155 protein-coding genes and 1 pseudogene (1 of these 156 cut by a window edge) are annotated in these 170,654 nt (G+C 71.2%); 69 read left to right on the top strand and 87 right to left on the bottom strand.

Annotation, left to right across the window (positions count from 1 at the left end; translation table 11 throughout):
* Positions 1-91: 91 nt before the first annotated feature.
* Positions 92-1,555 (bottom strand): alkaline phosphatase family protein, encoded by a 1,464-nt coding sequence (locus IE246_RS18085; protein ID WP_189992214.1) that lies wholly within the window; start codon positions 1,553-1,555, stop codon positions 92-94.
* A 193-nt stretch (positions 1,556-1,748) separates the two neighbouring features.
* On the opposite strand from IE246_RS18085, the gene IE246_RS18080 reads away from it, so the two are divergent.
* Positions 1,749-3,800, top strand: a complete 2,052-nt coding sequence (locus tag IE246_RS18080) for a hydantoinase/oxoprolinase family protein (RefSeq protein WP_189992212.1) — start codon at positions 1,749-1,751, stop codon at positions 3,798-3,800.
* Positions 3,801-3,802: 2 nt separating this feature from the next.
* Positions 3,803-5,464: a hydantoinase B/oxoprolinase family protein gene (locus IE246_RS18075; protein WP_189992210.1), complete on the top strand. Its 1,662-nt coding sequence runs from the start codon at positions 3,803-3,805 to the stop codon at positions 5,462-5,464.
* A gap of 7 nt (positions 5,465-5,471) precedes the next feature.
* Here IE246_RS18075 and IE246_RS18070 read toward each other — a convergent pair whose 3' ends face one another.
* Both IE246_RS18070 and IE246_RS18065 read right to left on the bottom strand, forming a co-directional pair.
* Positions 5,472-5,819 carry a hypothetical protein gene (locus IE246_RS18070; RefSeq protein WP_229837364.1) on the bottom strand — a complete coding sequence of 116 codons (348 nt, stop codon included), beginning with the start codon at positions 5,817-5,819 and terminating at the stop codon, positions 5,472-5,474.
* A 273-nt stretch (positions 5,820-6,092) separates the two neighbouring features.
* The gene (locus tag IE246_RS18065) at positions 6,093-7,328 is read right to left on the bottom strand and encodes an aminotransferase class V-fold PLP-dependent enzyme (protein WP_189992208.1); all 1,236 of its coding nucleotides are present in this window, start codon (positions 7,326-7,328) and stop codon (positions 6,093-6,095) included.
* 148 nt (positions 7,329-7,476) lie between these two features.
* Between IE246_RS18065 and IE246_RS18060 the strand changes: the two genes are divergently transcribed.
* Positions 7,477-8,256 (top strand): HpcH/HpaI aldolase family protein, encoded by a 780-nt coding sequence (locus tag IE246_RS18060; RefSeq protein ID WP_189992206.1) that lies wholly within the window; start codon positions 7,477-7,479, stop codon positions 8,254-8,256.
* 27 nt (positions 8,257-8,283) lie between these two features.
* On the opposite strand, the gene IE246_RS18055 is transcribed toward IE246_RS18060, so the two are convergent.
* The 5 genes from IE246_RS18055 to deoA form a co-directional block, all read right to left on the bottom strand.
* On the bottom strand, positions 8,284-9,624 hold the full coding sequence (locus IE246_RS18055; protein WP_189992204.1) for a sodium-dependent transporter: 1,341 nt from the start codon (positions 9,622-9,624) through the stop codon (positions 8,284-8,286).
* Positions 9,625-9,634: 10 nt separating this feature from the next.
* Positions 9,635-10,165 carry a DUF2937 family protein gene (locus IE246_RS18050; RefSeq protein ID WP_189992202.1) on the bottom strand — a complete coding sequence of 177 codons (531 nt, stop codon included), beginning with the start codon at positions 10,163-10,165 and terminating at the stop codon, positions 9,635-9,637.
* A 4-nt stretch (positions 10,166-10,169) separates the two neighbouring features.
* Positions 10,170-11,069, bottom strand: a complete 900-nt coding sequence (locus IE246_RS18045) for a phytanoyl-CoA dioxygenase family protein (RefSeq protein ID WP_189992200.1) — start codon at positions 11,067-11,069, stop codon at positions 10,170-10,172.
* Positions 11,070-11,235: 166 nt separating this feature from the next.
* The gene (locus tag IE246_RS18040; protein ID WP_189992198.1) at positions 11,236-12,459 is read right to left on the bottom strand and encodes a phosphopentomutase; all 1,224 of its coding nucleotides are present in this window, start codon (positions 12,457-12,459) and stop codon (positions 11,236-11,238) included.
* On the bottom strand, positions 12,456-13,793 hold the full coding sequence (deoA, locus tag IE246_RS18035; RefSeq protein WP_229837363.1) for a thymidine phosphorylase: 1,338 nt from the start codon (positions 13,791-13,793) through the stop codon (positions 12,456-12,458). The genes IE246_RS18040 and deoA overlap by 4 nt, the downstream gene beginning before the upstream one ends.
* Positions 13,794-13,980: 187 nt before the next feature.
* On the opposite strand from deoA, the gene IE246_RS18030 reads away from it, so the two are divergent.
* A complete protein-coding gene (locus IE246_RS18030) occupies positions 13,981-14,484 on the top strand; it encodes an Hsp20/alpha crystallin family protein (protein WP_189992196.1) in 504 nt (167 codons plus the stop codon).
* A 173-nt stretch (positions 14,485-14,657) separates the two neighbouring features.
* Here the strand turns inward: IE246_RS18030 and IE246_RS18025 are convergent, their stop codons facing one another.
* From IE246_RS18025 to IE246_RS17990, 9 genes are all read right to left on the bottom strand, one after another.
* A complete protein-coding gene (locus IE246_RS18025; protein ID WP_229837362.1) occupies positions 14,658-15,482 on the bottom strand; it encodes an acyl-ACP desaturase in 825 nt (274 codons plus the stop codon).
* A 113-nt stretch (positions 15,483-15,595) separates the two neighbouring features.
* Positions 15,596-16,006, bottom strand: a complete 411-nt coding sequence (locus IE246_RS28170; RefSeq protein WP_268245283.1) for a hypothetical protein — start codon at positions 16,004-16,006, stop codon at positions 15,596-15,598.
* Positions 15,964-16,356: a hypothetical protein gene (locus IE246_RS28165; protein ID WP_268245282.1), complete on the bottom strand. Its 393-nt coding sequence runs from the start codon at positions 16,354-16,356 to the stop codon at positions 15,964-15,966. The genes IE246_RS28170 and IE246_RS28165 overlap by 43 nt, the downstream gene beginning before the upstream one ends.
* Positions 16,346-17,182, bottom strand: coding sequence for a purine-nucleoside phosphorylase (locus tag IE246_RS18015; protein ID WP_189992192.1), 837 nt, complete (start codon positions 17,180-17,182; stop codon positions 16,346-16,348). The genes IE246_RS28165 and IE246_RS18015 overlap by 11 nt, the downstream gene beginning before the upstream one ends.
* Positions 17,182-18,156: an ABC transporter permease gene (locus tag IE246_RS18010; RefSeq protein WP_189992189.1), complete on the bottom strand. Its 975-nt coding sequence runs from the start codon at positions 18,154-18,156 to the stop codon at positions 17,182-17,184. The genes IE246_RS18015 and IE246_RS18010 overlap by 1 nt, the downstream gene beginning before the upstream one ends.
* Complete coding sequence (locus tag IE246_RS18005; protein ID WP_229837361.1) at positions 18,153-19,256, bottom strand: ABC transporter permease; 1,104 nt, start codon at positions 19,254-19,256, stop codon at positions 18,153-18,155. The genes IE246_RS18010 and IE246_RS18005 overlap by 4 nt, the downstream gene beginning before the upstream one ends.
* A gap of 162 nt (positions 19,257-19,418) precedes the next feature.
* The gene (locus IE246_RS18000) at positions 19,419-20,717 is read right to left on the bottom strand and encodes an anti-phage deoxyguanosine triphosphatase (RefSeq protein WP_189992185.1); all 1,299 of its coding nucleotides are present in this window, start codon (positions 20,715-20,717) and stop codon (positions 19,419-19,421) included.
* Positions 20,714-22,270: an ABC transporter ATP-binding protein gene (locus IE246_RS17995; protein ID WP_189992183.1), complete on the bottom strand. Its 1,557-nt coding sequence runs from the start codon at positions 22,268-22,270 to the stop codon at positions 20,714-20,716. The genes IE246_RS18000 and IE246_RS17995 overlap by 4 nt, the downstream gene beginning before the upstream one ends.
* A gap of 177 nt (positions 22,271-22,447) precedes the next feature.
* Positions 22,448-23,449, bottom strand: a complete 1,002-nt coding sequence (locus IE246_RS17990; protein ID WP_189992181.1) for a BMP family lipoprotein — start codon at positions 23,447-23,449, stop codon at positions 22,448-22,450.
* 133 nt (positions 23,450-23,582) lie between these two features.
* Here IE246_RS17990 and IE246_RS17985 point away from each other — a divergent pair, with 133 nt between their 5' ends.
* The 3 genes from IE246_RS17985 to IE246_RS17975 are packed head-to-tail and all read left to right on the top strand — an operon-like array spanning position 23,583 to position 25,596.
* Positions 23,583-23,927, top strand: coding sequence for a DUF1491 family protein (locus IE246_RS17985; protein WP_189992179.1), 345 nt, complete (start codon positions 23,583-23,585; stop codon positions 23,925-23,927).
* On the top strand, positions 23,924-25,183 hold the full coding sequence (locus IE246_RS17980; RefSeq protein ID WP_189992177.1) for an aconitase X: 1,260 nt from the start codon (positions 23,924-23,926) through the stop codon (positions 25,181-25,183). The genes IE246_RS17985 and IE246_RS17980 overlap by 4 nt, the downstream gene beginning before the upstream one ends.
* Positions 25,180-25,596 carry an aconitase X swivel domain-containing protein gene (locus IE246_RS17975; RefSeq protein ID WP_189992175.1) on the top strand — a complete coding sequence of 139 codons (417 nt, stop codon included), beginning with the start codon at positions 25,180-25,182 and terminating at the stop codon, positions 25,594-25,596. The genes IE246_RS17980 and IE246_RS17975 overlap by 4 nt, the downstream gene beginning before the upstream one ends.
* 13 nt (positions 25,597-25,609) lie before the next feature.
* Here the strand turns inward: IE246_RS17975 and IE246_RS17970 are convergent, their stop codons facing one another.
* The 4 genes from IE246_RS17970 to IE246_RS17955 form a co-directional block, all read right to left on the bottom strand.
* Entirely contained in the window at positions 25,610-25,960 is a 351-nt protein-coding gene (locus tag IE246_RS17970; protein WP_189992173.1) for a BrnA antitoxin family protein, read from the bottom strand.
* A complete protein-coding gene (locus tag IE246_RS17965) occupies positions 25,950-26,234 on the bottom strand; it encodes a BrnT family toxin (protein ID WP_189992171.1) in 285 nt (94 codons plus the stop codon). The genes IE246_RS17970 and IE246_RS17965 overlap by 11 nt, the downstream gene beginning before the upstream one ends.
* A 123-nt stretch (positions 26,235-26,357) precedes the next feature.
* A complete protein-coding gene (locus IE246_RS17960) occupies positions 26,358-27,266 on the bottom strand; it encodes an EamA family transporter (protein WP_189992169.1) in 909 nt (302 codons plus the stop codon).
* Complete coding sequence (locus IE246_RS17955; protein ID WP_189992167.1) at positions 27,241-28,251, bottom strand: NAD-dependent epimerase/dehydratase family protein; 1,011 nt, start codon at positions 28,249-28,251, stop codon at positions 27,241-27,243. The genes IE246_RS17960 and IE246_RS17955 overlap by 26 nt, the downstream gene beginning before the upstream one ends.
* A gap of 149 nt (positions 28,252-28,400) precedes the next feature.
* On the opposite strand from IE246_RS17955, the gene IE246_RS17950 reads away from it, so the two are divergent.
* Entirely contained in the window at positions 28,401-29,561 is a 1,161-nt protein-coding gene (locus tag IE246_RS17950; protein ID WP_189992166.1) for an alpha/beta fold hydrolase, read from the top strand.
* Between the two features lie 158 nt (positions 29,562-29,719).
* On the opposite strand, the gene IE246_RS17945 is transcribed toward IE246_RS17950, so the two are convergent.
* The 3 genes from IE246_RS17945 to IE246_RS17935 form a co-directional block, all read right to left on the bottom strand.
* A complete protein-coding gene (locus IE246_RS17945; RefSeq protein ID WP_189992164.1) occupies positions 29,720-30,742 on the bottom strand; it encodes an amidohydrolase family protein in 1,023 nt (340 codons plus the stop codon).
* A gap of 208 nt (positions 30,743-30,950) precedes the next feature.
* Entirely contained in the window at positions 30,951-31,445 is a 495-nt protein-coding gene (locus tag IE246_RS17940) for a peptidylprolyl isomerase (protein WP_229837360.1), read from the bottom strand.
* 147 nt (positions 31,446-31,592) lie between these two features.
* Positions 31,593-32,039: a metallopeptidase family protein gene (locus tag IE246_RS17935; RefSeq protein WP_189992159.1), complete on the bottom strand. Its 447-nt coding sequence runs from the start codon at positions 32,037-32,039 to the stop codon at positions 31,593-31,595.
* 207 nt (positions 32,040-32,246) lie between these two features.
* On the opposite strand from IE246_RS17935, the gene IE246_RS17930 reads away from it, so the two are divergent.
* The 3 genes from IE246_RS17930 to IE246_RS17920 all read left to right on the top strand — a co-directional run bounded on the left by IE246_RS17930 (position 32,247) and on the right by IE246_RS17920 (position 34,087).
* Positions 32,247-33,032 carry a 3-hydroxybutyrate dehydrogenase gene (locus IE246_RS17930; RefSeq protein ID WP_189992157.1) on the top strand — a complete coding sequence of 262 codons (786 nt, stop codon included), beginning with the start codon at positions 32,247-32,249 and terminating at the stop codon, positions 33,030-33,032.
* A gap of 77 nt (positions 33,033-33,109) precedes the next feature.
* Positions 33,110-33,676, top strand: coding sequence for a formyltransferase family protein (locus tag IE246_RS17925; protein ID WP_189992155.1), 567 nt, complete (start codon positions 33,110-33,112; stop codon positions 33,674-33,676).
* A gap of 96 nt (positions 33,677-33,772) precedes the next feature.
* Positions 33,773-34,087: a 4a-hydroxytetrahydrobiopterin dehydratase gene (locus tag IE246_RS17920; RefSeq protein WP_189992153.1), complete on the top strand. Its 315-nt coding sequence runs from the start codon at positions 33,773-33,775 to the stop codon at positions 34,085-34,087.
* 159 nt (positions 34,088-34,246) lie between these two features.
* On the opposite strand, the gene IE246_RS17915 is transcribed toward IE246_RS17920, so the two are convergent.
* Complete coding sequence (locus IE246_RS17915; protein WP_189992151.1) at positions 34,247-35,008, bottom strand: SDR family NAD(P)-dependent oxidoreductase; 762 nt, start codon at positions 35,006-35,008, stop codon at positions 34,247-34,249.
* Positions 35,009-35,159: 151 nt separating this feature from the next.
* Here IE246_RS17915 and IE246_RS17910 point away from each other — a divergent pair, with 151 nt between their 5' ends.
* Positions 35,160-35,600: a DUF3429 domain-containing protein gene (locus IE246_RS17910; RefSeq protein WP_229837366.1), complete on the top strand. Its 441-nt coding sequence runs from the start codon at positions 35,160-35,162 to the stop codon at positions 35,598-35,600.
* Positions 35,601-35,616: 16 nt separating this feature from the next.
* Here IE246_RS17910 and IE246_RS17905 read toward each other — a convergent pair whose 3' ends face one another.
* The 4 genes from IE246_RS17905 to IE246_RS17890 form a co-directional block, all read right to left on the bottom strand.
* Positions 35,617-36,132 carry a PAS domain-containing protein gene (locus IE246_RS17905; protein ID WP_189992147.1) on the bottom strand — a complete coding sequence of 172 codons (516 nt, stop codon included), beginning with the start codon at positions 36,130-36,132 and terminating at the stop codon, positions 35,617-35,619.
* A gap of 163 nt (positions 36,133-36,295) precedes the next feature.
* Positions 36,296-37,819, bottom strand: coding sequence for an adenylate/guanylate cyclase domain-containing protein (locus IE246_RS17900; protein ID WP_189992144.1), 1,524 nt, complete (start codon positions 37,817-37,819; stop codon positions 36,296-36,298).
* Between the two features lie 65 nt (positions 37,820-37,884).
* Entirely contained in the window at positions 37,885-38,901 is a 1,017-nt protein-coding gene (locus tag IE246_RS17895; protein ID WP_189992142.1) for a DMT family transporter, read from the bottom strand.
* 249 nt (positions 38,902-39,150) lie between these two features.
* On the bottom strand, positions 39,151-39,738 hold the full coding sequence (locus IE246_RS17890; protein WP_189992140.1) for a hypothetical protein: 588 nt from the start codon (positions 39,736-39,738) through the stop codon (positions 39,151-39,153).
* Positions 39,739-40,147: 409 nt separating this feature from the next.
* On the opposite strand from IE246_RS17890, the gene IE246_RS17885 reads away from it, so the two are divergent.
* The 6 genes from IE246_RS17885 to IE246_RS17860 all read left to right on the top strand — a co-directional run bounded on the left by IE246_RS17885 (position 40,148) and on the right by IE246_RS17860 (position 45,913).
* Entirely contained in the window at positions 40,148-42,121 is a 1,974-nt protein-coding gene (locus IE246_RS17885) for an acetoacetate--CoA ligase (protein WP_189992138.1), read from the top strand.
* A gap of 55 nt (positions 42,122-42,176) precedes the next feature.
* Positions 42,177-43,088, top strand: a complete 912-nt coding sequence (locus IE246_RS17880) for a diguanylate cyclase (RefSeq protein WP_189992136.1) — start codon at positions 42,177-42,179, stop codon at positions 43,086-43,088.
* A 45-nt stretch (positions 43,089-43,133) separates the two neighbouring features.
* Positions 43,134-43,955, top strand: a complete 822-nt coding sequence (locus IE246_RS17875; protein WP_189992134.1) for an amidohydrolase family protein — start codon at positions 43,134-43,136, stop codon at positions 43,953-43,955.
* Positions 43,956-44,046: 91 nt separating this feature from the next.
* On the top strand, positions 44,047-45,159 hold the full coding sequence (locus IE246_RS17870) for a tetratricopeptide repeat protein (protein ID WP_189992132.1): 1,113 nt from the start codon (positions 44,047-44,049) through the stop codon (positions 45,157-45,159).
* A gap of 34 nt (positions 45,160-45,193) precedes the next feature.
* Positions 45,194-45,424 carry a hypothetical protein gene (locus IE246_RS17865; protein ID WP_189992131.1) on the top strand — a complete coding sequence of 77 codons (231 nt, stop codon included), beginning with the start codon at positions 45,194-45,196 and terminating at the stop codon, positions 45,422-45,424.
* A 69-nt stretch (positions 45,425-45,493) separates the two neighbouring features.
* On the top strand, positions 45,494-45,913 hold the full coding sequence (locus tag IE246_RS17860; RefSeq protein WP_189992129.1) for a hypothetical protein: 420 nt from the start codon (positions 45,494-45,496) through the stop codon (positions 45,911-45,913).
* Positions 45,914-45,959: 46 nt separating this feature from the next.
* On the opposite strand, the gene IE246_RS17855 is transcribed toward IE246_RS17860, so the two are convergent.
* From IE246_RS17855 to IE246_RS17830, 6 genes are all read right to left on the bottom strand, one after another.
* Positions 45,960-47,399, bottom strand: a complete 1,440-nt coding sequence (locus IE246_RS17855) for an MmgE/PrpD family protein (protein WP_189992127.1) — start codon at positions 47,397-47,399, stop codon at positions 45,960-45,962.
* Positions 47,360-47,935: a cysteine dioxygenase family protein gene (locus IE246_RS17850; protein ID WP_189992125.1), complete on the bottom strand. Its 576-nt coding sequence runs from the start codon at positions 47,933-47,935 to the stop codon at positions 47,360-47,362. Before IE246_RS17850 ends, IE246_RS17855 begins: the two co-directional genes overlap by 40 nt.
* A 78-nt stretch (positions 47,936-48,013) precedes the next feature.
* Complete coding sequence (locus tag IE246_RS17845; protein ID WP_189992123.1) at positions 48,014-49,300, bottom strand: TRAP transporter large permease; 1,287 nt, start codon at positions 49,298-49,300, stop codon at positions 48,014-48,016.
* A 292-nt stretch (positions 49,301-49,592) separates the two neighbouring features.
* Complete coding sequence (locus IE246_RS17840) at positions 49,593-50,090, bottom strand: TRAP transporter small permease subunit (protein ID WP_229837359.1); 498 nt, start codon at positions 50,088-50,090, stop codon at positions 49,593-49,595.
* A 45-nt stretch (positions 50,091-50,135) separates the two neighbouring features.
* Complete coding sequence (dctP, locus tag IE246_RS17835) at positions 50,136-51,128, bottom strand: TRAP transporter substrate-binding protein DctP (protein WP_189992119.1); 993 nt, start codon at positions 51,126-51,128, stop codon at positions 50,136-50,138.
* Between the two features lie 65 nt (positions 51,129-51,193).
* A complete protein-coding gene (locus IE246_RS17830) occupies positions 51,194-52,363 on the bottom strand; it encodes a CaiB/BaiF CoA transferase family protein (protein ID WP_189992117.1) in 1,170 nt (389 codons plus the stop codon).
* A gap of 109 nt (positions 52,364-52,472) precedes the next feature.
* On the opposite strand from IE246_RS17830, the gene IE246_RS17825 reads away from it, so the two are divergent.
* Entirely contained in the window at positions 52,473-53,417 is a 945-nt protein-coding gene (locus IE246_RS17825; protein WP_189992115.1) for a LysR family transcriptional regulator, read from the top strand.
* Position 53,418: 1 nt separating this feature from the next.
* Here IE246_RS17825 and IE246_RS17820 read toward each other — a convergent pair whose 3' ends face one another.
* The 4 genes from IE246_RS17820 to IE246_RS17805 all read right to left on the bottom strand — a co-directional run bounded on the left by IE246_RS17820 (position 53,419) and on the right by IE246_RS17805 (position 59,475).
* Complete coding sequence (locus IE246_RS17820) at positions 53,419-53,757, bottom strand: P-II family nitrogen regulator (protein ID WP_189992113.1); 339 nt, start codon at positions 53,755-53,757, stop codon at positions 53,419-53,421.
* Between the two features lie 10 nt (positions 53,758-53,767).
* Positions 53,768-55,078, bottom strand: coding sequence for an ammonium transporter (locus IE246_RS17815; RefSeq protein WP_229837358.1), 1,311 nt, complete (start codon positions 55,076-55,078; stop codon positions 53,768-53,770).
* Between the two features lie 150 nt (positions 55,079-55,228).
* Complete coding sequence (locus tag IE246_RS17810; protein ID WP_189992108.1) at positions 55,229-58,363, bottom strand: efflux RND transporter permease subunit; 3,135 nt, start codon at positions 58,361-58,363, stop codon at positions 55,229-55,231.
* A complete protein-coding gene (locus tag IE246_RS17805) occupies positions 58,360-59,475 on the bottom strand; it encodes an efflux RND transporter periplasmic adaptor subunit (RefSeq protein ID WP_189992106.1) in 1,116 nt (371 codons plus the stop codon). The genes IE246_RS17810 and IE246_RS17805 overlap by 4 nt, the downstream gene beginning before the upstream one ends.
* A 176-nt stretch (positions 59,476-59,651) precedes the next feature.
* On the opposite strand from IE246_RS17805, the gene IE246_RS17800 reads away from it, so the two are divergent.
* Positions 59,652-59,942 carry a hypothetical protein gene (locus tag IE246_RS17800; protein ID WP_189992104.1) on the top strand — a complete coding sequence of 97 codons (291 nt, stop codon included), beginning with the start codon at positions 59,652-59,654 and terminating at the stop codon, positions 59,940-59,942.
* 7 nt (positions 59,943-59,949) lie between these two features.
* On the opposite strand, the gene IE246_RS17795 is transcribed toward IE246_RS17800, so the two are convergent.
* Complete coding sequence (locus tag IE246_RS17795) at positions 59,950-60,855, bottom strand: transcriptional regulator GcvA (RefSeq protein ID WP_189992102.1); 906 nt, start codon at positions 60,853-60,855, stop codon at positions 59,950-59,952.
* Positions 60,856-61,016: 161 nt separating this feature from the next.
* On the opposite strand from IE246_RS17795, the gene IE246_RS17790 reads away from it, so the two are divergent.
* A complete protein-coding gene (locus tag IE246_RS17790) occupies positions 61,017-61,256 on the top strand; it encodes a DUF1127 domain-containing protein (protein WP_229837357.1) in 240 nt (79 codons plus the stop codon).
* Positions 61,257-61,470: 214 nt separating this feature from the next.
* On the opposite strand, the gene IE246_RS17785 is transcribed toward IE246_RS17790, so the two are convergent.
* A complete protein-coding gene (locus IE246_RS17785) occupies positions 61,471-62,724 on the bottom strand; it encodes a methyltransferase (RefSeq protein WP_189992100.1) in 1,254 nt (417 codons plus the stop codon).
* 19 nt (positions 62,725-62,743) lie between these two features.
* On the bottom strand, positions 62,744-63,814 hold the full coding sequence (locus IE246_RS17780) for an asparaginase (RefSeq protein ID WP_189992098.1): 1,071 nt from the start codon (positions 63,812-63,814) through the stop codon (positions 62,744-62,746).
* Between the two features lie 68 nt (positions 63,815-63,882).
* On the opposite strand from IE246_RS17780, the gene IE246_RS17775 reads away from it, so the two are divergent.
* Together IE246_RS17775 and IE246_RS17770 are read left to right on the top strand one after the other, a co-directional pair.
* Complete coding sequence (locus IE246_RS17775; RefSeq protein ID WP_189992096.1) at positions 63,883-64,458, top strand: RNA methyltransferase; 576 nt, start codon at positions 63,883-63,885, stop codon at positions 64,456-64,458.
* 92 nt (positions 64,459-64,550) lie between these two features.
* Positions 64,551-65,585, top strand: coding sequence for a tetratricopeptide repeat protein (locus IE246_RS17770; protein WP_189992094.1), 1,035 nt, complete (start codon positions 64,551-64,553; stop codon positions 65,583-65,585).
* On the opposite strand, the gene IE246_RS17765 is transcribed toward IE246_RS17770, so the two are convergent.
* On the bottom strand, positions 65,563-66,234 hold the full coding sequence (locus tag IE246_RS17765; RefSeq protein WP_229837356.1) for a ChrR family anti-sigma-E factor: 672 nt from the start codon (positions 66,232-66,234) through the stop codon (positions 65,563-65,565). The genes IE246_RS17770 and IE246_RS17765 overlap by 23 nt on opposite strands.
* Positions 66,227-66,799, bottom strand: coding sequence for a sigma-70 family RNA polymerase sigma factor (locus tag IE246_RS17760; protein ID WP_189992091.1), 573 nt, complete (start codon positions 66,797-66,799; stop codon positions 66,227-66,229). The genes IE246_RS17765 and IE246_RS17760 overlap by 8 nt, the downstream gene beginning before the upstream one ends.
* A 160-nt stretch (positions 66,800-66,959) precedes the next feature.
* Between IE246_RS17760 and IE246_RS17755 the strand changes: the two genes are divergently transcribed.
* Both IE246_RS17755 and rlmN read left to right on the top strand, forming a co-directional pair.
* Entirely contained in the window at positions 66,960-67,499 is a 540-nt protein-coding gene (locus tag IE246_RS17755; protein ID WP_189992090.1) for an invasion associated locus B family protein, read from the top strand.
* Positions 67,500-67,572: 73 nt separating this feature from the next.
* The gene (gene rlmN, locus IE246_RS17750; protein ID WP_189992088.1) at positions 67,573-68,754 is read left to right on the top strand and encodes a dual-specificity RNA methyltransferase RlmN; all 1,182 of its coding nucleotides are present in this window, start codon (positions 67,573-67,575) and stop codon (positions 68,752-68,754) included.
* 21 nt (positions 68,755-68,775) lie between these two features.
* On the opposite strand, the gene IE246_RS17745 is transcribed toward rlmN, so the two are convergent.
* Positions 68,776-69,099, bottom strand: a complete 324-nt coding sequence (locus IE246_RS17745; protein WP_189992086.1) for a hypothetical protein — start codon at positions 69,097-69,099, stop codon at positions 68,776-68,778.
* Positions 69,100-69,303: 204 nt separating this feature from the next.
* Between IE246_RS17745 and IE246_RS17740 the strand changes: the two genes are divergently transcribed.
* Both IE246_RS17740 and IE246_RS17735 read left to right on the top strand, forming a co-directional pair.
* A complete protein-coding gene (locus IE246_RS17740) occupies positions 69,304-70,014 on the top strand; it encodes a Bax inhibitor-1/YccA family protein (RefSeq protein ID WP_229837355.1) in 711 nt (236 codons plus the stop codon).
* Between the two features lie 169 nt (positions 70,015-70,183).
* Positions 70,184-70,624, top strand: coding sequence for a hypothetical protein (locus tag IE246_RS17735; protein ID WP_189992081.1), 441 nt, complete (start codon positions 70,184-70,186; stop codon positions 70,622-70,624).
* 25 nt (positions 70,625-70,649) lie between these two features.
* Here IE246_RS17735 and IE246_RS17730 read toward each other — a convergent pair whose 3' ends face one another.
* Together IE246_RS17730 and IE246_RS17725 are read right to left on the bottom strand one after the other, a co-directional pair.
* Positions 70,650-71,144: a hypothetical protein gene (locus IE246_RS17730; protein WP_189992078.1), complete on the bottom strand. Its 495-nt coding sequence runs from the start codon at positions 71,142-71,144 to the stop codon at positions 70,650-70,652.
* Positions 71,145-71,159: 15 nt separating this feature from the next.
* A complete protein-coding gene (locus IE246_RS17725; protein ID WP_189992076.1) occupies positions 71,160-71,519 on the bottom strand; it encodes an XkdD/Y8K6 family phage-associated protein in 360 nt (119 codons plus the stop codon).
* A 167-nt stretch (positions 71,520-71,686) separates the two neighbouring features.
* Between IE246_RS17725 and IE246_RS17720 the strand changes: the two genes are divergently transcribed.
* Positions 71,687-72,517 (top strand): hypothetical protein, encoded by an 831-nt coding sequence (locus tag IE246_RS17720; RefSeq protein WP_189992075.1) that lies wholly within the window; start codon positions 71,687-71,689, stop codon positions 72,515-72,517.
* Between the two features lie 32 nt (positions 72,518-72,549).
* Here the strand turns inward: IE246_RS17720 and IE246_RS17715 are convergent, their stop codons facing one another.
* Positions 72,550-74,778: a PAS domain-containing sensor histidine kinase gene (locus IE246_RS17715; protein WP_189992072.1), complete on the bottom strand. Its 2,229-nt coding sequence runs from the start codon at positions 74,776-74,778 to the stop codon at positions 72,550-72,552.
* 125 nt (positions 74,779-74,903) lie between these two features.
* On the opposite strand from IE246_RS17715, the gene trhA reads away from it, so the two are divergent.
* Positions 74,904-75,584: a PAQR family membrane homeostasis protein TrhA gene (gene trhA, locus IE246_RS17710; RefSeq protein ID WP_229837354.1), complete on the top strand. Its 681-nt coding sequence runs from the start codon at positions 74,904-74,906 to the stop codon at positions 75,582-75,584.
* Between the two features lie 113 nt (positions 75,585-75,697).
* Complete coding sequence (locus IE246_RS17705; RefSeq protein WP_189992070.1) at positions 75,698-75,949, top strand: DUF6455 family protein; 252 nt, start codon at positions 75,698-75,700, stop codon at positions 75,947-75,949.
* 81 nt (positions 75,950-76,030) lie between these two features.
* Here IE246_RS17705 and IE246_RS17700 read toward each other — a convergent pair whose 3' ends face one another.
* Positions 76,031-77,617 (bottom strand): cadherin-like domain-containing protein, encoded by a 1,587-nt coding sequence (locus tag IE246_RS17700; protein WP_189992068.1) that lies wholly within the window; start codon positions 77,615-77,617, stop codon positions 76,031-76,033.
* A 169-nt stretch (positions 77,618-77,786) separates the two neighbouring features.
* Here IE246_RS17700 and IE246_RS17695 point away from each other — a divergent pair, with 169 nt between their 5' ends.
* On the top strand, positions 77,787-78,500 hold the full coding sequence (locus IE246_RS17695; protein WP_189992067.1) for a response regulator transcription factor: 714 nt from the start codon (positions 77,787-77,789) through the stop codon (positions 78,498-78,500).
* Here the strand turns inward: IE246_RS17695 and IE246_RS17690 are convergent.
* On the bottom strand, positions 78,482-79,705 hold the full coding sequence (locus IE246_RS17690) for a pyridoxal-phosphate-dependent aminotransferase family protein (protein ID WP_189992065.1): 1,224 nt from the start codon (positions 79,703-79,705) through the stop codon (positions 78,482-78,484). The genes IE246_RS17695 and IE246_RS17690 overlap by 19 nt on opposite strands.
* A gap of 81 nt (positions 79,706-79,786) precedes the next feature.
* Positions 79,787-80,557: a substrate-binding periplasmic protein gene (locus IE246_RS17685; protein ID WP_189992063.1), complete on the bottom strand. Its 771-nt coding sequence runs from the start codon at positions 80,555-80,557 to the stop codon at positions 79,787-79,789.
* Between the two features lie 131 nt (positions 80,558-80,688).
* Here IE246_RS17685 and IE246_RS17680 point away from each other — a divergent pair, with 131 nt between their 5' ends.
* Entirely contained in the window at positions 80,689-81,435 is a 747-nt protein-coding gene (locus tag IE246_RS17680; RefSeq protein WP_189992061.1) for an SDR family NAD(P)-dependent oxidoreductase, read from the top strand.
* A gap of 9 nt (positions 81,436-81,444) precedes the next feature.
* Here IE246_RS17680 and mtgA read toward each other — a convergent pair whose 3' ends face one another.
* Positions 81,445-82,113, bottom strand: a complete 669-nt coding sequence (gene mtgA / locus IE246_RS17675) for a monofunctional biosynthetic peptidoglycan transglycosylase (protein WP_189992059.1) — start codon at positions 82,111-82,113, stop codon at positions 81,445-81,447.
* A 209-nt stretch (positions 82,114-82,322) separates the two neighbouring features.
* On the opposite strand from mtgA, the gene IE246_RS17670 reads away from it, so the two are divergent.
* The 7 genes from IE246_RS17670 (at position 82,323) to IE246_RS17640 (ending at position 90,691) form a co-directional block, all read left to right on the top strand.
* A complete protein-coding gene (locus tag IE246_RS17670; protein ID WP_189992057.1) occupies positions 82,323-83,444 on the top strand; it encodes an SPFH domain-containing protein in 1,122 nt (373 codons plus the stop codon).
* Positions 83,441-83,914, top strand: coding sequence for an NfeD family protein (locus IE246_RS17665; protein ID WP_189992055.1), 474 nt, complete (start codon positions 83,441-83,443; stop codon positions 83,912-83,914). Before IE246_RS17670 ends, IE246_RS17665 begins: the two co-directional genes overlap by 4 nt.
* Before the next feature lie 109 nt (positions 83,915-84,023).
* On the top strand, positions 84,024-85,802 hold the full coding sequence (locus tag IE246_RS17660; RefSeq protein WP_189992053.1) for a sensor histidine kinase: 1,779 nt from the start codon (positions 84,024-84,026) through the stop codon (positions 85,800-85,802).
* On the top strand, positions 85,799-87,169 hold the full coding sequence (locus IE246_RS17655) for a sigma-54-dependent transcriptional regulator (RefSeq protein ID WP_189992051.1): 1,371 nt from the start codon (positions 85,799-85,801) through the stop codon (positions 87,167-87,169). The genes IE246_RS17660 and IE246_RS17655 overlap by 4 nt, the downstream gene beginning before the upstream one ends.
* A 407-nt stretch (positions 87,170-87,576) precedes the next feature.
* The gene (locus IE246_RS17650; RefSeq protein ID WP_189992049.1) at positions 87,577-88,581 is read left to right on the top strand and encodes a TRAP transporter substrate-binding protein; all 1,005 of its coding nucleotides are present in this window, start codon (positions 87,577-87,579) and stop codon (positions 88,579-88,581) included.
* Between the two features lie 115 nt (positions 88,582-88,696).
* Positions 88,697-89,272 carry a TRAP transporter small permease gene (locus IE246_RS17645; RefSeq protein WP_189992048.1) on the top strand — a complete coding sequence of 192 codons (576 nt, stop codon included), beginning with the start codon at positions 88,697-88,699 and terminating at the stop codon, positions 89,270-89,272.
* A gap of 15 nt (positions 89,273-89,287) precedes the next feature.
* Entirely contained in the window at positions 89,288-90,691 is a 1,404-nt protein-coding gene (locus tag IE246_RS17640) for a TRAP transporter large permease (RefSeq protein ID WP_189992046.1), read from the top strand.
* A 543-nt stretch (positions 90,692-91,234) separates the two neighbouring features.
* Here the strand turns inward: IE246_RS17640 and IE246_RS28255 are convergent.
* From IE246_RS28255 to IE246_RS17615, 5 genes are all read right to left on the bottom strand, one after another.
* Positions 91,235-91,408 (bottom strand): sulfotransferase, encoded by a 174-nt coding sequence (locus IE246_RS28255; protein ID WP_189992044.1) that lies wholly within the window; start codon positions 91,406-91,408, stop codon positions 91,235-91,237.
* Positions 91,409-91,449: 41 nt separating this feature from the next.
* Entirely contained in the window at positions 91,450-93,627 is a 2,178-nt protein-coding gene (locus IE246_RS17630) for a malate synthase G (RefSeq protein WP_189992043.1), read from the bottom strand.
* 190 nt (positions 93,628-93,817) lie between these two features.
* Complete coding sequence (locus IE246_RS17625) at positions 93,818-95,791, bottom strand: glycosyltransferase family 2 protein (protein WP_189992041.1); 1,974 nt, start codon at positions 95,789-95,791, stop codon at positions 93,818-93,820.
* On the bottom strand, positions 95,788-97,050 hold the full coding sequence (locus tag IE246_RS17620; protein WP_189992039.1) for an HlyD family secretion protein: 1,263 nt from the start codon (positions 97,048-97,050) through the stop codon (positions 95,788-95,790). The genes IE246_RS17625 and IE246_RS17620 overlap by 4 nt, the downstream gene beginning before the upstream one ends.
* Positions 97,051-97,123: 73 nt before the next feature.
* Complete coding sequence (locus IE246_RS17615; RefSeq protein ID WP_189992036.1) at positions 97,124-97,720, bottom strand: carboxymuconolactone decarboxylase family protein; 597 nt, start codon at positions 97,718-97,720, stop codon at positions 97,124-97,126.
* Positions 97,721-97,889: 169 nt separating this feature from the next.
* Between IE246_RS17615 and IE246_RS17610 the strand changes: the two genes are divergently transcribed.
* From IE246_RS17610 to IE246_RS17580, 7 genes are all read left to right on the top strand, one after another.
* Positions 97,890-99,167, top strand: a complete 1,278-nt coding sequence (locus IE246_RS17610) for a sensor histidine kinase (protein WP_189992035.1) — start codon at positions 97,890-97,892, stop codon at positions 99,165-99,167.
* Positions 99,168-99,218: 51 nt separating this feature from the next.
* Complete coding sequence (locus IE246_RS17605) at positions 99,219-100,112, top strand: beta-keto acid cleavage family enzyme (RefSeq protein WP_189992032.1); 894 nt, start codon at positions 99,219-99,221, stop codon at positions 100,110-100,112.
* A gap of 10 nt (positions 100,113-100,122) precedes the next feature.
* On the top strand, positions 100,123-101,118 hold the full coding sequence (locus IE246_RS17600) for a 3-hydroxyacyl-CoA dehydrogenase NAD-binding domain-containing protein (RefSeq protein ID WP_189992031.1): 996 nt from the start codon (positions 100,123-100,125) through the stop codon (positions 101,116-101,118).
* Between the two features lie 177 nt (positions 101,119-101,295).
* Positions 101,296-102,885, top strand: coding sequence for an ABC transporter substrate-binding protein (locus IE246_RS17595; RefSeq protein WP_189992028.1), 1,590 nt, complete (start codon positions 101,296-101,298; stop codon positions 102,883-102,885).
* 18 nt (positions 102,886-102,903) lie between these two features.
* On the top strand, positions 102,904-103,860 hold the full coding sequence (locus IE246_RS17590) for an ABC transporter permease (RefSeq protein ID WP_189992026.1): 957 nt from the start codon (positions 102,904-102,906) through the stop codon (positions 103,858-103,860).
* Positions 103,861-103,864: 4 nt separating this feature from the next.
* A complete protein-coding gene (locus IE246_RS17585) occupies positions 103,865-104,725 on the top strand; it encodes an ABC transporter permease (RefSeq protein ID WP_229837353.1) in 861 nt (286 codons plus the stop codon).
* The gene (locus tag IE246_RS17580; protein WP_189992024.1) at positions 104,722-106,386 is read left to right on the top strand and encodes an ABC transporter ATP-binding protein; all 1,665 of its coding nucleotides are present in this window, start codon (positions 104,722-104,724) and stop codon (positions 106,384-106,386) included. The genes IE246_RS17585 and IE246_RS17580 overlap by 4 nt, the downstream gene beginning before the upstream one ends.
* A 31-nt stretch (positions 106,387-106,417) precedes the next feature.
* On the opposite strand, the gene IE246_RS17575 is transcribed toward IE246_RS17580, so the two are convergent.
* Both IE246_RS17575 and IE246_RS17570 read right to left on the bottom strand, forming a co-directional pair.
* Positions 106,418-107,221 (bottom strand): IclR family transcriptional regulator domain-containing protein, encoded by an 804-nt coding sequence (locus tag IE246_RS17575; RefSeq protein WP_189992022.1) that lies wholly within the window; start codon positions 107,219-107,221, stop codon positions 106,418-106,420.
* 6 nt (positions 107,222-107,227) lie between these two features.
* Positions 107,228-108,091, bottom strand: coding sequence for a dioxygenase family protein (locus tag IE246_RS17570; RefSeq protein ID WP_189992020.1), 864 nt, complete (start codon positions 108,089-108,091; stop codon positions 107,228-107,230).
* 133 nt (positions 108,092-108,224) lie between these two features.
* Here IE246_RS17570 and IE246_RS17565 point away from each other — a divergent pair, with 133 nt between their 5' ends.
* The 6 genes and pseudogenes from IE246_RS17565 (at position 108,225) to IE246_RS17540 (ending at position 113,837) form a co-directional block, all read left to right on the top strand.
* Positions 108,225-109,034, top strand: a complete 810-nt coding sequence (locus IE246_RS17565) for a citryl-CoA lyase (protein WP_189992018.1) — start codon at positions 108,225-108,227, stop codon at positions 109,032-109,034.
* A pseudogene (locus IE246_RS17560) lies at positions 108,994-110,225 on the top strand (CaiB/BaiF CoA transferase family protein). Before IE246_RS17565 ends, IE246_RS17560 begins: the two are co-directional and overlap by 41 nt.
* A 77-nt stretch (positions 110,226-110,302) precedes the next feature.
* Entirely contained in the window at positions 110,303-111,388 is a 1,086-nt protein-coding gene (locus tag IE246_RS17555; protein WP_189992016.1) for a C4-dicarboxylate TRAP transporter substrate-binding protein, read from the top strand.
* An 11-nt stretch (positions 111,389-111,399) separates the two neighbouring features.
* Positions 111,400-111,966: a TRAP transporter small permease subunit gene (locus IE246_RS17550; RefSeq protein ID WP_189992014.1), complete on the top strand. Its 567-nt coding sequence runs from the start codon at positions 111,400-111,402 to the stop codon at positions 111,964-111,966.
* On the top strand, positions 111,963-113,276 hold the full coding sequence (locus IE246_RS17545; protein ID WP_189992012.1) for a TRAP transporter large permease: 1,314 nt from the start codon (positions 111,963-111,965) through the stop codon (positions 113,274-113,276). Before IE246_RS17550 ends, IE246_RS17545 begins: the two co-directional genes overlap by 4 nt.
* A gap of 36 nt (positions 113,277-113,312) precedes the next feature.
* Positions 113,313-113,837, top strand: coding sequence for an NADPH-dependent FMN reductase (locus tag IE246_RS17540; RefSeq protein WP_189992010.1), 525 nt, complete (start codon positions 113,313-113,315; stop codon positions 113,835-113,837).
* A gap of 24 nt (positions 113,838-113,861) precedes the next feature.
* Here the strand turns inward: IE246_RS17540 and IE246_RS17535 are convergent, their stop codons facing one another.
* The 4 genes from IE246_RS17535 to IE246_RS17520 are packed head-to-tail and all read right to left on the bottom strand — an operon-like array spanning position 113,862 to position 118,697.
* A complete protein-coding gene (locus IE246_RS17535) occupies positions 113,862-114,944 on the bottom strand; it encodes a TauD/TfdA family dioxygenase (protein ID WP_189992008.1) in 1,083 nt (360 codons plus the stop codon).
* Between the two features lie 13 nt (positions 114,945-114,957).
* Positions 114,958-115,776, bottom strand: coding sequence for a VOC family protein (locus IE246_RS17530; RefSeq protein ID WP_189992006.1), 819 nt, complete (start codon positions 115,774-115,776; stop codon positions 114,958-114,960).
* Positions 115,773-117,056, bottom strand: a complete 1,284-nt coding sequence (locus IE246_RS17525; protein ID WP_189992005.1) for an MFS transporter — start codon at positions 117,054-117,056, stop codon at positions 115,773-115,775. The genes IE246_RS17530 and IE246_RS17525 overlap by 4 nt, the downstream gene beginning before the upstream one ends.
* A gap of 30 nt (positions 117,057-117,086) precedes the next feature.
* Positions 117,087-118,697, bottom strand: a complete 1,611-nt coding sequence (locus tag IE246_RS17520; RefSeq protein WP_189992003.1) for a thiamine pyrophosphate-binding protein — start codon at positions 118,695-118,697, stop codon at positions 117,087-117,089.
* Positions 118,698-118,791: 94 nt separating this feature from the next.
* Between IE246_RS17520 and tcuA the strand changes: the two genes are divergently transcribed.
* Positions 118,792-120,294: an FAD-dependent tricarballylate dehydrogenase TcuA gene (tcuA, locus tag IE246_RS17515; RefSeq protein WP_189992002.1), complete on the top strand. Its 1,503-nt coding sequence runs from the start codon at positions 118,792-118,794 to the stop codon at positions 120,292-120,294.
* Between the two features lie 72 nt (positions 120,295-120,366).
* The gene (locus IE246_RS17510) at positions 120,367-121,104 is read left to right on the top strand and encodes a GntR family transcriptional regulator (protein ID WP_189992000.1); all 738 of its coding nucleotides are present in this window, start codon (positions 120,367-120,369) and stop codon (positions 121,102-121,104) included.
* A 21-nt stretch (positions 121,105-121,125) separates the two neighbouring features.
* On the opposite strand, the gene atpF is transcribed toward IE246_RS17510, so the two are convergent.
* The 8 genes from atpF to IE246_RS28160 form a co-directional block, all read right to left on the bottom strand.
* Positions 121,126-121,608, bottom strand: a complete 483-nt coding sequence (gene atpF / locus IE246_RS17505) for a F0F1 ATP synthase subunit B (protein WP_189991998.1) — start codon at positions 121,606-121,608, stop codon at positions 121,126-121,128.
* Positions 121,608-122,216: a F0F1 ATP synthase subunit B family protein gene (locus IE246_RS17500; RefSeq protein ID WP_229837352.1), complete on the bottom strand. Its 609-nt coding sequence runs from the start codon at positions 122,214-122,216 to the stop codon at positions 121,608-121,610. The genes atpF and IE246_RS17500 overlap by 1 nt, the downstream gene beginning before the upstream one ends.
* A gap of 53 nt (positions 122,217-122,269) precedes the next feature.
* On the bottom strand, positions 122,270-122,494 hold the full coding sequence (locus tag IE246_RS17495) for an ATP synthase subunit C family protein (protein WP_189991996.1): 225 nt from the start codon (positions 122,492-122,494) through the stop codon (positions 122,270-122,272).
* A gap of 52 nt (positions 122,495-122,546) precedes the next feature.
* Entirely contained in the window at positions 122,547-123,272 is a 726-nt protein-coding gene (locus IE246_RS17490) for a F0F1 ATP synthase subunit A (protein WP_189991994.1), read from the bottom strand.
* 3 nt (positions 123,273-123,275) lie between these two features.
* Positions 123,276-123,653 (bottom strand): AtpZ/AtpI family protein, encoded by a 378-nt coding sequence (locus IE246_RS17485; protein WP_189991993.1) that lies wholly within the window; start codon positions 123,651-123,653, stop codon positions 123,276-123,278.
* Between the two features lie 214 nt (positions 123,654-123,867).
* Positions 123,868-127,353, bottom strand: coding sequence for a chromosome segregation protein SMC (smc, locus tag IE246_RS17480; RefSeq protein ID WP_189991991.1), 3,486 nt, complete (start codon positions 127,351-127,353; stop codon positions 123,868-123,870).
* Between the two features lie 25 nt (positions 127,354-127,378).
* Positions 127,379-127,936 carry a DsbA family protein gene (locus IE246_RS17475; protein WP_229837351.1) on the bottom strand — a complete coding sequence of 186 codons (558 nt, stop codon included), beginning with the start codon at positions 127,934-127,936 and terminating at the stop codon, positions 127,379-127,381.
* 149 nt (positions 127,937-128,085) lie between these two features.
* A complete protein-coding gene (locus tag IE246_RS28160; protein WP_189991987.1) occupies positions 128,086-128,631 on the bottom strand; it encodes a DUF721 domain-containing protein in 546 nt (181 codons plus the stop codon).
* Between the two features lie 91 nt (positions 128,632-128,722).
* Between IE246_RS28160 and mutY the strand changes: the two genes are divergently transcribed.
* Positions 128,723-129,808: an A/G-specific adenine glycosylase gene (gene mutY, locus IE246_RS17465; protein WP_189991985.1), complete on the top strand. Its 1,086-nt coding sequence runs from the start codon at positions 128,723-128,725 to the stop codon at positions 129,806-129,808.
* A gap of 184 nt (positions 129,809-129,992) precedes the next feature.
* Here mutY and purH read toward each other — a convergent pair whose 3' ends face one another.
* The 3 genes from purH to IE246_RS17450 all read right to left on the bottom strand — a co-directional run bounded on the left by purH (position 129,993) and on the right by IE246_RS17450 (position 134,615).
* Complete coding sequence (purH, locus tag IE246_RS17460) at positions 129,993-131,582, bottom strand: bifunctional phosphoribosylaminoimidazolecarboxamide formyltransferase/IMP cyclohydrolase (RefSeq protein ID WP_189991983.1); 1,590 nt, start codon at positions 131,580-131,582, stop codon at positions 129,993-129,995.
* A 26-nt stretch (positions 131,583-131,608) separates the two neighbouring features.
* Positions 131,609-132,553, bottom strand: a complete 945-nt coding sequence (locus IE246_RS17455; protein WP_229837350.1) for a DMT family transporter — start codon at positions 132,551-132,553, stop codon at positions 131,609-131,611.
* Between the two features lie 343 nt (positions 132,554-132,896).
* Positions 132,897-134,615 carry an adenylate/guanylate cyclase domain-containing protein gene (locus IE246_RS17450; protein WP_189991981.1) on the bottom strand — a complete coding sequence of 573 codons (1,719 nt, stop codon included), beginning with the start codon at positions 134,613-134,615 and terminating at the stop codon, positions 132,897-132,899.
* Positions 134,616-134,744: 129 nt separating this feature from the next.
* On the opposite strand from IE246_RS17450, the gene IE246_RS17445 reads away from it, so the two are divergent.
* The 4 genes from IE246_RS17445 to IE246_RS17430 are packed head-to-tail and all read left to right on the top strand — an operon-like array spanning position 134,745 to position 139,275.
* Positions 134,745-135,485, top strand: a complete 741-nt coding sequence (locus tag IE246_RS17445) for an ABC transporter ATP-binding protein (RefSeq protein WP_189991979.1) — start codon at positions 134,745-134,747, stop codon at positions 135,483-135,485.
* Positions 135,478-136,212: an ABC transporter permease subunit gene (locus IE246_RS17440; protein WP_189991977.1), complete on the top strand. Its 735-nt coding sequence runs from the start codon at positions 135,478-135,480 to the stop codon at positions 136,210-136,212. Before IE246_RS17445 ends, IE246_RS17440 begins: the two co-directional genes overlap by 8 nt.
* Positions 136,213-136,214: 2 nt before the next feature.
* Positions 136,215-138,173 (top strand): GldG family protein, encoded by a 1,959-nt coding sequence (locus IE246_RS17435; RefSeq protein ID WP_189991975.1) that lies wholly within the window; start codon positions 136,215-136,217, stop codon positions 138,171-138,173.
* Positions 138,174-138,183: 10 nt separating this feature from the next.
* On the top strand, positions 138,184-139,275 hold the full coding sequence (locus tag IE246_RS17430) for a DUF4340 domain-containing protein (protein ID WP_189991974.1): 1,092 nt from the start codon (positions 138,184-138,186) through the stop codon (positions 139,273-139,275).
* Between the two features lie 19 nt (positions 139,276-139,294).
* Here IE246_RS17430 and IE246_RS17425 read toward each other — a convergent pair whose 3' ends face one another.
* Together IE246_RS17425 and clpB are read right to left on the bottom strand one after the other, a co-directional pair.
* On the bottom strand, positions 139,295-140,038 hold the full coding sequence (locus IE246_RS17425; RefSeq protein WP_189991972.1) for an aldolase: 744 nt from the start codon (positions 140,036-140,038) through the stop codon (positions 139,295-139,297).
* 215 nt (positions 140,039-140,253) lie between these two features.
* Positions 140,254-142,872: an ATP-dependent chaperone ClpB gene (gene clpB, locus IE246_RS17420; RefSeq protein ID WP_189991970.1), complete on the bottom strand. Its 2,619-nt coding sequence runs from the start codon at positions 142,870-142,872 to the stop codon at positions 140,254-140,256.
* A 187-nt stretch (positions 142,873-143,059) separates the two neighbouring features.
* Here clpB and IE246_RS17415 point away from each other — a divergent pair, with 187 nt between their 5' ends.
* Both IE246_RS17415 and IE246_RS17410 read left to right on the top strand, forming a co-directional pair.
* Positions 143,060-143,905, top strand: coding sequence for an MOSC domain-containing protein (locus IE246_RS17415; protein WP_229837349.1), 846 nt, complete (start codon positions 143,060-143,062; stop codon positions 143,903-143,905).
* Between the two features lie 251 nt (positions 143,906-144,156).
* Complete coding sequence (locus tag IE246_RS17410; protein WP_189991968.1) at positions 144,157-144,840, top strand: helix-turn-helix transcriptional regulator; 684 nt, start codon at positions 144,157-144,159, stop codon at positions 144,838-144,840.
* A gap of 19 nt (positions 144,841-144,859) precedes the next feature.
* On the opposite strand, the gene IE246_RS28250 is transcribed toward IE246_RS17410, so the two are convergent.
* From IE246_RS28250 to IE246_RS17365, 9 genes are all read right to left on the bottom strand, one after another.
* On the bottom strand, positions 144,860-145,798 hold the full coding sequence (locus IE246_RS28250; protein WP_189991966.1) for a DUF4167 domain-containing protein: 939 nt from the start codon (positions 145,796-145,798) through the stop codon (positions 144,860-144,862).
* 184 nt (positions 145,799-145,982) lie between these two features.
* Positions 145,983-146,912 carry a peptide chain release factor N(5)-glutamine methyltransferase gene (prmC, locus tag IE246_RS17400; protein WP_189991964.1) on the bottom strand — a complete coding sequence of 310 codons (930 nt, stop codon included), beginning with the start codon at positions 146,910-146,912 and terminating at the stop codon, positions 145,983-145,985.
* The gene (gene prfA / locus IE246_RS17395) at positions 146,909-147,979 is read right to left on the bottom strand and encodes a peptide chain release factor 1 (protein ID WP_189991962.1); all 1,071 of its coding nucleotides are present in this window, start codon (positions 147,977-147,979) and stop codon (positions 146,909-146,911) included. The genes prmC and prfA overlap by 4 nt, the downstream gene beginning before the upstream one ends.
* Positions 147,976-149,241 carry a glutamyl-tRNA reductase gene (hemA, locus tag IE246_RS17390; protein ID WP_189991960.1) on the bottom strand — a complete coding sequence of 422 codons (1,266 nt, stop codon included), beginning with the start codon at positions 149,239-149,241 and terminating at the stop codon, positions 147,976-147,978. Before hemA ends, prfA begins: the two co-directional genes overlap by 4 nt.
* A gap of 9 nt (positions 149,242-149,250) precedes the next feature.
* Positions 149,251-150,495, bottom strand: coding sequence for a histidine--tRNA ligase (gene hisS, locus IE246_RS17385; RefSeq protein WP_189991958.1), 1,245 nt, complete (start codon positions 150,493-150,495; stop codon positions 149,251-149,253).
* Positions 150,496-150,513: 18 nt separating this feature from the next.
* A complete protein-coding gene (gene ispG / locus IE246_RS17380; RefSeq protein ID WP_189991956.1) occupies positions 150,514-151,653 on the bottom strand; it encodes a flavodoxin-dependent (E)-4-hydroxy-3-methylbut-2-enyl-diphosphate synthase in 1,140 nt (379 codons plus the stop codon).
* 118 nt (positions 151,654-151,771) lie between these two features.
* Positions 151,772-153,262, bottom strand: coding sequence for a helix-turn-helix domain-containing protein (locus tag IE246_RS17375; RefSeq protein WP_189991954.1), 1,491 nt, complete (start codon positions 153,260-153,262; stop codon positions 151,772-151,774).
* A 139-nt stretch (positions 153,263-153,401) separates the two neighbouring features.
* Positions 153,402-155,657, bottom strand: a complete 2,256-nt coding sequence (ptsP, locus tag IE246_RS17370) for a phosphoenolpyruvate--protein phosphotransferase (RefSeq protein WP_189991951.1) — start codon at positions 155,655-155,657, stop codon at positions 153,402-153,404.
* 50 nt (positions 155,658-155,707) lie between these two features.
* On the bottom strand, positions 155,708-156,934 hold the full coding sequence (locus tag IE246_RS17365) for an aspartate kinase (protein WP_189991949.1): 1,227 nt from the start codon (positions 156,932-156,934) through the stop codon (positions 155,708-155,710).
* A 145-nt stretch (positions 156,935-157,079) separates the two neighbouring features.
* On the opposite strand from IE246_RS17365, the gene ubiG reads away from it, so the two are divergent.
* Complete coding sequence (ubiG, locus tag IE246_RS17360) at positions 157,080-157,946, top strand: bifunctional 2-polyprenyl-6-hydroxyphenol methylase/3-demethylubiquinol 3-O-methyltransferase UbiG (protein WP_229837348.1); 867 nt, start codon at positions 157,080-157,082, stop codon at positions 157,944-157,946.
* A complete protein-coding gene (locus IE246_RS17355; RefSeq protein WP_229837347.1) occupies positions 157,943-158,944 on the top strand; it encodes a Gfo/Idh/MocA family protein in 1,002 nt (333 codons plus the stop codon). Before ubiG ends, IE246_RS17355 begins: the two co-directional genes overlap by 4 nt.
* 4 nt (positions 158,945-158,948) lie before the next feature.
* On the opposite strand, the gene IE246_RS17350 is transcribed toward IE246_RS17355, so the two are convergent.
* The gene (locus tag IE246_RS17350) at positions 158,949-159,419 is read right to left on the bottom strand and encodes a DUF1178 family protein (RefSeq protein ID WP_189991947.1); all 471 of its coding nucleotides are present in this window, start codon (positions 159,417-159,419) and stop codon (positions 158,949-158,951) included.
* Between the two features lie 96 nt (positions 159,420-159,515).
* Here IE246_RS17350 and IE246_RS17345 point away from each other — a divergent pair, with 96 nt between their 5' ends.
* From IE246_RS17345 to IE246_RS17320, 6 genes are all read left to right on the top strand, one after another.
* Positions 159,516-161,618, top strand: a complete 2,103-nt coding sequence (locus tag IE246_RS17345) for an aminotransferase (protein ID WP_189991946.1) — start codon at positions 159,516-159,518, stop codon at positions 161,616-161,618.
* 16 nt (positions 161,619-161,634) lie between these two features.
* Entirely contained in the window at positions 161,635-162,174 is a 540-nt protein-coding gene (locus IE246_RS17340) for a class I SAM-dependent methyltransferase (protein ID WP_229837341.1), read from the top strand.
* 121 nt (positions 162,175-162,295) lie between these two features.
* On the top strand, positions 162,296-163,924 hold the full coding sequence (locus tag IE246_RS17335; protein ID WP_189991943.1) for an AMP-binding protein: 1,629 nt from the start codon (positions 162,296-162,298) through the stop codon (positions 163,922-163,924).
* 153 nt (positions 163,925-164,077) lie between these two features.
* Positions 164,078-168,031, top strand: coding sequence for a hybrid sensor histidine kinase/response regulator (locus IE246_RS28155; RefSeq protein ID WP_189991941.1), 3,954 nt, complete (start codon positions 164,078-164,080; stop codon positions 168,029-168,031).
* On the top strand, positions 168,024-168,932 hold the full coding sequence (locus tag IE246_RS17325) for a diguanylate cyclase (RefSeq protein ID WP_189991940.1): 909 nt from the start codon (positions 168,024-168,026) through the stop codon (positions 168,930-168,932). Before IE246_RS28155 ends, IE246_RS17325 begins: the two co-directional genes overlap by 8 nt.
* 177 nt (positions 168,933-169,109) lie before the next feature.
* The gene (locus IE246_RS17320) at positions 169,110-169,565 is read left to right on the top strand and encodes a universal stress protein (protein ID WP_189991937.1); all 456 of its coding nucleotides are present in this window, start codon (positions 169,110-169,112) and stop codon (positions 169,563-169,565) included.
* Between the two features lie 10 nt (positions 169,566-169,575).
* On the opposite strand, the gene gcvPB is transcribed toward IE246_RS17320, so the two are convergent.
* Positions 169,576-170,654, bottom strand: partial view of an aminomethyl-transferring glycine dehydrogenase subunit GcvPB gene (gcvPB, locus tag IE246_RS17315; RefSeq protein WP_189991935.1) — the 3' portion only. 364 nt of this gene lie beyond the right edge of the window; 1,079 of the gene's 1,443 nt are visible here — the last part of the coding sequence; its start codon lies off the right edge, out of view — the gene reads right to left on this strand; the stop codon is at positions 169,576-169,578.

Raw genomic sequence — 170,654 nt, 5'->3', positions numbered from 1 at the left:
GGGTGTCACGCACCGGGAACCCAACGGCCTCCCGCCCCGCTCCAACAAAAGCACACTTCAAACACACAGGAACCCACGGCGCGACGGGCCGTCAGCCCGTCCGCAGCCCCCAGCGCAGGTACGGCCGCTTCGCCCCGGCGACCCGTGCCGTCACCAGCGTCTGGGCGTAGCCGCCGCGGCCGGCCTCGTGCACGGTCTCTGCGACCGGCGGGGCGGCGTCGCCGACGGCGAACGCCTCGTCCAGTGCCCGGCCCGGCATCAGCGGGTGCGGCGGCAGGTCGAGGGCGCGCAGGATGGTCGGTGCCAGGTCGACATGGGCGGTCGGGGTCTCGACCGTGGCACCGCTGCGGAACAGGTCGCCGCCCCAGAACAGGCAGTGGTTCAGCTCGGCCCTGGCGAAGCCGCCGTGCATGCCGCCGCCGACCGGGATGTCCGGGTTGTCGGCCAGGGCCACGCCCGGCAGCCCGCCCGCGGACTCGTCGTCGCGGGCACGCAGGGTGAACAGCACGTCGCCGGCCCGGCGGTGGTCGACGTTGGCGACGGCCAGCGGCAGCACGCCGAGCGCCTCGGGGTCGGCCGTGCGGGCCAGGATCGGCCCCGACCACTCGGCCTCCTGCAGCACCCGCACCAGTCGGTCGATCCGCGCCGGGTCGCGGTCGCGCACCGCCACATGCGCCGAGTAGCCGGGCTTCAGCGCATAGTCGACGTCCGGGCCAAGCGCCTTGCCGACCGCCAGGCCGGCCTTCGCCAGTTCGCCCGCCACGTCGATCTGGCCCTCGACCGTGACGTGGCCGTGGTCGGACATGGCGGCGATGTTCCAGCCCTGGGCCCGGCCCTCGGCCCGCCACCAGTCGAGGATCCGGCCGAACGCGGCGTCGACCCCGCCGATCGCGCTCTCGGCCTCGCCGCTGGCGGTGCCGCGGTAGTGGTAGGACAGGTCCGGCTCGTTCAGCCACAGCACGGCGACGTCCGGCCGGTGCGCCGGCAGGGTGTGCTCGAGCAGCACCCGGACCGCCCAGTCGGCGACCGCGGTGTTCGGGAATTCCTGGACCGGCGGCGTACCGAACCGGCGGGCGACCGCGGTGAAGCCGGCGGCCGGGGTCGAGGCGGCCTCGCCCCAGATCGACAGCACCGGCTGGCCGAGCTCGGCGGCGCGGCCGGCCAGCAGCCGGGCGTTGCCGATCTTGCCGGTGGTCACCGCGGCGAACCGCTTGCCGGCGCCCCACAGCAGCTCGGTCAGGTGGTGGGCGCCGATCAGCCGGCCGTACACCTTCTCGGCGGCGGTCATGCGCGGCGTGTCGGAGGTGTCCATCGCCGAGTCGAAGCCGAGCCGGCGGTCGTAGAAGGCGTTCGCCATGATGCCGTGGCCGGCCGGCGGGTGTCCGGTCATCACCGTGGAGACCTGCACCCGGGTCTCGCTCGGGAATGCCGAGGCGGTGTTCGGCAGGGTCACTCCGGCGGCCGCGAATGCCGCGATGTTGGGGGCGCGGTTCGGGGTGACGTGATCGAGCCGCAGGCCGTCGAACACGACGACCAGGACCTTCGGCGACGGCATGGAATCCTCCGGCGGAACGGGCGGGTCGCGCGAGGATACGGGGCGGTCCGGCGAACCGGAAGCGAAGCTTGGGTGACAATCGGCGGGCAGACCGATGCTCGGCACTTGACGCATGGTGCGGTGCACCGTTCCCATGGGGCGGCCCGCCGTTCGGCGCCCGCCTCCCGCTCACCCGCCCGAGGATTTCAGCCCCGTGACCTCGCTCCGCGTCGCCGTCGACATCGGCGGCACCTTCACCGACCTGCAGATCCTCGACGAGGCGACCGGCGTCGCCCACGCCCACAAGGTGCCGACCACGCCGACCGATCCGTCGGAGGGGCTGATCACCGGCATCCGCGAGGCCTGCGAACGGCTGGGCGTCGGCCCGGAGACGGTGCGGGCGATCCTGCACGGCACCACGATCGCCACCAACGCGGTGCTGCAGCGCCGGCTGCCGGACGGGGCGCTGATCACCACGGCCGGCTTCACCGACGTGCTGGAGATCGGCCGCCATGTCCGCAAGCACGTGTATGCCAACCGGGCCGAGCCGCGCGCCTTGCTGGTGCCGCGCTCGCGCCGCTTCGGCGTGGTCGAGCGGGTCCGCGCCGACGGCTCGGTCGAGACCGCGCTGGACGAGGCGTCGGTGCGCGCGGCCGCCGAGCGGGTGAAGGCCAGCGGGGCGACCGCCGTCGCCATCGCCTTCCTGCACGCCTACGCCAACCCGGCGCACGAGCTGCGGGCAGCCGAGATCGTCCAGCAGGTCCTGCCCGACGCCTTCGTGTCGTGCAGCCACCAGGTCAGCCCGGAGATCCGCGAGTTCGAGCGGACCTCGACCACGGTGCTGAACGCGCTGCTGATGCCGGTGGTGAAGACCTATCTCTCGAAGCTGCGGGCCCGGCTGGCCGACGCCGGGCTGGCCGCTCCGGTGTACCTGGTGCAGTCGAACGGCGGCGTCACCACGCCGGAGATCGCCGGCGAGCAGCCGGCCCGGCTGCTGCTGTCGGGGCCGTCCGGTGGTGCGAGGGCGGCCGAGGTGCTGGCCGCCGAGCTGGCCGAGCCGAACCTGATCGCGGTCGACATGGGCGGCACCTCGTACGACGTGTCGATCGTCCACGACGGCGCCATCCGGCTGGTCACCCAGGGCGACGTCGACGGCCTGCCGGTGCGGCTGCCGATGATCGAGATTCGCACCATCGGCGCCGGCGGCGGCTCGATCGCCAAGGTCGACGGCACCGGCCGGCTGCTGGTCGGGCCGGACAGCGCCGGCGCGGTGCCGGGGCCGGTGTGCTATCGGCGCGGCGGCGAGGAGCCGACCGTGACCGACGCCAACGTGGCGCTCGGGCGGATCGACCCCGGCTATTTCCTGGGCGGCGCGATGGACCTGGACGTGGACGGGGCGAAGCGGGCGCTGGCCGAACGGGTGGCGGCCCCGCTGGGGCTGGAGCCCGGGCCGGCGGCCGAGGGCGTGGTGGCGGTGGCGACCGCTCACATGGCCGCGGCGATCCGCCTCAGCCTGTTCGAGAAGGGCCTGGACCCCAAGGATTTCGCGCTGATCTCGTTCGGCGGCGCCGGCGGCCTGCACGCCTGCGACACCGCGGCCGAGATCGGCACCGGCCGGGTGGTGTTCCCGCGCGACCCCGGCACGCTCAGCGCCTGGGGCATGCTGTTCGGCGACGTGGTCCACGACCTGGCGCGCTCGCGGCTGCTCAAGGCCGACGCCTCGGCGGTGCCGGTGTTGGAGACCGCGCTGGCCGAGCTGCGGGCCGAGGCCGAGGACCTGCTGGCGCGCGACGGCATCGACCCGGCCGACCGGGCGTTCCCGGTGACCCTGGACCTGCGCTATCCGGGACAGGCCTACGAGATCGGCGTGACGCTGGCGGGGGTCGACGGCCTTGCCCCGGATGCGCTGAATGCGGCGGTCGCGGCGTTCCACGACGCCCACGAGCGCCAGTACGCCCATGCCGAGCGCCATATCGTCCCGGAGATCGTCACCGTGCGGATGGCCGCGACCGGCCGCCTGACCCGGCCGGGGGAACGGCCGTTCGACGCCGCTGCCGGCGGTGCGGCGAAGGGCACACGGCGGATCCGGATCGCCGGCGGCGAGCGCGACGCGGCGGTGTGGGAGCGGGCCGCCATCGGCACCGACGTCACGGTCGACGGGCCGGCGATCGTCGAGGAACCGCATTCCACCCTGCTGGTGCCGCCCGGCTGGCGGCTCGTCGCCCACCCGACCGGCGCCCTGATCGCCACCTGCGAAGGACTCTGACCATGGACGCGCTGAACCCGATCCCCCTTGGGCCGATCCAGGTGGAGATCATCCGCAACGCCTTCGTGGCGGCCGCCGAGGAGATGAGCGTCACGGTCTGGCGCACCAGCCGCAGCGCCGTGGTCCGCGAGATCCTCGACTACTCCTGCTGCATCTTCGACGCCAAGGGCCGCAGCACCGCCCAGTCCGCGGCGATGCCGGTGCACCTGAACTCGATGCCGGCCTGCCTGGAGGAGATCCTGGCCAGCCACATCCCGCTCGAGGAGTGGCACGAGGGTGACATCGTCATCACCAACGATCCCTATGCCGGCGGCCAGCACCTGCCGGACATCCAGACCTTCAAGCCGGTGTTCCTGGATGGTCGGCTGATCGCCATCGCCGGCATCCTGGTGCACCACCTGGACGTCGGCGGCGGCGCGGCCGGGTCGTACGACGCGTCGGCCACCGAGATCTACCAGGAGGGCTTCCGGATCCCGCCGCTGAAGCTGGCCGAGGGCGGCCGGCGCAACGAGGCGGTGATCAAGCTGCTGCTGCGCAACAGCCGCGAGCCGGTCAACGTCGGCGGCGACTTCGCCTCGCAGCTCGCCGCACTCGACACCGGTGTGGCCAACCTGCAGCGGCTCGGCCGGCGCTACGGCGCCGACACCCTGGCGGCCGCGGCCGAGCGCATCCAGGCGCAGTCCGAGGCGGCGATGCGCGCCACCATCGCCCAAATCCCGGACGGCACCTACGCGTTCGAGGACTTCGTCGACGACGACGGCATCGAGCGCGACCGGCCGCTGCGCATCCACGTCGCGCTGACGGTCAAGGGCGAGGAGGTGCTGATCGACCTGTCGGGCTCCGCCGAACAGGCGGTCGGGCCGGTCAACTGCACCCTGAACATGACCCGCTCGGCCGTGGTCTGCGGGGTGATGATGGCGCTCGGCAGCGAGGTGCCGGCCAATGCCGGCTGCTACCGGCCGGTGACCGTTACCGCGCCCGAGGGGCTGGTGGTCAACGCCCGCTCGCCGGCCCCGGTCGCCAACCGCATGGCCACCGGGCACCGCATCGTCACCACCGTGCTGGGGGCGTTCGCCCAGGCGATGCCGGGCAAGGTGCCGGCCGCCTATTACGGGGTCAGCTACGCCTACGCCCTGAACTGCTTCCTGGAGGACGGCCGCCGGCAGGTCTATTTCGACCTGGAGTGCGGTGGCTGGGGCGCGCACCCGGAGGAGGACGGCGCCAGCGGGTTCTCCTGCGGCTTCCACAACATCGCCAACGCGCCGGTGGAGATGCTGGAGAACACCCTGCCGCTGACCTTCGTGGAATACGGCCTGGTGCCGGACAGCGGCGGGCGCGGGCGGACCCGCGGTGGCCTCGGACTGGCCCGGGCGTTCCGGCTCGACGCGCGGGAGGGCCGGTTCGCCGCCAACCTGGAGCGTTTCAAGTTCGCGCCCTACGGGCTGGCCGGCGGCGAGGCCGGGCGGCCGGGCCGGCTGACCGTCACCCGCGCCGGCACGGGCACGTCCGAGGAACTGCCGTCCAAGGTCGGCGGGCTGAAGGTGGCGCGCGGCGACGTACTGCGGCTGCAGACCGCCGGCGGCGGCGGCTACGGCGACCCGGCGGAGCGGGCCCCGGCGGCGGTCGAGCGCGACCGCGCCGAGGGCTACACCAGCGCCGGCTGACCGGGCGTCAGGAGTTCTGGCCGGGCTTCGGCAGCTCCGCCGTCTGCTCGCGCACCCAGCCCTCGCCGGCCGAGATGACGCAGGTCGGGCCGCCGGGGATCGTGATCGCGATGGTCCAGGTTCCCCGGTCGTCCGAACTGTAGACCTGGACGAGGTTGCCGTCGGCGTCGACCCCGGCGGCGGTGAGCACCTCGCCGTACTGCTTGCCGAGCCGATCCATCAGGAGATCGGCGCGCGGCGTGCAGAGCCTGGCGGCCTGGGCGTCGGCCGGGGTCGTTCCGGACGCCGTCAGAGCCAGGGCCAGCACACCCGCGACCGCCGCCGTTCTGGCAATGCTCGCGTTAACCCGTGTCATGACCCGCTTCCTTTCCGGGACCGTCGGCCGGTCCCTTGCCTCGACGTTCTGTCGTCGGTCCGGTGTGAGACGACGCCGGTCGATGCCAGTACACGTCGTCTTCCGGGCCGATTATCAGTCAGGAACCGCTAATAAACCGTCACCGTTTTCCAAATGATCCGTTAACGGGTGGAAAAAGGTCCGGGTGCATTCGCGCGGACGGAACACGGCATCGTGCCGTCCAATACTCCGGAGAACCGGTATGACTAGACCGTGGCTGGGTTCTCCGGCGCGTTAGCCGGCGGACAGGATGGCGCGCACCCGTTCGGCGATGGTCCGTTCGTCGTCCGGTCGCAGGGCGACCGGGGCGAGCAGCACGATGCCGTCCTGCACCCGCGACGGGTTGGCTGCGACCGACGGCCGGCCGTCCTGCAGCCGGCGCACCAGCTCGAGGGCGTCGAGGCCGAGGGCGGCCTCGTCGAGGGTGAGCTCGACGGTCGGGGTGCCGTTGCGGCGGTCGCGGACGATCCGCACGGCCGTGTGCGGGATGCCGCGCAGGCCGTCGGCGAGCCGCTCCATCTGCGCGGTCCAGCGGACGATCCGGGCGTCGTCTCCCTCGGCGACGAACAGGTCGAGGGCGGTCAGCAGGCCGACGATCGCCTCCTTGCCGACCTTGGCCGGGCGGCCGATGCCGTGCTGCGGCAGGCCCGGCAGGCGGGCCTTGTCGAACAGCGCCGGCGGCGGGTTCCACTGCTCCCACAGGATGTCCTGGTCGAGGTGCTGCAGGGCGGCCGCCATCACCAGGTCGCGCCGGCCGCACAGGATGCCGGAGGCCTGCGGGCCGCCGATCGCCTTGCCACCGGAGAAGCACACCAGGTCGGCGCCCTCGGCGACGAAGCGCCTCAGGTTGGCGGCCGGCGGCAGCTGGGCGGCGGCGTCGACCAGCACCGGCACCCCGGCGGCATGGGCGACCGTCACCACCTCGGCGAGCGGCGGCCGGGCGTCCGGCCCAGCGACGTACAGCACCGCGGCGGTGCGGTCGGTAATGGCGGCGGCGATCTCCCAGGCCTCGGTGTCGCGCACGCCGGCTCCGGCGAACCGGTCCGACAGGCCGACCTCGACCAGGGTCACGCCGGCGGCCCGGACCGCGTGGTCGTAGAAGTTGCGGTGGCTGCGCGGCACCACGACCTCGTTCTTCATCCCGGTGGTGTCGGGCAGCCGGTTCATGCGCGCCGGGTCGAGCCCGGTGACGCAGGCGGCGGTGCCGAGCAGCAGCGCCGCCGCCGCGCCCGAGGTGACATAGCCGGCCTCGGCCCCGGTGTGGCCGGCGATCAGCTCCGAGGCGCGCGCCTCCAGGGTCGCCATGTCGACCGTCCACTGGGTGGCCTCGCGCATGGCGTCGGCCACCTCGGGACGCATGATCCCGCCGGACAGCCGGGTGGCGGTGGTGTGGGCGTTGATGACGGTCGGCACCCCGAGCCGCTCGTAGACGGTGGTGTTGCGGTTCCCCGTCGGGTCGGCGTCCGTCATCGGGTTCCTCCGTTCTGCAGGCGGTCGTGGTGTCCCGCGATTGTGGCCGGAGCGGGCGCCGGTTTGGCAACGGGAACATTCCGTTCCGGCGCTTGCGGGCCGGCCGGCCGCGTGCTTGGCTTCGGCTGTACCCGCAGGAGACTTTCCCATGTTCCGCCCGAACCACCTGAAATCGGTGATCGCCGCCGGTGAGCCGGCGCTCGGCGTCTGGCTGCAGCTGGGCGAGCCGTCGATCGCCGAGATCGCCAGCCTGGCCGGCTACGATTTCCTGATCCTGGACAACGAGCACGGCCCGGCCTCGCTCCCGCAGACCGTCCACAGCATGCGGGCCGCCCAGGCCGGCAAGGCCACCGTGATGGTCCGGGCGCCGGGCCAGGACCCCGACTACCTGAAGCGGATCCTGGACGCCGGCGCCGAGGCGATCATGGTGCCGATGGTCGAGACCGCCGAGCAGGCGCGCGCCGTGGTCGCCGCCTGCCGCTATCCGCCGGCCGGTCGCCGCGGCTACTCGGCGCCGACGGTGCGGGCGTCGGGCTACGGCGCCGACCCGGACTATGCCGCCAAGGCCAACGACCAGCTGTTCATCTGCGTGCAGATCGAGTCCGACAAGGCGGCCGCTCAGGCCCAGGAGATCGCCGCGGTCGACGGGGTCGACCTGGTGTTCATCGGGGTCGCCGACCTGTCCGGCTCGATCGGCCTGATGGGCCAGCCCGGCCGGCCCGAGGTCGACGCCCAGATCCGCAAGGCCGAGGCCGGGGTACGGGCGGCCGGCAAGCCGCTCGGCACAATCCCGCGGCCGGGCCACAGCATGGTCGAGCTGGCGGCCGAGGGTTACCGGCTGCTGGCCGGAATCGCCGATTCCGGGGCGCTCAGGGCGGCCTTCACCGCCGACGTGGCGGCGTTCGCCCCGGCCAAGCGGAAGGGCTGACCGGGTGGAAGGGCTGACGGGGGCCGCTCAACCGGTCGCCGCGCGCACCAGGATCAGCCCGATCGCCAGCGGCACCGGGATCCGCAGCAGCCACAGCCAGACGGTGCCGGCCCAAGTGCCGTACAGGTCGGCCTCGCGCCGGGCCAGGCCCTGCTCGATCCGCCAGCCGACGAACAGCGCGATCGCCAGGCCGCCGAGCGGCAGCACCATGTCGGCGGCGACGGCGTCGATGGCGTCCAGGATGCCGCGGCCGGCGATCCGGATGCCCGACAGCAGCCCGAAGCCGAGCGCCGACGGCAGGCCGAGCAGGAACACCAGGGCGCCGGCCGCGAGCGCGGCGGTGCGCCGGCGCAGCCGCAGCCGACGCATGGCGACCGCCACCGGGACCTCCAGCATCGACAGCATCGAGGTCAGCGCCGCGGCCGCCAGCAGAAAGAAGAACAGCGTTCCGACGATCCGGCCGCCGGGCATCGCCAGGAAGATCTGCGGCAGGGTGATGAACGCCAGCTCCGGCCCGGCCTTCGGGTCGACCCCGAAGGCGAACACCGCCGGGAAGATCGCCAGCCCCGCGACCAGCGCGAACAGGGTGTCGCCGACCACGATGGCGATCGCCGAGGCCGGCAGGCCGACGGTGCGGGGCAGGTAGCTGCCGTAGGTCGCGAACACCGCCGCGCCGACCCCGAGCGAGAAGAACGCCTGGCCGAGCGCGGCGGCGTAGACGGCCGGGTCGGCGAACGCCGACCAGTCGGGGGCGAACAGGAAGCGCAGGCCGGCACCGGCCCCCGGCAGCGAGACCGCGTGAATCGCCAGGCCGGTGACGATGACCGCCAGGGTCGGCATCAGCCAGCGGTTCAGGCGCTCGATGCCGCCCTGCACGCCGCTCGCCACCACCGCGACGGTCGCGGCCAGCATCGTCGCCTGCCAGACCACCGGCTCGACGGTGCCGGCGACGAACTGCTGGAAATAGCCGCCGTAGCCGGCGGCGGCGACGGTCCAGAGCGTGCCGGTGACGGCGCCGACGGCGTAGTCGAGCGCCCAGCCGGCGATGACCGCGTAGTAGCTGAGGATGACCGTGCAGCCGACCACGGCCATCCAGCCGGCCAGCGGCCAGGCGTGCCGCGGCTCGGGGTCGGCGACCGTGAACGCCGCGATCGCGTCGCCCTGGGCGCGCCGGCCGAGCGACAGCTCGCCGATCACCAGCGGCAGGCCGATCAGCACCACGAAAGCCAGGTAGATCAGCAGGAAGGCGCCGCCGCCGTTCTCGCCGGCGACGTACGAGAACCGCCAGATATTGCCGATCCCGACCGCCGACCCGATGGTCGCCAGGATGAAGCCGGTGCGCGACCGCCACTGTTCCCGGTCGTTCATCGCGGGCACCTCATCGTGTTCGCGGGCGCGGACGTGGCCGCGGCCATTGCGGGTGGCGGGCGCGCTCGATCAGTCTTGCGGTACCGGCGCCGCCGGCGTGCAGCAGCCAGCCGAGCACCAAGCCGGCCGCGCCCCAGCGCACGTCGAGCGTCAGCCCCGGCCGCCACTGCGCGTAGGCCCGCTCCAGGATCGCCCGGTCGTGCGACCGCACGACCACCCAGGGCCGGGTCCAGGGACCGGCCTCGGCCATCGCCTGCTGCAGCGCGCTGAGTTCCGCGACCCGCTCGACCAGCCGCTCGACCGCCTCGCCGGTCTTGCGGAAGGCGACGTCCTCGCTGGCGGCCAGGCGCCGGCGGTAGTCGTCGAAGGCCAGCCCGGCGCCGGCGGCCGCCCGCTCGAAGCTGTCGAGGGTGGCGCGCGCCTCGTCCAGCGCGCCGCCGAGGCGCTGGCCGTAGGCGTCGACGAAGGTCGGGATTTGCGACCCGAGCAGCGCGCCGCCCAGCACGAAGGCGAGGAACACGAGGTCGCGCAGCAGGCCCATCCGGTCAGGTCCTCCGCTGCGGTGCGGACGGCCCGAAGCCGCGGAACGGCCGGTCCGGCGGACGGCGCAGCCAGTTGCCGGGATGCCAGCGCGCGGCCCCGTCGACCGCATGCAGGGTGTAAGCCATGCGCGAGCGGTCCGAGGTGTTGGGGGCGCTGCCGTGCGGCAGCCTGCCGTGCAGCACCACCAGCGTGCCCTTCGGCGCCGGCAGCGGCACCGCCGCCGCCTCGTCGAACGGCGTCGGGTCCAGGGTCTCGGTCACCAGCTCGCCGTCGACCTCGTGGAACAGCCGGCGCAGCGGCCCGCGGTGGCCGCCAGGAATGGCGTACAGGCAGCCGTTGGTGGCGTCGGCGTCCTCCAGCGCGAGCCAGAAACCGACGACGCTAGGCGGGTCGGTGACCAGGAACGTGGCGTCCTGGTGGCAGGTGACCTCGCCGCCGATCGACGGCGGCTTCCAGATCACCATCGACTGCACCAGCCGCGGGTCGGCGAGGCCGATGCCGCGGGCCAGGGCGGCGAGCTGCGGCCGGCGCGACACCCGGTCGAACACCGGGTCCAGGTCGTGCATGGCGTGGCCGAGCTTGTTCACCGCCTCGAGCTTCGGGCGGATCAGCCTGCCGGCCGCGTCGATGGCGCCGTCCTCCAGGAACACCCGGACCTTGTCGCCGGACTCCCGGAACCAGCTCTCGGCGGCGTGGCGCGGCGCCGTGGTCGAGAACACCGCCGCCCCTTCGGCCGGGTCCCAGGCCTCGACGATGGCGCGCGAGCGCTCGACCAGGGCATCGCAGTCGGCTGCCGGCACCGCGTCCTCGATCACCAGCACGCCGTCGCGCGCCCACGCCGCCAGCATGGCGGGGGAGGGCGCGCCGCCGGCGGTGGCGGCGAAGCGGGGGATTGCGGTCATGGAGCAGCGCCCGTCGCGCCGTGGGTTCCGGCTCGGCTGCGCGGAGGCGCATCCGTCCGGAATGACGTCAAGGAAAGGGCAGGGGCGGCCGGCTCCCCCTTTCCCGACGTCATCCCGGACTTGATCCGGGACCCACCCGCAACCGCGGTGCTGATCCAAGACACCTTCATCCGCCCCTCCCAAGCCGGCTCACGCCGTGCGGCCCCGGCGGCAGGCCGAGATGGTCGGCCAGGGTGGCGCCGACGTCGGCGAAGGCGAGCCGGCCGAGGTCGCCGTGCGGGGCCGCCGGGCCGGCCAGCAGCACCGGCACCTGCTCGCGGGTGTGGTCGGTGCCGGGCCAGGTCGGGTCGTTGCCGTGGTCGGCGGTCAGCACCGCCAGGTCGCCGGCCCGCAGCCGGTCGAGGAAGTCGGGCAGCCGGCGGTCGAACGTCTCGAGTTCGGCGGCATAGCCGGCGACGTCGCGGCGGTGGCCCCACAGGCTGTCGAAGTCGACGAAGTTCACGAGGACCAGTGCGCCGTCGGGCGCGGTGTCGGCTGCCTCCAGCAGGGCGTCGTACAGGGCCGGGTGGCCGCTGGCCTTGACCTCGCGGCCGGTGCCCTGGTGGGCGAAGATGTCGCCGATCTTGCCGATCGAGATCACCGTCCCGCCGGCATCGGCATGGCGCTGCAGCAGGGTCGGCGCCGGCGGCGGCACCGCCAGGTCCTTGCGGTTGCCGGTGCGGGTGAAATCGGCGGCGCCGGTGCCGACGAACGGCCGGGCGATCACCCGGCCGACGGTGTCCGGGATCAGCCGGCGGGCGATCCGGCACAGCTCGTACAGTCGCTCCAGCCCGAACGCCTGCTCGTGGGCGGCGATCTGCACCACGCTGTCGGCCGAGGTGTACAGGATCGGCTTGCCGGTGCGGACATGCTCCTCGCCGAGCCGCGCGATGATCTCGGTGCCGCTGGCGTGACAGTCGCCGAGCACGCCGGGCAGCCCGGCCTCGCGGACAAGCGCCGCGGTGAACTCCGCCGGGAACGCCGGCACGGTGGTCGGGTAGTAAGTCCAGTCGAAGGCGACCGGCACGCCGGTCAGCTCCCAGTGGCCGCTCGGAGTGTCCTTGCCCCTGGAGGTCTCGGCGGCGTGGCCCCAGGCGCCGCGGGTCGCAGCCCCGGCCTCCAGGCCCGGCGGTTCGGTGCCGGCGGCGGCCCGGTGGGCGGCGCCGAGGCCGAGCGACAGCAGGGTCGGGATCGCAAGCGGTCCGCCGCGGCCGTGGCGGTCGCCGCGCCCGTCGGCGCAGGCCTCGGCGATGTGGCCGAGGGTGTCGGCGCCGGTGTCGCCGAAGTCGGCCGCGTCCGGGGCGCCGCCGATGCCGACGGAGTCGAGGACGACCAGGAAGCCGCGGCTCATCGCGCCTCTCCGGTGCGGCGCTCGATCACCGCCGGGCCGGCGGCGACCGGGTCCGAACCGATGGTCACGGCGTGCCGCACCGCTTCGGCACCGCGCTCGGCGGCGGCTTCGGAGCTCGCGTGCACCACGGCGATCGGCCGGTCGGCGTCGACCGGTTCGCCGATGCCGGCGACCGCATCCAGCCCGACCGCATGGTCGATCGGGTCGGCCGCCCGGCGCCGGCCGCCGCCGAGCTCGATCACCGCCACGCCGAGGGCGCGGGTGCCGACGGCGGCGACGATGCCGGGCTGCGCCGGGGGCACCGGGCGGACGACCGCGGCACGGGGCAGATGGTCGTCCGGGCGCTCCAGCAGGTCGGCCGGTCCGCCGAGGTCGGCGACCATGGCGGCGAACCGCTCGGCCGCCCGGCCGTCGGCCAGCGCGGCCTCGGCCATGGTCCGGCCGGCCGCGGGGTCGTCGGCCAGCCTGCCGAGCGCCAGCATCTCGCCGGCGAGCGCCAGGGTGACCTCCTGCAGCCGGCGGTCGCGTGCCTCGCCGGTCAGGAATCCGATCGCCTCGCGCACCTCCAGGGCGTTGCCGGCGGTCCGGCCCAGCACCTGGTTCATGTCGGTGACCAGGGCGACCGTCGGCAGGCCGGCGCGGTTGGCGGTCTCGGCGATGGCGTCGGCCAGGTCGCGGGCGTCGTCCAGGGCGGCCATGAAGGCGCCGCTGCCGGTCTTCACGTCCATCACCAGCCCCTGCAGGCCGGCCGCCAGCTTCTTCGACAGGATCGAGGCGACGATCAGCGGGATCGACTCGACGGTCGCGGTCACGTCGCGGATCGCGTACAGCCGGCGGTCGGCGGGCGCCAGGTCGTCGGTCTGGCCGATCACCGCGCAGCCGGCCGAGCGCACCACGCGCCCGAAGGTCGCGAGGTCGGGGGCGGTGTCGTAGCCGGGGATCGAGTCGAGCTTGTCGAGGGTGCCGCCGGTGTGGCCGAGGCCGCGGCCGGAGATCATCGGCACGTAGCCGCCGCAGGCCGCCACGATCGGCGCCAGCATCAGGCTGACCTTGTCGCCGACCCCGCCGGTCGAGTGCTTGTCGAGCACCGGTCCCGGCAGGTCCGGCCAGGCCAGCACCCGGCCGCTGTCGGCCATCGCCCGGGTCAGGGCGGCGCGTTCGTCGGCGTCGAGGCCGCGGAAGAACACCGCCATCGCGAACGCCGCCGCCTGGCCCTCGGTGATCGAGCCGTCGCTGACCCCGGCGACGAAGGCGGCGATGGCCTCGGCCGGCAGCCGGCCGCCGTCGCGTTTGGCGCGGATGGTTTCCTGAGGCAGCGGGGCATGATTCGGCACTGGGGCGGTCCGGTCGGTTGACTGTGGCGGATCCAGATATGGGGGCACGCTAGCACCGCCGCACGCCACTGTAAGCCCGCGCGGTCCAGGTCGCCGAGTGGTTGATTTGGCTCAATGTCGCCCCCAGATCGCGGCCGCATTCTTGGATCACCCAATCCCTGAGCATCGATCCTCGAGGAGGTGGATCATGGCTGAGCAAGACAAGACCCCGGTTCCGGCTTCGTCGTCGTCGCGGGCGCTCGATCCGTTCGCGGCGTTCCGCAGCGAGATGGACCGGGTGATGGACAGCTTCTTCGGCGGCCGTTCGCTGTTCCAGATGCCGTCGTTCAACGTGCCCGACCTGCGGGTCGGCGACGTGGCGCTGGTGCCGCAGGTCGACGTCAAGGAGGACGACAAGGCGATCACCGTGACCGCCGAGCTGCCGGGGCTGACCGAGAAGGACATCGAGGTCACCCTGGAGGACGGCGTGCTGACCCTGAAGGGCGAGAAGCGGGAAGAGAAGACCGACGCGGCCGCCAAGATCACCGAGCGCCGCTACGGCCGGTTCCTGCGCAGCTTCCGGCTGCCGGACGGCATCGACGAGGACAAGGTGGCGGCCGCGGTCGACAAGGGCGTTCTGCACATCACCGTGCCGAAGAACCCGAAGGCCGCCCCGAAGGCCCGCAGCATCCCGATCGGCGGGAAGAGCTGAGCGGCGGGGAGACGCCCGTCGCGCCGTGGGTTCCGGCTCGGTCGCGCCGTCGGGCGCGTCCGTCCGGAATGACGTCAGGAAGGGGAGGGCGTCCCAACCAAGTCGTCATTCCGGCCCGGACCGCTGCCAGCGGGACGGATCCGGAATCCACCCGCCGCCGCAGCGACCGATGACTACGCCGCCATCTTTGCCAGCTCGCGCTGGCGCTTCGCCAGCAGCCACTTGGCGCCGTAGTTGGTGGCCTGGAACAGCTTGGTGTGGGGCTTCAGGCCGCAGGCCTTGAAGATCATCGCCAGCGCCTTCTCGATGTGCGGGTCGCGGTAGTACTGGTAGGCGCGCCGCATGTAGGCCTTGGTGTTGCGCTCGCGGTCGTAGGGCTCGCCCTGGTTGTTGGCGGCGTAGAACGCGTAGGCGAGCTCGTCGTCCTCGGTCTCCATGATCCGCCCGAGTGCCAGCCTGAGGCGCTGCAGGGTGCCGATCCGGTCCTGCTCCAGGAACCGCTTCAGGTGGTCGTAGAACAGCTTGTAGTGGCGCAGCTCGTCGCCGGCGATGAACCGGCAGATCGCCTTCAGCGCCGGCTCCTCGGTGGCGTCGCCGAGCGCGCGGTAGTACGAGCTGGTGCCGACCTCGACCATGCAGCGGGCGACCAGCTCGCCGGCGCGCGAACCGCGGATCGACTCGGTGGCGTCGACGTCGGGACGGAAGCCCTTGCGGAAATCTGCGAACCGGGGCTCGAACTCGAAGCTCGGGTCGGCGAGGGCCGACCACCTGCCGAGCGCCTGGCCGTGCTGGCGCTCCTCCAGGCCCCACTCCTCGGCGGCCTGCACGAAGGCGTCGTCGTCGCGGAACACGTTCTTCAGGTAGGTGACGTAGTCGGCCGAGTTGTACTCGACCATCGCCGCCGCCTTGGCCAGCGCCAGCTGGTCCGGCTCGACCTTCGACGGATCGAACGAGTCCCACGGCACGTCGTCGAGAGTCCAATGCTTAACGGGCTTCACGGTACTTCTCTCCATGAACGGGCTGCCCTTCGATCCGACGCCTGCGGCAACCATTCGCGGCAGCTGGACCGACAGTTCCAAGCATGCCGAATTGCCGGGCGGAACGGAACGCCTCAGTAGGCGGCGCGCGAGGCCGGTGCCGCCGAGCCGTCGCCGAGCGTCGCCAGCAGCGCGCCCAGCAGGCCGCTGGCGCCGAACCGGAAACGCGCCGGCCCGACGGTCGTTCCGAGGACCCGGTCGGCGAGCCGCAGGTAGGCGGCGGCCTGGGCGGCGGTGCGCACGCCACCCGCCACCTTGACGCCGACCGGGCGGCCGGCGGCGGCCGCCACCTCAAGCAGCAGGTGGGCGGATTCCAGGGTCGCCGACACCGGCGTCTTGCCGGTCGAGGTCTTCAGGAAGTCGGCGCCCGCCGCCACCGCCGCCTCTGCGGCGCCGCGGATCGCACCCGACGTCATCAGCCGGCCGGTCTCCAGGATCACCTTCAGGGTGCGGTCGCCGGCGGCCGCGCGGGCCGCCTCCAGCACCGCGATCGCCGGCGCCCGGTCAGCCAGGCCTGGTAGGGCAGCACCACGTCGATCTCGTCGGCGCCGTCGCCGACCGCCGCGCGGGTCTCGGCGGCGACCGCCGTGGCGTCCTCGCGGCCGTGCGGGAAGTTCACCACCGTGCAGACCCTGACGCCGCTGCCGTCGAGCAGACGGCGGCATAGCGGCACGAACGGCGCATACACGCAGACCGCCGCCACCGGCCCGGCCGGGGTGACGGCGCGGGCGCACAGCGCCTCGATCGCCGCGTCGGTGTCGTCGTCGTTCAGCGAGGTCAGGTCGAGGCAGGCGATCGCCCGGACCGCGGCGTCGTTCAGGGGATCAGCGCTCATCGGTCGCTCCCGACAGGAAGCGGCTCAGCAGGCGGGCGAGGTCGGCCGCCATGGCGGAGCCGCGGGTCATGGTTTCGGCGTGGTCGAGGGCCGAGCCCGGCACCATGCCGGCGGCCAGGTTGGTGATGCCGGAGATCGCCGCCACCCGCACGCCCATGTGCCGGAGCGCGATGGTCTCGGGCACCGTCGACATGCCGACGGCGTCGGCGCCGAGGATCCGCATCGCCCGGATCTCGGCCGGGGTCTCGAAGCTGGGGCCGAGCACCCAGTAGTACACGCCCTCGGCGAGCGCGATGCGCTCGGCATGGCCGGCGTCGCGCAGGCGCTCCTGCAGGGCGGCGTCGTAGGCCGAGGTCATGTCGAAGAACCGCGGTCCCAGGGCGTCCTCGTTGGCGCCGGCCAGCGGGTTCAGCCCGGTGCCGTTGATGTGGTCGGTCACCAGCATCAGCCGGCCGGGGCCGACCGAGGCGTGCAGGCTGCCGGCGGCGTTGGTCAGCACCACTGTGTCGCAGCCGAGCCGGGCCAGGGTGCGGACCGGGCGCACGACGTCGGCCAGCCGATGTCCTTCATAGGCGTGGGCGCGGCCCTGCAGCACCGCCACCGGGGTGCCGCCGAGGCTGCCGAGCCGCAGCCGGCCGGCATGGCTGGTGACGCCCGGCCGCGGGAAGCCGGGGATATCCTCGTACCGGATGTCGGTAGCGTCGGTCACCGCGTCGGCGACGGCGCCGAGCCCGGAGCCGAGCACGATCCCGACCTTCGGGGCGGCGCCCGGTGCCCGGGCGCGGATCGCGTCGACGGCGGCGTCGAGGGCGTGGAGTTCCGACATCACCGCTCCTTCACATAGGGCACGCCGATGGCCTTCGGGGCGATCGCCTTGCCGATGAAGCCGGCCAGCAGGATCACCGTCAACGCGTAAGGCAGCGCCTGGATCAGCGCCACCGGCGCCTGGCCGATCCCGGGCAGCTCGACCCCCTGCAGCCGGGTCGCGGCCGCGTCGAGGAAGCCGAACAGCACGCAGGCCAGGAACGCCGGCACCGGCCGCCATTTGCCGAAGATCAGCGCGGCCAGCGCGATATAGCCCTTGCCGGCGGTCATGTCGCGCACGAACCCGGCCGACTGCGCGGTCGAGAGATAGGCGCCGGCGACCCCGCACAGCGCCCCGGTAACCAGCACCGCCCGGTAGCGCAGCCACTCGACCGAGATGCCGGCGGTGTCGACCGCCGCCGGGGTCTCGCCGACCGCCCTGAGGCGCAGCCCGAAGCGGGTCCGGAACACCACCCACCAGGCCGCCGGCACGGCGGCGAGCGCGGTGTAGACCAGGATGTTGTGGCCGCTGAGCAGCTCGTAATACAGGTCGCCGATGACCGGCACGCCGCGCAGCGCCTCGGCGAACGGCAGCTCGATCGGCGCGAACCGGGCGCCGTGGGCCAGCGCCGGGGTCTGGCCGCCCTGGTCGAACCAGGCGATGCCCAGCACCACGGTCAGCCCGGCCACCATCACGTTGATCGCCACGCCGCTGACCACCTGGTTGCCGCGATAGGTGATGCAGGCGAGGCCGTGCAGAAGGGCAAGGCAGCACGACACCAGCACCGCCACCAGCAGGCCGACCCAGGCCGAGCCGGTGACCGCCGCGGTGGCGGCAGCGGCGAACGCGCCGGCCAGCATCTTGCCCTCGAGCCCGATGTCGATGACGCCGGAGCGCTCGCTGAACAGCCCGGCCATCGACGCCAGGATCAGCGGGGCGGCGACCCGGACGGTGGCGTCCAGGGTCAGCAGGACCAGCAGCCAGGCCTCGCTCACGCCGCGTCCTCCCGCCGCATCCGGCGCCACAGCCTGAGCGCCAGCGGGTTCAGCATGTAGGCCAGCGCCCCGGAGAACAGGATCACCAGGCCCTGGATCACCACCACCATGTCGCGGGTGATGTTGTCGAACTCGAAGTCGAGCTCGGTGCCGCCCTGGTACAGCGCGCCGAACAGCAGGCTGGCCAGCACGATGCCGACCGGGTGGGCCCGGCCCATCAGCGCGACGGCGATGCCGGTGAAACCGTAGCCGGCGGTGAAGTTCAGCAGCAGCCGGTGGTGCACCCCGAGGATCTCGTTGATGCCGACGAAGCCGGCGAGCGCGCCGGAGATGCACATGGTGACGACGACGACACGCTTCGGGTCGATGCCGGCATACACCGCCGCCGGCTCGTTGTGGCCGACCGTGCGGATCGCATAGCCCCAGCGGGTCCGGTAGATCAGCAGCCAGACGAACACGCAGGCCAGCGCCGCCCACAGGATCGACAGGTTGAGCGGCGAGCGGGCGACCGGGATCCCGACGGCGCCGAGCATCTCGTGCACGAACGGCAGCCACACCGTGGGCTCGAACTCCCGGCTCTCCGGCGACATCTGGCCCGGCTGGATCAGCACGTTGACCATCAGGTGCACCATCAGGGCCGAGGCCAGGAAGTTGAACATGATGGTGGTGATGACGACGTGGCTGCCGCGGTGCGCCTGCAGCCAGCCCGGCAGGAACGCCCAGGCGGCGCCGGACAGCCCAGCGGCGGCGATCGCCACCGGGATCAGCGCCCAGCCCGGCAGCCAGGCGTCGAGCCCGAGCGCGACCAGCCCGACCCCGAGCCCGCCGATATAGGCCTGGCCCTCGCCGCCGATGTTGAACAGCCCGGCATGGAAGGCCACGGCGACCGCCAGGCCGGTGAACACCAGGTTGGTGGCGTAGTACAGGGTGTAGCCGATCGCCTCGTCGTAGCCGAAGGCGCCGGTGACCAGCACCGACAGGGCGTCGAGCGGGTTCTCGCCGGCGACCAGCACGACCGCGCCGGCGACCAGGAAGGCCAGCAGGATGTTGACCGCCGGGATCAGCCCGACGTCGATCCAGCGCGGCAGCTCGCGGCTCACGGGTGGCGCTCCTCGAGCGGGCTGTGTGGGTCCCGGCTCTGCGCTGCGCTTCGGCCGGGATGAGGAACAGGATCGTGATCCCCGCCCGCCCTCATCCCGGCCGAAGCGGCGCAGCCGCGTAGAGCCGGGACCCAGCTTGAGCATGCCGCCCTTTCCATCCCCTCACAGCTCATCGGTACTGTTCCCGTAGCCCGGTTCGAACAGCCGGCGCCAGACGCGCTCGGCGTAGGCGTCGGTCATGCCGGCCACGTAGTCGCAGACCCGGCGGCGCACGCTCTCGCTCGGGTCCAGCCCGTCCCAGAACGACCGCGGGATCAGCTCCTCCGGGGCGGTCAGGAACTCGTCGAACATCGCGGCGATCAGCCGGCGGCCCTTGCGGCGCAGCTGCACCACCTCGGCGGTGCGGATCACGTGGCGCCGGGTGAAGTCCATCAGGAAGTCGCACAGCGAGCGGACCTCCGGCGGCAGCGCGGCGTTCCAGCGCAGCAGCGGGTGCGCCAGCCCCTCGATCTCGACCAGGGTCACGTGGGTGACGAAGAAGTTCACCAGGGCGGCGATCGCCTGCTTGCGGTCGTGGCTGTAGGCCGAGAACAGCAGCCGCTGCAGGGTGTCGCGGTCCATCGACAGGCCGAGCCGGGTCAGTGCGTCGAAGTCGAGCCCGTCGTCGTCGGCGTCCAGCGCCGCCTCGAACTGGTCGCGGATCACCATGCGTCGGCCGATCGCGTCCTCCAGGTCGTGGACCGCGTAGGCGATGTCGTCCGCACAGTCCATGATCGAGCAGTCGAACGACTTGAACAGCGGCCGCCCGTCGGCGTCCATCGAGGTGAACCGGTGGCGGTCGTCGTCGGCGAACGGCTCCAGGATCCAGTCGACGGTGTCGCACTCGGTGTCCATGTAGCACTTCGGCGGCCGGTCGACGCCGGGCGGCACGTGGACGCTGGCCGCCGAGTACGGCACCGGGTACTTCAGCACCGCCAGCAGCAGCCGGCGGGTCGGGTTCAGGCCGACCCCCTTTGCCCGGTACTTCTCCAGCCGGGTCAGGACCCGCAGGGTCTGGCCGTTGCCCTCGAAGCCGTCGTCGTCCTTCATCTTGCCGTGGATCGCCACCTCGCCGTCGTGGCCGTAGGGCGGGTGGCCGAGGTCGTGGGCGTGGCAGGTCGCCAGCACCAGCGAGCGGTCCGGCAGCCAGGCCCGGGCCGCCGGGTCGGTCACGGTGCGCGACAGCTTCAGCAGGATGCCCTCGCCGATCTGGCCGACCTCGATCGAGTGGGTCAGGCGGGTGCGGTGGAAATCGCCCTCGCTGGTGCCCATCACCTGGGTCTTGCCCTGCAGCCGGCGGAACGCGGCGGAATGGATCACCCTTCCCTTGTCGCGCTCGAACGGGTTGCGCACGTCGTCGGGGCGCGACGGCTCGGGCTGGCGGCGCTCCTCGAAGCGCTCGGGGCCGGCGGCGGCACTCATGCCCGGATCTCCATCTGCCGGATCTCTTCGAGCGGCACGTTGGCCATCATCAGGCCGAGTGTGCGCTCGTCGGCCTCCGAGGCATCGATGCAGCCGACGATGCGGCCGCCGCACATCACCAGGATCCGGTCGGCCAGGCTCATGATCTCGTCGAGCTCGACCGACACCAGCAGGATCGCCGCTCCGGCGTCGCGCATGGCGACCAGCTGCCGGTGGATGAACTCGATGGCGCCGATGTCGACGCCGCGGGTCGGCTGGCCGACCAGCAGCAGCCTCGGGTCGCCGTCGAGCTCGCGCGCCAGCACCAGCTTCTGCTGGTTGCCGCCGGAGAACAGCGAGCCGCGCAGGTGCGGGTCGGCCGGTCGCACGTCGAAGGCCCGCATCTTGGCGGCGCAGTCCGCGACCACGGCGTCGTAGTCCATCAGCCAGCGGCCGTTGTAGGCCGGGCCGTCGTGGCGACCGAGGATGGCGCTCTCGGCGGCCTCGAACGGCAGCACCATGCCCATGCGGTGGCGGTCCTCGGGCACGTGGCCGACCCCGGCGGCGCGCACGGTGCGGGGATCGGCCGGCCGGTCGCGGGTGATCTCCAGCTCGCCGATGCGGATGCGGCCGGCGGCGATCCGGCGGATGCCGGCGAGCGCCTCCAGCAGCTCGCTCTGGCCGTTGCCGGACACCCCGGCGATCCCGACGATCTCGCCGGCCGCCACCTCGAAGCCGACGCCGTCGACCCGGGCCACGCCGTCGGCATCGACGATCCGCAGGCCGGCGACGTCCAGCACGGGCGCCCCGGCCGAGGCCGGCGCCTTGTCGACCTGGAACAGCACCTTGCGGCCGACCATCAGCTCGGCCAGTTCCTCGCGGCTGGTCTCGGAGGTGGGGCGGTGGGCGACCATCTCGCCGCGCCGCATGACCGAGACGGTGTCGGTGACCGCCAGGATCTCGCGCAGCTTGTGGGTGATCAGGACGACGGTGACGCCCTCGTCCCTGAGGGCGCGCAGGATCTCGAACAGCCGGTCGGTCTCCTGCGGCGTCAGCACGCCGGTCGGCTCGTCGAGGATCAGGATGCGGGCGCCGCGGTACAGCGCCTTCAGGATCTCGACCCGCTGCTGCAGGCCGACCGGCAGCTCGCCGACCAGGGCGTCGGCCGCGACCTCCAGGCCGTAGTCGCGCTCCAGCCGCTCCAGCTCGGCCCGCGCGGTCGCCCGGCCCGCGGCCAGCAGGGCCGAGCCCTCGGCCCCCAGCATCACGTTCTCCAGCACCGTGAAGGTCGGGACCAGCATGAAGTGCTGGTGCACCATGCCGATGCCGGCGGCGATCGCGTCCGAGGCGTCGCGGATCGCGACCGGCCGGCCACCGACCCTGATCTCGCCGGCATCGGCCTCGTAGAAGCCGTACAGGATGCTCATCAGGGTCGACTTGCCGGCGCCGTTCTCGCCGACGATGCCGTGGATGGTGCCGGCGGCGACAGTCAGCGACACGTCGTTGTTGGCGTGCACCGGGCCGAACCGCTTGTCGATCCCGATCAGCTCGATGGCCGGTGGAGTGCGCGTCATCGCGATGCGTCGATGCGGCGGGTGGGTTCCGGATCAAGTCCGGAATGACGACAGGGAGGGAGGCGGTGGCGGACGCCATCACCCCCCGCGGCCGTCATCCCGGACCGTCCCGCCACCGGCGGGACGGATCCGGGACCCACGGGCCCACGAGGTGTCATCGGCAGTCCGCCACCCGCCTCACATCGGGCAGGAATTGTCGGCCATGTAGTCGTGCACCTTGATCGAGCCGTCGACGATGCCGGCCTTGGCCTTCTCGACCGCCGCCTTCATGGCGTCGGTGATCAGCGCCTTGTTGTGCTCGTCGAGCGCCCAGTCGATACCGCCCTCGGCGACGCCCAGCACCTGGAAGCCGGTGGTGAACTCGCCGTTCTTGGCGTCCATGAAGGCCTTGTAGGCGGCCACGTCGACCCGCTTCAGCATCGAGGTCAGCATGGTGCCCGGGTGCAGGTAGTTCTGGTTGCTGTCGACGCCGATCGCCAGCTTGCCGCTGTCGGCGGCGGCCTGGTAGACGCCGATGCCGGTGCCGCCGGCGGCCGCGTAGACCACGTCGGCGCCGCGGTCGAACTGGCTGCGGGCCAGCTCGCCGCCCTTGGTCGGGTCGTTCCAGGCCGACGGCGTGGTGCCGGTCATGTTCTGGAACACCTCGGCGTTCGGGTTGGCGTGCTTGACGCCCTGGACGTAGCCGCAGGCGAACCGGCGGATCAGTGGGATGTCCATGCCGCCGACGAAGCCGACCTTGCCGGTCTTCGAGGCCATCGCCGCCAGGATGCCGACCAGGAACGAGCCTTCCTGCTCCTTGAACACGATCGAGCGCACGTTCGGCAGCTCGACCACGCCGTCGATGATCGCGAACCGGGTCTTCGGATGCTCCTTGGCGACCTTCTCGATCGCCGGCGCCTGGGCGAAGCCGACGCCGAGCACCGGGTCGGCGCCGCGGCTGGCCATGCGGGCGATCGCCTGCTCGCGCTGGGTTTCGTTGGTGACCTCGAATTCCCGGTACTTGATGCCGGTCTCTTTCGCGAACTTCTCGACGCCGTTGTAGACGCCCTCGTTGAAGCTCTTGTCGAACTTGCCGCCCATGTCGAACACGACGGCCGGATTGATGTCGGCGGCGGAGGCGATGCCGGCGGTCGCCAACAGCGACAGCGCGAGGGCAGTGCCAAGGACTCGCTTGCTCATGATGGTCCCCGTTCAGAAGCTCTTGGTTTGTCCGCCACCCGGGCGGTTTAACGGTTAATCTAGGGCAAACCGCGACCCGTTCCCAGCGCGGAACGTATGGCGGGAAAGGCATTTCCGGGACTGGAGCTGGACCATGACGGAGGCGCGCCTGAAGGCGCAGGTGATCGTGCAGTCGGCGATCCGCCGGGCGTCAATGCGCGGCATCGCCGCGACCGTGGCGCGCCGCGGCGACCCCGACGCCGGCGCGGTATACGTGAAGGTGAACAGGGGGCCGGAGATCGGTTGCACGGTGCTGGCCCCGACCCGCGACTACGAGCGCGAGGTCACGTTCTGGCGGCGCGTGACCGGCGACGGCCCGGTGCCGGAGGCCGACGCCGACGCCTTCATCGAGCGCGAACGCCGCATCGACCCGGACCTCTGGGTGCTGGAGATCGAGGACCGCGAGGGGTGGCACCCGTTCGGGGAGGATGCCGAATGACCGTAGAACTGTCCGACCGCGACCGGGCGATGCTCGCCGGAGCCGAGGGTGAGGCCGCGCGCTTCGCCATGAACCTGATGGTCCGGTTCGCCGAGGCGGTCGAGGCGCCGTCGCTGGTCGACGCCGAGTGCGCCCATATCGACGGTTGCCTGTACCACGGCCAGGCCAGCCTGGACTTCGTCGAGCACCTGCTGGCGTTCGGCGGCCGGGTGCGGGTACCGACGACCTTGAATGTCGGCTCGGTCGACCTGATCCATCCGGAGCTGTTCATCGGCGACCCCGGGCTCGGCTCGGCCGGCGCCCGGCTGATGCGCGCGCACGAGGAGATGGGCTGCATCCCGAGCTTCACCTGCGCGCCGTACCAGACCATCCACCGGCCGCGCTTCGGGGCGCAGATCGGCTGGGCCGAGTCCAACGCCATCGTGTTCGCCAACTCGGTGATCGGCGCCCGCACCGAGCGCTACGGCGACTTCATCGACCTGTGCTGCGCCGTCACCGGCCGGGTGCCGTATTACGGCCTGCACCTGACCGAGAACCGCCGGGCGACGGTGGTGGTCGAGGTCGAGGGCCTGCCGCCGGAATGGGACGCTGCCGGGCCGGTCTGTGTCGCCGTCGGCCACGTGATCGGCCGGCGCTGCGGCGACCGGATCGCGGCGATCGTCGGGCTGCCGGCGACCACCACCGAGGACGACCTGAAGGCGCTGGGCGCGGTCGGGGCCTCGGCCGGCTCGGTGGCGCTGTTCCACGCGGTCGGCCTGACGCCCGAGGCGCCGACCCTGGAGGCGGCGCTGCAGGGCGGCCGGCCGGAGGAGACGATCCGCCTGACCGCCGACGACCTGCGGCGGACCGTCCGCGGGCTCTCGACGGTGCCGGAGGGCACGAGGCTGTCGGCGGTCAGCCTCGGCACCCCGCACTTCTCGCTCGCCGAGTTCGAGCGGCTGATGCCGCTGCTCGACGGGCTGTTGTCGGGTGGAGGGCGACCGGCGGTCGACCTGTACGTGAACACCGGCCGCGAGGTGATGGAGGAGGTTCGGGCGCGCGGCTGGGAGGACCGGCTGAACGCGGCTGGCGTCACCGTGGTGCTCGACACCTGCACCTACCTGACGGCGATCATGCGGGACCTCAGTGGGGCGGTGATGACCAACTCCGGCAAGATGGCCTACTACGCGCCCGGCAACCTGGACATCGAGATCGCCTTCGGGTCGCTGGCCGATTGCGTGGCGTCGGCGCGGGCCGGCAAGGTGGTGCTGTCATGAGGGCGATCACGCTGGTGCCGGGAACGGCCGAGGGCGAGGTATTCGTGATGGCCGAGCCGCTCAGCTTCTGGGGCGGGCTCGACCCCGCGACCGGCGCGATCATCGACCGCTGGCACCCGCAGTGCGGGACGGTGCTGACCGGCAAGGTGGTGGTGATGGAGCGCGGCCGGGGCTCCAGCTCCGGCAGCTCGGTGCTGGCCGAGGCGATCCGCGCCGGTACTGCGCCGGCCGCCATCGTGATGCTGACCCGCGACGCCATCGTCACCCTCGGCGCCCTGGTCGGGCGCGAGCTGTACGGCAAGGACTGCCCCGTGGTGATGGCGGCGGCGGCCGACTGGCCGGCGCTGACGGCGGCCGGGCGGCTGACGGTGGCGGCGGGCGCGGAGCCGGCGGAGATTGAGATCGGCCTGTAACCAGCGCGACCGATCAGCGTCGGCCGGACGTGCCGGCGACGGCGTCCCGGGTCGGCGTGAGCGACAGGCCGAACTCGGGATCGTGCTGTTGCACGTAGAGCCGCAGCGCGAGGTTGAGTCGGGTCTGATATCCCTTTTCGGTCGCGGAGCGCCCATCGATCTGGTGCCTTTTGAACCAATCGACCAGATCGGCGTCGAGCTTCAGTGTCAACTGCTGCTTGATCGGACGGTAGAGCGCGCCACGGATTGCGTGAGAGAAATCCCGAACTTCAGGCACGTCGGTCGTGTCGATCCGATCGTCCGGCAGGTCGCCTAGCGCGTCCAGAGCGTCCTGTTCCTCTTCAGTCAGTCTTCTACCCGCCATCTTCGTACCGCTTCCTTTCGTGTGACGTGGCGGGGCGCACGCTGATGATGCGGCCCACGGCCTCCTCACGGTCCCCGTCGTCTGGCCATGTGTGGACCACCACGACCGTCCTGCCGCCGACTGCGCAGATGCTGATCCAGCGGTCGCCATCCGGGTGCGGGTCAGGGACGCTTATCGCCAGCGGGTCATTCAGCCCGACTTCGCCCATGCTCAACGGGAGCCCGTGCTTTGCTCGATTGCGGCGGTCCTTCGTGTCGTCCCAAGTCCACTGCACGAGTAATTACGAAACGGTAGTTACTGACAGTGTGAGCGTCAATGGCTCGCCATGCCTAACGAAGGATTTGACGTGAAATCGGATGACGGGTGCCTCGGCCCGTGATCTGGCAGGGCCTTGCCGCTACCGCCGCCTGCCGGCCAGCTGCATCAGCAGGATGCCGCCGATCACCATGGCGCCGCCGGCGAACTGCGATGCGGTCATGGCCTCGCCGAACAGCAGGAAGGCGGCGGCGATCGAGGCGACCGGCTGCAGGTTGTTGATGATCGCGCTGGTCTCGGCGCCGATCCGCGGGATCGAGGCGAAGTACAGCGGAATCGAGCAGCCCTGCAGCAGGATCACCGCCCCGGCGCCGATCCAGCCGAGGGTCGTCGCCGGCAGGGTGATTCCGGTGATCGACGGCACCGCGACGCTGAGTGCGACGGCGGCGGTCAGCGCCATGTGGAACATCACCACCAGCGGGTCGCGGCCCTTCATCACCCGGCTGGTCCAGGTGATCTGGATGCCGGCGGCGGTTCCGGCGCCGAGGCCGAGCGCCACGCCGATCGGGTCCAGGCTCTCGAAGCCGACCCCGAGCATGACGGCGAGGCCGCCGAACGCGATCAGGAAGGCGGTGATCCGCAGCAGGCCCGGCCAGCGCCGGTCGAGGATCGCGGTGAACACCGCCACCAGCGGCGGGTAGACGAAGAACAGCAGGGCCGCCACCCCGACCGGGATGAACTTCACCGCCCCGATGTTGCCGAAGAACATGTAGCCCAGCAGGGTTCCGAGCCCGAGGCAGTGCAGCCAGGTCCGGCGGTCGACCCGCAGGCCGCGGCCCGAGGCCGTGCACCACAGCCCGACCAGCAGCACCACAAACCAGGCCCGCACGGTCGCCACCGACTGGCCGTCGGTGCCGCCCTCGAAGGCGATGCGGGCGACCGCGACGGCCAGCCCGAGGCCGATCGACGAGGCGAAGGCCAGGGCGAATCCGAAGGTCCGGTAGCTGCGGTCGGACGCCGCCGTGTCAGCGGGTCGGCCAGAAGTCGCCATAGGCGTCCAGCCAGCCGACGAAGTCCTTCATGGTGGCGTCGAGGTCGTCGGGCAGCCGGTGTCCGGCCTCCTCGGCGAGCCGGTCGGGCTTCATCGGCAGCCGGTCCTTGTCGCCGTACAGGTCGACGGTCGGGGCCTCGCCGGGGCCGGCCAGGCGGTACTCGAAGGCCGGGAACCGCCGCTTCAGGGCGGCGCACAGCTGCAGCACGCTGACCTGCCGGGCCGAGGTGACGTTGAAGATGTCGCTCTTCAGCCGCTCCTTCGGTGCCGCCATCAGCGCCTGCAGGGCGCCGGCGACGTGCCGCGAGTAGGTCCAGTCGAGCTGGTCCTCGCGGGCGAAGATCGCGGGCCTGCCGGCGCGGGCCAGCAGGGCCGCCTGCATGGGCGCCGACAGGGTGTCGCGGGCCCCGGAGTCGATCTCCCAGGCGCCGTAGATCGTCGACAGCCGAACCGACACCGCGTCCAGCCCGGTCAGCTCGGCATAGCGCCGGACCAGCCGCTCGGAACCGAACTTGGTCATGCCGTAGATCTTGAACGGCTCCTCGCGGGTGCCGTACTCGTCGAGCGGGCCGTCCCAGCCGGTATCGCCGAACGCGCCGGTGCCGTAGGCCGCGCCCGACGAGATGTTGATCAGCCGGCGCACCCCGGCCTTGTGGGCGGCCTTGAGGGTCTGGGCGAGGCCGACCAGGTTGACCTCGATGACGCTCTCCGGCGCGTCGCGCTCGCGGTCGGCCCCGGAGGTGACGGCGGCACCGTAGAGCACCGCGTCGACCTGGTGGTCGGCGACCGCCCGGCGGATCGGCTCCTCCTTGCGGATGTCGCCGATCACCATGGTGCAGCGCCCGGGCAGGGCGTCGAAGGCGCGCCGCGCCACCGGGTTCAGGTCGTTGCGGTCGAACAGCACCACGTCGGTGCCGTCGGTCAGGTAGCGCTCGGCAGTCGCGAGGCCGATGAACCCGCAGCCGCCGGCAATCAGGACCTTCATCGCTTCCCCCTATGCCGGAACGGTTCCGGCCATCCCCGTGGATAGCGCGAAACTGCGCCGGCGGCCAGGGGAGGGCCGCCAGGAGGGCTGTCGGCGGCGGCATGCCGGCGCTAGGCTCGCCCGGGAACGCCGGACCCGAGGAGGAACGCATGCCCGCAATCGGCCCCCTGTCGCCGGAACTGCTGCCGCCGGGCGTGCGCGCCCGCTTCGTCGACAACGGCAACGGCCTGTCCATGCACGTGCTGGAGGCCGGCCACGAATCCGGCGACCGGCCGCTGGTCCTGCTGCTGCACGGCTTCCCGGAGATCGCCTACTCCTGGCGCTATGTCATTCCGGCCCTGGCCGCCGCCGGCTGGCACGTGGTGGCGCCCGACCAGCGCGGCTACGGTCGGACCACCGGCTGGACGGCCGGCTACGACGACGACCTGGCGCCTTTCTTCATGCTGAACCTGGTGCGCGACATCCTCGGCCTGGTGGCGGCGCTCGGTCATCGCGAGACCGCGGTGGTCGGCCACGACTACGGCTCGCCGGTGGCCGCGGCCTGCGCGCTGGTGCGTCCGGACGTGTTCCGCTCGGTGGTGATCATGAGCGCGCCGTTCGGCGGCACGCCGCCGCTGCTGCCCGACCCGAAGGCGGCGCCGGGCACTGCGGCCGGGCTGTCGAACCCGGACCTGACCCGCGACCTGGCGGCCCTGGCGCGGCCGCGCAAGCACTATCAGTGGTACTACTCGACCCGGCCGGCCGACGCCGACATGCGGAACTGCCCGGAAGGCATCCACGCCTTCCTGCGCGCCTACTTCCACATGAAGAGCGCCGACTGGACCGCCAACCAGCCGCACCGGCTCGAGGCCTGGAGGGCCGACGAGATCGCCAGGCTGCCGACCTACTACGTCATGGACCTCGAGGCGGACATGCCGGCGACGGTGCGCCCGGAAATGCCGTCGGCCGAGGCGATCGCCGGCTGCCGCTGGCTGCCGGACGAGGCGCTGGCGGTCTATGCCGAGGAGTACGGCCGGATCGGCTTCCAGGGCGGGCTGCAGTGGTACCGGGTGGTCACCGGCGGCCACTGGGGGCGGGAGCTCAAGACCTTCGCCGGCCGCACCATCGACGTGCCGTCGGCGTTCATCGCCGGCGCCAGCGACTGGGGCATCTACCAGAAGCCCGGCGACTTCGAGCGCATGCAGAACGGCGCCATGACCGATTTGCGCGGGGTGCACGTCCTGGACGGCGCCGGCCACTGGGTGCAGCAGGAGCAGGCGGACAAGGTCTCGGGGCTGCTGGTCGACTTCCTGGCGGAAACGCGGGGCTGACGCGGCGGCGAGGCGGCGGTTGGGTTCCGGCTCGGCCCCGCCGGGGCGGCGTGTCCGTCCGGAATGACGAACTGGAAGAAGCGCCCCCCCTCTCCTCGTCATTCCGGAGCGAACCGCCGAAGGCGGGACGCATCCGGAACCCAAGAAGCGACGGGCGCCTACAGCCGGTACACCCGCGCCGCGGTGTCGTGGAACATCGCCGCCCGCTCGCTCGCCGAGTAGCTCTTGGACAGGATCTTGAAGCTGTTCCACACCACCGTGTAGCTGCAGCTCAGCTTGTCGACCGGGAAGTTCGACTCGAACATGCAGCGGTCCGGGCTGAAGCGCTCGATGGCGTACTCGTACCAGCGCCGCGTCGCGTCGGCGAGCTCCTGGCTCGACGGCGCCTTCGGCCGGCTCTCCCAGCCGTAGCCGTTCACCTTCATGTTCACGCCGCCGAGCTTGACCACCACGTTCGGCAGCGCGGCGATGGCGTCGATCCTGCCGCGCCAGTCGGCGAACACCTCGTCGGCCTTGCCGGCGTACGGGCCGACGCCGATCGGCCCGCCCAGGTGGTTGAGGATGAAGGTGGTGTCCGGGAACGCCCGCGCGAGGTCGGCCGCCTCCGGGATCTGGGTGTGGTAGCACAGCATGTCGAAGGTCAGGCCTCGGGCCGCCAGCTGCTTCATGCCGGCCCGGAAGTCGTCGCGTCCGAACATTCCCTCCGGCGGGTTGGTGCGGTGGTTGCGGACCTCGGGGCTGGGGTGCCAGAACGCGCCCTCGCGGATGCCCTTGACCCGCCCCTGGCCGGCCTCGATCTGGGCGTCCAGCACGGCGGCCACCCGGTCGCCCAGCATCAGCTCGGCGGTGGCGACGATGCCGGCGGCGATCCGGGCCGGACCGTAGTGCCCTGAGGCCGCCATCGCCGCCTGACCGCCGGCGAACACCGTCTCGTTGACGCAGCGCAGCTCCTCCGGCCCGTCGGCGGCGAACAGCGTGCCGCACTCGATGAACACCGAGGACACGACGTTGTGGCCGCCCGACAGGTCGTCCAGCATCTCGTCGAGGAAGTAGCGCTCCTGCACGTCGCCCTGGCGGAAGTCCCACAGGTGGTGGTGCGGGTCGCAGATCGGGAGGTCGGGCTCCAGCGCCGTCTCCGGCGCGGTCTGCAGCCAGTCGTGGTTGGTCGAGCGTGTGGTCATCGCATCCTCCCGCCTGTCCGGGCGCGGCGTCGGGCCGGCTCCGTTGGTCGCGCATAGTGCCGCAGCGAACGGCGGGGCGCAGCGCCCGCGGGCGCACTGCAGCGTTGCCCGTTGGGCAACCGAGCGTCGGACGGTGTCGGTGGGGGAGAATACAGTCCGGGCCGCCGCAGGGTTGCCGCGGCGGCCCGGGGAAAGCCGGGCGGGCGGCTTACTTCGCGTCCGCGGCGACCTGCATCTTGACGATGTGGTCGGGGTCGCGCGGCGGCTCGCCGCGCTTGATGCCGTCGACCAGCTCCATGCCGTCGGTGACCTGGCCCCAGACGGTGTACTGGCCGTTCAGGAAGCTGCAGTCCTTGAAGCAGATGAAGAACTGGCTGTTGGCCGAGTTCGGGTTCTGGGTGCGGGCCATGCCGATGGTGCCGCGGCCGTAGTTGGCGTCCGAGAACTCGGCCGGCAGGTCCGGCTTGTCGGAACCGCCGCGGCCGGTGCCGGTCGGGTCGCCGGACTGGGCCATGAAGCCCTCGATCACCCGGTGGAACACGATGCCGTCGTAGAAGCCCTCGCGGGCGAGTTCCTTGATCCGGGCGACGTGCTTCGGCGCCAGGTCCGGGCGCAGCTCGATGGTCACGCGGCCGGATTCGAGGTCCATGTAGAGGGTGTTTTCCGGATCCGCCGCCGCGGCCCCGCTGGTGTCCGTTGTCATGATCGCTCCGATGATGCTTGCGACGATCGCCAATCGGCGCATCGGCGTGTCTCCCTGACTGGTGGCTGCAATGGGCTTGCCCCCGTTAGCGGGGCACCATAGCCGAGCCGGTCGTCGTGGCAAGCGTGCGGCGCTGTCGGCCGCAGCCTACGCCCGCCCCACCGGGGCGTTCGACTCGTCCTCCTCGGCCTGGCGCTCCAGCTCCTCCATCTCGTCGTCGGAGTAGCCGTAGTGGTGGCCGATCTCGTGGATCAGCACGTGCCGGACCACGTGGTACAGGTCCTCGCCGGTCTCCACCCAGTAGTCGAGGATCGGCCGGCGATACAGGAAGATGCGGTCCAGGTCGGCCGGGGTCTCGCCGGTCGAGCGGTGGCCGAGCGGAACGCCCTGGTACAGCCCCAGCAGGTCGAACGGGGTCTCCAGGTCCATGGCCTCGCAGGTTTCCTCGTCGGGGAACTCCTCGACCAGGATCGCCAGGCCGGCGATCGGTTTCAGCAGCTGTTCCGGGACGCTGGACAGCGCGTCCTCGGCCAGCGCCGCCAGGTGATCGGCGGTCGGGGCCAGGATGTCGGGTCGGGCGGATTGCGCGCACATGCGCGCAGCTATAGCCCCTTACGCGGCTGCGGGAAAGGGACGCACGCCAAACGCCCGGATGTGGGTCCGCCGACGACCGTGCGCCGGCCCGCGGCATTTCCCGCCGCCGGGCTTGTGCCGGCGCTCGACAGGCCGGCATGGTGCGGTGCAACGTAGCCAGCGAGGGCCCGCCACGCCGCGGGCGCGACGCAACGGGAAGGAAAAGTCATGAGCCTCAAGGGCAAGGCCGCCATCGTCACCGGCTCGACCAGCGGCATCGGCCAGGGCATCGCCGAGGCCCTGGCCGCCGCCGGCGCCGACGTCATGCTGAATGGCTTCGGCGACGCCGACGCGGTCGAGCGGCAACGCGCCGGACTGGAGCGCGACCACGGGGTGAAGGCCGTCTTCTCGGCCGCCGACATGTCGAAGCCGGACCAGATCAAGGCGATGGTCGCCGACGCCGAGGCGGCGTTCGGCAAGGTCGACATCCTGGTCAACAACGCCGGCATCCAGACGGTGGCGGCGGTCGAGGAGTTCCCGGACGACCGCTGGGAGCTGATCCAGGCGATCAACCTGTCGTCCAACTTCTACGCCATCAAGGCGGCGATGCCGGGCATGAAGGCCCGCAACTGGGGCCGGATCGTCAACATCGCCTCGGCGCACGGCCTGGTCGCCTCGCCCTACAAGGTCGCCTACGTCGCCGCCAAGCACGGCGTGGTCGGGCTGACCAAGGTGGTGGCGCTGGAGACCGCGCAGATGAACATCACCTGCAACGCGATCTGCCCGGGCTTCGTGAAGACCCCGCTGGTCGAGGGCCAGATCGGCGAGCAGGCCCGGGCGAACGACATGACCGAGGAACAGGTGGTCAGGGACGTGATCCTGGCCAGCCAGCCGTCCAAGCGGTTCGTCGGCATCGACGAGCTGGGGGCGCTGACCGTGTTCCTGTGCGGCGACCAGGCGTCGTCGATCACCGGCACCTCGCTCTCGGTCGACGGCGGCTGGACCGCGCGATGACGGCGCCGACCCGGCCGACGGGCATTCCTGTAGGCCGCGGGTGACGATCGAGGGGCGATGATCGAGGAGGCGCGAGCGTGGCACGGCCGATCCTGCTGCTGAGCGACATGGTGTCGGGCGCGGCGCTGGCCGACATGATCGAGGCCGCTGACCCCGGCCGCGAGGTGGCGGTAGTCACCTCGCGGCAGGCGCTCGATGGGGTGTTCCGGGAGGCCGGCCCCCAGCGGCCGGTCGAGGCGCGGCTGATCGGGTTCTTCACCGGGGTGCTGGTGCCGCGCCGCTATCTCGCGGCGTTGCGCCCGGCGCCGATGAACTTCCATCCCGGCACCCCCGACTACCCCGGCAAGCACGCCCTGGCGTTCGCGCTGCACGACCGCGCGCCCGAGTTCGGGGTGACCGCGCACGTCATGGTCCCGCGGGTCGATTCCGGGCCGATCGTCGCGGTGTCGCGGTTCGCGGTTCCGGCCGGCAGCCCCGAGGCCTGGCTGCGCTACCGCACGTTCCGGTCCGGGTTCGCGCTGTTCCGCCGCCTGCTGCCGGCGCTGCTGGGGCCGGACGATCCGCCGGTCCTGCCCGACGCCGGTTGGAGCGACCGCGACTGCTCGGAGCGGGCCTTTCAGGACCTGAAGGCGTCCGCCGGATAGGCGCGCCGGTACAATTCGTTGCACGGCCCGGTGAGCGGTGGTTGCGAAGCCTCCGCGCAGATGTGACCCTCGGTAGCCGACCCAGGGGAGACCGCCATGACCGAGAAGCTGACCCCGGAAGCCCGCGCCGCCGCCCTGGCGCGCCTGGACGGCTGGACCGAGGACACCGAGCGCGACGCGATCACCAAGACCTTCTGGTTCGACGGCTTCGACGCCGCCTTCGGCTTCATGACCCGGGTGGCGATCAAGGCCGAGTCGATGGTCCACCACCCGGAGTGGTCGAACGTCTACGGCCGGGTCGACGTGACCATGACGACCCACAGCGCCGGCGGCCTGACCGCGCTCGACGTCGAGCTGGCCGAATTCATGGACCGGGCCGCCGCCGGTACCGGCCGCGCCGACATGGGGTGAGCGGGTAGGGCGGTCGGGAGCCGCGCCACAGGTCCCGGCTCGCGCTTCGCTTGGCCGGGATGAGGAAGGAGGGGGAGCGCTCTCCCACCTTCCTCATCCCGGCCGGAGCGGCGAAGCGGCGGAGAGCCGGGACCCACGCTCCGGCCTGCGGTGGACGTGTCAGCGCGCGCCCATGCGGATGGCACCGTCGAGCCGGATGGTCTCGCCGTTCAGCATCGGGTTGTCGACGATGCTGAGCACCAGCCGGGCATACTCGTCCGGGGTGCCGAAGCGCGACGGGAACGGCACCTGGGCGGCCAGGCTGTCCTGCACCTCCTGCGGCATGCCGAGCAGCATCGGCGTCCCGAACAGGCCCGGCGCGATGGTGCAGACCCGGATGCCGGTGCGCGCGAACTCGCGGGCCGCGACGATGGTCAGCGAATGCACCGCGCCCTTGGAGGCGGCGTAGGCGGCCTGGCCGATCTGGCCCTCGAACGCCGCCACGCTGGCGGTCGACACGATCACCCCGCGCTGGCCCTCGGCGTCAGGCTCGAGCCCGGCCATGTCGGCGGCGGCCAGCCGGATCAGGTTGAAGGTGCCGATCAGGTTGATGTCGATGACCCGGCGGAAGTTCTCCAGCGGCATCGGCCCGGTCTTGCCGACGATCCGCTCGGCCGGGGCGATGCCGGCGCAGTTCACCAGGATCCGCGCCGCGCCGTGCGCCTCGCGGGCCCGGGCGACCGCCGCCTCGGCGGAGTCCGCGGAGGTGACGTCGCAGGCCAGGGCCAGGCCGCCGATCTCGTCCGCGACCGCCTGCGCGCCGGCCTCGTTGACGTCCAGCACCGTGACCTTGGCGCCGCGCGCCGCCAGCGCCCGCGCGGTTCCGGCGCCGAGACCGCCGCCACCGCCGGTGACCAGTGCCGCCTGTCCCTGCAGATCCATGCCCGTTCCCTCTCGCTCGCGATCCCGCCGGACCGGCCCGCCGACCGGTGCCGGCTTGTGCGCTCTTGTCGCATGGCCGTTTCCCGGCTGTCGCGGGCGTGATAGCAGATCGCGCGCCGATGCACGAGGAAGGAGACTGGGCGTGGGCCGGATGCACGAGACGCCGTCGGCCGCGGCGGTGCTGACCGGGCTGGGCGTGGTGCCGTTCGCCGCCGGGGCGGCCGGCTTCTGGCTGCTGCCGCCGGAGTGGGGGGCGCACGCGCTCGACGCCCAGGTGTTCTACGCGGTCGCCGTGCTGGCCTTCCTTGGGGCCGTGCACTGGGGCGTGGCGGTCGCCGACGGACCGGACGCGGATCGTCTCTGGAGCCGCCTCGGCTGGGGGGTGGTGCCGGCGCTGATCGGCTGGGTCGCGGCCCTGATGACCGCCGCGTGGGCCCTGACCCTGCTGATAGTGGGGTTCGGCGCCGCCTATCTGGCCGACCGCCGGGCCTGCGACCGGGGCGACCTGCCGGACTGGTATCTCGGGCTGCGCCGGCGCGCGACCGCCCTGGTGCTGCTGTCCCTCGGGGCGTCGCTGCTGCGTGTGGTGTGAGCGGCGGGGGGCGAGCCTAGGCCAGGCTGCGCGGGACCGCGATGCACAGCAGCATGTCGACCGTCCGCCCGTCGCGCGCCATCGGGAACAGGCCGCGATGGATGGTGACCATGCCGATCACGTCGTTCGGGACCGTGGCGATCCAGTAGGTCGGTGCCGCGTTCTCGACGGTCAGGTCGAAGGTGTCCAGCACGAACGGCGCGTCGACCCGGTTGAACACGGCGCTGGCGAGCTCGCCGGTGGCGTCGCGCCCGACCAGGCCGACGTTGCCGGTGCCGACCAGCCGGTAGCGATAGTCCAGCGGCGCGCCGTCGCGCCGGACGACGTCCATCAGGAAGACCCAGGGCATCACCTGAGGGTCGATGTCCAGGGGGTCGAGGTGCTGCCGGCCGGGCAGCAGCGCCCGGGTCGGGGCGATCGATCGCCAGTAGTCGTGCAGCTGCAGGACCGGCGAGCCCGCCGGCAGCGAGTCGATGTCGACGGGGTCGGCGCTGAGAAGCTGGAATTCGGCGTATTTCTTGGCGGCGGCCATTGCCTTCCTCCAGGCGAGACCCCGTTCGGCCGGTCGTTCGCGCGCCGGCAAGGACGGCAGGATACGCCTCTCTCCGCCGATCACCAAGGACCGCCGCCGGGGGATCGCCGCCGGGGGATCGCCGCCGGGGGATCGTGCCGGGAGGTCGGGAGATGTCCGGCGGTCACCGGTAGCGGGCCAGCACCCGCGGCTCGGCGAAGCCCTTCAGGGTGGCGGCGCCGCAATCCTGGAACCGCCGGAACGCCGGATTGTCGGGGTCGACGACGGTGGCGCAGAGCCGGGCCTCGTTCGGCCCGGCGGAGCCGGCCACCCGGGCCGCCAGCTGCACGGTGCTGCCGAAGAAATCGTCGCCCTTGTGGATCGCCTCGCCGAAGTGCCCGCCGCACCGGATCCGGTAGACCGGCACCTCCGGGCGCTGCACGAACCCCTTCATGGTGTCGATGATCGAGGTCATGCAGCCGGCCATGGCCTGGGCGCTGCCGAAGCACAGCATCAGCCCGTCGCCCAGATGCTTGACCTTGCGGCCGCCGAACTTGCGGGCGATGCCCTCGACCATGGCGTCGTGGTGATCAACGACCGCCTGCGCCAGGGTGTCGCCCAGCTCGCCGGTCAGCGCGGTGGAATCGACGATGTCGGTGAACAGGATGCCGACCTTGACCCGGCCGCCGAGCCGCTGCTCGAGCGCGTCGTAGACCCCGAACGCCTCGCCGAACTCGCGGTTCAGGTTCTGCAGGTCGGTCTCCCGGTAGTAGCGGAAGCAGCGCGAGCCGGCGCGGATCCAGGTCGCCGACTCCGCCTCCTTCAGGTACCGCTCGAGCGCCTCCAGGAAGTGGTTGACGGTGTCGACCAGCTCGAGGAACCGGCTGAGGCAGGCGTGCACCACGGTCTTGCCGCGCTCGGAGAAGATGTCGATGTGCTCCTCGATCGAGAACAGCACGCCGATGCTGAACAGGCTGATGCCCTGGACGAAGCGCGGGTTGTTGCGGGCCGGCTGCGCGCTTTCGAGGCCGTCGAGGGCGTCGACGAAGTTGTGGAACTCGCGGACGATCGCGTCGGAGACGAAGAGGTCGACGGTCGGCATGCCGGCCTCGTCGGCGTAGACCGGCAGGTCGCCGCGCCGGCCGACCGGCTGCGGCGGCGGCGGCAGGGCGAGCGCGCCACCGCCGGCCGCGGCCTGGGCGGCCGCATCCCGGATCGGCGTGAACAGGAAGCCGAGCAGGTCGGTGATCGAGAACCGCGACCCGGGGCGAGCGGCCTGCTGCGCGGGCGGGGCGCGACGCGGCGCAGGGCCCGTAGGCCGGCCTGCCCTCGGACTCCTGCCCGCGTCCGAAAACCTGCCCCTCTCGGACGTCCTGCCCGTGTCCGGAAGCCTGCCGGTGGCGGCCGCGTCGGCGGCGGCCTGCTTCGCCGCAGCACGCCCGGCGGGATCGGCGCCGCCGCGCGCCGGACGCTCGGGGGCGCCGGCCGGGGGAACGGCCGATCGCAGGCCCAGGGTCCGGGTGCGGAAGAAGCCCTGGGCGTCGACCCGCTCCTCGGTCAGCCGGGCGGCCGTCGCGCCGTTCTCCAGCCGCAGGCGGTCGAGACTGCGCTTGGCCTCGGCCTGGTCGTCCGGGCCGAATCGTTCGACCGTCTGCCAGGGATTCTGCCCCTGGCGGATTTGCACCTCGTATCCGACGATTTCGGCCACGTTTCGCGACGCCTCCCCACGCGTCGTGCCCACCGCGGGGGTGGACCCGGCTGTGAACGCTCAGACTACTCCGCCGGCTCGCCTTTCGCGACAGGCGCGATCGGCGCGGGTGTCGTGGCGGGTTGCGCCGGCTGCCGCGCCAATGCCGCCTCGCGCCGGGCGATGTACAGGGTGGCGGCGACGATCAACCCGGCCCCCGCCAGGGTCTGCGGGCTCGGCACGTCGCCGAACACCAGGTAGCCGAGCGCGCCGGCGAACAGCAGGCGGCAGTAGTCGAACGGCGCCACCGCGGTCGCCTCGCCGGCCCGGTAGCCGCGGATGCCGCAGTTCTGGGCGACCGTGCCGATCGCGGCGATCAGGAACATCAGGCCCAGTTCCGCGAGCGTCGGGGTCTGCCAGACCATGATCGCCGGCCCGGCCGACGCGACCGTCGAGACCAGGCCGAAGCTGAACAGGATGCTGAGCGGGGATTCGGTCCGGCTCAGCTTCTTGATCACCACCGACACGGTCGCCACGCAGAGCGTGCCGAACAGGGCGATCGCCATCGGCAGGGCCTGGCTCTGGCCGGCCGGTCCGACCATCACCAGCACGCCGACGAAGCCGACCCCGGTCGCGGTCCAGCGCCGCCAGCGCACCTGCTCGCCGAGGAACAGCACCGCCAGCACGATCATGAACAGGGTGTTGGCGAAGCCGATCGCGGTGGCGTCGGCCAGCGGCAGGTGGGTGACCGCGTAGAAGCCGCAGAACATCGCGGTGGTACCCAGCAGGCCGCGCCACAGGTGCATCAGCGGCCGCTCGGTGCGGAACGCCGCCGGCCCGGCGCCCAGCATGAACGGCAGGATCACCGCCAGCCCGAGGGCGCAGCGGAAGAAGCTGATCTGCAGGCTGTCGAGCCGGGCGCCGACCGTCTTGATCAGCGCCCCCATGACCGTGAACAGGCAGGCCGCCAGCATGATCCACACCGCGCCGCGGACGTTGCCGGGCAGCACCAGCCAGCGCGCCTCGGCGGCGTCGAGGGCGGTGCGCAGGGTGGCGGCGGGGCGGCGGAGGACCCCGGACGGGGCCGCTGGCGTGTCGGGCATGATCGCCGAGCCTACGCCGGTTTCGCGGTGCAGCAAGCATCCTCGACGCATGGCCGCCCTGCGTCGGCCTTGCGCCGGCCGGCGGGGACGGCTCGGCCTTCCCGGACGCCATTGCGATTCCGGGTGGGATGGCCACGGTATTTTCAGATCACGGTCCGATTTGGCCGAGGCCTTAGTGCATGCGCTCAGCGGCGATGACGGCCTTCAATTCGGTGCACTGTCGCCGTGATTCTGTTTCGTTCTAATTGGCTATCTTCTTGTTTTGGAATTGAGAAAGTCTGTGAATTTCTTGAAAACGGGTTCGCTAATGGATTTTCGGAAATCGAGAGTTGAAACATCGCCACCTAATTCTTCATTCTTTACCGCAGCAATGCGAATTTCGATGTTTGCAAGTGCACCTAGGGTGTGAATTATACATACATCTAAATTCTTTTCAGATATGTGCTTCCATACGCCAAGGTACACGGCAAGTCCATCGATTGTCTCGTTATTTGATTGAGGATTGACTGTGCCGATGACATCGTATTCACAGTTCGCGATTTGGGATTTGGGATCGATATACTGCATTCTGGGTTGAAAGATAACGGCGGCACCTCCGGATACAGACCGGTCGACTGTTCTCATGTGAATTCTGTCGAACAAATTGCGAACCTTTGGCGCGACATATCTATTTCGATCCTGTTTGGTTCTAATGTTTTCTTCGATGACGTCAATCAGTAGCAGGGGTGTGAAAGAATCTATAGCATCATTAAAGGTAATCTTATTATCAAGTAATAATGAATCTTGATCGCCGAGGTTGTTGAATTTATCGATCCAAGCGCCGACCCGATATTTCATTGGAGGGGGGCGTCGAGCTGTTGATGGCGACGTGAACGGGCAAATTAAATGTCGCGATATATCGGTTAAAAAGCCGAAGGTCGCGATAATCTTCGGAATATGCGTGTGAGGTCGCGAGGGTCGCGACCAAGAATAGTAGCAATGACATGAGTCTCAGCATGAGGATGGCCCCGAGTGCCGCCGGTGGTTGCGATGCGAAAGTGGGTGTTTAGTCTACTTGTGCATGCTCATTCCCAGGCCACCATGGTTGCTCAGGTCAAGACAAGGGCACAAGGGATTGGAAGGTAGGACCGAGGCGGACGGCCAGCCGCAACCCGGACGAACCGCGTCGGCGTTGCGCGGTCCGGTAGGCCGGCTGTAAGAACCGGGGCAGGCGTGAGACCCTACGGCTTCGAGTTGGGAGGACAGCATGACCGACGAGGCGATCAAGCTCTGGGAACCGTCCGAGGATCGGCGACGGGCGACCCAGATCGCCGCCTTCATGGATGCCGTGAACGCACGCTTCCACACCGAGATCAGCGACTACGACGCGCTCTGGCGCTGGTCGGTCGACAACCGCGAGGACTTCTGGGAGCAGGTCTGGGACTTCGGCGGGGTGATCGGCGACAAGGGCACAGGTGAGGGCGGCGCACGGCGCCTGGCCGACGGCGACGCCATGCCGGGTGCGAAGTTCTTCCCCGACGCCCGGGTGAACTTCGCCGAGAACCTGCTGCGCCGCGACGGCGACGGCGACGCCATGGTGTTCTGGGGCGAGGACAAGGTGAAGCGGCGGCTGAGCTGGGCCGAGGTCCGGGCATCCGTCGCCCGCCTCGCCGCCGCCCTGAAGGCCGACGGCGTCGGCCCGGGCGACCGGGTCGCGGCCTACATGCCGAACATGCCGGAGACCGTCGTCGGCATGCTGGCGGCCACCTCGCTGGGGGCGGTGTGGTCGTCCTGCTCGCCGGACTTCGGCATCCAGGGCGTGCTCGACCGCTTCGGCCAGATCGAGCCGACCGTGCTGATCGCGGTCGAGGGCTACTACTACGCCGGCAAGAGCCTGGACATCCGAGACAAGGTGACGGCGGTCGCCGCCCAGCTTCCCACGGTGAAGCGCGTCGTGGTCGTCCCCTACGTCAACGAGGCGCCGGACATCTCGGGCATCGAGAAGGCGACGCTGTGGGCCGACTACCTGGGCGGCGGCCCGGTGCCAGACCTCGAGTTCACGCGGATGCCGTTCAACGACCCGCTCTACATCATGTTCTCGTCGGGCACGACCGGCGTGCCGAAGTGCATCGTCCACGGCATCGGCGGCACCCTGCTGCAGCACCTCAAGGAGCACAAGCTGCAGACCGACGTGCGGCCGGGCGACCGGGCGTTCTACTTCACCACCTGCGGCTGGATGATGTGGAACTGGCTGGTCTCCGGCCTGGCGGCCGAGGCGACCCTGCTGCTGTACGACGGCTCGCCGTTCCACCCGGACGGCAACATCCTGTTCGACTACGCCGACGCCGAGGGCATGACCCTGTTCGGCACCTCGGCCAAGTACATCGACGCCCTGAACAAGGGCGGCATGGACCCGAAGTCGACCCACGATCTCTCGACCGTCCGGACCATGACCTCGACGGGCTCGCCGCTGGTGCCCGAGGGCTTCGACTACGTGTACGAGCACATCAAGGAGGACATCCAGCTGGCCTCGATCTCCGGCGGCACCGACATCGTGTCGTGCTTCGTGCTCGGCAACCCGATCGGGCCGGTGTGGCGCGGCGAGATCCAGAAGCGCGGCCTCGGCATGGCGGTCGAGGTCTGGAACGAGGCGGGCCAGGCCGTCGTCGGGGAGAAGGGCGAGCTGGTTTGCACCAAGGCGTTTCCGTGCATGCCGATCTACTTCTGGAACGATCCCGACGGCGCCAAGTTCAGGGCAGCGTATTTCGAGACCTGGCCCGGCGTGTGGTGCCACGGCGACTACGTCGAGCTGACGCCGCGCGGCGGCATGGTGATCTACGGCCGGTCGGACGCGGTGCTGAACCCGGGCGGCGTGCGCATCGGCACCGCCGAGATCTACCGTCAGGTCGAGCAGCTGCCGGAGGTGCTGGAGTCGCTGGTGATCGGCCAGGACTGGCAGGGCGACGTGCGGGTCGTGCTGTTCGTGCGGCTGGCCGAGGGCGTGACCCTCGACGACGACCTGGTGGCGAAGATCAAGCAGCGCATCCGCACCGGCGCCACGCCGCGCCACGTGCCGGCCAAGGTGCTGGCGGTCGGCGACATCCCGCGCACCAAGTCCGGCAAGATCGTCGAGCTGGCGGTCCGCAACGTGGTGCACGGCCGGCCGGTCAAGAACGTCGAGGCGCTGGCCAACCCGGAGGCGCTGGACGAGTACCGGGACCGGGTCGAGCTGGCGGGGTGATGCGGGTGCGGCGGGAGGGGATGCGGCGGGGCCCGGCAGGCACGCGGAGCCGGCGATGACCGCCGGCAACGCCGCCTCCCATCGCCACAATTACGACCGCCTGGTGGCGGCGATCGAGCGGGCGCGGGCCGAGGTCGACGACCGGCTGGCCCGCTTCCACCGCTCGGCGATATCCAAGGTGCGGCCGGACCCGGACCTGCTGAAGCTCGGCGCCCACGGCGAGAGCGCGTTCGGCCTGTGGTACGAGCAGCGCAAGGAGACGCCGCCGGTCGACCAGCCGGCCTTCGGCACCCTGGTGGCGCTGCACGAGGCGCTGCTGAACCACATCGCGCTGCTGGCCGGCCGGGCCTGGAAGGACGCCAAGGTCCCGGTCGAGGAGTACGACGCCCTGCTCGACAAGGTCCGGGCGTTCGACGAGCTGGCCGGCCGGCTGGTGCGGGCGTTCCAGGCGGCGATCAGCGACATCGACCCGCTGACCGGTGCCCAGACCCGCCAGGTCATGCTGCGCGACCTCAAGCGCGAGATGCAGCGGGCCCGGCGCTCCGGCACGCCGGGCTGCCTGGCGCTGGCCGACGTCGACCGCTTCAAGTCGATCAACGACGGCTACGGCCATGCCGCCGGCGACATCGTGCTGTCGGCGGTCGCCGGGCTGCTGATCGAGAGCCTGCGGCCCTACGACTCGGTGTACCGCTACGGCGGCGAGGAGTTCCTGCTGTGCCTGCCTGACACCGGGCCGGAGGAGGCGCGGCGGGTGCTGGAGCGGGTGCGCGAGCGGGTCGCCGGCCAGCCGATCGGGCTCGGCGACGGCCGCGAGCTCGCCGTCACGGTGTCGTTCGGCCTGACCCTGATGACGCCGCGCCGGCCGCTCGAGGAGCTGATCGAGCGCGCCGACAAGGCGCTGTACGCCGCCAAGCAGAACGGCCGCAACCGGGTCGAGGTGTGGCGGCCGGAGGCCAAGGGGGCGTAGGGCGGCGATCGGCTTCGGGGCCGGGCCGCGGCGGAGGAGAGACCGTTGGAGATCGTCGACGCTCAGATCCACGTCTGGGGGACCGGGCTGCCGAGCAACATGGCGCACTGGCAGGTGACGTCGTTCGGCGCGGCCGAGGCCGTCGCGATGATGGACGAGGCCGGGGTCGACGCCGCGGTGATCCACCCGCCGTCCTGGGACCCGACCTCGACCGGGCTGGCGGTCGACGCCGTCCGGACCTGGCCCGGCCGTTTCGCGATCATCGGCGCCGTCGACCTGGGCCGGCCGGACGAGAGCCGGGCGGCCATGGCACGCTGGCGCGAGCGAACAGGCATGCTCGGCCTGCGCTGCATGTTCCTGGAGGGCGAGAACCGCCGGAGACTGCACGACGGCGAGCTGGAGTGGTTCTGGGACGCCGCCGAGCGGTTCGGCCTTCCGGTGACGACCCTGGCGACCGGATCGTTCGAGGTGCTGGGGGAGGTCGCCGCCCGGCATCCCGGCCTGCGGCTCAGCATCGACCATCTCGGCGGCAGGGGCGGCAACACGACGCTCAAGGACGCCGCCGCGATGACCCACATCCCGGACCTGCTGAAGCTGGCCAGGCTGCCGAACGTCGCAGTGAAGGCGACCGGCGTGCCGGGCTACTCCGGCGAGGCCTATCCGTTTCCGGCGATGCACACATACCTCCGGCAGGTGTTCGACGCGTTCGGCCCCGACCGGGTGTTCTGGGGCACCGACATCTCCAAGATGCCGTGCTCCTGGCGGCAGTGCGTGACCATGTTCACCGAGGAACTGCCCTGGCTCGCCGGTGACGACCTGACCCGGGTCATGGGACGCGCGGTCCGGGCCTGGTGGGGCTGGTCTTGATCCTGATCAACGTCCGGGGCTGAACGGGCCTCTATCCTGCCGCGTCGTTGTGCAGTCCCTGCGGGACTTCGGTGGCGGATGGAGCCGGTCGATGGGCGATCTCATCTCCTTGTTCGGGATCGTGCTCGGCATCATCGGGCTGGAATCGAGCCTCGACGTCCGGCCGGTCACGATCAGCCGGATCACCATCTCCGAGGCGATCGGCGAGCATTGGGGCTACACCCCGGCGTCGATCGAGCAGAAGCTGAAGGACGAAGCCTATCTGGTGATGCGTCGGGCCCGGTCCTTCAGTCGCGGGACCCGCATCTCGACCCCGAACGCCGACGGCTCCATAGACAAGATCGCCCGCGACGCCGGCGTGCTGCGTCTCCTGCAGCGCGTCCAGCAGTCCGTCGGGCTGCTCGAGTTCACGATAACCGGCGACATCGTCGCGGAGCACGGCAAGGCGCTCATGGAGCTGCGGGCGCGCCGGTCCGACCAGCAGGTCGTCCGGGCGCGCTTCGAGCGGCCGATGGACCAGCTCGACCAGCTGATGCGGGATGCCGGATGGGTGCTGGTGCGGCTGGTCGATCCGCAGGTCGCGTGTGCCGAGCTGCTCCGGCGTTCGCTGATGGAGGGGCGGCCGGACCCGGTCGAGACGCTGCGCTGCGCCGAGGAAGCGCTGCCCACGGTCACCGACAGCGACCGGCCATGGCTTCTCAACCTGCGCGGTGTGGCCCTGGCCATGCTGCACCGGGACCAGGAGGCGGGCCGGGCGTTTCTCGACGTTCTCTCGATCAGCCCGGACTTCGCGCCGGCCTGGCTGAACCTCGGCACTGTGCTTGCCGGCAACGGGCGCCATCGGGACGCGATCGAGGCCTTTGACGCCGCGATCCGTCACGCCGCCCCGGCGGAGTTTGCCCAGACCCGTTCGGCCGCCTTCGTCATGTGGGCGATCAGCCTGGAGAAGCAGGGCCGCCCCGACGAGGCCGTGCCGAAGCTTCGGCAGGCCTTTCGGGCCGACAGGACCTACGACCTGCCGCTCCGGCTGCTCAGGCAGCGGATCCCCCCGGACTCCGCCGAGGAGAAGGAGATCGACCGGATGATCGCCGAGCTCAGCGTGCCGACGGGACATCCCGACTGGGATCCGATCTACACGGAGAACATCGTCGGCGTGATGCCGATCGTCGTCGTGGGCTCGACCGCGACCCGGACCGGACGCTAGGGCGGCGCGACCGATCGAATGACAGGAGGCGATCTTGGTGAAATGGGTCCTGATGGTGTTCGTCGGGAGCAGCGTGCCGGCTTCGGTCGGCCACTTCGCGACGCGCGACGCCTGCATCGAGGCGGTTCCCCAGGTGCGGATCCCCGAGACCGACACCCGGGGAGCGGTCGAGGGCTTCGCCTCGCTCAACGCCAAGAACGTGACCATGCTGTGCGTGCCGGTCGAGAGGCTCATGAACGAGTCCGCGCCGGCCGCCGACAAGTAAGCCTGCAACGTCGATGCCGCAGCGGCTGCCCGCCGATCGGAAGCGCGGCTTGACCGGGGAGACTAGCTGATGTTCCGCATCGCCACGCTGTTCGCACTCGCCACGCTCCTGGCCGTCGGCTGGGCGGGGGCCGCCGCCGCCGAGATCCCGTCGGGAGCTCCGATCGCCCGCGTCGCGGCATACGCCGACCGGAACGCCGAGAGTTCCGGCCTTCCGCCGGTGACCTACGAGGAGATCGTCGGCCAGCCGCGGGCGTCCGCCGGATACAGCATGACGGCGATCGCCCTCGGCGCCGTCGCGGGCGTCGTGGCGGCCAACACGGTCCTGCCGATGCTCGGATACTCGGCGGTCTCGGCAGCGCTCGCCGGAGCCCCGGTCACGGGGGCGACTCTCGAGGCGGCGCTCGCCACGTCGCGTCTCGTGGCGGTCGGTGCGGCGGTGACCGGCGGCGTGATCGGGCAATGGGTGTATTCCGGCTGGGGGCGCTGATCCGCAGGCTCCGGCCGGCGCCGCCCTGCGGCGCTACTCTGCGGCGCTACTCCGCTGCACCGGCCGCGGCGCCGGTCCCGGCAAGCGCCAGCGCGGCGGTCACCTCGGACAGATCGGCGAGCCGGTCGAGCCGGCCGAGGCTGGTGCGCAGCGTCGCCGCCGCGTCGGCTCCCAGGACCGGGGCCACGCAGTCCTCGAACTTGATCCGGCGGTCCTCGGCGTCGAGCGGCGCCTGGACCCCGCCGCGCGGCCAGGTGCGCGCGCGCTCCAGGACCCGGCCGTCGGCCAGCCGGATCCGGACCTCGTGGGGCAGCCGGGTGCCGGCCTCGGTCGGCTCGTCCTTCGGGTCGCGGCCGGTCATGTGGATCCGCGGGATCATCGCGACGATCGCCGGGCGCCGCACCGCCTCCGGCCGGAAGTCGGCCAGGCTGAGCCGGCCACGATGCAGGGCCGCCGCGACGCAGTAGGGCATCGAGAACCGCGCCTCCATCTCGTTGCGCGGGGTGGCGTACATCAGGTTGCGGACGTTGATCGAACCGACCAGGGTGTCGACCCGCTCGACCTCGGCTGCCGCGAAGCCGTGCTCGGCCTGCAGCTCGAGCACGCAGTCGAGCGTGTTGTGGGCCGAGCCGCAGCACGGGTGGCGCTTGACGTTGAGCCCGACCGTCTCGATTGCCGGCGTATCGCCCAGGCCTTCGAGATGGCCCTCCCAGCCGCGGGTCTCACCGGCGCCGTACAGCTCCAGGAAGCCGAACCGGCCCTCCAGCGCCTCCGGCCGGCCGGTCATGCCGGCCTCGGCCAGGACGGCGGCCTGCACCGCGTGCTGGGCGCCGAGCCCGGCGTGCAGCGGCTTGGCCGCGGTGCCGAACTGGACCTTGGTCCCGCCGGCCATGCTGACCGCCAGCACCATCGCCTGGGCGATGCCCTCGGCGTCTAGGCCGATCAGCCGGGCGCAGCCGGCGGCGGCCCCGATGCAGCCGATCGTCGAGGTGCTGTGCCAGCCGGCCAGGTAGTGCGCCCGGTTGACCCCGGCGCCGACCGCCGCCTGCATCTCCAGGCCGACGATGTAGGCGTCGAGCAGGGCCGGGCCGTCCCGCCCGCGTTCCTCGGCCAGCGCCAGCAGGGCCGGCACCAGCACCGCGCTGGCGTGGCCGAAGCTCGGCACGAAGATGTCGTCGTAGTCCAGGCTGTGGGCGGCGGTGCCGTTGACCAGGGCGGCGGCCGGTGCCGACAGCCGGCCGGCGGTGCCGACCGCGGTCGCGCCGCCGCGCCCCCAGGCCAGGGCCGCCCGCCGTGCCGCCACCGCCGGCGCCTCGTGCGCCCCGGCGATCATGCAGGCGATCGTATCCTCGACCGCGTCGCGGGCGCGGCCGACCGCCAGGTCCGACCAGACCTTGCCGCGGCCGGCGCACCAGGCCGCCAGCCGTCCGGCGACGCTGCCCGGTTCTACTCGGTGTTGGCCTGCTTCTTGGCTCGCTTCGGACATGGGGCCTCCGTCCCGGCCAGCGGGTTGAACTCCGACCGGTCGAGCTTCGCGAGGTTGCGGCCGTAGACGTGCAGGGACAGCGACGGTCGGTCGGACGCGTTGCGGATGCTGTGGATGTCGGCCGGCGCGAAGGTCTTCACCACGCCCTGCTCGACCACGGTCTCGGCGGCGGTCTCCAGCGTGGCGCGGCCGGGCACCTTGCCGTCGTCGAGCCGCCGCCAGTCGACGTTGACCTCGCGGCCGTCGAGACCGATCACGACGCCCCAGGTGCGGTGGTCGTGTGGCGCCACCCCGCGCCCCGGGGCCCAGCAGATGGTCTCCACCAGGAAGCCGTCCTGCGGTTCCTCGTGCAGCACCACGATGCCGAAGCCCTGGTCGGCATCGACCTCGTAATACTCCGGCCGGATCCACGAGCGGTCGCCGGCGAGAGTGCGCATCAGCGGCACCACGCGGTCGACGGCGGCGGCCGCGTCCGGCGCCTCGGCCACGGCCGAGCGGACCTCGTCGATGAAGCGGTCGACCACGGTCGCGGCCATGACGATCCTCCCGTTCGCCCGTTTTCCCGAAGCCTGCCACGGCCCCGTGCTGGCGGCAACGCGAGTGCCGGAACGCTGCTACCCCCCGAACCCTGCCGTTCGCGGCAGCCAGAGCGACAGCTCGGGGAACGCCCAGATGATCGCCAGCCCGACCAGCAGCAGCGCCACGTAGGGCGCCGCACCGCGCATGATGTCGGTCAGCGGGGCGCCGGTGACGCCCTTGATCACGAACAGGTTCATGCCGACCGGGGGGGTGATCAGCGCCAGCTCCAGGTTGATCATCAGCATGACCCCGTACCACACCGGGTCGATGTGCAGGGCGATCAGAACCGGCAGGATGATCGGCGTGGTGATCAGGATGATCGCGATGGTCTCCAGGAACATGCCGAGCAGGAAGATCGTCAGCATGACCGCGAAGATGAACCCGGTCTCCGACAGGCCGAGCGCGGTCACCGCCTCCATCAGCTGGGCCGGCAGCCGGATGATCGTGACCGCGTGGCCGAGCAGGGCGGCCGCCGCGATGATCATGAACAGCATCGCGCTGGTCCGCAGGGTCTGCCAGGCGCAGTCGACCAGGTCGGCGAACGAGACGTTGCGGTAGGCCAGCAGCGCCACCAGCAGGGCGTAGACCGCGCCGACCGCCGCCGCCTCGCCGGCGGTGAACACCCCGAGATAGATGCCGCCCAGCACCACCGGCGGCATCAGTACCGCCCAGATCGACTTGCGCAGCGCCCGCAGCACCTCGCGCGTGCCGGCCCAGTCCTGCCCGACGGTCTCGCCGTGGGCGTTCGCCTGGAACCAGCTGAAGCCGGCGAACATCACCGCCATCAGCAGCCCGGGCACCAGCCCGGCCAGGAACAGCGCGCCGATCGAGGCGTTGGTGACGATCGCGTACAGGATCATCGGCCCGGACGGCGGGATCAGGATGCCGAGCGTGCCGCCGGCGGCGATGATCCCGTAGGTGTCGCGCTTGCGGTACCGGAAGCGCTGCATCTGCGGGATCGCGATCGAGCCGATGGTCAGCGCGGTCGCCACCGACGAGCCGGAGATCGTCGCGAAGATCGTGCACGACAGGATGGTGGCGAAGCCGAGCCCGCCCTTGACGTGCCCGACCAGCTTGTTGGCCATGTCGTACAGGTCGTCGACCACCTTGGCCTTGATCATGATGTGCGCCATCAGGGCGAACATCGGGATGGTCGCGAGCAGCGGGTTGTCGAGGCTGGCGAACACGGTGTCCGCCATGCTGGAGATCTTGCCCTCGTACAGCATCAGCACGCCGAGCGAGGCGAGGCCGAGGGCGGCGAAGATCGGCATGCCGGTCAGCAGCAGGGCGAGCAGGCTGCCGAGGATCAGGACGGTCGTCATTGGCGCCCTCGCCGGGCCAGGTGCGACGGCTCCGGGACGGGCCAGTCGACCGCCGGTACGCCTCGAGCCGGCTCGCTCGTGCGGGGCGACCTTGCTTCCCCTTTGCTGACGTCATTCCGGACGTCCACGCGTCGGCGTGGGCGAGCCGGAACCCACGAAGCGACGGGCAGCGTCGGCGGCAGACGCAGCAGCCACCGGTGGGTTCCGGATGCGTGCCGCTCGCGCGGCCCGCCCCGGAATGACGTCAGGGAGGGGGGCGTCTGGCCGGATCGCATCGTGCGGGATCGCATGCTCACCGCCACACCTGCCGCACCAGCCCGGCGACCGCCTGCAGGCCGAGCAGCACGGCCCCGACCAGCATCGCCGACTGCGGGATCCACAGCGGCAGGGCCAGGTAGCCGTCCGAATAGGCGCCGAACGAGTGCGAGAAGCTCACCGTGTGCCAGGCGGTCCGGAACAGCAGCACCGCGAACGCCAGCACGGCGGCATGGGCCCACAGGTCGAGGACGAGGCGGGTTCGCGGCCCGACGACGTCCACCAGCAGGTCGATGCGGATATGGTCGCCTTTGCGCAGGGCCTCGGCCGCTCCCAGCATGACGATCGCGACGACCAGGAAGCCGGTGCCCTCGTCGATCCCGAGAATCGGGCGCGACAGCACGTAGCGGCTGAACACGCCGACCGTGGTCATGGCCAGAACCACGACGATCAGCAGGGCGCCGAGCGCCCCGCCGGCGATCGAGACCGCGTTGGCCGCGGCCAGCGGCCAGGGAGTGTCGGCCGGGGAGGGCACGGTTCCCTCCCCGGGTCGGTCATGCGGGTCCGTCATGACCCGCAGTTACTGGATCTTCGCGACCAGTTCGAGCAGCTTCTTGCCCTCGGCGCCGGTCTCCTTCTCGAAGCCCTCGGCGTAGGCCGGCTGCATGATCGCCTTGAACGCGGCGTTCTCGGCGTCGGTCGCGATGTGCACCTTCACGCCCTTGTCGGCGAGCTGCTGCGGGGCTGCGGCGGCCGCTTCCTGCGAGGCCTCGAGCGCCCAGCCGGCGGCCTTCTCGCCGGCCTGCTTGAGGGCGGCCTTCGACTTGTCGCTGAGCTTGGCGTACCAGGCGGGGTTGACGTAGCCGTGGACGTAGGCCGCCAGCACCGGCACCACGGTCATGTGGTCCTGGACCTCGTAGTACTTGCGCGACCAGGCGGCGGCGACGTCGGTGATGGCGGCGTCGATCACGCCGGCCGCCAGCGCCTGGTAGACCTCGCTGCCCGGCATCGACACGGTGGCCGCACCCATGGCGTTCAGCGCCCGGTCGAAGGACGGGCCGATGCCGCGCATCTTGATGCCCTTGAAGTCCTCCGGCGTGATCAGCGCCTTGCCCTTGGAGGTGAACACGCTGGTGTTGGTGATGAACATCCAGGCGACGTTCTTCACGCCCTTCTCGGACAGCTTCTCCTCCAGGAAGGCGGCGGCCTCGGAGGTCGGCCACTTCTTCCAGGCGGCGATCGACGACATGGTGTACGGGCCCAGCGTGACGTTCATCAGCGGCAGCGTCTTGCCCCACTGGAAGTTCAGCGAGAACGCACACTCGATGTCGCCCTTGGCGGTCGACAGGATGTTGTCCTTGGCCTTCACCAGGCTGTCGGCGCCGAACACCTGGACGTCGATCTCGCCGCCCGACAGCGTCTCGACCTCGGCCGCCCAGCGGTCGATGACCTTGGCGATGTGGTGAGGCGGCGGCAGCTGGTGGCTGCAGCGCATGGTCTCGGCGGCCGACGCCGCCCCGGCGATGGAGGTCGACAGCGCGAGTGCTGCGACGGTAGCTGCGATCCTGTTCATGATCTTCCTCCCGTTGGGTTCTTGACGCGAATTGGTGGGACGGACCGGTGCCCGCCCCGGGATGATCAGGTGCCGCGGGCGGCGGCGATCGCGGCGGCGTTCATGCCGAGTGCGCCGAGGACCGCGTCGGTATGGTCGCCGACCGCCGGCAGGTCGCCGCCGCCGGCCAGCATCACGCCGTCGACCTCGAACGGCAGCGACGGCGCCCGGAAGCTGGTACCGTCGGGCAGCCGCGAGGTGGCGAGGCCTCCCGGGCGCATCACGTGCGGGTCCTGGTACATGTCGCAGGGCCGGGCGATCGGCGAGTAGGGGATGCCGATCGCCTCGAACGCCCGCTCCAGCTCGCGCGAGTCGCGGTCGGCGATCGCCTTCGCGACGATCGGGATGGTCCACGACCGCGCGGCGATCTGGTCGGGCCGGGTCTGCAGCCGCGGGTCGGCCTTCAGCGCGTCGAGCCCGAGCAGGTCGCACAAGGCCGACCACTGTCCCTCGGTCACGGCGCCGACGAACATCTGGCGGCCGTCGGCGGTGTCGAAGATGTCGTAGACCGGCCAGGAGAAGTCCCGCTCCGGCATCGGCGGCGGGTTGCGGCCCTCGAGCTCGAACTGGACCATGTGCTGGGCGACCAGCAGCAGGCAGTTCTCGAACAGGCCGATCCGCAGGTCGCGGCCGCGCCCGGTCTCCTTGCGCTCCAGCAGGGCGGCCAAGACCGCGAACGCCCCGAACAGCCCGCCCATGATGTCGTTGGCCGACGAGCCGACGCGCAGCGGGCGGCCGCTCGGTCCGGTCATGTAGGCGAGCCCGGTCATCATCTGCACCACCTCGTCGAGGGCGGTGCGGTCCTGGTAGGGCCCCTGCAGGAAGCCCTTGTGAGAGGCGACGATCAGCCCGGGGTAGGTGGCCCGCAGGCGCTCCAGATCGGCGCCCATCTTCGACAGCGAGGCGTCGCGGAAGTTCTCGACGAACACGTCGGCGGTCGCCAGCAGCCGGTCGAGCGCGGCACGCCCCGCCTCGGTGGTCAGGTCGAGCTGGACCGACTTCTTGCCGCGGTTGAACAGCGGGAACATCGGCCGGCCCATGCCGCCCAGCCTGCGGGTCTTGTCGCCTGCAGGCGGCTCGACCTTGATGACCTCGGCACCCAGGAACCCCAGGAACATGCCGCAGGACGGCCCCATTATCATGTGGCTCATCTCGACGACGCGGATGCCGTCGAGCGGCCTGAAGTTCGCGTCCATCGGCCGGCAGCTCCGTCGCGCGGTGTGGTTCCCTTCGGCAGGTTAACGTTGCCCGACCTGTCGGAAAATTATAGTGATTGTAACGTTGTGTTCGAAAATCGAGAAACCGATGGACGTCCGGCAACTACGGTACTTCACCGCGATCTACGAACACGGAACCCTGTCGAACGCCGCCCAGCATGCGCGCGTGGCGGTGTCCGCCTTGAGCCACCACCTGGCCAACCTGGAGGCCGAGCTGTCGACCCCGCTGTTCGTGCGCAAGCCGCGCGGCCTGCAGCCGACCGCGGCCGGAGAGCGGCTCTATGCCCATGCCAAGTCGATCCTGAAGGCGATGGCGGCGGCCGAGCGCGACATCCGCGAAGCCGACGGCGAGATATCCGGCGAGGTCTCGGTCGGCCTGTCGCACTCGGTGGTCAAGGCGATCGGGGTGCCGCTGGCGCGCGCGGTGCTGGCCGACTATCCGAAGCTGCGGCTGTGCCTGACCGAGGGCCTGTCCGGCTCGATCGTGATGCATCTGGTGAACTCGGACGTGGACATCGCCCTGGTCTACAACCCGACCGCGGAGCCGGCGCTGAAGACCACGCCGGTGCTGGAGGAGCGGCTGGTGTGCCTGGGCCGGCGGGAGATCATCGGCGGCACCGACGCGCCGATCGCCTTCGCCGAGCTGCTCGAGCTGCCCCTGCTGTCGCTGCGTCCGGGCCTGTCGACGCGGGCGATCATCGACGACCCGGGGCTGCTCAAGAAGCTCGAGAGCCGGGCGATGCTGCAGATGAACTCGCTGCAGGCGATCGGCGGCTCGCTGGTGGCCGGCCTCGGCTGCCTGGTCGGCACCACGCTGATCATGCAGGAGCACCTGCAGTCCGGCGCCCTGCACGTCCGGCCGATCGTCGAGCCGGAGATGACCCGTACCCTTTACCTGTGCGAGATGGCCGGGCGGCCGGCGACCTTCGCGCTGGAGACCATGCGCGGCCTGATCCTGGACCTGGTCGACGATGCGGTCCGGTCCGGCCGCTGGGAGGCGCGCTCGCTGGTGGCCGACGCCCGCCGGTCCTGACCTACAGCGCCTCGTCGCCCTCCTCGCCGGTGCGGATGCGCACGGCCCGGTCGACGTCGAGCACGAAGATCTTGCCGTCGCCGATGCGGTCGGTGCGGGCCGCCGCGGCGATCGCTTCGACCGCCCGGTCGGCCAGCTCGTCCGGCACCACGGTCTCGAGCTGGACCTTCGGCACGAAGTAGACCTGGTACTCGGCGCCCCGGTAGATCTCGGTCTGGCCCTTCTGGCGCCCGAAGCCCTTCACCTCCGACACCGTCATGCCCTGGATGCCGACCTCGCCCATGGCCTCGCGCACGGCGTCGAGCCGGTGCGGCTTGAAGATGGCCTTGATCAGTTTCACGCTCGCCTCCTCAGGTCAGCTCGTAGCCGCGTTCGCCGTGCGCGGTGATGTCCAGGCCCTCGATCTCGGTCTCCTCGCTGACCCGCAGGCCGACGGTCGCGCGCAGCACCGCCAGGATCGCCCAGCTCGCCGCCGCCGACCAGACGGCGGTGACGCCGACCGCCAGCGCCTGCACGCCGAGCTGGTCGGCGATGCTCACGCCGTCGGCGAGCCCCAGGCCGCCGAGCGCCGGGACCGCCAGCGCGCCGACCAGGATCGAGCCGAGGATGCCGCCGCCGCCGTGCACGGCGAACACGTCGAGCGAGTCGTCGACCCTCAGGCGGAACTTCATGAACCCGGAGAGCCACTGGCAGAAGCTGCCGGCGATCACCCCGATGATCACCGCGCCGACCGGCCCGACCGAGCCGGCCGCCGGGGTGATCGAGGCGAGCCCGGCGACCAGGCCGGTGACGATGCCGACCAGGCTGGGCCGGCCGTAGCGCAGCCACTCGATGCCGGCCCATACCAGCGCCGCGGTCGAGGCCGAGATGTGGGTCACCAGCATCGCCATGCCGGCCGAGCCGTTGGCGCCGAGCGCGCTGCCGGCGTTGAAGCCGAACCAGCCGACCCACAGCATGCAGGCGCCGGTGGCGACCATGCCCGGGTTGTGCGGTGGCCGCAGCTCGCTCGGGAAGCCGCGGCGCGGCCCCAGCATCAGTGCGAACACGATCGACGACACCCCGGCCGTGGTGTGCACCACGATGCCGCCGGCGAAGTCGATGGTGCCCATCTCGGCCAGCCAGCCGCCGCCCCAGATCCAGTGGCAGACCGGGGCGTAGACGACTGCCAGCCAGACCAGGCTGAACAGCAGCACCGCGGCGAACCGGACGCGTTCCGGATAGGCGCCGATGATCAGCGCCGGGGTGATGATCGCGAAGGTCATCTGGAACATGAAGAACACCGGCTCGGGGATGGTGCCCCAGAGCGAGTCGGCCCCGACCCCGGCCAGCATCGCCTTGCCGAGCCCGCCGATCCAGGCCTGGCTCGCGCCGCCGTCGCCGAACGCCAGGCTGTAGGCGCCGGCCAGCCAGGCCAGCGAGACCACGCAGGCCACCGCCACGCAGTGCATGATGACCGAGAGCACGTTCCGGGCCCGCACCAGGCCGGCGTAGAACAGCGCCAGCCCCGGCAGGGTCATGAACAGCACCAGCGCCGTCGAGGTCAGAATCCAGGCCGTATCGCCGCCGCTGAGTTCGTCAGCGGCCGCGGCAGGGCCCATCGCCCACCCGTAGGCGGCCACACCGGCCAGCAGCGCGCCGGTGCGCACACCGATTGTCGTCATCGTCGTCGGTTGCCCCCTGTTGCCGTCGTTCGGCGTCCCGCCCCCCGGTCCGCCGGCCGGCATCCGGCCCTTGCCGTGTCCGGCCTCGCGGCCAACAGGATAGACGAAGCGGCGTCGGTGGCGGAAGCCCGGTGCGTCCGGCGGCGGCGGTCAGTCGCCGGCCTCGGCAGTGTCCGGCACGGTCTCGGCGTGCGCCATCTCCCGCCGCAGCCGCTCGCCGGCCCGGGCGCGGGCCGGCGACAGCCCGGCGAGACCGAGATAGACGACTGGCGTCAGATACAGCGTGAACACCGCGGCCAGGCCGAGGCCGCCGAACACCACCCAGCCGATCGCGCCGCGGGCCTCGGCGCCGGGGCCGCCGCTCAGGATCAGCGGCAGGCCGCCGAGCACGGTGGAGACCATGGTCATCACGATCGGCCGGAGCCGCACGACCGCGGCGCGCTCCACCGCCCGGCGCACCGACAGGCCGCGATCGCGCAGCTGGTCGGCGAACTCGACCAGCAGGATGCCGTTCTTGGCCATCAGCCCGATCATCATCACCAGGCCGATCTGGCTGTAGATGTTGACCGAGGTGCCGGTCAGCAGCAGCGCGAACACCGCGGCGGCGACCCCGAAGGGCACCGTCAGCAGCACGATGGCGGCGCTGGTCACGCTCTCGAACTGGGCGACCAGCACCAGGAACACCACGACCACCGCGATCGCGTAGGTGATCGCCACCTCGCGATCGGCGGCCTCCAGCGCCTCGGCCTCGCCGAGCAGGATGAAGTCGACGTCCTCCGGCAGCGTCTCCGCCGCCAGTTCCCGGACGTCCCGGATCCCGCGGTCGAGCGGCACCCCCGCCGCGATGTCGGCGTCGATCTCGACGGCGCGCCGGTGGACGTGGCGGTCGAGCTCGTTGGCCACGCCTTCCTCGCGCAGCGTCACCAGGCTGGAAAGCGGGACCAGGTCGCCGGCCTCGGTACGGACATACAGGTTCACCAGGTCGCTCGGATCGTCGATCCGGCCGCCGTGCGGCTCCAGCCGTATCGGGACGCTCTCGTCGCGGACGTTCAGGTCGGCGACCTCGTAGCCGTCGATCATCACCCTGAGGGTCTCGGCCAGGTCGTCGAGCGGGATGCCGAGGTCGGAAGCCCGCCGTCGGTCGATCCGCACCGAGAGCTGCGGCTGGGTCGGCTGGTAGGACACCCGGACGTCCGAGAGGTAGGGGATGCGGTCCTCGATGCGCCGGGCCAGGCCGGTGGCGGCCTCGTACAGTCGCAGGTAGTCGTTGCCGACCAGCGCCCCTTCGACGCCGCTGCCGGCGCCGCGCAGGTTCAGGCTGTTGGTTCCGTAGACCCGGATCCGGATCCCCGGGATCTCCTTCATCCGGGCGTCGATCTCGGCGATCAGCTCGTGCTGGCTGCGGTCGCGCCGGTCCCACGGGGCGAGCGGCGCGGCGATGAACACCCGGTGCCGGTCGTAGCGGCCGACGATGGTGAACAGCGATTCGATGATGCCGCTGTCGACATAGGGCTGCAGCACCGCCTCCATGCGGTGCGCCTCGCGGTCGCTGTACTCCAGCCCGACGCCGTCCGGCCCGGTACCGAACGCGTAGATCACGCCGCGGTCCTCCGGCGGCAGCAGCTCGTGGTCGAGATGCTGGAAGGCGAGCCAGGCGCCGCCGGCCGCCGCCAGCGCCGCCGCCACCACCAGCACCGGCACCGCCAGCGCAACCTGCAGGCTGCGCGCGTACCACCGGAGCAGCCGATCCCCGATCCCGGCGAGCGCGGCCCGGAGCCCGCGCGGCGACGGCGGTCCGTCGCCCAGCCGGGCGGCCAGCGCCGGGACCAGCGTCAGGGCCACGAAGGACGAGATCAGCACCGCCACCGAGAGCACGAAGCCGAACTCGCGGAACAGTCGGCCGGCGGTGCTCGGCAGGAACGAGATCGGCACGAACACCGAGACCAGGGTCGCGGAGGTGGCTATCACCGCGAAGAACACCTGGCGGGTCCCGAGCACGGCGGCCGCCCGGGCGCCCAGGGACTGGCCGCGGCGGCGCTGGATGTTTTCCAGCACCACGATGCTGTCGTCGACGATCAGGCCGGTCGCCAGCACCAGCGCCAGAAGGGTGAGGATGTTGACCGAGAAGCCGAGCAGCCAGATCGCCGCCACCGAGCCGATCAGCGCGATCGGGATCGAGACGCAGGGGATCAGGGTGGCGCTGGGCGAGCCGAGGAACAGCCAGAGGGTGGCGATCACGATCAGCACCGCCAGGCCGAGGCTGATCGCGACCTCCCGGATCGAGCCGCGGATGAACAGGGCGTCGTCCGAGGTGACGATGACCTCGACCCGTTCGAAGCGGTCGCTCAAGGCCTGCGCGGCGGCCCGCACCCGGGTCGAGATCTCGACCGTGTTCGACTGCGCCTGCCGCACGATGCCGAGGCCGACGACCGGCCGGCCGTCGACCCGGACCAGGCTCTCCGCGTCGGCCGGGCCGAACGACACCGCGGCCACGTCGCCGATCCGTACCGGGTCGCGGATCACCATCGCCGCGATCTCGGCGGCGGTCTCGACCGTGGCGTCGGCCCGCACGATCAGCTCCTGCTCGTCCGACGAGAAGCTGCCGGCCGGGATGTCGAACGGCGCGCGCTCCAGCACCGCGATCACGTCGGCCACCGCCAGCCGGTGGGCGGCCAGCCGCAGCGGGTCGACCACCACCCGGACCTGCCGCTCGCGGTCGCCGAACAGCGTGACGTCGGCGACACCGTCGATCGAGATCAGCTCCGGCACGATGTCGTGCTCGACGATCTCCGCCAGGTCGTCCGGGCGCAGCTCCCGGCCGCGGACCGTCAGCCGCATGATCGGGCTGGCGTCGGCGTCGGCCTTCACCACGGTCAGCTGCTCGACCTCGTCGGGAAGCTCGCGCTGGGCCCGGCTGACCGCCTCGCGGACGTCGGAGGCGGCGGTGTCGAGATCGGCGCCGGGGCCGAACTCGATCCGCATGCGGAAATTGTCCTCCTCGCTCGACGAGTGGATCTCGCGGACCCCGTTCACCCGGGCCACGGCGCCCTCGATCAGGCTGGTGACCTCGCGGTCCATGGTCTCCGGCGAGGCGCCCTGCAGGATGCCGCGCACCGTGACGATCGGCCGGTCGACGTTCGGCAGCTCGCGGACCTCGACCGCCAGCATCGCGGCCACCCCGGCGAGCGCGATCAGCAGGTTCAGCACCAGGGCGAGCAGCGGCCGGCGGACGCTGAGCGACGGCAGGTCGGCGCCCGCCCCTTCGGCTGTCGGTCCGCTGTTCACGAGCCGGCGCCCTGGATCCGCGCCGGCAGCGGCTCGGCCTCGACCGGCACCGCCGGCAGGATGTCGACCCGCACGCCGTCGCGCATGCGATGCAGGCCCTCGACCACAACCAGGTCGCCCTCGCGGAGGCCGGCCTCGACCAGCACCTTGCCGCCCTGGCGTTGCAGGATGACCGCCGGGACCCGGTGGGCGGCGCCGTCTGTCACGACCCACAGATAGGAGCCCTCGCCGCCCCACTGGATCGCGATTTCAGGGACCTCGGGATACCGCCTGCCTTCGACGTCGACCCGGACGCGAAAGCTCATGCCCGGCCGCAGGCGGTCGTCGGGGTTGGCGATCCGGGCGCGCACGACGAAGGTCCGGGTGCGCTCCGAGACCCGGCTGCCGACGTCGGCGACCGTGCCGTTCAGCGGCTTCTCGTCGTCGGCCCAGGGCGTGACCCGGACCGCGGCGCCGACCCCCAGCCGGCCGTGCAGCGCCTCCGGTACCTCGAACCGGATCAGCAGGCTGGAGCGGTCGTCGAGGGTCGCGATCTCGGTGTCCTCGTCGACGCGGTCGCCGACCTCGATCTCGGTCAGGCCGATATGGCCGGCGAACGGCGCCAGCACGAACCGGTCCGCCAGGGCGACCTCGGCGCGCTTCAGCTCGATCCGCGCGGCCTCCAGCGCGGTATGGGCGTCGTCCAGCGACACCTGGGCGGCGGCGCCGGTGGAGCTCAGGCGCTGCAGCCGGCGGAACACCCGGTCGGCGTCGGCCAGCCGCACCCGGGCCAGGTCGACCGCCAGCTCCTCGGTCGCCCGGTCGAGCTCCAGCAGCACGTCGCCCTGCGCCACCCGGCGGTCGGCGGCGAAGTTGATGGTCTCGACCTGTCCGGCCGCCGCCGGATGCAGCCGCGCCGAGCGATGGGCGCGGGCGGTGCCGACCGCCTTCACCCGGACCCGTTCGGGGACGAAGCCGACCCGGGCGGCGACCACCGCGGCGCGGCGCTCGCGGTCGCCGGTTCCGGAACGCGCCGGCGGCTCCTGTCCGTTCAGCGGCTCGAGCGTCTCCCAGGCCAGGACGCCGAGCCCGGCGATCAGGCCGACGATCAACAGTTGGCGGATCAAGCCCATTCCGGATTCTCCGCGGGGTTTGGGGACCGCGGCGCCCGGTCGCGCCGGCCGACAGTCTAGAGGCTCAGGGGAGCCGCCGCACCCCCGGTGCCGGCGACATGCGGTGGCGCGTGACGGCGCCCGACCCGGTCGCCTATATTCCCGCCCCTGAGGATTGGCGTGACCCGGAGGATCTCGTGGCGTTCGATGCCGGACGGTTTAAGGAACTGGATGCGATGGTGCGCCGGATGGGCGCGATCGTCTCGGTGTTCGAGGTCCGCTCCAGCACCCTGGGCAACAAGTCGTTCTCGGCGTTTCGCGAGCTGATGGACGTCTATATCGAGATCTGCGGGCGCGAGCTGAAGGCCGGCAAGGATTTCGCCGATAGCCCGGTGCAGCCCTCGGCCGAGGACATGGAGCGGATCAACGCCGCGATGCAGCGGATCTTCGCGGCGCCGGCCGCGCCGGCATCGGAGAAGAAGGCGTAGCGGGCGGTCAGCCGGCCGCGGCCGCGGCGCCGTCGCGCGCGACCTCGGACATCACCCAGTCCCGGAACGCCTTGACCTTCGGGCGGTCCTGGGTGCCCTCGGGGCAGGCCAGGTAGTAGGCCGCGTGGGTCGGCAGCTCCAGGTCGAACGGCTTGACGAGGCGGCCGGCGGCCAGGTCGTCCGCGACCAGCACGCTCCGGCCCAGGGCCACGCCGAGCCCGTCGATTGCCGCCTGCAGCACCATCTCCGAGTGGTTGAACGCGAGATCGCGCCTGGCCTTGATGGTGCCGACCCCGGCCGCCTCCAGCCAGGTGTCCCAGTCCTCCGGCAGGTCGTCGTGCAGCATGGTGTGGTGGCGCAGATCCTCCGGACGGGTCAGGGGGGCCGGGCCGTCGAGCAGCTTCGGGCTGCACACCACGAACACCACCTCGGTCATCAGCCGCTCGGCGTGCAGGCCCTTCCAGTCGCCGCGGCCGTAGCGGATGGCGACCTCGACGGCGTCGGCCGCGAAGTCCACCAGGACGTCGTTGATCGCCAGCCGGACCTCGATGTCGGGGTGCGCCGTGGCGAACCGGCCGAGTCGCGGCACCAGCCATTTGGCGGCGAAGCTGGTGAAGGTGCCGACGGTCAGGGCGCCGCTCTTGTCGCGCTCGCGCAGCTTGTTGGTGGCGTCCCGGATCCGGTCGAACGCCTCCCGGAGCGGCGGCAGATAGGCCTGACCGGCGTCGGTCAGCAGCAGCGCCCGGTTCCGGCGCCGGAACAGCGGCATGCCGAGCCATTCCTCCAGCGCCTTGATCTGGTGGCTGATCGCCGCCTGGGTGACGTTCAGTTCTCCGGCCGCCCGGGTGAAGCTGAGATGGCGGGCGGCGGCCTCGAAGGCACGCAGCGCGTTGAGCGGGGGAAGGCGCCTCAAGCGACCCTCTTTCGAATTAATAAAGCTAATGGATCATATGAGAAACTATCGTTTGTAGGCAAGCGGACCCAGCCATAAATATCCCACCAGAAAACAGGTTACGAAGGTTATCCACCTTCGTCCCCCGTCCTGATCGTTAAGGAAATATGAAGGAGGTTCCCATGAGCCGGTTCCTGATCGCGACCGCTCGCCCGATGTTCGGGGCCTCCGCCGCGTGCGGAGCCCAGCCGTCGATCGCCGAGCGCATTCTGGCGGCTCCGTTCACCGTCTTCGCGGCGTGGGGCGAGCGCCTCAAGCAGCGCACCGACCTCGCGGAGATGGACGACCGCATGCTGAAGGACATCGGCGTCTCCCGCGCCGACGCCCAGGCCGAGGCCGACAAGCCGTTCTGGTCGGCCTGACCGGCGACGCGACGAAGGTCCCGGCGGGACCTTCCAGCCTACGGGCACCGTCCGACTCCCCGGTTACCCCGCTGGCGGATCCCCCCTCCGTCGGTACCGGGACGGTGCCCGCTCCCACCCTACCCGGCGCTCGCACGCCGGGCGTTCCCCAGAGACCATCCCTGTGGTCATCGACTCGGCCGGGCCTTCGGGTCCGGCCGTCTTGTTTGCGGGGTCAGCCGGCCCGGCGGACCAGGATCCGGTTGATGCCGTTGAGGGCCGCGTACAGCCGGCGCATCTGGTCGGCGAAGCCGGCCGGCTCCGGCACCGCGATACCGGCGGCGGCGATCGATTCGCGGATCCCGGCGACCGTGCGGACCCCGTCGAGCCGCAGCACGATCGCGGTGGTCAGCGGCGGCAGCGGCGCCTTGTAGGTGGCGCCGCCGATATCGGAGCGCAGCATGCCGCCCGGCTTCAGTCCCTTGGCGACCGCCGCCGGGTCGAGCCCGCGCAGGACCAGCACGGCGTCGTCGGCGCCGGGATCCGGTGCGGGAACCGGCGGCCTGTCGACGAACCCGGCGTACAGGATGTGCTTGCCGATCGTGGTCGACAGCCGTTCCGCCAGGGCGGCGCGCTCGACCGGCGGCAGTGCCGCTGCGCGCTGGCGCAGCATCGGGTCGCTCAGGTAGGTCTCGGGCGCGTAGCGGGCCGGCTCGATCCAGGCCAGCGGTTCCAGCCGGGCGCCGGCCAGCAGCTCCACCAGTTCCGGCACCCGGTAGGCGCGGTCGCGACGGTGCAGCAGCAGGTCGTAGAGGTGCGCGTCCTTGCCCTTGCGGTGGTCGCTGACCTGCGGGTTGCGGTTCAGCAGGTGGCTCGCCGGCAGTCCGGCCAGCAGCCGGTGGGCGGCCGCCAGGCGCTCCTTGTCGGGCAGGTCGTCGACCAGCTGCGCCAGCGCCTCCTGGACCGGGTAGATGCCGGACCGGCCGTAGGTCGCGTACAGCATCAGGCCGAGGCCGCCGGTCGGCGCGACCTGCGCGGCCAGGGCGGCGAGGCCGGCCTCGGGGCTGGCCAGGTGGTGCAGCACGCCGCAGCAGTCGACGTAGTCGTAGGGTCCCGGCGCCAGGGTCGCGACCTCCTCGATCACGCCGGTGACGAACCGCATGTTGGTCAGGCCGCGCTCGGCCGCCCGGGCCTCGGCGATCTGCCGCGAGGCGGTCGACAGGTCGAGATACACGACCTCGGCGTCGCGCGCGCCGGCGCTCGCCAGGTGCTGGGCCAGCATGATGGCGGCGTCGCCGGTGCCGCCGCCGGCGACCAGCGCCCGGAACGGCCGGTCGAGATCGAGGCGGCCGCCGAACACGTAGTGCCGGATCTCGTCCAGGTCGCTCGGCGAGCCCTCGATCAGGCGCTTGTGCTCGTCCTTCGGGTCGCGGTGCGGATAGGGGTAGGACTCGTACTGCTCGCGTACGCGGTCGTCGATCGATGTCATCGCGGTCGAAAGCGGCCGGTCAGAACGCGAGGTCGGGAGCTGGGCGCGCGACCCCGACCAGACGGCCCGCCCAGTTCCGGATCGGCGGGGTCAGGGCGTTCGCCAGCCGGCGCTGGGCGTCGGCGTCGAGGACCCCGATATGGCCCAGGATCGCCCCGATCGCGACCTGGGCGGCCCGGCCGGTACCGTCGTCGACCTTCAGGCAGATGCCGAGGCCTTTGCCGGTGGCGGCGGCGGCGAACACGCCCTCGGCGCCGCTCTTCAGCAGGCAGCTGGTGCCGGTCTCGGTCAGGAGCACGCTGTTGAAGCGGTCGGTGCCGGCGATCAGCAGCGGGTTCTTGGCCGCGGCCGCGACAATGCGTTCGGCCGCGGCCCGGCGGCCGGCGGCCAGCCTCGACGGGTCGGCGAACTGCGCCATCGCGGTGGCCAGGCCTTTCAGCGGGACGCCGAACACCGGAATCCCGCAGCCGTCGTAGCCGGTCGGCACACCCGACAGGTCGCAGCCGCTCATCTCCGCCATCACCGCCTTGAGGCGCTTCTGCACCGGGTGGTCGTCGCCGCTGTAGCCCCTGGTCGGCTCGCCCAGGTGGCGGGCCGTGGTCAGCATGCCGCTGTGCTTGCCCGAGCAGTTGTTGTGGGCCCGGGTCGGCGCGACGCCGGCCTGGATCAGGGCGCGTGCCGCCGGCTCGTAGCTCGGCATCTGCGGCCCGCACTCCAGGTCGTCGGCCGTCAGCCCCAGCCGCTCGAGCCAGGCCAGCACGCGCTCGACGTGCATCGGCTCGCCGGAATGGCTGGCGCAGCACAGGGTGACCTCGGACTCGTCCAGCCCGTAGGCGTCGGCGGCGCCGCTCTCCAGCACCGGCAGGGCCTGGATCGGCTTGATGGCGGACCGGCCGTAGACCAGCCGGTCGGCGTCGCCCCAGGACGACACCACCTTGCCGTCGGCGTCGACCACCGCGGCGATCACCCGGTGGACGCTCTCCACCATGCCGCCGCGGGTGACCTCGACGGCGATCGGGCTGTCGGGACGGCCGGCGTGGACGCGCAGGACCGAGCCGTCGGGGGCGGCGATGGGGGCGGTGTCGTTCATCTCTCGGGTCTCCGGCGAAAGGGGCCTCACCTTGCCTCGGGAGCCGTCGTCGGGCAAGGTCGCGCGCCATGCGTGGATACTTCGGAATCGGGGCGGAAGACATCTCCAAGGCGATGAACGTCGCCGCGCTGATGCGCACCGCCCATGCCTTCGGCGCCAGCTTCGTGTTCTCGATCGGTCGGGTGCACGCCGGCCACCAATGGGGCCGGGTCGACACCTCGGACGCGACCGGCAGCCTGCCCTACTACGAGTTCGGCGGGCCGGACGAGGTGATGCTGCCGAAGGGGTGCGAGCTGGTCGGCATCGAGATCACCGACGAGGCGATACCGCTGCCGAGCTTCCATCATCCCCGGCGGGCGGCGTACGTGCTGGGCCGCGAGCGCGGCTCGCTGTCGCCCGAGCTGCTGGAGCGCTGCGACCACGTGGTGAAGATTCCGTCGCGGTTCTCGATCAACCTGGCGATCGCCGGCGCCATGGTGATGTACGACCGCATGATCTGCATGGGGCTGTTCGCCCCGCGGCCGCACCGCCCGGGCGGGCCGGTCGAGCCGGTGCCCATGCCGCAGTTCGGCCCGCCGCTGTGGGTCAAGAAAGAGCGCAAGCGCAACGCCCGGGCCACCGCGGCGGCGCGTGCCGACCTCTAGGCAGGCTTGACGGCGGGAGCCCGGGGCGACCACTGTTGCGGGCAGGTGGGGTCTGGCGTCGCGACGAGCGACCACCGGACGGAGCAGGCGCATTGACCGACCAGATGTCGCTGCCCGAAGGCGCCGATCCGGCCCGGATCCAGGAAGCGCTGGCGACCTTGCGGGCCGGGCGGGACCGGTATCCCGACAACCCCAGGGTACGCGAATCGCTCGGCAAGGTCCTGGCGCAAGTCGGCCTGCTGGAAGAGGCCGAGGCGGAGTATCGCGCGGCGGTCGGACTGCCGGGGGCCGACCGGGACGCCTACAAACGGCTGGCCAAGGTGCTGCGCCGGCGGGGCCTGCTGGCCGAGGCGCTGGGCGTCATGGCGGCCGCGCCGAAGCCGGCCGGCGACGGGGCCAACATCCTGATCGCGTGCATCCCGAAGAGCGGATCGAGCTGGCTGCGGGTGCTGCTGGGCAGCTTCGAGTTCCTCGATGCGGTGCAGCTGTCGCCGCTGCACGACCGCCGCGAGCAGGAACTCGACTTCATGATCCTGAACCGCAAGCGCGAGCGGTTCTTCGTCGCCCAGCAGCACGTCCGTGCCAACCGGTCGACCGACTTCGCGGTCAAGAACTACAACATCGCGACCACCGTCCTGGTCCGCAGCATTCCGGATGCCCTGGTCAGCGCCCGCGACCACTTCGCCGGCCGGCGCCCGGTCGCGCCGCAGTTCTACATGGACAGCCGGTTCAAGACCTGGGACGAAGACCGCCAGTACCGGTTCCTGCTGGATTTCTACGTGCCGTGGGTGGTGAACTTCATCGCCACGTGGTGGCACGCGGACATCGACACGCTGTGGCTGACCTACGACCTGCTGCGCCGGGACTCCGAGACCGCGGTCCGCTGCGTGCTCGAGCATGCGGGGTTCGCCGTCGAGGCGGAGGCCGTGCAGGGCGTCGTCGACAGGGTGAACGGCGAGTTCCGCGACAAGACGCTGTTCAACGTCGGAGAAGTCGGCCGCGGCGCCGCCTTGCCCGACCCTGTCCACCGGCGGATCCGCGAGCTCTGTGCCTACTACCCGGAGATCCCGTTCGAGCGTCTGGGGCTGATCGGGACGGCGCCGGCTACAGCCTCAGGAACGGGTTGAACAGCCGCCCGATCGGGCCGGTGAGCCGGAGCGGACCGTCGACCACCGCGAAGCACAGGCATTCGGCGTCCGGCGTCGCGACCGGCTGGTGATCGTCGTCGCTGGTGGCGATCGAGACGTCGCCGCGCGCGAAGCTCTGGCCGTCGTCGACGAACGCGCCGCACAGCACCAGCGTGGTCTCGGCGCCGGTGTGGGTATGCGCCGGCAGCGCGGTTCCGGGGCGCACCCGGATCAGCGAGGCGCGCGGGCCGCCGTCGCCGATCGCCAGCGGAAGCTCGCGGATCGACGGCCCCCGCCAGCGCCACGGGAGCGACGACAGGTTGCCGCCGAGGTAGTCGCGCAGCGGCGCCGGTACCGAGAACAGGGTCTCCCGGTCGAACGCGGGGCCGGCGGGGCGCCGGGCCGGGGCTTCCGGCTCGTCGAGCCGGGCCAGGACCGTCGCCAGGGCGTCCGGCGCCAGCGCCACCGGCTCGAGCGATCCGGTCAGGGCGCCGCCGACCGTCTCCAGCCGACGCACCTCGGCGCGGCATCGCGGGCACAGGGCGAGATGGGTCGCGACCAGGACCGAACTGGCCTCGTCCAGGCTGCCGGCGGCATACCCCAGCAGCGTCTCGGGTTCGGGGTGGAAGGTGGGCACGGCGTCAGCCAAGGTCGTCGATCCTCTCGCGCAGCCTCTGCATCGCCAAACGGATACGGGACTTCACCGTGCCGAGCGGCAGTCCGCTGGTCTCGGCGATCTCCCGGTGAGACTGGTCCTCGAAATACGCACGGCGAATCAAATCGGATTGCTCCGGCGGCAATGATTCGATGGCAGCCCGCACCCGACCCTCGATCTGCCCGGCCCACACCGTCCGGTCGGCGTCGGCCGGGCCCTCGGGCACCAGGGCCGGGTCGTTCGGATCGAACTCCGGCCGGCGTTCCCGGCGCAGCCGATCGATACGCCGGTTGCGGGCGATCGTGAAGATCCAGGTTCCGGCCGAGGCCTGCCGCCGGTCGAAGCTCGCGGCCTTGCGCCAGACCGTCAGCATGACCTCCTGCACGACCTCCTCGGCGGTCGAGGCGTCGCTGCCGAGCCGCATCAGGTAGGCCTTCAGCCGCGGGGCGAAGTGCTCGAACAGTTCGGCGAACGCGGGCCGGTCGCCGGTCGCTGCGATCGCCTCGACGAGGCCGTCGTGCCGGCCGCCGGTGGCGTCCGTGTTAGGGGTCGTCTCCATAGGTCCGACTCTGCGGCAGCCGCCCGAGGGCCGCAACCGGCGTTGCGTAGGGGCGGTCACGCCCGTGCCACGATGTCGCCCGATCGCCCGCATTGAATTCCTGCGCCGGGAGTGGCATGCCATTCCCGGCGGTCTTAGAAGAACGGACGAGCGAGGGACCATGCGGCGGATGCGCGCGAGGGCGGTTGGCTCTCTGGTATGGCTCGGACTGGTGGTGATCGGCGGCGCGGCGAGCGCGCAGACCGTCATCCCGGGCGGTGAGAACGGCGACTGGAAGGCCTACACCTTCAAGAAGGGGGACGTCACGGTCTGCTACATGGCGAGCGCCCCCAAGAAATCGGCCGGCGACTACACCCGGCGCGGCAACGCGTATGCGCTCGTGACCAACGACGCGACCACCGGCGGACGCGGCGAGGTCAGCTTCGTCGCCGGCTATCCGTTCAGGCAGAACAGCACGGTCAGCGTCGCGATCGGCGGCAGGACCTTCGAGCTGTTCACCAAGGCCGAGGACCCCGACAAGGCCGACAAGGCCTGGACCCAGGGCCCCGAGGACGACCGCGACATGGTCGAGGCGATGATCAACGGCGCCGACATGATCGTGAAGGGAATGTCCGCCCGCGGCACCGAGACCGTCGACACCTATTCGCTGATCGGCTTCACCGCGACCAAGAAGGTCATCGACAAGACCTGCCCCAAGTAGCGGTCCGCCAAATCGCGGGCCGAAGCACCGCAGCCCTTGCGTCGCGCGGTCCGGCGACGCATATGTTGTCGCCATGTCCTCCGTCGTCGCGAACTCTCCGTCGAGCGCCTCCGACGCGCGCGCCGAGCTGCTGGCCTTCGCCGGCCGGCCGGCCGCCGCGGCGGCCGATTCGCGCCCGGACCTGATCGGCCTGGAGCGCGACGCGCTGACCGAGGTGCTGGCCGGCATCGGCCTGCCGAAGTTCCGCACCGGTCAGATCTGGCACTGGCTGTACCATCGCGGCGTCACCGACTTCCGGGAGATGACGACGCTGGCCAAGCCGCTGCGGCTGCGGCTGGCCGAGACCTTCCGGATCTCGCGGCCGGCGGTGGTGACGCGGCAGGACAGCGTCGACGGCACCATCAAGTGGCTGCTCCGGTTCGCCGACGGCAACGAGGCGGAGACGGTGTTCATCCCGGAGGAGGACCGCGGCACGCTGTGCGTCTCCTCCCAGGTCGGCTGCACCCTGACCTGCTCGTTCTGCCACACCGGCACCCAGCGGCTGGTCCGCAACCTGACGCCCGCCGAGATCGTCGGCCAGGTGCTGGTGGCGCTCGACCATCTCGGCGGCTACCCGACCGGCGCGCCGGACCGGCGGCTCACCAACATCGTGCTGATGGGCATGGGCGAGCCGCTGTACAACTTCGACAACGTCGCCTCGGCGCTCAAGGTGATCATGGACGGCGAGGGCATCGCCCTGTCGAAGCGCCGGATCACGCTCTCGACCTCCGGGGTGGTGCCGATGATGGCGCGCTGCGGCGCCGAACTCGGGGTCAACCTGGCGATCTCGCTGCACGCCACCACCGACCCGGTGCGCGACGAACTGGTGCCGATCAACAGGAAGTGGCCGATCGCCGAGCTGCTGGAGGCCTGCCGGACCTACCCCGGCGTCAACAACGCGCGGCGCATCACCTTCGAGTACGTGATGCTGGCCGGCGTCAACGACGCGCCGGAGGACGCCCGGCGGCTGGTCGGGCTGATCGAGGGCATCCCGGCCAAGATCAACCTGATCCCGTTCAACCCGTGGCCGGGGTCGCGCTACCAGTGTTCGGACGACGCCACCATCGAGCGGTTCGCGCAGGTCGTGCTGCGGGCGGGCTACGCCTCGCCGGTCCGCACCCCGCGCGGCCGCGACATCCTGGCGGCCTGCGGCCAGCTCAAGAGCGAGAGCGCGAAGCTGACCCGCCGCGAGGCGCGGACGGCCGCGGCGGAATAGCGCCGCGCCGTCCGGCGGGGCTCAGTCGTGTCCGGCCTTTCCGACGGTTTCGATCCGATAGCCGACGCCGGTCTCCGGCGGCAGCGGCGACAGCCGGCTCAACAGGCCGTGCCGGCGGGCCTCGAGCAGCAGCCGGCCGATCGGCTGGAACAGCGTCTCGCCGCCGCCTGAGGGCGGTGCCTGCAGGCGGACCCGGATGCTGCGCGGCTCGGTGAAGCGGTTGCGCTCCAGCATGCGGCGCACCGACTCCTCGGCATGCGCGCGGTCGAGCCCCCGGAGGTCCAGCTCGTAGTCGGCGTCGGTTCCCGCCGCGGACAGGCGCTTCAGCAGGCGTTCCGGGTCCATTGCCGTCTCCTTCAGCCGCCCTTCAGGTAGCGTCCGGCCGGCCGTCCCGCAAGCGCGTGCTGGCGACGGCCGCAAAACCGGCGGCGACGGTCCACGATGCGGTCGTCCCCATATTGAACGTGCTCGTTCGCCACCTTATCTTCCATGTGTCTCCGACCGTGTCGGCACAGGATGGGGTTTCAGATGGACTATGATCGCAGATACATGAGCCGGGCAGACGCCGACGTCGCGCAGTACGATGTCGGTCTTCGTCAGTACATGCTCGGCGTCTACAACCGCATGACGGCCGCGCTGGTGCTGACCGGGCTGGTCGCGTACGGCACCGTGATGCTGGCCTTCCAGGGCGGCGCGCCCACCGCGTTCGGCATGGCGATCTACGGCTCGCCGCTGAAGTGGGTGGTGATGTTCGCCCCGGTGGTCATGGTCTTCTTCCTGTCGGCGCGCATCCAGTCGATGTCGCTGGGCGCCGCCCAGGTCGCGTTCTACGTCTATGCCGGCCTGATGGGGCTGTCGCTGTCGTCGATCTTCGTGGTGTTCACCGGCGAGAGCATCGCGCGGGTGTTCTTCATCACCGCGGCGACCTTCGGCGGGATGAGCCTGTACGGCTACACCACCAAGCGCGACCTGTCCCGCTTCGGGTCGTTCCTGTTCATGGGCCTGATCGGCATCGTCGTCGCGTCGATCGTGAACATCTTCATCGGCTCGACCGCCCTGCAGTTCGCGATCTCGGTGATCGGCGTGCTGGTGTTCGTCGGCCTGACCGCCTACGACACCCAGGCGATCAAGGAGATGTACGACGAGCTCGACGGTTCCGAGGTCGCCGGCAAGAAGGCGATCATGGGGGCCCTGCGGCTCTACCTCGACTTCATCAACCTGTTCATCATGCTGCTGCAGCTGTTCGGCAATCGCGAGTAACCGCCGCCGCCGCATCAGGTCGGAGAGGCCCCGCCGGGAGACCGGCGGGGCCTTTTGCGTTTGCGGCCAGGGCATTCGGCGGCGACCTCCGGGCCGACCTTTGGGCTGACGGGGGGCGTCCGAGCCACTAGAATGCCGGTCCGCGGCGGTGGGTCGGGCGAGGGTTGGGATGGCGCAGAGTCTCTACGAGGTGCACACGCTGAAGGGCGGCCAGTGGGTCATCGACTCCACCTATCCTGACCGCGACTCCGCGATCGAGGTGGCCAAGCAGCTGTACGGCGAGAAGCGCTTCGACGGCGTCAAGGTCGTCAAGGATACCTTCGACCCGAAGACCGGCGAGGGGAAGGAGATCGTCGTCTTCGACACCTCGAAGGCGCCCCGCGAGAAGACGCCCCCGCCGCCGCCGGCCGCCAAGGCCGCGGAGGCTGCCCCGCCGGCGGCCAAACCGGCGGTCGAGCCGCGGGCCAGGCAGCGCTACAAGAAGGAACACCACAAGGACATCTCGGTCGCGGTCAAGGCGTCGCTGTGGCTGACCGTCATCCTGATCGGCGGCCTCGGTATCCTGTACCTGATCATCAAGGCCGGCGACATGATGGGCAAGGGGTTCTGACCGTTCCTCGCGCCGGCCCGCCGCGTCACGGCCAGGGCGTGTCGGACCGCTTCATGCCGGCGTTGGCGAAGTATTCGTCGTAGTCGGTCGGCGGCCCGGCGAGGTCGTGGACCAGCCGGACCAGGCTGTACTGCATCACCGGAATGGCGATCGGCGGGTTCCAGTCGCGCGGCATCGGCAGCAGGCAGCGTTGGCGGTCGACCGCGACCACGGTCTCGCGGTGCGCCAGGCGCCCCTCGAGGAAGATGTCGAGGTGGCGGGTCCGGGCGTTCTCCTGGGCGAACGGGTTGCTGGGCGGCAGGGTGTAGGCGCCCTGCTCGACCAGGCCGTAGGCCATGGTGACGGCGATGTTCGGCCGGTAGCTGAACGCCACCAGATGCTCGTCCGACTGCAGCCTGTCCGGGCTGCCGTCCGCTTTGGTGGTCGCGACCACCCGATGCCGGAAAGTCGGTCGGAACAGGATCGTCCAGTCCTCGACGCTGCTGCCGGCCACCAACCCGAGCAGGTCGCGCAGGTTCATCCTACCCGCCCGCTCTCAGCTCGATTCCAGGCGCCGGTCGTGCGGATCGCGCTTCGGCCACTCGGGCAGGCGCTTGCCGGTCACTTCCTCGAGCGAGGTCCGGGCGTTCTCGATGATCATGCGGGACTTCGCGGCAATTCGCGGGCTCGACTGGATCGCCGACACCACCTCGGGCTGTGAGACGATCAGCATGAGCTCGTCGAGGCTCTCGCACAGGTCGGCGGCACCGGCGATGATGCGGGCGTTGCCGTCGCGCTCCTCGCTCTTGCCCGACCAGTACATCGTGCCGATCTGCTGCGGCGCGCCGCCGCGGCTGTACGACCACAACTCCCCGTTCGGGCGGATCTTCCAGGGGCCAGGGGTGTAGCGCGGCACCGGACTTCTCCTCTCCTCGATGGCGGATCGTACCGGCCCGCTCGGGCGATCTCAACCGTGACGCCGCGGACTCCGTCGGCGCCGGCGTCCGTGACGGATTCCTAAAGTGTCTGCCGGTTGCTACGATGGACCGACAAATCGAGGCCGTGGAACGGAGGACTGGTGCGGTGCGGCGACTGATCTGGGCGCTGGCTTTGGCCGCGACGACGGCCGGCTGCGGGGCCGAATCGCTACTGCAGTCGCCGAGCGAGCGGCGCGAGGAGATCGCGGCGGCGGTCGCCGAGGCGCTCGATGCCGAGAAGGGTTGGCAGACCAGGTTCGTCGAGCGCCGGACCGAGACCATGCTGTCGGAGCAGCAGGCGATCGCCGCCCGGACCCAGGAGATCGACAGCCGGACCAAGGCGCTCGAGGACCGCCTGGACGATGTCGTGCGCCGGGTTCCGTCGATCGCCGACCCCGGGTTCGGCCGGGTTTCCGGAGGGGGGCGGGCCTCTACGCCGGAACCGGCGCGCGCCGCGGCGCCCGCCCCAGCGCCCGCGCCGGCACCGGTGGCCGAACTGTCGGCGGCCGACCGTGCCGAGCTCGGCGCGCTGCGAAGCGATCTCGACGCAATGACCGGCGCGGTCGCCCAGTTGCTGACCGACCGCGAGCGGGCGGAGGCCGCGGCTCGCGCCCGGTTCGAGCGACTCGAGCTGCGGACCAGCGGCCTGGGGTGGCCGGACGACGGCGGCGCCGATCACGGCGTGCACCTGGCGTCCTACCGGACCCACGACGCGGCGCTGCGCGGCTGGGAGGTGCTCCAGACCCGCCACCGCGCGATCCTCGGTGGCGAGACCCCGACCTTCGTCGAGGTCAAGACCGTGGCCGGGCCGTACGTGCGCCTGTTCGCCGGGGTCGGACGGCCCGAGGCGTCGCTGACCGCGATCCGCGACGCCATCCGGGACGGCGGCGACTATGCGATGGTGCTGCCGCTGCCGACGGCCGGGCCGGGAAGCTGAGCGGACGTCCGGCGACTGCCCGCGGGTGGGCTTCAATCCCCGCCGGCGGCGCTGACGGCGCGCCCTGAGGTGTCGACCGGCTTCGGGAACAGGATCGTCGCGGTGGTGCCGGCATCGACGTCGGACGCGATCGTCACGCTGCCGCCGTGCAGTTCCATGAACCGGCGGACCAGGGGCAGGCCGAGCCCGGCCCCTTCGTACTTGCGGCCGAACCCGGCGTGGAGCTGGGCGAACGGCTGGAAGGCGTCGTCGATCTGGCCGGCGGGCATGCCGATGCCGTGGTCGGCGACGCTCAGGCCGTGGCTGTTCCCGGTGTCGACATAGCGCACCTCGACACTGCCGCCGGCCGGCGAGAACTTGATGGCGTTGCCGACCAGATTGAGGATGATCTGTCTCACCCGTTGCACGTCGGCGTGCAGTGGCGGGGCATCCGCCGGAACCTCGTTCCGCAGCGTGATCCCGGCCTCGACGGCCCGCTGGCGCATCATCCGGAAGCAGCCGTCGACCACGCCGGCGGGGGGGATCGGCGTGATCGAGAGCTCGATCCGCCCGGCCTCGATCCGGGTGATGTCGAGGATGTCGTTGATGACCGCGAGCAGGTGCTGGCCGCTCTGGCGGATGTCCCGCGCATAGGTCGCGTAGCGGTCGCCGAGCGGCCCGAACTTCTCCTCGGCCATCAAGTCGGCGAAGCCGATGACGGCGTTGAGGGGAGTGCGCAGCTCGTGGCTCATATTGGCCAGGAATGCGCTCTTGGCATGGTTCGCCGCCTCGGCCGTGACCTTGGCGGCCTGCAGCTCGCGGGTCGCCCGTCGCAGCTCGGTGATGTCGGTATAGGTCGTCACGAAGCCGCCGCCGGGCAGTGGCTGCCCGCGGATCTCCAGGACCGTGCCGTTCGGCCGGGTCCGCTCGACGAGGTGCGGCTCGAAGCGGCGGGCGGCAGCCACCGCCCCGGCCACATAGGCGTCGACGTCGACCTCGCCGTAGTCGCCGCGCTCGGCGTTGTAGCGGATGAAGTCCTCGAACGGCGTGCCGATGCCGAACCGCTGCTTCGGGAAGTCCAGCAGCTCCAGGAAGCGCTCGTTGAACGCCACCATCTTCAGGTCGGGGCCGGCGACGCTGATGCCCTGGGTCATGTTCTCGAAGACCGTCTGCAGCAGCGCGCTGTTGTCGGCGATGGCGCGTTGGGCCTCGACCTCGTCGGTCACGTCGGAGCCGGTTCCGCGATAGCCGGCGAACCGCCCGTCGGCATCGAACACCGGCTTCCCGTTGAGCCGGAAGTGGCGCCGTTTGCCGGACCGGAGACGGAGCGAGTACTGGAAGCCGCGGAACGGCCGGCGGGCCGTCAGGTCGTCGAGGTGCTGGCGCCAGGACGCGTCGCCCTCCTTCTGCACGAGGTCGAAGCGGGTCTTGCCGAGCAGGCTCTCCTTCGGCAGCCCGACCACGCCCTCGACCCGGTCCGACAGGTAGGTGAACCGCAGGTCGGCGTCGGTCTCCCAGATCCAGTCGGCGGCCATGTCGGCAACGTCGCGGAACCGCTCCTCGCGTTCCCGGATGGTGCGCTCTGCGAGATTGAGCCGGCGCTGGGTGCGGTAGCCCAGGACCAGCACCAGGACGACCAGCAGTCCGGCGAGGCCGGCCAGCCCGGCGTACAGCAGGCGGGTGATGTACCGTGCCGCCTGGCCGAGCTGCCAGGCGAACCGGTCCTCGAGTGCCAGCAGCCGGGCATCGGTGGCCTCGATCTCGGACAGCAGCCGGGCCCGGGTGGCGGAGTCGCCGGGACGGGTCGCCCAGGACCGCTGCAGCGCATCCGCCAGCTCGTCGATCCGGCGCACCTCCCGGTCCGCTTCGCGCCACACCGAAACCGTCGGGGCGAAGAACGGCGTGGTCCGGAAGATCCGGAACAGGATCGCGATCCCCGGGGCGTCCTCCGGGTGGTTCTTGCCGCCGACCAGGAACGGGTAGCTGTTGTCGATCGGGATGTCGGTCTGTTCGAGCAGCTCGCGCGCGACTCCGTCGGAGTACGGCGCATAGATGTCCTCGCGATAGCGGTACAGGTCCTCCGGGCTGCCGGTGGCCGCATACCGCCGCAGGGCGGCGACCGCGCTCAGGTGTCCCTTGGCGTAGTAGGTGCCGCCGCTGGCATAGCCGCGGATGACGTTGACCGAGGCGATGCCGCCGAGACTCGCCGCCACCAGGATGGCGAGGATCCCGAGCATCGCCCCGATGAACGTCGCCAGGGCACGGGAGGTCGAGTTCGGCATGTCGCGACATGGTTACCGGAACGTTGACCCAAGCATGGCCGCAACCGGTTGTCGAACAGTTAACGGTTGCCCCGCGACCGCCCCGCGATAGCCCCGGGGCCGGCGCGCGGCGGGGCGATCCGGGGTTGAGCCGCGATCCGGACGGGGCACAATGGGCCATGCAGCCGGTCTGGCCAGTCGTCACCGCATCGGAGTACCGCGCCGACCGGGTCGTGCACGCGGTCGGCCTGCTGGTCGCCCCGGTCGCGGTCGCGGCGCTGGTCGCCGATGTCGTGCTGGCGCGGAGCGGCCCGCTCGTCGTGCTCGGCGTGGCGGTCTACGGCGCAGCGCTCCTGACCATGCTCACCTGCTCGGCGCTGTACAACCTGTTGCGGTCCTCGCCGTGGCGCGACTGGCTGCGACGCTGCGACCACGCCGCCATCTTCGCGATGATCGCTGGCACCTACACCCCGTTCACCCTGCTGTGGCTGCCGCGCGAGTGGGGGTGGGCGTTCTGTCTCGCAGTCTGGGCGGTCGCCGCGGTCGGCATCGCGATCAAGCTCGCCTGGCCGCGGCGGCTGGAGCGGGTCTCGCTGGTGCTCTACCTGGCGCTCGGCTGGTCGATCCTGCCGGTCGTCGGTCCGATGACGGCGGCGCTGTCGCCGGCCGGTTCGCTGCTGCTGCTGGCCGGCGGCGGGCTGTACAGCCTGGGCGTGGTGTTCCATCTCTGGAACCGGCTGCCGTACCAGAACGCGATCTGGCACGGATTCGTCCTGGCTGCCGCCGCCTGCCATTTCGCGGCGATCGCGCTGGGGGTCGCCGGCTGACCGGCGGGAACCGATTTGATCCATCGCAAGGACGCATGACGGCGGCCGGCGCCAGACTTGCCGATACCCCGCGATCGGTTGCGCTCGTGGGAAACGGCAAGCGGAGAACGGTCATGCTCGGGACGCGATGGGTCGAGGAGCACTCGGCGCTGTTCGGCCGGATGGCGGAGCGCAAGGGTGTCGACTGGAGCAAGGTCACCGGGCCGGCGGATGCGATCGCCGTCCGGCACGCCGTCCATGCCTGCCTGTCCTGCCGCGACGTGGCGGCATGCCGGACCGCCCTGGACGCGCCGGCGGACACGCCGCAGGACATGGAGTTCTGCCCCAACCGGGAGCTGTTCGAACGCTTTACCCGAACCGGCTGACCGCCGGCTGCGAGGCCGGGCCAGCGAGGCTTCGGGACAGCGGCACCGCAGGCCCCGGGCGATGTCTCTCCGCTCGCCGGATCAGCCGAACAGGCTGGCCGAGTACTGCCAGCTGGCGTCGACGCGGGCGCCCAGGATGTCGTGGCTGAGGCCCTCCGGGGCGGCGCCGCCGGCGACGTAGTCGATGTCCTCGTCGCCGTCCATCAGGAACAGCTGGCCCTCGCCCGGGCCGAGGTCGGCATTGTGATTGTTGCCGGCCTTGATCGACACCGCCAGCAGCTGATAGCCCTCGTAGTGCGCGTCGATGAAGCTGCCGATGTTGACGTCGTCCAGGTCGGTGGTGCCGTCGTTCCAGCCGTCGACCTTGACCTTGGTGACCTCGCCGTCGTCGTCCTGCAGGTAGAACACGACGTTCGAGATCGCCTGGGCCTGGCCCTTCTTGTTCAGGAACTCGCCGAACTGCTCGACCGGCTCCTCCGGCTGGTTGGCGATTCCGGTGATGGTGATGTCGACGGTGGCGGTGTCGTACCCGCCGTTGCCGTCGGCGACCTGGTAGACGAACGCGTCCTGCGCGGTCTCGCCGGCGTCGAGCCAGTCGAAGGCCCCGTTCGGGTCGTAGCTGTAGCTGCCGTCGGCGGCGACCGTCACCTGCGCGCCGGACGCCAGGGTCACCGTCGTGCCGACGCCGGCCGCGTCGCCGTTGACCGCGGAGACGAAGATGCTGTCGAGGCGGTCGACGTCGCCGTCGTTGCCGAGCAGGTTGCCGGAGATCGCGGCCGCCTCGTCGGTGGTCGCGGTGTCGTCGCCGGCGGTCGGGTCGTCGTTCGCGCCGGTCACCTCGACGGTGAAGGTGGCGTCGTCCGAGCCGCCGTTGCCGTCGTTCACCGACACGGTGAAGCTCTGCCAGACGGTCTCGCCCACCGACAGGCTGTCGGCGTCGGTCGCGTCGACCGCGTAGCTGCCGTCGGCGTTGACGACGACGGTGGCGCCGCCGTCGAGCTCGATGGTCTGTCCGACCAGCCCGGCGTCGCCGTCGACCGCGGTGACAGTCAGCCCGTCCGCGATGCCGTTGCCGTCGGCGTCGGTCGCGTCCTTGTCGATGTCGTTGGCGAACAGGTTGCCGGAGACGGCGCTGTCCTCGCCGACCGACGCCGCGTCGTCGATGGCGTCGACCGGGTACGGGCTGAAGCCGTACAGCTTGTCGGACGAGCTGCGGTCGCCGCCTTCCTCGCCGACCGAGGTCTGGCGCACCGCGACGCCGCCGAGCGCGATGTCGTCCAGGGTCAGGCCGCGCAGGCTCGACGACAGGGTGAAGCTGGTGGTCTGGATGTCGTCGGCGGCCGCACCGGCGGTGCCGAACTCGATGCCGATCTCGTAGGGCGCGTCCGGCACGCCGGAGACGGTGGCGCCGTTGCCAAGGTTGGTGATGCTGCCCGACTGGTCGAACTCGGTGACGTCGCTGCCGGCGACCGCCAGGGAGCCGAGCAGGCTGTTGTCGGCGACGTCCAGGAACAGCGCCCGCAGGTCGCCGATCATGTTGTCGCCGTCGCCGACGTTGCTGATCGTGAACGCCAGCGTTCCGTCGGTCTGCTCGGTGATGGTGACCGTGGCCGGCGCCATCTCGTCGGAGCCGGTCTGGGTGTCGAGAGTGAAGGTCAGCGATCGCATGGCACGTCCTCGTCTTGCATCGGGGACCGGGCCGGCGTTCTGGCCGGATCGATACGGCCGCGATCCCCACGATCGCGTCCGCCGCTCTCCCCAATCCCCACGGCGGAATGTGCACGCATTTAGTTGGGATTTTATGTATAGATTGTTTGGGAATTGTGTGGAGGGGACGATGACCGCGGGGCCGAAGGCGCATGTGCTCGTGGTCGAGGACGACGAGCCGAGCCGGGCCATCCTCGCCTATCTGGCCGAGGATCAGGGGCGGGCCCGGGTCTCCCAGGCCGCCTCGGCCCGGGAGATGCACGCGGTTCTGGCCCGCGACGCGGTCAACCTGATCATCCTCGACCTGAACCTGCCGGACGAGAACGGCCTGTCGCTGGCCCGCCAGCTGCGCACCCGGTCGGAGGTGCCGATCATCGTCATCACCGGCGACGATTCCCGGGCGACCCGGCTGGCGGCCCTGGAGGTCGGGGTCGACGACTTCCAGACCAAGCCGTACGACCTCAAGGAGATCAGCCTGCGGATCCGCAACCTGCTTCGGCGTTCGATGGCGGTGCGGAAGCCGGGACAGCTGGAAAGCTCGGCGCGCGTCACCTTCGACCGCTACGTTCTCGACCACAGCGAGCGGGTCCTCGAACGCGAGGACGGCACGGTCGTCCATCTGACTCCGACGGAGTTCATGATCCTGGCCGCCCTGCTGCGGCGACGGAACTCCTCGGTGTCCCGCGCGACCCTGCTGGACGCGATCGGCGACGCCGACGACGGCCCGTCGGACCGTGCCGTCGACATCCATATCAAGAATCTGCGCGCCAAGCTCGAGACCGACCAGCGGAACCCGCAGATCATCACCACGGTCCGCGGCTTCGGCTACCGGCTCGTCGGGTAGCCGAGCCGGCGACTTACCCGGCGAGCGCCTCGGCGGGGGCCCCGCCCCCCGGCGCCCGCCGCGAGCGCGCCGGCCTCGTCGCACTTGCCGCCGAGGTCGCGGATCGCGGCGGCCAGCTGGTGCAGGTCGGCGAGGATGTCGCCGTCGCCGAGCGCGCCCATGGTGCCGATCCGCACCATGCGGTGTTTCACGTGCTCGAAATGGGTGCCGGCCACCACCATGTTGTAGCCTCCGGCCAGCCGGTCGATCAGCGCCGGGGCGTCGATACCCTCGGGCGTCAGCATCACCACCAGGGTCGGGCTCGGGGTGCCCTGCGCGAAGGCGCTGAAGCCGAGCGCCTTCATCCCGGCGGCGAGCGCGGCCGACAGCCGCTTGTGGCGGGCCAGCGTGGCCTCCAGCCCCTCCTCGCCGATCATGGTCAGCGCCTCGTGCAGCGCCGTCAGCATGGCGACCGGCGCGGTGTAGGTCGGCTCGCCCTTCTCCGCCATCGGCCTGAACCGCCGGTAGTCGAAGTAGCTGCGCGGGCCGAGGTCGTCGCCCTGGATGGCATCCCAGGCCTTGTCGCTGATCGAGGCGAGGCCGAGGCCGGGCGGGCACATCAGGGCCTTTTGCGAGGCCGAGACCACTACGTCGACCCCCCACTCGTCCTGGCGCATCTCGGCGCCGCCGAGGCCGCTCACCGAGTCGACGGCCAGCAGCGCCGGGGTCTGCGCGACGATGCCGCCGAGCGCCTTCAGGTCGGTCAGGCAGCCGGTCGAGCTCTCGCTGTGGACCGCCAGCACGGCGGCATATTCCTTGGCCTTCAGGGCCCGCTCGACGCCCTCCAGATCGACCGGCGAGCCCGGCGGGGTGACGACCTCGTCGACCTCGGCGCCGATCGCCAGCGCCAGGCGCTTGAACACCGGTCCCCATTGGCCGTTGTTGGCGATCAGCACCCGCCTGCCGGGGCCGGCGACGTTGACGACCGCCGACTCCATGGCGCCGATTCCGGTGGAGGCGAACAGGAATGGCACTGCGCCGGTGCGGCCGAGAATCGGCTTCAGGCCGGCCTGGATGTCGCGGAACCGGGCCAGGAACTCCGCCCCGCGGTGGGCGATGATCGGCTGCGCCATGGCGCGCAGCACACGGTCGGGGATGGCGGTCGGGCCGGGCAGGCGCAGGCGGTAGGGCACGGCATCGCCGGAGATCGGGAAACGGGCGTTCATGTCGGTGGAACCTTCGAGTTGGCGGCACGCCATCGAAGCAGCACGCCGGGTCGTGCGCAATCCGCTGTTTTCACAGGGCCGTCAGTCCTTGATCAGAGCGTTCGCCGCGCGCGCCCTGACCGTGCGGAAGTCGCTGCCGAGTGCCTGCTCGTACAGCCGGTCCACCGTGCCGTCGTCGATCAGCCCCTGAAGCGCGGCGTCGAGCTCCGGGACGAGTCCGGCCTTCGCGGGGGTCAGGAACATGTACTGCGGGGTGGCGAACAGGATCGGGGTCAGGACCTTGAGGGCGAGGCCCTCCCGTTCGGCCTGGATCCGGGCCCAGGGTATGTCGACGACGGTGGCGTCGATCCGCCCGCTGGCCGCCTTCCGCAGGTTGAACAGCGCCTCGGAGGTCAGCTCGACCCGCCAGTCGGCGAGCGCCCGCTGCACCGCCGGGTGGTAGCCGTAGGCCCCGACCAGGCCGACGACGGCACCGTCGAAGTCGCTCAGCGCCTCGTAGCTGTCCCGCGGCCAGTCCGGCCGGGTCACCACCCCGACCTCCCAGAACGCGACCGAGACCCGCATCGGGACCAGCCCGGGCTCGTCGGAGGTCATCAGCATGGCGTCGTAGGTCCCGGCCCGCACGCCGTTGAGGCAGCGCTGGTAGGGGAGCTGGGCGAAAAGCCCGGCGTGACCGGCAGCGGCGAGGGCGCGGTCCATGGCGGCGACGACGATGCCCTCGGCCCGGCCGCCGACCATCGACGAGAACGGTGCCCACTCCTCGAAGCAGATGCGCAGCCGCTCGGCCCGTGCCGGCAGGGAAACGGCCAGCACCAGGAACGCGGCTGCCGCTGCGATCCGGATCTCTCTCATCCCCGGGGCCTCTCCCCAGCCTCGCGGGCAGGATATCCGAGCCGGCTGCCGCTGTCGCGTCGGCGCTGGCGGCGGGCACGGCGGGCGCGCTACAGTCCCGCCGGCAAACGCGACGGAAGGGGTCGGCCGAGATGGATCTGGGACTGAAGGGCAAGCGGGTGGTGGTGACCGGCGGGTCGCGCGGGATCGGCTTCGCGATCGCCGAGACCTGCGCCGCCGAGGGCGCGGCGGTCTCGATCTGCGCCCGCAGCGCCGGGGGAATCGAGACCGCGGTCGAGCGGCTCCGGGCCCATGGCGGCACCGTGCACGGCCAGAGCTGCGACGTCGGCGACCCGGCCGCGCTCGCCGGCTACATAGATGCGGCGGCGGCCACGCTCGGCGGCATCGACGTGCTGGTCAACAATCCGTCGGGCTTCGGCTCGACCGACGACGAGGACGGCTGGAAGAAGGGCATCGACATCGACCTGATGGGCGTGGTCCGCGCGACCTGGGCGGCCCGGCCGCATCTCGAGAAGGCCGGCGGCGGCGCGGTGCTGAACATCTCGTCGATCTCCGGGGTCGGAGCGTCGAACAACATCGCCTACGGCGCGGTCAAGGCGGCGGTGATCCAGCTCACCCAGAGCCACGCCCTGACCCTGGCGCCGAAGCGCATCCGGGTGAACTGCATCGCGCCCGGCTCGATCGAGTTCCCCGGCGGGGTGTGGGCGCGCCGCAAGGAAGAGGCCCGCGACGTCTACGACCGGACCCTGGCCAGCATCCCGTTCGGCCGCATGGGGCTGCCGGAGGAGATCGGGCGGGTCGCGGCGTTCCTGGTGTCCGACGCCGCGTCCTGGGTGACCGGCCAGACCGTCAGCGTCGACGGCGGCCAGAACCTCTGACGCCGGCCGTCAGGGGGGCGGCGCGCAGTCGAGCAGCGGGCCGAGCTGGCCGACCCGGCGGTTGATGACCGCGGCCCGGCGCCGCACGTAGTCGCCGGGCCGGCCGGCCGACCAGCGCAGCGGGTTCGGCAGCACCGCCGCCAGCTGCGCCGCCTCGTTCCTGGTCAGGTCGCCGGCGGGCTTGCCGAAGTGCCGGCGCGCTGCGGCCTCGGCGCCGTAGATCCCGGGGCCCCACTCGACGATGTTCAGGTAGACTTCGAGGATCCGGCGTTTCGGCCACAGCACCTCGATCAGCAGGGTCAGCGGGAACTCGACGGCCTTGCGTAGCGGGCTGCGGCCCGGCCACAGGAACAGGTTCTTGGCGGTCTGCATCGTGATGGTCGACCCGCCGCCGGCCCGCTCGCCCTCGGCATAGGCCTCGACCGCCGCCGACAGCGACTGCCAGTCGACCCCCCGGTGCCGGCAGAACAGGTTGTCCTCGGCGGCGATGACGGCGCGCGGCAGGGCCGGGGCGATCCGCTCCAGCGGCACCCAGCGCCGGTCGATCGGCGCCTCGCGCATCAGCATGAGCGGGGTGACCGGCGGCGGCACCACCCGGTAGGCCAGGACCAGCAGGACCGGAAGCCCGACCGCGATCGCCAGGACGGCGAGTATCCAACGTCGCAGGTACCGGCGCATCGGCGGGCGTGGTTTCCCCGGGTTCGGTTTTCCCAGACTGGGCGCGGCGCCGGCCGGAAGACGTTCCCGTCGTCACGCCGCGCGCGATCCCATATAAAGGTTGCGACGACGGCGATCCATTCCCCGATCGAGGGCTCCGGCCGGGGCTCCGGTCGAGAGCGGCGAGGGGGCCGGCGTCTGCTGCAGGATGCGCAACGCCGGAGCGGCCCATGCCGATCGACGCCTACCTGAACGGCACCAACATCGCGCTGGTGATCCTCGCCGTGGTGATCGGCGTGCTGGTGGTCAAGGGCATCAAGATCGTGCCCCAGGGCGAGGAGTGGACGGTCGAGCGGTTCGGGCGCTACGTCCGCACCCTGCCGCCCGGCCTCGGCCTGATCAACCCGCTGTTCAGCCGGGTCGGCCGCCGCATCAACATGATGGAGACCGTGCTCGACATCCCCGAGCAGGACGTCATCACCCGGGACAACGCCTCGGTGAAGGTCGACGCCATCGTGTTCTACCAGGTCGTCGACGCCCGCCGCGCCGCGTACGAGGTCCGCGACCTGGAGCGCGCGCTGGTCAACCTGGCGCTGACCAACATCCGCTCGGTGCTCGGCAGCACCGACCTGGACGAGGCGCTGTCGTCGCGCGACGAGATGAACCGCAAGATCCTGCACACCATGGACGAGGCGACCGATCCCTGGGGTACCAAGATCACCCGCGTCGAGATCCGGGACATCTCGCCGCCGCAGGACCTGGTCGACGCCATGGCCGCGCAGATGAAGGCCGAGCGGGAGAAGCGCGCCGCCATCCTCGAGGCCCAGGGCTACCGGCAGTCGCAGATCGAGCGCGCCGAGGGCGACAAGCAGTCGAAGATCCTGCAGGCGGAAGGCGACCTGGAGGCGGCCCGGCGCGAGGCCGAGGCCCGCGAGCGGCTGGCGCTGGCCGAGGCCAACGCCACCGACTCGGTCGCGGCGGCGATCAATCGCGGCGGCCACGACGCGGTGAACTACTTCGTCGCCCTGAAGTACACCGAGGCGCTGTCCGACTTCGCCCAGTCGCCGAACCAGAAGACCGTGTTCCTGCCGCTGGAGGCGACCAGCCTGCTGGGCTCGATCGGCGGCATCCGCGAGCTGCTGAAGGAACTCGGGTCGAACTCGGGTAGCGATGGCGGTGGCGTAGCCGGCGGCCAGGCAAGCGGCACCGGCGGCAGTCGCCCGGCACCGCGCCGGTCCGTTCCGTCGGCCGGCCCTTCCGCCGCCCCGCCCGCTGCTCCGTCCGCGACGGCCGTCAGCCCGCCGGCGCCGCGCCGGCAGGCGTCGCGCCCCGATGAGGAGGGTAGACGGTGACCGGGTTCCAGCCAGAGGCGTGGCACTGGATCGTGATCGGCCTGGCCCTGGTCGCGGTCGAGATGGTGATGCCGACCAACGTCCTGCTGTGGTTCGGGATCGCCGGCGTGGTCACCGGGCTGGCGGTCGCGGTGGCCGAGATCGGCGCCGCCTGGCAACTGGTGGTGTTCGCCACCCTGGCCTTCGTCTCCTACTTCCCCGTGCGCTGGGCGGCCCGCCAGCTGCGGGCCAGCGACGAGACCGACGACGACACCCTGAATCGCCGGGGCCGCTCGGCGATCGGCCACCACGTCACCGTGATCGAGGCGATCCAGAACGGCTACGGCGCGGTCCGGGTCGGCGACAGCCGCTGGCGGGCGACCTGCGAGCAGGACGTGCCCGAAGGCGCCAAGGTCGAGGTGACCGGCGTCGACGGTACGACCCTGACGGTCAAGCGGCTGCCCGGGGCGGCCGGCGAGGAGCCGTGCTAGGCGCCGGGCGCCGGCACGCGGACTCCCGTCGCGCTTTCGCCGCAGTCGCGGCATAAAGGCTCTGCGGCCCGAGCGAGGGGCCGCAATCAACCGCCGCCGGGGCGAGGCCGTGACCCGACCGATCCTGATCCCGCTCTGGGCGCTGTTCCTGATGGTCGCCGTGCTGGCGGTCCATCGCGGCGTCTCGCACCTGGTGTACGGCGACCTGGCGGCCCAGAGCCGGGCGACGCTCGACCTGTACACCGCCAGCCTGCGCGGCCGGCTCGACAAGTTCCGCTCGCAGCCGATCCTGATGGCCGAGCATCCGGTGACCCGGGCGCTGTTCGACACGCCGGTGCCGGACCCGGACGCGATCGCCGCCGCCGACCGGCTGTACGTGCGGACCGCCAAGGTGATCGGCGCGTCGGACGTCTACGTGATGGATGCCGGCGGCACCACCATCGCCGCCAGCAACTGGGACGACACCCCGACCTTCGTCGGCCAGAACTTCGCCTACCGGCCGTACTTCCGCGAGGCCATGCAGGGCCGGCTCGGCCGGTTCTTCGCGCTCGGCACCACCTCGAACCGGCGCGGCTACTACTTCGCCTACCCGGTGCGCCGCGACGGCGAGGCGGTCGGCGTGCTGGCGGTCAAGGTCGACGTCGAGGAGATGGAGCGGGTCTGGCACGGTCCCGCCGACCATGTCCTGGTGCTGGACGACGCCCGGGTGGTGTTCATGTCGGACCGGGCGGACTGGCTGTACCGGCCGCTGGGGCCGCTGTCCGCCGGCGACCGGGCGCGGTTGTCGGAGACCCGACGCTACGACCGGATCGACCGGCCGGCGCTGCCGGTCCAGCCGGTCGCCACCGCGGCGGCACCGGCCCCGACGGTGACGCTCGGCCGCGAGGCGCCGGCGCGGTTCATGCGGCTGGAGCAGGACATGCCCGACGCCGGCTGGACCGTGGTGATGCTGGCGGGTACCGCCGCGGCCGAGACCCGGATCGCCGCGGTGACCCTGATCGCCGGCGTGGCGCTGCTGGCGCTCTCCGGCGCGCTGTGGGCCGGGGTGCAGCGTCGGCGGGCGATGCGCGAGAAGCTGGAGACCGAGGAACGCACGCGGGCGGCCCTGCAGCGCGCCGCCGCCGACCTCGAGCGCCGGGTCGAGGAGCGCACCGCCGACCTGGCGGCGGCCCGCGACGAGCTGGTGCAGGCCGAGAAGATGGCGGCGCTCGGCCAGATGCTGACCGGCCTGGGGCACGAGCTGAACCAGCCGATCACCGCGATCCGGTCGTACGCCGACAACACGTTGAAGCTGCTGGCGGCCGGCCGCATGCAGGCGGTGCAGGACAACCTGCGGACCATCGCCGACGTCACCGAGCGGGCCAACAAGCTGATCCGGAACCTGAAGTCGTTCGCCCGCAAGGGCCGGCTGACCCTCGGGCCGACCCCGCTGGTCGCGGTCGTGCAGTCGGCCCTGCAGCTGGTCGCCCACCAGGCCCGCGACGCCCAGGTCACGATCCGCATCGGGTCCGGCGTCTCGGGGATGGCGGTGAACGCCGACCCGGTCCGGCTCGAGCAGGTGTTCGTCAACCTGCTGACCAACGCCCTGGACGCGGTGTCCGCCCGGCCGGAGCGCTGGATCGTGGTCGATGCCGTGGAGTCCGGCGGTGCCGTCGAGATCACCGTCGCCGACAGCGGCCCGGGGATCCCGAGCGACCGCCGCGACCGCATCTTCGAGCCGATGTTCACCACCAAGGAGCCGGGCGCCGGGCTCGGCCTCGGCCTGTCGATCGCGTACTCGATCATGCGCGACATGGGCGGCTCGCTGGCGGCGGTCGACGCACCGTCCGGAACCGGTGCGGTGTTCCGCCTGACCCTGCAGGCGAGCCCGGTGGAGGTGGCGGCGTGACCGAGACCGATACCATCGAGCCCGGAACCGTGTTCCTGATCGACGACGACCCGGACGTGCTGCGGTCGTGCGCGCAGTCGCTGGAACTGGCCGGGCTGACGGTCGAGACCTTCGGGCGCGCCGAGCCGGTACTGGAGCGCTTGGGGCCCGACACCGACGGCGTGGTGGTCAGCGACATCCGGATGCCGGGCACCGACGGGGTCGACTTGCTGCGCCGGGCGGTCGCCGTCGACCGCGACCTGCCGGTGGTGCTGATCACCGGGCACGGCGACGTGCCGCTCGCGGTCGAGGCGATGCGGGTCGGGGCCTACGACTTCCTGGAGAAGCCGTTCGACCCGGAGCGGCTGGTCGGCACCGTGGTGCGGGCCCTGGAGAAGCGCCGGCTGGTGCTGGAGCTGCGCGGACTGCAGCGCGGCGGCGCGGCGGCCGATCCGGCGGCGGCGATCATCGGGGCGTCGGCGCGGATCGAGGCGCTGCGCCGGCTGATCCGCTCGATCGGCCCGCGCCGGGTCGACGTGCTGATCACCGGCGAGACCGGGGCCGGCAAGGAGCTGGTGGCGCGCACCCTGCACCAGTGCAGCGACCGGGCCGCCGGCCCGTTCGTCGCCATCAACTGCGGCGCCCTGCCGGAGAGCCTGATCGAGAGTGAGCTGTTCGGGCACGAGGCCGGCGCCTTCACCGGGGCCCAGCGCCGCCGCATCGGCCGGTTCGAGTTCGCGAACGGCGGCACCGTGTTCCTCGACGAGATCGAGTCGATGCCGCTGGAGCTCCAGGTCCGGCTGCTGCGGGTCCTGCAGGAGCGCACCATCGAGCGGGTCGGCTCCAACGTGCCGGTACCGGTCGACCTGCGCGTGATGGCGGCGACCAAGGACGACCTGCGCGACAAGGCCGAGCGCGGTGCGTTCCGCGAGGACCTGTACTACCGGCTGGCGGTGGCGCCGATCGCGATCCCGGCGCTGCGCGAACGGGCCGACGACATCCCGGTGCTGTTCGAGCATTTCCGGCACCGCTACGCCACCCGGCACGCGGTCGACGTCGGGCCGCTCGACCCGGGCCTGCTGACCCGGCTGCGGGCGCACCGCTGGCCCGGCAACGTGCGCGAGCTGCAGCATGCCGCCGAGCGTGCGGTCCTGGGCCTGGATCCGCTGATGGACGAGGGGACCGGCGCCGACGAACCCGCCGGGCACGAGGGACTGGCGGCCCAGGTCGACCGGTTCGAGAAGGCGGTGATCGAGGCGACCCTGTCCGAGACCGGCGGCTCGGTGACCGACGCCCACGGCCGCCTCGGGATCGGTCGCAAGACCCTGTACGAGAAGATGCAGCGCCTCGGTATCGACCCGGCGCGGTTCCGAAGGCGGGAAGGGTAAGGGGGGCGGGATTCTCGCCCGATGGGTCCCGGCCCTCCGCTTGGCTCCGGCCGGGATGAGGGAGAAGTGGGGCCGTCTTCTTCGGTCCTCATCCCGGCCGTAGGGGCGCAGCCCCGGAGAGCCGGGACCCATGCCGTCGGCGCTTCCCTGTTGAACCGGATGTGTGGATTTCCGCACGCGGCCGTCCTCCGGCGTGTGACGGCCCACACGGAACGGCTCGGCCCAGCGTCATGCTGCGATGCCGCAATTTTGTTCTGCAATGCGGGAAGTTTTTGGAACAAAGGCTCGATTCCGACCGTCTGCGGAAGACCGCCGGATCGTCCGGCTCTGGTACGCGGCTTGCGCTGTGGTGCGTACAGAAACGCCGGCGGCGGATGCCGGCGTCGGGATCCGACGGGAGGAATTCCATGCGTTACACCCTGACGGCCGCCGTGGCGGCGGCCGCGCTTCTGGCCGTGTCCGGCCCCGCCTTCGCGAGCTGCGAGGACGGCGAGACCGTGATCAAGTTCAGCCACGTGGTCGCCGCCAAGGGCAACCCGAAGGGCGAGGCGGCGACGCTGTTCGCCGAGCGCGTCAACAAGGAGATGAACGGCAAGGTCTGCGTCGAGGTCTATCCGAACTCGCAGCTGTTCGACGACAACAAGGTGCTGGAGGCCATGCTGCTCGGCGACGTCCAGCTGGCGGCGCCGTCGGTCTCGAAGATGGAAGACTATTCGCTGGCCTTCCAGGTGTTCGACCTGCCCTTCATGTTCGACGACATCGCCGCGGTCGACCGCTTCCAGCAGTCGCCGAAGGGCCAGGCGCTGCTGCGCTCGGTCGAGGACAAGGGCCTGCTGGGGATCGGGTACTGGCACAACGGCATGAAGCAGATGTCGGCCAAGAAGCCGCTGGTCATGCCTGAGGACGCCAAGGGCCTGAAGTTCCGCATCCAGCCGTCCGACATCCTGCAGGCGCAGTTCGAGGCGCTCGGCGCCAGCCCGCAGAAGCTGGCGTTCAAGGAAGTGTACGGCGCCCTGCAGACCGGCGTCGTCGACGGCCAGGAGAACACCTTCTCGAACATCTACACCCAGAAGTTCTTCGAGGTGCAGGACGGCATCACCGAGACCAACCACGGCATCATCGACTACATCGTCGTGACCTCTGCCGAGTTCTGGAACGGCCTGCCGGGCGACGTGCGCACCCAGCTCGAGACCATCTTCGCCGAGGTGACGGCGGAGAAGAACGCCCAGGCGCTGGAGATCAACAACCAGGCGAAGCAGAAGATCATCGACGCCGGCAAGCAGGTCCGCCAACTGACCGCCGAGCAGCGGGCGGCCTGGAAGGCCGCGATGAAGCCGGTCTGGGACAAGTTCGGCCCGAACATCGGCGACGACCTGATCCAGGCGGCGCAGGCGGCCAGCGCCACCAACTGACCTTGCGGCGGCGGCCCGGTCCCCGGGCCGCCGTCATCGCCGGGGCGAAGCGCGGCCCCGGCCAACGGCACGCGTCCGACAACGACAACGCGCAAGCACTTTGGGGGGATACCGCATGCAGGCCGTCTCCGACTGGGTCGACCGCATCGAGCGCGCCATCCTGGCGTTCCTGCTGGCGACCATGACCATCGTCACCTTCACCCAGGTGATCGCCCGCTACGTCTTCAACTCCGGCTGGGTGGCGGCGCTCGAGCTGACCACGATCTGCTTCGCCTGGCTGGTGCTGTTCGGCTGTTCCTACGGGCTGAAGATCGGCGGCCATCTCGGGGTCGACGCGCTGATCCGGCTGTTCCCGAAGCCGGTGTTCCGGCTGTTCGTGCTGCTCGGCGTGCTGTGCTGCGTCGTCTACGCGACGATCTTCTTCTACGGCTCCTGCGGCAACCCGTTCGTCACCGGCAAGCTGTGCGGCGCCGGCTACGTCGGCAAGATGTACAAGATCGGCCTGCCGACCGAGGACCTGCACTGGCCGCGCTGGGCGGTCTACTCGATCCTGCCGATCGGCATGGCGCTGTTCGCCTTCCGCGCGCTCGAAGCCGGCTGGGCGATCGTCACCGGGCGCCGCGAATCCCTCGCCGCCGGCCATGAAGCCGAGGACCTCGTTCGCGAGAACGAGCGCGTCCTCCAGGACTGAGCGGGGAGACGCGCCATGGAATCCCTCATCCTGTTCGCGATGGTGCTCGGCCTGCTGTTCCTGGGCGTGCCGATCGCCATCTCGCTCGGTCTGGCCAGCCTGACCGTCATCATCTTCTTCTCGAACGACTCGCTCGCCTCGATCGCGCTGAAGTTCTACGAGAGCTCCGAGCACTACACGCTGCTGGCGATCCCGTTCTTCATCCTGGCCTCGGCCTTCATGTCGACCGGCGGGGTGGCGCGGCGGATCATCCGGTTCGCGATCGCCACCGTCGGCTCGTTCCGCGGCGGACTCGCCATGGCCGGCGTGTTCGCCTGCATGCTGTTCGCCGCCCTGTCCGGCTCGTCGCCGGCCACGGTGGTGGCGATCGGCACGATCGCGATCGCCGGCATGCGCCAGGTCGGCTACTCCAAGGAGTTCGCCGCCGGCGTGATCTGCAACGCCGGCACCCTCGGCATCCTGATCCCGCCGTCGATCGTGATGGTGGTCTACGCCGCCGCCACCGACGTGTCGGTCGGGCGGATGTTCCTGGCCGGCGTGTTCCCGGGCCTGGTGGCCGGTCTGATGCTGATGGTCGGCATCTACATCGCCGCCCGGGTGAAGGGACTGCCGGCCCAGCCCTGGGCCGGGTTCGGCGAGATCCGGGCCTCCCTGGCCGACGCCGGCTGGGGGCTGTTCCTGATCGTCATCATCATCGGCGGCATCTACGGGGGCGTGTTCACCCCGACCGAAGCGGCGGCGGTGGCGGCGGTCTACGCCTTCGTGATCGCGCTGTTCGTGTACCGCGACATGGGTCCGCTGCAGGCCGAGCCGTGGCGGCGCGACGGCGAGGGGCTGGGGCTGGCGGCCGGGCGGAACCTCTGGCTGATCGTCACTCGGTTCGTGCCGGCGTGCTTCCACCGCGACACCCAGAAGGTGCTGAACGATTCGGTCAAGACGACCGTCATGCTGATGTTCATCATCGCCAACGCCCTGCTGTTCGCGCACGTGCTGACCACCGAGCGGATCCCGCAGTCGATCACCGACTGGATGCTCGGGGCCGGCTTCAACTGGTGGACCTTCCTGCTGGCGGTCAACCTGCTGCTGCTGCTCGGCGGCCAGTTCATGGAGCCGTCGGGGCTGCTGCTGATCGTGGCGCCGGTGGTGTTCCCGATCGCGGTGCAGCTCGGGGTCGACCCGATCCACCTCGGCATCATCATGGTGGTGAACATGGAGATCGGCATGATCACCCCGCCGATCGGGCTCAACCTGTTCGTGACCTCCGGGATCACCGGCATGAGCCTGGTCCAGGTGGTGCGGGCGGCCGCCCCCTGGGTGATGATCCTGTTCCTGTTCCTGATCCTGGTGACCTACGTGCCGGGCCTCTCGACCTGGCTGCCGACCACCCTGATGGGGCCGGAGATCGTGACGACGCACTGATCGGGCGTCGGTTCTACTGGTGGGTTCCGGAGCCGGGCGCTGCCGCGCCCCCTCCGGAATGACGAATGGCGGGGCAACTGCCTATGCGGGCACCACCCTTCCGCCGTCATCCCGGAGGACCCGCGTGAGCGGGTGGCTCCGGGATCCACGGGGCGTCGGGCGGCCGGCGGTTAGTGGTGGCGGCCTCGCATGTAGTGGCGCTCGGGCCGGTAGCCGGCGTGACGCAGCAGCGACCGGAACTGGTGGCTCAGGCGTCGCAGCAGGGCGCTCAGGGACTCTTGGCCAAGTACTTCGTTGATCCGTGCCATCTTCAATTCCTCGAACCTCGTCGAGTCCGCCCTCGCCCATGCAAATGGTGCGCCGGAATTCTTAATGAACGGAAAACGCGGCAGGAATTCGTCGAGATTCTCGTGCCGTCAGCGCAAGAATGTCAGTTCGGCCGTAATTGCCGTATCGGATGCCGGAGGAGCGGGGACGGTCCGCGGGCGCCGCGGTTCCTGTCCCGGAAGCCGTCGGTCGAGTTGATGCGGCGGAACGCCGCCTTCACCGCTGCGACGTACCGGTCGACAGCCTCGCCGACGGCGGCCGCCTCCCGGTGCTCGAGTTGGCCCGGCTTCCCCGCACCTCCGACATGTGGTGGCACGGGCCGAAGCCGAGCTGCTCGAGGGCCAGCTTGAGGGAGGCCGTGCCGGTGCGGCCGTAGCCGGCGCCGACCACCGACAGGGCCGTGGGCGCGGCTCCCTCTCGCCGGTCGGCGATCAGCCGCCGAACTTCGCCTTGGCCTCGATGCGGCGGCGGTGCAGCACCGGCTCGGTGTAGCCGCTCGGCTGCTCGCGACCCTTGAACACCAGGTCGCAGGCCGCCTGGAAGGCCACGCTGCCGTCGAAGTCCGCAGCCATCGGCCGGTAGGCCGGGTCGCCGGCGTTCTGCTTGTCGACCACCGCGGCCATCCGCTTCATGGTCTCCATCACCTGGGCCTCGCTGCACACGCCGTGGTGCAGCCAGTTGGCGATGTGCTGGCTGGAGATCCGCAGGGTGGCGCGGTCCTCCATCAGGCCGACGTCGTTGATGTCCGGCACCTTCGAGCAGCCGACGCCCTGGTCGACCCAGCGCACCACGTAGCCGAGGATGCCCTGGGCGTTGTTGTCGAGCTCGGCCTGGATGTCGGCCGGGCTCCAGTTCGGGCGCTCGGCCACCGGGATCGTCAGGATGTCGTCCAGCCTGGCGCGGCCGCGGCTGCGCAGCTCCTGCTGGCGGGCCGCCACGTCGACCTCGTGGTAGTGGGTGGCGTGCAGGGTGGCGGCGGTCGGCGACGGCACCCAGGCGGTGTTGGCGCCGGCCTTCGGGTGGCCGATCTTCTGCTCCAGCATGGCGGCCATCAGGTCCGGCATGGCCCACATGCCCTTGCCGATCTGCGCCTTGCCGGTCAGCCCGCACTCCAGGCCGATGTCGACGTTCCAGGCCTCGTAGGCGTGGATCCAGGCCGACGCCTTCATGTCGGCCTTGCGGATCATCGGGCCGGCCTCCATCGAGGTGTGCATCTCGTCGCCGGTGCGGTCCAGGAAGCCGGTGTTGATGAACACCACCCGGGCCTTGGCCGCGCGAATGCACTCCTTGAGGTTGACGGTGGTCCGCCGCTCCTCGTCCATGATGCCCATCTTCAGGGTGTTGCGGGCGACCCCGATGGCGTCCTCGACCCGGGCGAACAGCTCGTCGGCGAACGCGACCTCCTTGGGCCCGTGCATCTTCGGCTTCACGATGTAGACCGAGCCGGCGCGCGAGTTGCGCAGCGTGCCGTTGCCGAGCAGGTCGTGCTTGGCGATCACCGAGGTGAACAGCGCGTCGAGGATGCCCTCGGGCACCTCGTTGCCGTCCCTGTCCAGCACCGCGTCGATGGTCATCAGGTGACCGACGTTGCGGACCAGCATCAGCGAGCGGCCGTGCAGGCTGAGGGTCGAGCCGTCCGGCGCGGTGTAGGTGCGGTCCGGGTTCAGCTTGCGCTCGACGGTCCGGCCGCCCTTCTGGAAGGTCTCGGTCAGGTCGCCCTTCATCAGGCCGAGCCAGTTCCGGTAGACCAGCACCTTGTCGTCGGCGTCGACCGCGGCGACCGAGTCCTCGCAGTCCATGATGGTGGTGAGGGCCGACTCCAGGACCAGGTCGGCGACTCCGGCCGGGTCGGTCTTGCCGATCGGGTGGCTGCGATCGACGACGATCTCGGCGTGCAGGCCGTGGTTCTTCAGCAGCACGGCGGTCGGCGCATCCGCCGGGCCGTTGTAGCCGACGAAGCGCTCCGGGTTCGCCAGGCCGGTGACGGTGCCGTCCTTCAGGGCGACCGCGAGCTTGCCGTCCTTGACCGCATAGCCGGTGCTGTCGGCGTGGCTGCCGGTCGCCAGCGGGGCGGCCTTGTCCAGGAAGTCGCGGGCCCAGGCGATGACCTTGGCGCCGCGGGTCGGGTTGTAGCCGCCGCTGCGCTCGGCGCAGCCGTCCTCGGAGATCGCGTCGGTGCCGTACAGCGCGTCGTACAGGCTGCCCCAGCGGGAATTCGCGGCGTTCAGCGCGTAGCGCGCGTTCATCACCGGCACCACCAGCTGCGGCCCGGCGAGATTGGCGATCTCGACGTCGACGTTCTCGGTGGTGACCTGGAAGGCCGGCCCTTCCTCGACCAGGTAGCCGATCTCCTTCAGGAACGCCTTGTAGGCGTCCAGGTCGAGGAGCGCGCCCTTGCGCGCCTGGTGCCAGGCGTCGATCTTCGCCTGCAGGGCGTCGCGCTCGGCGAGCAGGGCGGCGTTCTTCGGGGCAAGGTCATGGACGATGGCGTCGGCGGCGGCCCAGAAGGCCTCCGGCGATACCCCAGTGCCGGGCAGGGCCTCGGCTTTGGCGAAGTCGTAAAGCGGCTTCGCGATCTTCAGACCACCAACCTCAACCCGTTCCACCATGCTGATCGCTCCTCAGGTTCTGCCGGTTCCGGCGTGCCGCTATGAAACAGAACGGCGGGGTCGCATCAAGCAGATCCGTGCACGAATCGGCGATTGAATTCGTTCCAGATGGGAAACGTGGATCGGGTTTTCCTGCTCGTGCGGCAGGAACCGGCTGACCCGCTTCGGATTTCCCGGCGCAGGGCGCGTCCTATTGCTGGGACGGTCCCGAACCGAACAGGCGGTTGGCGACGGCCGCCAGGACCTCCCGGATCGGGACCACGCGGGCGGCGTTGTCGATGCCGCCGGTGTAGAGGACGCGGATCAGGGCGTCGCGCTCCGCATCGCCGGTGTCCGCCGCGAACGCCAGCCCGACCTCCTCGCGGCCGACACGCAGCACCTTGGCGTGAATCGTCCCGATCGCGGGCACGGCGAGGCAGGCGTGACTGCCCCGGTGCAACGGCACCCCGGTCGGCCTGGTGATCGTGGCCCCGCCGAGCGACAGGTCGACGATCCGGATCGGCGTCTCGGTCTCGGTGCCGATCAGGCGGCCCCCGATGTCGACCGGGAAGCGCTCCTGCTGGCGCTCGACCACGTTCTCGACGCAGATCAGCGCCGCCAGCGCCAGGATCACGGCGTTGACCCCGGCCCAGAGGGTGGCGATCGTGAACAGGCTTTCGTCCGAGACGATGCGGCTCCAGGGCGACAGGTTCAGGAGCATGCCGCCGACGGTCAGGGCGAACAGCCCCATCACCGGAATGAAGCCGGACCAGTCGATGTTGCCGCGGGCGGCGCCCGATCCTTTCGGCGTCACCCGGAACGGCCGGCCGAACGGCCGGACCAGCGACGAGGCCACGGTCGGCAGCAGCTTCAGGGAGATCAGCGTTCCGGGGGCTTCCTGCAGCAGCGGGATCGCCGACCGCCCGAACGCCCACAGGGTCGCCGCCCAGTTGAACACCAGTACCGGAAGCTGCCAGTAGAACAGCTCGCCCGAGCGGGCGCCGTACAGCGGGTCGAGGTCGAGCCAGAAGTACAGGATCGGCACCATCAGCACGATCAGCCGGGCCGGCAGGTGGAACACCCAGTAGATCGGGAACAGCAGGATCCGCTTCGACGGCTCCAGTCCCGGACCGAGCGGTCCGTCCCTCAGATAGAGGGTCTGGATACCGCCCTGGCACCAGCGCGAGCGCTGCACGAAGAACGCCTCCAGGCTCTCCGCGGCCAGGCCGATCGACAGCCGTTCGCTCAGGTACCGGGTGATGTAGCCGTGCCGGTGCATCGACAGCGTGGTCAGGATGTCCTCGGTGATCGAGGCGGTCGGCATGCCGCCGATGGCGTCGAGGGCGCGGCGGCGCATCACCGCGCAGGAACCGCAGCAGAACATGGCGTCCCAGGCGTCGAGCGCGGGGGCGAGCTTGTCGAAGAACTGCCGCTGCTCGTCCGGCCAGATGTCGAACAGCCACAGGTTCCGCTGGACCGGGTCGCGGTTGAAGAAGTGCTGCGGGGTCTGGAGGATGCCGATCTTCGGGTCGTCGAAGAATCCGACCGTTCGGCGCAGGAAGTCCTCGCGCGGCACGAAGTCGGCGTCGAACACTGTGATCAGGTCGCCGTCGGTGCGGGCGAGGGCGGCGTTGATGTTGCCGGCCTTGGCGTGCGCGTTGTCGCCGCGCCGCAGGTAGCCGGCACCCTTCGACCGGCAGAATTCCTCGAGCCAGTCGCGGCGCCCGTCGTCGAGCACCCAGACCTTGAAGTTGGGGTAGTCCATGCCGAGCGACCCGACGATCGCCCGTTCCAGCACGTCCAGCGGCTCGTTGTAGGTCGGGATGTACACGTCGACCGACGGCCAGGTCTCGCGCGGGCGCGCTTGCAGGGCCGCCTGGTAGGCGTCGGCCTCGGCCGACCGGTCGACCACGCGAAGCTGGACGACCAGCAGCTTGATCATGTCGAGCACGAAGATGCACTCGATCGCGAACAGCAGCCAGATCCAGAACCCGCCGCCGGTCAGCGGCGACACCGGCAGCACGGTCTCGGTCAGCCGCCACGGCAGGTAGCGGGCGACGACGACGAGGAAGGCGACCAGCACCACCGCCCGCGCCCAGGGACGGGTCCGCGGCAGCATCGGCCCGAGGAGGAGCCACAGGCCGGCAGTCAGCACCGCCGGCGCGAAGCTCTCCAGCAGGGTCACTTCACCGGCTCGGCGGACTTGGCCTCACGGCCGAGCAGCCCGCCCAACCAGGCCTGCAGCCCGTCGGGGAAGATGACCTGGGCCCGCCGTCCGACCCCGCATGCCGCACCGGGCCGCACCCCCAGGCTGGACGCCCCGAGCTCGACCGTCACGAGGACCTCGTCCCGGTCGAGCGACGGCGGCCGGGCCGCCATGTTCTCCTCGGGGACGACGGCCAGCATCCCGCGGATCTCGCGGACCGTGGCCGGAATCCGCTCACGCGTGCCCTGCAGCCGCACCTCGACCGCGGTTTCCGGACGGATCCGCCCGGCCATCTTCTCGGGCACCGCGATCTGGATGGTCAGCACCGAGCAGTCCAGGATCTCGGCCAGCCTGGTGCCGCGCTCGACGACGTCGCCGGCCTTCACCAGCCGCCGCCAGACGAAGCCGTTCAGGGGGATGAAGACGTCGGCATCCGTGCGCTTCTGCGCCCGCTGCTTCTCGAGCTCGTACTGCCGGTCGAGCGCGGCGAGCCGGGCCTGCGCGACCGCCACTTCCTGGGTGAGCCGGGCGACGATGATCAGGACCTCGTCGAGCCGCTGCCGCGAGTAGGGAACGTCGTTGCGGCTCTCGCCGAGGAAGACGCCCTGTCGGGCCGCGGCCGCCTCGGCTTCCAGGCGGGCGGCGTCGGCGCGGGCGCGCTCGATCTCCTGGGCCGCCTGCTGTTCCTGCGAGACCGCCGCCTCGAGCCTGGCCAGCGGCGCGTATCCCTTGCTGACCAGCTCGCGGACCCGATTGGTGTTGGCGACGCGTTCCTCGCGGGACGCCTGCCAGAGCTTCACGCGGGCGGTCGCCTCCGAAAGCTCGTGCCGGATCCGCTCGATGGCGCGTTCCTGATAGGCCGCGACCTCCCGCTCGAGGCGATCCTGAAGCGACTGCAGCACGTCCAGCTGCTGCTGCTGGGCGACCAGCGTCGCCTGCGACGCGGCCCGGTCGGTGTCGAGCTGGGCCAGCAGCGGGCCGGCCTCGGGGCTGCCCCCGATCTGGGTGAGCAGCTGGTGGTCCAGCACCGCCTCCCCGTTGCCCGGCAGGTCCACCAGCACGTGACCGGCGATCGGGCTGGTGATCGGCACGATCCGGGCGTTCACGGTCCCGTCCGACCTGATGTCGGACTCCAACTGCGGATACAGCAACCAGCCGGCGACGCCGATCAGGAAGACGGCGACGGCGATCCGGACGATTTGCCCCCCGGGAAGATGCCAGCGTAGCCAGTCGGGCATGTCGATGTCACATCGCGCTCAAGACCCTGCTCGGCAAAGCATATCGCGCCGGCGACGGCGCGGGCCACCTGTGTCAATCCGCAGCATCGGCGTGGTGCGGCAGGCTCGCCTCGGTGAAGCCGCGCGACAGCATGTCCTCGATCACGCCGTCCTCCATCTCGATCTGCAGCGCGTCGTTGAATCGGTTGAAGAAGCCGCACAGCGCGGTGCGCAGGGTCAGCTCGACGATCTGTTCCTCGCTGAAGTGCCGGCGCAGCTCGCCGAACATCCCGTCGCGGATGCGCTGCGGGTTCTCCGTCACCTGGACCGCGTAGTCCCGCACCAGGTGGTCGACGGCGTCGAAGCCGGGGACGGTCTCGTCGAGGATCCGGTCGACCGATTCCGGGGCGACCCCGAGGTCCACCAGCCGCGGCGCATGGTGGCCGACGCAGTAGGTGCATTCCATCAGCTTGGAGGCCACCACCAGGGCGATCTCCAGATACCGCTTCGGCAGCACCGCCTCGTCGGCGAAGTCCAGGAGCATGCCCATGAGGTGCTTGAGGGCCGGCGGCCGGTGGGCGAACACCTTGACCTGGTTCAGGAACGGCCCGTAGTCGGTGGCGAAGCGCTGGTACACCGGCCGGACGTCGGCCGGTACCTCGTCGATGGGGATGTCGCGGACGCGGGCCATGGTCGGCTCCTTCGAATGACCGGGGGCGGGATGGTAGCGCAGCCCCGGGTCCGCGGCGTGCCGATTTCCGCAAGACACCGGCCGTGCCGCGTGCATCGATCGCCGGATCGATATACATGCTAGCCTATGTGCACACGAAAAGCGTGCGCCAGCCGAAGGGAGAATACCCATGGCGGTGATCGACCAGATGCTTTTCGCCGAGGGATTCACGCCGCACGGCGTGTGCCTGCTCTGGGATCCCGGCCTGATCTGGCTGCACGTGGCCGCCGACGGCGCCATCGGGCTGGCGTACCTGGCAATCCCGGCGGCCCTGGCGATCGTCGGGCGGCGCCGGCCGGACCTCAACCCGCACGGGGTGCTCTACTGGTTCGCCGCCTTCATCATCCTGTGTGCGGTCACCCATCTGCTCGGCATCGTGACGCTCTGGGTGCCCTGGTACCTGCTGTCGGGCGTGGTCAAGATCCTGTGCGCGGTGGTATCGGTCGTCACGGCGGCCCTGGTCTGGCGGATCCTGGGATTCGTGCTGAGCGCCCCGAGCCATGCCGAGATGCAGGCGGCGAACGCCGAGCTCCGGCGCCTGAACGAGGCGCTGGAGGACCGCGTCGGCGACCGCACCCGGGAGCTGTCCGCGGCCAACGAACGCCTCGTCGTCGCGGTTCACGAGGCCCGCGAGGCGGATCGCACCAAGGCCGACTTCCTGGCGCGGATGAGCCATGAGCTGCGTACGCCGCTGAACGCCATCATCGGGTTCTGCGAGATGCTGACGGCCGGGATCGGCGGGCCGCTCGAAGGCCGGCAGCGCGAGTACTGCGGCAACATCCACGCCGCGGCGATCCAATTGCTTGACCAGATCAACGACATCCTGGACCTGGAGCGGTTCGGCCGTGGCGCCGATGCGCCGACGCCGGGCCGCCTGGATCTCGCGGAACTCTGCCGGGAGGCGGCCGGCCGCCTCCGCGCGGCGGCCGACGAGGCCGGAATCTCGGTGAGCCTGGACGTTCCCGCCGGGCTCGTCGCCTGGGCCGACGGGCGGGCCCTGCTGACCGTCCTGGTCAACCTGGTCTCCAACGCCGTCAAGTACTCGCCGCGTGGCGGCGACGTCCAGATCCGGTGCGAAGCCGCCGGCGACGGCGTTGCGATCCGCGTCGCCGATCACGGCTACGGCGTCGACGCGGCGCGGGCGGCCAGGGTGTTCGAGCCGTTCTACCGGGCGCACGAGCGCGAGCTGCCGGCGGTCGGCGGATCCGGTCTCGGCCTGCCGCTCGCCAAGATGCTGGTCGAGGCCCATGGCGGCCGCCTGCAGTTCGACACCCGGGTTAACCGGGGCACCACGGTCACGGTCTGGCTGCCGGGGGAGAACGGGGCCCGCGTCGGTCCGCTCGCCGGGGTCGCCGACCGGTCAGAGACCGGCGGATTTGCGACCGGCCCGATCCTGTCGCAGCCTTAAGCTGCACACGAGGCGCCCGCAGGCGGCGCTTCCGATCGGGGGGATCGAACCATGAACTTCGAACCGTTCGTCACCTGCGCGGTCACCGGGGCCGGCGACACCGCGGGCAAGCACCCGGACCTGCCGGTGACGCCGGTGCAGATCGCCGCGGCGGCGGTCGAGGCGGCGCGGGCCGGCGCCGCGGTCGCCCACATCCACGTGCGGGCGCCGGAGACCGGACGGGGCAGCCGGCGCGTCGAACTGTACCGCGAGGTCGTCGAGCGGGTCCGCGACTCCGGGGTCGACGTGGTCCTGAACCTGACGGCCGGCATGGGCGGGGACCTGGGGTTCGGGCCGGGCGAGACGCCGCTGGAGCTGGACGTGGAGGCTACCGACATGGTCGGGCCGATGGCGCGGCTGGATCATATCGAGGCGCTGCGGCCGGAGATCTGCACCCTCGACTGCGGCTCGATGAACTTCGGCGACGGCAACTTCGTCGTGGTCAACACGCCGGAGATGCTGCGGGCCAAGGCGCGCCGGATCATGGAACTCGGGGTCAAGCCCGAACTCGAGGTGTTCGACACCGGGCACCTGTGGTTCGTCGAGCAGCTGGTCGCGGAAGGCCTGATCGCCGGCACGCCGCTGATCCAGCTCTGCACCGGCATCCCCTATGGCGCACCGTCCGACCTCGGCACCCTGCTGGCGATGGTGAACCGGCTGCCGGCCGGCTCGGTGTGGAGCTCGTTCGCGATCAGCCGGATGCAGTTGCCGTGGGTGGCGGCGGCGGCGCTCGCCGGCGGCAACATCCGGGTCGGGCTGGAGGACAACCTCTACCTGGAGCGCGGCGTGTTCGCCTCGAACGGCGCGCTGGTCGAGCGCGCTCTGGAGATCCTCGTGCGGATGGGGGCGAGCCCGCTCGGTCCCGCCGAGGTACGGGCCCGGCTCGGCCTCCGCGCGCCGTCCTGAGGACACCGCGATGCGCCGCGACATCCGACGGGTCGCCCTGCTCGGGGCCGGGGTCATCGGCGCCGGCTGGGCGGCCAGGCTGGTCGAGAGCGGGATCGACGTGGTGGTCGCCGACCCGGATCCCGAGGTCCACCGCAAGACCGGGGCGGTGCTGCAGAATGCCGAGCGGGCGCTGCGCGCCCTGTTCCCCGAACCGCCGGCGCGGCGCGGCTCGGTCGACTACGCGGCGAGCGTCGAGGCGGCGGTCGACGGTGCCGACTTCGTGCAGGAGAGCGCCCCCGAGCGCGAGGACCTCAAGCGCGCCCTGCTGGCCCGCGCCGACGCGGTGGCGCCGGCCGACGTGATCCTGGCGACCAGCACTTCCGGGCTGCTGCCGAGCCGGCTGCAGGCCGACTGCCGGCACCCCGGCAGGGTGGTGGTCGGGCATCCGTTCAACCCGGTCTACCTGCTGCCGCTGGTCGAGGTCTGCGGCGGTGCGGCGACCGCGCCGGAGACGGTGCCGGCGGCGTCGGCGTTCTACGCCTCGATCGGCATGCATCCGCTGCACGTCCGCACCGAGATCGACGGCTTCGTCGCCGATCGGTTGCTGGAGGCCCTGTGGCGCGAGGCCCTGCACCTGGTCAACGACGGGGTCGCGACCACCGACGAGATCGACCGCGCGATCTGCCACGGCGCCGGCCTGCGCTGGGCCTTCATGGGAACGTTCGGGATCTACCGGCTGGCCGGCGGCGAGGCCGGCATGCGGCACTTCATGGCGCAGTTCGGCCCGGCCCTGAAGCTGCCGTGGACCAGGCTCGAGGCCCCCGAACTGACCGAGGCGCTGGTCGACCGGGTTTCGGAGCAGGCCGAGGCGCAGGCCGCCGGCCGGTCGGTGCGCGACATGGAGCGCAGCCGCGACGACGCGCTGGTGGCGATTCTGCGGGCGCTCGAAGCGCAGGGCATCGGGGCCGGGGCCGACCTCGCCCGGTGGCGGCAAGGCCGTGAAATCATGTCGAAATTCGACTGATATATGTCGAGCGGGCGACCGGCCGGTTGAACCTTCCGGTCAAGGTGCTACGATTTAGAACCAACTATCGAAAAAGAGACAGACGGCGGCGGTCGTTGGCGCTGACCGGCTCTTACATCATTTGGTTGATCGAGCCGGGATTTCCCAAAACCGTCCGCTGCAACAGGAGACTCGGGGATGACGACAAGCGACGATCTTGCGCGACTGGTGGGGATGGGGCGGATCGGCCGGCGGGACCTGATCAAGGGGGCCGCGGCAGTCGGCGCGATGGGCGCCGTCGAGCGTGTGCTCGGCCGGCCGGCCGGCGCCGCGATGCCGAAGAAGGGCGGGCACTTCAAGATGGGGATCGGCCACGGCTCGACCACCGACTCCCTCAGCCCGGTGACCTGGGAGAACGGCTACACCCTGCTGCTGTGTTTCGCGTTCGCCAACTACCTCACCGAGATCGACAGTTCCGGCAAGCTGGTCGGCGAACTCGCCGAGAGCTGGGACGCCTCGCCCGACGCCAAGGTCTGGACCTTCAAGCTCCGCAAGGGGGTCGAGTTCCACAACGGCAAGACCATGACGGCGCAGGACGTGATCGACTCGATCAACTCCCTGCACCGCGGCGAGGACAGCAAGTCGCCGGCCAAGCCGCTGTTGTCGGCGGTCACCGGCATCAAGGCCGACGGCGACAACGTGGTGTTCACGCTCGAGAAGGGCAGCGCCGACTTCCCGTACCTGATGAGCGACTACCACATGCCGATCCTGCCCTCGAACGGCGACGGCACGGTGATGGCGGACGCCGGCATCGGCACCGGCGGCTACAAGGTGAAGCACTTCGAGCCGGGGGTGCGCGCCGAGCTGGAGCGCAATCCGAACTACTGGAAGGAAGGCAAGGCGCACTTCGACAGCGCCGAGCTGCTGTCGATCATCGACGTCGCGGCCCGCACCAACGCGCTGACCACCGGCGAAATCCACGCCATGGACCGCTGCGACCTGAAGACCGTTCACCTGCTGAAGCGGGACCGCAACGTGGTGGTGACCGAGGTCACCGGGACCCGGCACTACACCTTCCCGATGGACACCCGGGCGGCGCCGTTCGACAACAACGACGTGCGGCTGGCGCTGAAGTACGCGATCGACCGCGACGAGATCGTCCAGAAGATCCTGCGCGGCTACGGCAAGGTCGGCAACGACACGCCGATCGCACCGGCGACCAGCTTCTACGCCGAGCTCGAGCAGCGCACGTACGACCCGGACAAGGCGAAGTTCCACCTCAAGAAGGCGGGCGCCGAGGGCCTGACCGTCGACCTGTCGGCGGCCGACGCGGCGTTCCCGGGCGCGGTCGACGCGGCCGTGCTGTACAAGGAGCACGCCGCCAAGGCCGGCATCACCATCAACGTGATCCGCGAGCCGAACGACGGCTACTGGTCGAACGTCTGGATGAAGAAGCCGTGGAGCGCCTGCTACTGGGGCGGCCGGCCGACCGCCGACTGGATGTTCTCGACCGCCTACGAGGCCGGCGTGGCCTGGAACGACACGTTCTGGGACCACAAGAAGTTCAACCAGATCCTGGTTGAGGCCCGGGTCGAGCTCGACGAGGCCAAGCGGGCGGCCATGTACAGGGAAATGCAGACGATCGTGCGCGACGAGGGCGGCGTGGTCGTCCCGATGTTCGCCAACTACGTCGGGGCGCATTCCACGGCGCTGGCGAACGAGGGCACGGTCGCCGGCAACTGGGACAGCGACGGCTCCAAGATCGTCGAGCGCTGGTGGTTCGCGTAACCGGCGCCTGAGCATCCGATGGATGCCGTTCTGAAGATGGTGGCCCAGCGCCTGGCGCTGGGCCTCCTGACCCTGTTCGTGGTGTCGCTGATCATCTTCGCCTCGGTGGAGATGCTTCCCGGCGACGTCGCCGAGGAGATCCTCGGCCAGTCCGCCACGCCGGAGACCGTGGCGGCGCTGCGCCGCGATCTCGGCCTCGACCGGCCGGCGCATATCCGCTACTTCGAGTGGCTGGGCGACATGGCGCAGGGCGATTTCGGCCGGTCGCTGGCGAACAAGCGCGAGATCACCGAGCTGCTGGGCACCCGGCTGTGGAACACGCTGTTCCTGGCTGGCTATGCCGCGGTGATCGCGGTGCCGCTGTCGCTGGCGCTCGGGATCCTGGCGGCGCTGTACCGCAACTCGCTGTACGACCGGCTCGTCAACTCGGCCACGCTGACCTCGATCTCGTTTCCGGAGTTCTTCGTCGCCTACATCATGATCGCGATCTTCGCGGTGTCGTGGCGCTGGTTCCCGGCGATCGTGAACGTGACCGCGGAAACGCCGCTGGACGAGCGCCTGTACAAGGCGTTCCTGCCGGCGATCGTGCTCACCATGGTGATCACCGCCCACATGATGCGGATGACCCGGGCGGCGATCATCAACCTGATGGCCAGCCCCTACATCGAGATGGCACGCCTGAAGGGGCTGACCCGAAGGCGCATCATCCTGCACCATGCCCTGCCGAACGCGCTGGCGCCGATCATCAACGTGATCGCCCTGAACCTCGCCTATCTGGTGGTCGGCGTGGTGGTGGTCGAGGTGGTGTTCGTCTACCCCGGGCTCGGCCAGCTGATCATCGACTCCGTGACCAAGCGCGACATCCCGGTGGTCCAGGCCTGCTCGCTGATCTTCGCGCTGACCTACATCCTGCTGAACCTGCTCGCCGACATCCTGTCGATCCTGAGCAACCCCCGCCTCCTGCACCCCCGGTGACGCGATGGCCGTGACGAGCGACACCCCCCGTAGGTCCCCGGCGAGAGCCGTCAAGCTGCTCCGCGAGAGCCCGTGGAGCGCCCGGTTCGGGATGGCGGTGATCCTGGTCTACGTGGTGGCCGCCCTGTTCGCGCCGGCAATCGCGCCGTATGGCGAGACCGAGATCGTCGGGGCCGAGTACGAGGTCTGGAGCGAGCAGTTCCCGATCGGCACCGACAACCTCGGCCGCGACATGCTGAGCCGGGTGATCTACGGCGCCCGCAATACCGTCGGAATCGCGTTCCTGACGACCCTGCTGGCGTTCCTGATCGGCTCGATCGCCGGATTGCTGGCGGCGACCCTGCGCGGCTGGGTCGACCAGTTGCTCGGGCGCACGGTCGACGTGTTGATGGCGATCCCGTCGCTGATCTTCGCGCTGCTGATCCTGACCATCGTCGGCACCAGCGTGATCAACATGATCGTGGTGATCGCGGTCCTGGATTCCACCCGGGTGTTCCGCCTGACCCGGGCGGTCTCGATGAACGTGGTGGTGATGGACTTCGTGGAGTCGGCCCGGCTGCGCGGCGAGGGGCTGTGGTGGATCATGCGGCAGGAGATCCTGCCGAACATCGCGGCACCCCTGGTCGCCGAGTTCGGCCTCAGGTTCTGCTTCGTGTTCCTGACGATCAGCGCGCTCAGCTTCCTCGGCCTCGGCATCCAGCCGCCGACCGCCGACTGGGGCAGCATGGTGCGCGACAACGCCACCCTGATCTCCTACGGCGACATCACGCCGATGATCCCGGCCGCGGCGATCGCCCTGCTGACCGTCGGCGTCAACTTCGTGGTCGACTGGTTCCTGCACAAGACGAGCGGGCTGAAGGAATGACGGACGCGAACGGCGACGACCTGCTGCTGCGTATCCGCGGCCTCAAGATCGAGGGCCGCACCGAGGAGGGCTGGAACGAGATCGTCCACGGCGTCGATCTCGACCTTCGGCGCGGCGAGGTGCTGGGGCTGATCGGCGAGTCCGGGGCCGGCAAGTCGACCATCGGCCTCGCCGCCATGGGCTTCGCGCGCGACGGCTGCCGGCTGTCCGCCGGCACCATCGAGTTCGACGGCCGCGAGTTGCGCTCGGCCCCGGAGAGCGCCCGGCGCAAGCTGCGCGGCAACCGCATTTCCTACGTGGCGCAGAGTGCGGCCGCCGCCTTCAACCCGGCACACCGGCTGATGGACCAGTACTGCGAAGGTCCGGTGGTGCATGGCGTGATGGGCCGGGCCGAGGCCGAGCGCGACGCCATCGACCTGTTCGAGCGCATCCACCTGCCCGATCCCGAGGCCATCGGCTTCCGCTACCCGCACCAGGTGTCGGGCGGGCAGCTGCAGCGGGCGATGACGGCCATGGCGATGTCGTGCCGGCCCGATCTGATCGTGTTCGACGAGCCGACGACCGCGCTCGACGTCACCACCCAGATCGAGGTCCTGGCGGCGATCCGCGACGCCGTCGAGCAGTTCGGCACCGCCGCCATCTACATCACCCACGACCTGGCGGTGGTCGCGCAGATGGCCGACCGGATCATGGTGCTGCGCCACGGCCTGCTGGTCGAGGAGGGCGATACCCGGCAGCTGTTGTCCGACCCGCAGATGGAGTACACCCGCGACCTCTTGGAGATCCGGCGCTTCCGGGTCGAGGAGCGGCCGCGGCCGGCCGACGAGACGCCGGTCCTCGAGATGCGCGGGGTGACCGCCGGCTACGGGGCGTCGACCGTCCTGCACGACGTGTCGTTGCAGATCCATCGCAAGCGGACGGTGGCGGTGGTCGGCGAGTCCGGGTCCGGCAAGTCGACGGCGGCGCGGGTGATCACCGGGCTGCTGCCGCCGACCGCCGGCGAGGTGCTGTACGACGGCGAGCCGCTGCCCGCCCGCTTCGACCGGCGCAGCACCGACCAGCTGCGCAAGCTGCAGATGATCTACCAGATGCCGGACACCGCCCTGAACCCCAAGCAGCGGGTGGAGATGGTGATCGGCCGCCCGCTGCAGTTCTATCTCGGGCTGAGCGGGTCCAAGCTGCGTGAGCGGGTGCGGGCGCTGCTGGACATGATCGAACTTGAGCCCGACACCTTCATCGACCGGCTGCCAGGTGAGCTGTCGGGCGGCCAGAAGCAGCGGATCTGCATCGCCCGGGCGCTGGCCGCCGAGCCCGAGGTGATCCTATGCGACGAGGTCACCTCGGCGCTCGACCCGCTGGTCGCCGAGGGCATCCTGAAGCTGCTCGACCGGCTGCAGACCGAGTTCTCGCTCAGCTACATGTTCATCACCCACGACCTCGCCACCGTGCGGGCGATCGCCGACGAGGTGGTGGTGATGTTCCAGGGCAAGGTGGTGGAGAGCGGGCCGAAATCGGAGATGTTCACCCCGCCGCATCACGACTACACCGACCTGCTGCTGTCGTCGGTGCCGGAGATGGACCCGGACTGGCTCGACCGCCTGCTGGCCGAGCGCGCCGAGCTGGCGAAGCAGGGCCGGGTGCTGAAGGCGGCCGACAACTGAGCGGCGGACGGGGTCGAGCCGCTGTCGCCGCTCAGGACCCCAGCATCGCCCCCAGGATCGGATAGCGGGCCAGCTCGCGGCCGATGTGGGACGCGGTCGCCCGCAGCTCCGGCAGGCGCTCCTCGATCAGGCGCTCGGGCGTCACCAGCCCGGTGTAGCCGGAGCTGTTGAGGGCGGCGACGGTGCGGCCCTGCTGGTTGCGGATCGGGACCGCGATCGCGGTGATGCCGTAGTCGAGCTGGTCGACGGTGGTGGCGTAGCCGGCGGTGCGGATCCGCATCAGCTCGGCTCGCAGCTCGGCCCTGTCCGTGCAGGTCCGCGAGGTCAGCGGCTGCAGGTCGAGAACCTCGAGCCGATCGTCCAGCCGGTCGTCCGGCAGCGCCGCCAGCAGCACCCGGCCGATCGAGGTGGCGTGGGCGGGGTAGCGGGCTCCGACGACGGCGGCGGCGCGGCGGGCGCGCTGTACCGAATGGTGGGCGACGTAGATCACGTCCTCCCCCTCGAGGGTTCCGACCGAGGCGGCGTCGCCGAAGCGCTCCACCACGGCGCGCAGGTCCGGCAGCAACAGCTCGTCGATCCGCGCCGACAGATAGAAGGTCGAGCCGAGCGCCATGACCTTCGGCCGCAGGTGGAAGCGCTTGCCGTCCTGCCCGACGAAGCCGAGGGACATCAGGGTGAGCAGGCTGCGCCGCGCCGCCGCCGGGGTCAGGCCGACCCGGCGCGCCACCTCGCTCAAGGTCATCTCCGGGTGCCCGGCGTCGAACGACTCGATGATCGCCAGGCCCTTGGCCAGGGCCTCGACGAACTCGGGCGGCTTGTCGGCCGGTCCGATCAAGCCGGATCAGCCGGCCGGCGCCAGCACGAAGTCGTAGCCGACCACGGCATCGGGGGTCTTCTCCAGCGCGTAGCCGAGGTCCTCGACCTTCCTGGCCGGCTGGACCTTGGCGATCAGCGACCGCCGCACGCCGAACACCGCGTCGTTGTCGACATACTCGGCGTTCTCGAAGAACAGCTCGGTGGTGATGGCGGACATGCCCGGGGCGCTGACGATGTAGTGGAAGTGCGCCGGCCGCCAGGCGTGGCGGTTGCCGGCCCGCAGCAGGTCGCCGACCGGCCCATCGTAGGGCACCGTGTAGGGCTTGGGCAGCACGGTCGTGTAGTAGTAGCGACCCTGTTCGTCGGTGGTGAACACCCCGCGGAGGTCGAACTTGTCCTGGCCCTGGTCCTGCTCCTGGATCGGATAGGTGCCGGCGCCGTCGGCCTGCCAGGTGTCGACGGTCGCGCCGGCCAGCGGGTTGTGCAGGGAGTCGGTCACCCGGCCGTGCACAAGGACGGTCGCGCCCTCGCGGTCGCCCGCCAGATCCGCCCCCAGGGCCTTGACCGGCGCTTCCGGCAGGTAGAACGGGCCGAGGTTCGAGCCCTCGGTGGCGCCGCCCCGGGTGTTGATCATGTCGACCAGGGCCGAGAAGCCGAGCACGTCGGACGCCAGGATGAACTCGTGGCGCTCGGGCGTGGAGATCTTCCCGCAGGCGTAGAGGAAGTTCAGGACCCCCATCCACTCCTCGTGGGTGAGGTTCATCTCGCGCGTGTAGTCGTGCAGGTGGTCGATGAACCCGTGCAGGAGCTGCTCGAAACGGCTCCCCGGCTCGGTCTTGAACGAGTCCTTCACCGCCTGGGTGATGGTGAACTGGTTGATGTCACGCATCGTTTCCTCCGCTTCGCGCCTTACGGCCCGTTCGCGCCATTGAAGGCGGCATTCCAGCTTGACGCAACGGTAGTAATCTCTCTACGCTTCGGCAAGCGCAAAAGATTTCGGAATGCGAAAACACGAGGTAAGCATGCGGATCGGGAAACAGGACCAGGCCTTCACGGCGATCGCGACGTCGGACTCCGAGAGCGTGACCGTCCGGGGCCGGGACCTGTGCGACGAGCTGATCGGCCAGATCGGCTTCACGGACTACTTCTGGTTCCTGGTCCTGGGCGAGCGCCCGAGCGCCGCCCAGCGCAGCATGATGGATGCCTGCCTGGTGGCGATCGCGGAGCACGGCCTGGTGCCGTCGGTGCAGGCCGCGCGCATGACGCTGGCCGCCGGCCCCGAAGCCTGGCAGGGGGCGATGGCGGCGGGGCTGCTCGGCATGGGCAGCGTGGTCGCCGGCAGCTCGGAGATCGCCGGCCTGTACCTCGCCGAGGTGCTGGCCAAGGCGAAGGCCGACGGCACGTCGGTCGAGGCGGCGGCGATCGCCAGCCTCGGCGACCTGAAGGCGCGCCGCCGCAAGGTGCCGGGCCTCGGCCATCCGCAGCACAGCGGCGGCGACCCGCGGGCCGACCGGCTGCTGGCGATCGCCGACGGCCTCGGGATCTCGGGAACCTACGTCGGTGCGCTCCGCACGCTGGCCGAGCACGCGCCACGAATTGTCGGCCGGCCGCTGCCGATCAACGTCTCCGGCGCGATCCCGGCGACCGTCCTGGATGCCGGATGGCCGCTCGAGGCGATCAAGGCGGTGCCGCTGCTGGCCCGGACCGCCGGCCTGTCGGCGCATCTGTACGAGGAGAGCCTGCGGTCGATCGGCTTCATCATGTCCCACAAGGCGGATCAGGCGATCGCCTATGACGGCCCGGCCGGCGGCCGCCGGACGGACGCGGCCTGAGGATCGGGCGATGGCGAAGATCCTGAAGGACGTCCGGGTCGTCGAGCTCGGCACCTACATCACCGGGCCGGCGGCCGGCATGCACCTTGCCGACCTGGGGGCCGACGTGATCAAGGTCGAGCGCCCCGGCGCCGGCGACCCGTTCCGCGCATTCAAGGGCGGCCTGTATTCGCCGCACTACCAGACCTACAACCGCAACAAGCGCTCGATCGCCCTCGACACCGCGGACCCGGCCGACCTCGCGGTGCTGCACGAGCTGGTGGCCGGCGCCGACGTGTTCATCCAGAACTTCCGGCCGGGCGTCGCCGAGAAGCTCGGCGCCGGCGAGGAGGCACTGCGCCGGATCAGGCCGGACCTGATCTACTGCGCGATCTCCGGGTTCGGGGCGTCCGGGCCGTCGCGCGACCGGCCGGCCTTCGACACCGTCGCCCAGGCCGCCAGCGGCTACCTCCGCCTGCTGACCCCGCCGGTCGCGCCGCGGGTGATCGGCCCGGCGATCGCCGACGCGGTGACCGGGCAGTACGCGGCCATGGCGGTCCTGGCGGCGCTGCTGGAGCGCAACGCCGGCGCATCGACATCTCGATGCTCGAGGCGATGTGCCATTTCAACCTGGACAGCTTCACCCACTGCTACTCGGTCGGCGAGGTGATGGGCCCGCTGTCGCGCCCGGTGGTCTCGCAGTCCTACACCTTCGAGTGCGCGGACGGGAAATGGGTGGCGATCCACCTGTCGTCGCCGACTAAGTTCTGGGACGGCCTGCTCGAGGCGACCGGCCAGCAGCAGATGAATCAGGACCCGCGCTTCAACGAGCGGCTGAAGCGGATCGAGCACCAGGACGAGCTGATCGCGCACTTCACGCCGATCTTCCGGACCGACACCCGCGACGGCTGGTGCCGCCGGCTGCTGGCCGCCGAGGTGCCGCACGCGCCGGCCTACGACAGCGACGAGGCGCTGGAGGACCCGCAGGCCCGGCATCTGCGGATCAAGGTGTCGGCGCCGCATCCGACCATGGGCGAGTTCACCACGGTCCGGTCGCCCTACAACTTCGACGGCGAGCCGGAGCTGACGGTGCTGCCGCCGCCGACCCTGGACGAGCACGGCGACGAGATCCGCGCCGAACTGGCGCGCAGGAAGGCCGGCCAGGCCGGCGTTCGCGCGGCGAGAGGGAGGACGATCGACGAAGCCCGTTGACGCTGCGGCTGGACTACTCCACGCAGAAGTTCACAATCACGTAAGCGCTCATAAGAAGCGAAATGAGGGAGGGAAGCATGAGCAAGCTGTCAGGAATACTCGTCGCCGCGGCCGTCGCGCTGCCGGCGATGCTGTCGACGCCGTTGGCCGCCCAGGAGGCCATCAAGCTGACGATCGCATCGAGCCACCCGACCGTGGTGCCGTGGGTCGGAATGATGAAGACCCACTTCATGGCTCGGACCGACGAGATCCTGGCCAAGTCCGGCAAGTACAAGATCGAGTGGAACGAGGCGTTCGGCGGCCAGCTCTACAAGGTCAACGCCACCCTGTCGTCGGTCGAGGAGGGGATCACTGACATCGGCTGGGTGTTCTCGTTCCCGGAGGCGGCGAAGCTGCCGCTCAGCCAGGCCTCGTCGAACGCCCCGTTCGCGACCGCCAACCCGCCGGTCCTGCTCGACGTGATGGCGGAGCTGCTGAGGACCAACAAGGCGTTCCAGAAGGAGTGGGAGAGCCACAACCTGAAGGTCCTCGGCCTGACCGCGACCGACCTGTACGACATCTACACGAAGAAGCCGCTGACCGGCATCGCCGACATCGACGGCATGAAGATCTCGGCGCCGGGCGTGCTCGGCAACTGGCTGCGCGGCACCGGGGCGAACGCGGTCGACGGTGCCCTGCCCACCTACTACACCGACCTGCAGACCGGCGTGTCGGACGGCGTGCTGACGCTGGCGCTAGGCGCGCTGCCGGTCAAGATTTACGAGGTGGCGCCGTACATCAACCGGTTCGACGCCGGGGCCGCGTTCTCCGGCGCGATCGCGATCAACCGCGACAGCTGGGACGGCCTGCCCGCCGAGGTGCAGGACGCGATGGTCGAGGCCGGCAAGTACTACACCGAGGCGCACGGCCAGGATCTGGTGAAGCGGCACGAGTTCGCCCTGAACAAGATGGTCGAGCTCGGCGCTGGCCAGAACCCGCCGGTGACGATCGTCCCGATGCCGGCGTCCGAGCGCGCCAAGTGGGTGAGCCTGCTGCCGGACCTCGCCGGCGACTGGGCGGCGTCGCTGGAGCAACGCGGCCTCCCGGCGCGGGAGTTCATGAAGCAGTACATGGAGGGCCTGCGCGCCCGCGGCGAGAAGCCGGTCCGCGACTGGGACAAGTAACCCCCGGTCCGATGCAGGAGCGTCATGAAACCCCCGGTGCCCGCCAGGACGGCGGGCACCGGCCGGGGATCGTCCACCGTCTCTGGCGCTGGGCGGTCGACGGCCTGGCGGCCCTGGGCACGCTGCTGATCGGCGTGCTCATGCTGCTGATCTGCGCCGACATCCTCGCCCGCAACCTGATGGGCTCGTCGCTGCCGCTGATTTCCGAGCTCGGCGCGCTGACCCTGGTGATGATCGTGTACCTGCAGCTCGCCGCCACCGTCCGGGCCGACCGGCTGCCGCGGACCGAGATCTTCATCTTCGCCCTGCAGTCGTCGCACCCGCGGGCTGCGGCGTTGCTGAACGCGGCGTTCGACCTGGCGGGCGGCGTGATGGTGGGGCTGATCGCCTGGTCGACTGTCCGCATCCTCGAGAAGGACCTGGCGTCGTTCGAGTTCATCGGGGTGCCGGGCATCGCGACCGTGCCGACCTGGCCGTTCCGGGCGCTGATCCTGGTCGGGGTGACGGTGGCGGCCGTCGAGTTCCTGGTGCGCACGGTGACTGCCTTGCGCAGCGCCGGCGCCGGAGGCCGCGCGTGAGCCCGGTCGAGATCGGTGCCGGCGCCATAGTCGTGCTGGTGGTCCTGATCGTCGTCGGCATGCCGATCGGGGTGAGCATGCTCGGGGTCTCGTTCCTGGGCGTCGCGCTGATCCGCGGCGACATCGTCGCCCTGCGGATGATCGGCCAGGTCGCCAACGACTCGTTGCGGGAATACCTGTTCGCGGTGGTGCCGCTGTTCGTGCTGATGGGGCTGCTGGTCACGGTCTCCGGGGTCGGCAAGGACACCTTCGACGTGTTCCAGCGGCTGCTCCGGCGGATCACCGCCGGGCTCGGCATCGCCACCGTGTTCGCGAACGCGGTGTTCGCCTCGATCACCGGGATCTCGATCGCGTCGGCGACGGTGTTCAGCCGGGTCGCGGTGCCGGAGATGGTGCGCCACGGCTATACCCGGAAGTTCGCGACCGGGGTCGTCGCCGGCTCGTCGGTCCTGGGCATGCTGATCCCGCCGTCGCTGCTGTTGATCGTGTACGCGGTGCTCGCGGAGGAGTCGGTCGGCCGGATGTTCCTGGCCGGCGTCGGGCCGGGCATCCTGCTGGCGCTGGTGTTCTCGGCGACCATCGTGCTGTTGGCGCGGCTCCGGCCGGGCTTCGTGTTCGACGTCGCCGACGACCGCGCCGGCTACGACGACCTCGGCGCCGGGGCGATGGTCCGGCGGTCGGTGCCGATCGTCTCGCTGATGCTGCTGGTGCTGGGCGGGCTGTACGGCGGGTTCTTCAACCCGACCGAGGCCGGCGCCGCCGGGGCGTTCGGTGCGCTGGTGGTCGCCCTGCTGCGCCGCTCGCTCGGCGGGTCGACCCTGTGGCGGCTGATGGTCGAGACCGGGCAGATCACGGTGTCGATCCTGTTCCTGATCATGGCGGCGACGTTCTTCAGCCGGATGCTGGCGCTGTCCGGCGTGCCGCGCGAACTGGCCGAGCTGCTGCTGTCCGGGCCGGTCGGGCCGTACGGCTTCATCCTGATCTACCTGGTGCTGATTCTGATCCTCGGTTGCCTGATCGACTCGATCTCGATCATGCTGATCCTGCTGCCGATCGCCCTGCCGGTGGCGGAGGCGGCCCGGTTCGACCTGATCTGGTTCGGGGTGATCACGGTGGTCGCGGTCGAGGCCGGGTTGCTGACGCCGCCGTTCGGGCTGTCGGTCTACACCATCAAGTCGGCCATGGACGATCCCGGCCTCAAGGTCGGCGAGATCTTCCGCGGAGCCGCCCCGTTCTTCCTCGCGATGCTGGCGGCGCTCGCCGTCCTCGTCGCGTTCCCGCCGATCGCCACCTGGCTGGCCCGCCTGTAGCCGGGCCAGCCGCCAGCCTGGAAGGAACTGCCCGCGATGCCGAAGCTGCTGTTCATCCCCGGAAGCCTGCGCGCCGCATCCTCGGCCCGCGCCACCGCCCGTACGCTGGCGGGCGTGATCGCGGCGGAGGCGACGGCCGCGTTCGCCGACATCGGCGCGCTGCCCCACTACAACGCCGACGTGAAGGACGATCCGGCGGTCGCCGCCTTCATCGCCGCGGTCGGCGAGGCGGACGGCGTCGTGTTCGTGACCCCGGAGTACAACTACAGCATCCCCGGCGTGCTCAAGAACGCCATCGACTGGGCGTCGCGACCTGCCTTCGCCTCGGTGTTCAAGGGCAAGCCGTGCCTGGTGATCTCGGTGTCCGGCGGGGCGCTCGGCGGGGTGCGGGCCCAAGGGCACCTCAAATACGTGCTGAACGGCATGCTGGCGACGGTCCACCCCTCCCGCGAGATCGTGGTGCCGTTCGCCAACGACAAGGTGAAGGACGGCGTGCTGGAGGACCAGGCGATCGTCGACTTCGCGGTCGCGACGCTCCGGGAGTTCGCGGCCGGCCTGTAGGAGCGCCCTCTCCCGGGGCCACGCTCAGGCGATCGCCGTCGACATCCCGAGGGCGGCCGCCTGGCGCCGCTCGAAGGCGCGGCGGGTGTCGTCGTAGTGGTGGCCGCGGAACCCGCCGCGCACGGTGCCGGGCTCGATCGAGCGGAAGTACACCCGCCAGCTCTCGGGCAGCGGCACGGAGTCCGGCGGGGCCAGCCACAGTCGGTGCAGCAGGCGCCGGCGCTCCGGCTCCGCGAAGTCCTCGAACGCGGTCCGCGAGTGCAGGGCCACGTGGTTGTTCATGATCTGCAGGTCGCCGGGTTCGAGCCACATGCTGAACATCAGGCCGGGGCGCCGCAGGATCGCGTCCAGCAGGTCCGCGGTCTCGCGCTGGGCCTCGGTCAGCGGCGGCACGCCCTCCAGCTCCTGGGCGGTGCGCACCCGGTTGCGGTTCCACTTGCAGAACAGCCGGCCGTCGCGGAAATCGAACAGCGGCTGGGGGTAGAACGGCGCTTCGTCCGGGGCCTCCTCCTGGTTGCGGCTGAAGTGGAAGGGCCGGCGCGCGACCTCGGCCAGGTCGGGGCGCTCGGCGGCCAGGGCGGCCCAGGCCGACACGCTGCTGGTCACCATGCTCTGGCCGCCGGCTTTCGCCTTGTTGTAGCAGGCCAGCGTGACCAGGTCGCAGGTGTCGGCGTGGAAGTCCAGGCCGGCGTCCGAGTTGTAGCCGCGGCCGCCGGCCGAGCGGTAGTTCATGCCGGCGGCCCGAACGTCGGACAGGTAGTGGGTCGCCTTGCCCTGTGGCCGGGCGACCCCGAGCTGCAGTCCGATCGCCCAGCTCAGCAGCCGGAACTCCTCTTCGCTCAGCGCCTCGCGCGGCAGGCCGCGGACCAGGGCGACGCCGCGGCCGAAATGCGCCTCTCGGGCGGCGGCGGCGACGGTCGCCAGCCCGGGGCCGAGGTCGAACTCCTCGCGACGGTAGTCGAGCAGGTCCCGGTCCGGGTCGTAGGCCGCCTTGACCGCGGCGGCCAGCTGCCGGCGGTCGCGGTCTTCGAGGCTGAACACCCAGCTCCGGTCGCGCTCCAGGTCCTCGGCCCGCCAGGCGGCCGACCGGTCGAAATCACCTGCCATCTCCGACATCACATCACCCGACGCGCTGGTTGATCTCGATCAGGTTGCAGGACGGATCGTAGACATAGACCTGATGGTAGCCGGACATCGCGTAGGTCCCGGCATTCGAATACAGCACCCCGGCCTTGTCGAGCCGGGCCATCACGGCGTGGATGTCCGGCACCCGGAACGCCGGATGGCCGCCGATCGAGGGGTTGTGGGCGAAGCCGTTGCGCTTCGCGAAGCCGGCGTCCGGGCGGATGATGTGCAGCCCCCTGTTCTCGCCGCCGAGCACCATCGGCGCGAGCTCGTGCGGATCGAGGCTGAAGTCGCCGCGCTCCGGCGGGGCCACCCACCGGCCCTCGGTCATGTCGGCGACCGCGACGAAGAACTCGACGGACCTCCTCACCTCGTGGGCCTGCAGGTTGACGTGGTGCAGCAGCCACGGCGCCTCGTCGGGCGCCTCGGCCTCGGGGTGGCGCTGCACGAAGCCGATCAGGTTCATCGACGGGTCGTAGCTCAGCAGCGCGCGACCGAGGCCGGGCGCCAGCCCGTCGATCTCCGAGTAGGCGACCCCGACGGTGTCCAGCCGCGCCTGCGCCGCGCCGAGGTCGTTCACGGCCAGCGTCGCGACCTTGGTCATGCGCGGGTTGTGCAGGATGTCGCGGGCCCGGGCGAATTCCGGGTCGGGCGCGTACAGGGTCAGGCTCTGGAAGCCGTTGGCGAAGCTGTGCGGCGCCCCGCCCGGATCCGGCGTCAGGCCGACCACGTCGGCGTAGAAGTCCTCGGCGGCCTTCGGGTCGTGGACGCACAGCCCGAAATGGGCGATCTCCCAGGTCGTCTGCTCGGTCATCGGGTGCCTCCCTGCACGTCGTCTCTTCCCTGTCCCCGCGGCGCCCGCGTCAGCAGCGCCACCACGGCGCCCGACAGCGCCAGCGCCGTGAACACCTCGAGCGACAGCACGTAGTCGCCGGTCCAGTCGCGCAGCGCCCCCGACAGTACCGGGCCGACCGCCTGGGCGGTCACCTGGATCGACAGGGCGGCGCCGCGGATCGCGCCGTAGCTGCGGCGGCCGAAATAGTCGGCCCAGGCGACCGGCAGCGACACCACCAGACCGCCGATCCCGAGGCCGTACAGCGCGCCGCCGAGATAGGCCTGCAGCGGGCCGTGGACGCCCAGCAGCACGACCGTGCCGGCGCCCATGAACAGGGCCACCGCGGTCAGGGTGGCGCGCATGCCGATGCGCCTGGCGCCCATGCCGAACAGCAGGCTGCCGACCGCCGAACCGGCCGAGAAGGTGCTGACCACGGTGGCGGCCACGGTCGGGTCGAGCCCGCGCTCGATCAGGTAGGGCGCCTGGTGCAGGCTGACCCCGGCCTGCACCGGATAGACCAGGAAGGTGAACAGCGACAGCAGCCAGAAGGTCGGGGTGCGCATGGCCGCCGCCCGGGTGAACAGCGGCTCCGGCGGTGCCGGCCCGGCGGCGGCGGTGCCGGGCGGCCGGTCCGGCTCCAGGCCGATGTCCTCGGGCCGGCGCACCATCAGCAGCCAGTTCGGCACGAAGCCGACGATCAGCACGGTGGCGCCGACCGCCAGCCAGCCGGTCCGCCAGCCGTCCGCCAGGATCGCGCCGTGGGCGATCAGCGGCATCGCCACCAGGCCCAGCATCTGGGCCAGCGTGGCGATCGAGGCGGCCTGCGCCCGGCGCGCCACGAACCAGTTGTTCACCGCCCCGTAGATCCCGATGTCGTACGGCCCGGCGAAGTTCATCCGGGCGATGCAGAACAGCAGGTAGAACAGCAGCAGCGAATGCACGGTCGACAGCAGGGTCACCGTCACCCCGGTCACCAGCACGGCGGCCGCCAGGATCGCCTTGGCGCCGTGCCGGTCGAGCAGCGGGCCGATCACCGGCGAGGCGAAGGCCGCCAGGATGCCGCCGAGCGATACCGCCCCGGAGATCGCCGTGCGCGACCAGCCGAACTCGCCGGTCATCGGCTCGACGAACACCGACAGCGTGGCGACCGCCGGGCCCTGCCGCGAGAACCCGGCACAGCACACGCCGGCCAGCACGACCCAGCCGTAGTAGAACGGCAGGCGCTCGGACAGCAGTGCCGGAATCCGGTTTCCGCCCATGGCGGCGAGCCTAACGCGGGAGGGACCGCCCTAGAACTGGGCGGCGTACTGTTGCGGGTCGATGCGGGCGGCGATCACCGTCGGCCGGTCGGTCGGCCGGGACTGCGCTAGGGCGGCGTCCAGGCTGGCCGGGCTGTCGGCGGCGAGGGCGTGGCAGTTCATGGCCTCGGCCGCGCGGGCGACGTCGACCGGCATCATCCGGGTGCCCTCGGCCGGGTACTGGCGGCGCATCTGCTTCAGCTCGATGCGGTTCAGCGAGTCGTCGCAGAACACCACCACCAGCGGCGCGGTCTTCAGCTCGGCGCCGAGCGCGAGCTCGCTCTGCACCATGGCGAGGCCGCCGTCGCCGGTGAAGCACACGCACGGCCGCTCCGGCTCGACCAGGGCGGCGGTGATCGCACCCGGCAGCGAGTAGCCCATGGAGCTGAGGCCGTTGGTCATCAGCACGCCGCCCGGCACCGAGGTGCGCCAGCCCTGGCCGACCAGCAGCTTGTGCGAGCCGACGTCGGCGGTCGCCCGGCTCTCGGCCGGCATCGCGGCGCGGACCTGGTCGATCACGTCGGTCGGGTTCAGCGCGCCGGCGACCCGGCCCTCGTAGTACGCCTTCGACAGGGTCTCGCGGTGCTCGGCGACCTCGGCCTCGCGCCAGCGCGGCTCGCCCTGCCAGCCGTCGGCGAGGCTCGCCAGGATCGCCGCGACGTCGCCGACCACCTCGACCTCGGCCGGGTAGACCTGGTCGATGTTGGGGATCGCGTCGATGTGGACGACCGGCGCCTTCGGGGTCCAGGACTTGATCAGCTCGACCGCGTCGAAGCCGGCGCAGACGATCAGGTCGGCGCCCTTCAGGAAGTCCCACACCACGTCGTTGCAGGCCATGTCGAGGACCGACGCGAAGTAGGGGTGGTCCTCCGGCATCAGCCCCTTGGCCATCGGCGAGGTGACGACCGGGATGCCGGCGGCCTCGGCGAGGCGCACCAGCGGGGCGGTGGCGCCGGCGCGCAGCGCGCCGATGCCGGCGACGATCACCGGCCGGCGGGCGGCGGCCAGACGCTTCAGCGGGTCGGCCACCACGCCCGGGTCGGCGAACACCTGGACCGCGGTTGCGGCCGGGCGCAGCGGCGGCAGCGCGATCGCCGCGTCGCCGGCCTCGGCACCGACCACGTCGGCCGGCGTCGTCAGATGCACCGGCCCCGGCCGCTCGGCGGTGGCGGTCCGGAAGGCGCGGCGGAGTGTCGCACCGGCGGCGCTGGCGCGCAGCTCCGCCGTCCACTTCGAGATCGGGCCGAACATCCGGGCGTGGTCCAGGACCTGGTGGGTGAACACCGCCTCCCGCCGGGTCTCGATCTGCCCGGAGATGGCGATCAGCGGCACCCGGTCGAGCAGGGCGGTGGCGACCGCATTGGTCAGGTTGGAGGAGCCCGGGCCGAGGGTCGACAGGGCCACGCCCGGCCGGCCGGTGACCTGGGAATAGGCCAGCGCCATCAGCCCGGCGGTGCCCTCGCGGCGGCCCAGCACGAACCGGATGCCGGCCTGCCTGAAGGCCTCGATCACCTCGACGCTCGGGTCCCCGGGATAGCCGAAGACGTGACCGATTTCCGCCGCGTCGAGGTAGCCGGCGATCACCTCGCTGACCGTGGCCATGCGTGTCCTCCAGGATTGTATACAAGGGTGTACAACGCCCTCAGCTTGACCTAGTTTGCGGTGATACCCAAGCGCGAAGAAACGGAGCTGGAAGATGGCGGATTGGGACGTCGTGGTGGTCGGGGCCGGCAACGCCGCCCTGTGCGCGGCCCTGGCGGCGCGCGAGAACGGCGCCAGCGTGCTGGTGCTGGAGCGCGCGCCCGAAGACGAGGGCGGCGGCAACACCCGGTTCACCGCGGGTGCGATTCGCACGGTCTACAACGGCGTCGACGACCTGCGGGCGCTGATGCCCGACCTGACCGACGACGAGGTGGCGATCACCGACTTCGGGACCTACACCAGCGACCAGTTCTTCGACGACATGTTCCGGGTCACCCAGTTCCGGACCAACCCGGACATGGCCGAGACCCTGGTGACCCGGTCATACGACACGCTGATGTGGATGCGCGGGAAGGGCATCCGGTTCCAGCCGATCTGGGGCCGTCAGGCGTTCAAGGTCGACGGCCGGTTCAAGTTCTGGGGCGGCCTGACGGTCGAGGCCTGGGGCGGTGGCCCGGGCCTGGTCGAGGGGCTGTGGAACGCGGCCCGGCGCGAGGGTATCGAGATCCGTTTCTCGGCCCGCGTGCTCGAGCTGCTGTACGACGACGTCGCGGTCAGCGGCGTGCGGGTGAAGACCCCCACCGGGGTCGAGGTGATCAAGGCCAAGGCGGTGGTGCTGGCGGCCGGCGGCTTCCAGGCCAACCCGGAGTGGCGCACCCGCTATCTCGGTGCCGGCTGGGAGCTGGCCAAGGTGCGCGGCAGCCGGTTCAACACCGGCGACGGCATCAACATGGCGCTGGCGATCGGCGCGGCCCCCTACGGCAACTGGTCGGGCTGCCACGCGGTCGGCTGGGACTACAACGCGCCGGAGTTCGGCGACCTGACGGTCGGCGACAACTTCCAGAAGCACTCCTATCCGTTCGGCATCATGATCAATGCCGACGGCAAGCGGTTCGTGGACGAGGGCGCCGACTTCCGCAACTACACCTACGCCAAGTACGGCCGGGTGATCCTGAACCAGCCGAACCAGTTCGCCTGGCAGGTGTTCGACCAGAAGGTCACCCATCTGCTGCGCGACGAGTACCGGATCCGGCGGGTCACCAAGGTGACCGCCGACACCCTCGAGGACCTGGTGACCAAGCTCGAGGGCGTGAACCCGCAGGCCGCCCTGGCCGAGTTGAAGGCCTGGAACGCGGCGGTCATGCAGGACGTTCCGTTCAACCCGAACGTCAAGGACGGCCGCAGCACGCGTGGCCTGGCGGTGCCGAAGTCGAACTGGGCCAACACGCTCGACACGCCGCCATACGAGGCCTATCAGGTTACCTGCGGGGTGACGTTCACCTTCGGCGGGCTGCGCATCGACGGCAACGGCCAGGTGCTGGACGTCGATCTCGTGCCGATCCCCGGTCTGTATGCGGCGGGGGAACTGGTCGGGGGCCTGTTCTACTTCAACTATCCGGGCGGGACCGGGCTGTGCGCCGGGGCGGTGTTCGGCAAGATCGCCGGCACCGGCGCCGGCGAGGCGGCGAAGGGCGGGGTGGCCCAGGCCGCCCGGTAACCGCCGGAAGGCCGGCTGCGGCGCAGGCCGAGAGTCGGCCACCGGGGGCCGACCCGGGGGCGGGAGGCGGCGATGACGCGCATGCACGACGGAGGCGAGGGCGGCGACGCCCAGGAATCGCGGGGCGAGATCGCCTACGCCCGCCTCAAGGAGGCGATCCAGGCCGGCGAACTGAAGCCCGGCCAGAGGATCCGCGAGATCGAGATGGCCGACCGGCTGAGGATGAGCCGGACCCCGGTGCGCGAGGCGCTGCGCCGGCTGGAGGCCGACGGCCTGCTGACCTTCGCCCCGTACCGCGGCATGGTGATCGCCGAGCTCGATCACCAGGCGGTCATGGAGCTGTACCAGATGCGCGAGGTGCTCGAGGGCACCGCGGCCGGCCTGGCGGCGCGCCATGCCTCGGAGGCCGAGATCGCGGTGCTGCGCGACATCATGGCCAGCGACCCCGGCGACGACGGCGACCCGCAGCGCCTGGCGACCCACAACCGGCAGTTCCACGGCGCCCTGTACCGGGCCGCCCATAACCGCTACCTGCTGAAGACCCTGAACGTGCTGCGCGACGCCATGGCCCTGCTGGGCATGACCACGCTGTCGCTGACCGGCCGGTCCGACACCGCGCGCGAGGAGCACGCCGCCATCGTCCACGCCATCGAGGCCCGCGACGTCGAGGGAGCCGAGGCGGCGGCCCGGGCGCATATCCGGTCGGCCCAGCGGGCCCGCATCCGGATCATGTTCGGCGACGAGGCGTCGAGCGGTGCCGCAACGACGAACGGCCCGGCGGAGGGCCGGGCCGTGTCGGAAGGCGACTAGGCGGTTGGTTCGAGGCGGATCCTACTGGAGGCGGGCCGGGATCTCCGTCACCGCATCCTCGACCAGCCGGCCCCGTACCGAATCGTCGATGTTCGCCTCGATCAGCTGCCGGGTGGCGGCCATCGCGAGGTCCACCATCTGCTCGCGGACGTCCTGCAGGGCCTTGGCCTCGGCGGCCGCGATCTTCTCGACCGCCAGCTGCTCGCGACGGGCCAGGGCGGCCTCCAGCTTCTTCTCGGAGTCCTCGCGCATCCGCTTCGCCTCTTCGCGGGCGTGCGCCAGGATCGCCTCGGCCTCCTTCAGCGCGTCGCGCTGCAGGCGCTGGTAGTTCGCCTTGGCGGCCTGGGCCTCCTCGCGGAGGTTCTGCGCCTCTTCCAGCCGCTTGCGGATCTCCTCGGCCCGCGCGTCGAGCGCCACCGTGGCCTTCTGCCAGACCATCTTGGCGACCAGCACGACGAACAGGACGAAGGAGACGGCAACCCAGAATGTCGGATCGGCAAACATCAGGCACCTCCCCCGGCCGCCGCCTCGACCGCCTTGTCGACCGCCTCGGCCGACGGCTGCACGCCGATCAGCTTGGCGGTGGCCGCCGCCGCGGTCTCGCTGGCCACGGTCCGCAGGCTCTCGAGCGCCTCGGCCCGCTGCTTGGCGATGCGGGTCTCGGCGGTCTTGGTCTTGCGGGCCACCTTCTTCGCCGCCTCGGCCTCGGCCTCGGCATGCTCCTTGGCGAGCGCGTCGTTGGTCTCGCGGAACATCTCCTGGGCCTTGCCGCGGGCATCGGCCAGGGCCTGCTCGTACTCGGCCTGGACCGCCGCCGCCTCCGAGCGCAGCCGTTCGGCCGTCTCGATGTCGTCGGCGATACGCTCCTGGCGCTCCTCGAGGACCTCGGCGATGCGCGGCAGCGCCACCTTCGACATGATCAGGTACAGGACCACGAAAGTGACGACGAGCCAGAAGATCTGGGTCGGGTAGGTGTGGACGTCGAGCTGCGGAAGACCGCCGCCGCCGTGCCCATCCCCGCCCTCGGAGGCGGCGAGCGCGGGCAACGCCGTCAGCCCGGCCAGCACGGCCGTGCCCAGCGCCGAACCGCGCAGCCACGCATAGCACTTCATGCCTTCACCCTCCTCACGAGAGAGCCGCACCGGGATGCCCGGTGCCGCCCGGATCAGGTGAACAGGATGAGGAACGCGATCAGCAGCGCGAACAGCGCGACGGCTTCCGTCAGCGCGAAGCCCAGAATGCCGATGCCGAAGACCTCGCCGCGGGCGGCCGGGTTGCGGGCGATCGAAGCGATCAGGGTCGAGAAGATGTTGCCGATACCGACACCCACGCCCATCAGGGCGATAACGGCGATGCCGGCTCCGATCATCTTGGCGGATGCGAGGTCCATGATATGCGTCCTTCCGTTTAGCAGATGGTAGGCGAGTGGATGCGAAGCCCGCTCAGTGGTGCAGATGCAGGGCGTCGCGGAGATAGATGCAGGTCAGGATGGTGAACACGTAGGCCTGCAGCACGGCGACCAGGATCTCGAACCCGGTCAGCGCGACCAGAACCACCATCGGCGCCACGCCGAACACGCCGAGCGCCACCACGAAGCTGCCGAACACCTTCATCATGGTGTGGCCGGCCATCATGTTCGCGAACAGTCGGACCGACAGGCTGATCGGGCGCGAGAGATACGACAGGATCTCGATCGGGATCAGCAGCGGCGCCATGTAGATCGGCGCGCCCGACGGGAAGAAGAAGGTCAGGAAGTGGACGCCGTGCTTGATGATCGCGATCAGCGTCACGCCGAGGAACACCGCGATCGCCATGGCGAAGGTCACGATGATCTGGCTGGTGAAGGTGTAGCTGTACGGCACCATGCCCAGCAGGTTGCCGAGCAGGATGAACATGAACAGCGCGAAGATGAACGGGAAGTACGGGCGCCCGTCCGACCCGACCTGCTCGCGCACCATGTTGGCTATGAACTCGTAGCTGAGTTCCGCCATCGACTGCCAGCGGTTCGGCACCAGGTGCCGGCCGCGCATCGACTGGGTCAGGAACACGCCCGCCGCGACCACGGCCAGCGTCATGAACAGTGCCGAGTTCGTGTACGAGAGGTCGAGCCCCCCGATCTCGATCGGAACCAGCGGCTTCAGCTTGAACTGTTCGACCGGCGACGCCACGCGCTACCCCTCTCGCTCCGTCCCGCCCCGGCTGCCGTTCCCCGCGTCGTCCCCGGGCTTGCGGTATCCCACCGCCAGCCCCTGGCCGGTCGCGGCGCGGAAGACATTCATCATGCCCCCCGCGGCGCCGAGAAAGAAAAACACGATCATCAGCCAGGGACCGGTCCCCAGCCAGCGATCCAGCGCATACCCGATTCCGGCTCCGACCGCGACCCCGGCCACCAGCTCGACACCGACCCGGAAGGCCAGACCCATGGCCGAACCCGGAAGGTCCGGCGAGAGCATCTCCGACCGTCGCACGCGTTCGTCCTGGTGGCCCCGTGCCTTCTTCAGGCGAGAGTCCAGGTCGTCGAGCGATGGCGGGGAGTCTCGGTCCTGCATCCCCGGTCCAGGGCCACGGTCTCCCGCGGTCCGTAATCGGTTACGCCAACGGACCGGTTTACGCTTTCGGCATGCGCCAGCCCGTGCTTCGCCGGCGCCCCGGCGAAAGCGGCGCAACCATACGCACGGCCCCTGGGGGTGTCAAGGCCGTGTGGGGGCCTGCGACAAGCTTTCAACTATTTGATATTGCGACGATTTTCTTGCCCTGCCGGAATCACCCGGCGTCGCGCAGCCGCTCGGCCCGGGCGAGGTCGACCGACACCAGCTGGCTGACCCCGCGCTCGGCCATGGTCACGCCGAACAGCCGGTCCATGCGCGCCATGGTCATGCGGTGGTGGGTGATGATCAGGAACCGGGTGCCGGTCTCCTTCACGATGTCCTGCAGCAGCGAGCAGAACCGGTCGACGTTGGTGTCGTCGAGCGGGGCGTCGACCTCGTCGAGCACGCAGATCGGCGACGGGTTGGTCAGGAACACCGCGAACACCAGCGCGACCGCGGTCAGCGCCTGCTCGCCGCCGGAGAACAGCGACAGGTGCTGCATCTTCTTGCCCGGCGGGCTGGCCATGATCTCCAGCCCGGCGTCGAGCGGGTCCTCGGTCTCGGTGAGCTTGAGATGGGCCTCGCCGCCGCCGAACAGTCGGGTGAACAGGGTCTGGAAGTGCCGGTCGACCCGATGGAACGCCTCCAGCAGCCGCTCGCGGCCCTCGCGGTTCAGCGAGGCGATGGCCGAGCGCAGCCGCTGGATGGCGCCGGTCAGGTCGTCGCGCTCGTTCTCCATGCCCTGGATCTGCTGGTCCAGCTCCTCCAGCTCGGTCTCGGCCCGCAGGTTCACCGGGCCGATCGACTCGCGCTCGCCGATCAGCCGGTCGAGCTTGGACTGGGTCTGGTCGGCTTCCGGCAGCGGCTCGTTCGGGTCGATGCCGGCGGCCTCCAGGATCTTGTCCGGGGTGCAGTCCAGGCGCTCGGCGATGCGCTCGCGCTCGACCCGCAGGGTCTGGTTGATCTGCTCGAGCACGGACTCGGCCCGGATCCGCGCCTCGCGGGCCTCGCCGGCGGCGCGCTCGGCGTCGCGGGCGGCCCGGTCGAGCTCCGACTGCTTGCTCTCGGCGGCGACCAGGCGGTCGGCGGCGCGTCGGCGGCCGGTCTCGGACTCCTCGATCCTGGCGCTCAGCTGCTCGCGCTGGGACCGCAGCTGTTCCGGGCGCGCCTCCAGCCGGGCGATCTCTGTCTGCTCGGCATCGCGCCGGGTGTCGAGCTCGCCGACCCGGGTCTCGGCGCGGGTCCGGCGGTCGGTCCAGGACGTGATCTCCTGCACCACCTGGGACAGCCGGCTGCGACGGGCGGTGCCCTCGCGCACCAGCCGGTCGTGCTCGGTCCGGGCCTCGACCAGCGCGGCCCGGCGCTCGGCCAGGGTGGCGCGGTGGCCCTGGGACTGGCTGCGCAGGGCGTCGACGTCCGGCAGTTCCGCCAGGCCGGCCTCGGCGGCCTGCTGCTGCGACGCGGCCTCGGCCCGCTCCTCGGCCAGCCGGGCGGCGCCGTCGTCGAGGGCCGACAGCTTGGTCTCGACCGCCGACACCCGGGCCTCCAGCTCGGCGGCCCGCGAGCGGGCGGCGGACTGCGCGGACGACGCGTCCGACAGCCGGGTGCGCGCGGTTTCGACCGCCTCGTCGGCAGCGGCCAGGCGGGCCTCGGCTTCCGAGACGGCGGACCGGGCGGCGGCGCGGTCGGTGGCCTTGGCCGCCAGTTCGGCGTCCAGCTCGGCCAGCCGGTTGCGGCGCTCCAGGCGGATCGCGGCGGCCGACGGCGCGCCCGGGGTGATCGAGTAGCCGTCCCAGCGCCACACCCCGCCGGCCCGGGTGACCACGCGGGCACCGGCCGGCAGCGCGGCCTGGGCGGCCCGGGCGGCGGCCGGATCGGCGGCGACGCCGGTGCGGGACAGCCGGCGCGCCAGGGCGGCGGGGGCCTTGACCTTCGGGGCCAGCGGCTCGATCCCGGCCGGCCACGCGGCGGTTTCGGCTGAACCCGACCCGGCGAATTCGGGCAGGGCGCGCCAGCCGGTCGCGGTGTCGGCGGCGGCGTCGGCCAGTTCCGGCGATTCCAGGTCGTCGCCGAGGGCGGCACCGAGAGCGGCTTCCCAGCCGGCCTCGACGGTCACCTGATCGACGATCGGGGCGCTCTTGTCCTGCTTCTGGACCAGCAGCCGGCGCAGGCCGTCGGCCTCGGCCTCCAGCCCGGCGACCGCCGAGTCGATCGCCCGCAGGGCCTCGCGCGCCTGCTGGTCGGCCGCCTTGGCGGCCTCGCGCGCCTCGCGGGCGGCCGGCGCCGCGGCCTCGGCCTCGGCGACCGCGGCCGCGGCGGTTTCGACCGCACGGGCCGCGGCCTCGCGCTCGGCCTCCGGGACCGCCTGGCGGGCCAGCTCGGCCCGGCGCTCGGCCATCTCGGCCTGCTGGCGCTCGAGCCGGGCGATCCGGTCGGCGGCCTGGCGGATCTGGCGTTCCAGGGCGGCCCGCCGGGCGTCGGCCACGGCGATCGCCTCGGTCGCCTTGTGGACCGCCTCCTCGGCCTCCTCGGCGGCCCGGTTGATCCGGGTCAGCGCCGCCTGGCTCGCTTCCTGGGCCTCGGCCTCGCCCTCGCCGGCGGCGGTCAGGGCGTCGCGCTCCGCGGTCAGGCGGGCCAGGGTGGCCGCGGCCTCCTCCAGCAGCGCCTTCTCGCGGCCGGCGTCGTCGGCGATCTGCCGCAGCCGGGTCTCGGCCTCGCTGCGGGCCGTGGTGATCCGGCGTTCCTCGGCGTCGAGCTCGCCGCGCGCCAGGGTCAGGCGCTGCAGCTCGGCCGACGCCGCCGCCTCGATCTGGCGAAGCTCGGGCAGGGCGGCGGCCGCCTCGGCCTGGGCGGTCGAGGCCTTGGCGGCGGCCTCGGCGGCCAGCGCCACCTTGTCGCCGGCCTGGGCCAGGGCCCGGCCGGCGACCTCGCGCTCGGCCATGGTGGCGGTCCAGCGGCGGTGCAGGACGATCGATTCGGCGCGCCGGATCTGCTCGCTCAGCGCCCGGTAGCGCTGCGCCTGCTTGGCCTGCCGGCGCAGGGCCTGGCGCTGGCCCTCGAGCGCCTTCAGCACGTCGTCCAGGCGCTCCAGGTTCTGCTCGGCGGCGCGCAGCCGCAGCTCGGCCTCGTGGCGGCGGGTGTGCAGGCCGCGGATGTTGGCGGCCTCCTCCAGCAGGGCCCGGCGGTCGGTCGGCTTGGCCTGCACGATCGAGCCGATCTTGCCCTGGCTGACCAGCCCGGCCGAGCGGGCGCCGGTGGCGGCGTCCGCGAACAGCAGCTGGACGTCGCGGGCCCGCACCTCGCGGCCGTTGACCCGGTAGTGCGAGCCGCGCTCGCGCTCGATCCGGCGGATGATCTCCAGCTCTTCGGCGTCGTTGAACTGGGCCGGGGCGCGCCGGTCCTCGTTGGCCACCACGAGGCTGACCTCGGCCATGTTGCGCTTCGGCCGCGACGTGGTGCCGCCGAAGATGACGTCGTCCATGCCGTCGCCGCGCATCTGCTTGGCCGAGGTCTCGCCCATCACCCAGCGCAGCGCCTCGACCAGGTTCGACTTGCCGCAGCCGTTCGGACCCACGACGCCGGTGAGGCCAGGCTCGATCACGACTTCGGTGGGGTCGACGAACGACTTGAACCCGGCGAGGCGCAGCTTGCTGAAATGCACCGTGGTGGGTCTCCTGTGGCGGCGGTCAGCCCAGCTGCGGCTCGATGACCTTCTGGAAGTCCTCGAACGGCTGGGCGCCGACCACCTTCTCGGTGCCGACGACGAAGGTCGGCGTGGAGCTGACGTCGTGGTCCTGCTGGCCGCCCAGCCGGATCTTCAGGATCCCGTCCAGCAACGCCTCGTTGCTCATGCAGGCATCGGCCTGTTCGGCGCTGATGCCGGCCAGCCGGCCGATCTGCTTGATCGCGCCGATCGGGTCGGTCGCCCGGGTCCACTTGGCCTGCTGCTTGAACAGCATGTCGAGCAGCGGGAAGTAGCGGCTCTCCGGCGCGCACCGGGCCATCGCGGCCGCCCGCAGCGCGTACTGGTCAAGCGGGAAGTCCCGCATCTCCAGCTTCAGCTTGCCGGGGGCGATGTAGGCCTCGCGGATCTTCGGCAGGATATCGGTGTGGAAATGCGCGCAGTGCGGACAGGTGAGCGAGGAGTACTCGATCATCGTCAGCCCGGCATCCGGATCGCCCTCGAAGCGGGGCGCCAGCGCGGTCTCGAGATCGACCTCCGCGGCCCGAGACAGGCGTGGCACGACGGCGGCGACACCAAGCGTCACAATTCCAAGATTTAGTGTTCTGCGATCCATTCGTCGATCCTCGACACCAGATGTTGATGACCATACGCCGAAGCCGGCACCCCGGGCAAGCTGTCCGTGGCGACCCGTCTACCGGCCGATTCGGGCTATTTTTCGGCCGCCTTGGCAGCCGCGTGCACCGCCTCGCCGAGCGCGGCGAGCCGGCGCCGGAGATCCGGGTCGGCGACCGGCGCCACCTGCTCGGCGACCTCCGCCCGCTCGGCCGCCGACAGCGGCCGCATCGCCCGCAGCCGCGGTTTCGGCGGCGCCGGCAGCGGGCCCTGGCGGAGCGCGACGCGGGCGACTGCGGCCCAGCCGAAATGCGCGTTCACCCGCTCGATCAGCTGCGGCAGGGCGTACTGGATCTCGAGCGCCCGGGCCGGGGCGGCCAGCAGGCGCAGGGTGGCGCCGTCGCGGCGGCCGCGCGGGAACGACAGCGACTCGGGCAGGCAGGCGCCGGCCAGGTCGGCCCCGGCGATCAGCGGCCAGTCGCGCACGATCCGGCCCTCGACGAAGCCGCGCTTGCGCAGCAGCGGGTCGGTCAGCCGCGGCGCCACCCCGGCGAGTGCCCGCAGCCCGTCCCGCCGCACGCCGCCGGAGGCGGATGCGATGGCCGGTCGGGCGACCTTGGCTTCCGGATCGTCGTCGGTCATCGGCTCCCGCTGATCGGCTCCTGCCGTGTTGCCTGTGCCGCTGGCACATGGTGCTGGCCGGGCGTCCGGACCACTCCTATCTTGCCATCCCATGGACGCCGCCGCACCTCACGACCGCGCAAGCCCGCCGGTCGCAGACCATCTGCTGGCCTGGTACGACCGTCATCGCCGCCACCTGCCGTGGCGGGCCGGGCCGGGCGAGACCGCCGATCCCTACCGGGTCTGGCTCAGCGAGATCATGCTGCAGCAGACCACGGTGGCGACCGTCGGGCCTTATTTCCGGCGGTTCCTGGAGCGCTGGCCGACCGTGCACGACCTCGCCGCGGCACCGTCGGAGGAGGTGATGTCGGCCTGGGCCGGGCTCGGCTACTACGCCCGGGCCCGCAACCTGCACGCCTGCGCCAGGGCGGTGGCGGGCGAGCGCGGCGGGGTGTTCCCGGACACCGAGGCCGGGCTGCGCGCGCTGCCGGGAATCGGCGCCTACACCGCGGCGGCGATCGCCGCCATCGCCTTCGACCGCAAGGCCACGGTGGTGGACGGCAACGTCGAACGCGTGGTGGCCCGGCTGTTCGCGGTCGAGGAGCCGATGCCGGCGGCGAAGCCGACGCTTCGCGCGCTGGCCGCGACCCTGACCCCCGACCGGCGGCCCGGCGACTTCGCCCAGGCGATGATGGACCTGGGCGCCACGGTGTGCACGCCGCGCAGGCCGGCCTGCCTGTCCTGCCCGCTGTCGGGTTCGTGCGACGGACGGATCGCCGGGATCGCCGAGGAGCTGCCGCGCAAGTCGCCGAAGGCCGAGCGGCCGATGCGGCGCGGCACCGCCTTCGTGGTGCTCAGCGGCGCCGGCAACCTGCTGCTGCGGGTGCGGCCGGCCAAGGGTATGCTGGGCGGGATGCACGAGGTGCCGGCGACGCCGTGGGACAGCAAGACCGGTTGGCGCGCCGATCCCGACGACCACGAGCCGGTGGCGGGGGCAGTGTGGATCGCGCTGCCGGGCATCGTCCGGCACGGCTTCACCCACTACGACCTGGAGCTCGAGGTGCTGGCCGCCCGGCTGCGCGACCAGCCGGCGGTGCCGGGCGGCGAGTGGTGGCCGCTCGACCGCCTGGACGACGCGGCGCTGCCGACCTTGATGGCGAAGGTGGTGCGCCACGCGCTGGCGCACCTGTCGCGCTAGGCGAGCGGCGCCCGTCGCACTTCCTTGTTCGTCATTCCGGAGCGAACCGCCGCAGGCGGGACGGATCCGGAACCCACCGGCTGCCCGTGGACATCCTGTCGCTAGGCGCCCGTCGCTCCGTGGGTTCCGGCTCGGACGCGCCGGGGCGGCGCATCCGTCCGGAATGACGAGGATGAGAAAAGGCTCAGTGCCGGAAGTGCCGCATGCCGGTGAACACCATGGCCAGGCCCTGCTCGTCGGCGGCGGCGATCACCTCGTCGTCGCGCATCGAGCCGCCCGGCTGGATCACCGCGGTGGCGCCGGCCTCGGCGACCGCCAGCAGGCCGTCGGCGAACGGGAAGAACGCATCCGACGCCGCCGCCGAGCCGATCGTGCGCGGCTCGGCCCAGCCGGCCGCCTTGGCGGCGTCCTTGGCCTTCAGGGCGGCGATCCGGGCCGAGTCGACCCGGCTCATCTGGCCGGCGCCGATGCCGGCGGTCGAGCCGTCCTTGACGTAGACGATGGTGTTCGACTTGACGTGCTTGGCGATCCGGAACGCCAGCAGAAGGTCCTTGAGCTCCTGCTCGGTCGGCGCCCGTCTGGTCACCACCTTGAGGTCGGCCCGGGCGATCCGGCCGTTGTCGCGGGTCTGCACCAGCAGGCCGCCGGCCAGGTTGCGGACCATGGTGCCGGCCGCGGTCGGGTCCGGCAGCGCCCCGGTGCGCAGCAGGATGCGCGGGTTCTTCTTGGCGGCGAACACCTTGATGGCGTCCTCGTCGAACTCCGGCGCGATGATCACCTCGCTGAAGATCCGGCCGATCTTCTCGGCGGTCTCGCCGTCCAGGGTGCGGTTCAGGGCGACGATGCCGCCATAGGCGCTGACCGGGTCGCAGGCGAGGGCGGCGTCCCAGGCGGCGCTGAGCGACTCGGCGACCGCCACGCCGCACGGGTTGGCGTGCTTGATGATCGCCACCGCCGGGCCTTCCAGCTCGGCCGCCAGCTCGAAGGCGGCGTCGGTGTCGTTCAGGTTGTTGTAGCTGAGCGCCTTGCCCATCAGCTGCTCGGCGCTGGCCACGCCCGGCCGGTTCTCGCCGGTCCGGTAGAACGCCGCCTGCTGGTGCGGGTTCTCGCCATAGCGCAGGACCTGCGGGGCCGAGCCGGCGAGGGTGAAGCGGCGCGGGAAGGTGTCGCCCAGTTCGCCGGCCAGCCAGCCGGCGATGGCGGCGTCGTAGGCGGCGGTGCGGGCGTAGGCGGTGGCGGCCAGCCTGCGGCGCAGGGCGAGCGTGGTGGCGCCGTCGTTGCCGCGCATCTCGTCGAGCACCGCGCCGTAGTCCTCGACGTCGACCACCACGGTGACGAAGTCGTGGTTCTTGGAGGCGGCGCGGATCATCGCCGGGCCGCCGATGTCGATGTTCTCGACCGACTCGTCCCAGCCCGCGCCGCGCGCCCGGGTCGCCTCGAACGGGTAGAGGTTGACCACCAGCAGGTCGATCGGGTTGATGCCGTGCTTGTCCATGGCGGCGACGTGCTCGCCGAGGTCGCGACGCCCGAGCAGGCCGCCGTGGATCACCGGGTGCAGGGTCTTTACCCGGCCGTCCATGATCTCCGGGAAGCCGGTGCGCTCGGCGACCTCGACCACCGGCACGCCGGCGTCGGCCAGCGCCTTGGCGGTGCCGCCGGTCGACAGGATCTCCACGCCCATGCCGGCGAGCGCCTTGCCGAACTCGACGAGGCCGGACTTGTCGGACACGGAAATCAGGGCACGCTTGACGGCGACGCGATCGATCTCGGCCATCGGACGGGAACTCCTCGGAACGGCGGTCAGGATGGGACCGGCTTATCCTCGCTCGCGCGCGTCAGGTCAACCGCCGCCCGCTTGCGCATCCGCGACTCCCGGATGCCGATGTAGGTGGCGCTGGCGAAGATCAGCGCCCCGCCGACCCAGGTCCAAAGGTCGGGGATCTCGCCGAACAGCGCGAAGCCGATGGCGGCGGCCCAGATCAGCTTGCTGAAGTCCATCGGCAGCACCGCCGAGGCATCGGCGTACTTGAACGACTGGTTCATCGCGGTCTGGGCGACCGTCCCGAGTACCCCGATCACCGCCAGCCAGCCGAGCTGCTCGAGCCCCGGCCAGGTCCAGTACGGCAGGGCGGCGGCCAGGCAGACCGGGGTCAGGAAGATCGAGGCGTAGGCGGTGATGGTGACGCTCGACTCGGTGCGGGTCAGCACCTTGATGACCATCAGCGCGACCGACCAGACCACCGACGAGCCGATCACCAGCAGCGGGCCGAGCCCGACCTCGATCACGCCCGGCCGCAGGATGATCAGGGTGCCGGCGAAGCCGACCAGGATCGCGGTCCAGCGCCTGAGCCGCACGACTTCGCCGAGCACCAGCATGGCCAGCAGGGTGGCGAACAGCGGGGCGGTGAATCCGAGGGCGGCGACCGTGGCCAGCGGCGTGATCGACAGGCTGTAGAAGAACATCAGCATGGCGGCCGAGTTCAGCACACCGCGCAGCGCGAACAGCTTGATGTTCCGGGTCTTCAGCGGCGCGATGCCCTGGCGCAGGAACACCGGGGCGAGGGCCAGGAAGCCGAACACGACGCGGAACAGCGCGACCTCGAACGGGTGCATCTCGCCGGTCACGCTCAGGTTCCGGATGACCGCGTGCATGATGCTGAACGAGGCCGCCGCCAGCGCCATCATCAGGGCGCCGGCCAGCGGGGCCGGGATCGGCAGGGGGCGGGGCGTGGATCCAGCTGTCACCGCCGCACCCTATGCGCCGTGCTGCACCGCCACAAGCGCCGGGGCGGAACGGGTGCTGTGGCAGTCCTTCCTGCCGGCGCTCCATTTCGACCTCATCCCGGCCAAGCGAAGCGCGATCCGGGACCGCCCCGGATTCCGGTGACGGATTCCATTCCGGTGTCCATTCCGGTGACAGTGCACTCAACTTGACGCCCTCGACGCGGGGCTGGCTGATCGGATATCGGCGACTCAGGGTTGAGTGCACTGTCACCGGATCCCATGCACCGGATCCCATGACGGGGGCCGAGGATGGGTCCCGGCTCGCGCTTTGCTTGGCCGGGATGAGGATTGGGGGGCGCCGCGCCTACCTCGCGGCCAGCGCCGACGCGTCCGCCACGACGCGCACCGCCAGGGTCTGCTGCCGGCCACGGATGTCGATCTCGACCGTCGGCGCGGCCCCGAGGTCGGCGCCGGCGGCCTCGACCAGCGACTGCGAGACGAGCAGCTGGGCGCCGTGCTGCTTGGTCAGGGCCTCCAGCCGGCTGGCGGTGTTGACGGTGTCGCCGACGGCGGTCACGCCGCGCGCCTGCCCGTAGCCCATCTCGCCGACGATCGCGGCGCCGAGATGGATGCCGATGCCGATCCGCAGCGGCTCCTCGAGGTCGCCTTCCAGGCTGGCGTTCAGCTCGGCCAGCCGCTCGCTCATCGCGCGGGCCGCGGCGAGCGCCCGTCGGGAGCCTTCGGCCGGGCCGGATTCGACGCCGAACAGCGCCATGATGCCGTCGCCGATGAACTTGTCGATCCGCCCGCCGGCGCCCTCGATCGCCGCCCCCATCTCGGCGAAGTACCGGTTCAGGATGAACACCACGTCGTAGGGCAGGCGGTGCTCCGACAGCTGCGTGAACCCGCGCAGGTCGGCGAACAGCACGGCGATGTCGAGTTCGCGGCCCTGCAGGTAGTCCGGGCCGCCGCGCGCCTGGCCGACCCCGGCGGTGTGCGGCGGCAGCAGCGGCATCACCTCCAGGCCGTCGATCACCTCGGTCTGGCAGGCCAGGCGGACGTTCGGCGGCGCCCCGACCCGCCTGAGGACCCTGGCCTCGGGCTCGGCCGGCGGCGGCAGCGCCTCCAGTCCGGCACCGATCCTGATCCGGCAGGTCGAGCAGCGGCCGCGGCCGCCGCAGACCGAGGCGTGCGGAATGCCGTAGGACTGGCTGACCGCCAGCACGGTCATTCCGGCGGTGGCGCGAACGCTGCGCCCGCTGCCGTACCGGACCGTCGCGTCGCGGTTGCGGCGCTCGACCGCCAGCCGCACCGCGCGGGCGGCGAAGGTGGCGGCGACGGCGACGGCGAAGCCGATGCGGGCCCGGTCGATGGTCTCGACGGTGGCGGCGATGTCGGCGTTCGACGGCAGCCGCATGCCGGCGACCGCCTGCCGCAGCCAGTCCGGGTCGCGGGCGAGCTCCATGACCGCCATGCCGGCGGCCACGTACCCGGCCAGCGCCGCGGTCGGCACCGCGACGGCCGCCGCCAGCAGCCAGGGTGCGGCGCGGTCGAACCACGGCCGGTAGCGCAGCCACAAATACAGCCCGACGCAGCCATGCACCCAGGCGACCACCAGGGCGGTCGGCTGCTTGACGGTCTGCCAGCCGGAGAACACCCACATGTTGAGCAGGGCGTAGGTGTAGTCGTCGTTCACCCCGAACGCCGCATGGGCGTAGCGGGTGGCGATCGCGTGGTCCAGCAGCAGCAGCGGGATCGCTAGGCCCAGGACCAGTTGGGCGATCTCGGCCGGGTGCATCGCGCGCAGGGATTCGCGCAGCCAGATCGCCCGCAGCGCGATCAGCACGTGCACCGCCAGCCCGCCGTACAGCAGGGCGGTGGCGGCCGGGCTGCGCCAGACCGCGACGAACAGGCCGTGGCCGGTGTCGAGGGCCTCGAGCGACCAGATTCCGGCCGCGTGGTTCAGCAGGTGGGTCAGGACATAGCCGAACAGGATCAGGCCGGAGGCCAGCCGCGCCCGGGCGATGAGGGTGTTCGCGGAGAGGGCCCGGGAGGTCGCCCGGCGCTCGTCGATCACTGCCATGTTCTCTCCACAATGTCGGCGAGACTACCGCAGCAACTTGAAAATCGCAGAGAAATTGGTACACCACCCCGCCCTGTGAGGCACGGCTCCCGAACATCACCGGTCCAAAGGCATCACGGTCCAGCGACGATGACGAACGCTCTTTCGGTGCGCGGCCTGGTCAAGCGGTTCGGGCCGAAGACTGCCGTCGACGATCTCAGCTTCGAGGTCTCGGCCGGCGAGGTCCTCGGCTTCCTCGGCCCGAACGGTGCCGGCAAGTCCACGACCATGAAGATGATCTGCGGCTTCCTGGCGCCGACCGCCGGGACCGCCGTGATCTGCGGCCACGACGTGCTGGAGGAGCCGATCGCCGCCAAGCGCGCGCTCGGCTACCTGCCGGAAGGCGCGCCGGCCTATCCGGACATGACGACGGTCGGCTTTCTCGACTTCATCGCCGGGGTGCGCGGCTACGACGGTGCCGAGCGCCGCGAGCGCGTCGTCGAGGCGATGGCCAAGACCCGGCTGGAGGAGGTCACCCACCAGCCGATCGAGACCCTGTCGAAGGGCTTCAAACGCCGGGTCGGACTGGCCCAGGCGCTGCTGCACGACCCGCCCGTGCTGATCCTCGACGAGCCGACCGACGGCCTCGACCCGAACCAGAAGTTCGAGGTCCGCAAGCTGATCAAGGCGATGGCCGCCGACAAGGCGATCGTGATCTCGACCCACATCCTGGAGGAGGTCGACGCGGTCTGCTCGCGCGCCATGATCATCGCGCGCGGCCGGCTGCTGGCCGACGACACGCCGGAGGGCCTGCGCAGCCTGGCGGCCAGCCGGAACCTGGACGACGTGTTCCGCCAGGTGACGACCGGAGAGGTGACGAGCAATGCGTAACGTCGCGCTGATCACCCGCCGCGAGCTGCGCGGCTACTTCGCGACACCGCTGGCCTACATCTTCATCGTGATCTTCCTGGTGCTGGCCGGCGCCCTGACGTTCTTCGTCGGCGGGCTGCTGCAGCGCGGCCAGGCCGACCTGCAGCCGTTCTTCACCTTCCATCCGTGGCTGTACCTGTTCCTGGTGCCGGCGCTGTCGATGCGGCTGTGGGCGGAGGAGCGGCGGACCGGCACGATCGAGCTGTTCCTGACCCTGCCGATCACCATGGCCGAGGCGGTCGTCGCCAAGTTCCTGGCGGCCTGGATCTTCACGGCGATCGCGCTGGCCCTGACCTTCCCGCTGTGGATCACGGTCAACGTGCTGGGCAATCCGGACAACGGGGTGATCCTGGCGTCCTACGTCGGCAGCCTGCTGATGGCGGGCGCGTTCCTGGCGGTCGGTTCGATGATCTCGGCGACCACCAAGAACCAGGTCATCGCCTTCGTGGTGACGACGGCGGTGCTGTTCGTGTTCGCGCTGGCCGGCTCGAACGTCGTGTTGGAGGCGTTCCGGGGCTGGGCGCCGGCGGTGGTCGTCGACATCGTCTCCGGGTTCGGGTTCCTGACCCACTTCCAGGCGATCGCCCGCGGCGTGATCGACCTGCGCGACGCGATCTTCTTCGGCTCGACCATCGTGGTGGCGCTGTTCGCCAACGCGCTGATCGTGGACCTCGAGAAGGCGGACTGACCATGGCGACCACGCATTCCGACCCGACCGCACCGATCGCCGGGCGCCGCGATCCGGCACGCCTCACCGCCATCGCGCTGGCGCTGCTGGCGGTGCTGTTCGTCGCGGTCAACGTGCTGGTGTCGTTCACCCTGACCGCGCAGCGCGTCGACCTGACCGCCGACAAGCTGTACTCGCTGTCGCCGGCCACCCAGAAGGTGCTCGACTCGATCGACGAGCCGGTCACGCTCAGGCTGTTCTACTCCAAGCGGCTCGGCACCCAGGCGCCGGGCTACGGCATCTACGCCGAGCGCGTGCAGGACGTGCTGCGCGAATACGCCAGCCGGTCGAACGGCAAGGTGATCCTGGAGATCTACGACCCGACGCCGTTCACCCCGGTCGAGGACCGGGCGGTGTCCTACGGCCTGCAGCAGATCCCGCTGGAGGGCGTCGACGGCACCGTGTTCTTCGGCCTGGTCGGCTCCAACACGACCGACGACGTCGAGACCATCCCGTTCCTGCAGCCGGACCGCGAGCAGTTCCTCGAATACGACCTGACCAAGATGGTCTACGCCCTGTCCAAGGGCGCGGTCGGCAAGCTCGGCGTCATCGGGTCGCTGAAGGTCAACGGCGACGTGCGCATGGGCCAGATGGGCCGGCCGGAACAGGTGCCGCCGATGGTGGTCGCCGAGCGCATCCACGAGGTGCTCGACATCGAGACCCTGCCGACCGACATCCAGAAGATCCCGGACGACATCGCGATCCTGATGGTGGCGCACCCGAAGGCGCTGACGCCGCGCACCCTGTTCGCGATCGACCAGTACATCCTCGGCGGCGGCAAGGCGGCGATCTTCGTCGACCCCTATGCCGAGTCCGAGGCCGGCCCGATGACCGGTGCACCGCTGGCCGACCCGCCGTCCAGCACCCTGCAGCCGATCTTCGACGCCTGGGGGCTGGAGATGCCGGCCGACAAGGTGGTCGGCGACCGCTTCGCGGCCCGCCGGGTGCTGCAGCCGAACGGCCGGGACTACGTCTCCTACGTGCCCTGGCTGCTGCTGCGCGGGGCCCGCAACCTGAACCGGGACTCGCCGATCACCGCCCAGGTCGACAGCCTGGCGGTGGCCAGCGCCGGCGCGCTGTCGGTCAAGGACGGCGCGACCATCGCGCTGCAGCCGCTGGCCTCGTCGAGCCCGGGCTCGATGCTGATCGACAGCAAGCAGCTGATGGGCCCGATGCCGCAGCCCGAGAAGCTGCTGCGCGACTACAAGGCCGGACCGGACGCCTACACGATCGCTGGCCTGGTCACCGGCACGGTCAGGACCGCGTTCCCGGACGGGCGGCCGCCGCTGGCCGAGGGCCAGGACGACGACCCGGAAGCGAGCTTCGACACGGTGCTGACCGAGTCGAAGGGGCCGATCGAGGCGATCGTGGTTGCCGACACCGACGTGCTGACCGACCGGTTCTGGGTGCAGTTCCGCGAGTTCTACGGCCGCCGCATCGCGGTTCCGGGGGCCGGCAACGGCGACTTCGTGGCCAACGCCCTGGACGCGCTGACCGGTTCGTCGGCGCTGCTGGAGTTGCGCGGCCAGGGCTCGTCCTACCGGCCGTTCGAGGTGATCGAACAGCTCAAGCGCGAGGCCGACCGGAAGTACCAGGCCAAGGAGCAGGAGCTGCGCGAGACCCTGGCGGAGACCCAGAAGAAGCTCGACGCGCTGCGCAACCGGCAGGCCGGGACCCAGGGACCGGTGGCGCTGAGCGAGGACGAGCGCCGGCAGGTCACCGACTACCAGCGCCAGATCCTGCGGCTGCGCTCCGAACTGCGCGAGGTCCAGCGCTCGCTGCGCGAGGACGTCGAGCGGCTGGAGACCCGGGTGCTGGTCGCGAACATCGCGCTGATGCCGGTGGTCGTCGCGGTGTTCGCGCTGCTGCTGGCGGCGTGGCGGGTGCGACGGCGGTCGCGCCGCACCGCGGCCGAGGCGTGAGGAGGACGCGATGATCAAGCGACGCACCGTCATCCTGCTCGGCGCCGTCACCCTGGCGACCGCGGCGGGCGCCGTGGCCGCCGTGGTCGACCGGACCGCCGAGACCCGGACCGAGGTCGAGGCCGTGCGGCTGTACCCGAAGCTGGATGATCAGGCCGGCGAGGTGCAGCAGGTCCAGGTCGCCCGGGCCGCGGACTCGCCGGACGGCACGGTGACCCTGCTGCGGACCGACGGCGGCTGGGTTCTGAAGGAGCGCGACCACTACCCGGCGCGCACCGACCTCGTGCGCAAGCTGCTGTTCGACCTCGGCCAGCTCGAGCTGATCGAGCGCAAGACCGCCGACCCGACCCGCTTCGACCGCCTGGAGCTGGCGGATGTCGGCGGCAAGGGGGCCAAGGCGTCGCGGGTCGTGGTGACCACCGCCGGCGGCGACGAGGTCGTCGACCTGCATGTCGGCAAGCGGCGCGAGAGCCCGACCGGGGGCAAACCGCGGGTCTACGTGCGGCGCAGCGACGAGCGGCAGACCTACCTCGCCGAGGGCGAACTCGACCTGCGCGGCGGTCCGGTGGAATGGCTGCTGCGCGAGATCGTGAACGTGCCCAAGGACAGCATCGCCGAGGCGACCATCACCGCGCCGTCGGGCGCGGTGCTGCACCTCAGCCGGGTCGGCAAGGACTTCCGGATCGACGATATGCCCGCGGGCCGCAAGGTCGCGTCGCAGTACTCGGTGAACAACGCCGCCACGGTGCTGGACAAGCTGCTGTTCGACGACGTGCGCTCGGCCGCCGGCCTGACGTTCTCGGCCGACCAGGGCAGGGCCGTGTTCAAGACCGGCGACGGGCTGACCGTGACCCTCGAGTTCGCGGCCGACCCGAAGGCGGCGGGCCCCGGGGCGCCGGAACCCGAGGCGCCGGAACCCGGGGCGGGGCCCTGGATCCGGGTCGCGATCGCGGTCGCGGCCGATGCCGGCGACGACGCCCGCAAGCTGGCCGAGGCGGCGAGCAGGCAGACCGAGGGCTGGGCCTACCGGGTGTCGTCCTACGACCTGGAGCGCCTGCGGGCCACGGCGGAATCCCTGACCAAGCCGGCCGAGGGGTCGTGACCGGCGGTGCGGGACCGGGCTACATCCGGTAGCCCGGCTCCTCGCGGTCGAGGATGCGGCGCAGCGCCTTGAAGTGGCGGTCGGCGACCGCCCGGCGCTCGGTCTCCATCTGCCCGCGCACCCGGGCCCGGACGTTGTCGCCGATCCGCCGCAGCTTGCCGCCGGTCGACCTGGCGTGGACCTGGAACATCGCCGCGCGCTCCAGGTAGTAGAGGTCGTTGAAGGCGTCGGCGACCGTCGGGCCGCTGGCCATCACGCCGTGCGACGCCATCATCAGGATTGGCTTGCCGTCCATCTGGGCCGCCAGCCGGTCGCCCTCCTCGGTGGCCAGCGCCAGCCCCTCGTAGTCGTCGTCGTAGGCGATCCGGTCGTCGAACATCAGGGCGTTCTGCTCGACCATCTCCAGCCGGCCGCCCTCCAGCACGGTCAGGGCGGTCGCGTAGGGCTGGTGGGTGTGCAGGACGACGGCGGCGTCCGGGTGCTTGATGTGGACCCGGCTGTGGATGCAGAAGGCGGTGGCCTCGACCGTCTCGTCGCCTTCCAGCACGTTGCCGTCGACGTCGCACAGCACCAGCGACGAGGCGGTGATCTCCGACCAGTGCCAGCCGAACGGGTTGATCAGGAACCGGTCGCCCCGGATGGTGCCGTCGAGCTCCGGCACCGCCGCGGAGAAGTGGTTGTCGACGCCCTCGTTGAGCCCCAGGCGGGCGGCCCAGCGCAGGGCGCAGGCGAGGTCGACGCGAAGCTGGGCGACGGTGTCCATGAGCGGTCTCTCCCGGAAAACGGTTGGGCGTTTTCCGGGGAGTGTGCCGTGAGGGAAGGCGAGGGGGAAGACGGTACATGGGTCCCGGCTCTCCGCGACTTCGTCGCTGCGGCCGGGATGAGGTCAAAGGGGGGCGCCTTGCAGCCTCATCCCGGACGGGTGCGCCGAAGCGCGCCCGATCCGGGACAAATGCGTGGTCCGACGCCCCGCCCGGGTTACTCCGCCGCCTCGATGGTGACTTCCTCGGCGCGCGCCGCCTTCTCGCCGTCGATGGCGAGCTGGCCGTCGACCACCGAGACCTGCACCCGGTCGCCGTCGCGGATCCGGCCTTCCAGGATCCGGTTGGCCAGCGGGTTCTGCAGCGAGCGCTGGATCACCCGCTTCAGCGGCCGGGCGCCGTAGACCGGGTCGTAGCCGGCCTCCGCCAGCCAGGCCAGGGCGGCGTCGTCGAGGTCCAGCGAGATGTTGCGGTCGGCCAGCATCCTGCGCAGCCGGCCGAGCTGGATGTCGACGATGCTCTTCATGGCCTCGCGGCCGATCCGGGTGAACAGCAGCACCTCGTCCAGCCGGTTCAGGAACTCCGGCCGGAACGCCCGGCGCACCACCTCCATCACGCCGTCGCGCACCGCCTCGACCGACTCGCCGTCGGGCTGGCCGGCCAGCAGGTCGGCGCCGAGGTTGGAGGTCATGATGATCAGCGTGTTGCGGAAGTCGACGGTGCGGCCCTGGCCGTCGGTCAGGCGGCCGTCGTCGAGCACCTGCAGCAGCACGTTGAACACGTCCGGGTGGGCCTTCTCGACCTCGTCGAACAGCACCACCTGGTAGGGCCGGCGCCGCACCGCCTCGGTCAGCGCCCCGCCCTCGTCATAGCCGACATAGCCCGGGGGCGCGCCGATCAGACGGGCGACCGAGTGCTTCTCCATGTACTCGGACATGTCCATGCGCACCATCGCCTGCTCGTCGTCGAACAGGAACTCGGCCAGCGCCTTGGTCAGCTCGGTCTTGCCGACGCCGGTCGGGCCGAGGAACAGGAACGAGCCGATCGGCCGGTTCGGATCCTGCAGCCCGGCGCGGGCCCGCCGCACCGCGTTGGCGACCGCGCCGATCGCCTCGTCCTGGCCGATCACCCGCTTGTGCAGGTTCTGCTCCATGGACAGCAGCTTCTCGCGCTCGCCCTCCAGCATCTTGTCGACCGGGATGCCGGTCCACTTCGACACGACCGCGGCGATGTCGCTGTCGTTGACCTCCTCCTTCAGCATGCGCTTGGACGAGGCGTCCTCGGCCTGGGCCAGGGTCTGCTCGAGCTGCGGGATCACCGAGTAGGTCAGCTCGCCGGCGCGCGTCAGGTCGCCCTGGCGCTTGGCCACCTCGAGGTCCTGGCGGGCCTGGTCGAGCTTCTCCTTCAGCTTCTGCGAGCCGGACAGCATCTCCTTCTCGTTCTGCCAGCGCGCGGTCAGCTCGGCGGCCTTGTCCTCGAGGTCGGCGAGTTCGCTCTCCAGCTTGCCGAGCCGGTCCTGGCTGGCCTTGTCCTCTTCCTTCTTCAGCGCCTCGCGCTCGATCTTCAGCTGGATGATCTTGCGGTCCAACTCGTCGATCTGCTCGGGCTTGCTGTCGACCTCCATGCGCCGCCGGCTGGCCGCCTCGTCGACCAGGTCGATGGCCTTGTCGGGCAGGAAGCGGTCGGTGATGTAGCGGTTCGACAGGTTGGCGGCCGATACCAGCGCGCCGTCGGTGATCCGCACGCCGTGGTGCAGCTCGTACTTCTCCTTCAGGCCGCGCAGGATCGAGATGGTCTCGACCACGCCCGGCTCGGCCACGAACACCGGCTGGAAGCGCCGCGCCAGGGCGGCGTCCTTCTCGATGTGCTTGCGGTACTCGTCGAGCGTGGTGGCACCGACGCAGTGCAGCTCGCCGCGTGCCAGCGCCGGCTTCAGCATGTTGGAGGCGTCCATCGCGCCCTCGGCGGCACCGGCGCCGACCAGGGTGTGCAGCTCGTCGATAAACAGGATGATCTCGCCCTCGGAGTGGCCGAGCTCGTTCAGCACAGCCTTCAGGCGCTCCTCGAACTCGCCGCGGAACTTGGCGCCGGCGATCAGGGCACCCAGGTCGAGCACCAGCAGGCGCTTGTTCTTCAGGCCCTCGGGCACGTCGCCGTTGACGATGCGCTGCGCCAGCCCCTCGACGATGGCGGTCTTGCCGACGCCGGGCTCGCCGATCAGGACCGGATTGTTCTTGGTGCGGCGCGACAGCACCTGGATGGTGCGGCGGATCTCCTCGTCGCGGCCGATCACCGGGTCGATCTTGCCGTTGCGGGCCGCATCGGTCAGGTCGCGCGTGTACTTCTTCAGCGCGTCGAAATTGCCCTCGGCGTTCGCCGAGTCGGCGGTCCGGCCCTTGCGCAGGTCCTGGATGGCGTGCTCGAGTGCCTGCGGGTTGACCTGGGCTTCCTTCAGCGCCTTGGCGGCGTCGGTCCCGGTCGACAGCGCGATGGCGAGCAGCAGCCGCTCGACGGTCACGAACTGGTCGCCGGCCTTCTCGGCGACTTCCTCGGCCTGGGTCAGGACCCGCGCCAGCTCCGGCGACATGTAGACTTGCCCGGCGCCGCTGCCTTCCACGCGCGGCACCTTGGCGAGCGCGGCGTCGACCGCGCTGCGCACCGCCTTGGGGTCGCCGCCGGCCCGCTCGATCAGGCTGGAGGCGAGGCCCTCCTTGTCGTCCAGGAAGACCTTCAGCAGGTGTTCGACCAGCAGGCGCTGGTGGCCCTGGCCGAGCGCAAAGGTCTGAGCCGACTGCAGGAAACCGCGCGAGCGGTCGGACAGCTTCTCGAAGTTCATCAATGTCTCCGTCGAGTACCGCGTTTCGCCAGTACCGCCGGCCGACCCCGTTCAGGCGATCGTCCGGCGTGCGACGAAGGATACCGGGTCGTCCCAGGGTCCGGGACCCCCAAAGGCCCCTCCCTGCCGACCCGGAGCGGTCCGACATGGCCCCGCCCTCCGTCATGGCGGCATATGGGTGTTGCGCATGTGCAACACAAGCGCCTGCGACACCTTGCCGACCCCGCGGCGCAACGTTGACATCGTCCGGGCGCGGGCGTTCTTTCGAGCCATGAGCATCACCGTCGCCGCACTGCAGCGTTACCCGGTCAAGGGGCTGTCGGCCCAGTCGCTGGACGCGGTCGAGCTGCGGGCCGGGTGCACGATCCCGCACGACCGCCGGTTCGCGGTCGCCCACGGTACGGCGCCGATCGACCCGGCCGCCCCGAAATGGCTGGCCAAGGCGCACTTCCTGCAGCTCATGAGCAACCCGCGCCTGGCGGCGCTGGCGGTCGAGTACGACCCCGAGACCACCGCGCTGGCCCTGAAGCGCGGGGGACGGACGGTGGCGCGCGGCGTGCTGTCGACGCAGACCGGCCGAACCGTGATCGAGCAGTTCTTCGCGGCCTACATGAAGGCCGAGCTGCGCGGCGCGCCGCGGCTGGTGGATCGCGGCGAGCAGGCGTTCAGCGACGCCGATGCGCCGTTCCTCTCGCTGATCAACCGGGCGTCGGTCGCCGATCTGGAGCGTGTCGTCGGCCAGCCGGTCGACCCCGGACGGTTCCGCGGCAACATCCTGCTGGAAGGCGCGGCGCCCTGGACCGAGTTCGGCTGGGTCGGCCGGCGCCTGCGGATCGGCGCGGCAGAAGTCGAGGTCGTGGAACGGATCGGCCGCTGTGCCGCGACCAACGTCGACCCGGCCACCGGGCAGCGCGACCTGACGGTGCCGCGCGACCTGCTGCGCGGGTTCGGCCACGCCGACTGCGGTGTCTACGCGTGCGTGACGCTCGGCGGGCGGGTCTCGGTCGGCGATTCGGTCACGGTCCTCGGCTGAACCGCGCGGCGGCCGAGCCGCAGCCAGAACCGCCGCAGTCGCCCGAGGAGGCCGGTACCCCGGGGCGGCCACCGCGCCGGTTGCCGGCGGACCCGCGGATCCAGCCCGAGCGCGATCATCCGGTCGGTGTCGTAGCAAGGTCCCATGCGGCGACCCTGCGCCGACTCTCCCGACACCGCGGTGTCAGCAGCGCCGTCGGTCGCGACCACTTCCTGACAGCGTCCTGACAACAGACCGGGGTAGACTGCGGCATGCGCCGTGCCGACCGCCTGTTCCGGATCGTCGACGAGCTGCGCCGGCGACGGCGGGCGACCCGTGCGGCCGAGCTCGCGGAGCTGCTGGAGGTTTCGCCGCGGACCATCTATCGCGACATGGCCGACCTGATGGCCAGCGGGGTGCCGGTCGAGGGCTCGGCCGGGGTCGGCTACCTGCTGCGGCCCGGCTTTCACATGCCGCCGCTGATGTTCGACGCCGACGAGATCGAGGCGCTGGTGTTCGGGCTCCGCATCGTCCAGACCTGGACCGACCCGGCGATGGCCGCGGCAGCCGGCCGGGCGGTCGACCGGGTCCGGGCAGCCGTTCCCGAGGAGCTGGACCGGCGGATCGCCGATCTGGCGCTGTTCGCCCCGCCGCGCCAGCAACCGGACGACCGCTATCGGGTCGACACCGGCCCGTACCGACGGGCGATCCGGGACCGGCAGGTCCTGCAGATCCTGTACGAGGACGAAGAGGGGCAGCGCACCGAGCGGCGGGTTCGCCCGCTCGGGCTGCTGTTCTACGGACCGAAGTGGCTGTTGGCGGCCTGGTGCGAACTGCGCGGGGACTTCCGCTCGTTCCGGCTCGACCGGATCGCGGCCACCCAGTCGACCGGCGAGCGGTTCCGGCCGGAACCCGGCCGGACGCTCGCCGATTTTCTGGACCGCTGGGCCGAGTGACGGTCGCCCGTCGCCGGGGTCAGCTGGCGGCGACGGCGCCGTCGTCGTCGATCGCCGGGGCGGACACGAAACCCTCGGACTTGCCCGCCGACTCGGTCTTCGGGCTGGCCCGCCGACGCCGGGGCTTGCGCTCCGGCTCGGCCGTGGCCTCGACGGCCGGGGCCGGCTCGGCTTCCGGTGCCGTCGCCTCGGGAGCCGCCTCGGCGGCTTCCGGCGCCGGAGCGGCGTTGCGGGCCGTACGCGAGGAGGTCAGCCGCAGGGTGCGGCGGATCCCGTCGGCGTCGTTGCCTTCCGACCGCGGAGCGGCCGGCGCTTCGGCCGGAGCCGACTCGACGGTCCCGGACGCGCGTTCGGCGGTGGCGGTCGGCTCGACCTGCGGCGCCGAAGCCCGCTCGCTGCGGGGCTCGGCATCACCCTCGGCCCGCATCGGGCGGCGCTCGCCGCGATCGCCCCGGTCACCACGATCCCGGTCACGGCCGAAGCGGTCGCCCCGGCTCCAGTCGCCGCCGCGCTCGCCGTCGGCGCGCTGCCGGTCGCCGCGGCCGCCCTGGTCGCCACGACTGGCCTGGTCGCCCCGGCCACCCTGATCGCCACGGCCACCCTGATCGCCGCCGTCGCCACGCTCGTCGCCGGACTCGCGGTCGTCGTCGTCCTGGTCCCACTCGCGCGCGGCACCCTGGAACGGCTGACCCCGGTTCTCGCCACCCTGGCTCTCCTGGAACGCCGCCAGGATCCGGTAGTAATGCTCGGCGTGCTGGTAGTAGCTCTCGGCCAGCACCCGGTCGCCGGACGCCGTCGCATCGCGCGCCAGGTTCAAGTACTTCTCGTACACCTGACTGGCGTTGCCGCGGATCCGGACGTCGGGCCCGTTGCTGTCGAAGGTCTGGTTACGGTTCGGCGTGCTCGATCGGCGATTGCCGCGACCGCGTCCACGCTTCTGGTGTGGGCCTTGTCTCATTCCTTGTCGCGAGTCCCGTTTTTTCGGTGAACGGACCCCTCGTCCGTTCGGTCACTCGTTCCCCATGACACGTCACGGCCCGCACAAGAGCAGGCAGAACGCGCTTTCATGGTTCAATCGAGTGAGTGGCGGTACCGGGCCCCTATGGCCTGCGGTACGTGTCAACAGTAGACCGGATTCCACCCTATTCCAAGCAAAAATCGTTCGTGTTCAGGCAGTCATCAACAGTGTCGTTCCATTTGAGAACTAACGCCCGTTCGACACCACCCAAGTCGCGGCGAACGTTTCGCACGGTGAAATTTGCGCCGGCTGCAAGGTCCGAAACTATTTGGCGTTGGTGTTCGCCCAATTCAAGAACCACGATTCCTTGCGGATCGATCAGGTGCGGCAATATCCGGAACAGTTCCCGATAGGCGTCGAGCCCGTCGGGGCCGGCCGCCAAGGCGCCGCGCGGGTCGAACAACGCGACCTCCGGCTCCAGCCGTTCGACCGTCTCGTCCTCGATATAGGGCGGGTTCGACAGCACGAGGTCGGCGCGTCCCGGCGGCGCTGGGCCCCAGTCGAGCCGGTCGGCATCCAGCGCGTTCCAGTCGGCGGCCAGGAACCGCGCCCGATCCGCCAGCCCGGTGCGGCGGGCGTTCTCGCGCGCCGTCTCGACCGCGCCCGGCAGCCGGTCGACGCCGATGCCGGCGGCGTCGGCAAACTCCGACAGGGCGGCCAGCAGCAGGCAGCCGGTACCGGTGCCGAGGTCGAGGATGCGGCGCGGGCCGGGCCGCCCGGCGAACGCCTCGACCGCCGCTTCGATCAGGGTCTCGGAGTCGGGGCGCGGGTCGAGGGTGTCCGGTCCGACCCCGAGGTCGAGGGTCCAGAACGCCCGCCGGCCCAGGATGCGCGACACCGGCTCGCGCGCCAGGCGGCGGGCCAGCAGGGCCTCGAAGCGCGCGCGCCCGTCGCTGCCGACCGGTCCCGATTCGTGCGGCCAGACCTCGCGGCCGAGTGCCTCCCCCAGCAGCAGCCGGGCGTCCAGCCGGGCGGTGTCGATGCCGGCGGCGGCCAGCCGCCGGGCGGCGTCGCGCAGGATGTCGGCGACCGCGGGGGTGGGGGACGGGGTCACGTGATGGTCGCCAGGCGCTCGGCCTCGTCCTCGGCGATCAGGGCGTCGACGATCTCGTCGAGGGCCTCGCCGGTCATCACCTTCTCGATCTTGTAGAGCGTCAGGTTGATGCGGTGGTCGGTGACCCGGCCCTGCGGGAAGTTGTAGGTGCGGATGCGCTCCGAGCGGTCGCCGGAGCCGACCTGGCTCTTGCGGTCGGCGGCGCGCTCGGCGTCGCGCCGGCCGCGTTCCAGGTCGAACAGCCGGGCGCGCAGGATCTTCATCGCCTTGGCCCGGTTCTTGTGCTGCGACTTCTCGTCCTGCTGGCTGACCACCACGCCGGTCGGCAGGTGGGTGATGCGCACCGCGCTGTCGGTGGTGTTGACGTGCTGGCCGCCGGCGCCGCTCGACCGGTAGACGTCGATCCGCAGGTCGTTCTCGCTGATCGCGATGTCGACCTCCTCGGCCTCCGGCAGCACGGCGACGGTGGCTGCCGAGGTGTGGATGCGGCCCTGGGACTCGGTCACCGGCACACGCTGGACCCGATGGACCCCGGATTCGAACTTCATGCGGGCGAACACCGCGTTGCCGCTGATCGTGGCGATCGCCTCCTTGTAGCCGCCGATCTCGTTCTCCGAGACCTCCATCACCTCGAAACGCCAGCCGTGCAGCTGGGCGTAGCGCTGGTACATCGCGAACAGCTCGGCGGCGAACAGGGCGGCCTCGTCGCCGCCGGTGCCGGCCCGCACCTCGAGGATGGCGTTGCGCGAGTCGGCCTCGTCGCGCGGCAGCAGCTGCAGCATCACCGCGCGCTCGAGCGCCGGCAGCCGCTCCTCGATGGCGTGCGCCTCCTCCTCGGCCAGCGCCCGCATCTCGGCGTCGGATTCCTCGGCGAGGGCCCGGGCATCGGCCAGCTCCGACCGGGTCCGGCGAAGTTCCTCCACCGACTCGACCACCGGCGACAGCTCGGCGAACTCCTTCGACAGCCGCATGAACTCGTCGGCGCTGAAGCCCTCCTGGCTGGCCAGCCGGGCTTCCAGTTCCTTCGCCCGCGTCAGCACGCGGTCGAGCTTCTCGTCGAGGCTCACGGTCCGTCTCCTCTGCCCGCCGGGTCGAGGCCGAACAGCTCGGCGATCAACCCGCGGGTCTCGTCGTCCAGGCGGCCGGCGGCCGCCCACCGCCGCATCGTCTCGCTCGGCGCGTGCAGCACCCGGCCGGCGATCCGCCGGGCCAGGGCGTCGGCGTCCGCCCCGGTGCCGGCGCCTTCCCGGATCTGGGCCTCGAGATGGGCGCGCAGACGGGCGATATCGGGACCGGCGTCGCGGACCGCAAGCTCCTGGTCGAAGGCGGCAAGCGCCTCCTCGACCAGGGCCTCGGCCTTGGCCGCCTCGGCCTCCCGGCCGGCCCGGCCTTCGCGGGTTACCCGTTCCAGGTCGCCGATGTCGTAGACATACGCCTCGTCGAGCCTGTGCACCGCCGGCTCGACGTCGCCCGGTACGGCCACGTCGAGCAGGAACACCGGCCGCCGCCGGCGCCGGCGCAGTACCGTCTCCATGGTCTCGGCGGTGATCAGGTAGCGGCCCGAGCCCAGGCCGGCGATCACCACGTCGGCCCGGTCGAGGGCGTCGGCCAGGTCGTCGAGCGGGCCGTGATGGGCCTCCAGTTCGGCCGCGGTGACGGCCGCCCGGCGCCGGAACCGGTCGAGCACGGTGAGGTCGTGCAGGCCGGCTTCGCGCAGCTGGCGGGCGATCATCACACTCAGCTCGTCGCCGCCGATCACCAGGCAGCTCCGGGAGGACAGGTCGCCGTGCAGGTCCTGGACCCGGGCGACCGCCGCCGTCGCCAGCGACACCGCGCCCTCGCCGATGCGGGTCTCGGTCCGCACCCGCTTGGCCACCGCATAGGCCGCCTGCAGGACCCGGTCGAGGGACGGGCCCCAGGCCCCGAGATCCTGCGACAGCCGCTGCGCCGCCTTGACCTGGCCCAGCACCTGCGGCTCGCCGACCACCTGGCTGTCGAGGGCGCTGGCGACCCGGAACACGTGCCGGACCGCTTCGCCGCCGTCGTGCCGGTACAGGTAGGGAACCAGCTCCTCGCCGCGCAGCCCGACCGGGGCGCCGAGCGCGGTGGCGACCGTCATCGGCGCCATCGGCCCGTCCTGGAACACCGCGGTGACCTCGACCCGGTCGCAGGTGGACAGCACCATGGCCTCGCGTACGCCGCGGATCCTGAGCGTGCCGATCACCGCCGCGACTTCGGAGTCGTCGACGTACAGCCGCTCCCGCAGGCTGTCGGGACAGGTCCGGTGGTTGACGCCGATCACCGAGATCGCTGGGGCGCTGGCCGTCACGGCGCCCCGCTATCGGAACCGCGCGAGGCTCTCCTCGATCCGGTCGAGAGCGGCCTCGTCCTGCGTCCCGGCATCCAGGTCGCGGAGCTGCACGGCGCCGCGCGCCAGCTCGTCCTCGCCGAGGATCAGCGCCACCCGCGCGCCGACCTTGCTGGCCCGCTTCAGGCGCTTGCCGACGTTGCCGGAATAGCCGTGCTCGACGGCATGGCCGGCCCGGCGCAGCCGGTGGGCCAGCTTCAGCGCCTCGATCTCGGAGCCGGCGCCGACCGGCACGATGGCGACCGGCCGGGCCGGGTCGGCCACGCCCTCGACCAGCAGCGCCAGCCGCTCGATCCCGGCCGCCCAGCCGACGCCGGGGATCGCCGGTCCGCCCATGGTCTCGACAAGGCCGTCGTAGCGGCCGCCGGCCATCACCGTGCCCTGGGCGCCGAGCGCGTCGGTCACGAACTCGAAGGTGGTGTGGCAGTAGTAGTCGAGGCCGCGCACCAGCCGGGTGTTGCGGTGGTAGCCGACGCCGAGCGCGTCCAGCCCGGCGGTGACCGCCGCGAAGAAGTCCCTGGAGTAGTCGTTCAGGTAGTCGTCGAACGACGGCGCGTGTTCGACCAGCCGGCGGTCGCCCTCGTCCTTGCTGTCGAGGATACGCAGCGGGTTGAGTTCGAGCCGGCGGCGGCTGTCCTCGGACAGCGCGTCGCGGTGGTCGCCGAAATACTCGACCAGGGCGGCGCGGTAGGCCTTGCGACTGTCGGTGTCGCCCAGGGTGTTCAGCTCGAGCGTGGTGCGCGACAGCACGCCGATGGCGTCGAGGATGTCGGCGCCGCAGGCGATCACCTCGATGTCGGCCTGCGGTTCGGCCGCACCCAGCAGCTCGATGCCGATCTGGTGGAACTGCCGCATCCGGCCCTTCTGCGGCCGCTCGTAGCGGAACATCGGGCCCTGGTAGTAGAACTTTGCCGGCAGGTTCTGGGTCAGGCCGCCGGTGATCAGGGCCCGGCATACGCTGGCGGTGCCCTCCGGCCGCAGGGTCAGCTCCTCGCCGCCGCGGTCGGTGAAGGTGTACATCTCCTTCGAGACCACGTCCGAGGCCTCGCCGAGCGTGCGCTTGAACACGTCGGTGAACTCGAAGATCGGCGTCTCGATCTCGCCGAAGCCGTAGCGCTGGGAAACCCGGAGCCCGGTGTCCACGATATGGCGATGGCGCCGCGCATCCTCGGGCAGGAGGTCGTGGGTACCGCGGACCGGCTGCAGCTTGGACAACTCAGGGACTCCCGTTGGTTACTCGGCCGCTGCCGTGGCGGCCCCGTTCTTGGATGCGGTCTTCTCGGCCTCGAGCTCGGCCGCCTTCTGCTCGATCAGTTCGACCATGTGGTCGACCACGTCGGCCTGCTTCAGCCGGTGGTGCGGCTGGCCGGCGATGTACACCATGTGGGTGCCGTTGCCACCGCCGGTGATGCCGATGTCGGTCTCGCGCGCCTCGCCGGGGCCGTTCACCACGCAGCCGATCACCGACACGGTCATCGGCGTGGTGATGTGGGCCAGCCGGTCCTCCAGCACCTTGACCGTCTCGATCACGTCGAACTGCTGGCGGGCGCAGGACGGGCAGGAGATCACGTTGACGCCGCGGTGCCGCAGGTTCAGCGACTTCAGGATGTCGAAGCCGACCTTGACCTCCTCCTCCGGCGGCGCCGACAGCGACACCCGGATGGTGTCGCCGATCCCGCTCCACAGCAGCATGCCCATGCCGATCGACGACTTGACGGTGCCGACCCGCTGGGCGCCGGCCTCGGTGATGCCGAGGTGCAGCGGGTAGTCGCAGGCGTCGGCCAGGCCCTGGTAGGCGGCGACCGCCAGGAACACGTCGGACGCCTTCACGCTGATCTTGAACTCGAAGAAGTCGTTGTCCTCGAGGATCCTCGCGTGGTCCAGCGCGCTCTCCACCATTGCTTCGGGGCAGGGCTCGCCGTACTTCTCCAGCAGGTGCTTCTCCAGGCTGCCGGCGTTGACGCCGATCCGCATCGAGCAGCCGTGGTCCTTGGCCGCCTTGACCACCTCGCGCACCCGCTCGGCCGAGCCGATGTTGCCGGGATTGATGCGCAGGCAGGCGGCACCGTTCTCGGCCGCCTCGATGGCGCGCCGGTAGTGGAAGTGGATGTCGGCCACGATCGGCACCGAGACCTGCGGCACGATGTGCCTGAGGGCCGCCGAGGAGGCCTCGTCCGGGCACGACACCCGGACGATGTCGGCACCGGCCGCCTCGGCGCGCCGGATCTGCGCGACCGTCGCCGCCACGTCGGCGGTCGGCGTGTTGGTCATGGTCTGGACCGTGATCGGCGCATCGCCGCCGACCGGCACGCGGCCGACATGGATCTGGCGGGACGCGCGACGCTGGATGTCTCGATACGGGCGCACGCTCATCGGGAGCCTCGCAGGGGTCGGACGTCGCGGCCGGCTCGGGCCGGCCGGACGATGTCGTGGGGGTTATAGCGAAACCGGCGGACCGGCGGAAGCCGCGGCCGGCCGTCCGGGGTCCGGGTCAGCGGGAAGCGCCGGTTGCCGTGCCGGCGGCCAGTCGTGCCGGATCGAGCAGGACGTTGCGGACCACCTCGCCGTAGCCACCCAGGCTCGGCACCGGGTTGCCGTCGACCAGGATCTGCAGGGCACCGGCGTTGCCGGTCGCCAGCCGCAGGCCGGGCTGGTCGGGCACGCGATAGACGTCGCCCTCGCGCAGCACCCGGGTGAACAGGGCGGTTCCCTGGGCGTCGCGCACCTGGACCCAGCTGTCGCCGGTCGCCTTGACCAGCACCCGGTCGATCGGCCCGGCGGTGGTCCGCCCGGGCGGAACCGCGGCTTCCGAGGAGCCGATCAGCGTGGCGATCCGCGGGGCGGCGGGTACCTCGTCGGCGGCGCTCCGCGGCGCGGTGCCGCCGGCGGCCGCGGTGTCCGGGGCCGGTTCGGCCGTGGCCGACCGGGCTGCCGCCGTCGGGGTTGCCGCCGTCGGGGTTGCCGCCGGCTCCGTTGCCGCCGGCTCCGCTGCCGCCGTATGGGTTACCGTCGTCTCGGCGGCCCCGGCCGGTTCCGGCGGTGCGGTCACGTCGGGGGTGTCTTCGGCTGCGGTCCGGGCCGGCCGAGTGGCGGCGTCGGATGCTGCGACGGTCGGCGACGACGCGGGTGCCGCCGGCGGGGCGGCGGCGGTCGGCGGTGCGGGAGCCGTCGCGGCGATGCCGCCCGCCTTGGAGGCGGCGGTGCCGGCCGCCGGGGCCTCTGCGGCGGGCCCGCGCGCGGCGGTCTTCGCCGGCGCCGCGGGCTCTGCCGTCGACACGGCCGCGGCCGGCTGCGGGGGGGCCGAGGGTGCCGGCGCGGCGGGGCGCGGCACCGTGACGCCCGTCGGGTTGGCGTCGGCGTACGAACCTGCGGTCGCGGTCGCCGGCGCTGCGGGCGGCAGCGACGGTGCTTCGCCCCCGATCAGCTGGGCCAGGCGTTCCGGCACGGCCGGAACCAGGTCGCGCAGGCTGCCGTCGCGCTCCGACAGCCAGTACCAGCCGCCGTAGGCACCGCCGGCCAGCATCACCGCGACCAGCATCAGGACCAGGCCGGGGACGCGGCCCTCCGGAGCCGGTGACGGGAATACAAGCTGGGTCTTCGAGTTGAGCCCGGCGGCCTCCTCCTTGAAGCGGCGCACCGCCGCATCCGGCTCCAGGCCGAGGAACGCCGCATAGGTGCGGACATAGCCGATCGCGTAGGTGATGCCGGGCAGGGCGTCCGGGCGGCCCTCTTCGAGGGCGGACAGGAAGTTGCTTCGAATGCGGAGATGCGCGGCGACGTCCGCCAAGTCGAGGCCCGCATCCTCGCGGGCGCGCCGGAGCTCCTCGCCGACTGGTAGCGGTTGTGAGCTCATGCCCCGCTCCTCGTTGGCCGGTGGCTCGGGAGTCGTCGCCGACAGGCCGGCTCGCCGCACGGTCTCGAACGGCTGGACCGATTCGATGTCCTTGAGCCGGAGGCGCGACCGATCAGACTTCAGTGCCATGCTCCCTCGGGCCGACTTGCGGACCGCCAAAACACCGCGGAACCCGCTCCTGCCCGCGGCATCTGCTGTTACATGGGGCTAAGCTACTCTGAAACTATTGCGATATCAATAATCTATTGCCGAGACTGGCGATCGGGGTTCAATCGTCCGGCGTGATCGGCGGATGATCGTCAGACCGGTCGCGCAAGCGTTCGGACACATAGTTCTGTAGGCGATTCCGCACGCTGGAACTCGACAATTTAGTCAAATAATTAACATAATCCCTCAACTCGCTGATATTTGCTGCCAAAATCGATTCCTTTACAGCGCCGATCGAAATCGGCGACATCGACAGGGCCCGATAGCCGAGGGCGGCGAGCACCAGCGCCTCGAGGGGCCGCCCCGCCATCTCGCCGCACACCGTGACCGGAATGCCGGCGGCCTCCCCGGCCTGCGCGATGCGCTGCAGGACCCGCAGGAACACCGGGTCGAGGGTGTCGTAGCGGTTGGCCACGCGCTCGCCACCGCGATCGGCGGCGTACAGGAACTGGTGCAGGTCGTTGCTGCCGACCGACAGGAAATCCGCCTCCCGGGCGAGTGCCTCGATCGCCAGCACCAGGGCCGGGACCTCGACCATGGCGCCGACCGCGACGTCCGCCGGCTCGGCGACGCCACGGTCGCGGGCGCGCTGCAGTTCCAGGTCGAGCAGCGAGCGTGCCGCCCGGAACTCCTCGACCGTGGTCACCATCGGGACCATGACGCGCAGTGGCCGGCCCTCAGCGGCCCGGATCAGCGCGCGCATCTGCTGGCGCAGCAACGACGGGCGGTCGAGCCCGATGCGCAGCGCCCGCCAGCCGAGCGCCGGGTTCTCCTCGGGCTCGTGCTCGAACGACGGCAGCCGCTTGTCGCCGCCGGCGTCGAGCGTGCGGAACGTGACCGGCCGCCCTTCGGCCGCCACCAGGACGCGGCGGTACAGCAGGGTCTGGGCCTCGACGTCCGGGTACTCGCGGCGCACCAGGAACGGGATCTCGGTCCGGTACAGGCCGACCCCCTCGGCGCCGGCGGCGGCCATCTGCGCGACGTCGACCAGCAGGCCGGCGTTCATCAGCAGCGAGACCCGCACCCCGTCGATGCTGACCGCCGGGCGATCGCGCAGCGCGGCGTAGCGGGCCCGCTGCTCGGCCCGGACCGCCATGCCGGCCCGGAACGACGCGCGGGCGTCCTCGCCGGGCCGCACGAACACCTGGGCGTGGTCGCCGTCGACGATCAGCGGGTCGCCGGGCTCGACCTCGCCCAGCAGGTTGGGCAGCCGGCCGACCACCGGGATGTCGAGCGCCCGGGCGACGATCGCCACATGCGCGGTCGCCGAGCCCTCCTCGAGCGCCAGGCCGCGCAGCCGGCTCTGGTCGTAGTCGAGGATCTCGGCCGGCCCGAGCGAGCGGGCGATCAGAATCCAGTCGCCTTCCGGCTCCGCCTCGTCGTCCGGCGTGCTGTCCGGCGACAGGTGCTGCATCAGGCGCAGCGCGACGTCCTCGAAGTCGGCCAGACGCTCGCGGATGTACGGGTCGGTCACGCCGGCCATGCGCGCCCGGGTGTCGTCGCGCACCCGCTGGATCGCCGCCTCGGCGGTCAGCCCGCCGACGATCGCCTCGCGGATCCGGCCGATCCAGCCGGCGTCGCTGGCGATGATCCGGTAGGTCTCCAGCACCTCGCGATGCTCGCCGGCCGCCGCCATCGCGTCGGAGTCCAGCAGCCGGTCCAGGGAGTCGTGCATCGCCGACAGCGCGGCGTCGAGCCGCCGACGCTCGTCCTCGGGGTCCTCCGCCACCACCCGGTGGATGACGATCCGCGGCCGGTGCAGGCGGGCCCGGCCGATCGCCAGGCCGCCGTTGATCCGCGTGCCGCCGATCCGCACCGGGGTGCCGTCGCCGCGGTTCGCCGCCGAGCCCGGGATCTCGCCGCCGGAGATCATCTCGGCCAGCACCATGGCGAGGGTCTCGACCGACTCGACCTCTTCCTCGGTGTACTGGCGGGCGGCGGTGTGCTGGATCACCAGGACGCCGTGCACCCGCTCGGACCGGCGGATCGGCACGCCCATCAGCGAGTGGTAGATCTCCTCGCCGGTCTCCGGGAAGTAGGCGAACTTCGGATGGGTCTGGGCCTCGGCCAGCGCCACCGGCCGGCCGGTATCGGCGATATGGCCGACCAGGCCCTCGCCGAACTTCATGCGGGTCCGGTACAGCGCCTCGGGATTCAGGCCCTCGGTGGCGCACAGCTCCAGGACGTTACCGGCCCGGCGCACGTAGATCGAGCAGACCTCCGCCCCCATCGCGCCAGCGATCGTCTTGACGATGCTGTCCAGGCGCTCCTGCGGCGTGCCGCCGCCGGCCATCACGTCGCGCAGGAGGCGCAGCATCTCCCGGGGGCCACCGCCCCGGCCGACACCCCGGGAGGCGGTGGCGCCGGTCATTCCGCGTCGGCGTCGAGGCCGTAGGCGGTGTGCAGGGCGCGGACGGCGAGCTCGGTGTAGTCCGAACCGATCAGCACGCTGACCTTGATCTCCGAGGTCGAGATCACCTGGATGTTGATGCCCTTCTCGGCCAGCGTCTGGAACATGGTCTTGGCGACGCCCGGCTGGCTGCGCATGCCGACGCCGACCACCGAGATCTTGCAGACGTTCGGGTCGGAGACGATCTCGCCATAGGCCAGCTCGCCCTTCAGCTTTTCGAGCACGTGGGTCGCGCGGTCGAGGTCGGCATGGCTGACGGTGAAGGTCAGGTCGGTGGTCTTGCCGTCCTGGCTGACGTTCTGGACGATCATGTCGACGTTGACGGCGGAGTCCGAGAGCGACCCGAAGATGGCGCCGGCGACGCCCGGCCGGTCGGGCACGCCGACCAGGGTGATCTTGGCCTCGTCCGGGCTGTAGGCGATGCCGGTGACGACTTGCTGTTCCACGATCTCATCCTCATCGACGACCAGGGTACCGGGCATGTCGACGAAGCTCGACAGCACCTGCACGCGCACCCCGTGTTGCATGGCCATGGCGACGGAACGGGTCTCCAGGACCTTGGCGCCCTGGGACGCCAGCTCCAGCATCTCCTCGTAGGTGATCCGCTCGATCTTGCGGGCCTTGGAGACGATCCGCGGATTGGTGGTGTAGACCCCGTCCACGTCGGTATAGATGTCGCAGCGGTCGGCCCGCAGCGCCGCCGCCAGCGCCACCGCCGAGGTGTCGGAGCCGCCGCGGCCCAGCGTGGTGATGCGGGCGTCCGGGCCGATGCCCTGGAAGCCGGCGACCACCGCCACTTGGCCCTGGGAGAAGCGCTTCACCATCTCGGTGGTGTCGATCTCGGCGATCCGGGCCTTGCCGTGGATGCCGTCGGTGCCGAACGGGATCTGCCAGCCGAGCCAGGACCGGGCGTTGACCCCGATGTCCTGCAGCGCCATCGCCAGCAGCCCGACGGTCACCTGCTCGCCCGAAGCCACCACCACGTCGTACTCGCGGGCGTCGTACAGGCGCGAGACCTCGCCGCACCACTTGACGAGCTGGTTGGTGGTGCCGGCCATCGCCGATACCACGACGGCCACCTCGTGGCCGGCGTCGACCTCGCGCTTGACGCGCTGGGCCACCCTCTTGATCCGCTCGACATCCCCCACCGAGGTGCCGCCGAATTTCATCACGATGCGCGCCATCGCGGGATCCGTATCCGAGCCAAAGGGATGCCGCCGCCGGAACGGCGTTTGCTTGCCGGCCGCAGGCGGGCGTATCCATATTACTTGCGGGCCCGTGGGGCAAGCGCGGCGCCCGGGAGAACCGGCCGATTCGAGAGGATTTGCGATGACGATGATCGCAGCGTTGTGCCGGACCGCGGTCCGGGCCGCCCGCCGGGGCTCGCTCCTGGCGGAGCACCGGGGGGAGCATCGGGCCGGCGGGGCCGGGGCGGAGACGCCGACAGCGAACCGCGGAACCGTCGACGGCGCCGACATCGACCGGTTCGCCCGGCTGGCCGAGCAGTGGTGGAACCCGGACGGCCCGCACGGCCCGTTGCACCGCTTCGTGCCGGTGCGCATGACGGTGATCCGCGACGCGCTCGCGCCGCTCGCCGGTTCGCCCGACCGGCGCCGGCCGCTGGCCGGGCTGTCGGTGCTGGACATCGGCTGCGGCGGCGGCCTGCTGGCCGAGCCGATGACCCGGCTGGGCGCCCGGGTGACCGGGGTCGACGCCGACATGTTCGGCATTACCGCGGCGGTCGAGCATGCCGGCGACGCCGGGCTCGACATCGAGTACGTCGCCGGTGCCGCCGAGGACCTGGTCGCCGCCGGCCGCAGCTTCGACGCGGTGGTGGCCAGCGAGGTGATCGAGCACGTCGCCGACCGCCAGGCGTTCGCCGACGCGCTGGCGGCGCTGCTGCGGCTGGGCGGCGTGCTGGTGCTGACCACCATCAACCGCACGCCGCGCTCCTACGCGACGGCGATCGTCGGTGCCGAGTACGTGCTGCGCTGGGTGCCGCGCGGCACCCACGACTGGTCGAAGTTCCCGACCCCGGAGGAGTTGAAGGGCCTGCTGGAGCCGCGCGGCTTCGCGGTCGGGCCGGCGGTCGGGCTGGCCTACGACCCGGTCGAGGGGACGTTCCGGGAGTCGGCCGACGCCCGGGTGAACTACGCGCTGGTGGCGCATCGGCAGGCCGAGGCCGCGCCATCGTGACCGCGGCCGCGCCGCTGCGGGTCGGCATGATCGGCGCCGGCATGATCAGCCCGTACCACCTGAAGGCCTGGGCCCGCTGCCCGCAGGCCGAGGTGGTCGGCATCGCCGATCCCGACGCGGCGGCGGCCTGCAGCCGCGCCGCCGAGTTCGGCATTCCCGCCGTCCACGCCGATGCCGTCGCGCTGATGGACGCGCTGCGGCCGGACGCCGTCGACATCGCGGCGCCGATGGAGGTCCATGCCGGGATCTGTCGGGCCGCCGCCGACCGTGGCATCGCGGTGATGTGCCAGAAGCCGCTGTGCCCGACCGTGGCCGAGGCCCGCGCCCTGGTCGCCGAGATCGGTGGCCGGGTGCCGTTCGTGGTGCACGAGAACTGGCGCTTCCGCCCGCCGTACCGGCGGATCCGGCAGTGGCTGCGGGAGGGCCGGATCGGCCGGGTGCGGGCCTTCACCATGGCGGTGATGACCAGCGGGCTGGTTCCCGACCTGCCGGACCAGCCGCCGCCGGCGCTGCGCCGCCAGCCGTTCATGGCACGGATGCCGCGCTTCACCGTGCTGGAGGGCGTGATCCACCAGATCGACGCGCTCCGGTTCCTGCTGGACGGGCTGTCGGTGGCCGGCGCCCGGCTTGCCCGGCTCAGCGACGAGGTGGTCGGCGAGGATACCGCGATGCTGCTGCTGGAGAGCCCCGGCGGCGCGATCGGCACGCTGTCGACTTCGCTCACCGTTCCAGGTGCCGGCCCGCGCAGCAGCGATACCCTGACGCTGATCGGCGAGACGGGGACCATCGCGTTCCGCGACTGGGTGCTGTCGTGCACCGCCGACGGTGCGACCGAGAACTTCGAGCGCGAGGCCGTCTACCAGGCCTCGTTCGACGCGGTGATCGCCCAGTTCGCGAGGTCGCTTCGCCACGGCGACCGGTTCGAGACCACCGCCGAGGAGAACCTCGCGACCCTGCAACTGGTCGACGACGTTTACCGGCTGGCCGGCTGGCCCTGACGCCTCAGGCGTCGTCGCGCACCCAGGGGATCGAGCCGAACTCGATGCCCTCGTCCCTCAGGCGCTCGGATTCCTCCGGCGTCGACTCGCCGTAGATGCCGCGGGCGTCGACCTCGCCGTAGTGGATCTTGCGGGCCTCCTCGGCGAACCGGTCGCCGACGTAGTCGCAGTTCTCCTCGACGACCCGGCGCAGGGCCCGGAGCTGGCGCTTAAGCTCGGCCGCCTGCTGGGCGGCCGGGTGCATGGCCTGGATCTCCGTGGGGACCTCGCCCTGGGCTTGCGCGGCCGGTGCCGGCACCGCGACCTCCCGGCCCTTGGCGATGCTGGGCGCCATCAGGGCCTTGGCGACGTCCTTGCTGCCGCAGAGCGGGCATTCCAGCGCGCCGGCGTCGCGCTGGGTGTCGAACGCGTCGGCGTTCCGAAACCAGCCTTCGAATTCGTGGTCGTCGTTGCAGCGAAGTCGGTACAGGATCATCGTCGTCGGTTCCGTTCGATCGGCCTAATATAGAGCGAACGCGCCGGCGATCCAGATTCGCCTGCGCGCCCGGGCATATAGCGCAGTGGGAGGCCGATGCCGGAAGACGCGTCCGATCTCGCCCGACAGGACCGGGACCACCATCTCCACCCGTTCACCGATCCGCGTGTCCTGATCGAGGAAGGCGGCCCGACCGTGATCGTGCGCGGCGAGGGTTGCACCCTGTGGGACGAGGACGGCCACGCCTATCTCGATGCGCTGGCCGGGCTGTGGTGCGTCAACGTCGGCTACGGGCGGGCCGAGCTGGCCGAGGTCGCGGCCGGTCAGATGCAGCGGCTGGCCTACTACAACACCTTCTTCAAGACCACGAGCCCGCCGACCGCGGCGCTGGCGGCGCGGCTGGCCGCGCTGATGCCGGCCGGGCTGAGCCGGGTGCTGTTCGCCAATTCCGGCTCCGAGGCGCTGGATTCCATCGTCCGGCTTTGCCGGCACTTCTGGGGGCTGGAGGGCAAGCCCGACAAGTGGGTGATGATCGGCCGCGACGAGGGCTACCACGGCTCGACCCTGGCGACCGTCAGCCTCGGCGGAATCTCCGGCATGCGCGCCCAGGGCCGGCTGCCGCTGCCCGGCTTCGAGCAGGCCCGGGCGCCCTATGCGTTCCGCTACGCCCCCGACGCCGACCCCGCCGCGTTCGCGGAGCAGGCGGCCGGCTGGATCGAGGCGAAGATCCTGGAGGTCGGGGCCGACAAGGTCGCCGGCGTGGTGGTCGAGCCGGTGCAGGGCGCCGGTGGGGTGATCATCCCGCCGCCGGGCTACCTGGAGCGGGTGCAGGAAATCTGCCGCCGCCACGACGTGCTGTTCGTGCTCGACGAGGTGGTCAGCGGCTTCGGCCGGCTCGGCGCCTGGTCGGCGGCCGAGCGGTTCGGGCTGACCCCGGACTTCATGGCGCTCGCCAAGGGCTTGTCTTCCGGCTACCAGCCGATCTCGGCGGTGATGATCGGCGACCGGGTGGCTCGGGCGCTGATCGACAAGGGCGGCGACCTGGCCCACGGCTTCACCTACTCCGGCCACCCGGTGGCGGCGGCGGTGGCGCTCGCCAACCTCGACATCATCGCCCGCGAACGGCTGGTCGAGCGGGTGCGCGACGACCTGGAAGCCTACTTCGCCGGGGCGCTCGCCCGGCTGGCCGAGCATCCGCTGGTCGGCGAGGTCCGGTCGATCGGCCTGATCGGCGCGGTCGAGCTGGTGCAGCAGCGTGTGCCGCGGGTCGCCTTTGATCCCGTCGGCGTGGTGGCGGCGGTGGTGCGCGACCAGATGCAGCAGCGCGGGGTGATCCTGCGCGCCGTGCGCGACGCCCTGGTGATCGCGCCGCCGCTGGTCGTCACGCACGCCGAGATCGACCGCATCGTCGACACGCTCGCCGAGGTGCTGGAGCTGATCAGCCACGAGCTCGGGCTGGTCCAGGAGGACCGGGCGCTGGCGGCGGCGACCGCCGGCGGGCGGGCGCTGGAGGGCCTGACCTGCCTGGTCACCGGCGCCTCCCGGGGCATCGGAGCAGCGGTCGCCGAGCGCTATGCCGCCGAGGGCGCGCGGGTGGTGCTGGCGGCGCGGCGCCAGGACGAGCTGGACGCGGTCGCGGCGCGGATCCGGGATGCCGGCGGGCAGGCCGCGACCCTGGCGATCGACTTCGCCGCCCCGGACGCGGTCGCCGGCCTGGCCGACCGGATCGCCGGCAAGCTCGGCCGGCTCGACGTGCTGGTGGCCAACCACGGCATCCTCGGCCCGTTGAAGCCGACCGCGGAACTGGACGGCGGCGAGTTCGACCGGGTGGTGGCGGTCAATCTGACCGCGGCGTACCGGCTGCTGCACGAACTCGACCCGCTGCTGCGCGCCTCGCCGTCGGGCCGGGTGCTGGTGGTCAGCTCGGGTGCCGCCGAGGGCGAGCACCCGGCGTGGTCGGCCTATGCCGCCAGCAAGGCCGGGCTGGAGGCGCTGGCCCGGGCCTACGCCGCCGAGACCGGTGACACCGGGATCCGCTGCAACATCGTCGATCCGGGCGAGGTCCGCACCGCGATGCGGGCGGCCGCGTTCCCGGGCGAGGATCCGGAGCGCCTGGCCGACCCGGCGGCGGTCGCCGACGTGTTCGTGCGCCTGGCCAGCCCGGCCTGCCGGTTCACCGGCGCCCGGGTGCCGGCGTGATCGGGGGGAGGGAAGCATGACGAGCGACACCGACCGGTCGATACCCCCGCCGTCGAAGTGGGTGGTCAAGCACGGCGGCATGATCCCGCCCGGCGGCACGGTGCTGGACGTCGCCTGCGGGCCCGGCCGGCACGGCCGGTTCTTCCGCAGCCTCGGCCATCCGGTGGTGTTCCTGGATCGCGACATCACCAAGGTCGTCGACATGGCCAGCGACGACGAGGTCGAGATCGTCGCCCGCGACCTGGAGAGCGGCCGGCCCTGGCCGCTCGCCGGCCGGCAGTTCGCCGGGGTGATCGTGGTCAACTACCTGTACCGGCCTCTGCTGCCGGCGCTGGTGGCCTCGGTGGCGCCGGGCGGCGCGCTGATCTACGACACCTTCGCGGTCGGCAACGAGGCCTACGGCCACCCGTCCAATCCCGACTACCTGCTGCACCGCGAAGAATTGTTGATCGCGGTCCGGCCCGAGCTGGTCGTCATGGCCTACGAGGACGTCGAGGAGACCGACCCGCGGCCGGCGGTGCGCCAGCGCATCCTGGCGGTCCGGCCGGCCCGATGATCGTGCCCCGGTTCCGTTGCAACAACAGGGAGCGTAGGGCCCGAAAGGTGGTCCCACGCTTTGACGTGCCCGGTGCCGATGCTTCAACCTCGCGTCCTGCGATCGCGGTAGGGACCCGGCCATGACTCTGGGCTTCGATGTCGGTGCGGCGGAGGTGCCTGCGGCAGAGCTGTCGGTGCTGCGCCAGCTCCTGGAGCGGCAGGCGCGCGAGCGGCCGACCCGCGAGTTCGTGCGGTTCTGGCGCGGCGAGACCTGGAGCTACGCCGACACCCTCGAACGGGTGCGCCGGCGCGCCGCCGCCCTGCGGGAAGCCGGGGTCGCGCAGGGCGACCGGGTGCTGTGCTGGATGGGCAACGGCCCGGAACTGCTGCTGTCCTGGTTCGCGATCAACTATCTCGGCGCGGTCTACGTGCCGATCAACACCGCGGCGCGGGGACGCCCCCTGGCCCACATCCTGGAAAACGCCGATGCCCGGCTGATGGTCGCGCACCCGGCGCTGGTCGGACGGCTGGAAGGGCTCGACCGCGGCGCGCTCAAGCGGGTGCTGCTGGCCGGGCCGGACGACGTCGAAGTGTCGGCGATCGACGGCGTCGCGCTGTCCCCCCTGGTCGATCCGGACTCGGTCCCGGACGACGCGCTGGCGCTCGACCGGCCGATCGAGCCGTGGGACGTGCAGGCGATCATGTACACCTCCGGGACCACCGGGAACGCCAAGGGCGTGCTGTTCTCCTACGTCCAGCACTGGACCATGGGGCCGGAGGCGATGCAGGCGATCGCACCGGCGGATTGCTGCCTGATCGCCGGGCCGATCTTCCACTGCGGCAGCACGCTGTACGTCTACGCCATGCTGGCCAAGGGCGGCACCATGGCGATGATCCCGGAGTTCAGGACCGCCGAGTTCTGGGCGGCGGTGCGCGAGACCGGCAGCACGGTGGTGCTGCTGCTCGGCGTCATGGCGAGCTTCCTGCTGAAGGCCCCGGTGACGGCGGGCGACCGCGACCACCCGCTGCGCAAGGCCTACATCGTGCCGTTCGGCGAGGACGCGCAGGCGTTCCGGGACCGGTTCGGCGTCGAGTTGCACACGGTCTACAACATGACCGAGATCTCCAGCCCGCTGATCGCCGGCCCGGGCATCAGCGAACCGGGGCTTGCCGGCCGCCCCCGGGCGCCGTTCGAGCTGCGCGTCGTGGACGGCAACGACGTCGAGGTGCCGGCCGGGACCGTCGGCGAACTGGTGGTCCGCGCGCACCGGCCGTGGGCACTGTTCAGCGGCTACTACCGGAATCCCGAGGCGACGGTCGCCGCCCTGCGCAACGGCTGGTTCCACACCGGCGACGCGTTCCGGGTCGACGAGTCCGGGCGGTTCTTCTTCGTCGACCGCCTGAAGGACGTGATCCGGCGGCGCGGCGAGAACATCTCGTCGTTCGAGCTGGAGACCGAGATCACCGCCCATCCGGCGGTCAAGGAGGCCGTCGCCGTGGCGGTGCCGAGCGAGGTCAGCGAGGACGAGGTGCTGGCCGTGGTCACGCCGCTGGAAGGAGCGACGATCGATCCGGCCGACCTGGTCGGGTTCCTGGCCGAGCGGGTCGCCCACTTCATGGTGCCGCGCTACGTCCGGGTCGTGGACGACCTGCCGAAGACCGCCAGCGGCAAGCTGCAGAAGCACGTGCTGCGGACCGAGGGGGTGACGGCGGACACCTGGGACCGCGAGGGCGCGGGAATCAGGCTTCGGCGCGATACGCTCGCCTAGCAGGCCCGCAGGCCCGCCGACCTCGAGCCCGGGCTTCGCGATCGCCCGCGGGTTAGTGATTTCGATACCTTGTTGAGACTATGGTGCCGGCGGTCGTCCCGTGCGCGCCGGGACGGCCGGGACCGCTTCGACGGGGGTCGTCAGAAGGGCATGATGGCAGTCGTATCGCTCAGGACACTGGCAACCGTGCTGATTGCGACGATCGCCGTCAGTGGCCTGTTGCTGATCGGCGGCACGTGGTGGGTCGCGGACCGCGTGGCGGCGGGCCAGGCGGAGTGGCGCGCCTACCGCGACAGCAACTCGCCGGACGCCGCCGCCCTGGTCGATATCGGCACGTATCTCGGATACGGCGGTGCCATCCATCACCTGCAGAACTACCTGCTGCGCAACGAGCCGTCCTACCTCGAGCGGCTGCGGATCTCGGCCGGACGGGTCCGGGCGGCGCTGGCGAAATACCGGACGATGGCGTCGACCGACGGCGAACTGACCGCGCTCGACACCATCGAGTCCACCCTGCAAAGGCTGGAACGGACCGCCGCGACCACCCGGACGCTGCGGGCCGACGCGCGCCCGGACCGGACGGGGAACGGTATCCCGGCGGTCGAGGTCCGGCAGGCCGTCGAGGCCCTGGGCGTCCTGGAGCGCGCGGTCGGCGCCCGGCGGGCCTTGCAGGCAGAAGGTCCGACCAAGCTCGAGGTGCTGTACGGGCTGCGCCGGGCGATCGGCTTCGGCGGCATGATCCACGCCTTCAAGAACCTCGTGCTGCGCGGCGACCCGGCGTCCGCCGCCGAGGTCGAGGGCGGGGTCCGGGCCGCGGCCGAGCAGATCGCGCGCTACCGAGGCCTCGGCGTGAACGAAGCCGAGGACGCGGCGCTGTCGGACATCGCGAAAATTCTCGAAACGTACGGTGCCCGGACCGACCTCGTGGTCTCGATGTGGAAGACGGGCGACCCGGTGAGTGCCATCGACGCGGCGGTCCGCGTCGACGACGCACCGGCGGTCGCCGGGCTCGCGACCCTCGAACTGGAGATCGCCCAGGAAGCTGATCTGAGGGCCCACCGGATCGACCGTACCCTCGGGTTCGTCACCACCCTGTCGAGTGCGCTGGTGGCGACCGCGATCGCCATGGGCGCCATCGTCTGCGCGTTCGTCGCCTGGGTCCTGCTGCGGGCCGTCCAGGCGCCGCTGACGCGGATCGCGGAGGACATGAACCGGGTTGCGGCGGGCGAGGAGGTCGGGCCGGGCGTGGTGCACAGCCACGTCGCCGAGCTGTCGGCGCTGGCCGACGCCACCGAGGTGTTCAAGCGCTACGCCGAGGAGCTCGCGCTGCACGTCTCCACGCTGCAGCACTTCCAGCGCCTGTCCACCGATGTCAGTGTGCCGCTGGAACAGCGGATCGCGCAGATCCTGGAGTTCGGGCTCGCGCATTTCCGGCTGTCGCTGGGGACCGTGGCGCGGATCGCGGACGGCCAGTACATCGTCGAGCAGTCGGTCGGCAGCGGCGAGGCGCAGAGGCGACGTGGCGACCGCTTCGACCTGGACACCACCTATTGCCGGCACACTCTGGAGGCCGGGCATGCCTGGGCCCGGCACGACTTCGCCAACAGCGAGTACGCCGACGACGTCTGTTTCCGGACATTCGGCCGCGGTGCCTATATCGGCGCCCCGATCACGGTCGACGGCGAGGTCTACGGGACCATCAACTTCTCCTCGGTCGAACCGCGCAACCGCCCGTTCAGCGAAGGCGACATCGCGCTGGTGGAGCTGACCGCACGCTGGCTCGGCATGGAGCTCGAACGTCAGCGCTCCCTGAACCGGCTGGCGACCGCGAAGGCCGAAGCGGAGGACGCCGCCCGGGCCAAGGCCGAGTTCCTGGCCAATATGAGCCACGAGATCCGCACCCCGATGAACGCGGTGATCGGGCTCAGCGGGCTCGCGCTCCGCTCGGGTCTGCCGGACCGTGCCCGCGACTACCTGGAGAAGATCAACCGGTCTTCGATGACCCTGTTGCGGATCATCAACGACATTCTCGACTTCTCGAAGATCGAGGCCGGCCGTCTATCGATCGAAGCGACGCCGTTCGACCTCGACGACGTGCTGCAGGACGTGGCGACGCTGATCGGCGAGGTGCAGGAGGACCGGCCGGTCGAGGTGGTGTTCTCCTCCGACCCGGGCATTCCCCGGACCCTGATCGGCGACCCGCTCCGTCTCGGCCAGGTCCTGGTCAACCTGGTCGGCAACGCCATCAAGTTCACCGAGGCCGGCGAGATCCTGGTCCGCATCGAAGTCGCCAGTCGCGAGGGCGGGCGGCTGCGGCTGCGCGGCAGCGTCTCGGACACCGGGATCGGCATGTCCGAGGACCAGGTCGCGCACCTGTTCCAGGCGTTCTCCCAGGCCGACGGCTCGACCACCCGACGGTTCGGCGGAACCGGTCTCGGCCTCGCCATCAGCAAGCAGCTCGTAGGGTTGATGAACGGCGAGATCTCGGTCGAAAGCACGCTCGGCAAGGGCAGCACCTTCACCTTCAGCGTGCTGCTCGACGACGCCGGCAGCAGCGCCCGGCGCGAGCTGCCCCGGCACGTCGACCCGGCCAATGTCCGCATCCTGGTCGTCGAGGACAACGCGGTCGCCCGGGCGGTGCTGTCCGACACCCTGAAGGGGCTCAGGTTCACCGACGTGGCGACGGCGGCGGACGGCCCGGAGGCACTGCGGTGCTTCGGCGACGCCGTGCGGGACGGCGAGCCCTTCGACGTCGTGCTGGTCGACTGGTGGATGCCCGGCATGGACGGGGTCGCGACGGCCCGGCACCTGCGGGCGCTGTCCGGCGCCGGGGAGCCGCCGCCGATTCTGTTGATGACCGCCCACACCCGGGCGGAGGTGATCGAGAAGGCCCAGGACGCCGCGGTCTTCAAGGTCCTGTTCAAGCCGCTCAACGTCTCGATGCTGGTCGACGGCATCGCCGAGGCGCTGGACGCCGGAAAGGGGGCCCGGGTGGTGACGGACGACTCCCAGGCCCCGGCCGAGGCCGCCGATCCCAGGCTTGCGGGGCTGCGGGTCCTGGTCGTCGAGGACAACGAGATCAACCAGCAGATCGCCCGCGAGATCCTGGAGAGCGCCGGCCTGGTCGTCGATGTCGCCGAGAACGGGGCGGTCGCGCTGACGCATCTCCGCTCCGCCGGGACATTGCCGGATGCTATCCTGATGGACCTGCAGATGCCGGAGCTGGACGGCTACGAGGCGAGCCGGTGGATCCGGGCGGACGACCGGTTCGCCGCCATCCCGATCATTGCCATGACCGCCCATGTCACCGACGACGAGCGGGTCCGCTGCCTGGCCGCCGGCATGGTGGACCACGTGCCGAAGCCGGTCGAGGTCCGCCATCTCCTCGACACCCTGGAACGGTGGACCCGGAAGGGGGTACGACCGACGGAGGACGACCCGGAGCCTGCCGGCGAGTTCTTCACGGTCGCGCATGCCGCGGCGGCCGGGCCCGACGCCGGGCGCCGCCCGGCCCTCGACCTGGATGCGGCACGCGCCCGGCTCGGCGTGCCGATGCCGGTGCTGCACCGGGCGGTGCGGCAGTTCGCCGATACCTACCGCGACGCCCCGGCGGTGCTGGCGGGCAAGCTGGACGGGGAGGCCTGGGCGGAGGCCGAGCGCTATGCCCATTCGCTGGTCGGATTGGCGGCGACGATCGGTGCCAACGCCCTGTCGGCCGAGGCGCGGGTCATCGAGTCGTCGCTGCGCGATCCGGGCCGGCGCGGCGAACGGCCCGACCTGGCGGTCCTGTCGATGGTGCACCGGGACGTGATGGCCGCAATCGACGGCATGGCGATCGCCGGCGGCGATGCCGGGGCGGTCGAGATGCCGAGGGACAATGCCGGGCTGGGCGACCTTGTGAGGGAGATGGATGCCGGGCTCGCAACCAACCGGATCTCGGTCCGGCGGCGCTTCGACGAGCTTCGCTCGCTGTGCGGCAAGGGGGCGGAGTCCGAACTGGACCGGATGGCGGCCGACCTCGTGCGGCTGGATTTCCCGGCGGCCCGGCGACGGCTCCGGGCGATCGCCGCCCTGCACGCGATCGACATGGGGGACGGACATGGCTGACGCACCCGTGCCGGCGAAGATCCTGATCGTCGACGACGAACCAGCCAACATCGACCTGCTGGCGGCGGTGCTGGAGGAGGACGGCGACATCCTGTTCGCCACCACCGGCGCTTCCGCCCTGGCGATCGCCGAGACCGAGCGGCCCGACATCGTGCTGCTCGACGTGGTCATGCCGGACCTGGACGGCTACGAGGTCTGTCGGCGCCTGAAGGACAATCCGGTCACCGCCGAGATCCCGGTGATCTTCATCACGGCGCTCAACCAGCAGACCGACGAGGAGGCCGGGCTGGTGGCCGGCGCGGTCGACTACGTCGCCAAACCGATCAGTGCGCCGATCACCCGGGCGCGCGTGCGCACGCACCTCGAACTCAAGCGTCACCGCGACCGCCTGAGCGAGCTGGCCTACCTGGACGGGCTGACCGGGTTGGCGAACCGGCGGCGGTTCGACGAGTACGCCGCGCTTGAGTGGCGGCGGGCGTCCCGCCATGGCCGGACGATCTCGATCCTCATGGTCGATGTGGACGAGTTCAAGCACTACAACGACTCGTACGGCCACCTGCAGGGGGACGCCTGCCTGAAACAGGTTGCCGCCGCCCTGCGCCGGCAGTTCGCGCGCCCGGCCGATATGGTTGCGCGCTATGGCGGCGAGGAGTTCGTGGGCATCCTGCCCGAGACCCCCTTGGACGGCGCTCTCGTGCTGGCCGAACGCGCGCGGGCGGCGGTCGAGGAACTCGCGATTCCGCACGAGGGCGCGAACACCGCAGCGGTCGTGACCGTGAGCGTCGGAGTCGCGTGTGTGGAGGCCGAGGCCGCGACCTCGCTGGAGGACACGCTGGCACTCGCCGATGCCCGGCTCTATCGCGCCAAGTCGATGGGCCGGAACCGGGTGTCGGCCGGCTGACCGGGATCGGTGGGGCCCGCGATTGAGCGGCATCAAGGCGCCGGCCGGCCGGCGGCCTCAGTCTGCAACCGCCGGCTCCGCAGGGCGCCCGCGTCGCCGCGACCGGCAGGAGGCGGACCGGCAGGAGGCGGACCGGCAGGAGACGGACGGGCAGGAGACGGACCGGGAGCATCCGCCATGGACATCGACGTGATCCTGCACCCGACCGACGGCTCGCGGGATGCCGGGAAGGCGCTCGACCTGGCCTGCGATCTCGCCCGCAGCCACGGTGCCAAGCTGGTCATCGTGCATGTGCAGGGACACCACGAGTGGGACGTGCCGCCCGGCGGCGCGCGTCGCGCGGGGGCGCGCCGGCAGGCCGGCGAACCCGAGGTCGACCTGCAGCGCCTGCGTGCCCAGGCGGTGCTCGACGTGGCCATCGCCGAGGCCCACGGCCGCGGCCTGCCGGACGTCGAGCCGATCCTGGTCGAGGGCGACGCGGCCGGGGCGATCGTCGAGGCGGCGAAGGCCGTCGAGGCGAACTTGATCGTCCTCGGCAGCCGCGGACTCGGCGACCTTCAGAGCCTGCTGCTCGGCAGCGTGTCGCACAAGGTGATGCAGCGGTCGTCGTGCAGTTGCCTGGTGGTCCGGTAGGCGCAGCGGCCTATTCCGGGTCGCCCGGTTCGGCGACCCGCAGTTCCCGTGCCGCTCGCACTTCGTCGAGACGCCGCACCGGGGTGGTGTGCGGGGCGTCGTGCAGCAGGTCGGGCCGGTCGCGGGCCTCGTCGGCGATCGCCAGCATCGCCGCGACGAAGGCGTCGAGGGTGGCCAGCGTTTCGGTCTCGGTCGGCTCGATCATCAGGGCTTCCGGCACGATCAGCGGGAAGTAGTTGGTCGGCGGGTGGAAGCCGTAGTCCATCAGCCGCTTGCTGACGTCGAGCGCGCGCGCCCTGGTGCCATCCGGCCGGCCCTCGCAGACGAACTCGTGCATGCAGGTGCGGTCGAACGGCACCGGATACCGGTCGCGCAGCTTCACCCTGAGATAATTGGCGTTCAGCACCGCGGCCATGGCATTGGCCTTGAGCCCGGAATCGCCGTGGCCGGCGATGCTGGCGTAGGCCCGGACCAGCATGCCGAAATTGCCGTGGAACGCGCACATCCGGCCGATCGATCTCGCCGGCGTCTCCAGCCGATAGCGGCCGTCCCCATCCATCTCGACCACCGGGCCCGGCAGGTACGGCGCCAGCGCCGCGCTCGCCCCGACCGGGCCGGAGCCCGGGCCGCCGCCGCCATGCGGGGTGGCGAAGGTCTTGTGGAGGTTGAAGTGCATCAGGTCGACGCCGAGGTCGCCGGGCCGGGCGATGCCGGTCAGGGCGTTCATGTTGGCGCCGTCGCCGTAGACCAGGCCGCCGGCGGCATGCACCAGGGCGGCGACCTCGTCGATCCGCTCCTCGAACAGGCCGAGCGTCGTCGGGTTGGTCAGCATGATGCCGGCCAGCCGGTCGTCGCAGGCCGCGCTGACCGCCTCGATGTCGACGTTGCCGCGCCCGTCGGACGGCACCTCGACCGCCACGAACCCGGCCATGGTCGCCGAGGCCGGATTGGTGCCGTGTGCGGAGTCGGGGATCAGGATCACGTCGCGGCCCGGCTCGCCGCGGTTGGCGTGCCAGGCCCGGATCATCAGCAGCGCCGTCAGCTCGCCCTGGGCGCCGGCCGCCGGCTGCAGGGTCATGCCGGCGAACC

Source organism: Thalassobaculum fulvum (assembly GCF_014652915.1).
Lineage (GTDB): Bacteria > Pseudomonadota > Alphaproteobacteria > Thalassobaculales > Thalassobaculaceae > Thalassobaculum_A > Thalassobaculum_A fulvum.
The sequence above is the reverse complement of the archived record's forward strand: the minus strand, read 5'-3'. Positions and strand labels throughout refer to the sequence as shown.

Excerpts from the sequence above, each read along its gene's own strand:
- IE246_RS17520 (WP_189992003.1), bottom strand. The coding sequence starts at position 118,697 with ATGGCCACGGTCAGCGAGGTGATCGCCGGCTACCTCGACGCGGCGGAA.
- IE246_RS17485 (WP_189991993.1), bottom strand. The coding sequence starts at position 123,653 with ATGCAGGACCGAGACTCCCCGCCATCGCTCGACGACCTGGACTCTCGC.
- IE246_RS17805 (WP_189992106.1), bottom strand. The coding sequence starts at position 59,475 with ATGGGCTTGATCCGCCAACTGTTGATCGTCGGCCTGATCGCCGGGCTC.
- mutY (WP_189991985.1), top strand. The coding sequence starts at position 128,723 with ATGGACGCCGCCGCACCTCACGACCGCGCAAGCCCGCCGGTCGCAGAC.
- IE246_RS17960 (WP_189992169.1), bottom strand. The coding sequence starts at position 27,266 with ATGGCGACTTCTGGCCGACCCGCTGACACGGCGGCGTCCGACCGCAGC.
- IE246_RS18065 (WP_189992208.1), bottom strand. The coding sequence starts at position 7,328 with ATGACGGACGCCGACCCGACGGGGAACCGCAACACCACCGTCTACGAG.
- IE246_RS17650 (WP_189992049.1), top strand. The coding sequence starts at position 87,577 with ATGCGTTACACCCTGACGGCCGCCGTGGCGGCGGCCGCGCTTCTGGCC.
- dctP (WP_189992119.1), bottom strand. The coding sequence starts at position 51,128 with ATGAACAGGATCGCAGCTACCGTCGCAGCACTCGCGCTGTCGACCTCC.
- IE246_RS17585 (WP_229837353.1), top strand. The coding sequence starts at position 103,865 with ATGGCCGTGACGAGCGACACCCCCCGTAGGTCCCCGGCGAGAGCCGTC.
- IE246_RS17620 (WP_189992039.1), bottom strand. The coding sequence starts at position 97,050 with ATGCCCGACTGGCTACGCTGGCATCTTCCCGGGGGGCAAATCGTCCGG.
- IE246_RS17690 (WP_189992065.1), bottom strand. The coding sequence starts at position 79,705 with ATGAACGCCCGTTTCCCGATCTCCGGCGATGCCGTGCCCTACCGCCTG.
- clpB (WP_189991970.1), bottom strand. The coding sequence starts at position 142,872 with ATGAACTTCGAGAAGCTGTCCGACCGCTCGCGCGGTTTCCTGCAGTCG.
- IE246_RS28160 (WP_189991987.1), bottom strand. The coding sequence starts at position 128,631 with ATGACCGACGACGATCCGGAAGCCAAGGTCGCCCGACCGGCCATCGCA.
- IE246_RS17905 (WP_189992147.1), bottom strand. The coding sequence starts at position 36,132 with ATGGCCGCCGCCAAGAAATACGCCGAATTCCAGCTTCTCAGCGCCGAC.
- IE246_RS17495 (WP_189991996.1), bottom strand. The coding sequence starts at position 122,494 with ATGGACCTCGCATCCGCCAAGATGATCGGAGCCGGCATCGCCGTTATC.
- IE246_RS17445 (WP_189991979.1), top strand. The coding sequence starts at position 134,745 with ATGACGAACGCTCTTTCGGTGCGCGGCCTGGTCAAGCGGTTCGGGCCG.
- IE246_RS17895 (WP_189992142.1), bottom strand. The coding sequence starts at position 38,901 with ATGCCCGACACGCCAGCGGCCCCGTCCGGGGTCCTCCGCCGCCCCGCC.
- IE246_RS17345 (WP_189991946.1), top strand. The coding sequence starts at position 159,516 with ATGCCGGAAGACGCGTCCGATCTCGCCCGACAGGACCGGGACCACCAT.
- IE246_RS17630 (WP_189992043.1), bottom strand. The coding sequence starts at position 93,627 with ATGGTGGAACGGGTTGAGGTTGGTGGTCTGAAGATCGCGAAGCCGCTT.
- IE246_RS17980 (WP_189992177.1), top strand. The coding sequence starts at position 23,924 with ATGACCGTAGAACTGTCCGACCGCGACCGGGCGATGCTCGCCGGAGCC.
- IE246_RS17440 (WP_189991977.1), top strand. The coding sequence starts at position 135,478 with ATGCGTAACGTCGCGCTGATCACCCGCCGCGAGCTGCGCGGCTACTTC.
- IE246_RS18000 (WP_189992185.1), bottom strand. The coding sequence starts at position 20,717 with ATGAGTGCCGCCGCCGGCCCCGAGCGCTTCGAGGAGCGCCGCCAGCCC.
- IE246_RS17830 (WP_189992117.1), bottom strand. The coding sequence starts at position 52,363 with ATGGACGCGAACTTCAGGCCGCTCGACGGCATCCGCGTCGTCGAGATG.
- IE246_RS17600 (WP_189992031.1), top strand. The coding sequence starts at position 100,123 with ATGCGCCGCGACATCCGACGGGTCGCCCTGCTCGGGGCCGGGGTCATC.
- mtgA (WP_189992059.1), bottom strand. The coding sequence starts at position 82,113 with ATGCGCCGGTACCTGCGACGTTGGATACTCGCCGTCCTGGCGATCGCG.
- IE246_RS18085 (WP_189992214.1), bottom strand. The coding sequence starts at position 1,555 with ATGCCGTCGCCGAAGGTCCTGGTCGTCGTGTTCGACGGCCTGCGGCTC.
- IE246_RS17760 (WP_189992091.1), bottom strand. The coding sequence starts at position 66,799 with ATGGAGACGACCCCTAACACGGACGCCACCGGCGGCCGGCACGACGGC.
- IE246_RS17860 (WP_189992129.1), top strand. The coding sequence starts at position 45,494 with ATGTTCCGCATCGCCACGCTGTTCGCACTCGCCACGCTCCTGGCCGTC.
- IE246_RS17950 (WP_189992166.1), top strand. The coding sequence starts at position 28,401 with ATGCCCGCAATCGGCCCCCTGTCGCCGGAACTGCTGCCGCCGGGCGTG.
- IE246_RS17565 (WP_189992018.1), top strand. The coding sequence starts at position 108,225 with ATGCGGATCGGGAAACAGGACCAGGCCTTCACGGCGATCGCGACGTCG.
- IE246_RS17850 (WP_189992125.1), bottom strand. The coding sequence starts at position 47,935 with ATGGCCGCGACCGTGGTCGACCGCTTCATCGACGAGGTCCGCTCGGCC.
- IE246_RS17605 (WP_189992032.1), top strand. The coding sequence starts at position 99,219 with ATGAACTTCGAACCGTTCGTCACCTGCGCGGTCACCGGGGCCGGCGAC.
- IE246_RS17535 (WP_189992008.1), bottom strand. The coding sequence starts at position 114,944 with ATGGCAGGTGATTTCGACCGGTCGGCCGCCTGGCGGGCCGAGGACCTG.
- IE246_RS18015 (WP_189992192.1), bottom strand. The coding sequence starts at position 17,182 with ATGTCGGAACTCCACGCCCTCGACGCCGCCGTCGACGCGATCCGCGCC.
- IE246_RS17790 (WP_229837357.1), top strand. The coding sequence starts at position 61,017 with ATGAGCCGGTTCCTGATCGCGACCGCTCGCCCGATGTTCGGGGCCTCC.
- IE246_RS18045 (WP_189992200.1), bottom strand. The coding sequence starts at position 11,069 with ATGACCGCAATCCCCCGCTTCGCCGCCACCGCCGGCGGCGCGCCCTCC.
- IE246_RS28165 (WP_268245282.1), bottom strand. The coding sequence starts at position 16,356 with ATGAGCGCTGATCCCCTGAACGACGCCGCGGTCCGGGCGATCGCCTGC.
- IE246_RS17365 (WP_189991949.1), bottom strand. The coding sequence starts at position 156,934 with ATGGCGCGCATCGTGATGAAATTCGGCGGCACCTCGGTGGGGGATGTC.
- IE246_RS28155 (WP_189991941.1), top strand. The coding sequence starts at position 164,078 with ATGGCAGTCGTATCGCTCAGGACACTGGCAACCGTGCTGATTGCGACG.
- IE246_RS17645 (WP_189992048.1), top strand. The coding sequence starts at position 88,697 with ATGCAGGCCGTCTCCGACTGGGTCGACCGCATCGAGCGCGCCATCCTG.
- IE246_RS17325 (WP_189991940.1), top strand. The coding sequence starts at position 168,024 with ATGGCTGACGCACCCGTGCCGGCGAAGATCCTGATCGTCGACGACGAA.
- IE246_RS17570 (WP_189992020.1), bottom strand. The coding sequence starts at position 108,091 with ATGCGTGACATCAACCAGTTCACCATCACCCAGGCGGTGAAGGACTCG.
- IE246_RS17510 (WP_189992000.1), top strand. The coding sequence starts at position 120,367 with ATGACGCGCATGCACGACGGAGGCGAGGGCGGCGACGCCCAGGAATCG.
- IE246_RS17680 (WP_189992061.1), top strand. The coding sequence starts at position 80,689 with ATGGATCTGGGACTGAAGGGCAAGCGGGTGGTGGTGACCGGCGGGTCG.
- IE246_RS17425 (WP_189991972.1), bottom strand. The coding sequence starts at position 140,038 with ATGGACACCGTCGCCCAGCTTCGCGTCGACCTCGCCTGCGCCCTGCGC.
- IE246_RS17540 (WP_189992010.1), top strand. The coding sequence starts at position 113,313 with ATGCCGAAGCTGCTGTTCATCCCCGGAAGCCTGCGCGCCGCATCCTCG.
- IE246_RS17450 (WP_189991981.1), bottom strand. The coding sequence starts at position 134,615 with ATGGCAGTGATCGACGAGCGCCGGGCGACCTCCCGGGCCCTCTCCGCG.
- atpF (WP_189991998.1), bottom strand. The coding sequence starts at position 121,608 with ATGTTTGCCGATCCGACATTCTGGGTTGCCGTCTCCTTCGTCCTGTTC.
- IE246_RS17780 (WP_189992098.1), bottom strand. The coding sequence starts at position 63,814 with ATGAACGACACCGCCCCCATCGCCGCCCCCGACGGCTCGGTCCTGCGC.
- IE246_RS17970 (WP_189992173.1), bottom strand. The coding sequence starts at position 25,960 with ATGGCGGGTAGAAGACTGACTGAAGAGGAACAGGACGCTCTGGACGCG.
- IE246_RS17785 (WP_189992100.1), bottom strand. The coding sequence starts at position 62,724 with ATGACATCGATCGACGACCGCGTACGCGAGCAGTACGAGTCCTACCCC.
- IE246_RS17870 (WP_189992132.1), top strand. The coding sequence starts at position 44,047 with ATGGGCGATCTCATCTCCTTGTTCGGGATCGTGCTCGGCATCATCGGG.
- IE246_RS17740 (WP_229837355.1), top strand. The coding sequence starts at position 69,304 with ATGAGCCGGGCAGACGCCGACGTCGCGCAGTACGATGTCGGTCTTCGT.
- IE246_RS17945 (WP_189992164.1), bottom strand. The coding sequence starts at position 30,742 with ATGACCACACGCTCGACCAACCACGACTGGCTGCAGACCGCGCCGGAG.
- rlmN (WP_189992088.1), top strand. The coding sequence starts at position 67,573 with ATGTCCTCCGTCGTCGCGAACTCTCCGTCGAGCGCCTCCGACGCGCGC.
- IE246_RS17855 (WP_189992127.1), bottom strand. The coding sequence starts at position 47,399 with ATGTCCGAAGCGAGCCAAGAAGCAGGCCAACACCGAGTAGAACCGGGC.
- IE246_RS18040 (WP_189992198.1), bottom strand. The coding sequence starts at position 12,459 with ATGAGCCGCGGCTTCCTGGTCGTCCTCGACTCCGTCGGCATCGGCGGC.
- IE246_RS17735 (WP_189992081.1), top strand. The coding sequence starts at position 70,184 with ATGGCGCAGAGTCTCTACGAGGTGCACACGCTGAAGGGCGGCCAGTGG.
- IE246_RS18070 (WP_229837364.1), bottom strand. The coding sequence starts at position 5,819 with ATGACACGGGTTAACGCGAGCATTGCCAGAACGGCGGCGGTCGCGGGT.
- IE246_RS18075 (WP_189992210.1), top strand. The coding sequence starts at position 3,803 with ATGGACGCGCTGAACCCGATCCCCCTTGGGCCGATCCAGGTGGAGATC.
- purH (WP_189991983.1), bottom strand. The coding sequence starts at position 131,582 with ATGGCCGAGATCGATCGCGTCGCCGTCAAGCGTGCCCTGATTTCCGTG.
- IE246_RS17610 (WP_189992035.1), top strand. The coding sequence starts at position 97,890 with ATGGCGGTGATCGACCAGATGCTTTTCGCCGAGGGATTCACGCCGCAC.
- IE246_RS17695 (WP_189992067.1), top strand. The coding sequence starts at position 77,787 with ATGACCGCGGGGCCGAAGGCGCATGTGCTCGTGGTCGAGGACGACGAG.
- IE246_RS17885 (WP_189992138.1), top strand. The coding sequence starts at position 40,148 with ATGACCGACGAGGCGATCAAGCTCTGGGAACCGTCCGAGGATCGGCGA.
- IE246_RS17730 (WP_189992078.1), bottom strand. The coding sequence starts at position 71,144 with ATGAACCTGCGCGACCTGCTCGGGTTGGTGGCCGGCAGCAGCGTCGAG.
- IE246_RS17990 (WP_189992181.1), bottom strand. The coding sequence starts at position 23,449 with ATGAGCAAGCGAGTCCTTGGCACTGCCCTCGCGCTGTCGCTGTTGGCG.
- IE246_RS17555 (WP_189992016.1), top strand. The coding sequence starts at position 110,303 with ATGAGCAAGCTGTCAGGAATACTCGTCGCCGCGGCCGTCGCGCTGCCG.
- ubiG (WP_229837348.1), top strand. The coding sequence starts at position 157,080 with ATGACGATGATCGCAGCGTTGTGCCGGACCGCGGTCCGGGCCGCCCGC.
- IE246_RS17340 (WP_229837341.1), top strand. The coding sequence starts at position 161,635 with ATGACGAGCGACACCGACCGGTCGATACCCCCGCCGTCGAAGTGGGTG.
- IE246_RS17985 (WP_189992179.1), top strand. The coding sequence starts at position 23,583 with ATGACGGAGGCGCGCCTGAAGGCGCAGGTGATCGTGCAGTCGGCGATC.
- IE246_RS17685 (WP_189992063.1), bottom strand. The coding sequence starts at position 80,557 with ATGAGAGAGATCCGGATCGCAGCGGCAGCCGCGTTCCTGGTGCTGGCC.
- IE246_RS17825 (WP_189992115.1), top strand. The coding sequence starts at position 52,473 with ATGGACGTCCGGCAACTACGGTACTTCACCGCGATCTACGAACACGGA.
- IE246_RS17930 (WP_189992157.1), top strand. The coding sequence starts at position 32,247 with ATGAGCCTCAAGGGCAAGGCCGCCATCGTCACCGGCTCGACCAGCGGC.
- IE246_RS17890 (WP_189992140.1), bottom strand. The coding sequence starts at position 39,738 with ATGAAATATCGGGTCGGCGCTTGGATCGATAAATTCAACAACCTCGGC.
- IE246_RS17530 (WP_189992006.1), bottom strand. The coding sequence starts at position 115,776 with ATGACCGAGCAGACGACCTGGGAGATCGCCCATTTCGGGCTGTGCGTC.
- IE246_RS17845 (WP_189992123.1), bottom strand. The coding sequence starts at position 49,300 with ATGACGACCGTCCTGATCCTCGGCAGCCTGCTCGCCCTGCTGCTGACC.
- IE246_RS17815 (WP_229837358.1), bottom strand. The coding sequence starts at position 55,078 with ATGACGACAATCGGTGTGCGCACCGGCGCGCTGCTGGCCGGTGTGGCC.
- IE246_RS17935 (WP_189992159.1), bottom strand. The coding sequence starts at position 32,039 with ATGTGCGCGCAATCCGCCCGACCCGACATCCTGGCCCCGACCGCCGAT.
- IE246_RS17700 (WP_189992068.1), bottom strand. The coding sequence starts at position 77,617 with ATGCGATCGCTGACCTTCACTCTCGACACCCAGACCGGCTCCGACGAG.
- IE246_RS17595 (WP_189992028.1), top strand. The coding sequence starts at position 101,296 with ATGACGACAAGCGACGATCTTGCGCGACTGGTGGGGATGGGGCGGATC.
- IE246_RS17775 (WP_189992096.1), top strand. The coding sequence starts at position 63,883 with ATGCGTGGATACTTCGGAATCGGGGCGGAAGACATCTCCAAGGCGATG.
- IE246_RS17915 (WP_189992151.1), bottom strand. The coding sequence starts at position 35,008 with ATGGATCTGCAGGGACAGGCGGCACTGGTCACCGGCGGTGGCGGCGGT.
- IE246_RS17745 (WP_189992086.1), bottom strand. The coding sequence starts at position 69,099 with ATGGACCCGGAACGCCTGCTGAAGCGCCTGTCCGCGGCGGGAACCGAC.
- IE246_RS17375 (WP_189991954.1), bottom strand. The coding sequence starts at position 153,262 with ATGGCACTGAAGTCTGATCGGTCGCGCCTCCGGCTCAAGGACATCGAA.
- IE246_RS17415 (WP_229837349.1), top strand. The coding sequence starts at position 143,060 with ATGTGCAACACAAGCGCCTGCGACACCTTGCCGACCCCGCGGCGCAAC.
- IE246_RS17410 (WP_189991968.1), top strand. The coding sequence starts at position 144,157 with ATGCGCCGTGCCGACCGCCTGTTCCGGATCGTCGACGAGCTGCGCCGG.
- IE246_RS17525 (WP_189992005.1), bottom strand. The coding sequence starts at position 117,056 with ATGGGCGGAAACCGGATTCCGGCACTGCTGTCCGAGCGCCTGCCGTTC.
- IE246_RS17910 (WP_229837366.1), top strand. The coding sequence starts at position 35,160 with ATGCACGAGACGCCGTCGGCCGCGGCGGTGCTGACCGGGCTGGGCGTG.
- IE246_RS28250 (WP_189991966.1), bottom strand. The coding sequence starts at position 145,798 with ATGAGACAAGGCCCACACCAGAAGCGTGGACGCGGTCGCGGCAATCGC.
- IE246_RS17955 (WP_189992167.1), bottom strand. The coding sequence starts at position 28,251 with ATGAAGGTCCTGATTGCCGGCGGCTGCGGGTTCATCGGCCTCGCGACT.
- IE246_RS17350 (WP_189991947.1), bottom strand. The coding sequence starts at position 159,419 with ATGATCCTGTACCGACTTCGCTGCAACGACGACCACGAATTCGAAGGC.
- IE246_RS17640 (WP_189992046.1), top strand. The coding sequence starts at position 89,288 with ATGGAATCCCTCATCCTGTTCGCGATGGTGCTCGGCCTGCTGTTCCTG.
- IE246_RS18060 (WP_189992206.1), top strand. The coding sequence starts at position 7,477 with ATGTTCCGCCCGAACCACCTGAAATCGGTGATCGCCGCCGGTGAGCCG.
- IE246_RS17580 (WP_189992024.1), top strand. The coding sequence starts at position 104,722 with ATGACGGACGCGAACGGCGACGACCTGCTGCTGCGTATCCGCGGCCTC.
- IE246_RS17670 (WP_189992057.1), top strand. The coding sequence starts at position 82,323 with ATGCCGATCGACGCCTACCTGAACGGCACCAACATCGCGCTGGTGATC.
- IE246_RS17335 (WP_189991943.1), top strand. The coding sequence starts at position 162,296 with ATGACTCTGGGCTTCGATGTCGGTGCGGCGGAGGTGCCTGCGGCAGAG.
- IE246_RS17435 (WP_189991975.1), top strand. The coding sequence starts at position 136,215 with ATGGCGACCACGCATTCCGACCCGACCGCACCGATCGCCGGGCGCCGC.
- IE246_RS17920 (WP_189992153.1), top strand. The coding sequence starts at position 33,773 with ATGACCGAGAAGCTGACCCCGGAAGCCCGCGCCGCCGCCCTGGCGCGC.
- IE246_RS17975 (WP_189992175.1), top strand. The coding sequence starts at position 25,180 with ATGAGGGCGATCACGCTGGTGCCGGGAACGGCCGAGGGCGAGGTATTC.
- IE246_RS17590 (WP_189992026.1), top strand. The coding sequence starts at position 102,904 with ATGGATGCCGTTCTGAAGATGGTGGCCCAGCGCCTGGCGCTGGGCCTC.
- ptsP (WP_189991951.1), bottom strand. The coding sequence starts at position 155,657 with ATGCTGCGCCTCCTGCGCGACGTGATGGCCGGCGGCGGCACGCCGCAG.
- IE246_RS18055 (WP_189992204.1), bottom strand. The coding sequence starts at position 9,624 with ATGAACGACCGGGAACAGTGGCGGTCGCGCACCGGCTTCATCCTGGCG.
- IE246_RS17500 (WP_229837352.1), bottom strand. The coding sequence starts at position 122,216 with ATGAAGTGCTATGCGTGGCTGCGCGGTTCGGCGCTGGGCACGGCCGTG.
- tcuA (WP_189992002.1), top strand. The coding sequence starts at position 118,792 with ATGGCGGATTGGGACGTCGTGGTGGTCGGGGCCGGCAACGCCGCCCTG.
- IE246_RS17715 (WP_189992072.1), bottom strand. The coding sequence starts at position 74,778 with ATGCCGAACTCGACCTCCCGTGCCCTGGCGACGTTCATCGGGGCGATG.
- IE246_RS18030 (WP_189992196.1), top strand. The coding sequence starts at position 13,981 with ATGGCTGAGCAAGACAAGACCCCGGTTCCGGCTTCGTCGTCGTCGCGG.
- IE246_RS17320 (WP_189991937.1), top strand. The coding sequence starts at position 169,110 with ATGGACATCGACGTGATCCTGCACCCGACCGACGGCTCGCGGGATGCC.
- IE246_RS17430 (WP_189991974.1), top strand. The coding sequence starts at position 138,184 with ATGATCAAGCGACGCACCGTCATCCTGCTCGGCGCCGTCACCCTGGCG.
- IE246_RS17995 (WP_189992183.1), bottom strand. The coding sequence starts at position 22,270 with ATGACGCGCACTCCACCGGCCATCGAGCTGATCGGGATCGACAAGCGG.
- IE246_RS18050 (WP_189992202.1), bottom strand. The coding sequence starts at position 10,165 with ATGGGCCTGCTGCGCGACCTCGTGTTCCTCGCCTTCGTGCTGGGCGGC.
- IE246_RS17705 (WP_189992070.1), top strand. The coding sequence starts at position 75,698 with ATGCTCGGGACGCGATGGGTCGAGGAGCACTCGGCGCTGTTCGGCCGG.
- IE246_RS17615 (WP_189992036.1), bottom strand. The coding sequence starts at position 97,720 with ATGGCCCGCGTCCGCGACATCCCCATCGACGAGGTACCGGCCGACGTC.
- IE246_RS17550 (WP_189992014.1), top strand. The coding sequence starts at position 111,400 with ATGCAGGAGCGTCATGAAACCCCCGGTGCCCGCCAGGACGGCGGGCAC.
- IE246_RS17755 (WP_189992090.1), top strand. The coding sequence starts at position 66,960 with ATGCGGCGGATGCGCGCGAGGGCGGTTGGCTCTCTGGTATGGCTCGGA.
- IE246_RS17940 (WP_229837360.1), bottom strand. The coding sequence starts at position 31,445 with ATGACAACGGACACCAGCGGGGCCGCGGCGGCGGATCCGGAAAACACC.
- ispG (WP_189991956.1), bottom strand. The coding sequence starts at position 151,653 with ATGAGCGTGCGCCCGTATCGAGACATCCAGCGTCGCGCGTCCCGCCAG.
- IE246_RS17880 (WP_189992136.1), top strand. The coding sequence starts at position 42,177 with ATGACCGCCGGCAACGCCGCCTCCCATCGCCACAATTACGACCGCCTG.